The following is a 228,914-nucleotide window of genomic DNA, read 5'->3' as shown; positions in this document are numbered from 1 at the left end:
AGGTTGTGGTAGAGGACAGCCTTGCTCGCTTGGCCCAGATCGTTTCGTTGTCCAAGATGGGATCAAGCCAGGCAACGCGCGATATCGAATTTCAGAATGAGATCACTACCTACTGGTCTTTTCAGCACGGACAGTCGTATCAGAACCTTTTACTTTTGGATCGACCTCAGGCTGCCTCGCAGTTGTTTGCTCTCAGCGATCCGCGCCGGGCTGTGCCATCCGGTCAGGAAACGGTTTGGCTAGCATCGAACATAGCTGCACTCAAAGGGCATTACCGACGGGTTGTGGGGCGCTCCGCTGTCATTCGCGCGGCCGAAACTCCCGGTTTTTACGTCAAGCTTCAGACTTATCCGGATATCCGCACCCCGGATCCAGAAAATTTATTGCCGTGGCTAACGCCCCACCTTCAACCAGACGATGCCGAGCAATTGCTGGCATGGTTTGAGCAGCATGGAACGTTGGCGAGTCGATGGATTGTTCTGGAGCTTCCAGGAGGGACAGATGCTCCAACATATTGCCTCAATGTGCGCTCGCTCGGTGTACAGCAGGAGCGGGGGGCAAAGTTTGGCTTGCGTACAGCGCGGCGCCGCCCAGCTATCGCAAATGCACATCCTCCGGCACTCGTCCGAGCAACTGCCCTGGACGTGCTTGATCGAGCGTCCATTCTGTCCCGCGATATAAGCGGTACTGCACAGCACCTTGAAAATGCTCGAGTCGTTTGTGTTGGCGTTGGCTCGTTAGGCAGTGCGGTGGCAATACAATTGGCACGATCCGGTGTCGGCCACCTTACCCTCATCGATCCTGACACTTTGGTGTCAGCCAATCTGGGGAGGCACGTTCTGGGAGCGGATAGCCTAGGTAGACTGAAAGCCTCAGCGTTGAGGGACAAGATTCTGTTAGATCTTCCGACGACAGAATGCACAGCTTATTCGACTTTTGCCGAAGTAGTGATGAGCAGCAAACCAGAAGTGTTCGATACCGCAGATCTGGTGGTGATCACGACAGCAGACTGGCAGTCGGAGGTCACTGTATGGCGAGCCAAATCCAGCGGCGTTACTTGGGGGCTTTTACAAGCCTGGAGCGAACCGTACACCCAGGTAGGCCATGCGTTATTCGCACCAGCCGGCACTTTTGATGGTCGTCATTTATTCACGGATATCGGCGATTTTCTGCATAGATTTACAGAGTGGCCGGGAGGAGGTGTGGTTCCACTGCCCGCCTGTGGGGAAAGCTTTATTCCCGGCGGCTCACTGGGCATGACCAATATCGCCTCTATGGTGTCGCACGTGGCTTTACGCGCTTTGACCGGCAACATCGCCACTGCATCTTGGGTCAGCAGTATCTACAGGCCTGAAGATGTTCTGAGCCTAGGAGGCCAATACCATGGTCCCAAACTGCCAGAGGGAGCGCAGCAAATCCTACTCGAGCGCGGATGGCCGGAAGATAAGGACGAAACGGTATGACGGATATAGCTTGGCGCTGGAGATGGGCGGAGGTGGATTCCGAGCTATTGGTGTCGCAAGCTGTCGTGGACATCTTGGATAGTCATCGGCAGGGCCTTTTTGGCGTGGAGCGAGGGGGACAGTTATTCGTCAACCCGGTTAATCCGGAAGGGTTGCTGCTGGCCTTGGCCACGTTGCCTCATCGCGCCGATCGGTCAGGCTGGTCTTGGCTAGAGTTGGATGCGGAGCGGTGCCGTCAGGAGATCCAAGCTGCCAACGAACAAGGGTTACGTCTGGTGGGCTATTGGCATACGCATCCCCAATCTGTTCCGGTGATTTCTCCGGCAGACATAGGAAGTTTCTCCAGATTTGCTGCGCGTTACACGCAGGATCTGCCGCACCCAATAGCCGTTATCGTTGGCAAGTCCGAAAAACCAGAAGGCATCAAGGCTTGGTCGTTCAGGGGCGGCAGATATGTTGAGGCAACCTGGCTTAGATAAGCTTCAAGTCGGTGCCATGGGAGGCACGTCAGCGGTTACCCTTACCCGCCAGCATTAGCGCGAAGAGCTCTGCCTGAAAGCGAGCATCATCCAATGCGTTATGGTTCGGTTCGCTGAGTGGCTTCAGCGCAGCGGTCATCTTGGATGATTTTGTTTCCTGCCAGCTGCAACCTACAGCTCCCATGAAGTAGGCCTTCATGTCGATAGCGGTAAAACCAAAGGGGTTGGTTTCCAAGTATTTGTGGAAGTAGTAGTTGACGAATGACCAGTCAAACGGTGCATTGAGTCCTACGAAAATGACCTTCTGCCCCGTTTGGCAGGATGATTTCAGCCATTCACCAAATGTCAGCATCGCCTGTTGCGGAGTGAGTCCTTCGCGCTCCAGCTTCTCCAGACTCAGCCCCGATACTGCCAGTGCTTCTGGGTCGTGTTTTGGACTGTCAGGTCGTAGTTCAAGATAGATGGACGTGGCAGGTTGATCTACAAGGCAAGCTCCAATGGAAAGCAGACTGTATTCGCCTGGTATAGGTCCAGAAGTCTCGACGTCGACGGAAACATAAAGCTCATCAGGGTTCATGTCATATCCTTTTCGTGTAGTTGCCAGATCACGCTCAAGCTCGTAACCATGTGACGGTGGAAAGGCGGCAAAGCCATTGCCCCATTTTTTGCTGTTGCACTCGCTATCCGGCGTTCGAGCAGCGGCAGTGCATGTCTACCGGAGGAGTGCACGTTCCTTTGGTCAGCTCTGCGCCCGAGCATAATGATGTGTGTCATTCTCTAATCGCGGATGAGGGCCGGACAATCATGAGCGAGCGTTGGATAGTCAAGTGCCAGAATACTGAGGACGGTACTGGCGACATCATCATTGACCTACCTCCAGAGTTGCTTGACCAAATGGGGTTAGGTGTTGGGGACGACCTGGAGCTAACGGTAGCGAATGGCACATTAGTGCTGACGCCCATGGACAACGCAGCATCAGTGCGGCCCATGTTTGCTGGCGTCCTGCGTCAGGATGCCTATCATGCTTACCGCACGCGTCTGGAGGCGCTTCTTCATATCTCCGTCAATGCTTCGGATCTGGACATTCACGACATGATTGTAGCTGGCTTCTCGGCCAGCCTGATCAAGGTGCTTTGTGATGATGGAACCCTAAGCGACGAAGAACGCGACAGAATAATTCACCCAAAAGCGCTCAAAACAAAATTGGCAGCCAATCAGCTTTTAACGTTGCATGAGAGTGACCACCTGTTCCGGTTTGGACACATTACCGCCATGGCCGAGGTGATCTTCGGTGACAAAGGGAAGGCCAAACAATGGCTTTCGAAACCCAAAGCCCGTTTTTTGGGAGAAAGCCCATCGGCGATGGTCACTACATCTCACGGCACACATCTAGTCGAAGAAATGCTGATTCAGGTGTCTGAAGGCATGTCATTTTAATCCAGCCGCAGCCGAGTAGAATCAACCCAAGCGAGTACGCGATCGCAGCTGGCATTGTTAAGGCGGCGCGCTCCGTTAACTCGGGTGCCCACGGAATTGCTGAATATTTTTCTAACCTATCTTCAGATGGAGCGCTGATTCACTCGTTTCGACAGCTCTTCAGCCGACTCTTTGCGTTCGGAGTAACGGTCTACCAAGTAGTCCTGACGGTCAAGGAAAGACATGAATTATAAAGTGAGGGTTGCTACACCCGCTGATGCCTCTGACATCCAGGCTATCTATGCGCCGATGGTTTTGGACACGGTCATCTCGTTTGAGCTGACGCCACCGACTGTCGATGAGATGGCAGCACGAATAGCCGCAACACTGCCAACGTATCCCTATCTGGTAGCAGAGATGGACGGCAAGGTCGTTGGATACGCTTATGCCAGCCAGCATCGAGCCAGGGAAGCCTATCGTTGGTCGGTGGATGTCACCGTGTATGTCGACCCGTCAGTGCACCGAAAAGGGGTTGGTCGTGCCCTTTATCAGCAGCTTCTACCAGTCCTAGAGAAACAGGGGTTTCATGCAGCCTATGCCGGCATCGCCTTACCCAACGCGGGAAGCATAGGCATCCATGAAGCGCTCGGGCTCACCCAAATCGGCACCTACCCCGAGGTAGGGTTCAAGCACGGCCAATGGCATAGCGTGGGGTATTGGCGCAAAACACTTTGTGCGGTGGAGCCGCCAATAGAAATCATCCCGTTCAGTGAGATAAAGGGAGAGTAGAGGAACGAGATGTGGGATCATCTAGCTGCTATTCGTCGCCATCGGTACCAGGCGATTCGCCGGGAGCTATGCTGAAGGATGCTTCTCATTCGAATCGGTTTTTTGATTGGCCGGAGGAACGAATGAATTTGGCAGGGTTTACCTCACTGCTTTCTGCAGGGGAGAAAACAAGCGGGTGCCAACTCGCCAACCCGGACGCTGTGGCCCTGGCCAATCTGCACTTCCCTTCCCGTGCCTACTGTCTTGTTGCTGATTGGGCAATATTGGACATCGAAGTTACAACACGTCAGAGAAAAGCCATCACCGATAGAGGGTTAATCCCTGCTCTGGTTTACGCTTTGACCGTTATCCAAGATAGCAAAGGCCGCTTCCCAACTGGCGATTGGATTCGAACAACTTTGGCGGTTTCTTTCACTCATGGGTGTCTGTTTGAGACGAAGAATACGATTTATGTATTGATGGGGTTCGGTCGAAGGCTTCGTACAGATCTCGATATAGCACTTAGCCTATGTTGAGCCGTTGCAACAATGAGTGCTCATAAGTCAGCTGGTTTCACTGCACATGTTCTCGTTCGATAGGACGTGCTGGAGCGCATTGCAATTTAAACTTGAGTTCAAATTGATCAAAAAACAGGCAAAAATCCGCGTCTCAAGCCTATCTAAAATTAACTAATAATTTTGCCAGTATCTTCATATTTAACAGATAGTTATGACGATTCTGATGGGCGCCTCTATCTAGATAGCAGCTGCGCTTGGCAATAACGTTTCTCCTGTAGCCATTTTTTTTGAGGTTCCAGGCAATGAATTCCGTCCTGTTTGTGATTGATAGAGCGCTTTCGGCTGATCCGTTGAAGCTAGCGTTGTGCTGTATCTTACTTCTGAGTGCTGGTTTGCTGATGCATGCGTGGAGGTCGAAATGGGTCGTCCTGTGTCTGAATGGGCCAAAATGCCTGTCGATTGGATACGTGCAGGCGAGCTAGTCAACTTTGCGGATGAGTCCTATTCGGTAAAGTCGATGTGGTTGAAGGAGGATAAGTCCGCAAGAAACGCATGCATTTCCTCGCTCAAGCTTTACCTAGCGCTGTGCTGTCCCATACACCTGAACCAGGTGTGGGGGGCCTTTTTTAAGGTTTGTCGGTAATCAAGCCCCCACACTGGCATGCCAGTACAGGGGCTTGGGTGAGGAGCGCGTCGTCCGTGGCGTCAGAGGGTTTCATTGTCGGGCGTCTATAGGGCTGATAAGGCCAATCTAGGGCGGATGTTGGCAAAAAAGGTCAAAAAAGGTGGTGATTGTCTTTGTTCGGCGCAGGTGCTTACAGCGCTTGCAGCCAAACCGTCACGCACAGGCCACGCTGCGCTTGGGTATCACTGAACGACAACTGCACCCGTGCGCCGCTGCGCTCGGCAATCGCCTTGACGATCGACAGACCCAGCCCGGAGCCGGCCTCGTCGGTGCCCAGGCTGCGGTAGAATGGGTCGAACACCCGCGCCTGTTCCTCTGTGGCAATGCCGGGGCCGGAGTCCTTGATGTGCAGCAGTACTCCGCCTGGGGTCTGGGTCACCGAGAGGTCTATGCGCCCGCCCTCCGGGGTATAGCGAATGGCGTTGTCCACCAGGTTTTTCACCAGGGTGAACAGGTCCATCGCGTTGAAGGTCACGTGCACGTCCTGAGCGCCGTCCACGCCTATATCGAGCTGCTTGCGTTCGGCCAGCGGCAGCAGGTCTTCAAGGACCTGGCGATACACGGCATGCACCGACAGGCGGGTGTGTTCTCGTTCCGAGGTTGACTGTGCTGCCGCCAGACTCAGCAGTTGGTCAATCAGCTGGCGCCCACGCGCGATGCCCCGCAACAGCGGCACAAAACGTTCGCGGCTCATGGGCGACATATCGGTGGCGGCCAGGCGGTCTGCCTGCAACGCCAAGGCCGTCATGGGTGAGCGCAACTCGTGGGCGGCATCGGCGACAAACCGCCGCTGGATGTCCATGGACTGCGCGACGCGCGCCAGCAGGCGATTGATCGCCACCACAAACGGGCGCACTTCGGTGGGCAGGTGCTGTTCCTCGATGGGGTGCAATTCTTGATCGGCGCGTTGGTCGATCTCGGCCGCCAGCACCCCAATCGGGCGAAACAGCTTGCGCACCAAGTCGCCGACTACCAGCAACAGCACCGGGAACAGAATCAGGAACGGCAACAAACTGCGCCAGGCGGCTTCACGGGCGTCCTTGTCGCGGGCGTCGGACTCCTGGGCCACGGCGATGCGCTCGCCACCGGCGGTGGTGTGCACCAGCACGCGAAAGGCTTCACCGGCCACCTGAACCGTGGACAAGCCATCCGCCAAGCTGATGGGAAAGGGCAGGGGCAGGGCTTCATCGTTGGTTCCCGTGGCGTGTGGGCTGTCGCTCAGGCGCTGGATGATCACCCGGGTTTCTTCGTCGTCGCCGGCCAGCGTCGGGCCTTGTGGGTATTGCAGGGTCATCTGCTGGCGGTCGAACAGCATCGCCACCTGGCGCAAGGTGGCGTCCTGTTGTTCGTGAGTTTCTTCAAACGCCGAGACAAACGCAAACACGCTGGCCGCCAACGCTACCAGCAGGATCGCCAGGCACACGGTCACCGACAGCCGCAGTTGCACCGACTCACTCAAACGCTTTTTGAAACCATCCATCCCATGCCCCTGACATTCTTGATCACGTGGGTGCCCAACTTGCGCCGCAAAGCGTGAATCAGGAACTCGATGGCGTTGCTCTCCACTTCATTGCCCCAGCCATACAGGCGGTCTTCCAACTCACTGCGCGAAAGGATCGCCCCCGGGCGGATCAGCAACGCTTGCAGCAGGGCAAATTCGCGGCTGGACAACGCCACCTCGCGCTGTTCGTCGGTGTTCGCGTGCTTGCTCAGCAGGTCCAAGGTCACCACGCCATTGCCCAGCACCGACTGAGCGGTGCCACCCTTGCGGCGTAGCACGGCGCGAATGCGTGCCAGCAGTTCGGCGATGTCGAAGGGTTTGAGCAGGTAATCGTCGGCGCCCCCGTCCAGGCCGCGCAGGCGGTCGTCGAGGTTGTCGCGGGCGGTGATGATCAGCAGGGGCACGGGGTTGTTGCGCGCGCGGATGCAGTCCAGCACGTCGAGGCCGTCCTTGCCGGGCAGGCCCAGGTCAAGCAGCACCAGATCGTAGAGGTGGGTGTCGAGGGCGGCCAGGCCCGTGAGGCCGTTTTTAACCCAGTCGGCGGCATAGCTCGCATCGCTGAGCGCGCGCTGGATGGCGTCGCCAATCATGGGGTCGTCTTCGACCAGTAGAATCCGCATCTTGCTCTCCAGCACCAACGCAAACGCGGCGAGGAAGTCGCCGCGTGTGTAGTGAAGCATGTTGTCAGCCTTTCATCGAATCGAAGCCCTTGAGCAGGTCGTCCATTGCGGCCTGGCAGTCGGTCTGGTTCGGGCTGGTGTCACGCAATGCCGAGAGCGCGCGGTCGATGGCTTTATCCAGCACGTGCCAGTCACTGGCTGCACGCGGTTTGATCCCGGCTTCGGCGCTGTCCCAGCGGCTCTCCAGGTCCTTTATGCGGGCTTTGGCGCCGGCCAGGTCGTGCTTGGAGACCAGCGCCGACACGTCCGCGGCAATATTGCGGAACTCTGACAGGTCCCCTAGTTTCGAGGCCTGGCGCTGGCTGCTGCTTGAGCCGGCACTGGCTGCGTCCTTAGGTTTATCGGCAGGTTTCGAACAGCCAGTGACGATGCTCAGCAGGCCGATGGCGGAAATAATCGCGACGTGGCGGATCACGTTTCTGAGGTTAAGCATAGTGATGTCCTTGGGTTCAATGAGTAAGGGGTTTGCGGTTACCGATGCTGAATTGCGCCACGGCCACCAGCAGAACGATGACGAACAGGAACAGTGCGCTGGTCCAGCTGGCGCCCATGCCCAGGCCGCCATAAATCTTGGCCTGGGTGAGCAGGTCGCCCAGCGAAGCACCGAAGGGGCGGGTGAGGATGTAGGCGACCCAGAAGGTCAGCACGCTGTTGACGCCCATACGCCAGGCCAGCAGGGCAACGCCGATCAGCCCGGCAAACATCACCGCGCCGAGGGTGAAACCCAGGCCCAGTGCCTCGGTTGCCAGGTCGCCGGCGGCAGTGCCCAGGGCGAAGGTGCAGAGCACCGTGGTCCAGTAGAACCATTCGCGCCGTGGGGTGACGATGTCGCGGATCGACAGGCTGCGCTCGGTGCGGTACCAGAGCATAAAGTTGAGCGCGAGCAGCACCGAGAAAATCGCCGTGCTGGCATACAGGCTGACGTCGAGTTTATCGGTGAGGATATCGGTGATCTGTGTTCCGACGATGCTCACCAGCACCACGGTCAGCCAGTAGATCCACGGGGTGTAGGACTTGGTGCGCAGCTGGCCGAACAGCGCGAGCCCCAGCAGCGCGGCCATACCGAGGCTGGTTGGGCCGGCGCCGAAGCCGGCATCCACGGCGAGGTAATCCGCGCCGGTTTCGCCCACGGTGGTGGACAGTATCTTGATCACCCAGAATGACAGCGTCACCTCGGGTACTTTGTTCAGCCAACGGGCTGCTGTGGCATTCATCGGGATTACCTCTCCTTGACCGCGCGGTGGTTGGCGCAAGGGAGAAGGTACGGCACGAGACTTAGCTGAGACTGAGGGCCGGGTTTTTTATCCAAACAGCACGTGGGCGATGCCCGTGGTCGACAGGTGCACCACGCTGCCGGCCGGTGGCGCCAGCAGGCCGGCGCTGCGCACCAGGATCGTATGGCTCGGGTCAGCGTGCAACGCCACGGTCAGCGTGCAAGTGTTGCCGCCGAACTCGCACTCGGTCACCACGCCAGGGCAACCGGTGGCACTGAGGTTCACCTGCTCGGGGCGCAGCATGATCCGCGCCGTGTCGTGGCTCAGCGGGCTGTTGGTCTGGATCCGACCCAGGTCGCAGTCGGCCCAGCCGGCGTGGATACGCGCGGGCAGCACCACCGCATCCCCGAGAAACAGCGCGGTCTGCTCATCGGCCGGGTATTGGTACATCTCCATCGGGTGGCCCGACTGCACGAGGCGGCCTTGGCGCATCACCGCCAATTGGTCGGCAAACGACAGTGCTTCACTTTGATCATGGGTGACCAGGATCGTGGTGATGCCCGCGTCGCTCAGCAGGCGCGCGACCATTTTGCGCATGGCCGAGCGCAGGCCGGTGTCCAGCGCGGAAAACGGTTCATCCAGCAACATCAACCGGGGTTGCTGGGCCAAGGCCCGGGCGAGTGCCACGCGTTGCTGCTGGCCGCCAGACAGTTCATGGGGCCAGCGCCGGGCCATGTTGGCGTCGAGGGCCACGCTGTCCATCAGTTCGGCGATGCGTGTGTGCCGGGCTTCACCTTGGGTGGCAAGGCCAAAGCCGATATTGTCGGCCACCGTCATGTGCGGGAACAGCGCGCCATCCTGCGGCACATAGCCGATCTGGCGCTGGTGGGCCGGCACCGCGTGGGTGGCGTCGACCAATACCTGACCGTTGAGCGTGAGGCTGCCGGTGTCGGGGAATTCAAAGCCGGCGATCATGCGCAGCAGGGTGGTCTTGCCCGAGCCCGAAGGCCCGACGATCACTGTGCGGCTGCCGGTGGGCACCGCCAGGGAGACGTCCGCCAGGGCACGCTGGGTGCCGAAGGTCTTGCAGAGGGCGTGGAGTTCGAGGGCGTTCATCGGCCTGCCGTGCGTTTGGATTGATGGTAGAGAAGGCCGGTTAACGGCAGTGACAACAGGATCATGATCAGCGCGTAAGGCGCGGCAGCGGCGTAGTCGATTTCGCTGGTCAGCGCCCAGAAACCGGTGGCCAGGGTGCGCGTGCCGTTAGGCGCCAGCAGCAAGGTGGCGGTCAACTCGTTGGTGATCGCCAGGAACACCAGCGCCGCACCCGCAGTCGCAGCAGGCGCGGCCAGCCGCAAAGTGATCAGCCACAGGGCGCGGCCCGGCGAACGGCCGAGGCTGCGCGCCATGTTTTCCAGTTCTACCGGCGCCTGGGCGATACCCGCGCGCAGGCTCACCAGCGCCCGTGGCAGGAACATCAGCAAATAGGCGAGCAGCACGGTGATGGTGGTCTGGTAGATCGGCCGGGCGAAATGAATGGTCACTGTGACCAAGGCCAGCGCCACCACAATGCCGGGCAACGAGCTGGTGATGTAGTTGCAGCTTTCCAGGATGCGCTGTAAACGCCCTGGCGCCCGAATCGACAGCCACGCAATCGGCACCGCCGCACAGGTGGTCAGCACGGCACCGGCCACGCCCAGTAGCACGGTCTGCTCCAGCGCGGGCAGCAGTTCGTTGAACTGCCATACCTCACGGCCACCGGCGATCAGCCACTTGCCCAGGGTGATCAACGGCACACCCAGGGCCAGCGCGCAGGTCAGCCCTTGCAGGCCAAGGGCGAGCAGCGTGGTGCGCGTGCGCAGGCTCACAATACGTTGCTCGCGGGCGCTGCCGGAGCCGACCCGCGCATAACGCGCATGCCCGCGTGCGGCAGATTCCGCCGTGAGCATCGCCAAACAACACAGCGCCAGCACCGCCGCAAGCATATTGGCGGCAGGGCCGTTAAAGGTGGATTTGAACTGATCGAAAATCGCGGTGGTGAACGTATCGAAACGAATCATCGCGTACAAGCCGTATTCGGCGAGTAAATGCAGGCCCACCAGCAGTGCGCCGCCGCAGATCGCCAGGCGCAACTGCGGCAGCACCACGCGAAAAAATACCGCCCAGGGCTTGAGGCCCAGGGACTCGGCCACGTCTTCAATGGCAGGGTCGAGCCGGCGCAAGGTCGCCGCCACCGGCAAGTACAAAAACGGGAAATAGGCAATCACCGAGACCAGCACGCCGGCCGGCAAACCATGCATCGACGGCACCAGGCTGACCCAGGCGTAACTGTGCACAAACGCCGGCACCGCCAGCGGCGCAACCGCCAGCAGCGACCACACACGGCGCCCTGGCAGGTTGGTGCGCGCGGTCAGCCACGCCAGCGCAATACCCAGCACCACGCACAAGGGCAGGGTGAACACCACCAGCAACACGGTGTTGACCAGCAGTTCACCCACACGCGGACGCCACACCAACGCTTCAATCTGCGCCCAGCCGATTTGCCAGGACACGCCGATCACAAACGCAATGGGCAGCAGCGCCAGCAGCGACACCACTACTGACAAACTGGTGACCCACGTGCCCCCACGGCTTTTAAACAAACCGTGGGCGCGTTTACGCGGTTGCGCCTGCGTTAAGGCGGGAGCTAAAGGTTCAGGCAGCAATCAGAGCAGTCCGGCTTGGGTCATCAGTTCGACGGCCTTTTTGCTGTTGAGCTTGGAGGCGTCCACTTTCGGCGCGTCCAGCTGGGCCAGCGGTGTCAGCTTGGGGTTGGACTGTGCGCCCTGGCCCACGGCATATTCGAACGAGTTGCCGTCCTTGAGGATCGCCTGTCCGTCTTTGCCGGTGATCCACTTCAAGAAGGCCTGGGCCTCTTCTTTATGCTTGCTGGAGGCCAATACACCGGCGCCGGAGATGCTCACAAAGGCGCCTGGATCCTGATGTTTGAAGTAGTGCAATTGAGTGTTCTTGCTGTTTTCGCCGGTCTTGGATTGGTCGACAAAGCTGTAGTAGTGATAAATCACGCCGCTGTCGACCTGGCCGGCGTTGACGGCTTTAAGCACCGCGCTGTTGCCACGGTAGATGCTCGCGTTGGCCTTCATCGCCTTGAGCCAGTCGAGGGTGGCGGCTTCGCCTTTGAGTTCCAGCACGGCGGCGACGATAGCCTGGAAGTCGGCACCGGCCGGTGAGGCAGCCCAGCGGCCTTTCCATCTTGGCGAGGCCAGATCCAGCAGGGACTTTGGCAGCTCGGCTTCTTTGAGTTTGCTCGGATTGTACACGAACACCGTCGAACGTGCGGCGATGCCCACCCACTTGCCGTGGGCGGGGCGGTAGGCGGCGTCCACTTGTTCCAACGTGCTCGGCGCTACTGGCGCGAACAGCCCGGCGTTGTCCACCAGCACCATGGCCGGGGAGTTTTCGGTGAGGAACACGTCGGCCGGTGAGGCCGCACCTTCTTGCACAAGCTGGTTGCCCATCTCGGTGTCGTCGCCATTGCGGATGGTTACCGGAATCCCGGTTTCCTCGGTGAAGCCCTCAACCCAGGCCTTGGTCAGGCTTTCGTGCTGGGCGTTGTACACCACGATGCCGGCGGTTTCGGCGGCATACACTTGCCCGGCGCCAACCAATGCAGTGGCGAGCAGGGCTTTAGTGACGAAAGACGGTAGACGGGAAGCCATACGTTGAATGCTCCGGTTTTTATGTAGGTACGGGAAGCCCGTGAGGGGTCGATTGAGACTAGACCAATAGGAATCATTTGCATGTTGAGGCGCGGCGAATTTAGAGCCGTGAATGAGAAAAAAACGTCAAATAAACGGTTAACAAATGTGACTGGGCTTATCAGGCGACGCGGTTAGAACTATTTGAGGGGGTATTCTGTCGGCGCTTATTCTCTTGGCTGTAGGCAACTTCCCAAATGTAATTCAAACCCTCCGAGCTGGTGTCTGAGGCGTATTCGCTTGCATATATTCCGAAGCCATCTTCATTGCATTCAGGGACTCAAGGCATGGCGCATGGCTATATCAACGACCGCACCACCGACTACCACAGCTTGAAATCCCGCTTGATGGGCATGGGCATCAGCCTGCAACGTTCTGATCATTTTGATGTGTTGAACCGCCACCTGCGCCATAGTCTGGTGAGCCCGAGGCAGTTGGTGATTGTGCCCGATGCCTACAGCCTGAGCTATTCGCTGGAATAGCCCTGGTTGATGCGCTATGCCGAAGCGATTCGCCGGAACTGCATAAACGCCGCTGGCACCCAGGTGTCAACGACTATGATCTACTGCAAAGCCTGCTGGGGTACAACTCGTTAGGCATCGGCAGCGCGACGCCCACTTCTCTTCCTTACCTCCAAGAGCATCGGTGAGAGCTGTCAGGGTTGGGTGTCTTGGCTACCTACGTGACGCTTGTTCTTACGGAGATATCTCTTGGCTACCGTTAATCGTATTAACTTCAGTCCGCATGACCATTCTATTAAAACCGCCTGATTACCTACTCGTCGAATAGCCCCCGCGTAGTAATCGAAGGGCTACCACAAATTTTCTGGGTAGATGGCTTTCCCAGAAGAGAGGTCAACCTCTGGCTATGGAGAGTGCCACCAATGGTGAAGCACAGCCTCTTTTAATATGCGCTGAGCTTATGTAAAGGCGAAGTTAGATAGCGGAATTTTTCTGAGGCTGAGCGAATACGGCTCTGTCGCCGCGTTTTAAAGTTTTAAACCCTGCGTAATCTGGTTGTACATCCTGACTCTTCTGTGGTTGCTAGTGTAGCCGCCTAGTGAGGAAATCGTTCCACTTTGAATGTGGTCTAGATAGCGAAATATTTTCCGAGGCGATATGAATCTAATTCTATAACCCAACTCTGTCATCCTATCCTGAAGCTCATAGCCTGGATTGCGTTCGTCCATTTGAAAATGCAAGCCGTGCTTTTTGATCAATCTTACATTCCATAGGGTGCAAAAGCTTTTTAGATGCTTTTCTCTATATGGTTTCGGTTCCCTTGATTTTATTCCAAGCACTTTGAGACCACGCCTGGTGTAATGTTTGAAAAACCGTGATGATATTCTCCAGGCCGAGCGAAAAAAGCCTCTATCCAGTTGCTCTAAGCATCCAGCGGCTGCTACGTCTTGTTGTTCGGCGCATTGCGCGAGCATCATGTTAAAAACTTCAAGGTCATAAATGAAAGTGTCGGTATGCAAAAGAAATACATATTCCGTTTCCACGAAACCTAAAGCGAGGTCAAGAGCTCGGCCATGAGCAATATTTCCAGCCTCAGGATGCTCTGGTTTTCGCTCAATCAAGTTGATCCAACTTAAAGTTCGAAGATACTCTGCGCTTGAATCTCTAGAGTCGTTGTCCACCACATAAACAGAAATGCTTTTTTCTTGTATGACATCTTGCAGGAGTTGGAGGCATTTCTTGGTCAGATCAAGCGACTTGTAGTTAACCAAAGCAATGCTGTAGTTTGCCTTTTTTGGGTGCTGATCTTTCATAGCTAACTAACTCTCGAGTTTGATTGCCTTTGTTATAGCGGGCAACAACCAGCGAAGCCGCCCGGCTACTCCCCCCCTTCGAAAAACCATGCTCGTCCAATCCTGAAGTTTTTACATTGGATGCGCGCAATTAAACTGCCATAAAAAAAAGACTTCTTATTGCAGAACTCAATGTCTAGCTGTTTTGCTTCAGGGTATTTATTCTTTATTTATTTTGTGCCTAGAGGCTTATAATTCAGTTCCCTTGAAGATGAATTTTTTGACAGGTTTGTCGCTAGGGAGCGACGATGCTATGAGATGTGGTTGTTCCCCCAATGATCGTCGATCCTAATAGGTAGGCGAAAAATCCAGGACGTAATTCTGTAACGAAGGCGGGTCAGAGACCGCTAACGTGCATAGCGGGCGATCCAAATACAGGGACATCAGTTGAGCCAACAGGCAGGCAAGCAATCGAACGGATTGCCCGCCGATTTACGAAAGCTTTAGATATGGATCCGAGGTCTCAAACGTTTTGTGCTTTACCTATCAAGTCAACCCGGCATCCAGGCCGGGCATCGTGCACCTGTAGGGACATGTCATGTAAACGTGCCACAGCTGAAACCATACTTAAGCCCAGGCCATTGCCTGGCGTATGACGGCTGGACTCTGAGCGGTAGAGTCTACGGAAAACCGCTTCCCGTTCCTCCTCCGGTATTCCGGGCCCATGGTCACGGATACTGATTCCACAGTTGTTAGAATCTGCCGAGACTGTTACTTCGACGTCACTTCCGTCCGGTGAAAACTTGATGGCGTTATCGATGAGGTTGCAAACCGCATCAAACAGTAACTGCGAATCCCCCATTACTGTGTCGACTCCCTCGCATGGCTTGAACTCTAGATTCATACCACGTTCATCAGCGAGAGGCTCAAAGAGCTCAACTGCATCAGCGCAGATTTGATTGAAACCAACAAGGGTAAAATTACTGCGTCTAGCACTGCCTTCTATTTCTGAAATGCGCAGCAGTGCCCGGAAGGTTTGCATTAGACCCTTAGCATCCTCAATGGCTGTGTCGATGGCGCTGGCGTACTCTTTTTGCGTCAAGCTACGCCGCTGTGCACGTTCTAATCCAGCGATCAATCGAGTCAGCGGTGTTCGCAAGTCATGAGCAATATCATCACATACACCTTTGACTTCACTCATCAGCCGTTCAAGTGCATCCAGCATGCCGTTTACCACGCCGGCAATACGATCAATATCGTCGTTATTTCCCCGTGTAGGTAAACGCCCACTGAGATCACCCTCCACAATTATTTTTATGGAGCGGCTAAGTACGTCTAAACGGCGACGAGCAGATACGCCTAATGCAATCGCTCCTAGTAGCCCAACTACTATAAGTAGTGAGCCACCTGAAACCAGAGCATTGACTAAAAGTTCGTCAAATTCACGAATATCGTGAATATCCTGGCCGATCAGAAGAGTGCTTCCATCATCCAGTTTGTGAACAAGGTAGCGGATAGGCCGATCATGCCCGTTAGCTTTATCCCAGAAAAATTCCGCAGGCTTATCGTATGCACTGAACGTAGGCAGGGTTGATAGCGCCCCCGCAATCGTTGTACCAGCAGAATCGAATAGCGTATATGGGAGCCGCCCTTCGGGGTCTTGTTCCGTATGTTTAAGTATTTCTGTACGTCGTAGCGCAGGCTCTTGGGCGTTTTGGCGGTCTACCTCTCGATGCAGTGCAGTATCCACCTCTGAGATCAGATATCCGGTAGTCTGCCAATAAATATAACCAAATAACGCGAAAAACGAGCACCCAAATAATGCCAGGAACATAAGGGCTGTTCGAAAGCTGATGGTACGTGGAATCTCACTCAGGCGAACGTAGGACATAACCAGCCCCCCGAATGGTTTGGAGCATTGGAGAATCGCCCTCGCCATCAATCTTATGACGCAGACGACCAATATGAACATCTATCACATTGGTGCGGTCGTCATAACTATAATTCCAGACAGCTTCGAAGAGCATGGTTCGCGTGACGACTTGCCCAGCATGTTGAGCGAGATACTCTAGTAACGCGTATTCCCGAGGTAATAAGTCAATCTGTCTTTCGCCTCGGCGCACTGAGCGTCGTAGGAGGTCAATTTCCAGATTCCCAATGCGTAATCGACTGTCTCGATTTGCTGCGGAAGGAGGTGCCCTTCGGCGATTCAGAGCATCTAGCCTAGCAGTCAGCTCGATGAACTCGAACGGCTTTGTCAAATAGTCATCGCCTCCTGCACGAAGGCCTCGAACCCGCTCATCTAAAGCGCTTAGCGCACTGAGAATCAGAACCGGTGTGGTGATGCCGGAAGCGCGCAATGCGGTAAGCATACCTAGGCCGTCAAGCGCGCCAGGTAGCATGCGATCAAGAACAATGATGTCGAAGGTATCGCTAATGGCCGCTAACAAACCTTCACGACCATTGTTTACCAGGGTCACGTCAAAGCCGTGGTCTTGAAGGGCTGCCTCGATTTCCCGCGAGGTGACGGGATCATCCTCGATAACCAGTACATGGGTCATAGGCGTCGCGCTGAGCTCCTGGTTTGAAATTAATAGGCCGATGTAAATCAAACGACCCCTTTGATGGCATAGTGTGCCGAGTCAGTCTATACACTGAGCTTCCGACAAAATGAAAAAAAGTTTATTTAAGTCTTTGCGAGGTTTGAGTGCGTATTTTAGTCATTGAGGATGATGCTCGTACCGCTTCATACCTAGTGCGAGGACTCGGCGAGAGCGGACACGTCGTCGATGCCAGTGCAGAAGGTCGTGACGGGCTCGCGATGGCCCTTGAGGGTATCTATGACGCTTTGATCGTTGATCGATGCCTACCTGGTATGGACGGTTTGTCGCTGGTTCGAGAGTTACGCAGGGAGGGGATGCAGACACCAGTATTGATGCTCAGCGCCTTAGCCTCGACCCAGCAGCGAGTTGAGGGGCTTCAGGCGGGTTGCGACGACTACTTGGCGAAGCCCTATGCCTTTGTTGAAGTATTGGCGCGACTGGAAGGGTTATTGCGACCTAGAGATCAGCACCCTGGTAAGGCGAGTACCTTGTGTATTGGCGAACTGTGCCTTGACTCTGCAGCTCGGCAGGTAACATGGATGGGGCGAACGATATCCCTTGCTCACCGCGAAACCTTGATTCTAGAAAAACTCATGAAACATTGTGGTGAGGTTGTTACTCGCTTGATGCTACTTGAGAGTGCATGGGACTACGAATTCGATCCAAACGACAACGTTATCGATAAACATATTTATCGCCTACGTCGAAAGTTAGATGATGGATTTGGAATTTCGCTAATTGCTACCATTCCTGGCGCAGGCTATTGCCTCAACGTATCGACAAACTTATCTGAAGCTCCTGCTCGATAGTAACCTGAATCGAAGCAGCTGGGTGGTGAAATGCTTGCGTATCATTAGAGCAGCTTTTGTGCTGCCGACCAATTACTCGGATTGTCGGTGTACCCCGCAACCCGAGCAGGTCGTTTTGACTGTTTAAAGGATTAGTCCTACTGCCACACGGCGAGTAAGCGACTCTGGTTATGCGTCCTTTCGGCAGTTTTCCCGACTGCACTTCATGGCACTTAAAGCGCATGATCGAGTAGTCGGCTGCTAATGAATTTGATGAGTAGAACGCCCTATCAATTCGAACGTGCGACATCGTTGGACGCCGCTTTTTGATTGCTGGCAACGGCGGTTGCGTGTTCAGATTTTTGGTAGGTTGTCATTGCAGACGCTCTTGCGGCCTCCATCTGCGCCATTACTTTATCGCCACCGCCTTCTGCCATCGCAGCTACAGAGGCACTCATCAAGGTTACGATCAAAAGAGCTTTCAGGGTTTTCATGGCAAATCTCCAGTGTTTAGGTTCAGCCATCAGAATGTTTGCTGGCTTGGGCTAATACTAAAGCGGGCTGTATTTCACGTTCTTCCCCGAAAAATGAATTTTCTGACAGGTAAATATCTGAGGTGCGCTATGTGTGACTTTCGTATCCTGGAGGCCATTTCTTCAGACCACTATCTGCATTCTCGGCGAGTACGATAGGAATGTAGAAGTGGCCCTGCCTTTCCCGACCTCTCTTCGCCAATAACAAGTACAGGATGAAAATATGAGCAGCGATATGGAGGCGTGAGTGCCCGGTACGAAGCGCGCGAGAAATATGCTCTTGGCTTCGTATCGCTCGAAAAAGGCCTTGCTGCTCTGAATCAGTTCAGGGTGGCGGCTCGAAGGCGAGAAACCGAGAGTTTTTGGGCGGGTGTCGATGCCCTAGCCAAAACGAAAGACCATCCCCACGTCAGCACCCAACGTCGCGGCGAATACCAACGCGCAGAGCAACAAAGGCACTGAGCGCGATTATTATGGCAGTGCCTGAAACAAAGACTCCGATGATCGGAACTGACTCGGAAAGAGCCAAGAAAAATACCGCGAGATACGCAGCATGGGGATGCACCGTGAGGAACTCAATGAGCGTTGAGACAGGGACGCCATGATTCGGGGGCTGCCTATAGAGTACCGGTGATGAGACAATCGTGCCCGATAGGTCACACGACCATTCTGAAGCGGTCAACGGTAGCGGGAAATTCCTCGATGCGTTTTTCAAAGCTCCTAATTGGCTTAAGAGCAAATGCCGTATCGAGCATTTTCGATTTTTAGACCAGGCACATCTCAAGGTTGGGGCGACCACACAACGTAGTCAACAGTGACGATGAACGTCGTACGCGGAAAACTTGGCTCACACAAAACGCTGCCAAGCACCAACTCGACCTTGTAGCACTCCCCCACAAGCCGTTCAGCCATACATTTCTTCAGCGCTGCGTGCCTTGACGGCGAAGGACACCAACACTACCAACACACTGGCCAACACTAACGATGAACCAACGGTGCCAAAATCCAGACCGCCTTTTTCGTGAGACTTGGTCAAAAAATCGCCGAGTGTCGCGCCGAACGGTCGGGTCAGGACAAACGCCAACCAGAAGAGCAGCACTGTGGAAATCCTCGTGTAGAACTTGGCCAGCATCACAGCGGTAATCGCCGCCCCGATCAGCAATGCACCGCCAGCGAAGCCCAGTCCGGAGTCATCTGCCAGGTAGTCGCCTAACGCTGTGCCCAGCGTGTTGGAAATCAGAATTGCCGCCCAATAGAACACCTCGCCCTTAGTTGTGTGGATGTTGTTTACCGACAGCGTTTTCTCGCTCAAGCGCCAGGCCGCAAAAATAGCGATCAACAGGCTGATCAGAATTAGAGAGCCAGACGCATAACCTAGGCCCAAGGTACGATCCATAAAGTCCGACATGGTGGTGCCTGCGGTACTGGTGGAGAGAATAACGACCCAGTACAACACGGGATTATAACTTTTCGAAAATAGCTGCAAACCAAGTGTAATCAGGAAGGCGCTTATCAGGATCATTGAGCTGATCGCATACCCCACATTCAGCGTCATCGACAGTAAATCACCCGCAGTCTCACCGAGGGTGGTGGCGCAGATTTTCATCGCCCAGAACGCCAAGGTTATTTCTGGCAGCTTATTCAAACTGATAGGGGTGCTCATAGGGGGGTCCTGAAAACGGATTAAAGCTATAAATTACAGCGTCTAAAAACTCGCCGTTCGCACCGGACTCACATGCATCTATTAGAGACGAAAGGTATAGGTTGTGAGGGCAACGCTCAAGCTATAGCTCGATGTATGGATGAGTGCAGCTTAGGGGGTAAAAGATCAAAATTCTGTCAAATAATAATCAGGATTAAATTTATTAATCGTGTTGTCTCTGGCGTAAAATCCAGCCCTGAGGGTTTATTTTATTAACCATCCAGCAAGAAATTTTCAGCTTGTGTGTATTAGGGTTTAATCCGGCCTAGCGAGCAAATTTATTGTGTTTTTGACTTTCAATTAAATTGTCGCTGGCTATATTTTTCACGTGGGTTTTGGATGTGGGGTTCGAAATTTATATTAGCTATGAGTTCCCTATAAATTATATGTGTGAAGTATCTTCATGCAAAAATAATTTTGCATACCCAAAACTCGGATTGTCGATGCACATCGCAATCCGAGTTGAAATCTTTGATCCTTTGATCCTTTTAACCTGATAACCCCTACTGCCTGCTGCGAGCAAGCGGCTTCTTTAGTGGTTGTTTTTAGCAGGTTCTTTGGCTGTGGCCCATGGCAGTTAAAGCGCACGAGCAAGTCACAGGCTGCTAAATGATTTGATGAGAATTGCGTAATATCAATTTGTGCATTCGACATCGTTGGATGGCGCTTTCTGATTGCTGGCAACGGCGGTTGCGTGTTCAGACTGTTGGTACGTTGCCATCGCAGACTCTCTTGCGGCCTCCATCTTTGCAGTTACTGTATCACCGCCGCCTTCTGCCATCGCAGCTACAGATGCACTCATCAAGGTTACGATCAAAAGAGCTTTCAGGGTTTTCATGACAAATCTCCAGTGTTTAGGTTAGCCATCACAATGTTTGCTGGCTTGGGCTAATACTGAAGCTGGGTGCATTTCACGCTCATCCCCGCAAAATGAATTTTTTGACAGGCAGATATCCTAGGTGTGTTTTGTCTAACTCGTTGTGGCCGCGATACGTTTGACCGTATCCCCCCATGGGGGATAGGATGCCAAGGTAATTCATTGAGGCCTGAGGCTCAAGTCATGAGCGAGCACGAACACAGCCATCCCCATACCCACCAAAGTCATGAGGCGATCATCAAGCGTCTCAAACGAGCGGACGGCCATTTACGCGGCATCATCACTATGATCGAAGAGGGTCGTGAGTGCGTGGACATTGCTCAGCAGTTGCATGCGGTTGAGAAAGCCGTATGTCAGGCAAAACGAACGCTCATCCAAGATCACATTGATCACTGTCTCGAGGACACCGTTTCGGCCCTGAACAATGGCGAGCGTGCCCCGCTGGAAGCGTTCAAACAAATCACCAAGTACCTCTAGGTCTGATATGCCCAACTTCGCTGAACTCTTGCAACAGGGTGGTTCGCACGCCTGGCTGTACTTCCCGAGCGCAATTCTGCTCGGTGCTTTGCATGGGCTTGAACCGGGCCATTCAAAAACCATGATGGCGGCTTTCATCGTGGCCATCCGTGGCTCGGTAAAACAGGCCGTATTGCTGGGGCTGGCTGCAACGCTATCGCACACCGCCGTAGTGTGGCTGGTCGCCATCGGCGGCATGTATCTGGGCAAAGGCCTGGACGCTCAAACCACTGAGCCATACTTCCAGCTAGCATCCTCTGCCCTGATCATCGTAATTGCGCTGTGGATGCTTTGGCGTACATGGCGCGGTGAGCAGATGTTCAAGTTCGAGCAAGGTGATGATCACCACCATGGCGAGCATGACCACGGCCATCATGATGAAACCCACCGAATCGATACTGGCCATGGTCGTGTTGAGCTGTCGATCTTCGAAGACGGTGTGCCACCGCACTGGCGCCTGAAGACATTGACCGGGCACACTTGGGCAGCCTCAGATGTTCGTCTGATGACTACCCGTCCGGACGGCAGCACCCAGTCGTTCACCTTCGTCGAGCGCGAGGGCTTCCTGGAATCGGAAGCCGATATCCCCGAGCCTCATGAATTCAGTGCTCGCTTGAGTCTTGGGCACGCAGGGCACTCCCATGATTATGACTTGGACTACCAGGAGCATAATCACGGCCATGCACATTCCGAACTGGAAGGCTTGGAGTTATCGATTGACGGCTATCAGGATGCGCACGAACGTGCTCATGCCAACGATATCCGTAAACGCTTCACTAACCGCGAAGTCACCACCGGCCAAATCGTCATGTTCGGTCTGACTGGTGGTTTGATTCCTTGTCCGGCTGCTATCACCGTTCTGTTGCTATGTCTTCAGGTCAAAGAAGTCGCCTTGGGTGGCGTGCTAGTCCTGTGTTTTAGCATTGGTCTGGCACTCACACTGGTAACCGTCGGTGCTGCAGCCGCGATTGGCGCCAAGCAGGCGTCCAACCGTTGGCCATGGTTGGGCACCGTTGCGCGTCGTGCGCCCTACCTCTCCAGTGTCCTGATCATCGGTGTTGGTCTCTACGTGGGCTTCCATGGCTGGATCGGCTTGAACGCTTGAGGCGACTCTTTCGTGTTTGAACTCACCAGCCACGTTGGTCTGTTCCTGGCGGCATTCGGTGCCGCCACGGTATTGCCAATGCAGTCTGAAGCCGTGCTGGTCGGCATGTTGCTCTCCGACCAGGACGTCGTTTCTACGCTCTTGGCGGTCGCCACCTTTGGCAACGTTCTTGGCTCCGCACTGAACTTGTTTTTGGGCCGTTCTGTTGAGCGATTCCGCCACAAGCGCTGGTTCCCCGTGAGCGAGGGCAAGTTAGAAAAAGCCCAGCAGTCCTATCTGCGCTACGGGCGCTGGTCACTGTTGCTGAGTAGGGTGGCCATTATTCATCAGCAAAAGCAAATCAGGGGCTATTGCTCCACCTCAAAAGCCCGTTTTAGCAAGATTTCAACTTCCTCCGAAGAGGCCGCCCCAATCTCTATAATCGCCGACCTTTAATTTTATGGACATCCGGTTACATGAGGCGAGGTGTAGGGGGAGGATGGCAACGAGGCTGGGACGTTAGTGCAGATGGCCAAGATTTCGTCGTGTGCAGGGGCGAGTAGAAGGCTCTGAATGCTTAAGTCTGGTCGCCCCAAAGCAAGACGCATATTTCTGTTTTTTCACGTTGCTTTCACCGTTCTAATACACAATCACCTCTACATTTCCGCGCCATCTATGGTGCCGCTACAAGGCGAGCTCTTGACTAGTACCACTGTTCCTACCTTTGCAGGAGTGATGATATGGCTAACATCCGGATGGGTGATGCTACAGCAGGCAAAGTGAACAATCGTACCGTGCGCTTGAGCAGGAAAAATATCGCATTTGGCTTAGCTGCCATTGCCGCATTGACTGCTGCCACATGGTATTTCCTGGCGCCCCGCGTGCTGGATCTGGGTGATGGAAATAACTTTGTACAGTCCGGCCTTAACGGACAGTGGATGGAGGGTAATGTCATAGTGATGGTTAGGCATGCCGAGCGCTGTGATCGTTCAAGCAATCCCTGCTTCGGGCCCCCCAACGGCATCACGGTCAACGGCCAGCAGCAGCAGGCCCCTACAAAACCGGACACCAACTCCCTGTTAAATTGATGCTGCCGCCAAGCGCCTGAACTCCCTCGGCGAGCGATAGTTCAAAGCGCTGTGCGGATGCTGCTCGTTGTAATGTTCGAAGGCAATTGCCAGGTTACGCAACGCCGTTTCCCGATCCGGCTTGGGCATGTGCGCCACGTAATCACGCTTGATCGTCTTCACGAAGCTCTCCGCCATCCCGTTGCTCTGCGGGCTGCGAACTGGCGTGGTCACCGGCTGCAAGCCGATCTGTCGAGCAAACAGGCGTGTCTGTTCGGCGGTGTACGCCGAGCCGTTGTCGCTTAGCCATTGCACCGGCGTGGTGGGCAATTGATCACCGAAGCGCTTCTCCACGCTTTCCAGCATCAAGTCGCGGATATCATCGCCGCTGTACCCGGTCGGGCTTGCCACCCAGCCGATGGCTTCGCGATCACAGCAATCGAGGGCGAAGGTCACGCTCAGTTTGGCGCCATCCTCGCAGCGGAACTCAAAGCCGTCCGAGCACCAACGCGTATCGCTGGTTTTCACGGCAATACGGCCTTCGTGCCGACGCGGCACGCCGGGCTGTTTGAGTCGACGCTCCAGCAGCAAGTTGTGATCACGCATGACCCGGTAAACCCGCTTCACATTGATCGCCGGCAGCGAATGGGTTTCACGTTCCCGACGCAGTAATCCCCAGACACGACGGTAGCCATAGCTGGGCAACTCGCTGACCTGCTGTTGGATTTCAACCACCAACTCAGCGTCGTCCACAGGTCTGCTTCGCCGTGTCTTGGGCGATACCGATTGTTTGATTCGAACCGTTAATTGCGAGCGCGCCACACCGAGACATTCGCTGACCAGCTTCACTGGTCGTCCCCCGGCAACAAGGGTGAGTGCGCAATCCATTTTCGCGACCGGGCGATCTCCACGGCCTCTTTGAGGATTTCGGCTTCCATCGTTTTCTTGCCCAGCATCCGTTGCAGTTCACGGATCTGCTTGAGCGCATCGCTCAGCTCGGAGGCCGGCACCACGGCTTCGCCAGCACTGACCGCCGACAGGCTGCCGTCCTGATACAGCTTGCGCCACAGGAATAACTGGTTGGCATTGATGCCGTTGCGCCGAGCGACGACCGACACACTTTGCCCTGGCTCAAGGCTCTCGCGAACCATGGCCAGTTTTTGCTCCGGGCTCCAGCGGCGTCGCCGCTCCTGGCCCAAAAGCTCCCCACTCTTATCGTTGCTGTTAGTCATAAACATAACCGTTTGCCTATCCCTTATCGTAAGGGGGAAACGGTGTCCTGTCTTTCATGGGGCTCGTTCACTGGACTTGCCGCTGGCTGTCGCTAAGGGTTTGCAGAAGTTGGGTCTTGATAACGCTACCCTCATCTCCAGCCCGAAGACGCGTACCCAGCAGACAGCCGATCTCATCGCGGGCAATACCGCGACTTCACAGAAGTGGGTTGGCAAGTGCGACGCAGGCTTCAGGAATGCCGCGATGGCTTACAAGAAACCTAGGGAAAACCTAGTGCTGATTACTCACAGCGGTTGCATCGATCACTTCGAACGTACGATGCGGGTGCCTGCAGGTCAGCGATCCAGCGATTACGCCGAGGCATTTTTCATAGCTGCCGATGGTGCTAATGCGCCGAGGATCCTGGGCTCTCTGGGTTTTGCACAGTGGAAGACAGTGATGGGCGAATCGTCGAAATGATGTGGCACGCCACGCAGAGAACCATCGCGGGCTCGTCTGAAATCTACTAATGCCCGCTTTAGCCATAAGATAGACGAAAGGAAGCATCCACTAGGGTTCGTGTCACTCGCGCCGCTACCACTATTGGGAGAGCTAAATGAGGTGGGGGTCTTCCCAAGAAGCTCATTTTTCCTGTCTTCAGTCAATTTGCCTAATCTCGTCCTCATTCTTGGGACAATGGCCACCCATCGCTCTTTCATGGCAGCAGGTCCTGCGGGCGACGCACTGCCTGATTGTCATTTCAGCGCCCATTCCCTAGTTATTCAACGGGAGGTTTCTGTGAGCTGTCACTGTGAGTTTCAGCCGCACCGAGCTCTAAACCTGGTAACAGGTGAGTCGCCCCAATAAGCGAAACCGGGGCAGGGACTTGCTCTGTCGTAAGTCCTATTAGGCAAATCACCCGGCTGCTCTGCTGGTCAACTGGCGCAGGATTGATGTGCACGACGTAAGCGCCAACGTGCAGCGCAACGATCTACTCGGCAAAGGAAATATGGCAATTTCATAACAGTCCCTCAGTCTCAACTAAGTTTCGCTATGTATCTTTTCCTCTGCGCAAGTTCAGTGCAGCTCACCTCAGGAGAAGCTACCTACACATGGATCACGGAAAAGCCGGATGGCTCAACAAAGTACCCGATGTGAGCGCCCCTTCGCCGTCTATCGCCAGATCGACGATCCAGCCGGCTTCCTGCAAGCTGCGTTGTACGGTCTTGCCCAGCCGGGAGTTGTCCTCGACCGTCCGCGCTTTCATGCGTACTTCCCTAGACGTGCCCCATCCGAATTGCGCCAGTTCCAATGTATCACTCCGTTTGTTCGCCGGCACAGCATTTTAAGGAGACCCATCGCATGTCTTCGACCACCTCGATAACACCCCCCGCAGCAGTCACTAGGCCAGCCGGGATGGTGACGCTGCCCGCGCTGGCCTATCCGGCGCTGTTCATCGCCTTCGCCCTATTCTTCGTTCTGCCTCTGGGCTTCCACGGCCTCTGGGTGCCGGATGAAACGCGCTATGCACAGGCGGCCCAGGAGATGCTGAACACGGACAACTGGGTGGTGCCGCACTTCATGGGGCTGCGTTATTTCGAGAAACCCATAGGAGGCTATTGGCTGATCGCGATCGCCCAGGCGCTATTCGGCGACAACCTCTTCGGTGCGCGCATAGCCTCGGCGCTGACCACCGGTGCTACCGTGCTGCTGGTGTTCCTGCTGACTCGCCGGCTGTGGAGCGACCCACTCAAGACCTGGACCGCTTGTCTGCTGTACATGACCTTCGGCCTCGCCGCCGGGCAGGCCGGGTACTCCAACATCGACCCGCAATTGGCGCTTTGGACCACCCTAAGCCTGGCCTCGGCCTGGCTCGGCATGGAAGGCCGCAGCGCTCGGGAGCGCTGGCTAGGTTGGGCTCTGCTCGGCGCGGCCTGTGCCATCGGATTCATGACCAAGGGCTTCCTCGCCTGGTTACTGCCGGTGATCGTGGTGGCGCCTTACGCCGTGCTTCACGGGCGCTGGCGGGAGCTGCTCAAGGGCGGGCCGCTGGCGGTGCTGATCGCGGTGCTGATCAGTCTGCCCTGGGTGCTGGCGGTCAATCAGCGGGAGCCGGACTTCTGGAACTTCTTCTTCTGGAACGAGCACATCCGCCGCTTCACCAGCAACCATGCGCAGCACGCGGCGCCGTTCTGGTTCTTCATCCCCATCCTGCTTGCTGGCAGCTTGCCCTGGACGCTGTTGGTGATACCCGCCCTCAAGCGTACCTGGGCGGAGCGGCGCGAGCGCCATAGCGGGTTTCTCGCGCTTTGGTTCGCTATGCCATTCCTGTTCTTCAGCCTGAGCAAGGGCAAGCTGCCGACCTACATCCTGCCATGCTTCGCGCCACTCGCGCTGCTCATGGCCAACACCCTGGTAGACAAGCTGCGCCAGAAGGACCTGCGTCTGCTGCGCGGTAACGGGCTGCTCAACCTGGCTCTAGGAGGTTTGTCGCTGCTGGGGCTGATCGGTCTCGAACTGACTCACCCTGTGTTTTCCGGCCACCCCGCGCGCTTGGCCAGCGCGGCGCTGGTCTGCTTGGTCTGGGCGCTGTGCGGTGCGATCCAGTGGAAGCGCGCCAGCCAGCACTGGTACGCACCGGCCCTGGCGATCTGGGTACTGATCGCAGTGCTGCCGGCATCCATGCCGCAGACCATCGTCGATAACAAGATGCCTGACCAGTTCATCGCCGAGCACCTGGGCCCGCTGCAGGGCGCGCGCAGCCTGCTGAGCAACGACCTGGGTGCAGCTTCGGCCCTGGCGTGGCGTCTGAACCGCAGTGACGTGACGCTGCTCAATGTCGATGGAGAGTTGCGCTACGGCCTTGGGTACGCGGATGCCCAAGATCGACGCGTTCTGTCGAAAGACGTTAGTGACTGGCTAAGTAAGCAGATGAAGCTGGGACCCGTAGGGATTGTGCTGAAAGCCCCCGACATGCATGGCGACCAGCTTCCGTCTTGGCTTCCCGATGGAGCGAAGGTGTTTCGAGAGAACAACCTCCTAATTGTGATCACTCGCTAGCGTTATCAGGCGACTTTTCACGCATCGAGAGATTCGTCCGGTAAAGGCCTGGAATTTCCAATGCCCGCCAAGTGCATACAGCGCTCTCCGGTGCGTTATGGATCACGGTGTGTGGAAACAGCGACGTCAACGCTGCACTCGTGAGGAGGGGGGCAGCACTCCAGTGGCATCTTTTTCGTGTAGTTGCATTTCTCCCAATTTTCACAGCAGCCGTATCCAAGCTTTCGATGGCCGCACCGGTAAGTTTGTGCCCTTGCCAAAAACTCTGTAAGCGTCCGGCCAAGTCATCTTCCGAACCTCCACGGCGCTCTCGCATCCAAGCTAATCAAGTGATAAACACCATATATATCCAATGCCACGGCAAGCAATAGGCGATCAGATGGCGCGATTTTCGATTTATAGCGGATTGATTTTGGTTGGCTACTCGTCGCTGGAGAGTGGAGATCCTCCCATGGGCGTTGCTTTCGGCCAGTTCGAGCCAACCACTGGGTATCCTGCTATTCAAAACGAGTGCCGCACAAATCACTTCGACCAGTCTGGTTTGGCCCTTTCAGTTAAAACCGAAGCAGGCTTGGTTATTCCATCTATGGGAGTCGCCATTCTGGATTACGCTGAAGAGCTTCTGCCCGATTGCATCGAGATAAGTATCCTCGGCATTCCCACTGCTTTTTATGAAGAGTTTTTTCCTGCCCATGTGATCAAGTACACGCACCAATTCGCTAGGTGAGCCGCTCTATGGCGAGCAAGATGGGCCGTCTTTAGCAGGGAGGTGTGATCCTTGAGTTATCGGAGACCGCAAAAGCTACTGACTGGAGCAATTGGCAGAGCCTCAAGAGCAGGGTCAGGAACTCAGCATTGGTTGCCTCAGACCAGGCTCGCCCGTATCTGAGAGTAAGGTGTATGGTGGTCACTGGGTCTCCATTCTGAGCAGACTCGAGCGAGTAGCGTTCACCATCCGAAAATGCACCTTGGGCACATCCAGGGAACACCAACTCCAGAAATGTGATTACGGCCTCAGGGCATCCAATATCTAGCACGTCCTCGACGTTGGACAGATCGTTTTCACTGAGGTCAGTAGGCTTCAAAATAATAATGTCAAAGCTCATTGCTGCGGGCTCCCATCTTGTAATCCATTTGGCATCGGCATTCGCTTTTATATGTCCGGCTATCACGCCTCGCGTAATTAAATCGGCGACCATTTATGTGGCAGCAATTGATCGATTTCACTCGCCCGCTGCGTCGGCAGGCGCGTGAGAACGTCTTTCAGATATGCATACGGATCATGACCATTGACCCGCGCAGACTGGATCAAGCTCATGATCGCCGCCGCCCGTTTGCCGCTGCGCAGTGATCCAGCAAACAACCAGTTCGACCGCCCAAGCGCCCATGGCCGGATCAAGTTTTCGATCTGGTTGTTGTCGATGGGCACAGCACCGTCCTCCAGATAGCGGGTCAGCGCTACCCAGCGTTTGAGGCTGTAATCCAGGGCCTTGGCCGTAGCCGAGCCCTCGGGCACAAGTTCGCGTTGGGCCAGCATCCACTCATGCAGTTTTTCAGCAATGGGCATCGCTGTTTCCTGGCGCAGTCGCCAGCGATCTTCATCGCTCATTTCCTTGGCGTGTCGTTCGACTTCGTACAGCCCGCCGATTGAGTGCAACGCCTGCTCTGCCAATTGGCTGTTATTCGCTACGTGCAGGTCGAAGAACTTGCGCCGCGCATGGGCCATGCAGCCGATTTCGGTGATGCCCAACTCGAAGCTGGCCTTATAGCCGGCGAAGTCATCGCAGACCAGCTTGCCGTTCCACGTGCCCAGGAAGTTACGCGCATGTTCGCCAGCACGGCTGGGGCTGAAATCGTAGACCACTGCCTTGAGTGCCGAGAATGGCGTGCTGCTGTAGGCCCAGACGTAAGCGCGGTGGGTTTTCTTCTCACCTGGCGCCAGCATTTGTACCGGCGTTTCATCGGCGTGGACTACTCGCTGTGCCAGCACTGTTTCGCGCAGCGCATCGACCAGCGGCTGAAGCTGTACGCCGGTTTGACCCACCCACTGCGCCAGTGTCGAGCGCGGGATAGCCAGGCCGGCACGGCCGAAGATCTTTTCCTGTCGATACAGCGGCAGGTGGTCGGCGAACTTCGCCACCATCACATGCGCCAGCAGCCCGGCAGTGGGGATGCCCTTGTCGATCACCTGCGGCGGCACCGGGGCCTGGATCAGTGTTTCGCACTGCCGACAGGCCCATTTCCCACGAACGTGCTGCTCAACCGTGAACACGCCCGGCGTGTAATCCAGTTTCTCGCTGACGTCTTCACCGATGCGCTGAAGCTGGCAGCCGCACGCGCACTGAGTGTTGTCCGGCTCGTGATGGATCACAGTGCGTGGGAACTGCGGTGGCAACGGCGCACGCTTGGGTTGCTGGCGTGGCTCTGCCTGCGCGGATGCGGGATGAAGTGCTTTTAACTCGGCCTCAATGGCTTCGAGGTCGGTATTGAGCAGGTCATCGAGAAAGCTGCCTTGCGCCGGGCTGATCTGCTCACTGCGCTTAGCGAACTTGTGCCGCTTGAGAATGGCGATTTCGTGAGTGAGCTGCTCTATGATCGTCTCATCACGATGGATCTTTCTGCCCATGGTGTCGACCTTGGACATCAACTGCGCAGCCAGCGCGCGCAGTTGTTCAGGGGGCATTTGGTCGAGATCGGGCAAGGAAGTCATGCCGTGGATTTTACCAAACAGTCCTCCGGTCACAGCTAAAAGCCAGGTATTAGCGCAATGTAATTGCGCCGCCTGCACCTACTCGCTGCCAAGGCAATCCAAGTACCAGCGCCTGAAGTTGTTCGGGGTCGAGTTCGACCTCCGCGCCACGATGTATGCCCGGCCAATGAAACTTGCCCTGATTCAAGCGTCGCGCAGCTAGCCAAATACCAACGCCGTCATGCACCAGCACCTTCATGCGGTTTGCCCGGCGGTTGGCAAAGAGGTAAGCGCAGTGCGGCTTAGCCGCACCGAACACGGCAACCACCCGGGCCAGTGCAGTGTCAGTGCCGGCCCGCATGTCCATGGGCTGGGTGGCGAGCCAGATGGAGTCGATACGAATCATTGGGCCAGGCCACGAATAAAACACGCGCAGCCGTCCGGATCTGAGGCTGGCCATTTTACGGTGACGGATTTATCGCCCAGAGCCAGTGAGATGATCACCCTCTCTTCTGTTGCGCGCTTGGGTGCAGCTTGTACGGGGATGAAGGCCGGCAGAGTTGCGGGTGATTGATCCCGGTAAATCGGTAGCCACTTGCGGATCACGTTGGCGTTGATGCCGTGATGGATGGCTACGCTGGAAATCGTCGCTCCAGGTTGCAGGCATTCCTGGACGACCTGGGCTTTGAATAGTTTGGGGTAAGAGCTGCGTTGGCGCATGGAAATCCTGGCGATAAGGGTGATCGCGTCCGCTTAAAAATACGCGGACACCATCGCCCTAAATACTGGAGTTCGGTAGGTGTGTTCGCCATCCGCTTACAAAACTCTACCCTCCGCGCGGGTTCGTACTAAGTCGTGCTTTGACCCACATAGATGACTCCTGAAATACAGCACCCGCGTGGCACCATCAAAGTGAACTGGCCGATCGGAAGCGCTGTCGCCTGTGCCACTTTTCTGCGAGATCTGTTGGTATGATTGGAGTTGAAGCCATTCGGCTTTCCATCGAGCCTATGGACATGCGCGCCGGTACCGAGATCGCGCTGGCCAGATTGATCGCAGTGTTCGGTGTCGTGAAGCCGCACTGTGCATACCTCTTCGTTAATCGCCGTGCCAACGAATGAAGTTCTTGGTGCATGACGGTGTGGCAACGAAGCCCACGTGGATAATGACCCGGTGCCAACCTCTGCATGAGCTACGTCTGCAGGGCCTCCCGACTCATCTATTTTTGTGAACATAGACCGACGTCAGACGGTCGCGGTAGGGGGGGCAGGTAACCACCGTCCCTGCCGCGGCCCTTGAAAATACACCTAAAAGGGACTAGATATAAAAACGCTACCCTTTGAGACTCCGAACATGAAATCCACATTAGCCGCAGAGCTTCGCCAAATCGCCAAGAACGCTCCACGACTTTATTTCGCTCCGCTGATCGGAGCCATAAAAGAGATCCGATCTGAGATGCATAAAACCTACAACACAGAGTCAAAGAAAAATTAAGTGTTTCTTCGACTAACTCTTAGGTAGGTGGTAGATTTTTTACTTCTCCGCTACAGGCTATGCGCATGCTGAGGCGGGCCTCTCTACTTCAGCCATTAGTAGGTAAACTGCTTACGGCAGAGGAGAACAGGGTGATCAGTGGTGAACGTCTTAGCGAGCAGCAGGCTACCACCGGGTTGAAGGTGGCTTTGCGCATCATCGGCGCCTGGGAAGCCACGCCCAGTCAGGCGTGCCGGATTCTCAGAATTTCACCCGCGACCTACCGTCGCGCATGGCGTGGCATTGCTGCAGGTCAGCGGCTCGATCAAGATCAGCAGCAACGCATCGGGATGGTGCTGGGTATCCACGCTTCGCTGCGGATGGTCTTCTCCAACCAGGCAAACGTGAAAGGTTTCCCTCGCTTCAAGAACGACAATCCGTTTTTTGCCGGCCGATCGCCACTGGAAGTCATGGCTCAAGGTGACATGATTGCGCTCTTCGAGACCTACAAGCGGATCGAGCACCTGGTGCTAGCCAGCTGAGAAGGCGACCCTTATCACAGAGACATTGAGGACATCATCATCATGCTTGACGGACGTCCAGCGCTACTGGCGGAAGTCAGTGAAGCCAGCGAAGAACTCAGGCATTACATCGCTGCTGGCATGCGGAGCAGCATACTCGTGCGTTAGTTTATCTCTACTGCGTGTTCGCTGGCCGCTTACGAGTGAAAGACCGTAGCAATGGTTCCTGACGATCAGCACGAGTGAAATTCACGACATTTGTCTTCATTGCAGCAGATAGATCGAACGGGCAGTGCAAGTCCTTGAGCTTATGTTTTTTGAGACTGCTCAGCGCCAGTAGCATTAGCTCCTCCACCTCACCGGCGCTCGCTGTGTAAGCTGCGGCACGGTATGCACGAGTAATATCGAGCTGGTTCACGCACTGCCGCCCCGAGTTGCGACATTCCAGATAGGCCAGCTTCAACAGCAGTACCACCAGTCGCTTGATACCAAAAGTACAGCGGTACAGCTCAACGGCCGATTAACCAATATCAGCCTTTACGTAGGCATAGCTCGCTCTGAGACATTCAGCGATATCGTTCAGCCAATTCGCGCTACCAGGCTCGTCCGGCAACATGATTCGGGGATCAGCGAGCAGACGTTGCTTGTCCTCGCTGTTTCGGCCAAGTAGCTTACGAGCCAAGCTGTAGTTGCATACAAAAACCATCGGCACGCCAATGGCTGCCATGGTCAATAAAATGTCAGTAATCTTTGCAGCACCTGAGCCAGAGTTGGTGTGTTGCATCTCTTCTAATATCGCCAGGGAAAACTCGTTGAACGACCTGAGCCTGATTCCAGCAGGGTCACGTGAGGTGCCGCCCGAGATCAAGCGGCACATGCGACGGTTTTAATTCACACGCGATAGTTGTAATTCTCAAAAACCACCCTTCATGACTGCACTCTAGTTGTTCGTGTCAAACTATGTTGTGAGCAGCCGAGCCCTGTATTTGAAGCGCAGCCCATCTGTGTCAATCTATGTTGCTGTTGTCTTTACCCCGAATCATCCTACAGACCCCGATTTGCGCGAGGGGTTGTGTCAAATTATGTTGTTGGTACCCACCGTCTGGTTTCAGACAATCACTGCCAAAAGCCCCTGATCTCAGGGGCTTTTCTTTTTTATGTGTCTCCACCACATACCCTATTTTGGATTGTGATCTGGCTAAATATTCGTCTGTAGAGGTGCCTCAGCAGCATTTGCGGGGCAGAGCCTCGTCAGCACTGAAGTCTTTGAGACCGCACCGTTGTTCGGTGGCGTTAGCGAAGCGACGTAGCATTTGGATTGCACCCTCACGGGCTTCTTTCGATAAGTCAGATGCGAGATTGCGAGCCTCTGCGACTAAATCCGATCGAATACTTTCATAAAGCGTCACGCCTTCGGGCGTCACGGTGATCGCCAGCGCGCGGCCGTCAGTGGCATCTGGAACACGGCAAACCAGCCCCTGTTTTGCAAGCGAATCGACTAACCGGCTCGCGTTGCTCTTGTCGAGAAAAAGCTCACTGGCCAACGATTGAACGCGAACCGGCCCAGCCTTTATCACATGCTCAAGCGCATAGCATTGAGTGACGGACAGGCCTTCGCAGCAGCTGCGATCTCTGTCACGAAACTGGTAGACCCTAACCAAGTGACTCAGGGCTTCGTAAAGCTGTTCGGCATCCTGGTCGATCTGATCAATGTTTGGCATAGCACTCGGCTCGCAATTCCGGGAAAACGCTAATACCACCTTAGCAGGCGCAGCGACACATTTTTCTGGGCATAAGCGCCTGCGAAATTGTTCAATTATATTAGTTGCGGGCCGCAACGTATTTTGCGATTGTGAAGTGCGGGCACAACTTGCAGGCCTTTCAGAGGCGGTTCCGGTAACGCGGGGAGGTACATGGATGTTGGTCGAAGCGCTTAGGACGAAAACACGCTCCCGGTTACGGAACCTAGGGAGCCGTGTCTCCATTCCTCTCCCTGTCGCGATGTTGCTGGGTGCGATTCTGATCCCTCTTCTTGCCGGCACCAACAGCAGTGACGTGTTCCAATCGCTGAGCAAAGGATTCGCAAACAACCTTGGCTATTTCGCCATCGTCATCCTGAGCGCGTTTTTCATTGCCGGCTGGATCTCGACGCAAGGAAGTGCGTCCTTCGGAAAATTCGGCATCTCTCTGTCACCCTTGCTGGGTGCTGGCATGGTTTGTCCCGATACAGCCTATGCGTCTCTTGCTCCCATTGCCGGGCAACACCGCAAGTACATTGCAATCGGATGCTACTCGGGATTCAAGCTGTTAATGCCCGCGGGCCCGCTGATCATTGGGATTGGGTTAGGGGCCAACACGCATGACCCAAAGTTTCTGTATCTAGGGTTGCTGCTGACAGTCGTCACCTGGGTTGTCGGGACGGTCTGGACGTACTGGACGACCCGCACAGATTGTTCATCACCCAACGATTCGACTGATCCCACCGTGCCTCACGACTCGGTTATCAAGGTGATCCTGCCTCTGGCTGTATTTTTCCTGCTCCTGATCACCGGCTACGCCATTCCAAAGAACCAGCACTCCATCATCGAGTTCTTCACTACTCCCGCCGGTGCGCTGATCGCCACATCGTTGTTGATTGCGCTTAGCTGCAAACCTGGTGAGGTTCAAGATCTGCTGTCCAAAGCGATGCGTAGAACCAGCCCGTTATTGTTCACCATCGGTTGTGCGTCTGCTTTGGGCCAAGCCCTCGGTTTGGTGCTTCCCAAGGAACTGATTCAGCACGCATTCAGCGCGTCGGGCAGCACCACGCATATTTTGGTTGGGGTGTTCCTGCTGGCTGCGGTATTCAAAACACTGAATGGCTCTTCCCTTGCGACCTTTGCCGCCATCCCTCCTGTTCTCTCTCCAATCCTTGCGTCTGGCGCGGTGGACTTGATGAGCGTCACATTCGCCGTCTGTCTGGGATCGTTCGTCGCCATTCTCCCTAACGACAGCTATTACTGGCTGGTCAAATCGGACGCCTTTCCCGAATACAGCACCGGCAGGTATATGCGTTTGATGACCGCCGGTTCAGTTCTACAAGCATTGATCGGTCTGGCGGTTCTTCTGCTGATATCGCCTTAACTTCGAACGCCTACAAAACCAACGGCGATCTCGAGCCACCGAATCGTCGTGCCTGAACTCAAAGAGAAAGAGAATGGAGTACTTGGTCGCCATGAATTACAACGTGAGGGTCGCTACACCCGCTGATGCCTCTGCCATTCAGGCTATCTATGCGCCGATGGTTTTGAACACAGCCATCTCGTTTGAGCTGACGCCACCAACTGTCGATGAAATGGCAGAGCGGATCGCCGCAACACTGCCGATGTATCCCTATCTGGTAGCCGAGATGAATGGCGATGTCGTTGGATACGCTTATGCAAGCCAGCATCGCGCTAGAGAAGCCTATCGCTGGTCGGTAGATGTCACCGTCTATGTCGACCCTGCCGTACACCGAAAAGGGGTTGGTCGTGCGCTTTATCAGCGGCTTCTACCGCTCCTCGAGAAACAGGGGTTTCATACGGCCTACGCCGGCATCGCCTTACCCAACGCGGGGAGCATTGGTATCCATGAAGCGCTCGGTTTTACCCATATCGGCACGTACCCTGAGGTTGGGTACAAGCACGGTCAATGGCATAGCGTTGGTTATTGGCGCAAACCACTTTGTGCAGTGACACCGCCAATAGAAATTATCCCGTTCAGTGATGTAAAGGGAGAGTAGAGCAGCAAGAGGGCTGCCAGATGCTACTGCGCCAGCTTCGACATTGGTGTCTGCAGCCTCCAGGAGCTGATCGAGAATGCTGAAGCCTTCATGGTTGTGGATCAGGTGATTCACCAGGTCATCCGCATCTGACAAGCTGAAGACGGGCGTATTGGTTCCCAGCAAACAACCAAGTAGATTGCGAGCGTTTTAATTCTCTAGATCCACCGCCGGGTCTCCAGGCTCGACCCGGAACGGAAGCCCCCTACAAAAGGACGCGACATTCATGGACACTCCCTTCTGCCCAATCCACGCACGTTTGAACAATCGTCGCTTTACGGTCGCGAACAATGCCCACGGGCTATCCGGTGCCGGCACGGTGTTTCATTACCTTGTCGAAGGGGAGGCCATCTCCGGCTCTTACCAAGGCGGTCGAATCCGCGTGGGCACGCAGGTCGGGCGTGTGACAGGCGCCGATACCATCGAGTTGCTGTATCAATGCCTGACGCTTGAGGGCGAGCTGCTGGCCGGCTGGTCGCGTGGCACGGTGGGTGTGGATCAGGCCGGGCGTACCACCTTGAGCTTCGTTTGGGGATGGTTGTCGGGCGCGACGGGCGGTGGGGAGTCGAGTTACGTGGAGATCAGCGCCTAGCGGTCAGGCGCGTTCGCCCGCTCACGGCACAAACTCCACCCGCAGCGCCCGGCTCGCACTGCGGCCCTGATCGTCACTGACCCGCAAGCGGTACTCCCCCGACTTGCCCGGTCGCCAATTCAGCGTGGATTGCGGCGGGCCTTGGCCGATCAGGGTCTGGTCGGCAAACCAGTACAACGTCGTCGCGTCGCTGGCCGCGTTGGCATTCAGCGCAATGCTTTCCTGCGGTTGGGACAGGCGCAATTGATAGCTCACCTGGGTCAGCGGCGAACGGATCTGCGGGGCTTCGCTCTGGTCGCCGATGCGGTTGGGCTGGCAGTTTTTCATCACCGTAGGCGGCGTGCGTCGCGCCAGGCCGGCGGCGCGGTACAGGCGTTGTACGTCGCTGGGCCAGAACTCGAAGACTTCTTCGCGGGTGTACTGCGGGTCGAACGGCGGGCAGGCGGCTTTGCCGGTGCGGGTGTCGATCAGCACCGGGCGGTGCAGGTTGGACACGCGGATCGGCGAGACGCCGGGGATGTACCAGGTTTTGCGGGTCTGTGGGCACCAGCGGTTGGGCAATTCGCCGGAGGCCGCGCAGACGTCGATACGGATCAGCCCGGGCGGCGGCTTGTCGGGTTTGATCTGCACGTTGGGCAAGGCCAGGGGCAGGGCGTCGGCGATGCGGAAGAACAGCGGCGCGGCGGTTTTGGCGCCGATGAACGCCGGGTTCGGTCGCCCATCGAAGTTACCGACCCACACCACCAGCACGTAGGGGCCGACCAGCCCGGCACTCCATGCATCGTGGAAGCCCCAGGAGGTGCCGGTTTTCCAGGCGGTGCGCCAGTGCCGGCCGGGCAGGCCATCCGGGCGCGGGTTGCGGCGCAGCATGTCGCGCACCATGAAGGCGGCTTGAGGCGTCAGCAGCGCTGGGCCGCTGGCCTGGGGCTGTTCCTGTAAATAGCGCAACGGCCGCAGGTGCCCGTCGCCGGCCAGCATCAGGTACAGCCGCGCCAGCTCTTCGGGCGTCATCTCGCCGCCGCCGAGGGCCAGGGCCAGGCCGTAATGGCTTTCACCGCGCAGGCCCTTGATGCCGGCGCGTTGCAACAAGCCGTATAACGAAGGCGATTTCACCTGGCTGGCGAGCCACACGGCGGGGATATTGCGGCTACGGATCAACGCATCGCGCGCCGTCAGTGGCCCGACAAAACTGCCGTCGAAATTCTCCGGTTGGAAGTAGCCGAAGTTACTGGGTAAATCCTTGAGGATGCTCATGGGGTGGATCACCCCCTGGTCCAGCGCTAATCCATAGAGGAACGGTTTGAGCGTCGACCCCGGCGAACGCCGCGCCAGCACGCCATTGACCTGGCCATGGATGCCTGTGGATAAGTAATCCGCCGAGCCCACCAGTGCCTTGACGCTCTGGTCGCGGCTGTCGATCAGGATCGCCGTGGCGTTTTCCACCCCCGTGCCGCGCCGCTCGGCGATAAAGCCGCTGATCAAGCGTTCGAGCAATTGTTGCAAGGGCAGGTTGAGGGTGCTGTTCAGCTCGTTGCCGGGCTGGGACGCGAGCAACTGTTCGCTCAAGTGCGGCGCCAGAAACGCGATCTGCTGGCGGTTGCGCGCTTCCAGGGGCACGTCCAGCAGGCTGTCGTTGCGCGGGTCCTGTGGATAAGTTGCGCGCCAGTCGTTCATCAAGCGCTGCCGTGCGTTTTGCAACGAGGGCCCGAAGCGCGCGCGTCGCCCCGGCTGCTGGGGGATCACCGCCAGTGCCAGCGCTTCGGACAATGACAACTGCGCCGCCGCCTTGCCGAAGTAAATGCGACTCGCCGCCTCGGCGCCTTCGATATTGCCGCCCATGGGTGCCAGGTTCAGGTAGGCCTCAAGGATGTCGTGCTTGCTGTAACGCGCTTCCAGCCACAAGGCCAAGGCCATCTGTTGCAGCTTGCCCGGCACCTGGCGGGTGTTCAGATCCCACAAGCGCCGCGCCAGTTGCATGCTCAACGTCGAGCCGCCCTGGCGCTGGCCGCCGCTGTAAGTGGCCATGGCCGCACGCAGCAACGCCGGGGGATTGATCCCCGGGTGCCAGTAGAAATTACGGTCTTCCTTGAGCAGCAAGGCCTCGATCAATGACGGAGAAAACCTCTCCAGCGGTAGCCATAAGCGGTATTGCCCGTCATCCGCCAAGGTCATGCGCAACAGCGAGCCGTCATCGGCCAGCACCACCCTTGAGGATGTCACCGCCTGTTCCAGCGGGGCATGCGGCCACAGCCGCAGCCCCGCCAGCAGTACCGCCGCTGCCAGCAGCGGCGTCAGGCGTTTAAGGCTTGGTAATTTCAAGCTGGCCTACTTTGCCGCGCCCTTGCAGGGTGGTTTCGTACATGCCTTCGGCGTAGGCCGGTGGCGTATTGAAGGTACCGGCGTTGGTGGCGCGCACGCGGTACACGAAAGTGCCTACGTCACGCAGTGCGGTGCCGTACAACACCACCCGATCATCGCGCACGTCCACGTAGTCTGGCTGCCAGTTGCTCAGCTCGGTTTCGCCGATCGGCGCTTGCCAGGCGTCAGGCGTTTCGCTGTCTTCTACGTATTCCGCTTCCTCGCCTTCACTGTCATCGGTGCTGGCGGCTTCCGGCTCCGGCGGCAAGTTATACACAGGCTCGACGCCACCGGGCAGCAGGTCGACCACCGCCACTTGCTGCACTTGATCGCGGTCGGTCGCCCTCAGGCGCAGGCGCACCAGGAACTCATCGCCCACCGCGACCTTGCTCACCGGCTCACCGTTGAGGTCGAGGTACTCGTGGATAATCTCCAGGCCGTTGGTGATCGGCTTGAGCTTGGCGCCTTTATCAAAACCGGCTTCGCTGAGCATGTAGAACGCTGCCGGGCCGTCGGATTTTTCCATCAGCAATTTTTGCGTGGCGCTCGGCACTGCGGCGCGCGGCGGTTGGCCGGCCATCTCCAGCAATTGTTGCTGTTTGTCGCCCAACCACGCGCTGGCCTTGAGGGTCATGTCGCTTTGTGCGCGCTGGCCGTAGTTATCCAGGGCGCGCAGTAACAGCGCCGCCGACAGCGAGTTGTAACGTTGCTCGTTAAGGCGCTTGCCGAGTTTATCCAGCAGCGCCGCCGGCACCTCGTCCAGTAGCTCGGGGAAATGCCGTGCCAGCAAGTGCAGGTGTTCGGCGTCATGCACCAACGGGTCGTAATACAGACCGTCGCTGTTCCACTTATCCACAAGCGAACGCCATGGAATCTTACGGAACAGCGTATCCGCCTGGCGATCCTGCTTGAGCAGCTTGTAGCTGGCGGCCAGGTAGGCGGCGCCCAGGTCGTTCTGCCAGGTGTCCTTGAAGTAGCGCTCGTAGCGCTCACGGATATCGCTCAAGGCGCCGCTCACCAGAATCCCCTGACGGCTCAGCAGGTAACTGGCGTAGGCACGGTTGCGCAATTCCGACAGGCCTTCGCTGGGGCCGTTGGCCAGGTCTGTCAGATAGGTATTGGCCCGTACCAGCAGGTCTTCCGGCACCGGCAGCCCGCGTTCCTTGGCTTCGATCAGGAAGTCGGTGGCGTACAGGCTGGCATATGGCGCTACGTCCGGGTTGGCCGCCCACAAACCGAAACCGCCGGCCTGGTTCTGGCGCTGGCGCAACATCCGCACCGCGCTGGCGAAGGCCTGTTCGGCCTCGGGCGCATTACCACCCCAGATCAACGCTGGCATGGCTTTGGACACCAACTGTTCGGTGCAGGCGTAGCCGTAGTCATCCAGGTAATGCTTGAGACCGTTTGCCCACACCAGTGGCGACGCCGCCACACCCAGTTGCACGTCGCGCAGTTGGCTGAACAGTTCGCGGGTGGGCTTGAGCTCTTTGCTGGCGCTGTCGAAACGGCCCAGGCTCAGGGCCACGCGGTGTTCGCTCAGAGGGCGGATCGAGGTGGTTTCCGCCACCTGAATGCGCTTGCCATTCGGCAACACGGCGATAAAGCGCAGATCTGCCGAGCCGAGGGTGTCGCCGACTTTGATCTTGAACTCGGCGGTGCCTTCCTTGCGCGGTTGCAGCGACAAGGTGCTGCCTTTGTCGCCCTGCACGTTGAGGCCGTTGCTGGTCTGCACTTCAAACTTCACATCCGCCGCCGCGTCGAGGTTGCTGAACACCCCGGCGCTCACGTTGAACACATCCCCCGGCGCGACGAAAGCCGGTACGTTTGGCGTGATCACGAGCGGCCCGCGCACCTCGGTAGTGGCCTCGCTGACGCCCACGCTGTCGGCATCCACCGCCACCGCGAACAGGTGCAGCTTGCCGTTGAAACTGTCCGGCACCTGGTAATGCAGCACGCTTTCACCGGCTGGCAAGTCCACCAGCCCGGACCACCAGGCCACAGGCGGCTGGTGTTTACGCTTGAACGGGTTGAGGTGATTAGCCAACGCGCCTTCGGTATCGCCACCGGGCGCGGCCCCACTGAGCAGGCGGCTGAATTCCGGCAGGATCAGGTCAAGAATCTGACTGGTGCCGACTTCCAGCGCACGTTTCTGGAAGAAGAAGCCCAGCGGGTCTGGCGTCTGGTTGCGCGCCACCTGCAGGATGCCTTCGTCCACCGCATACACCACCGCACGGCCCGGGCGGTCGGCGTTGACCTTGATATCCAGAGTCTGCCCCGGTTCGATCTGCGCCGGGCCGTCAACCTTCAATGGCATGCGCCGCGCATCCAGGTTGATGCTGAACGGCACCACGCCGTAGGACAGCGGGCTCATGTAGACCTCGGACGAACCGATGTCGCGCACAAACTGCACGTTGACGTAGGCATTGCCCTCAAGCCCTGCGGGCACGCGGATATGCTGCACACTGTTGGTGCTGTCGGCCTTGAACCACTGCTGGGTGTAGACCTTGTCACGCTCGATGGTGATCAGGCCCGCCCCGGTGTACGGCGCGCGGACACTGATGGCAATCTCATCCCCCGTTGCGTAACTGCGTTTATCCAGGCGCAGTTGCAGCTCGGCGTTGCGCTCCAGGGAGCGCGAGGTGTTGCCGCGCCCGGCCACGCTGTAGTCGATCTGGTTCAGCAGCTTGCCGTTGGCGTCCTTGAGTTGCAGGGTGAAATCGCCAGGGGTGGCGGTGTTCAGGGTTTGCTTGGCGCCGTCCTTGGTCATCACCAGCGGCGAGGCGGGCTGGCTGATGTTCTTGATCCGCGATTCGTATTTGTAGGTGCCGTTGGACTGCTTCACCAGCACCGAGACGTAGCGGTGCTCGACCACTTCGCTGGTCAGCCCGTCCACCGCCAGCGGCGTGAGATCCGGCGCGACGGCCAACCATTGCACCTGGCGCGGGGCGTCCTTGGCGACATACGACAGCGAGTCCTGACTTTTCACACCCACCAGGTAGGGCGCAGACGACACCAGCAACGCACTTTGCGCCGCCACATTGCGCCCGCCTTCGGCCTCGAACACCTGAGTCATTACCTGCAGGCGGTAAGTGCTGTTGGCGAAGCGTTGCAGGTTGAGGTCGAGCACGGCCTGGCCGTTGTCATCGACGGTGGTCTCGGCCAGGTCTTCGGTGCTGGCCTCTTCCAGCGCATCGTTGAGGCGGAAGCGGTAATCGGGGTAACGCTCGAACGCCGCGAGCGTCGGGCTCAGGGACATCTTCGCGGTCACGCGACGGCCGGCCGCCGGGGCGCCGAACAGGTGCATTGCGCTGACTTTGGCCACCACCTGCTCCGGTGGAATCCAGCCCGGCACTGGCGTGTCGTGCAGGCTCAGGCTGACTTTCATACGGTCCGGCTCGAAGTCGCGGACCTTGAAGCTGACACTGCCCAGGTCGGTGCGGGTCTGTTTCGCGCCGATCAGTTGCAAGGTCGCGGTGTAATCCCCGGCCGGGGCCACTTCGCTGCTGGGGAAATCAAAGGTTTCAAAACCGCTGGCGGACAGCTTCAGCGGCTGGCGAATCACTTCCAGGCCGCGAGGGTCGGTGATTTGCAGCTCCACCGGCAAGCCTTGCAGGGCGCCTTTCCAGTTGCCGCTGCGCACGATCATGCCCAGGTGCGCGGTTTCGCCGGGCCGGTACAGGCCACGGTCGGTGAACAGGTAGGCGCTGAGGCGATCGATCGCACCGTCTTCTTGCAAACCGCCTACGTCGAAGCGCGACAGATCCAGCTGTTGGGACTGACGGGCAATCGGCAGGAAGGATTGGTCATTACCGCGACTGACCACATACATCAGTGGCGTTTTCTCACGGCGCAGTTCATCGAGTTTGGCGAAATGCGCGTGGCCTTCGGCGTCGGTGTGGCCGCTGGCGACCGGCAGACCGTTACGGCCGATGATGTCGACTTGCGCGTCGGCCACCGGCGAACCGTTGCCGATGGACTGCACATACACGTCATGGCTGCCGTCGCTGGAGCGCTTGGCGATGATCCCGAGGTCTGTCACCACGATAAAGCGCAGGTCGCTGGTGCTGCTGCGGGAGTAGTCGAATGTGCGTTCGGCCGGGTCATCCTGTGGGCTGAGCTTGAGTACGAAAATACCGCGTCGGCCGCCGTTGGCGGTCAGGTAATGGCTGAGGTCGACGTTGTCGTAGACGGTTTTCGCCGGGTCGTTGGACGACAGCGGAATATCCAGCGACTGACGCTCGACCATGCGATCGAAGTACTCATTACCGAAGTTCGGCCGTGCAAAGCTGCCGCTGCTCTGGTCCACCAAATGCTGCAACTGGTTGGGCAGCAGGCGAGCGATTTCCACATGGGCGCCGGGCACGCCACGGGCCATGAAACCCAGGCGTTTTTCGCCGGTGAGGCTGAGCAAGGCGCCGTCGGAGAGGAACTGCAACGTGCGCGGGTAGGCCGGCATGCTGATCAGCGACGCTGTGGGGTTTTTCGCCAGGTAGCCGCCGATGGCTTCCAGGTTGGCGGGCACGCGCACATACAGCGCACGACCGGCCGGGGCCTTGAACTTGAATGCGTGCAGGGTGTTGAGCGGTTCGACGCTGGGCACGTGGGTCAGGTTGACCTTGGTGCTGCGGGCCAGCAGGGCATCGTCGATGTCGTTGCTGTTATAGGGGCGCGTGTCGTCCTCGGCTTTTTCCGGTAGCAACCAGGCCTGGACCTTACCGGCGATGGTGTCATCGGCTACGGCGCTGGAACTGCTGAACATCAACACCGGCTCGGGTTCGCCGCGTTCGTTGTCGACAAAGCTCACTTCGGCAGCGGTAAACGTCAGGCGATAGCGACCGGGCACGGTGACTTCGGCCACCAATGGCGCGTTGCTGGCGTTGCCGCCGTCCCGGGCCTTGATGCCTTCGTCGAGCTTGGCGCTGACGGGCGTGCTTTCCAGCGGGGTGGCCAGGGCGGCGGAGCGTACATAGGCGTTGAGCTTGGTCTCGTCGAAGCTGATTTCCGGGCGATTGGGTAACTGGGCGTCGCGGTAGGCGAGGCCTTTGCCGAGAATGATCGAAACCCGCTTGCGTAGGCTTTCCTCGTCGACCGGGTGGGAAAAACGGAAAGTCGCCACCAGTTGTTTCAGCGTCGGGTTGGACGGGTCCTGATACAACTCGTTCTGCGAAAGGCTGGCGCGGAACGGTTGAGTGGAGAACTGGCCGCTGTACTGGCTGAGCAACACGCCGTCGGCGAGCAGGTTTTTCTTCGCCAGATCGAAGGTGTAATGGGTGTCGATGGGCCAGTCTTTTTCCGGCGTGAACAGCAATGTGCGGTCATCAGACCAGCGCCAGGCCCCGGCTACAGCGGGTTTAAGGGTAATGCCGGCGGTGACCGGCTTGCCGATCGCCGCCAGGGGCGCGACGGACTCGGCAAAACGCACCTGCAAGTTATCCACAACCGCGGGTTGCTGGGTGTAGTCGGTCAGGTTGGGTTTGTGCAGCGAATAACCCACGGTGTGCGGCTGCGGCAGGTTGGAGTACCACTGCCAGCCGTAGAACCCGGCGGCGGCCAGCAGCACCAGGCCCAACACTCCGCCCCCGGCCCGGCGCGGGTAAGCGCGGGCCTTGCTGCCCAGGTTCAGCACGCCCCGGCCGATGGCGCGTAGCCAGAACGGCGGCTGCCATTGGCCGAACAGGGCACCCACCACAGTTATTAACGCACCGAACAAACGGCGAAAGATCGTTTTTAACGTGTCGAACATGGTGAGCATCCCTGGCTAAGTGCGGCGTATCTTACACGCGTCTTTGCGACAAAAGATGAGGGCGATACGTCACATCAATGCCGAGCGTGCGGGAGCATGCCCGCCCTCATATGTTGATCTTCGTCGGGCTTGAGGGCGGTGTCGGTCAGGTCCACCAGTAGCGCACAAGGTGGAAGAAAATCGGCGCCGCAAAGCACACCGAATCCAGCCGATCGAGCATTCCGCCGTGCCCCTCGATCATATGCCCCCAGTCCTTCACGCCACGGTCGCGTTTGATCGCCGACATCACAATGCCGCCGGCAAACCCCAGCAAGTTGATCAGCAGCGCAATCAGAAACGACTGCCACGGGTTGAACGGCGTGGTCCACCACAGCGCCGCGCCGATCAGCGAGGAGAGCAGGATGCCGCCGACAAAGCCTTCGACGGTTTTCGACGGCGACAAGTTGGGCGCAATCTTGTGTTTGCCGAACAGCTTGCCGCACACGTACTGCAACACGTCCGACAGTTGCACCACGATCACCAGGTAGGCGATCAGCAGCAGGTTGCGGCCTTCATAGCCGGGGATGTCGAGGGTGAGCAGGGCGGGCACGAAGGACACGCAGAACACTGCGATCATCAAGCCCCATTGCACCTTCGAGGCGCGCTCCAGGAAGTGTGTGCTGTCGCCGCCGAGGGAGGCGAGGATCGGCAGCAGCAGGAACACGTACACCGGGATGAAGATCGAGAACAGCCCGTACCAGTCGGCGTAGATCAGCAGGTATTGCAGCGGCAGCGCCAGGTAGAACGCGGCCACCAGCGCCGGGTAGTCGCTGCGCCGGGTCGGGGTGAGGGTGAGAAATTCACGCAGGGCATAGAACGACACGGCATAGAACAGCACGATCACCGCGCCGGTGCCGAGCCAGAAGGCGATGCCGATCATCACCACCATCACCCACCAGGCGTTGATGCGGGCGTTGAGGTTGTCGATCACCGCATTCGGCGTGCCACGGCTGCGCAGCTTGAGGATCAGGCCGATCAGCGAGGCGAGTACCAGGATCGCGCCGATTCCGCCGAACAGCATCAGGGTTTGGCTATCCATCTCAGGAATGCTCCGGGGCGAGGGCGAGCAGGGCGTCGCGGGTGCGGGCTAGGAAGGCGGCTTTGTCTTCGCCTTCTTCCAATTGCAGTGGCGCGCCGAAGCTGGTGGTACACAGCAGAGGCAGCGGCAGGACGCGCCCCTTGGGCATGACGCGGTTGAGGTTGGCAATCCACACGGGGATCAATTCGGCCTGTGGGTAACTTTTTGCCAGGTGATACAGGCCGCTTTTAAACGGCAGCAAGCCGTCTTCCAGATTGCGCGTGCCTTCGGGAAAGATGATCAGCGAGTCGCCGCCTTCCAGTGCGGCGAGCATGGGCTGCAAGGGGTTATCCACAGGGTCTTTGCGCTCGCGGTCGATCAACACGCCGTTGAACACGCGGTGGATGATGTAGCGGCGCAGCGCACTGTTGTTCCAGTAGTCGCTGCCGGCCACCGGGCGCGTGAATTTGCGCAGGTTCTGCGGCAGCGATGCCCACAGCAGCACGAAGTCGCCGTGGCTGCTGTGGTTGGCGAAGTAGATGCGTTGCACCGGCACCGGCGCGCAGCCCAGCCACAGGCTGCGGGCGCCGGTGACGGTGCGGGCCATCGAGGTAATCAGGGTGGCGACCACGGGTTCGAACATGGGAATTCCTTATCCGGCGAAAGGTAGCCAAGGGCTGGCGAGAATCACGCCCAGGGTCAACAGCACTTGCGCGCCCAGCAGCCAGGCTTGCTTGCGCAGCAGTTTGAGGGCGCCGCGACGGCGTTCGGTCCAGGGTCGGCCGGCGCGTTTGGGCGACTGCAGGCCGAGGGTTTGCAGGGCCTGGTCGAGGTCCGGGGTGCGTTCGGTGTTACGGGCGAGCAGGGCGAACAGGTCGGCATCGAAGGCCACGCGCAGCGCCCAGTACTTTTGCAGCAGGCCGAGGATAATCATCCACAGGCTGAGCAGCAGGCAGATCGGCGCGATGCTGGCCATCAGCAGTTGCGCCAGGCCGAACAACACGCCCAGCAGCGTCAGGCCTGTGGATAACTGATCCAGTGAGCGGCCGCGGCGCAGCAGGCTGGCGACGACCTGGAGTTCCATATCAGCAGGCATGGGGCAAGGCCTCCAAAGCATGGCGATGAGCGGGATGCAGGACCACCTGGGTCCGCGCTGTACGAATAATAGCCAGTGCCTGATCCACCGTGGCGGCGCGCCCGCTGTGCAGCAGCCAGGCCGCCACAGCGGTGGCGCTGCGCGAATAGCCAAGGGCGCAGCACACCAGCACCGGGCCGCTGGCGCGCAGGCGTTCGATGGCTTGCGCGGCTTGCAGGCATTCGGCGGGGGTCGGCGCGATCAGGTCGAGGACGGGGACGCTTTGATAGGCACGGCCCTGTGGATTAATCGGCAATTCCGCGCACAGATCGACGATGGCCTTGAATGAACCTTGCTCGCGCACGGTAGGAAGCCGACCGAGCGAGACGTTATCCACAATCAGGTCGGGCTGTGGATGCGTGCGCGTCCACAGCCGTGAATTGAGCCACGCCGCTGCCAGATACGGCGCATACAGCCAGCGCGCCGCGGGGGTCAGTCGACCGTCGGCACGCTTCTGGAAACCTGGCGCGCCGAGGACGACGTAATTCGCCATGATCAGCCCCAGGGACAGCGCCGGCCACAGCAGCCATAGCCACCACCCGCCGTAAGTCAGCGCGAGGAGGAACAGCCCCAGCGCGCCCAGGCCGTAGCGCAACCCCAGGCGCCAGCGCGTGGAATCACGGGTCAGCCGCGCATTCAGCAGCGGGCTCGGATGTTCCAGCGGCCACAGCCACACGCACAGCCAACCCGCCAGGGCACCTGTGGGTAAGTCGATAAAGTGGTGTTGATAAGTGGTCAGCACTGAAACCCCGATCAACCCGAACCAGCCATGCACCAGCCAGCGCCAGGCGCCCTGGGTGTGGCGTTGGTACATGATCCACAGGATCACCAGCAGCGCGATATGCAGCGACGGCGCCTGGTTGAACGGTTTATCGAAACCGGCCAGCACGGCAAACAGCCAGCCGAACACGCCATCCAGCTCCGGCCGTTCGAAGGTGAAGCGCAGCGGCCAGATCAGGAAGCAACTCACGGCGATGAGCTGCGCACTCAGCAGGCGCAGCGCATGTTGCTTCAGTTCATGGCGGCTGTTGGGCAGCAGCAGGGAGAAACCGTAGAGCAGGTCGATGGTCCAGTAGGGCACGATGGTCCAGGCCCAGAACGGCATGTGGGTTTCCCAATCGAACACCAGTGTGCCGACGTCGCTGCGCTGGCTGGTGACCCATGTGGCAAAGCCGTAGGTGCTGAAAAACAGCGGGGCCAACAGCAACAGCCACAGGAACGCGGGCTTTAACAGGCCGGGTTCGCGCATGTTCAGATCTTCTGTGCCAGGGATACGGTAAAGATGCCCCACTCATCCACCCGCTGGGTGATCTTGCGGAAACCGGCGGCTTGCACCAGTTGATCCATTTCCGCCTGACTACGCCGGCGCATCACCCAGGCCTGGCCCTGGCGATGGCTGGTCAATGCGCGGGCGATCAGTTCCAGCTGCGGGTGCCACGGCTGGCCGGTGTAGATCAGGTAACCGCCGGGCTCCACGGCTTCGGCCAGGCCCGCCAGCGAACCGCCGACCATGGCGTTGTCGGCAAACAGTTCATATAACCCGGAGACCACCGCCAGCGTCGGCTTGGGCGCCAGCGCTGCCAGGTCCGCACGGTCGAACGCATCGGCTTTGATGAACTGCGCAATCTCGCCCAGGCCTTTCTCGCGGATCAACGCGCCACCGTCGCGCACGTTGATGTCGCTGTAGTCGCGCAGCAGGATCGATTCCGGCAGCGGCGAAACGCCCTGCAAGGCTTCGAGAATGTAGCGACCGTGGCCGGCGGCGATATCGACGATACGCACTTCGCGATCATCGGTGCGCAGCGTGGCCATGGCCAGGCGCAGCAGCTCTTCGACGTTCAGCTTGCGCTGGCGAATGCCGCGCCAGCCGATGGAGTTGAGGTAATTGGTGTCGATCATCCGCCCCAGCGCGCCTTTGCCGGTGGGCGTGTTGCGGTACACGTAGTCCAAGGTGCTACCGGAGTCGAAACCGGTGTCGAAGCCCAGCTTGACGCCGTCCGACAGGTTCTTGCCCAGGCCCATGCTGGCGCGGGTCAGGCGCCAGTACAGGTCGCGCAGGGAATTGCGCGGCAGCGGCGCGGCGAGGGCTTCGGATTCGGCACAGGTGGCGCCCAGTTTGTCGGCATCGAGCAGCGAGGCGCGGTCCAGCAGGTGCGTGAAATTCTGCAGGATAAAACGCCGGGCGCTGCTCACGGCCACCGCACGGTCGCGCTCGCCGAGGGTGTCGTGGAAGAAGCCGGGGAGGATATGCAGCTCTTTTTTCAGGCTGCCGAGGCGGTCGAAGAACTGTTGTTGGGGTTTACGGTGGACCACGAAGTCGGAGCCGGAGATCAGCAGTTGGGTCGGCACCTGGATCGCCTGGGCATCGGCGACAACCCGGTCGGCCGCTTCGTACAGCCCGAGCAGCACATTCACCGAAATCGCCTTGGTGATCAGCGGGTCGCTGTCGTAGGACGCGACGCGCTCCGGGTCGTGGCTGAGGAACTTGGCCTTGACGTAACTGTTGACGAAAAAGTTGCCGCGAAACCTGCGCATCAGCGCCAGGCCCGGCCGGGCGAAGGGCACGTACAGTTTGACTTTGAACGCCGGGGAGGCGAGCACCAGGGCGCGGATTTTCGGTGCGTAGTCGTGAACCCAGGTGGCTGCGATCACCGCGCCGACGCTTTGGGCGATGACTGCGAGATTTTCCGCCTCGACGCCGTAAGTGGCGCCGATATGTTCGCAGAACGTCTGCACGTCGCGGGCGCTGGTGGCGAAGCTGGGGCTGTCGCCGCGCTCGCCGGGGGATTGGCCGTGGCCACGGGCGTCCCAGGCGAAGAAGTCGAAATGGGGCAGGTTCAGTTCATCTACCAGATGGGCAATGCGCCCCGAATGCTCATGGCCGCGATGGAACAGCAGGATCGCCTTGCGCGGCTCGCCGCCTGCCGGGGCGGTGGCGGGCCAGTGCCGGTAGAAAAGCTCGACGCCATCATGGGTACTGAAGGTGTGTTCTCGCTGTTCGCGCATCGCAAAATCCTTATGCAGAAGGGGAAATGTGTTGTTCTTCTTTGAGGCCCTGGCGCACTCGGTTGACCACGGTGTAGGCGAGCAGGGCGGCGACCAGCCACATCACCGTGTCGACCCAGCCGGCACCGAGCCAGCCCAGCGCCACGCCGCTGGCCAGCACGCCGAGGACGAAGGCCCGATCACTCTTGCCCATCGGCCCGTCGTAGCGCCGCGACGCGCCGACCATCGGCCCGAGCACCCCGGCGTATTCGCTGAACACTGCCAGCAAGGTCACCAGCAGCACCGGCGCCAGGCTGACGCCGGGGATCAACGCAAAGGGCAGGATCAGCGCGCTGTCGGCGATCACGTCGCACAGTTCATTGAGGTAGGCGCCCAGGCGCGACTGCTGGCCGAATTCGCGGGCGAGCATGCCGTCGATTGCATTGAGGGCCATGCGCAGGATCATCCACAGCGGGATCAGCGCGAACAGCCAGAGGTGTTGGGCGAAGCCGGCGATCAGCAGGCCGACCAGCAGGGAGATGACCCCGGCCAGCACGGTGATCTGGTTGGCGGTGGTGCCGTTGTCGTAGAGGCGCTGCACGAGGGGGCGCAGCAGGTTTTGAAAACGCGGTTTGAGCTGATAGATCGAAATCATGGGAGTGACGTTTCCTTGTCCGTAAGCCCGCGAAAAACTGGCCTGAAGTGTGCCGATTAATCGTGGCCTGCACCAGTGATGGCACGTGTTTATGGGGGGTTAGTCACGTTCCGGAGCGCGATGCAGAACAAATGTGGGAGGGGGCTTGCCCGCGATGGCGGCGGCCCCACCAACCCATGTATCACCCGACCCTCCGCCATCGCGAGCAAGCCCGCTCCCACAGTGGGTCTGTGTTGCAGGTGAATACGGTGTTTAACGAACAAAAATTTCACGCCATGTGTTATATCGTAACGAATTATGTGTGAACGGGCATGAGTGGATGCAAGTGGATCTAGAAGCTGACGGCGCTTCGGTTGAAGGACTGCCGCGTTTTCAGCAAGGGCTGTTCCATGCCCGTCGATTGAGGCAAGCCGGTATCAGCCTGACTGCGGTGGCTATCAGCGGCTGGGTGCTGGCGTTGTTCGTCGCGCTGTTTGCCCCGTTGTCGATCTGGCCGGTGGCGTTGATCAATTGTGCGTCTGCGTTGCTGGTGCTGGTGGCGGGGTTGCAGTCGGCGTGGTGGGTGGCCGATTGGCGTGCCCAGGCGCTGGAAGCGTCGGCACCTGAGTTACTCGAAGCAGAGGGTGAACCCACTGGCTGGCAGGCGCGCCTGGTAGGGCGTTTCGGCAGAGGGTTGCTGGCCCAGATCGGCGCACCGGTGTTGTGGCTCGGCGGTTGGTCGTTGTTCGCGCTGGTCAGCATTGTCGAGTTCTGGAACCTGGGCTTGCCCGCGGCAGCGGTCGGCCAAGGCGCAAGTATCGGCGCTGCGCTGGCCTTGGCATTGGCCTTTGGCCTGCTGGTGTTCGAGCGGCGCCTGGCCCAGGAAACCGCCGCGCAATGGCCGGAAGCCGCGCAGTTGGCGCAACTGAGCCGGGTGGCGATTGCGTGCCTGGTGATCAGCGCGATTTGCCTGCTGTTTGCCAGTGCCGGGTCGGTGTGGCCGCTGCGCCTGGCGACGCTGGTCGGGCTGTTGCCGGCGCTGGTCGCGCTGGAGTTTCTGTTACGGGCCGCGCTGTCACTGTTCAGCCCGCGCCAACCGCGCCTCGAACCACGCCTGATGGCGCAGAGTTTTGTCGCCGGGCTGCTGCGCTGGCCGCCGCAACCGCTGCAGGCCTTGCAGCACGAATTGCACAACCGCTTCGGCATCGATCTGCGCCAGATCTGGGCGTTTACCTACATGCGTCGGGCATTCCTGCCGGTGCTGCTGGTAGTACTGGCCGTCGGCTGGGCGCTGACGGGGGTGCATGAAGTGCCCCTGCAAGGCCGTGGGATTTATGAGCGCTTTGGTAAACCGGTGCAAGTCTTCGGCCCTGGCCTGCATGCCGGGTTGCCGTGGCCGCTGGGCCGCGTGCTGAACGTGGAAAACGGCGTGGTGCATGAGCTGGCGACCAGCGTCAGCGAAACCGCCAGCCCGGAACTCGCGGCGGCCGAAGGCCCGGCGCCGCTGATCGCCAACCGGTTGTGGGACGCCAGCCATGTGAACGACAAGTCCCAGGTGATCGCCAGCAGCCGTGGCGACAAGCAGAGCTTCCAGATCGTCAATATGGATGTGCGCTTCGTCTACCGTATCGGTCTGACCGACCAGGCTGCACTGGCCGCCACCTATAACAGCGCGGATGTGCCGACCCTGATCCGCAGCACCGCCAGCCGCATCCTCGTGCATGACTTTGCCTCGCGTACCCTCGACGAATTGCTCGGCGAACAACGCACCGGCCTGGCCGACGAGATCGGCCGCGCCGTGCAAGCGGACCTGCATACACTCGACAGCGGCGTGGAGATTCTCGCCACGGTGGTCGAAGCCATCCACCCGCCGTCCGGTGCCGCCAACGCCTACCACGGCGTGCAAGCGGCGCAGATCGGCGCCCAGGCGCTGATCTCCCGCGAACGCGGCGCCGCCAGCGAACAAACCAACCAGGCCCTGCTGCAAGCCAGCACCGTCCGCGACCAGGCCCAGGCCACCGCGCACGAGGTCAATGCCGGGGCCCGGGCGGCGGACCTGCGTTTTGCCGCCGAACAAAAAGCCTACGCCAGCGCGGGCAAGGCCTTCGTGCTGGAGCAGTACCTCGGCCAGCTGACCCAGGGCCTGGCCCACGCCAAGCTGTTGATTCTGGATCATCGCCTGGGCGCCGACAGTGCGCCGACGATCGATCTGCGTTCTTTTACCTTGCCGGCCGATCCTTCGGTGCCGCGTAAAGCCGTTCAATAAGGAGTCTGTCTGTTGAGCGCTCATTCTCACGATCATGGTCACCACCACCACGGCCACCATCATCACCACCATGGTGACGAACAGCCCGCCGGCCCATTCCCTTGGCGGCGCATGGCCTGGGCTGTGTTGCTGGTGTTGTTTGCGGTAGCGGCCGCCAGCCTGGTGCAAGTGCGCTCCGGCGAAGCCACGGTGATTACCCGTTTCGGCAACCCGTCGCGGGTGCTGCTGGAACCGGGCCTGGGCTGGCGCTGGCCGGCGCCGTTCGAAGCGGCGATCCCGGTGGACCTGCGCCTGCGCACCACCTCCAGCGGTTTGCAGGATGTCGGTACCCGCGATGGCCTGCGCATCATCGTGCAGGCTTATGTGGCGTGGCAGGTGCAGGGCGATGCCGACAATGTGCAGCGCTTCATGCGTGCGGTGCAGAACCAGCCGGATGAAGCGGCGCGGCAGATTCGGACGTTTGTCGGTTCGGCGCTGGAAACCACGGCGGCCAGCTTCGACCTGTCCAGCCTGATCAATACCGACGCCAGCCAGGTACGCATCAGCGATTTCGAAGCGCAGTTGCGCCAGCAGATCGATCAACAATTGCTCACCACCTATGGCGTGCGCGTGGCGCAGGTGGGCATCGAGCGGCTGACCTTGCCGTCGGTGACGCTCACCGCCACCGTCGACCGCATGCGCGCCGAGCGCGAAACCATCGCCACCGAACGCACCGCTGTGGGCAAGCGTGAGGCGGCGCAGATCCGTTCCGCCGCCGAGCGCGATGCGCGCATCGTGCAGGCCGATGCCACGGTGAAAGCCGCCGACATCGAAGCGCAATCGCGGGTCGAAGCGGCGCAGATCTATGGTCGCGCCTACGCCGGCAATCCCCAGCTGTACAACCTGCTGCGTTCCCTCGATACCCTGGGCACCGTGGTCACCCCGGGCACCAAGATCATCCTGCGCACCGACGCCGCGCCGTTCCGCGCGCTGGTGGACGGGCCGAAGGACGTCCAGCCATGATCGAGCGTGACAGCCCGGACAGCCCGTGGATTCAGGCCGGGCGCCTGACGTTCATGGCGCTGTACGCGGTGACGGTGTTGGCCGCCCTGGCCTGGGCGTTTTCCAATGTGCGGCAGATCGACCCGCAGAATCGCGCCGTGGTGCTGCACTTCGGCGCACTCGATCGGGTTCAGAATGCTGGGCTGTTGCTGGCGTGGCCGCAGCCGTTCGAGCAAGTCGTGCTGTTGCCGGCGGCAGACCGGGTGATCGAGCGGCGGGTCGGCAACCTGCTGCGTTCCGATGCCGCGGTGCAGGCCGATCGCGTGGCCAGCTTCGCCACGCCGTTGAGCGATGCTCTGGCCGGGTCCGGCTACCTGCTGACCGGCGATGCCGGCGTGGTGCAGCTGGATGTGCGGGTGTTCTACAAAGTCACCGAACCTTATGCGTTTGTGCTGCAGGGCGAGCACGTGCTGCCGGCGCTGGATCGCCTGGTGACGCGCAGCGCCGTGGCCCTGACGGCGGCGCGGGATCTGGACACCATCCTGGTGGCGCGCCCCGAATTGATCGGCAGCGACAACGGCGCCGCCGAGCGCCGTGAACGGCTGCGCGGCGACCTGGTGCAAGGCATCAACAAGCGCCTGGCGGAGTTGACCGCCAGCGGCTTGGGGGTGGGCATCGAAGTCACCCGCGTCGATGTGCAATCGAGCCTGCCGAGCCCGGCGGTGAACGCCTTCAATGCGGTGCTCACCGCCAGCCAGCAAGCCGACAAAGCGGTGGCGAATGCGCGCACCGACGCGGAAAAGCTCACCCAGACCGCCAACCAGCAGGCTGACCGCCTGGTGCAAGTCGCCCACGCCCAGGCCAGCGAACGCCTGGCCAACGCGCAGGCGCAAACCGCCACCGTCGCCAGCCTGGCCCAGGTCAAAGACCCCGGCTTGCTGTTGCGCCTATACCGCGAGCGCTTGCCGAAGATTCTCGGCCAGGCCGGTTCCGTGACCACGGTCGATCCCAAAGACGACTCCCGCTTGATCATTCAGGGAGCCGAACAATGAGCGCACCCATGCTGACATCCGCCGAGCAGCGCAGCGCCGCCCGGCAATTGACCCTGGCCATGCTCGCTCTGGGCTTGCTGGTGCTGGGCCTGGTGTGGCGCTGGCTGGCGCCGGACCAGAGCGGCGTCAGCCAGTTGCTGCTCGGCGTGGCCTCGCTGCTGGTGGCCGTGCCGGTGATGCGCTCGGCCTGGTACAGCCTGCGTTTTCCCAGCCTGCATGGCATCACCGACCAGCTCATCGCCCTGGCGATGCTCGGCGCGTGGGCCACGGGTGATCTGCTGACCGCCGCGTTGCTGCCGATCATCATGATCTTCGGCCATGTGCTCGAAGAGCGCAGCGTGATCGGCTCCCAGGAAGCGATCCACGCCCTCGGCAAACTGACCCGCAGCCACGCACGCCTGGTGCAGGCGGACGGCAGCATCAGCGAAGTCGACAACGGCACGCTGAACAGCGGCGACATCGTCGAAGTGCGCGCCGGCGACCGCGTGCCTGCCGATGGTGTGGTGCTGTCCGGCCAGGCCAGCCTCGACACGGCGCCGATCACCGGCGAGTCGGTGCCGCTGGAAGCCAGTGTCGGCGTGCAAGTGTTCGGCGGTGCGATCAACCTCGACGGGTTGTTGCGCCTGGAAGTGACGCGTACCGGCAACGAGTCGACCCTGGGCAAGGTCATCGCCCTGATGCAGAACGCCGAGCGCTCCAAGCCGCCGATCACGCGGCTGCTGGAGCGTTACGCTGGCAGCTATATGGTGTTGGTGCTGTTGCTGGCGGCGGTGACCTGGTTTGTCACCAATGACGCCCAGGCGATGCTCGCGGTGCTGGTCGCAGCGTGCCCATGCGCCCTGGTGCTGTCGGCCCCGGCCACGGCGATTGCCGGGATTGCCGTGGCGGCGCGGCATGGGATTCTGATCCGCAGCTCGGCGTTCCTCGAAGAGTTGGCGGACCTGACCTCGCTGGTGGTCGACAAGACCGGCACCCTGACCTTCGGCACTCTGCGCCTGCAGTCCATCCAAACCACCGCGCCGGACCGCCAAGGGTTGTTGAACCTGGCGGCCAGCCTCGGTTCGGCCAGCAGCCACCCGGTCAGCCGCGCGTTGGCCGGGTTGGCGAGCCAGGAACAGCTGTTGGTGCTCACCGACATCCGCGAACGCCAAGGCCTCGGCGTGGTGGCCCAGACTGCGCAGGGCGAAGCGGCCTTGGGGCGGCCGGAGTTGTTCGAGCAGTTGGGCATCGTCACTACCCGCGTCCCCGACCATGATGGCCCGATTGCCGGGCTGGCGTTGAACGGTGCGTTCCTCGCCTGGCTGTTGCTGGCCGACAGCGTCAAACCGGAAGCCCGCCAGGCCCTGCAAGAGCTGCGCGACCTGGGCCTGGGGCGGCAACTGCTGCTGACTGGCGACCGCCAAAGCGTGGCCGACAGCCTGGCCCTCGACGTGGGCATCAGCGATGTCGAAGCCCAGGCATTGCCGGAAGACAAGCTCAACCGCGTGTTGGGCGAAATCAGCAGCGGTTTCCGGCCGATGGTGGTGGGCGACGGCATCAACGACTCCCTGGCGCTCAAAGCCGGCGTGGTCGGCGTGGCCATGGGCGCGGGCGGTGCGGACATTGCGCTGGCCTCGGCGGATGTGGTGTTGATTGGCAGCGACTTGCGCCGCCTGGGCACCTGTGTGCGCTTGAGCCGACGGTGCCGGCAGACGTTGCAGGTCAACGTGATCATCGGCCTGGGCTGGACGCTGGCGATCGTGGTGTTCGCTGCGTTTGGCTGGTTGGGCGCCGCCGGCGCAATGATCGCGGCGGTGTTGCACAACCTCAGCACCTTGCTGGTGCTGGGCAATGCCGGGCGGTTGCTGCGGTTTCAGGAGCCGCTGTCGAAGCTGGAGGAATAAATTCCAGGTTTTTTTCGATGGCGCTGTAACGGCAAGGGGGCACCTCACTCTAGTGCTATGTCGCGACTGAGCATTCCGCTCAGCCGACCTAACCACGATTTATGAGGATGACCCCATGACCATCAAAAACGTCGTTTCCGGTGCTGCCCTGGCTTTCGCTGCCGCCGCCTTGTTTGCCGGTGTCACCACCCAGGTCCAGGCCGCCGACGCTCCGGTTCATTGCTACGGCGTAACCTCCTGCAAAGGCATGAATGACTGCAAGACCGCTGAAAACGCCTGCAAGGGCCAGGCGGTCTGCAAGGGTCATGGCTTCAAGGCCATGACCAAGGCCGCGTGCGACGCGGCCGGTGGCAAAGTCGGCGCGTAATCGGCCCCGCGTACCCCGCAGCGGTCGCCGTCACCGCTGCGGACACTTTTGCCCAGGAGTGCCTGATGTCTACATCCCTTCCGAGCCTGGGTTACGGCCTGGGTCTACGCAGTGAGTACTACCAGCAGATCCTTGAACAATCGCCGGCCGTGGATTGGTTCGAAGTGATCTCCGAGAATTACCTGGTGCAGGGCGGTAAAGCCTTGTACTACCTGGACGCGATCGCCGAGCGCTACCCGTTGGTGATGCACGGCGTGTCCCTGTCCATCGGCGGGCCCCATCCGCTCGATACCGATTACCTCAAGCAGCTCCAGCAACTCGCCGCGCGCATCCAGCCGGCGTGGATCTCCGATCACCTGTGCTGGAGCCGCGGCAGCGCGCACCAATTGCATGACTTGCTGCCCCTGCCGTACACCGAAGAAAGTTTGTATCACGTGGCCAGTCGCGTGCTTCAGGTACAGGATGTGTTGCAGCGCCCGCTGGTGCTGGAAAACGTCTCCAGCTATGTGCGCGCCAAGGCGGATGAATTCACCGAGTGGGAATTCCTCAACGCGCTGACCCACTTGACCGGGTGCCAGTTGCTGCTGGACGTCAACAATGTGTACGTCAGCTCGCGCAATCATGGCTTCGATGCCTGGACGTTCATTCACAACCTGCCGCCGCAGAGCATCCGCCAGCTGCATCTGGCGGGGCATATGGACTACGGCGATTACGTGGTCGATACCCATGACCACCCGGTGTGTGATCCGGTGTGGGCGCTGTATCAACAGACCCTGGAGCACCTGGGCCCGGTCTCGACGTTGCTCGAGCGTGACGACCATTTCCCGCCGTTCGAAGACTTGCTCAGCGAGTTGGACAAGGCCCGGTCGCTGGGGGCTAGCGCCTTGCTCAGGAGAACGCTATGCGCCTGACGGATTGGCAACGGGCTTTCGAAGAGCATTTATTAGCCGAAACGCCCGTGGCCGGTACTGGCTTTGCCGCCACCTTGCTGGGTGGTCCTACGCTGGATGTGGAAACCGGCCTGGCGATTTATCACAACGCCTACCTGTCGCGCTTGCAGGACGTATTACGGCAGGACTTCGGCGCCCTCTGGTATTGGCTGGGCGATGACGAATTCGCCTCGCTGACCGAGGCCTACGTGCGTCGCTATCCGTCCGCCCATTACAGCCTGCGCTGGCTGGGCGAGCGGTTTGCGGGGTTTATCCAGGAGCACCTGGTGGCTGAACAAAGCGCGCCGTTGGCCGAGCTGGCACGGCTGGAGTGGGCGTTTACCCTGGCGTTCGATGCGCCGCCGGGCACGCCGCTGACCCTGGACGACATGGCGCGACTGCCGCCGCCCGACTGGCCGGGCTTGCAGGTCAACCTGGCGCCGACCGTTCAGCAGATATTCTGCCGCTTCAATACCGTCGAAACCTGGCGTGCCGCCAAGGCTAAATCGGCCTTGCACGCCGGCCAGCCTCTGGACGCGCCGCAGGTCTGCCTGGTGTGGCGCGATCAGCAGATATGCCGCTACCGCAGCCTGGAACCCGCGCAAACCTGCGCCCTGGCGGGCATGGTGAGCACCGGCTGGTGTTTTTCAGAACTGTGCGAACGGTTGGCGGTCAGTCATGGAGAGGGTGCGCCCCTGCAAGCAGTCTCATGGCTGAAACAGTGGGTTCAGGACGGTTTGCTCGAACGCCGGATTCCATAAGCGCAGGTTATCAGATCGATAGCTTCCTACCCGGTCGTCGGATGGTCTACCCTCTTTCCAGACGTCTGAAACAAGGGGGGACTACTCATGCTCGCGCAACTTCCACCGGCCTTACAGAATCTTCAGCTACCGCTGCGTCTTCGACTCTGGGACGGCCATGAATTCAACTTGGGCCCTGAGCCCAGTGTGACCATCGTGGTGAAGGACCCCACGATTGTGTCCAAGCTTTCCCATCCCACGCTCGATTCATTGGGCGAAGCCTTCGTCGAGGGCAAACTGGAGCTGGAAGGCTCCATCTCCGAGGTGATCCGGGTGTGTGACGAGTTGAGTCACGCCCTGGTCGATGACGATGGGGGCAATCGTCCGGTGCGCTCGTTCCACGACAAGGCCACTGACGCAGCGGCGATTTCCTACCATTACGACCTGTCCAACGAGTTCTACCAGCTGTGGCTCGACCAGGACATGGCGTATTCCTGCGGTTATTTCGAAACCGGCAGCGAATCCATCGATCAGGCCCAACAAGACAAATTCCGCCACCTGTGCCGCAAGTTGCGCTTGCAGCCGGGGGAGTATTTGCTCGATGTCGGCTGCGGTTGGGGCGGGCTGGCGCGGTATGCGGCGCGGGAGTTCGGGGTAAAGGTGTTCGGCATCACCCTGAGCAAGGAGCAACTGGCCCTGGCCAAGGCACGCGTGAAAGCCGAGGGCCTGGACGATCAGGTGGACCTGCAACTGCTCGATTACCGTGACCTGCCCCAGGACGGTCGTTTCGACAAAGTGGTGAGCGTGGGCATGTTCGAACACGTCGGCCACGCCAACCTGGCGCAATACTGCAAAACCCTGTTTGGCGCGGTGCGCGAAGGCGGGCTGGTGATGAACCATGGCATCACCGCCAAGCACACCGACGGACGCCCCGTGGGCCGCGGCGCCGGGGATTTCATCGAGCGCTACGTTTTCCCCAACGGCGAACTGCCGCACCTGGCGATGATGACCGCCGAACTCAGCGAAGCCGGGCTCGAAGTGGTGGACGTGGAAAGCCTGCGCCTGCACTACGCACGCACCCTGGACCACTGGAGCGAACGCCTGGAAGACAACCTGGAAGCGGCGGCGAAGATGGTGCCGGCGCAGGCGTTGCGCATCTGGCGGTTGTACCTGGCCGGTTGCGCCTACGCGTTTGCGCGGGGCTGGATTAACCTGCACCAGATCCTGGCGGTAAAACCCCACGCCGATGGCAGCCATGAACTGCCGTGGACACGGGAAGATATCTACCGCTGAAGCATTTTCCCACAGCCCTGCAGATCCAAATGTGGGAGGGGGCAAGCCCCCTCCCACATTTTTACCGCAGCGTCTGTTGGTGAAGCGGTGAAACACGCCGTGGGATCCGCATACTGGCGGTAAAACCCTTCGCCGATGGCAGCCATGAACTGCCGTGGACGCGGGAAGATATCTACCGCTGAAGCATTTTTCCACAGCCCCGCAGATCCAAATGTGGGAGGGGGCTTGCCCCCGATTGCGGTGTGTCAGCTGGCGGATTGGGCACTGATTCACCGCTATCGGGGGCAAGCCCCCTCCCACATTTTTACCGCAGCGTCTGTTGGTGCAGCGGTGAAACACGCCGTGGGATCCGCATACTGGCGGTAAAACCCCACGCCGATGGCGGCCATGAACTGCCGTGGACGCGGGAAGATATCTACCGCTGAAGCATTTTCCCACAGCCCCGCAGATCCAAATGTGGGAGGGGGCTTGCCCCCGATAGCGGTGTGTCAGCTGGCGGATTGGGCACTGATTCACCGCTATCGGGGGCAAGCCCCCTCCCACTTTTTACCGCAGCGTCTGTTAGAGAATCGGTGAGATAAGCCGCGCGACCCGCATGCCCAGTTGTTGCAGGCGGCGGGTTTCGCGGCTTTCTTCCTGGCTGACTTCATGGGCCTGGGCGAAGTCATCGAGCAGCATGTGTTCCACTTGCTGGGCGAAGGCTTCATCGACGGTCAGCAACATCACCTCGAAATTCAGGCGGAACGAACGGTTGTCCATGTTCGCACTGCCGATGGCGCTGATTTCGCTGTCGACCAACACCACTTTCTGGTGCAGAAACCCCGGCGTATAGCGGAACACCCGCACCCCGGCGCGCACCGCTTCGATCGCGTAAAGGCTGGAGGCGGCATACACGATGCGGTGGTCGGGCCGCGACGGCAGCAGCAGGCGCACGTCGACCCCGCGCAGCACCGCCAGGCGCAGGGCGGCAAACACCGCTTCATCCGGGATGAAATACGGGCTGGTGATCCACACCCGCTCGGTCGCGGCGTGGATCGCTTCGACAAAAAACAGCGAGCAGGTTTCATAAGGGTCGGCCGGGCCGCTGGCGAGCAATTGGCAGAGCACGCCGTTTTCGGGGTAGGTGTCCGGCAGGATCAGCGGCGGCAGTTCCCGCGCCGCCCAGAACCAGTCTTCGGCAAACGATTCCTGCAGGCACGCCACCACCGGGCCGGTGACCTGCACATGGGTATCGCGCCACGGTGCCAGCGGCGGCTTTTTGCCCAAGTATTCATCGCCGACGTTATGCCCGCCGACAAACCCGGTGATGCCATCCACCACCACGATCTTGCGGTGGTTGCGGAAGTTGACCTGGAAGCGATTGAGCCAGCCGCTGCGGGTGGCGAACGCCTTGACCTGCACCCCGGCGTCGCGCAGCGTTTGTGCATAGTGAGAGGGCAGGGCGTGGCTGCCGATGCGGTCGTAGAGCACGTAGACGGCGACGCCTTGGGCGGCTTTTTCCTTCAGCAAGGCATGCAACTGCCGACCGAGCTCGTCGTCATGAATGATGAAGAACTGGAACAGCACGGCGGTTTTGGCGCGGCGAATTGCCTCGAAGATCGCACTGAAGGTGGCGTCACCATTGATCAGCAAACGCACTTCATTATTCGCCAGGCACGGCATGCGGCCCAGCTTCGGCATCGCCCGCAAGGAGGCGTAGGCGCTGGAGTTGCGCGCGGCCAGGGCTTCCTCGACCCACGGGCGCCAGTTCAGCTCGTTGATCGCAGTGTGCATTTCCTGGTTGGCCTGGCGCCGCGCCTGGATGTACGCATCGAAGGTGCTGCGGCCGAAGATCAGGTACGGGATCAGTGTGAGGTAGGGTATGAACATCAGCGACAACGCCCAGGCAATCGAGCCTTGGGCGGTCCTGACGGTCAGCACTGCATGGATCGCGGCGAGCGTCCCGAGAAAATGCAGCGTGGCGATGAAGTAGGCGAGCAGGTGCGGGCCAAAAAAATCCATGGACGATGGTACTCCAGGCAATCCAGTGCCTAACAGACCATGTTCGGTCAGGAATGTCGCTATTTTATTTGCCGTGCAACACTGGCGCTTTTGTGGCGTCTAATGCCCACAATTATCCAGGAGTTACTCGATGAATGCTCGTCTGCTAGGTTTGGCCATGGTTATTGGTTTGTCGCTGCCCGTGGCGGCCCAGGCGCAGATGCTGGCGCCTGGTTTGTGGGAATTGACCACGAGCAACATGAAAGTGGATAACCAGGACCTGCCGGATTTGTCATTGATCCTCGGTCAGCTCAAGCAACAAATGACCCCCGAACAGCGCGCCATGTTGGAAAAACAAGGCATCACCATGGCCGGTAAAGGCGTGCAGGTGTGCCTCACCCCCGCCCAGGTCGCCTCCGACGCGATCCCGCTGACCGATCCGCAGTCGGGCTGCAAACAGCAAGTGACCGACAAGAGCGGCAACCAGTGGAAATTCCGTTTCAGCTGCCCGAAAGCCCAGGGCACCGGCGTGGCCACCTTCCAGAGCCAGAAGGAATTCACCACCACGGTCAACGGCACCTTCAATGCCACCGGCATTCAGCAGAAGGGCAGCCTGGACAGTCACGCCCAGTGGCTGGGGGAAAACTGCGGCAGCGTCAAACCACGCGCTTAACGCTGAAAGTGCAGGGGCAGGCCCTGGCAGCTGTCGACCACCTGGCCGTTGTGCCAGGCCAACTGGCCCGACACCAGAGTGGTGCTGACGCTGTGGCGAAAGCGGCGCTCGGCGAACGGTGTCCAGCCGCAGCGCGCCAGGATCGGCTGGCTGCGGACCGGCTTGCCTTCGGGTTCGGGTTTGATCAGCACCAGGTCGGCCCAATAGCCTTCACGCAGGTAGCCACGGTCCGGGATCGCGAACAGGTCGGCGACACGATGACTGGTTTTCGCCACCAGGGTGGTCAGCGGCAGCAGCCCATCGGCCACCAACTCCAGTAACGCCGGCAACGCATGTTGCACCAGGGGCAAACCCGACGGCGCCTCACCATACGCCAACTGCTTTTGCGCCCAGGTATGCGGTGCATGGTCGGTGCCGATCACATCCAGCCGCTCGCCGAGCAGGGCCAGGCGCAAGGCGTCGCGGTCGGCGCGGGTCTTGATCGCCGGGTTGCATTTGATCTGGTGGCCCAGGCGGTGATAGTCGCGGTCGTCGAACAACAGGTGATGGACGCAGACCTCGGCGGTGATGCGTTTCTGCGCCAGCGGCTGGTCTTCGAACAACGCCAACTCACGGGCGCTGCTCAGGTGCAACACATGCAGGCGCGTGCCGTGGCGCTTGGCCAGTTCCACCGCCAGTGAAGACGAGCGATAACAGGCTTCGGCATCGCGGATCAGCGGGTGGGCGGCGGCAGGGAGGTTGTCGCCGAAACGCTCGCGCAAGCGCTGTTCGTTGGCCTGGATACTCGGCGTGTGTTCGCAGTGGGCCAGCAGGATCGTCGGCACATCGGCGAACAGGCGCTCCAGAATCCGTGGATCGTCCACCAGCATGTTGCCGGTGGACGCGCCCATGAACACTTTGACCCCGGCCACTTGCCGCGGGTCGAGCGCGGCGACGGTGTCGAGGTTGTCGTTGCTGACGCCGAAGTGAAAACCGTAGTTGGCCACCGAGTGCTGGACGGCGCGGCGTTTTTTGTCGGCCAGCGCTTCCAGGGTGAGGGTGGCCGGCCGGGTGTTGGGCATGTCCATGAAACTGGTGATGCCGCCGGCCACCGCTGCACGGGATTCGCTGTAGAAACCGCCTTTGTCCGGCGCGCCGGGTTCGCGAAAGTGAACCTGGTCATCGATCATCCCCGGCAGCAGCCATTGACCGTGGGCGTCGATTTCCACAGGCGCCGTGTGCCCCGTGATGCTGCTGGCGATCTTCTCGATACGGCCATGGGCGACCAGCACGTCGGCGTCGAATACCTGGCCTTCATTCACCAGTCGGGCGTTGCGGATCAACAGGCGGCTCATGCTTCAGAACTCGTTTTGCAGGGCTTTGTAACCCTGCACCAGATCGACGTTGGTACGCGCTACGTCCTCGGAAAACTCCGACGCGCTGACGCTCACCGGCGGGAATTGCGACAGGTCGGTGTTGGGCCCGATGCGGGTGGTCGAAGGCACGTAGAACGCGGCGGGCAAGTCGCGGCCGTCGACCACCGAGTTGTGGCGCACCACGCAGCCGTCGCCGACGGCGCAGTTGAACAACACGCTGTTGAAGCCGATGAACACGCGGTCGCCGACGCTGCAGGGGCCGTGGACGATGGAGCGGTGGGCGATGGAAGTGAACTCGCCGATGGTCACCGCCGCGCCGGATTTGGAGTGGATCACCACGCCGTCCTGGATATTGGAGTTGGCGCCGATGGTGATCGGGTCCATGTCGCCGCTGGCGTCGACTTCGTCCGCGCGGATCACGGCGTAGGGGCCGACGAATACGTTCTCACCGATGATGACCTTGCCGCAGATGATCGCGGTTTTATCGACGTAGGCCGATTCGGCAATCACCGGCAGATCACCGGATGGGTTCTTGCGGATCATGGTTTGCCCAACGCGGCGCACAGGGTGTTGAGGTTGTATTCGAACAGCCCGATAAAGGTGCTGGCCGGGCCTTCTGCGGCGAGGGCGTCGGAATACAGCGTGCCGCCGATCTGCGCGCCGCTTTCGCTGGCGATCTGTTTGAGCAGGCGCGAGTCCTTGATGTTTTCAATGAACACGGCTTTGACCTTGTCCTTGCGGATCTGAGTGATCAGCGCGGCGACTTCGGCGGCGGAAGGCTCACGCTCGGTGGACAAACCCTGAGGCGCGAGGAACTGGATGCCATAGGCCTGGCCCAGGTAGCCGAACGCGTCATGGGAGGTGACGATGCGGCGGTTGCCCGCTGGCAGTGCGCCGAACTTGGCCTTGGCCTCGGCGAGCAAACGGTAGATGTCTTTCAGGTACGCCTGGCTGTTGCGCAGGTAGTCGGCCTGGTTGGCTGGGTCGGCGGCCACCAGCGCCTTGGTGATGTTGTTCACATAGATTTCGGCGTTGGCCAGGTTATGCCAGGCGTGCGGGTCCGGGATGGTTTCGCCGTCTTCTTCCATGGTGTGGGAAATCACGCCTTTACTGGCGGTAACCACGGTGGCGCGGGTTTCGGTGCTGGTCACCAGGCGGTCCAGCCACGGCTCGAAGCCAAGGCCATTTTTGATGATCAGCTTGGCCTTGAGCAGCGCCTTGGCGTCGTCCGGGGTCGGCTCGTAGGTATGAGCGTCGGCGTCGGGGCCGACCATGTTGCTGATCTGGATGTGTTCGCCACCGATCTGGTGGGTAATGTCGTCGAGAATACTGAAGCTGGTCACCACCTGGAGTTTGTCGGCGGCCTGGGCCATGGACAACGGCAGTAGCAGACTGAACAACACGAGTAGAGCACGCATCGGGAGACACCTCATTGGGATGACAGCAAGGGCGGGCGGCGCAGCAAGCCATGCACCGGACCGAAGATCACGGACAGCAGGTACCCACCGCCAGCCACCAGCACAATCGCCGGGCCGCTGGGCAGTGAGTAGTAGAACGACAGCAACAAGCCAAGCCACACCGACAGGCATCCCAGCACTGCCGATACCGCAATCAGCACCGGCAAGCGCCGGCTCCAGAAGCGGGACGCGATGGCCGGCAACATCATCAAACCCACCACCATCAGCGCGCCGATGGCCTGGAAACCGATCACCAGGTTCAGCACCACCAGGGTCAAAAACAGCCCGTGGGCCAACGGGCCGAGGCGGCTGACGGTTTGCAGGAACAGCGGGTCGAGGGTGTCCAGCAGCAGCGGTTTGTAGATCAGCACCATGGCGACCAGGCTGAAACCGGAGACCCAGAGCATGCCGGTCAAGGTGGTTTCGTCGACGGCCAGGGCCGAGCCGAACAGCAGGTGCAGCAGGTCCAGGCGCTTGCCGGCAAGGCCGAGGATCAGCACACCGGCGGCGAGGGAGATGGGGTAGATGGCGGCCAGGCTGGCGTCTTCGCGCAGGCCGGTGCGACGGGTGATCCACGCGGCCAACCCCGCCATGCTCAGGCCGGCGCCGAGGCCGCCGATGGTCAGCGCGGGCAGGCTCAGGCCGGCGAACCAGAAACCCAGGGCGGCACCGGGCAGGATGCCGTGGGCGACGGCGTCACCGATCAGGCTCATGCGCCGCAGGATCAGGAACACCCCCAGCGGCGCGGTGCTGCAAGCGAGCACCAGGCCGCCGATCAAGGCGCGGCGCATGAACACGAAGTCGAGAAACGGCATCCACAGGTGGGCGGTGAAGTGCATCAGGCCACCTGCATGTGCAGTTGCGGGCGGATCAGTTCTTTGCTCGGCCCGAACCGGCAGCCCGTGCTTTTGATCTGCACCACTTGCTGGGTGTGTTGACGCACGGAGGCCAAGTCATGACAGACCACGACCACCGTGCGGCCCTCGTCATGCCAGGCGTGGATATGTTTCCAGCACAGGGCCTGGCCGTCTTCGTCGAGGGCGGCGTGGGGTTCGTCGAGCAGCAACACCGGCGCTTCGGCCAGGCTCATGCGGGCGAGCAGGGCGCGTTGCAGTTCGCCGCCGGACAAGGCCATCAACGGGCGCTGTTCCAGGCCGCTGAGGCACCAGTCTTCCAACACGGCGTGCAGGCGTTCGCTGCGTTGTTGCGGGGTGAGTCGGGTGCCCCAGAAACCGGCGGCGACCAGCTCTTGCAAGCTGATGGGGAACTGCCGATCGAGGTGTTGTTGCTGGGGCAGGAAGGACACGCCGCCGCGACGCGGCACATCCACGCGGATTTTGCCCGCCAGCGGTTTTTGCAGGCCGGCGATGACTTTGAGCAGGCTGCTTTTACCGCAGCCGTTGGGGCCGATCACACCAGTAAGGCTGCCGGTTTCCAGGGTGAAGTCCACGGCGGGTGTCAGGGGTTGGCCGGGGGCACCCCAGCGCAAAGCGGTGCAGGTGATCATGCTGAGTGTCTCGTCCAACGGCTTTCAGCCACGGCATCGTGCGCGTGCAGGCTTTCGGCGTGGATCACTTTGAGGTGGAAGGCTTGGACGGCATCCGAGCGTTTCAAGGCGAGGTTCAAGCGGCGGGCGGCGTCTTCGCAGAACATCAGGTTCTGCCCGTTGGCCAGGGCGAAGGCTTGTTCGTCCGCACGTTTCACCGCGGTTTGCACGGCGGTGCCGAGGGCGGCTTCGGCGGTATTGATCAACTCGGTCAGCGCCAGCTGCTCGCCGCGCAACTGGACGCGCAGTTGCGCGCTGCTGCGCTGGCTGTGGGGCGTGGCGACGATGCCGTTGGCGCTGCCGAGCCAGGTCAGCACATCGGCGTGCTGCAACGGCGTGTTGCCGAAATCTTCGAGAAATTGCTGCTGAATCAACTGCCTGGCGAGGGCCGCCGAGCACGGGCAGGTTGAGGAATAAGTCACCTCAATGTTTAGTTCCACGTGGAACATCTGGTTTTCCACGCGCGCTTCGATACTCACCGGGTAGCCCTTCCAGCCAGCCAGTGGGCTGACCAATGCCGGGCGCTTGAGCAGCAGATCGGTGTGGATACGCAGGTAGGCGTTATTAGATAAACCTTCATGACTGTCGAGAAAACGCTGCAGTACCTTACGCAGAAGTGCCGGAGTCAGTGGCTGCTGGTCGAGCATCTCCAGCGCCAGGTACAGGCGCGACATATGAATGCCACGGGCGGCACCGTCGTCCAGGCTGACGCCGGCATCGGCCGTGGCGGCGAGGCGTTGGTCGTCGATCAAAATAGGCAAGGCGATGCCGCACATGCCCACCCAATCGAGCGGCAAGGCTTGGCGTGAAGCCTGCGCGGCGATATCCGGCAGAGTCAGCGCATTCATGAGCAGGTCCATCGTTGGCGATAAAAAAGACATGTTATATTATAACGATTGAGTCGACGATGAATTTTCTGCTCCGGCCTTTTTTCAGTCATGTCGAGTAAGGACGCTCCTTTATTTGCGGTATTTGTCATGCACAGACGTCAGCTCCTCAACCTGCTCCTGGTCAGCCCGCTGTTCACCTTGCCCTTCACCGCGTCGGCCACGCAGATTCGCAACGCCCGCCTGTGGCGCTCGGACGACAAGCTGCGGCTGGTGTTCGACCTCAGTGGCCCGGTGAACTACAAGACTTTTTCCCTGACCGCGCCGGAGCGCCTGATCATCGACCTGAGCGGCGCCGGGCTCAGTGGCGACTTCTCTCAGTTGGTCTTGAAAAACAGCGGGATCACCTCGATTCGCTCCGGGCACTTCGGCAAGGCGGATACGCGCATCGTGCTGGACCTCGCCACGCCGATGCAGCTCACCAGCTTTTTGTTGCCGCCCCAGGATGGGCAAGGGCACCGCCTGGTGCTTGATCTCACCAGCGCTACCCAGGTGCCTCACCCGATAGCGGCCGCACCCCGGCCACTGGTCGACAGGGCGCACCCCAAGCGCGACATCATCGTGGTGGTCGACCCCGGCCACGGCGGCAAGGACCCCGGCGCTATTGGTTCCAAGGGCCAGCGCGAAAAAGACGTGGTGCTGTCCATTGCCCAATTGCTGGCCAAACGCTTGAAGCGCGAGAAAGGGTTCGATGTGAAGCTGGTGCGCAACGATGACTTCTTCGTGCCGCTGCGCAAGCGCGTGGAGATCGCCCACAAACACAACGCCGACATGTTTATCTCGGTGCATGCGGATGCGGCACCACGGATCACCGCGTCGGGGGCTTCGGTGTATGCCTTGTCCGAAGGCGGTGCCACCTCGGCCACGGCGCGGTTCATGGCGCAACGGGAAAACGGCGCCGACCTGCTGGGCGCCACCAGTCTGCTGAACCTCAAGGACAAGGACCCGATGCTGGCCGGGGTAATTCTCGACATGTCGATGAACGCCACCATCGCTTCCAGCCTGCAACTGGGCAGCTCGATCCTGGGCAGCCTGGAAGGCATCACCTCGTTGCATCAGAAGCGTGTGGAACAGGCCGGGTTCGCGGTGCTCAAGTCACCGGATGTACCGTCGATCCTGGTGGAGACCGGGTTTATCTCCAATGCGCGGGACAGTGCGCGGCTGGTCACGGCGCGGCATCAACAGGCGGTGGCGGAGGGTTTGTTCCTCGGCCTGCAGCGCTATTTCCAGAAGAACCCGCCGGTGAACAGCTACATGGCTTGGGTCCAGGAACAGAAACACAACCAGGCCTAACAGCCGGTCACACGGCTGCAGGTGAACGTGGCGCTGGCGCCACCGGAGCTGGAAAACCGGTTGATTGTGGTCCAGCCCACACGCCGCGTGTAGCCGACCCACGCTTCACCGTCCGAGGCCAAGCCGGTGAAGAACGTCAGTTGCCCGTAGCGGCTGTTGGTTTGCGCCCAATAGCGCCTGCCGATCGCCTCGAAACCGCGCAGATACGTGGTGCTGCCAACCGTCGCCACGCTGTAGGCATTGCCCAGCGGATCGACGCAGGCCAGCAGGTTGGCGCTGCGCGTGCAATTGGCCGACAGGCGCGGCACTTGGGCGCAGGCCTGGGTCGTGATGAGCAACAGCAGGCTACAGAGTAGATATTTCATAGGGTTTCTCGACGTAGACAAGCGCCAGCATTGCTCCGTTGGTCATGATGAGCAAGCGGGGGATTGGCTTATTTGTATTGTTATAATATAACATTAAGTACAGCCCGGCTTGAACGGGCGGCCTGATGAGAATGACCTGATGCCCAATCGTCTCCCCGTTACCGTGTTGTCCGGCTTTCTCGGCGCCGGTAAAAGTACGCTGCTCAACTATGTCCTGCGCAACCGCGACAACCTGCGGGTGGCGGTGATCGTCAACGACATGAGCGAAATCAACATCGACGGCGGTGAGGTGCAGCGCGACGTCACCCTCAACCGCGCCGAAGAAAAACTGGTAGAGATGAGCAACGGCTGCATCTGCTGCACCTTGCGTGAAGACCTGCTCGAAGAGGTCGGAAAACTCGCCAGGGACGGCCGCTTCGATTACCTGTTGATCGAATCCACCGGCATCTCCGAGCCGTTGCCCGTGGCCGAAACCTTCACCTTTCGCGATGAAAACGAGCAGAGCCTGGCCGATATTGCGCGCCTGGACACCATGGTCACCGTGGTCGACGGCATGAACTTCCTGCTCGACTACCAGGCCGCCGAAAGCCTCGCATCGCGGGGCGAAACCCTTGGCGAAGAAGACGAACGCTCGATCACCGACCTGTTGATCGAGCAGATCGAATTTGCCGACGTCATCCTGATCAGCAAAATCGACCTGATCGGCCGCCACGAGCGTGAGGAACTGATGGCCATCCTCGAACGCCTGAATGCCCAGGCCGAGATCATTCCGATGGTCATGGGCGAAGTGCCGCTGAACAAAATCCTCAACACCGGCCGCTTCGACTTCGAACGTGCCGCCCAGGCCCCCGGCTGGCTGCAGGAACTGCGCGGCGAGCATGTGCCGGAAACCGAAGAGTACGGCATCGCCTCCACGGCTTACCGCGCGCGCCGTCCGTTCCATCCGCAGCGCTTTTTCGAGTTTATCGATCGCCCTTGGGTGAACGGCAAACTCCTGCGCTCCAAGGGCTTTTTCTGGCTGGCCAGCAAGCCGCAGGACGCCGGCAGTTGGTCCCAGGCCGGCGGCCTGATGCGCCATGGCTTTGCCGGACGTTGGTGGCGTTTTGTGCCGAAAAGCCAGTGGCCGCAGGACGAAGAAAGCGTCGCCGCGATCATGGGCCACTGGCAAGCAAGCACCGGCGATTGCCGTCAGGAACTGGTGTTCATCGGGCAGAACATCGACTTCGCGCAGATGCGTGCCGAACTGGACGCCTGCCTGCTGACCGATGAAGAAATGGCCCTGGGCGTCGACGCATGGCGCTTGCTGGCCGATCCTTTTGGCCCTTGGTATGAAGAGGCGGCCGCCTGATGCTGGCACCGCTCATCCCCCTGCGCCCGGTGATCCGCCAGACCTGCGGCGACACCCCGCTGGCGCTGTCCGAGATTCTCGAAGACGGCGTCAACCTGGCGCTGTGGCAGCGCCAATTGCCGTTGCACATCGCCGAGTTCGGCGCCTTGCTGGTGGCGCTCGACGAGCCGTTGGCCGAGTCGCTGGTCATCGAGTTGGCCAGCGACGACGCGGTGCCGAACGTGCAGGGATTAGCCGCCTGCTGCCGCGATCTTGAGGGTTACGAAGGGTTTATCGCCGATGTGTCGTGGCTGATCGGCGCGTTTGCCTGCCTGCTTGGCGCCCGTCGGATCGGCGTGCGTTTGCGCCTGTTGGACAAAGCCATGTGCCCGCGCTTTCACGTCGACCATGTGCCCGCGCTTTCACGTCGACCATGTGCCCGTGCGCCTGATCACCACGTATGCCGGCATCGGCAGCCAATGGTTGCGCGAAGGTGTGATGGACCGCCGCCAGTTGGGCCAGGCGAATGCCGAGCCCAGCGAGCGTATCGAGCAGATTCACTGCGGCGAAGTGGCGTTGCTCAAAGGGACGAAGTGGCATGGCAACGAAGCTCACGGCCTGATTCACCGCTCGCCGCAGCTTAAAGCCGATGAGCGACGGTTAATTCTGACGCTGGATTGGCTGGCATAACCGCGTAGGATCAAACGCTCTACACGGCTTGAATGATGCCCTCTATGCTGCAGAACATTCCTACTCATGTGATTGCCGGGCCCCTGGGCGCCGGCAAGACCAGCCTGATCAAACACCTGCTCGCCCAACGCCCGGCCAACGAGCGCTGGGCGGTGTTGATCAACGAATTCGGGCAGATCGGTCTGGATGCGGCCTTGCTGACCCAGGCCGACGACGGCATTGCCCTGGGCGAAGTGGCGGGTGGCTGCTTGTGCTGTGTGAATGGTGCGCCGTTCCAGGTCGGACTGGGTCGCTTGCTGCGTAAGGCCAAGCCGGACCGCCTGTTTATCGAGCCTTCGGGGCTCGGGCACCCGGTGCAGGTGCTCAAGCAATTGCGCGAGGCGCCATGGCAGGATGTGCTCGCGGTTCAGCCCTGCGTGCTGGTGCTGGATGCGCAAGCCCTGGCGGCGGGCAAACCATTGCCGGAGGCGCAGCGCGAAGCACTCGCCAGCGCCGGCCTGTTGGTCCTGAACAAGGATGAGACGTTGGACGCCGCACAGCGCGAGGCGATCGAACGACAGTTAGTCGAGGTTCCGTTTTACTGGACGCGTCAGGCGCAATTGCCACTGCAGCTTTTGCCAGGCCTGAACGCACAGGCTGCAGCGGCTGTGGATAACTTCGTGGCGCCCAAGGGCGTGGCGCAAATGCCGGCGGTGTGGAGCGATCCTGCGTTGCCGATCTGCTTGAGCCAGGCCCAGGAGGGCGGCTGGAGCATCGGTTGGCGCTGGCATCCGAGCCAGTCATTCGATCACCAGCGCCTGGCGCAATGGCTGACACACCTGGATTGGCGCCGCGCCAAACTGGTTATCCACAGCACCGACGGCTGGATCTCCGGCAACGCTGTGGATAACAGCCCACTCGTCTGGCAACCCAGCGAATGGCGGCGTGATTCGCGTATCGAACTGATTTTCAGCGCGCCACAGGACGTGGCCGCGCTACAGCAGGCGCTGGCGGCCTGCCGTCATTGACGGTGCTTGGCGTGGTCCTGGCGCCACTGGCTGAGTTCGATCACGTCGGCGCTGGGTAGCGGCGTCTTGATTTCGAACGGGTAGGGCGCCAGTTCGATCTGCGCGCTGTGGGCGCCGAACTGGGTGATGGTCCCGGGGTGGCGGGTTTCGCCGGTCACGGTGAATTCGAAATTGTAGATGCGCGCCAGGCGTCGCCGTCCTTTGGCATCCTTCACAAAACCGATGCGTTTCAGGGCCACGGCACCGTCGAGCAACTCGATATCGAGCTTGGCGCAATGCTGCTTGACCCGCTCCAACGCGCGCTCGCGCAGGCCGTGGTTGTGCCATACCCAGGCGGCGCCGGTCGCCAGCAGCATCAACACGAAGATGTTTCCCAGGGTCAGCATGCGAAAAAAACTCCAACGAAGTGAGAGCAGCTTAACTGTGTCGTTAGCCTGTCGTACAGGCTGTGTTTGGTCGCATACTGCGCGACCAGAATTTCAATGGTTTTACGGAAATCCCCTGCATGAAACGCACACCTCATCTGCTTGCGATCCAGTCTCATGTGGTCTTTGGCCACGCCGGAAACAGCGCCGCCGTGTTCCCCATGCAGCGGGTCGGGGTGAACGTGTGGCCGCTCAACACGGTGCAATTCTCCAACCACACCCAGTATGGCCAGTGGACGGGCGAAGTGTTAGCGCCGCAGCAGATTCCAGCGCTGGTGGAGGGCATTGCGGCCATCGGTGAATTGGGCAACTGCGACGCCATACTCTCCGGCTACCTCGGCAGCGCGGCCCAGGGCCGGGCGATCCTCACCGGCGTGGCGCGGATCAAGGCGATCAACCCCAAGGCCCTGTACCTGTGCGACCCGGTGATGGGCCACCCGGAAAAGGGCTGCATTGTGCCGCAGGAAGTCAGTGATTTTCTGTTGGACGAAGCCGCTGCCATGGCCGACTTCCTGTGCCCCAACCAGCTGGAACTGGACAGCTTTTCCGGGCGCAAGCCGCAATCGCTGTTCGACTGCCTGGGCATGGCCAAAGCCCTGCTGGCACGCGGGCCCAAGGCCGTGCTGGTCAAGCACCTGGATTACCCGGGCAAATTGCCGGAAGGCTTTGAGATGCTGCTGGTGACAGCCGAAGGCAGCTGGCACCTGCGTCGGCCGCTGCTGGCGTTTCCCCGCCAGCCGGTGGGCGTGGGCGACCTGACCTCAGGGTTGTTCCTGGCGCGGGTATTGTTGGGCGACAGCCTGGTGGCCGCTTTCGAGTTCACCGCGGCGGCGGTGCATGAAGTGCTGCTGGAAACCCAGGCCTGCGCCAGTTATGAGCTGGAGCTGGTACGTGCCCAGGATCGCATCGCCCATCCCCGCGTGCGTTTCGAGGCCACGCCGATCGGCCTGTAACTACACAAAACCCAACGTGGGAGGGAGCAAGCCCCCTCCCACATTTTGCTTGGGTATACAGCCTGGTGCTTACAGCGCGTCGGCTTTGATTTCCTGGTAGCGCTTTTCTAACTCCTGGCGGATCTGCCGGCGTTGCTGCGCCTGCGCAAACCGGCGGCGGTCTTCGCTGTTGTGCGGTTGCAGTTGCGGCACGGCGGCGGGTTTGCGCTGGTCGTCCACGGCGACCATGGTGAAGAAGCAACTGTTGGTATGGCGCACAGAGCGCTCGCGGATGTTTTCGGTCACCACCTTGATGCCCACCTCCATCGAGGTGTGGCCGGTGTAGTTGACCGATGCGAGGAAGGTCACCAATTCGCCGACGTGGATCGGTTCGCGAAAAATCACTTGGTCCACCGACAAGGTCACGACATAACGCCCGGCATAACGGCTCGCGCAGGCGTAGGCCACTTCGTCGAGGTACTTGAGCAGGGTGCCGCCATGGACATTGCCTGAGAAGTTGGCCATATCAGGGGTCATCAGTACCGTCATCGACAGCTGGGCGTTTCCGGGTTCCATAGCACACTCACGGGTTAGGCATTGGTGGGGAGGCACCTCTGTGGATGCTCGAGTCATTGCAGCGCCATCTCTTACGGGACGCCGGTAGGCGGCTTGCCGTCACGCCTGCAGCGATCTGTTTCCATATATTGCACCGGCTTTTCGGCGGAAGTCGCGGTGTTAACCTTCAAAAGCCTTTCTAAGGGCATTTCTTACGATCAAGGCAGACTTTTCCTTCCGCTCTTTACGAAGTTTCAAAGGCGCGGTGGACGTGGGAAAAGCGCCAGTACCCTCAAGGAGCCCCTCGCCATGCACGCCATCAGCTTTATCCAGGATCTGGCCGTGATCATGTTGGTGGCTGGGGTCGTGACTATCCTGTTTCATCGCCTCAAGCAGCCGGTGGTGCTCGGTTACATCGTCGCCGGGTTCATCATTGGCCCCCACACGCCGCCGTTCGGCCTGATCCACGATGAAGACACCATCAAGACCCTCGCCGAACTGGGGGTGATCTTCCTGATGTTCTGCCTGGGCCTGGAGTTCAGCCTGCGCAAGCTGTTCAAGGTGGGAGCCACGGCGTTTATCGCGGCCTTCCTGGAAATCGTGCTGATGATCTGGATCGGCTACGAGATCGGCCGCTGGTTCGGCTGGAACACCATGGACTCGCTGTTCCTCGGCGCGATCCTGGCGATTTCCTCGACCACCATCATCGTCAAGGCGCTCAACGACCTGAAGATGAAAGACCAGCGCTTCGCCCAACTGATTTTCGGCGTGCTGATCGTCGAGGACATCCTCGGCATCGGCATCATCGCCTTGCTGTCGAGCATCGCCGTCAGTGGCACGGTCAGCTCCGGTGAGGTGTTTTCCACGGTCGGTAAGCTCTCGCTGTTCATGATCGTCGCGCTGGTCATCGGGATTTTGCTGGTGCCGCGCTTGCTGGCCTACGTGGCCAGGTTCGACAGCAATGAAATGCTGCTGATCACCGTGCTGGGCCTGTGTTTCGGTTTTTGCCTGCTGGTGGTCAAGCTGGAATACAGCATGGTGCTGGGGGCGTTCCTGATCGGCGCGATCATGGCCGAATCCCGCCAGTTGATTAAGATCGAGCGCCTGATCGAGCCGGTTCGCGACATGTTCAGCGCAATCTTCTTTGTCGCCATTGGCTTGATGATCGACCCGCAGATCCTGCTGCAATATGCCTGGCCGATTGCCGTGATCAGCGTGGCCGTGGTGCTGGGCAAGATGTTGTCCTGCGGCATGGGCGCATTTATCGCCGGCAATGACGGCCGCACGTCGTTGCGCGTTGGGATGGGGCTGTCACAAATTGGTGAGTTTTCCTTCATCATCGCGGCGCTCGGCATGACCTTGCAGGTGACCAGTGACTTCCTCTACCCGGTGGCGGTCGCGGTGTCGGCGATCACCACATTGCTCACCCCATACCTGATTCGCGGCGCCGACCCATTGTCGCTGAAGATTGCCGCCGTGATGCCCAAGCGCATGAGCCGGGTATTTGGCCTCTATGGCGAATGGCTGCGCAGCATTCAGCCCCACGGCGAGGGGGCGCTGCTGGCGTCGATGATCCGCAAAATCGTGCTGCAAGTGGGGGTGAACCTGGCGCTGGTGGTGGCGATCTTCTTTACCGGCAGTTATTTCGCGCTGCGTATCGGCGGGTATCTGGAGGGCTGGATCAGTGATCCAAGCTGGCAGAAGGCGTTGATCTGGGGCGCGGCGTTGCTGTTGTCGCTGCCGTTCCTGATTGCGGCGTACCGCAAGCTCAAGGCGCTGTCGATGCTGCTGGCGGAGATGAGCGTCAAGCCGGAAATGGCCGGGCGGCATACCCAGCGCGTGCGTCGGGTGATCGCCGAGGTGATCCCGATTTTGTCGCTGCTGGTGATCTTCCTGCTATTGGCGGCGTTGTCGGCGAGTATTCTGCCGACCAACAAGTTGCTGGTGCTGATCGTCGTGGTCGCGGCGGCGGTGGCGGCCGTGCTCTGGCGGTGGTTCATCCGCGTGCATACGCGGATGCAGGTCGCTTTGCTGGAGACTCTGGATAACCACAAGGATACGCCGGAACACTGAGGAGGCTGGGCCGCCCCGCGCGCGAGCCGCAGGTGTCAGCTTTCCAGCCAGACGTCCCGTGCCCAGTGCCACACCGACTCCCAGGTTTCTTCGGTGACGAGTTCTTCTTCGGCGCACCACAGCACCACGGTGCCGTCTTCTTCGACGCAGTAGTAGTCGTCGCCGTCCTGGCAGATCGGGATCATGCTGCGGTCAACACCGGCATCCCAGGCGTTGGCCGCCACATCCGGCAGGTAGGTGTGGGACTGCGGGTCGGTGACGGTCACCGGTTCCAGGCTGCCGTACACCACGTCGCTGACAGTTAGCAGGAATTCGCGGAAGACAAACGGGATGTCGATGAACAGCTGTTCCTCGATTTCCACCAGTTGGTCTTCATCAGGCAGTTCCAGAGGAACCGGAACCGGTTCGTTGGCTTCACGCAATTGTTCGATGACTTCTTCCACGGCCGGGATCCTCTTGCTAGATGGCGCGGTTTACAGGGGCGTTTTATACAGTAGCTCGCTATAAGTGCAACCGTGAAATAGAAAACCCCGGAACATGTCCGGGGTTTTGCTTACGGCTTGTTCAAGCGTGTGGCTATCAGCCGTTCTGGCGGATACCGGCGACCAGCCAAGGCTGGTTGTCGCCTTGGGCGCGTTCCATGTTCCAGCTTTCGCTGAACACTTCGCCCTGGTCGAAACGCGAGGTCTTCGACACACCGCTGAACGTCAGGGTGGCGATGGTCTTGTCGGCGCGATCGTCCACACCTTCGAGCTGCACGCGCAGGTCGTCGATGTAGGTCGACTGGAAGCCGTCGCCCAGGTCGGCGCGTTCGCGCTTGAGGAACTCGAGCAGTTGCGGGGTCACGAACTCGGAGATTTTATCCATTTCGTTGGCGTCCCAGTGCTGCTGCAGGGACTGGAAGTGGCTGCGGGCCGCTTCGACGAAACGTTCTTCGTTGAACCAGGCCGGCGCATTGATCACCGGGCGGGCAGCAGCAGGTGCGGCCGAACCACCGAAGATCGAACCCATGGCTGGCTTCTGCTCGAACACTTCACGCTGCATCGGCGCGCCGGCTGGAGCCATGTGCTCCTGCTGCTTGCGACGACGGGCGGCGATGAAGCGGAAGATCAGGAAGGCGATGACCGCCATGATCAGGATGTCGAAGATCTGCATGCCCTGGAAGCCGCCGCCCATGAACATGGATGCGAGCAGGCCACCGGCGGCGATACCGGCCAGAGGGCCCAACCAGCGCGAAGCACCGCCGGCCTTGGCGGCTGCGCCAGCGGCACCGGCCGCGCCGGCAGTGGCGGCAGCACCGCCGACGCCGGCGGACGGAGCCATTTGGCTGGTCTGGTGAGTTGGTGCCGAGCCTATGCTTTTGCCGCCACCGAAGCGTTTGGCGTTGGCATCGAGGCTCATCGTCAGGCCAATGCACAGCGCCATGGCGATGCTAAGAAAACGTTTCATAAAGGGAATTCCCATTTGTGGATTGCACGCGCGCCATGTTGCACAGGTGTCGTGACAGTGGCTAGCGACATAATGTTTCGGGCTTTTGCGTAAGACAGAATCCGAAGGGTCTGTAGGACTAGTTACAGATATTGGCCCGCGCGCATCAAAAACAAGGGTGGACGCGAAACCTTCATGCTGAACCGTCCTTCTGTCTGTAGGAGCGAGCTTGCTCGCGAAGATCGCCAACGATAACGCGGGCATCCTGGATGAGACGCGTTGTCTGAGGGTTTTTCGCGAGCAAGCTCGCTCCTACAGGGGGAAGGGGTCAGCGTGTCAGACCGCTTCGAGCTTCGCGTAACCCATCATCAGCCACTTGCTGCCCTCGGCGAAGTTCACCTGCACCCGTGCCTGGGCGCCGGCGCCTTCGAAGTTGAGGATCACCCCTTCGCCGAAGATCGCATGCTTGACCTGCTGGCCAAGGCTGAACGGGGTTTCCGGGATCTCGGAACCGGCAAACAGGCTGCTGGAGTTCTGCTGCTGTCCGCCGCCGAACGGGCGACTGACGCTGTTGGACAGGCGCACTTCCTGGATCAGCCCCTTCGGCACTTCCCGCACGAAGCGCGACACCTTGTTGTAGGTCTCGCTGCCATACAAGCGACGGGTCTCGGCGTAGGTCATCACCAGGTTCTGCATCGCCCGGGTAATGCCCACATAGGCCAGGCGGCGTTCTTCCTCAAGGCGGCCGGGCTCTTCCAGGCTCATCTTGTGGGGGAACAGGCCTTCTTCCATGCCCACCAGGAATACATACGGGAACTCCAGGCCCTTGGCGCTGTGCAAGGTCATCAGCTGGATGCTGTCTTCATGCTCATCGGCCTGGGTATCACCGGCTTCCAGCGACGCATGGCCGAGGAACGCGGCGAGCGGGGTCAGTTCTTCATCGGCCTCGGTGTTTTCAAACGCGCGGGCGGCGCTGACCAGTTCCTCAAGGTTTTCCACCCGGGCCTGGCCTTTCTCGCCTTTTTCCGCTTCGTGATAGGCAATCAGCCCGGACTGCTCGATCACGGTCTGGGTCATCAAATGCAGGGGCATGTCCGCGCACTTGGCCGTCAGGTTCTCGATCAGCTCGACAAACACACCCAACGCCCCGGCAGCACGGCCGGTCAGGCCTTTATTGGCGATCAGCAAGCGCATGGCTTCCCACATCGACACATCGGCGTGGCGCGCATGGTCGCGAATTGCTTCAACGGTTTTTTCGCCGATGCCGCGGGCCGGGATATTGATCACCCGCTCCAGCGCCGCATCGTTGCCGCGACCTTCCAGCAAACGCAGGTAGGCCATGGCGTTCTTGATTTCGGCGCGCTCGAAGAAGCGCTGGCCGCCGTAAATACGGTACGGGATTCGCTCGCGCAGCAAGGCTTCTTCCAGCACCCGCGATTGGGCGTTGGAACGGTACAGAATCGCGATGTCGCTGCGCGCCAGGCCGGTTTTCAATGCGCTTTCGATGGTTTCCACCACGTAGCGCGCTTCGTCGTGCTCGTTGAACGCCGCGTACAGGTTGATCGCTTCGCCTTCGCCGCCGTCGGTCCACAGCTCTTTGCCCAGGCGCCCGGTGTTATTGGCGATCAAGGCGTTGGCGGCCTTGAGGATCCCGGCGGTGGAGCGGTAGTTCTGCTCCAGGCGGATGGTGACCGCGTCCGGGAAGTCTTCGGAATACTGGTAGATGTTCTCGATTTTCGCGCCGCGCCAGCCGTAGATCGACTGGTCGTCGTCGCCCACCACCATCAGGCTGTCGCCGCCCTTGGCCAGCAGGCGCAACCAGGCGTACTGCACGGCGTTGGTGTCCTGGAACTCATCGACCAGGATGTGCCGGAAGCGTTTCTGGTAATGGGCCAGCAGGCCGGGGTTATCGCGCCACAGGTCGAGGGCGCGCAGCAGCAGCTCGGAGAAGTCGATCACGCCGGCGCGCACACAGGCCGCTTCGTAGGCTTCATAAATGCTGCGCATGGTGGCCAGGAACAAATCGCCGCTGGCCTGGATATGTTGCGGGCGTAGGCCTTCGTCTTTCTGGCCATTGATGAACCATTGGGCCTGGCGCGCCGGCCAACGCTGTTCGTCGAGGCCCAGCTCGCGGATCACGCGCTTGACCAGGCGTTGCTGGTCATCGCTGTCGAGGATCTGGAAGGTCTGGGCCAGGCCCGCTTCCTGCCAATGCGCCCGCAGCAGGCGGTGCGCCAGGCCGTGGAAGGTGCCCACCCACATGCCGGCCGGGCTGATGCCCATCAACTGCTCGATGCGGTGGCGCATCTCGGCAGCGGCCTTGTTGGTGAAGGTCACCGACAGGATCGAATGCGGGGACGCGTTCTCGACCTGGATCAACCAGGCGATACGGTGTACCAGCACTCGGGTTTTACCGGAGCCAGCACCGGCCAGGACCAACTGACGGCCAACGGGGGCCGCTACGGCCTGGCGTTGGGCATCGTTGAGGGAATTCAGCAAAAGGGAGAGATCATCGCGCATCGGCGCATTCTATGGCCCGCGGGGGAGTGGGGCAAATCCCATTGGCGGATGGCCGACGGAAAACCTGCGGCGCGTGCCGGGGCGGGCACGCGTTCCGGCGGGGCTGATGACTGGTTGGTCATGGGCCACAGGCCGCGCCGCGTCTCGCTCAAGCCGTCTGGCCCCGAGGTTTGCGCGGTACGCCTCGCTGGTTTTTATGACGCGCAGCAGTTTGGCCCGAGCGCTTGCTTGTGTATGCTCCGTCGACGTTTCGGGCTCACCATTATAAGAACACTGCCTATGACCCTCAGCACCGACCTGTTTAGCCCCATGGCGGCGCCCGCGCAGGTTATCCGAAAACACTACGCTACCGAGATGGCGGTCGAACGCACGCGCCTGCTCTACCAGGGTTCGCTGCTGCCGACCTTATTGATGCTGGTCAACGGCCTGGTCTGTGCCTGGTTGATCTGGAACCCCAAACATTACCTGCTCGACAGCATCTGGCTGGTCTGGCTGCTGGCGCTGGTCGCGCTGCGCGTGATCCAGGTGGCCGCCTTCGACTCGGCGATGCCCAGCCGCCAGGCGCAACCGATCTGGCGGCGCATGTTCATGCTTGGCTCGGCGGTCAGCGGCCTGACCCTGGCCATCGCCGCCATCGCCCTGGTGCCGGCAGACAGCTTTACGCAGCAAGCCTGGGTGTTCGGCCTGATCGGCGCGGCGACGTTGTCCGCCAGCGTTGCCTATGCGGTGAGCCTGCCGGCGTTCCTGTCATTCGCGCTGCCGTGCCTGGTGCCGGCCATTGTCTATCTCTTCTGGAACGGCGCCGCGCAGCAACAGGGTTGGGGTGTGCTCGGCCTGATCCTGCTGGCGTCCTTGAGTGTGGTGGCGTGGCAGGTCAACCGCCTGATCCAGCACGGGCTGTTGCGGCGCTTTCAGAACCAGGCGCTGATCGAGCATCTGCAACAGGCACAGCAGCGCAGTGAACAGTTGAATCAGGAGCTGGTGCGCGAAGTCGAGCAACGCCGCCAGGTCGAGCAGGAACTGCGCGAAGCGCAAATCGGCCTGCAGGACCGCGTGGCGCAACGCAGCCAGGAACTGGACGCCGCCAGCCTGGCCCTGAATAAAAGCGAAGCGCGCCTGGCGATGGCTCTGCAAGCCAGCGAACTGGGCCTGTGGGACTGGAACCTGCAAACCGACGAAGTCCACCACACCCAGCTCAAGGAACTGTTCGGCCTGGAGCCCGAGTTCGTCACGGCGATGCTCAGCCATCTCAAGCCGCGCCTGCACCCCGACGACTTGCCGCTGCTCAAGCGTGCCCTGGTGGAGCATCTCAAGGGCCGCAGCGAGGACTACCTGGTGGAATACCGGGTGCGCCATGGCGATGGCCACTGGGTGTGGATCGAAGACCGCGGCCGCGCCGTGGAGCGTGCGCCCAGCGGTCGCGTGACGCGCATGCTCGGCACGCGCCGCGACATCAGCGCAAGCAAGGCGCTGGAGGAACAGCAACGCCTGGCCTCGACCGTATTCGAAGCGGCCAGCGAAGGTATTGTGATCCTGGACCCGGACTACGCGCTGCTCGCCGTCAACCAGGCCTTCAGTCGCGTCACCGGCTTTGATATCGACGACATGCTCGGGCGCAATGTGGTGGAGTTGCCGTGCAGCCGCGACGCCCGGCGGCACTTTCCGCTGATCCGCCAGGCGCTGCTCAGTCACGGTACCTGGCAGGGCGAGCTGGTGGAAACGCGCAAGAACGGCGAGCTGTACCCGCAGTGGCTGCAACTGAACGTGGTGCGCGATATTCGAGGAAACGTCAGTCATATCGTAGGCTTCTTCGCCGATCTCTCGGCGCGGCGTGAATCCGAGGAGCGCATGCGCTACCTCACGCACTATGACGAATTGACCGGCCTGGCCAACCGCTCGCTGTTTCGCGAGCGGCTGCGCGAAGCGCATCAGCGGGTGCGCCAGGGCGGGCGCAGCCTGGCGTTGCTGCATATCAACCTGGACCGTTTCAAGTTGCTCAACGACAGCCTGGGCCATGACGTCGCCGACCAATTGCTGCAAAAAATGGCGCGACGTTTGATCAATGCCCTGCCCGAGGCCGACACCATCGCGCGTTTGTCCGGGGATGAGTTCGCCGTGCTTTTCGATGCCTACGGCAACCTCTCAAGCCTGGCGCGGGTGGCCACGCGCCTGCTGGCCAAGTTGCGCGTGCCGGTGACGGTGGAAGGGCATGAATTGGTGGTCAGCGCCTCGATGGGCGTCAGCCTGCTTCCGGATAATGCGCGGGAAATTTCGGCGTTGGTCAGCCAGGCGAACATGGCCATGCAACACGCCAAACACCTGGGCGGGAATAATTTCCAGTTCTACACCGACAGCCTGCAAGCCAGCACCCTGGAGCGTTTGCAGCTGGAAAACCAGCTGCGCAAGGCCATCGACGAGCGCCAGCTGTCGGTGTTCTACCAACCGAAATTGTGCCTGGCCAGCGGCAAACTGAACGCCGCCGAGGCGTTGATTCGTTGGGAGCATCCGCAGTGGGGCACGGTGCCGCCAAGCGACTTCATCGGCCTGGCCGAAGAAACCGGCCTGATCGTGCCGTTGGGCGAATTCGTCCTGCGCCAGGCCTGCTGGCAGGCTTGTGAGTGGCAGCGTCAGGGGCTGGCGCCGATACGTGTGTCGGTGAACCTGTCGGTGCATCAACTGCGTCAAGGCAAGCTGGTCAGCCTGGTGCGCCAGGTGCTGGAAGAAACCGGCCTGGACCCGCAATACCTGGAGCTGGAGCTGACCGAAAGCCAGCTGCTCGACAGTGTCGAGCACATCATCGCCACCTTCCAGCAACTGCGCGATCTGGGGGTGAAGTTGGCCATCGACGATTTTGGCACCGGCTATTCGTCCCTCAGTTACCTCAAGCGCATTCCCGTGGACTACGTGAAGATCGACCAGACCTTCATCCGCGGCCTCGGCCAGGGGCGGGAAGACGCGGCCATTACCCGTGCGATCATCGCCATGGCCCACGGTTTGGCGCTCAAGGTGGTGGCCGAAGGCGTGGAAGATCAGCAGCAGCTGGATTTCCTGCGTCGGGAGCGTTGCGATGAGGTGCAGGGCTACTTGATCAGCCGGCCGATGAAGGCCGAAGGGCTGGCAGATTTGTTACGGAAGAATGCGGATTTTTCCTAGAGACGTGCCTTCAGCCTTTGTGGCTACAACTTGGCTGCCCTTAGATTCAAAGGGCAGCAGGGCGATTTAGTGATGCATCGGACGGGCAAAACGGCAATTCTTGTAGTATAACTACAAGCTTGCTACATCCCTGGCGTCTGCCAATAACAAGAGTCCTGTCCTTTGAACCTGTTGCAACATATCGCCCAGTCGCGCCACCTGTTACGCAAATCGGAACTCAAGGTTGCCGACCACGTGCTGCTTGACCCTGCGGCCGTAATGCACAGTTCCATGGCCGACCTGGCCCACAGCGTGGGCATCAGTGAGCCGACCATCGTGCGCTTCTGCCGTGCCATCGGTTGTTCCGGCTTCCAGGACCTGAAACTCAAGCTGGCCCAAAGCCTGGCCGCCGGCGCGAGCTTCGGGCAGTTTGCGATTCACGAAGACGATTCCGTCGCCGACTACAGCCTCAAGATCTTCGACACCACGCTGCACACCCTGATGGAAGTGCGCGAGAAGCTCGACCCGGTGGCGCTGCAAAAGGCCGTGACGGCGATGTCCCAGGCCCAGCGTGTCGAGTTCTACGGGTTTGGCGCGTCGGGTGCGGTGGCGGCCGATGCCCAGCACAAATTCTTCCGACTGCTGCTTACGGCGGCGGCCTACAGCGACCCGCACATGCAGGCGATGTCGGCCGTGACGTTGAAGCCGACCGACGTGGCCATCTGTATTTCCCAGTCCGGCCGCTCCAAGGACTTGCTGATCACCGCCAACCTGGTACGTGAAAGCGGCGCCACGCTGATCACCCTGTGCCCGAGCCAGACGCCGTTGGCGGAACTGTCCACGGTCAACCTGGCGATCGATGTCCACGAAGACACCGAAATCTACACCCCGTTGACCTCGCGCATCGCCCACCTGGTGGTGATCGACGTGCTGGCGATGGGCGTGGCCATGGCGCGCGGGCCGAGCCTGGTCAACCACCTCAAGAGCGTCAAGCGCAGCCTGCGCAGCCTTCGTCTGTCGCCCAAGTCCGTCAAAGCCCTCGACGACTGAGCGCGATACAGCGATCCAAATGTGGGAGGGGGCTTGCTCCCGATAGCGGTGGTTCAGTCGCAGATGCATCGACTGACACTCTGCCATCGGGAGCAAGCCCCTCCCACATGTGCATGTCTCATCTGTCCAGAAGATTCATCGTCCTGTCATCCCCGCGCCGCCAAACCGTCATCCCTCGCGCCCATCCTGAACTCCCCGCACTCGCATTGGGAGACTCCAAATGGCCCGGCCCTACGAAGATAGCAACAGCTCCGTCAAGACCCGTCGTCAGCAGGAAGACCAGCGCCGCATGGCGTTCCGTCGCGCAATCGAAGACCGCTGTGATCAACGCCAATTGCTGCAAAGCATCACGGACTACCCGGAACTGCACTGGCAGGCACCCGCGGCTGCCCAGCGAAGCGCTCAGCCAGCGCGCTGATCTGCACCCGCTCGCTGCGGATAAAGCCCAGGAACGCATGGGCCACCGGTGACAGGCGCTTGGCCTTGGCCTGCACCAGGCACCAACTGCGGTACAGCGGCAGTTCTTCCACCGGCAGCTCCTTGAGCCCGCCGGTGGCCAGTTCCAGGTTCAGGGCGTGGCGTGTCAACAAGGCCACGCCCAACCCGGCCAACACGCATTCACGCTGCGCCTCGGCCGAGGCGACTTCCACCGTCTGGCTGAAGTGAACGCGTTTTTCCTTGAAGTACTCCTCGCAAGCCAGCCGCGTGCCGGAACCCGGTTCGCGCAGTAACAGCGTGTAAGGCTCCAGGTCGCGCAGGCGCAGCGCTCCTTGCTGGCTCAAGGGGTGGTCGGGCAGCGCCACGGCGACAATCGGGTTGTTGAGGAATGGCAGGAATTCGAGGCCCATGTCCTGGGGCACCATGGACATGATCACCAAGTCATCACGGTTGTCCGACAGCCGGCGGATCACCTGGGCGCGGTTGACCACCGTCAGATGCAATTGCACCTCCGGATGCTGGCGCTTGAACGCGGCAAACAGGTGCGGCACGAAGTACTTGGCGCTGGACTCCACCGCCAGTTTCAGTTGGCCTTGCAGCGAGCCCTGCATGTCCGACAGCTGCATATCGAGGTTTTCCAGGCGCCCGAAAATATCGCGACTGGCCCGTTGCAGCGCTTCGGCCGCCTCGGTCATGTAAAGTTTCTTACCTACGTAGTCGAACAGCGGCTGGCCGATCAGCTCTTCCAGCTGACGAATTTGCAGGCTGACGGCCGGCTGGGTGAGGGACATTTCCTCGGCCGCCCGGCTGTAGGAGCGCAAATCACACACCTCATTGAAGATCTGCAGTTGACGTAATGTCAGCCTCATCAATGACTTACGCATTTTTTAAAGCCTCTTGGCGGCGTCCGGTCCGACAACTATAAGTCTTTACTTATGCATGACCCAATAATTATTGATTTTTGTTAATCCCTCAGCAGGCTTAGTGTGTGCCTCGCGACTGGCTTGAAACATTTAGTCACGCGCCGACCCGAGTCTAGCGGGTCGAAGAACGCAGCAATCGGCTCAAGGGAATTTCCAAGTGATAAAAAAGATCCTGATCGCCAACCGTGGTGAAATTGCCGTGCGAATCGTGCGTGCCTGCGCCGAGATGGGCATTCGCTCGGTCGCGGTCTATTCCGACGCCGACCGCCACGCGTTGCACGTCAAACGTGCCGACGAGGCCCACAGCATCGGCGCCGAACCCCTGGCCGGTTACCTGAACCCGCGCAAGCTGGTGAACCTGGCCGTGGAAACCGGTTGCGATGCGTTGCATCCCGGTTACGGTTTTCTCTCGGAAAACGCGGAACTGGCGGACATTTGCGCCGAACGTGGGATTAAATTCATCGGCCCATCCGCGGAAGTGATCCGCCGCATGGGCGACAAGACCGAAGCGCGCCGCAGCATGATCAAGGCCGGCGTACCGGTCACCCCCGGCACCGAAGGCAACGTCGCCGACATCGCCGAAGCCCTCACCGAAGGCGACCGCATCGGTTACCCGGTGATGCTCAAGGCCACCTCCGGTGGCGGCGGTCGCGGCATTCGTCGTTGCAACAGCCGTGAAGAACTCGAACAAGCCTTCCCCCGCGTGATCTCCGAAGCCACCAAGGCCTTCGGTTCGGCGGAAGTGTTCCTGGAAAAATGCATCGTCAACCCCAAGCACATCGAAGCGCAGATCCTCGGTGACAGCTTTGGCAACGTGGTGCATCTGTTCGAGCGCGATTGCTCGATCCAGCGCCGTAACCAGAAGCTCATCGAAATCGCCCCGAGCCCGCAACTGACCCCTGAACAGCGCGCCTACATCGGCGACCTGTCGGTGCGCGCAGCCAAGGCCGTGGGTTACGAAAACGCCGGCACCGTGGAGTTCCTGCTCGCCGAGGGCGAGGTGTACTTCATGGAGATGAACACCCGGGTGCAGGTGGAACACACGATCACCGAAGAAATCACCGGGATCGACATCGTTCGCGAGCAGATCCGCATCGCCTCGGGCCTGCCGCTCTCGGTGAAGCAGGAAGACATCCAGCACCGTGGTTTTGCGTTGCAGTTCCGGATCAACGCCGAAGACCCGAAGAACAACTTCCTGCCCAGCTTCGGCAAGATCACCCGCTATTACGCGCCCGGCGGCCCCGGCGTGCGTACCGACACGGCGATCTACACCGGCTACACCATCCCGCCGTTCTACGATTCCATGTGCCTGAAACTGGTGGTGTGGGCGTTGACCTGGGAAGAAGCCATGGACCGCGGCCTGCGTGCCCTGGATGACATGCGCCTGCAAGGCGTGAAGACCACCGCCGCCTACTACCAGGAAATCCTGCGCAACCCGGAATTCCGCAGCGGCCAGTTCAACACCAGTTTTGTGGAAAGCCACCCTGAGCTGACCAACTACTCGATCAAGCGCAAACCCGAAGAGCTGGCCCTGGCCATCGCCGCCGCCATCGCCGCCCACGCAGGCCTGTGAGGAATATAACAATGAGCAAGAAGATCTTTGTCACCGACACCATCCTGCGCGACGCTCACCAATCGTTGCTGGCCACCCGCATGCGTACCGACGACATGCTGCCGATCTGCGACAAGCTCGACAAAGTCGGCTACTGGTCCCTGGAAGTCTGGGGCGGCGCGACCTTCGACGCCTGCGTGCGCTTTTTGAAAGAAGACCCGTGGGAGCGTCTGCGCAAATTGCGCGCTGCGTTGCCTAACACCCGCCTGCAAATGCTGCTGCGCGGCCAGAACCTGTTGGGCTATCGCCACTACAGCGACGACGTGGTCAAAGCCTTCGTCGCCAAGGCCGCCGTCAACGGTATCGACGTGTTCCGCATCTTCGACGCGATGAACGACGTGCGTAACCTGCGCGTGGCCATCGAAGCGGTCAAGGCCGCCGGCAAACACGCCCAGGGCACCATCGCCTACACCACCAGCCCGGTACACACCATCGACGCGTTTGTGGCCCAGGCCAAGCAAATGGAGTCCATGGGCTGCGACTCGGTGGCGATCAAGGACATGGCCGGCCTGCTCACGCCATACGCCACCGGCGAGCTGGTCAAGGCACTGAAAGCCGAGCAGAGCCTGCCGGTGTTCATCCACTCGCATGACACGGCGGGTTTGGCTGCGATGTGCCAACTCAAGGCCATCGAAAACGGTGCCGAGCACATCGATACCGCGATCTCCAGCTTCGCCTGGGGCACCAGCCACCCGGGCACCGAGTCGATGGTCGCCGCCCTTAAAGGCAGCGAATTCGACACCGGCCTCGACCTGGAACTGCTGCAGGAAATCGGCCTGTACTTCTACGCGGTGCGTAAGAAGTATCACCAGTTCGAAAGCGAATTCACCGCGGTCGACACGCGCGTGCAAGTCAACCAAGTGCCGGGCGGGATGATTTCCAACCTGGCCAACCAGCTCAAAGAGCAGGGCGCACTCAACCGCATGGGCGAAGTGCTGGCTGAAATTCCGCGGGTGCGTGAAGACTTGGGCTTCCCGCCGCTGGTCACCCCGACCTCGCAGATCGTCGGCACCCAGGCGTTCTTCAACGTGCTGGCCGGCGAGCGCTACAAGACCATCACCAACGAAGTGAAGCTCTACCTGCAAGGCGGCTACGGCAAAGCGCCGGGCACGGTGAACGGGCAACTGCGTCGCCAGGCCATCGGCAGCGAAGACGTGATCGACGTGCGCCCGGCCGACCTGCTCAAGCCGGAAATGAACAAGCTGCGCGGCGAAATCGGTGCGTTGGCCAAATCTGAAGAAGACGTGCTGACCTACGCCATGTTCCCGGACATTGGCCGCAAGTTCCTCGAAGAACGCGACGCCGGCACCCTGACTCCGGAAGTGTTGCTGCCGATCCCGGAAGCCGGCGGCGTGGCCCGTGCGGGTGGCGAAGGCGTACCGACCGAGTTCGTCATCGACGTCCACGGCGAAAGCTACCGCGTCGACATCACCGGTGTTGGCGTGAAAGCTGAAGGCAAGCGTCACTTCTACCTGTCCATCGACGGCATGCCCGAAGAAGTGGTGTTCGAACCGCTCAACGAGTTCGTCGGCGGTGGCGGCAGCAAGCGCAAGCAAGCCACCGAGCCAGGCCATGTGAGCACCACGATGCCGGGCAATATCGTCGACGTGCTGGTCAAGCCAGGCGACGTCGTCAAGGCCGGCCAGGCGGTGCTGATCACCGAAGCGATGAAGATGGAAACCGAAGTGCAGGCCGCGATTGCCGGCAAGGTGACCGCCGTTCATGTAGCCAAGGGCGACCGGGTGAACCCTGGCGAAATCCTGATTGAAATCGAAGGCTGATCCAGCCTTCGACACTACCGTTTAATCCTCGGGGGAGCAGGTGCTCCCCTTTTTTTTCGCCCGTAATTTGGCCGGCGCGCGCAGCGTGGGCTCAGAACCGCATTTGCCATTGGCCCATCAGGCCCTGGTTGCGGCTATGGTTGCCTGTTTCGCTGGCGTAGGTCAGGCCCACGGTGTGTTGCGGCGAGAGCGCGAGGTCCAGGCCGGCTCGGACGTTCAGGCTGTCGCGGTCCAGCGACGTGCCCTGGACAGTGAAGCTGTCAATCAGCCCCGGCGCAGCGCGAAAGGATTGGCTGACCCGGCTGTCGACGTCGCCGTACAGGTGTTTCCAACTGGCGCTGAGGTGGGGGGCCAGGCTCATCTGGTTATCGAACCGATACAGCGACGCCAGGCGAAGACCGAAGGTGCTGCTCAGGTTCTGTTGGTTTTGCGAGCCGACGTTCAGCGCGGTCAGGCCACCCCGCTCCTTGAAGCCGTCGCGGTGATAGCGCTGGTAACCGAGGCCGGCGAAGGGTTCCACGCTCAAATCCGCAGTGCCCAATTGGTAGCCCATTTCGGAGAAGACGGTTTGGCTGTTGGCGTTGTAATTGGCCCTGAGCTGCTCGGTGTAATCGAGCAACTTGACGCTGCGCTTGTTCTGCCCGTCATGGCTGCTGTAGATCGCTCCCAGGCGCAGGGCCAACGGGCCGTCCTGCCGCACGGCATAGCTGCCCAGGTGCCAGCTGTCGAGGTCGGCGGAAAAACGCGCGGCGTCGAGGTGGCTGCTGGATTTGGCGCCCATCACGCCGACACGCCAGGCGTGGTCCAGCGCCCAATCGGCCCCCAGCAACAGGCCTTGGGTACCATGTTTCAGACCGGCGCTGCCGCCTTTTTTGTCGAGCGTGCCGTCGTTGCCCAGGCTTTGCACCCAGAAGTGGCCAGCGTCGTCGGCGGGCAGGGTGCGCAGGATCGACAACAGTTGGCTGCTCAGTTGCTGCGTGGTGTTCTGGGTCGCGGCGGCGAGGTTGGCGTTCTGGCTGGCGGCCAATTGCTCAAGGGCCGCGCCGATGCCGCCGGGCTGCTTGTCCAGCGCGTCGGCGAATTTTTCCAGGGCTTTGATCTGTTCGGAGGTCAGTTCGCCGGACTCCAGCAACTGAACCAGCGCAGGTTCCAGGGCCTTGGCGAGCTGCAGGCCATTGTGCGTGGTGGCGCGCTGAGTGAGGTAACCGTCGATGGGTTCGGCTTTTTCAGACGCTGCGTCGGCCCACTCATTATCAAGCGCCTCATAGGGTTGGAAATGGTACGGCCGGTATTCGATATCGCCCCGCGCCTGGGCATGTTGAAGGCTGGCGGCGCTGATCGCAAGCGCCATGACAAGTGCAAATCGTGGGGGTGTAAAGGGCATGTGATCCCAACCTCTGATGAATGAGGCCGGAAATTTAGCGAGATGGCGGGGCGATAACTGTCAGGCTATCGACCCCTGGTTTGCGGGAGTTGTCTGTAGTGCGGTGCGATTAAAAACGCATCGGGCTTTGTCCGCGACAGGATAAATGGCCATCTCATTTGCATTAAAATGCATTTTTAGATTAATTCTGGCGATACAAATGCATTTTAATGCGTAAATCTGGTCATCTGCTGAGCAGGAAATGCACTATATTGCAGTACGCGTCCCGAACATTGCTTGCCAGGTGCACTTAAATGCAGATGGAAACGACCTACTCTTTGATACTGCAGATTTTCACCGCTGGTCATTGGCGTGACGCTATGCGGTTGGAGTTCTCGGAGCCTGAAAAGGGTTTTGATGGACCTTGCAGGTTTCATTATCGACAGGATTATCTAGTCGATAACCTGGACGCTGTCCGATTGCCTTTTTCCAAATCTGTCAGTGCGCGGTTTCCACTGGAGTGGGATGTTGCGGTTCTCAAGAAAGCGCCTGCTTTTTTGCACGATATTGCACCGGCAGGGGCCGCCAAACGTTCTTTGATGAAACGTATCGGCCATGAGAAGCCGGAGGGCGTCAGTGCCGATTTGTTTCTACTGGGTCGCAGTACGCCGGCCCCCATTGGCCATATGCGGGTCAAGGAATCCGTGCAGGTACTGGACGGTACCGCACCGATTGGTTTCCCTCGTCGGGAAGTGATCAACCGCGATAACAGCTTTCTGGAATATGCCTATGAACAAGGCGCGGCAATCGGCGGGGCAACGGGCGCGGGCGGTGAGGCTCCGAAACTGTTGATGACGCAGAATGCTGATGGTTTGCTGTACCCGGACGCTACCCTGAACGATGCCGAGGTTACCCAACATTGGTTTATCAAGTTCGCACGTAACCAGGCGACCCAGAATGATCAAGACATCCTGAGAAGTGAGTATCACTACTACAGAGCTCTTCAGGCCCTGGGAATAGAGGCGGTGGGTGCCGAAGGGCTAGCATTGGAAGAGGCCACCAAGCCGAGCCTTTGGATGCACCGCTTTGATCGCAAGGTCAGTAACGCCGGTGTCGAACGATTGGCCGTTGAGTCGATTTATTCCTTGGCGGGAGTGACGACGCCTGGCAGTTACATGGATCATCTTGAGGTGATCAGACTGCTGGTGAATCAATGGCGCGCGGTTGGGCAAGAAGAGCAGGTTGCCGATCTGGTTGCGGAGTACCTACGCCGAGACCTGTTGAACAAGGTGTTGGGTAACTCGGATAACCACGGGCGAAATATGTCGATCATCCGAGGTACCGACTCTCTGCGTCTGGCGCCGATTTATGACTTGGCCCCCATGGTGATGGATGCCGAGGGCGTTACCCGAACGACCAAGTGGCCCAAAGCGCTGGAAGTGGCAGGTGATATCAATTGGCGAGGGGTCTGCGATGCACTGGCCGAGATTATTGACCCTGAGCAAAGTTTTGAGCGGCTGCGACAAGACGCCGAACACTTGCGAGCTCTGCCGGACATCTTGGCTGCAGGCGGTTTGCCAGCGGTCACCTTGAACCACCCCAGCGTCCCGTTGGGGAAACTGGACATGCGTCTGAAGCAATGGGGGCTGAAATGACCATTACCCTGGATGCCCGCGCCCTGTTAATCGAACGTGTCGAACAGGGGCTGGCTGACGGTTCCCTTGCAATTGGCGAAGCCGTGCGCCGCCTGCGCACCGAAGTCACTGGCCTGCACCAAAGCCAGTTCGCCAAGATGTGCAAGATTTCCGTGCGTACCCTGGTGCATATCGAACACGGCGAGGGCAATCAAACCCTGAAATCGCTGAACGCCGTGTTCCGCCCCTTTGGCTTACAGATGGGCGTGGTCAAGGTGCGTCGCGAGTGGGATGACTGAGTCCTCACCCCCGTCGCACATACCCCTTGCCGTAATGCCGCTCCATGCGCGCCTGGATCAGTTCCAGGCCGAGGGACATCACCCAGTAGATGATCGCCGCCGTGGTGAGCATTTCGATGTAGCGATAGCTGGAGCGGCCGTAGGATTGCGCGAGGAACATCACTTCCCACACGCCCATCACCGAGATCAGGGAGGAGTCCTTGAGCATCGAGATGAACTGGTTGGTGGCGGGCGGGACGATGGTACGCATGGCCTGGGGCAGGGTGACGTGCCAGAAGATCGAACTGTCGCGCATGCCCAGGGCCAGGGCGGCTTCCCGTTGGCCGTGGGGCACGCCGAGGATGCCGGCGCGGAAGATTTCGCTCAGGTAGGCGCCGTAGTTCAGCGACAGCGCGATGATCCCGGCGACGATGGCCCCCGGCACCAGGCCCAGTTGCGGCAGGCCCAGGTAGATCAGCAGGATCTGGATCAGCAGCGGTGTGCCACGGAAGAATGAGGCATAGAAACTCGCGACGCCAAAGGCCACCGCGCTTTTCGACAGGCGCCCCAGGGCGGTGATAAAGCCCAGTATTGATGACGCCACGATCGAGCACAGGCACAGGAACACCGTCAGCGCCGCGCCTTGCAGAAACCCGTTGGGCGCCAGATGCACGCCGACCAGATTGGGCAGCTTGTCGAGGATGATCGAGAACTTCAGGTCAAAGCTCAGGAAGAAGCTGGCGAACAGGCAGAACAGCGCGGCCCAGGTCAGGTACAGGCGCGTGCGAAAACCGAAGAATCGTTGTAGCCGCGACGCGCTGATCGGTGGTTTGGGTGGGGTGGGGAACGCGGTCATTGGCTGATGTCGGCGCCGATCCATTTTTGCGACAGCTTGCTCAAGGTGCCGTCCTGTTTCAACTGCGCGAAGACTTCACGCACTTTGCTGTCCCACTGCGGGTCGCCTTTTTCGATGGCCACCGAGTTGGGCTCGGCGTACAGCGCTTCGCCGGCCAGCTTGAAGCGTTTGTCCTGGCTCAGGCGCGGTTGGGCGGTGACCAGGTTGGTGAGGATCGCATCCAGGCGCACGCCGGCGCCCAGGCCCAGGTCCTGGAAGGCCACGTTGTCGGTGTCGTAGGGGGCAATCTGCACGTTCTCGAACGGGTACTGCAGCTGGGTGTCTTCGGCGCCTTCGATCACCAGGTTTTTGTTCAGGTAGCTCTCGTAGCTGGAGGCGCTGGTGAGGCCGACTTTCTTGCCGCTCAGGTCCTTGGCGCCGTGGATGCGCTCATCCTTGGCATTGACCACGATCACCGCGGGCGAAGCGTAGTACTCCACGGGGAAGTCGAACACTTCGGCGCGGGCCTTGCTTGGGGTCATCGAGCAGATGCAGATGTCGTAGCGCCCGCTCCAGCGGCCGGCGGCGATCACGTCCCAGGACGGGGTTTCCAGGCGCAGTTTGACCCCGAGTTTTTGCGCGACGGCCTTGGCCACGTCGACGTCGAAACCGTCGAGCTGGTTCTGCTCGTTGAGGAACGAGAAAGGCGGATAGCTTTCCATCAGCACGCCGACCAATTCGTGGTTTTGCTCAACCCGGTCCAGGGTTGCACCGCCGAAGGCTTGGGTGGAGGCAGCCAGCATGGTCAGGCCCAGGGCCAGTAGCGGTTTGAGTTTCAAGAGAGGCACCCGAATAAAAAAGAAGTTGTTATGAAGCGAATTTACCGTATTAAATAGTTATAAGAGCGACTCTCATAGTGAGTTATTTTCATAAGCTTATGAGTAAAAAGCATATGGCCGCAGTACGCACAGTAATTCTCGATGGTGGCATGGGCCGCGAACTGCAACGTCGCGGCGCGCCGTTCCGACAGCCGGAGTGGTCGGCGCTGGCGTTGAGCGAAGCGCCACAGGCGGTGGAAGCGGTACACGCGGCTTACATCCAGGCCGGTGCCGACGTGATCACCAGCAACAGCTATGCCGTCGTACCGTTTCATATCGGCGAAGCGCGGTTTGCCGCCGAGGGCCAGGCCCTGGCGGCGTTGGCCGGTGAATTGGCGCGGCGCGCGGTGGTGGCGTCCGGCCAAGCAGTGCGCGTGGCCGGTTCCCTGCCGCCGCTGTTCGGCTCGTATCGGCCTGACCTGTTCGAGGCCGACCGGGTCAGCGAACTGCTGACGCCCCTGGTGACCGGCCTGGCGCCTTATGTCGACCTGTGGCTGGCGGAAACCCAGAGTTCGATCGTCGAGGCGCGGGCCATTCATGCCGGTCTGCCGGCGGACGGCAAACCGTTCTGGCTGTCGTTTACCTTGAAGGACGAAGACACCGACGAGGTGCCGCGCCTGCGTTCCGGCGAGCCGGTGGCCGAGGCGGCCGAAGCGGCTGCGCAACTGGGCGTGCAGGTGTTGTTGTTCAACTGCAGCCAGCCGGAGGTGATCGGCGCGGCGATTGATGCGGCCCGCCAGACCTTCGAGCGTCTGGGGGTGGCGATCCAGATCGGCGCCTATGCCAACGCCTTCCCGCCACAGCCCAAGGAGGCCACGGCCAACGACGGCCTCGACCCGTTGCGCGACGACCTCGACCCGCCGGGCTACCTGCAATGGGCTGCCGATTGGCAGAAGCGCGGCGCCAGCCATTTGGGCGGTTGCTGCGGGATCGGACCGGAGCATATTGCGGTGTTGGCCGAGCAGCTTGCCGACTGACACCCAGTGCGGATTGCACTGACGATCGAGTGTGGGAGGGAGCTTGCTCCCGTGGCGGCCTGTGGGCCGACCCTTCGCTCGGGTTGGAATGAGTACATATCCATTATTCAGATGACGGCCGCTATGGGTTCCGCCCTTACGGCGGCTCACTTTTGAAAAGCGCAAAAGTAAGCAAAACGCTCTTGCCCCCACCACTCGGTGCCTCGCTTAGGCTCGGCATGCCCGAACGCAGGCTTGAATCCGTGGGCCGCCGTCATGGGCCATCCCTGGCCCAGGACGGCTAACCCGGCGTCCTGCCGGGTTGCCCACGGATTCAAGCCTGCGTTCGGCCAGCGTGGTTAACGGGGCGCCTAAGATCAAAATCAAAAACAGAGCAAAAGCAGAGCAACAGCAAAGCAACAGCTCGCGATACGACCGGGGTTTTCAGCGTCATCGGATGTGTAGATACCCACGCCGCGATAGCGGTAGACCAGTCGAAAATCAATCTCGACTGACCCACCGCCTCGCGGGCAAGCCCGCTCTCATATTCTGGTGCTGCGCTGTCTGTGGGATTTAGGCGCGGCACTCCGCCAGGCTTTTCAATTGGCCTGAACCTGCCTGATTGGCTTCCGACAGCCAGTGCTCAAACCCTGCCCCGATCGGCGGCCATTCCGAGTCCAGAATCGAATACCACGCCGTGTCCCGGTTCTGCCCCTTGACCACCATGTGCTGGCGGAACACCCCTTCAAAACTGAACCCCAGGCGCTCGGCGGCGTATTTGGAGCGGGCATTGCCGTTATTGCATTTCCACTCCAGGCGGCGGTAGCCCAGTTCGAAAGCATGCTTGGCCAACAGATACACGGCCTCGGTGCTTTTCGGCGAGCGCTGCATCGGCGCGCCGAAGGTGACGTGGCCGATTTCGATGCGCCCGTGGGCCGGGACGATGGACATCAGGCTGAGGATGCCCTGCACATCGCCGCTGGCGCGGTCGATCACGCTGAAGAAATACGGCTCGTTGTGCTGGGCATGGTTGTTCAGCCAGGCATCGAACGCGGTGCGGTCGCTGAACGGGCCATACGGCAAATAGTCCCACAGCTTGGGGTCGGCGCCGGGGCCTTCGAGGGCTTGCCACAGACCGTCGGCGTGGCGCGCCGGGTCGAGTTTTTCCAGGCGGATGAAACGCCCTTCGAGCAGTTGGACCGTGGGCGCCGGGGCACCTTGCCAGTCGGCGAGAGAGGTGGACATGCTGCGCTCCTTAAAGACCTTTGCGAAATTGGATGAAGCCAGGGCGTTCGGCGATGCGTTCGTACAGTTGGATCGCGGTGGCATTGGTCTCGTGGGTCAGCCAATGGACCTTGCAGCAGCCGTCGGCTTTGGCCGTGGCATAGACGTGTTCGATCAATTTGCGGCCCACGCCGCCGCCACGCTGGGCCGGCGCCACCAGCAGGTCTTGCAGGTAGCAGGAGTTTTCAATGCTCCAGTTGGAGCGATGGTAGATGAAGTTGACCATGCCTACCGCTTTGCCGTCCTGCCAGGCGAGCGCGGAGTGGGTCGGCTCATGGGCGTCGATCAGGCGTTGCCAGGTGCTCTGGGTGACGGCGTCTGGCAGTTCGGTGTTGTAGAACTGCAAGTACGCGTGCCACAGCGCGAGCCAGGCGGCGTGGTCGGCGGCGGTGACGGGGCGGATGTCGATCGGGCTCATTCTGGGGCTCCTTGGGGAATGAAACGGGCGAGGGTCTGGTCGCGCACGTCGAGGCTGGTGGCCAGCCCCTCGCGCACGCCCTGGATGTCGGCGGCACTGCGGTTCTGGCTGAGTTTGCGTTTGCCGATCAGACGTTCGATGGGCAAGGCGAAACCGACGATGGCCTTGAGCATGCCTTCAATGTAGTCGGCCGGGGCGTCGCTGACCTTCCAGGGCTGGGCGCGGCGGCCTTCGTGGCGGTCGGTGAGGGCGCTGACCACGCCGCGCAGGCGCTCGGCGTCGGTAAACACGTCGGCCGTGCCGTAGGCATGCACGGCCAGGTAGTTCCAGGTGGGCACCACTTTGCCGTGCTCGGCCTTGCTCGGGTAAAACGCCGGGCTGACATAGGCGTCGGCCCCGGCAAAGATCACCAGCGCTTCGCCGCCGTTCTGCAGGTCGTGCCACTGCGGGTTGGCCTTGGCCATGTGGCCGTAGAGCGTACCGTTCGGGCCTTCGTTGGGGTTGAGCAGCAGTGGCAGGTGGCTGGCTAGCAGGCCGTGTTCACCCACGGTCACCACCTGCGCCAGACGCGTGTGCTGGATCAGTTGCTGCAGTTCGGGCAAATCGTCGAGGGCAAAGGCGCGTGGTGTGTACATAAAAGTATTCCTTGGCGAATGCCTGCATCCTAGGCAGGCTAATGGTTCGTTGTAAGAGCCATCTATGACCCATTTCATGGGTCCAATTCCGGAGCCTGCCCAATGTCGTCCCTTGCGCCGCCGTTGTCGTTCAACCCTGCGGGAATCGAGCTGGATCGTCGTCAGGGGCTGACCCGCCAGCTGTACGAAGCCTTGCGCCAACGCGTGCTGGACGGGCGACTGGCCGGCGGCACGCGTTTGCCCGCCACGCGCGACCTGGCGGCGGCGTTGTCGATTTCGCGCAACAGCGTGGTGCGTGCCTACGATCAGCTGTATGCCGAGGGCTTTACGCAAAGCCGGGTCGGCGACGGGACGTATGTCGCCCAACTGCCCAGTTCAAAAAAACTATCCACAAAACTGTCCACAGGGTTTTCAACAGGCTTATCCCCAGCCTTATCCACAATCGAGCTGAAAAACGCCGATATTTCGAGCGAAAAAGTTATCCACAGCGCGGCGCTGGAGCGCCTCGAAAACAACCATTTGCCCTTGCCGCCCACGGGGCCTCCACGGGCATTTCGGGTGGGGGTTCCGGCCTTCGACCTGTTCCCTTTTGACGTCTGGGCCAAGCTGAATGCGGCTTTTTGGCGCAAGCCGGACCTCAAGCTACTGTGCTATGGCAACCCGGCCGGGGACGAGCGCTTGCGCAGCCTGATCGCCGCCTACCTGCGCAGCTCGCGGGGCATGCAGTGTACGGCTGAGCAAATTGTGATCACCAGTGGCGCGCAGCAGGCAATCAGCCTTTGTGCACAGTTGCTGGTGAGCCCAGGTGATGGCGTGGCGATTGAAAATCCCGGCTACCGCGCCGCCGGTCATGCCTTCGCCCTGGCCGGTGCGCAGTTGCAAGGTGTGGCGGTGGACAGCGAGGGGATCGACTGCAGCGTGTTGAACGGCCTCGACAACTGCCGCCTGGCCTATGTCACGCCGTCCCATCAGTACCCATTGGGCGTGGTCATGAGCCTGGCCCGGCGCCTGGAGTTGCTGGCCTGGGCCGAACGCAGCGGTGGCTGGGTCGTCGAGGATGACTACGACGGCGAGTACCGTTACAGCGGCGCGCCGCTGGCCCCGCTGGCGGCCCTGGATCGCAGCGGGCGGGTGTTGTATGTGGGGACGTTCGGCAAAGTCGCGTTCCCGGCGCTGCGCCTGGGTTACCTGGTGTTGCCGCCGACGCTGGTCGACGCATTCGCCCAGCGCCGCGCCGTGGACGTGCGGCACTCGGAGGTCAGCACCCAGGCGGTGATGGCGGAGTTCATGGCGGCGGGGCACTTTCAGCGGCATATCCGGCGCATGCGCCGCGCTGCGCTCAGTCGGCGCAACGTCCTGTTGAACGGCTGGCCGGACGAGCTGCCGGGGGTCGGCAGCCTGCCGAACAGTGCCGCGGGCCTGCACCTCACCGTGCGGGTGGACAGCCTTGCCCGCGAACAACAACTGGTGGCGCAGGCCCGCGCGGTGGGCGTGGAGGTTAATGGCCTGAGCAGCTATTGGCTGGCGCAGGCCGGGCCACCGGACGATCAACGCGCCGGCCTGGTGCTGGGCTTCGCCGCAGTGCCCGAGGCGGCGATCCGCCAGGCGCTCGCGCGGTTGCGCCAGGCCTGGACCGGTCAGGCTGAGGGCTGAGGCTTGGCTTTCAGGAACAGCGAGCGGGCCAGATGCAGACCGATTTCACTGCGGTACACGGCGATGTCGCTCAAGGGTTCGAACCGGCCGCCCATCAGGCGCTGTTGGCGGTTTTTCAGGTGGGCGGCGGTGTAGGCTTCTTCCGGCCCGGTGAGGGTGGGGTAGTGAAAGTGTGCGTACCACAACGGACGGTTCGTGTTGACGTCCACCACCGCATACTCCTGCAGGAAACCCTTGTCGCGCCCCCTGAGTCGGGTGCGGGCGCCGACAGGCGGGTCTACCGTGACGGCGCCCTCGCGCAACAGCAATTCGACGTGCGCCGCCTCCGGTGGTCGGCGCTTGAGCACCTCGAGCTTGATCCGTTTGCCTTCCCGGTAAAGCTGGGTGATCGCCTCATCAAGGCGGCGGTTAGTCAACGCAGCTGACGGCGAGGCGCTTTCGGTCTGGTTGCTGGAGGTCAACGCCTCTTCGATATCCTGGTTGGCCCGTTGCAGTTTTTTGGCGTGCTGGTGGAAGCGCTCTTCGATTTCCACCGGCAGTTGCCGGGTTTCCTTCGCCCAGGCTTCCTTGTTGGCGATAAAGGCTTCGACCCCATCGACCAGCGCCTGACCGTCGCTGATGCTGTTTGCCAGGTTACGCGCCTGGCTGCGGGAAGCGGGCTTGGGCGTCAGCTCGCGTTCGACCCAAACCCCCGGCTCCTTCTCATGGAAGGTTGCAATCACTTTGCCGGTCAGGGGTTCCTTTACGTCGACCAGCGTCTTGCCGTCTTCGTCGGGGCTCTCACGCTCTTCGCCGACCACCATCCCCTTGAAGCGCGTCTTGATGTATTTTTTCTTCGCCCTGGGGACGGTGCGCGACGGGCCCGCGGTGGGCTCCATGGCTCTGCGTTCGCGAAGCAGGGTTGTCAGTTGTTTCTCTGCGAGCCGAGCGAACTCGTCCACTTGCTTGCGCAGGTTTTCCAGGTCGGGCTTGTTGAGGTCATTGGGAAACTCGGCCGGCAGATCCACCAGGTTCTGGTCAACCCTGGAAAACTGATCCATCAGGCTGTCCAGGGTTTCGATCAACTGCTCCGGCGGCACCATGTTGCGCGGTTGTGCGGCCTCTCTGAAACTTTGGACCGCCAGCTCCGCCACATCGACGATACGGCGCAAGGCTTCCCTGGCGTCGGCGCGTGTGGCCGATGCGCCTTCGGCCACGCACAGGAAGTGGCCCAGGGTAATCTTGAACGCCTTGAGATCATCAAGGGCATAAGCGGGCAGGTGCGGCTCATGCTGCTGGATCAGCCTGACCCCGCGCGCACCCAGGGCACGAGCCTCCTTGAAGCGTGCCTGAAGGTAGCCCAGGCGCTCCGCCATGGCGTGTGTCGCGGTATACATGTTGCGGTAGTGAACGGTGGGCAAGGCTTCTTCTTCAACGCCCTCGATGTCGAGGTGGCCCTGTATGGCTTCCAGTCGTTCGCGAAACGGGATCTGTTGTTCGCTGATGGCGGAGCGCGCCAGAAACAGCTGATGTTCCAGGTAGCCGACCATGGCGTCCTGATAGTTGGGCACCGTGTCGAGAATATTCAGGGATTTGAGCTGGGAAATCGGTACGTCGAATTCTTTGAGACGCGTATCCACCTGTTCGAGAAAGGTGGTTCTGGCCGCGGCTTTGGCGTCACCCGCCGTGCGGTCGATGGCGCCTTGCAAGGCTTCAAGACCGTGCTGGCGCTGGGCTTGCTCGCTGTCGAAGGTTGCCAGTTGCCGGCGTAAATCGGTGATTTTCGGCGGCCTGAGGGCTTCGCCTTTTTTGCGCCGGCTGCGCAGGCCGCCTGCGCGTAGGCGCAAGCGCGTGTCGACGAACCATTGCCCCAGGCGATTGGCGATCAGCGGCGGGCCGCGCCGGCCTGGTTGGCGCGGATCGATGATCAACACGGTGTCGTTTTCGTCGACCGTCACTTCAAACCATCGTGTACCCACCGGGGCGTACCAGTGTGAGGCTTTGGCATAGAGATGCTGATGAGGGCCTTCCACGGTCTGTTGCGTACCCAATTGATCGGGCTTGGCCTGCGCAAAGCTGTCGAGAAACGTGCCCAGGTTCTGCGCGCTGCGGTTCAGGGCACCACTGATGTGCAGGGTGTGTTCGTGGTCGACGGGCAGCTCTGCCGTCGCGATATCCGGCTTTTGGACGACCTCTACCTTGACCTCCGGCGGCGGCAATTCGGGCGGCTTGGCGGGCTTCCCGATGGACGACTCGGGCCGATGCGCCGTGGCGACATGCGTCGTTAACACCATGCCGAGCGTCAGCAAGATATCCACCAGCGCCGAGAGCCCGGCGGAACGGTCACCGACCTCATTGGTGTCGACCATCTGTTGCAGGTCATCCATCAATTGCCAGATCCAGGTCGCGGCGCCCGCGGCGCGGCCCATGAACGGCAGCACGGTATTGAACATCAGCCACCCGGCGTGCTTGAAACTCTCCCAGCGCGCCTCGGCATTGGACACCGATTGGCGGTCGGCCAGGGTGACCAGCGCGTCGGCGTTGGCTCGGAACAGTGTGGCGAAGTCGTCGTTTGGCAGCACTTCCCGCCCCAGTTCGACGGGCCCGGTCATCACCAGTGCATTCAGCGGGTCGCTCAGCACACTGGTAAATACCCACGGCGAGGGCAGGCTGCCGGGAAACACAAATTGCGCGTAAGCCGTTCGCACCTTATCGGGCAGCCAAGCCAGGACCGATTGGCGCAATGGCGTGTCTTGTTTGATCGCGTACAGCAGATTGGTCGGTGACGGGAACTGCATCAACGGTTGGTTGGACAGCGGGCGATAGAGCAGGCAAGGACCTTTTTTCGGGTCTTGAGGGCCAATGACGAACATGTTGCCGACGACGTCGACGGCCGAGCCCAGACGGCGTTTGGGGAGCAGGGACAAGCGGCGGATGACCACCGCCGCGCCGTCGACCACACGGGCTGCGCTGTCTGGATGCATCGCCGCGCAGACATAGCGATAGCCCTGTTCGCTCAGGTCGTGGACACCTCGTACTTTGTACTGCAACGCCAGTAGCGGCAGTTGCAGGCGTAATTGAGCGGTGTAGAGACGTTGCCTTCGCAGGGACTCGGCAGCGTCGTCAAGCAGCGTGCGTTTGACCAGGGCCGGGTAGTGCATGCCGACGTTCGCCTGGGTAATCAAGTGCTCCAGGTAGGCCGCCGTCATCCAGGCGGGCACCGCGCTGCCGTTTTCATAACCGACGGTTTTGTTGCCCAAGGGCAGGGCTATCAGGTTTTCCAGGGCCAACTCGGCGAGGGTAAAGGTTTGGGTCTGGGTGTTTCCCGGCACGATCAGGGTGCCCCAGGCTTGCACGCTGGTGACGCTGATCCGCACGCTGTCCAGCGTCGTGCGGGCCACGCCGGGGTGGTCCTTGACCATCAGGGTGTGGATCGCATCCAGGGCAAAATCGCCGATGTGCTTGATCCCATCATCAAAGGCTTTACCCGCGTGCCGCAGGTGCAGGGCCGCGAGGTCCATCATGTAGCGCCCGTAGGTTGCCTGATCCGACGAGGACGCGGTGAGTATCCAGTCGGGCAAGGCACGATGTACCCAGCCGATTCTGTCTTGATCCAGCGGGGCGCGGGGGGCGATTTCGCTGCCTGGCTTGTCGTGCGCCATGGTCGGGATCAGCTCACCGCTGTTGAACGCGATTGCGCCGATTGCCTGAATCTGCAGGGAAATAAACGCACAGGCCTGCTGCTCGAAAAAGTCCCCTGAGGGTTGGAAGAGTCGCCAGTGGAGCTTGGTCGCCTGTGGAGTGGCCACTTGAATGCTCAGGGCGTCGCCAAGCGCTTGCAGGCTCTTGAAGGCGGCGTAACCGTCGGCGATCGAATAGCTGAGGATGATGTCGCGCTCGCCGAGGCGCCCGACCAGTACCGCCAATGCCGACAGGTTGAGGTGTTTGACCTGTGTGGCGTATTCCAAGTCGACGTCGATCAGATAAGCCTTGGTCGCGTATTTGTCCTGGGGCAAGCGCTGGGCGTAATCCGGCGTGTGAAAAACCGCCCTGGCAACGTTGCATTCATCCTCGTCCCAACCCTCCACGCTGTCGACATTCCAGATCGCGCGCAAGGCGTTGGCAAAGGTGCGCCAGCGTGGGCCGTTCGGGTGGTTGCTGGCATTCCAGAACGCGAGTTGCTGCTCTTGGTACGCGACGCACAGCAACGGTGCCAGCTCATTGATCAGGCGGCCGACGGAGTCCACCTTGACCGGCAGATGCACGTTCGGCCCGGTGGCGGATTGATAGATCAGGTAGTGCTCGCTGTCGAGCCAGGTGACAGGTGCGCCGGATGTTGCACTGCGGCACAACGCGCCGGTCAGTGTTTGAAATCGCGGGGCTCCGGGCAGGATCGCCTCGGCGGTGATCTGCCAGTGCGGCGTCACCAGAAGGGTCAGATCGGGGTCGATGTCGAGATCCGGGTACAGCTCGCGCAAGCTCGAGCGCAGGGTGGCGGCCGCGACTTCGCGCAAGGAGGGGCCGGTGGTCAGTTGAGTCAACAGGTCGTTGGCACTGGGAGGCGATGAGGGCAAGGGCGGGCTCCTGACGGGCGAGGTGAGGCGGGTTGCCGACGGCAACCCAGGACCTCGACCACGTTAGGGCGCGTGCCCGTCCGGAGGTGGTAGTTAGATAGCGGGCGGCCCCTATGTCCCCGACTTGATCTTGGTCCACGCCCGCGTCCGGGCGCGCTCGGCGTCGCGGCCCAGGGGTTTGAGGGTATACAGCGTGGCCATCGCCGCCTCGGTGGGGTACAGGTTGGGGTTGTGGCGGATCGCTGGGTCAACCAGTTCCGTCGCGTCTTTGTTCGGGTTGGGGTAACCGACGAAGTCGCTGATCGGCGCGATCACCTGCGGTTGCAGCAGGTAGTTGATGAAGGTGTAGGCGTCCTGCGGGTTTTTCGCGCCTTTGGGCAGGGCGAGCATGTCGAACCAGATCGGCGCGCCTTCCTTGGGCAGGCGCATGTCCACGATCACGCCGTTCTTGGCTTCCTTGGCGCGGTTGGCGGCCTGGGAGAAGCTGCCGGAATAACCGACGGCCACGCAGATGTCACCGTTGGCGATATCGGCCATGTACTTGGAGGAGTGGAAGTAGGTGATGTACGGGCGGACTTTCATCAGCAGCGCTTCGGCTTTTTCATAGTCCTTGGGGTTGCTGCTGTTGGGGTCCAGGCCCAGGTGCTGCAGGGCCAGCGGCAGGATCTCGGACGGCGAATCGAGCAGCGCGACGCCACACTGCTTGAGCTTGCTGATGTTTTCTTCCTTGAAGATCAGGTCCCAACTGTCCACCGGCGCATCGGCACCCAGCGCGGCCTTGACCTTGTCGGGGTTGAAGCCGATCAGGATGGTGCCGTACATGTAGGGCACGGCGAACTTATTGCCGGGGTCGTTGGCCTCGAGCAGCTTCATCAGCTTGGGATCGAGGTGGTTCCAGTTCGGCAGTCGGCTGCGGTCCAGGGGCTGGAATACTCCGGCTTCGATCTGCTTGGCGAGGAACACGTTGGACGGCACCACCACGTCATACCCGGAGTTGCCGGTGAGCAGCTTGGCTTCCAGGGCTTCGTTGGTGTCGAAGATGTCGTACACCAGTTTGACGTCGGGGTTCTGCGCCTTGAAGTCTTCCAGCGCCTTGGGCGTGATGTAGTCGAACCAGTTGTAGACCCGCAGGGTTTTCTCTTCGGCATGGGCCGCGCCACCGAGAACGGCGGCGCAGAGGACGAGCGACTTGAGCATGTTCATTGGAGGGACCCCTCAAAACCTTCTAGAACGTTGACGGCGTTGATGCCGATTTCTGCCACGGCGTAGCCGCCTTCCATCACAAACAGCGTGGGTTTGCCCAGGCGCGCGATGCGTGCGCCCATGGCCAGGTAATCCGGGCTGTCGAGCTTGAACTGCGAGATCGGGTCGTCCTTGAACGTGTCCACACCCAGCGACACGACGATGATGTCGGCGTCATAGCGCTCGATTTCCCTGCACGCCTCGTCAAGCGCCGCGCTCCAGCGCGCCCACCCGGAACCGGCCGGCAACGGGTAGTTGAAGTTGAAGCCTTCCCCGGCGCCTTCTCCCTGCTCATCGGCGTAGCCCAGGAAAAACGGGAACTCCGCCTCCGGATGCCCATGGATCGAGGTAAAGAGCACGTCGTTGCGTGCGTAGAAGATCGATTGAGTGCCGTTGCCGTGGTGGTAGTCCACGTCGAGGATCGCCACCTTGCGATGGCCCTGGTCGAGAAACGCCTGGGCGGCGATGGCGGCGTTGTTGAGGTAGCAATAACCGCCCATCAAGTCGCTGGCGGCGTGGTGCCCCGGCGGGCGACACAGCGCGAACGCACAGTGGGCGCCGCGCTGGATCGCTTGCTGTGCGGTCAACGCGACCTGGGCGGCGCTGTAGGCCGCTTGCCAGGTGCCGGCGGTAATCGGTGCGCCGCCGTCGAAGCTGTAGTAACCGAGCTGGCCGTGCAGGCTGGTGGGCAGCACGCGGCGCAAGGTGCGGGCGGGCCAGGTGTAGGGCAACAGGTCGCCGTCCTCGCCGAATGCGGTCCAGCGTTGCCAGGCACCTTTGAAGAAGTCCAGGTAGTCGCGGCTATGGACACGTTGCAGCGGCGCGAGGCCAAAGTCCTGCGGGGCAAGGACCGGGCCCAGCCCACGGGCTTTGACCCGTTGCAGTACGTGGTCGGCGCGCGAGGGCATTTCGAAGCAGGGCATCAGTTGCCCGTCCATCAGTTCACAGCGGCCGTGGTGCAGGTGGTGATCGTCCGAGTAGATCGTCAGCATTTTGTTGTTCTCCGCAGGCGGTATCGGTGCCTGCAGTCTTGCGGGCGGGGCGCTTTATGAGAACGGCAGGAGCGGCCAAAAGGGGATAAATCGGGCCAAATTGTGTGTCCGCAATTCGCCCATCAATGGGGCGTCATGCACGAAATTGGCTCGGCGCCACGCCGCTCCAGCGCACAAAGGCATGCCGGAAGCTGGCGGTTTCGCTGAAACCCAGTTGCTCGGCGATGCGGTAGATCGGCAGTTCATCCGCCGCCAGCCATTGCTTGGCGCGCTCGAAGCGCAGTTCGTCGAGCAGTTCCTGATAACTGCACCCCAGGTCGTGCAAGTGGCGGCGCAGGGTGCGCGGCGAGCAGTTCATCTGTGCGGCCAGGCCTTCGATCCCCGGCGCGGCGCCGAGTTGGCTGGTGAGCAACTGGCGGATTCTGCCCAGCCACGCCTGGCGGCCGGTGAACTCCAGGTTCTGTTTGCGGCATCGCTCGGCCATGGCCTGGTGCGTGACGGCGTCGGCCAGGGGCAGGGGCTGGTCCAGCCAGCGCTTGTCGAAGGCGAAGGCGTTGGTGCCGGCGTCGAACTGCAGCGGGCAGGCGAAACACTCGCTGTAGCGCGCGCGATAATCCGGCGCGCTGTATTCAAAGCGTGCGCCAAGCAGCGCCAGCGGCTGGCCGAGCAGGTCGTCGCAGATCACCTTCAGCGAGGCCAGGCACAGTTCGACGTTGAACATCTGCATGGCCAGGGTTTCGCGATAGTCCGCGGCGGTAAACCAGATGCGCTCGCCGTCCGCCTCCAGGCTCAGCTTGAAAAGTGTTCCCAGCAGCGCCGGATAACGCAGCGCCAGGCGCAAAGCGTCACCGAAGGTGGCACTCGTCAGCAGCGCGTAACCGAGCATGCCGTAGGCCGACACATGCATCTGGCGGCCCAGCACCAGGCCGACATCCCGGCGCAGGGCCACGGCATTGGCGCATACGCGCATTTCCTGATTGGTGGTAATGCGCGTGTCGGCGCGGCTCAAGTCCGCCGCGCAGATGCCGCTGCCCGCGAGCAAGGCCTCGCTGGGCAGCCCTTGGGCCTTGAAGGTGTCGAGCACCAGCGACACCGCGTTGAGGGTGGTGAGATGAGCGTGCAGCATCGACGGCTCCAACGTGTCAGGTACGGTGAAAGAGCAAGTTGTGTGCCGTCGGCCGTGTGTCAGGCGAGGTTGAAAAACAGCGTACTGGCCTGACTCTCGTTGATCTCGCTGCGGTGGAATGCCACGCGTTGTGCGCTGCTCAGGCCTTTGGTGGTGTCGGCTGCCGCGCCCAGGCTGTGTTCCTGCGGTGTCTTGAGGCGCGCGCTGATAAACGCCCTGGGTGTGGTCCAGTCGGTCGAGTAGTGGAAGTGTGCATACCACAGCACCTTATGGGTGCTGCGGTCGGTGATGGTGTATTCGTCCAGGTAATCCGGCCGGGCGGACTTGATGCGTCGGCGGCTGATGGTTTTTTTGATGCTTATCGCGTTGCGGGCCTTCAACCATTGCACGCCGGAGGGTGTCGGCGGGTGCTGTTGGGTCATCCTCAACACATTGTCTACGGATTGTTGATAGAGGGCTGTGGTGGCGTCGCTGAGGGTCTTTTTGACGGTGCTGGCCAGGGCCACGTCGCCTTGCGCGAGGTTCTTCTGGCTCAGGGCTTGCTCGATACTGCGCGTGGCTTGCTCCAGGCGCTGGGCGTGTTGATGGTACAAGTATTCGATGCCGATGGGCGTGCGTTGGGCTTGGCTGGCCAGGCCGGTGATCCGTTGTTTGAAGTCCGGTAGGCCGTCGAGCAGGTTCTGGCCGGCGTCCACGCTGGTTTGCAGGTCGATGGGCGTGTTCACCGTTTGTTCGCTCCTGGCCCGTTGCACCCAAAAGCCGTCCGGTTTCTCGTGAAACGTGGCCACCACGGTGTTGGACAGGGGCGAGCGAACATCCACCAGCCCGGTGTCCAGGCCTGTGGCGGACAATTGCGGCTCACCGACGACCATGCCGTGGTAACGGGTGCGGATGAATTTTTTCTGCGGGTGTGGCGGGACGGGCGGCGGGCTGGGGGTGGCTCTCAGTGAGGTGCGTCGGTCGGCCATTTGCGCAAGATGGGTGCTGGCGCGTTTGGTGTACTCGCCGAGTTGCTCGCGCAGGCGGGTCAACGGTTCCGTCAGGGAGACGCTGGGGAATTCCGTGGGAAAGTCCTGCAGGCGCTCGCCCAGCACCGTGAACTGTTCGATCAGGCTGCTCAGGGTTTCGATCTGTTCGTCGATGCGCTTGTCACTGCGCTCGCGCAGGGTGTCGCGCAGGGCCTGGATGGCGATGTCGCAGGCGTCGACAATATGGTCGATGGCCGCCCATGCCAGTGGTGCGCTGAGGGTGGTGGTTTCGCGCAGGCACAGGTTGCGGGCCAAGGTGACTTGCAACGCCTTGAGGTCGCCGCTGCTGTAGGCAGGCAGCAGGCTTTTGGTGTTCTTGATCAGGCGCAGGCCTTCGCCGGGCAGGTCACGCAGTTCGTTGAACCGCGTTTCGAAGTAGTCCAGGCGCTCGATCATGCCGTGCAGTATTGCGTTCATTTGCAGTGCGTCGGGGATGTTGCGCGCGCGTGCGTCGGCGGCCTGCTTCGCGATGTGGTCGAGGATTGTACGGAGTTTGGGTGTAAAGGCTTTGAGCACTTCGTTGAGCCCGGCCCAGCTCAGGCTCAACTGAGCCTTGAGATACCCCACGGCGCTGTGCAGGTAGTCCGGCGTTGGGGCAAGTACATTCAACTCTTTCAGGTTTTTCAGGGCGGTCTCGTAGTCTGTGCGTTGGGCCTCCAGTTGATCGAGGTAAGCCCTTTGCGCGGCCTGGGCCGAGGTGGGCGGTGCGTCGACCAGTGCCTGATAAGTCTTTTCCAGGGTGTCCTGGGCGGTCTTTTTCTGTTGCTCGAAGGCGGTGATCTGCCTGCGCAGTTGGCTGGCCTGACGTTCGGCTTGCGCCCGGGCTTTGCGCTCCCGGCTTCTTGAACCGCCGCCACGCAGGCGCAGCCGGGTGTCGATGAACCACTCGCCCTTGAGATTGCCGATCAGAAAGGGACCGTTGCGCGCGGGTTGTTGGGGATCGGTGATCTGCACTTCGTCATTCTCATCCACCGTCACTTCGAACCAGCGTTCGCCGACCTGTGCGTACCATTTATCGAGCAGCGGATAGAGGTGGCGATGAGGGCCGATGCGCGATGAGGCCTTGTTGCGCACCTTCGGCTTTTCGACCTTGAAACTGTCCAGCAGGCTGCCCAGGTCGCTGGGGCTGCGGTTGATCGCGGCCAGGGTGTGCAGTGCATGCGGGTGATTGCCTGGCAGCTCAACTGCCGAAAGGTTGGCCAATTGTTTGACTGTCACGGGCTTGGCGATCACCTCGGGCCTGGCGGCAGGTTTCGGTGCCGGCTCGTCCTTGCTCAAGGCGGGGGCTGGCGGCGCGTCGCGGCTGGCGATGTGCAGGGTCAACACCATGCCCAGGTTGAGCAACAGCCCGGCCAGGGCGGACCATTGGGCCGGTTTGTCCTTTTGCTGTTGCGCGTCGACGACCGCTTGCACCTGATCCAGTATCTGCCAGATCCAGGCGGCGGTGTTCACGGTGCGGCCCAGGAACGGCAGGGCTGCGTTGAATATCAGCCAGCCCGCCTGCTTGAGCGAGGCCCAGCGACTTTCGGCATTCGACGCCGACTGACGGTCGGCCAGCGTGATCAGCGCGTTGGCGTTGGCCTTGAACAGCTCGCCGGGCAGATCACCGCTGAGCACTTGCGTGCCCAGGTCCATGGGCCCGCTCATCATCACGAGTTTGACCGGGTCCGCCAGCAACGTCACGACTGCCCAGGGCGAGGGCAGTTCGCCAGGGAATGCGTAGCGTGCGTAGTCGTCGCGCACGTTGTCCGGCAGCCAGGCCAGGACCGAGTCGCGCAGGTGGCGTGATTGGCGGATCGCATACAGCAGGTCGGCCGGTGACGGATATTGCAGCAGTTGTAATTCCGCCATCGGGCGATACAACAGGCAGGGCCCGGCGTTCGTGTCCTGGGGGCCAATCACAAACATGTTGCTCACCACGTCTTGCGTGTCGGCGCTGCGGTTTTTCGGCAGGAAGGCCAGGGGACGAAGAACGATGGCTTGCCCGTCGACCTGACGGTCCGCTGCCTCTGGCGCCAGCACGGCAGCGACGTAGCGATACCCCAGTTCGTCGATCCCGGCGTGTCGGCTCATCTTGTATTGCAAGGCTTGCAGCGGCAGTTGGATGCGCAAATGGCTGCTGTACAGGGCGCGTCGGCGGCTGGATTCGAGCGGGTTGTCGAGCAACTTGCTTTTGGCCAGGGCCGGGTAGTGTTGGCCGACGTCCACCTTGCGGATCAGCGTTTCGATGTATGCCATGGTCAGCCACGCCGGCACGGTGCTGCTGTTGCGCAAGCGCACGCTTTTGTCGCCGAGGGGCAGGCCGATCAGGTTTTGCAGGGCCAGGTCGGCCAGGCTGAAGGTGGTGGTGTCGACCTTGCCCGGCAGGGTGAAACTGCCCCACACAATCGGGCTGCGTACCTGAATCTCGATGTTCTCCAGGCGCAGGTTCGCCGCGTCGGTGTGGTCCTTGAGCATTTCGGCGCGCAGTCTGTCGAGCGCGTAGGTCTGGATGTGCGGGATGTCATCGTCGTAGGACTTGCCCGCGTTGAGGCTGTGCAGCGCGGCGAGGTCTTTCAGGTAGCGTGCGTAGAGACTCAGGTCGCTGGTGGAGGCGGACGTCAGCCAGGACGGGAGTGCGTCGAGGTAGGGTTTGAGGTCGGGTTGCTTTTCGCCGACCAGCTCTTGGGTGGCCGGTGGCAGGTTGAGTGAGGATTCGCTGGGGGCGGTGCGCCGCAGTTGCTGAGTGTCGAGCTGCCCGATGAACGCAAGCTGTTGGGCAATCAGCGTGCAAGCCTGGTGATCGAAAAAATGCCCGGTGGGTTCGAACAGTCGCCATTGGATGTCAGTGGGTGCATGGCGACCTACGTAGCCGGGCAAGCTCTGGCCCAGTTGCTCCAGCGTGGCGAATTTCTCGTAGCCGTTGAACAGGGAGTACGTGAGGATAAGCGTCTCGCCGTCGTGGTTGCCGATCAGCACGGCAATCGACAGCAGGCCCAGGTGGGTGACGGTTGCGCCATCGACCTGATCGACGTCCACCAGGTAGGCGCGGCAGGCGAATGCATCGTCGCTCTGGCGGCGTGTCAGTTCCGGCGCGGCGTACAGCGTGCGGGCCATGGCGCAGTCCTGCTCGTCCCAGCCGTCGACGCGGGTCACGTTCCACACCGAGCGCAGCGTGCTGGACAAGGCTTGCCAATGGGGGCCGGAGGTGCCGTTGCTGGAGTTCCAGAACGCCACTTGTTGTTCCTGGTAGGCGGTGAGCATCACCGGTGCCAGCAGGTTGATCAGGGTGGCGATCTGCGTGATGCGTACCGGCAGGTGCGCGGTGGGTTGCTGGTTTTTCGGCTGGATAAGGTAGTGCGCGCCTTCGATGTAGAGCGCGGGTTCACCTGAGATGGCCTGATTGGTGAGGATGTCGGTGAGGGTTTGGTGCGCGGTGGGGCCGGCGACGATTTCATCGTCGACAATGCCCCATGTCGGCGTGCCGACCATGGCGATGTCCGGGTCGATGCCCAGGTCCGGGTAGAGTTCTTGCAACGAGCGGCGTAACAGCGTGCTGGCGGCTTCCCGGAAGGCGGGGCCGACGCAGAGTTGGGTGACCAGCGTATCGGAGGGGTTGTAACGAAGGGTGGAGGTTTGTTGGCTCATGGGTTCCTGCCTTGCCATTTCATGGACGCTGCCGGAAGAACAGCTTCGGCATGCTAGAAAGCGGCAAGGCAGGGAGGAGGCTAACTATATAGTTGGCCGAGGGTTTTTACGCGGGTTCGGCTGTACGATTCAGGCCAGTTCACCGCACAGATCGAGTTCCACCAGGTGCCGGATGGTCTGGGTGTCGAGCCCGGCGCCGAGCAGCGCGTTGAGTTTGCCGAACGCCGCTTCACGGGTCATGCCGCCACCGGACAGCACGCCCACTGCACGCAAACGGCTGCCGGCTTCGTACACGTCCAGTTCCACGCCGCCCTCATGGCATTGGGTGATCGCGACCACGACCACGCCTTGCGCCTGCGCGCGCTGGAGGCTGGCGAGGAACTCGGGGTCGTCGCTGGGCCCGGTGCCGCTGCCGAAGCATTCCAGGATCAGCGCCTGCAGGCCGCTGCCGATCAAACCGTCCAGTTGGGGCGCGCCGATACCCGGCACCAACGGCAGCACGCCGACATTGGCCAGGGCCTTGGGCTGACGGTAGTCCAGCGCTGCAGGAATCGACGCGGCGCGGGCCACGCCGCCCTGGCGTTGCAACGCGGCGAACGGGTGACGCCCGAAGCTGCGGACTTTCGCGCAGCGTGTCGGCGCCATCAGCGTGCCGTGGAAGTACAACTGCACACCCGGCGCCAGGCCTTGGCCCAGGGCCAGCAGCGCACCGCTGACGTTTTCCCAGGCATCGCTGTCGGGTACGCCGGCCGGGAGCATGGAACCGGTGAACAGCACCGGCGCCGGCAGGCCCAGCAGTTGGAAGCTCATGGCGGCCGCGCTGTAGGCCAAGGTGTCGGTGCCGTGCAGGATCAGCACCGCGTCGCAACCGTCGTCCACGGCTTCGACCACGGCAGTGCGCAGGCGCTGCCAGTAGGCCGGGGTCATGTTGGCGCTGTCGATCAGCGGCGACATTTCCCGGAAGCGCCATGTAGGCACCGGCTGGTTGGCGAGCTGTTCGCGCATGCGGGCTTCGAAACCGGATGCGGGGGTCAGGCCGTTGGCACTGGCTTGCATGCCGATGGTGCCGCCGGTGTAGAGCACCATGACGTTGTTAGCTGCTTGCATCGAAAATCTCCTGAACGAAAAACGCCGCCAAGCCCAGAGCATGCCCAAGGCCAGGCGGCGTGTCATCTGCGCTTAGCGTTGCGACAGTGCGATCGATTCAGCAGGCGCTTTAGCGGCAGGCTCCGGTTTCACCGGGTTGGCCGGCCAGGCCTTGTGGTCCAGGTCCAGGTCGGGGAACTGGCTGGAGTCGAACACCGGGGTCTTGATCCCCGCCGCGCGCTGGTTGTCGTAGTCATTCAGGATACGCATGGCGATCTTGAACAGGAACGCCAGGGCGAACAGGTTGACGAACGCGAGCATCGTCATGGTGATGTCGGCGAAGGCGAACACGGTGCTCAGGTTCTCGATCGAACCCCAGAAAATCAGCACCAGCACCAACGCGCGGTAGCCCATCAGCACCTTGCGGTTGTTGCCGACCAGGAAGCGCAGGTTGCTCTCGCCGAGGTAGTAGTTGTACATGATCGAGGTGAACACGAACAACGCCAGGGCCACCGAGATGAACATCCGGCCCCAGTCGCCGACCACGGCTGCCAGGGAGTTCTGGGTCAGGGCAATGCCGTCGCCTTCAAAGCCCGGGGTGTAGAAACCGGAGAGCAGGATCAGCAAGGCGGTGCAGGTGCAGATCACGAAAGTATCGAGGAACACGCTGAACGCTTGCACCACGCCTTGGGCGATCGGATGTTCCACCGACGCGACCGCCGCCACGTTAGGCGCACTGCCCAAACCGGCTTCGTTGGCGAATACGCCGCGCTTCACACCCATGATGATCGCACTGCCCACCAGGCCGCCGAAGGCCTGGTCGAGGCCGAACGCGCTCTTGACGATGGTCGCGAGCATGGCCGGCACGTGGTCGAATTGCAGCACGATCACGTAGAGGGTCACGGCGATGTAGACCAGGGTCTTGACCGGCACCAGCAGGTCGGCGATCGAGGCGATCCGCTTGATCCCGCCGATGAACACCAGGCCCAGCAATGCCGCCAGGGCCAGGCCGGTGTAGGTGGTGTCGAGGCCGAAGGCGTTGTTCAGCGAATGCGTCACGGCATGCGCTTGCAGGCCGTTGAACGCAAAGCCGAAGGTCACCAGCAGCAGGAACGCCATCACCATGCCCAGCCAGCGTTTGTGCAGGCCGTGCTGGATGTAATAAGCCGGGCCGCCGCGGAAGGTGCCTTCGGCGTCGGTGCGCTTGTACAACTGGCCGAGGGAGCACTCGATAAAGCTCGAGGACATGCCCACCAACGCGGTGACCCACATCCAGAACACGGCACCGGGGCCGCCCAGGGTCACGGCAATGCCGACACCGGCGATGTTACCGGCACCGACGCGGCCGGCCAGGCTGAGCATCAGCGCCTGGAACGAACTGAGCTGGTCGGAGCTGTTTTTCAGGCTGTCGCGAAACACCGAAAACATGTGGAAAAAGTGACGCAACTGAACGAAACGCGAGCGGATCGTGAAATAACCGCCGAGCCCGACAATGAGCACGATCAGTACTTTCCCTGAGAGGAAGTCGTTGATGACTTCGAGCATGGAGTGTTCCTCGCTGATTTTTCTAATGGCAAACGCAGGACGGTTCGACGCTGTCACTTGGCACCAGGCAGTGCGCGACGGTTCGACCCGATCCTTTTGCGGGTGTTGTTATTCATGCGTTTTCGCGTGTGTCCGGGCCTCGTTACCGATGGCCGCTGGCGCGAAGAGGGGCGGCACTATACCTAGGCGAACGTGATCCGTCTGCCTGGGCTGATTAAAGGTTTCAGCCAGGGCGTGGCGGGCAGGGGCGATATTGGAATTTTTATGGGCGTCATTTCACAACCTTGAGGCAAAAAAAAGGGCCTGAAGAACGAGCCTTCAGGCCCTCAAAAGGTGAGAGGTGTCTAGTCCCTCAACCTGGTGAGCGGTGCAACAAACGCTTAGGCCTTCAGCGGGACCAAACGTGGAGCAATCATGTTTTCGGGGCGCAGGATGTCGTCGAGCATGGCGTCGTCGAGCAAGCCTTCTTCGCGCACCAGTTCCAGCACGCCGCGGCCGCTTTCGAGGGCGATACGCGCGATGCGGGTGGCGTTTTCATAGCCGATGTACGGGTTCAGCGCGGTGACCAGGCCGATGGAGTGCTCCACCAACTCGCGGCAGCGGGCTTCGTTGGCGGTGATGCCGACGATGCAGTGCTCGCGCAGCATGTCCATGGCCCGTTGCAGCAGGCGGATCGAGTCGAAGATCTTGAAGGCGATCAACGGTTCCATCACGTTCAACTGCAGTTGGCCGCCTTCGGCTGCCATGGTCAGGGCCAGGTCGTTGCCGATCACTTGGAAGGCCACTTGGTTGACGGCTTCCGGGATCACCGGGTTGACCTTGCCAGGCATGATCGAGCTGCCAGGCTGGCGGGCCGGCAGGTTGATCTCGTTGATGCCGGTACGTGGGCCGCTGGACAGCAGGCGCAGGTCGTTGCAGATCTTCGACAGCTTCACCGCGGTACGCTTGAGCATGCCGGAGAACAATACGAAGGCGCCCATGTCGGAGGTGGCTTCGATCAAGTCCGCCGCCGGCACCAGTGGCTGGCCGCTGATGGTGGCCAGGCGTTGTACGGCCAGGGCCTGGTAGCGCGGGTCGGCGTTGATGCCGGTGCCGATGGCGGTGCCGCCCAGGTTCACTTCGGTCAACAGCTCCGGCGCCAGGGTTTTCAGGCGGGCCAGGTCTTCGTTGAGGGTGGTGGCAAAGGCGCGGAATTCCTGGCCGAGGGTCATCGGCACGGCGTCTTGCAACTGGGTGCGGCCCATTTTCAGTACATGGTTGAACTCGACACCCTTGGCGGCGAACGCCTGGATCAGGCTGTCGAGGCTGGCCAGCAGCGCGTCATGGCCCAACAGCAGACCCAGGCGGATCGCGGTCGGGTAGGCGTCGTTGGTCGACTGCGCCATGTTCACGTCGTTGTTCGGGTGCAGGTACTGGTACTCGCCCTTGTTGTGGCCCATGGCCTCCAACGCGATGTTGGCGATGACTTCGTTGGCATTCATGTTGGTTGAAGTGCCAGCGCCGCCTTGAATCATGTCCACCACGAATTCTTCGTGGAAGTCGCCGCGGATCAGGCGGGCACAGGCTTCGCTGATCGCAGCGTGCTTGGCTTCGCTGAGCTGGCCCAACTCGCGGTTGGCGTCAGCGGCGGCTTGCTTGACCATTGCCAGGCCGACCACCAATTTCGGGTAATGCGAAATCGGAACGCCCGAGAGGCGGAAGTTATTCACCGCTCGCAGGGTCTGGATGCCGTAATACGCTTGAGCAGGTACTTCGAGTACGCCAAGCAGGTCTTTTTCTGTGCGGAATGATGCAGCGGAGGACATGACGGAAATCATCTCGATATGGACCCGGAACTGGCCGGAACGCTGTGAATGCTAGGCTTGTGGAAGTTTTTGGGCCAATGCTGTTAAACACTGGCCTATGCACAAACGGCATAATAGGCGTGTGACCCGGCTATCATGGCGGGCGTGTGTGCCAAAATGGTGCATACCCGTGGGAGGAACTGATGAACCTTGAGAGCAAATGGCTGGAAGACTTCAGCGCCCTGGCGGCGACGCGCAGCTTTTCCCAGGCTGCTGAGCGGCGCTTTGTCACCCAGCCGGCGTTCAGTCGACGTATCCGCAGCCTCGAAGCCGCGCTGGGCCTGACCCTGGTCAACCGCTCGCGCACGCCGGTGGAATTGACGGCGGCGGGGCAGTTGTTTCTGGTGACCGCGCGCACGGTGGTCGAGCAGCTCGGTGAAGTACTGCGCCATTTGCACCATCTGGAAGGCGGGCAGGGCGAAGTCATGCAAGTGGCGGCGGCCCACTCCCTGGCGCTGGGCTTCTTCCCGCGCTGGATCGCGCAGTTGCGCAACGAAGGCCTGAACATTGCCACCCGGCTGGTCGCCACCAACGTCGGTGATGCCGTGCATGCCCTGCGCGAAGGCGGCTGCGATTTGATGCTGGCGTTCTACGACCCCGACGCGGCAATGCAGATGGACCCGGAGATCTTCCCGTCACTGCACCTGGGCAATACCGAAATGCTCCCGGTGTGCGCCGCCGATGCCGAGGGCAAGCCACTGTTCGACCTGGAAGGTGAAGGCAGTGTGCCGCTGCTGGCCTACAGCGCCGGGGCATTTCTGGGGCGTTCGGTGAACCTGCTGTTGCGCCAACGTGCCCTGCGCTTCACCACGGTTTACGAAACCGCGATGGCCGACAGCCTCAAAAGCATGGCCCTGGAAGGCCTGGGCATCGCCTGGGTGCCGCAACTGAGCGTGCGTGCCGAGTTGGCCCGGGGTGAGCTGGTGGTCTGCGGCGGTCCGCAGTGGCATGTGCCGTTGGAGATTCGTTTGTACCGCTGTGCCTTGGTGCGTAAGGCAAACGTGCGGTTGTTGTGGCGCAAGCTGGAAGGTGGAGCCGCGCAGAATACGTGAGTCCAGCACCGCTTAACTGTGGGAGGGGTTTTGTGGGGTTTTCGCTGACTCTTAAGTCAATAAAACCGCCGGTTTGCGCCGCTAGACAGATGGTCATTCCAGGGGCTGTTTATCTGCGTTATTACGGTATACTGCGCGGCCTTCGGCCGGTCCAACCGGCCAAATTTCGTACACCAAGCCACGCCGGATTTCCCGCGTGGCTTGTTGTTTTTTGACGCGCCTGCGGGCGCCCAGAGAGAAGAGGCACGACGATGAGTGCATTGGTTGGCGTGATCATGGGCTCCAAGTCCGATTGGTCCACCCTTAGCCACACCGCCGATATGCTGGAAAAACTCGGCATTCCGTATGAAGTGAAAGTGGTCTCTGCCCACCGCACCCCGGATTTGCTGTTCCAGTATGCCGATGAAGCAGAATCCCGTGGCATCGAGGTGATCATCGCCGGTGCCGGCGGTGCAGCGCACCTGCCAGGCATGTGTGCGGCCAAGACCCACCTGCCGGTACTCGGCGTGCCGGTGCAGTCGTCGATGCTCTCGGGCGTGGATTCGCTGTTGTCCATCGTGCAGATGCCGGCCGGTATCCCGGTGGCGACCCTGGCGATCGGCAAGGCCGGCGCAATCAACGCCGCCTTGCTGTCCGCCAGCATCCTGGGCGCCAAGCACCCGCAGTTCCACGCGATGCTGAAAAAATTCCGTGCTGAGCAGACAGACAGCGTGCTGGACAATCCAGACCCACGTATCGCCTGAGGTTGTTGACGATGAAAATCGGTGTAATCGGTGGCGGCCAACTGGGTCGCATGCTGGCCCTGGCGGGAACGCCGCTGGGGATGAACTTCGCTTTCCTGGACCCGGCGCCGGATGCCTGTGCGGCCGCGTTGGGTGAACACCTGCGCGCTGACTACAGCGACCCGGACCACCTGCGCCAACTGGCCGAAGAAGTCGACCTGGTGACCTTCGAGTTCGAAAGCGTCCCGGCCGAAACCGTGGCCTTCCTCTCGCAGTTCGTGCCGGTCTACCCGAGCGCCGAAGCCTTGCGCATCGCCCGTGACCGCTGGTTCGAGAAGAGCATGTTCAAGGACCTGGGCATTCCGACCCCGGCCTTCGCCGATATCCAGTCCCAGGCGGACCTGGACGCCGCCGTCGCCAGCATCGGCCTGCCGGCCGTGCTGAAAACCCGTACCCTGGGTTACGACGGCAAGGGCCAGAAAGTCCTGCGCACCGCCGCCGATGTGGTCGGCACCTTCGCCGAACTGGGCAGCGTGGCCTGCCTGTTGGAAGGCTTCGTGCCGTTCACCGGCGAAGTTTCGCTGATCGCCGTGCGTGCCCGCGATGGCGAGACCCGCTTCTACCCGTTGGTCCACAACACCCACGACAACGGCATTCTCAAACTGTCCGTGGCCAGCACCGACCATCCGTTGCAGGCCCTGGCCGAAGACTATTCCAGCCGTGTGCTCAAGCAGCTGGAATATGTCGGCGTGATGGCGTTCGAGTTCTTTGAAGTCGACGGTGGCCTGAAGGCCAACGAAATCGCCCCGCGTGTGCACAACTCCGGGCACTGGACCACCGAAGGCGCCGAGTGCAGCCAGTTCGAGAACCACCTGCGCGCGGTGGCAGGCTTGCCGCTGGGCTCCACAGCCAAGGTGGGCGAGAGCGCCATGCTCAACTTCATCGGCGTGGTCCCGCCGGTTGAAAAAGTCATCGCCATCGACGACTGCCACCTGCATCACTACGGCAAGGCTTTCAAGACCGGGCGCAAGGTCGGCCACGCCAACCTGCGTTGCCAGGACCGCGCGACGCTGCAAGCGCAGATCCTCAAGGTCGAAGCGTTGATCGCCGAGCAATAATCCCGGGTGCGGCGGGAACCATTGGTGGCCGCCGTCTCTCTGATTGCAGGATGATAAAGCCTGGCTAGGCTTTTTCATGACTCACATTCAATCAGAGGGAAATGCCATGGGTATCATCGGAACCATCTTTATCGGCCTGATCGTCGGCCTGCTGGCGCGTTTCCTCAAGCCCGGCGAAGACAGCATGGGCTGGATCATGACCATCCTGCTGGGTATCGCCGGCTCCCTTGCCGCCACCTACGGCGGTCAGGCACTGGGTATCTACCAGGCAGGCCAGGGCGCGGGTTTCATCGGCGCATTGGTAGGTGCCATTGTGCTGCTGGTGATCTACGGCCTGATCAAAAAGAACTAATCGAGCGACAAAGTCCTCTGCGCTGCGCAGGCGCAGAGGGCTAGAATGCCGGCACTGTTTACCTTGTCGAGCTCCTCCATGCGCCGTCTCCTCTTGATGTTTCTCCTGCTGGGCCCAGGCCTGGCTCATGCTGGCGAACTGCCGGAAACCGACTGGCTCGACCTGATGCCGCTGTCGGACCAGAAAGCCCTCGAACAAATGCCGGAAATCGACCACAACTCTCCCGAAGCCCAGGGCACCTTTACCGACAAAGGTGGCTTGAAGCAGAGCAAAGGGTTGCCGGCGGTGATGTATTCCACCAAGACCGTGGCCGCCATGAACGGCAAGAACATCCGCATCGGCGGTTACCCGGTGCCCTTGGAAACCGACGCCAAGGGCCGCAGCACCCTGTTTTTCCTGGTGCCGTACCCAGGCGCGTGCATCCACGTGCCGCCACCGCCGCCGAACCAATTGGTGCTGGTGCGTTACCCCAAGGGGTTGAAGCTGGATGATATCTACACGCCGCTGTGGGTCACGGGCACGTTGAAGGTGGAGACGGTCAATAACGACCTGGCCGATGCGGCGTATGCGCTGGATGCGGGCAAGGTGCGGGCGGTGAAGGAGTCGGATCTCTAAACCACAACACCGACCAATGTGGGAGGGAGCTTGCTCCCACATTTTGATTGGGTTTACAAAGCGCTACTGGTGATGCTCACGCCCAAGGTGTGGCTTTCGCCCGGCGCCAGCGTCACCACGTCATCCAGCACATTCGCCGTCTCGATGCACAGCATGCCCTGCCAGCCGTTGTCGGCCATGTCGTCGAAGGCTTTGGCACGTTCGGTCCAGGGGTTCCAGATCACGGTCGAGTGGGAGCCTTCGCTGCTGAGCCGGACGCGCCGCTGCCAGTCGTTATCGACGATGTGCAACTGCGCGGGGGTGTCGAGGTAGATGCGGTCGGTCTCGGCGCCGAAGTGCAGCGGCCCAGCCTGTTGCCGGGTGGCCCAGCCGTCGGCGGTATCGATATACGCAAGCCCGTCCAGGCCCTCGACCTGCACGTTGCGCACATCGCTCACGGCGAAGTAGGTGTGCAACGCCTGGCTGAGGGTCACGGTGTCGGTGCCACGGTTATGACTGGTCAGGCCGATGTGCAGGTGATCGTCCAGGCGCAGGCTCAGCTTCAGGTCGACCTGATGCGGCCAGCCGGGGAAGCCGCCCGCGGGCACGGGGAGCACCAGGTCGACGCGCAGGGTGTCACCTTCGAGTTCGGTGGCGGCCAATTCCCAGAGTGCAGTACGCACGAAACCGTGGGCGCCCGCGGGCTGGTCGCTCTGGCGCATGGCCTGCACGCTGTGCGGGTTTCGATCGAACACGCCGAACCACGGCCAGCACACCGGTACGCCGGTGCGGATGCCTTTGCCAGCCTTGAAGACGGCTGCCTTGTTCGGCCAGATCAGCGGCTGTTCGCCTGCGCGTTGGTAACTGAAGAGGTGCGCGCCCTGTTGGGCCACCATCAGCTCGGCGCCGTTGTGGCGGATGCGCCAGCAGTCCAGCTCGTCGATTTTCACGGATTCAACGTGGGGCGTCGGCATAAAAAAGCACTCTTAATAGCAGGCAATGGGGCAATTGACCGTCAAAACCCGGCGAGGTTTAACGCGCTCGCGACGGTACCGAACGGGTGCGGCCGCTGCCATCGATGGCGACGAACACGAACACCGCCTCGGTGACCTTGCGCCATTCGCTGGACAGCGGGTCGTCGCTCCACACTTCGACCATCATCTGGATCGAGCTGCGGCCGATTTCCAGGGCCTGGGTATAGAAGGACAATTGCGCGCCCACGGCCACCGGCACCAGGAACGCCATGCGATCAATGGCCACGGTGGCGACACGCCCGCCTGCGACCTTGCTGGCCATGGCCGTACCGGCCAGGTCCATCTGCGAGACCAGCCAGCCGCCGAAGATATCGCCGAAACCGTTGGTTTCGCGCGGAAGCGCGGTGATTTGCAGGGCGAGATCGCCTTGTGGGATGGGATCTTCTTGTTCGAGTTCGATCATGCCGAGGGTGCCTCTGAGCCGTGACGCTTCATGGGTGTTTCAAATGGATAGCCGTCTTGTAGAAAAACATTTCAGCACCAACGCACGACGCGAGCTGTGTTTCTCGTAAGGCGTACTAAAGGGAAACTCTGCCAAACCGGCTGGATGGCACCCAACGGCGTTTTGGCACAGCAGCCCCTCAAGACTGCGGGTCTGGCGCTTGCAAGGGCCGAGTATATCGAGACGCTGGCGTCGCGACGACCTCTCGGCGCTCATTTGGTCGGTAAATAGACGCTGTAACGGAGCTTTTTCCGGCAACTGTTCTCCTGCCCTGGTTGACCGACTCCCTGCGCCGTGAATAGTTCACCGCGCTGCGCTATCAACCGTTCGACGCTGTGCTTTTTCCGGCGATTTGCTATCTTGCCAGACCGCCGCAAGTCCAGGGCGTGCCGTCTTTATTACGCTGATTACTATAAGAGAAGCCTTGCCATGTCCTCCGTGCCCGCAAGCAGTGCGCAACCGTCGCGCCCGCTGACCCGCAACGACTACAAAACCCTGTCGCTGTCTGCCTTGGGCGGGGCGCTGGAGTTCTACGACTTCATCATCTTCGTGTTTTTCGCCACCGTGGTCGGAAAACTGTTCTTCCCCGCCGACATGCCCGAGTGGCTGCGCATGATGCAGACCTTCGGCATCTTCGCCGCCGGTTACCTGGCGCGGCCCCTGGGCGGCATCATCATGGCGCACTTCGGTGACCTGCTGGGGCGCAAGAAAATGTTCACCCTGAGCATCTTCATGATGGCCGTGCCGACCCTGATCATGGGCCTGCTGCCGACCTACGCGCAGATCGGCCTGTGGGCGCCGATCCTGTTGCTGTTGATGCGCGTGATCCAGGGCGCGGCGATCGGCGGCGAAGTCCCGGGCGCCTGGGTGTTCGTCTCCGAACACGTTCCGCCACGCCACATCGGCTACGCCTGCGGCACCCTGACCAGCGGCCTCACCGCCGGCATCCTGTTGGGTTCGCTGGTGGCCACCGCCATCAACACGCTCTACAGCCCGGAGCAGGTCTCCGATTACGCCTGGCGTATCCCGTTCCTGCTCGGCGGTGTGTTCGGCCTGCTGTCGGTGTACTTGCGCCGCTGGCTGCATGAAACGCCGATCTTCGCCGAGATGCAGCAACGCAAGGCTCTGGCCGCCGAACTGCCGCTGCGCGCGGTGCTGCGCGACCACCGTGGCGCCATCGTGCTGTCGATGCTGCTGACCTGGCTGCTGTCGGCCGGCGTGGTAGTCGTCATCCTGATGACCCCGACCGTGCTGCAGACCCTCTACCACTTCAGCCCGACCGTTGCGCTGCAAGCCAACAGCCTGGCCATCGTGACCCTGAGCCTGGGCTGCATTGCCTCCGGCGCCCTGGCCGACCGCTTCGGTGCCGGCCGCATACTGGTGGTCGGTTGCGCACTGTTGCTGGCGACCTCCTGGACGCTGTATCACAGCCTGCTGGACCACCCTGACTGGCTGTTCCCGCTGTACGCCCTGACCGGCCTGTTTGTCGGCACCATCGGCGTGGTGCCCTACGTGATGGTGAAAGCCTTCCCACCGGTGGTGCGCTTCAGCGGGTTGTCGTTCTCCTACAACGTGGCCTACGCCGTGTTCGGCGGGCTGACGCCGTTGGCGGTGTCGCTGCTGATGAAAGAAAGCCCGATGGGCCCGGCCTACTACGTTGCCGTCCTGTGCGTGATGGGGATTGGGGTGGGTGGGTATCTGTGGAAGCGCGGCAGGTAATCAGCTATCTGAAGATCGTTCCTACGCAGTTGCGTAGGAGCGATCATAAATTACAGAGTGTTTCCGAATCATCGTTTCAACCGCCCCGACGTCCTCGCCACCCCCGTTTTTTCGGCACTTGCCGCTTCTGGCCGCTTTTTCCCCCAATACTGGCCTTTCATCTAATTGTCATATTCCAGACATAGAGTGTTCACACGGCCTATCAATACTTGGCCCCGATCCAACTATCCCTATCTGCTAGGAGTAAGGCATGAAACTGAAGCGTTTGATGGCGGCAATGACTTTTGTCGCTGCTGGCGTTGCGACTGCCCACGCGGTGGCCGCTGGTGTTGACCCGGCTATTCCGGCTTACGTGAAGACCACTGGTGTGTCGGGCAACTTGTCCAGCGTCGGTTCCGATACCCTGGCTAACCTGATGACCCTGTGGGCCGAGGGTTACAAAAAGGAATACCCGAACGTCAACATCCAGATTCAAGCTGCTGGTTCTGCCACTGCGCCACCTGCGCTGACTGAAGGCACCTCCAACCTGGGCCCGATGAGCCGCAAGATGAAGGACACCGAACTGGCGGCCTTCGAGCAGAAGTACGGCTACAAGCCAACCGCTATCCCGGTTGCCGTGGATGCCCTGGCTGTGTTCGTGCACAAGGACAACCCGATCAAGCACCTGACCATGGAACAAGTCGACGCGATCTTCTCCTCGACTCGCCTGTGCGGTGCCAAAGCCGACGTCAAAACCTGGGGCGACCTGGGTGTGACCGGCGACCTGGCCAACAAGCCAGTGCAACTGTTCGGTCGTAACTCGGTATCCGGCACCTACGGCTACTTCAAAGAAGAAGCCCTGTGCAAAGGCGACTACAAGCCTAACGTGAACGAACAACCAGGCTCGGCTTCGGTCGTGCAGTCGATCAGCTCCTCGCTGAACGGCATCGGTTACTCGGGCATCGGCTACAAGACCGCCAGCGTGAAGACCGTGGCCCTGGCCAAGAAAGGCAGCACTGACTTCATCGAAGACAGCGAAGAAAACGCCCTGAACGGCAAATACCCGCTGTCGCGTTTCCTCTACGTTTACGTCAACAAAGCCCCGAACAAGCCGCTGGCGCCGCTGGAAGCCGAGTTCGTGAAGCTGGTTCTGTCCAAGCAGGGCCAGGAAGTTGTGGTCAAGGACGGCTACATCCCACTGCCAGCCAAAGTTGCCGCCAAGGCACTGGCTGACCTGGGTCTGAAAGAAGGCAACTAAGTTGCTGGGCCGGGTAAAACCGGCCGTTCTGTAGGAGCGGGCTTGCTCGCGAAAGATGATAGAGCACTGCGTTTATTCAGAAGCAGCGCGTTATCGTTAACGCTCTTCGCGAGCAAGCTCGCTCCTACAGAAACTCCTAATTTTTAGTCCGCTGCCGGCTCTGCCATGCGGCGGATTTCTTGCGTCACTGCATTGTCATCTTTCTGTCATACAGGACCGCTAGGGTGTGCGCATGAATGATCTGGCCAATTCCACTATGACGACGACTTCTCCCCCCAAGCGTATTGACTTCAATACGCCTGAGTTGCAACGCAAGCGCCGCATTCGCGCGCTCAAGGATCGCCTGACCCGTTGGTACGTGCTGATCGGCGGCCTCGCCGTCCTCGGCGCTATCACTCTGATCTTCTTCTTCCTGGCCTACGTGGTCGCGCCCTTGTTCCAGGGCGCCTCGTTGACCAAGGAAGCCGCGCTGACACCGGCGTGGATACAAGACGCGGGCAAGCCGTTGATGATCTCGTTGGAAGAACAGAACCAAGTCGCCATGCGGGTTTCCGACAAAGGCCAGGCGCTGTTCTTCGACGTGAGCACCGGCGCCGAACTCAAGCGCATCGACCTGCCGCTGGCGGCCGGCGTCAGCGTCGTGTCGATTGGTAAAGACCAGCCGGGCAGCCCGCTGGTGATCCTCGGTTTGTCCAATGGCCAGTCCCTGGTGTTCCGCCACACCTACAAGGTGTCCTACCCGGACGGCAAGAAGACCATCAGCCCGGCCATCGAATACCCTTACGGCGAAACGCCGATCGTGCTGGATGACGCCGGTCGCCCGCTGGAACATGTCGCGCTGAACGTCACCGACACCTCGTTGGTGGTGGCCGGTTCGGCCGGTTCGCACTTGAACGTGCTGTCCCTGAGCCGTGAAGAAAACATGATGACCGGCGAAGTCACCAGCGAGCAGAAGCGTATCGAGCTGCCGCAGATGACCGAGCCGGTGAAGGCGATCTTCATCGACCCACGCCAGCAATGGCTGTACGTGATCAACGGCCGTGCCCTGGCCGATGTGTTCAGCCTGCGCGACAAGAGCCTCAACGGTCGCTATAAACTGCTGGAAGACGGCGACGCCGAAATCACCGCCAGCACCCAACTGGTGGGTGGTATCTCGCTGATCGTCGGTAACTCCAAGGGCGGCCTGGCCCAGTGGTTCATGGCCCGTGACCCGGATGGCGAACAGCGCCTGAAGCAGATCCGCACCTTCGAGATGGGCACTGCGCCCATCGTTGAAATCACCGCCGAAGAGCGTCGCAAAGGCTTCACCGCCCTCGACGCTTCTGGCAAGTTCGGCGTGTTCCACAGCACCGCCCACCGCACCCTGCTGGTGGACCCGGTGGTCGATGGCCAGGGCGTGTTCGGCCTGTCGCCACGGGCCAACCGTGTGATCGTCGAAGCCGGCGGCAAGCTGCAACCGTTGCTGCTGGACAACCCGCACCCGGAAGTGTCGTGGAGCGCGCTGTGGAGCAAGGTCTGGTACGAAAACTACGACGAGCCTAAATACGTCTGGCAATCGACCGCCGCCAACACCGATTTCGAACCCAAGATGAGCCTCGCGCCGCTGACCTTCGGTACGCTGAAGGCCGCGTTCTACGCCATGTTGCTGGCCGCGCCGCTGGCTGTTGCCGCAGCGATCTACACTGCGTACTTCATGGCGCCGGGCCTGCGCCGCAAGGTCAAGCCGGTGATCGAGCTGATGGAAGCGATGCCGACGGTGATCCTCGGCTTCTTCGCCGGCCTGTTCCTCGCGCCGTATGTCGAAGGGCATCTACCGGGGATTTTCAGCCTGCTGATGCTGGTGCCGATTGGCATCCTGGTGGCCGGTTTTATCTTCAGCCGCCTGCCTGAGTCCATTCGCCTGCGGGTTCCCGATGGCTGGGAAAGCGCGATCCTGATCCCGGTGATCCTGTTTGTGGGCTGGCTCTCGCTGTACATGAGCCCGTACCTGGAAACCTGGTTCTTCGGCGGCGACATGCGGATGTGGATCTCCCATGACCTGGGCATCACCTATGACCAGCGCAACGCCCTGGTCGTCGGCCTGGCGATGGGGTTCGCGGTGATCCCGAACATCTACTCCATCGCCGAAGACGCCGTGTTCAGCGTGCCGCGCGGCCTGACCCTGGGCTCTTTGGCCCTGGGCGCCACGCCGTGGCAGACCATGACCCGCGTGGTCATCCTGACCGCCAGCCCGGGGATTTTCTCGGCGCTGATGATCGGCATGGGCCGCGCCGTGGGCGAGACCATGATCGTGCTGATGGCCACCGGTAACACCCCGGTGATGGAGATGAACCTGTTCGAAGGCCTGCGCACCCTGGCGGCCAACGTCGCGGTGGAAATGCCCGAGTCGGAAGTGGGCGGCAGTCACTACCGCGTGCTGTTCCTCTCGGCACTGGTGCTGCTGTTGTTCACCTTCATCATGAACACCCTCGCCGAGCTGATTCGTCAGCGTCTGCGCAAGAAATACTCGTCGCTTTAAGAAAGGTAGAAGTCTGTGAAACAGAACTCCCTGAATGGATGGTTCAAGAGCGGCGCCCCCGGCGTCTGGATCAGCGGTGGCGCGGTGTCCATCGCGGTCATCATGACCCTTGGTTTGCTGGCTGTGATTGCGGTGCGTGGTTTGGGCCACTTCTGGCCGGCTGACCTGATCCAGGCCAACTACGATGTCCCGGGCCAAGAAAACCATATCGTCATCGGCGAAGTGGTACAGAAAGAAGAAGTGCCGCGCGAGCGCCTGAAAAGCGCTGGCCTGCCCGTGCCCGACGTGGGCCCGGAATTCATGACTCGCGAGTTGATCAAAGTCGGTAACCGCGATCTGAACGGCAACGACTTCACATGGATCGTCGGCGAATGGCTGAAGAACCAGACCAAACCGCTGGAATTGATGACCATCGAGCGCCGTGAGTGGGGCAACTTCTACGGCACCCTGGTCAACGTCAAGCAGGATGGCAAGGTCATCGCCGAAGGCCAGGCTGCGTGGCCGGAGCTGCAGGCTCGGGTCGACCGCGTGAACAAGCTGGCGGTCCAGCTCAAGACCCTTGAGAAGTCCGATATCGGCGCGATCAACGCCGGTCTTGAACGTATCCGTCTGCACGGTCGCAAGCTGGAACTGGAAGGCAAGCTCGACGCCGCCGCCCAGGCCGACATGGACTCGGGCCGCGCCGAACTGAATGCCCGTTACCAGGACATCGAAGCGCGCCTGGCCGACCTGCACGCCCAATTCAACCGCGACGCCTTGACTGCCCGCGATGCGAACGGCAAGGAAGTCGAAATCGGCATCGGCAAAGTGGTCCACGCCTATCAGCCGAACGCCATGGGCACGATGACCAAGGTCGGCTTCTACTTCAGCAAGGTCTGGGAGTTCCTCAGCGACGACCCACGGGAAGCCAACACCGAAGGCGGGATCTTCCCGGCCATCTTCGGCACCGTGATGATGACCCTGATCATGGCGATGATCGTGACCCCGTTCGGCGTGCTGGCGGCGGTGTACCTGCGTGAATACGCCAAGCAGAACACCCTGACGCGGATCATCCGCATTGCCGTGAACAACCTGGCGGGCGTACCGGCCATCGTTTACGGCGTGTTCGGCCTGGGCTTCTTCGTGTATGTATTGGGTGGCTCGGTTGACCGCCTGTTTTTCGCCGAAGCCCTGCCGGCCCCGACCTTCGGCACGCCGGGCCTGTTGTGGGCGTCGCTGACCCTGGCGCTGCTGGCGGTGCCGGTGGTGATCGTGGCTACCGAAGAAGGCCTGGCGCGGATTCCTCGCACCGTGCGCGAAGGCTCGCTGGCACTCGGCGCGACCAAGGCGGAAACGCTGTGGAAGATCGTGCTGCCGATGGCCAGCCCGGCGATGATGACCGGCATGATCCTCGCCGTGGCGCGTGCCGCCGGTGAAGTAGCGCCGCTGATGCTGGTGGGTGTGGTCAAGCTGGCCCCGTCGCTGCCGCTGGACGGCAACTACCCTTACTTGCACCTTGACCAGAAGATCATGCACCTGGGCTTCCATATTTATGACGTCGGCTTCCAGAGCCCCAACGTCGAGGCCGCAAGGCCGCTGGTATATGCCACCGCGCTGTTGCTGGTGCTGGTGATCGCCACGCTCAACTTGTCGGCGGTGTGGATCCGTAACCACCTGCGCGAAAAATATAAAGCGTTGGATAGCTAATTGAAGTGACGCGGACTCAATGTGGGAGGGGGCTTGCCCCCGATAGCGGCGTATCAGAAACACATATGCTGGCTGACACACTGCTATCGGGGGCAAGCCCCCTCCCACACTAGACCACGATATACGCAGAATTTGAGTAAACCGCCCCCGGCGGTTCAACAACACGAATTGGTAGCACAGGGAGCATCCCATGCAACAAGAAACCCATTCCCATGGCATCAACATGTCTGCCCTGGGTCGTGACAAGCAGAGCCTGAGCCTGGCCCAGGAAACCGTGGCCATCGAAGTGCCGGGCCTGAGCCTGTACTACGGCGAAAAACAGGCGCTGTTCGACGTCAGCATGAACATCCCCAAGCAGCGCGTGACCGCCTTCATCGGCCCGTCGGGCTGCGGCAAGTCCACGCTGCTGCGCACCTTCAACCGCATGAACGACCTGGTCGACGGTTGCCGCGTGGACGGTGCGATCAACCTCTACGGCAGCAACATCTACCGCAAGGGTGAAGACGTGGCCGAGCTGCGTCGCCGGGTGGGCATGGTGTTCCAGAAGCCCAACCCGTTCCCCAAGACCATCTACGAAAACGTGGTCTACGGCTTGCGCATCCAGGGCATCAACAAGAAGCGCATCCTCGACGAAGCGGTCGAATGGGCGCTTAAAGGCGCCGCGCTGTGGGACGAGGTCAAGGACCGCCTGCACGACTCCGCACTCGGCCTGTCCGGCGGCCAGCAACAACGCCTGGTGATCGCGCGTACCATCGCCGTGGAACCGGAAGTGCTGCTGCTCGACGAACCTTGCTCGGCACTCGACCCGATCTCGACGTTGAAAGTCGAAGAACTGATCTACGAGCTCAAGTCCAAGTTCACCATCGTTATCGTGACTCACAACATGCAACAGGCGGCGCGGGTTTCCGACTACACCGCGTTCATGTACATGGGCAAGCTGGTGGAGTTCGGCGATACCGATACCCTGTTCACCAATCCGGCGAAGAAACAGACCGAAGACTACATCACCGGTCGCTACGGCTAGGAAGCTGTGGTTCAGATTGCATTGACGCTGCGGTTCTCCGCACCTTTCCGGACGCTCCAAGGACGCCAACATGATTAGCAAAGAAGGCCTTACCCACCACATCTCCGCGCAGTTCAACGCCGAGCTTGAGGAAGTGCGCAGCCACCTCCTGGCGATGGGCGGGCTGGTGGAGAAGCAAGTCAACGATGCGGTCACCGCGCTGATCGAGGCCGACTCGGGCCTGGCCCAGCAAGTGCGCGAGATCGATGACCAGATCAACCAGATGGAACGCAATATCGACGAAGAATGCCTGCGCATTCTCGCCCGTCGCCAGCCGGCGGCTTCCGACCTGCGCTTGATCATCAGTATTTCCAAGTCGGTGATCGACCTTGAGCGTATCGGCGATGAATCCACCAAGATCGCCCGCCGCGCCATCCAACTGTGCGAAGAAGGCGAAGCGCCGCGCGGTTATGTGGAAGTGCGGCATATCGGTGACCAGGTGCGCAACATGGTGCGCGATGCCCTGGACGCGTTTGCCCGTTTCGACGCCGAACTGGCGTTGTCGGTGGCCCAGTACGACAAGATCATCGACCGTGAGTACAAGACCGCCCTGCGCGAGCTGGCCACCTACATGATGGAAGACCCGCGCTCTATCACACGGGTCTTGAGCATTATCTGGGTGCTGCGTTCGCTGGAGCGGATCGGCGACCACGCGCGCAATATCTCGGAGTTGGTGATCTATCTGGTGCGTGGCACCGACGTGCGGCACATGGGCCTCAAGCGCATGAAAGCCGAAGTTGAAGGATCTACCGATCAAATCCCTAATGTTCCGGGCGAATCTGACGATAAGTAAGGTTGCCCGAGATATTAACGCCCGGCCTTTGGTCGGGCGTTTTCGTTTGTGGGCGCTGATTTTTTTGTGCGTGGGGTGAAAGAAAGTCCCAACACAACTACAGAGTTTTGGCAAAATGCCATCAGTCAGGCGTTCTGCGTGCCGCGTTTTTATAGGATAAAGGGTCGATGAGTAAAGTCAGTGTATTGGTGGTGGATGACGCCTCGTTTATTCGCGACCTGGTGAAGAAGTGCCTGCGCAATTACTTCCCCGGGATCAAGATTGAAGATGCGGTGAACGGCAAAAAGGCCCAGGCCATCCTGATGCGCGAAACCTTCGATCTGGTGTTGTGCGACTGGGAAATGCCCGAGATGTCCGGCCTGGAGCTGTTGACCTGGTGCCGTGAGCAACCGCAGCTCAAAGCCATGCCGTTCGTGATGGTGACCAGCCGCGGCGACAAAGAGAACGTGGTGCAGGCGATCCAGGCCGGGGTTTCCGGCTACGTCAGCAAACCGTTCACCAACGAACAGCTGTTGACCAAGGTCAAGCACGCTCTGCACAAGGTCGGGCGCCTCGACGCCCTGGTCGCCAGCGCACCGACCAAGATGAACTCAGCGTTCGGCAACGACTCCCTGAGCGCCCTGACCGGTGGCAAGCCCGAAGCGGTCAAGGTCGCTCCTGTCGCGGCGGCTGCACCGAGCAAAGGCCTGCTCAACAGCCCGCCCGTGAAGACGGCTGCCGCCGCTGCGCCCGCCAGTGGTCGCGGGCAGGGTCAGTTGCGGCTGTCCAGCGGCACCCAGCAATGCGTGATCAAGGGCCTGAGCATCAAGGAAGCGCTGCTGGTGGTCCGTCGCAGTGAGGTCCTGCCCCAGGTACTGGAAAGCGCGGTGCTCGACCTTGAGCAAGGCGACAACGCCGAAGTCGCGCGCCTCAACGGCTACCTGCACGCCGTCGTCGCCTTCGAGCCCAAGCCCGACAGCGACTGGCTGCAACTGACTTTCCGCTTTATCGACCAGGATGCGCAGAAACTGGACTACATCTCGCGGCTGATCGCGCGGGGTACGGCGCAGAAGCATTTTGTGCCGGGTGCCTGATTCACAGAACGCCACCTGTCCTCTGTGGAAGGGGGCGTGCTCCCGATGGTCTTTCATTCAACATCTTCGTTGGCTGAACTACCGCAATCGCGAGCAAGCCCGCTCCTACATGTGAAGTTCGTTGTTTTCAGTATCGGGTAAATCTCACACGGTCTTGTCATCAAGCCTTGCTAGCCTGCCATTCAGTCCCCCCGGCAGGTTCGCGTCATGCTCATTCGCCTACTGCTGCTCTGCGTATTGGCCACGGTTGCCACGTCGACCCCGGCCATGACCCTCTACAAATCCACCGACGCCAATGGCGAGGTGTTTTTCAGCGACCGGCAAACCCCCGGCGCCCAGGCGTTTGTGATCCGGGAGCGGGGGGCCGTGCGCGTGCAACGGCCGGTGCTCGACCGGCCAAGGCCCGGTTATCCCCAGCAGGCCTACCGCTACCCCTTGCCCTGGCGCGGCGGGCCGTTTCGCCTGAGCCAAGGCCCCAACGGCAGCTTCAGCCATACCGACGCCAAAAGCCGCTACGCCATGGACATTGCCATGCCCGAAGGCACGCCGATCATTGCGGCGCGCAGCGGCAGGGTGGTGAAGATCGAGAATGACCAGGCCGGGCGCGGCAACGATGCGTCAGGGAATTTCGTGCGGGTGCTGCACGATGACGGCACCCAGGGCGTGTACCTGCACCTCAAGCAAGGGTCGGTCAGCGTCAGGCCGGGGCAGCGGGTGGCGGTGGGCAGTGCGCTGGGGTTGTCGGGCAACACCGGCAACAGCAGCGGGCCGCACCTGCACTTTGTGGTGCAGCAGCGGACCGAGGCGGGGCTGGTATCGATCCCGTATGAGTTCAACCAGCCCGTGGGGGTATTGCCCAATTTTGCCTTGGGCAATTGACGGTCAGTCCAGCAGCAGGACCTTGGCCAGCACGATTTTCGGCCCTTTCATCTTCTTGATGATGATCCGCAGGCCTTCAACCTCGAGGACTTCTTCCTCTTCCGGCACCCGCTTGAGGGTGTCGTAGACCAGCCCGGCCAGGGTTTCCGCTTCGATGTGGTCGAGGTCGACGCCAAGCAGGCGTTCCACCTTGAACAGTGGCGTATCGCCGCGTACCAGCAGTTTGCCCGGCTGGTAGGCGAGGATGCCGCGCTCGGCCTTACGGTGTTCGTCCTGGATATCGCCCACCAGCACTTCGAGCACGTCTTCCATGGTCAGGTAGCCGATGACCTTGCCGTCGGCTTCTTCCACCAGGGCGAAGTGCGCGCCGCCTTTGCGGAACTGCTCCAGCAACTGCGACAGCGGCATGTGCCGCGACACGCGCTCCAGCGGGCGGGTCAGTTCGGCCAGGTTGAACGACTCGGGGAGATGGTCCAGGTTCGCCAGTTCCAGCAGCAGGTCCTTGATGTGCAGCAGGCCGACAAACTCGTTGCGCTGCGCGTCATACACCGGGTAACGGCTGAATTTGTGGCGACGGAACAGCGCAAGGATTTCCTTGAGCGGGGCGTTGAAGTCCAGGGTCACCAGGTCTTCCCGCGAGTTGGCCCAGTCGACCACTTCCAGTTCGCCCATTTCCACGGCCGAGGCCAAGACGCGCATGCCTTGGTCGCTGGGGTCCTGGCCACGGCTGGAGTGCAGGATCAGCTTGAGTTCTTCGCGGCTGTACTGGTGCTCATGGTGCGGGCCGGGTTCGCCTTGCCCGGCGATCCGCAGGATGGCATTGGCGCTGGCGTTGAGCAGGTAGATTGCCGGGTACATGGCCCAGTAGAACAGGTACAGCGGCACGGCCGTCCACAGCGACAGCAGTTCCGGCTTGCGAATGGCCCAGGACTTGGGCGCCAGTTCACCGACCACGATGTGCAGGTAGGAAATCAGGAAGAAGGCGGAAAAGAACGACACGCCTTTGATCACTTCCGGCGACTCGACGCCAGCGGCGCCCAGCAGCGGCTCGAGGATATGCGCAAACGCCGGCTCGCCGACCCAGCCCAGGCCCAGGGAGGCGAGGGTGATACCCAGCTGGCAGGCCGACAGGTAGGCGTCGAGCTGGCGGTGGACGGTGCGCAGGATCTGCCCGCGCCAACCGTTGGTGTGGGCGATGGCCTCGACCCGCGTGGAGCGCAGTTTGACCATGGCAAACTCCGCCGCAACGAAGAACGCGTTGAGCAGTACCAGGATCAGTGCAAAAAGAATCATGCCGAAATCGGCGAAGAGTGTGGCGAGGGTGATACCTGGGGAAGGGTCCATGATGGGGTTTTGCGGGTTCCGTATGTTCAATAGGGGTGACAGGAGCGCCTGAAAGGCGGACACAAGTCGGCCAATGTAGCGGCTGGCGCGGCGCTTGCCTAGTGGTTGCTGCCTGGTGGAGCCAGGAATACCTGCTTTGGAACAATGCAATTCCAAATGTGGGAGGGGGCTTGCTCCCACATTTAGCGTTGTATTGTGTCCGGGCTATTCATCATTCACGACCATCCGCGAACGGGTTACCTGGGGCGGCGGAAAATGGCAGGTAAAGGTGCTGCCGTGGCCGAGCACACTGCTGATTTCCAGGCGTGCGCGGTGGCGCAGCAGCACGTGCTTGACGATCGCCAGGCCCAGCCCGGTGCCGCCGGTGTTGGAGTTGCGGCTGGAGTCGACGCGGTAGAAGCGCTCGGTCAGGCGCGGCAGGTGCTTGGCGTCGATGCCGATGCCGGAGTCTTGCACGCTCAGGTGCGCGCCCTGGGCGTCGGCCCACCAGCGGATGCGGATATTGCCCTTGTCCGGTGTGTACTTCACGGCGTTGAACACCAGGTTGGAAAACGCGCTGCGCAATTCGCCTTCGCTGCCTTTGAGCAGTACCGACGGGTCGGCTTCCAGGGTGATCTGTTGCCCGCGTTGGCCGGAGAGGGCCTGGGCGTCGTTCTTGATGGTCTGCAACAGGCTTTGCACCGCCACCGGGTGGTTATCCGACGGGTAATCGGTCGCCTCCAGCTTGGCCAGCAACAGCAGGTCATTGAGCAGGGTTTGCATGCGCGAGCCTTGCTGCTGCATCTGCTGCAGGGCGCGGCTCCAGCGCGGGTTGATCTCGTCGACGTTGTCCAGCAGCGTCTCCAGGTAGCCGCAGATCACCGTCAACGGGGTGCGCAGCTCGTGGGAGACGTTGGCAACGAAGTCCTTGCGCATCTGTTCCAACTGGTGGATGCGGGTTACGTCGCGCACCAGCATCAAGTGTTCGTTGTTGCCGTAGCGCGTCAGGTACAGCTGGATGCGTACGCGGTCGTTGGTGGGCGAGGGAATTTCCAGGGCTTCTTCGTAGTTTTCCTGCTCGAAGTATTCCTTGAAGCGCGGGTGGCGGACCAGGTTGGTCACCGGTTGGCCGCTGTCCTGGGGCGTCTTGAGGCCCAGCAGGGTCTCGGCGGCGCGGTTCCACCATTCGAGGTTGCCGTCGCTGTCGAGCATGATCACTGCGTCTTTCAGCGCGGCGGTGGACTCCTGCACCCGGTCGATCACCGCTTGCAGGCGCCCGCGTACCCGTTGGTCGCGGCGTTGCAGGTGATAGATGCTGTCGAACACCTCGCCCCACAGGCCGTAGCCGTCGGGTGGTGCTTCATCGGGTTTGTGTTGGCGCAGCCATTCATGCAGGCGCAGCAATTGCTTGAGGGTCCAGCCCAGATACAGACCAATGCCGACGGCCAGGCTCCAGCCGTATTGGCCGCTGATCAGGCCTACCAGCAAGCAGCCGGTGATCAACAGCAGCAGGTGGCGGATCAGCGTGCCATGCCAGTTTTGGTTCACTTGAACATGCGTCCTTGTCAGCTGTTAAGTCAGGCTCTTGCGTTCAGAAACCGGCTGGCTCAGCCCTTGGTGGAAAACCGATAGCCGGTGCCGCGCACGGTTTGTACCAGATTCTCGTAGGCATCGCCCAGGGCTTTGCGCAGGCGACGGATATGCACGTCCACGGTGCGCTCTTCCACGTACACATTGCCGCCCCACACTTGGTCCAGCAACTGGCCGCGGGTGTAGGCGCGTTCCTGGTGGGTCATGAAGAACTGCAGCAGACGGTATTCGGTCGGGCCCATCTCGGCGGGCTTGCCGTCGATGGTCACGCGGTGGCTGATCGGGTCCAGCAACAGGCCGCCGACTTCGATCGGTGCTTCGCCATCGGTCGGGCCGGCGCGGCGCAGTACGGCTTTCAGGCGTGCGACCAGTTCCCGTGGGGAAAACGGCTTGGTGATGTAGTCATCGGCGCCGACTTCCAGGCCCTGGATCTTGTTGTCTTCTTCGCCCTTGGCCGTGAGCATGATGATCGGGATGTCGCCGGTCAGCTCGTCACGCTTGAGACGCCGCGCCAGTTCGATGCCGGAGGTGCCGGGCAGCATCCAGTCGAGCAGAATCAGGTCCGGTTTGCGGTCGACGATAATGGCATGGGCCTGCTGCGAGTTCTCCGCTTCCAGGCAGTCATAGCCGGCCATTTCCAACGCGACGGCGATCATCTCGCGAATGGGCGCTTCGTCGTCGACGATCAGAATGCTCCTGCCAACCATGCCTAAAATCCTCTTGTCATTTAACTGTCTTGCGCCGCATTAGATAACGGAATTATTGCAGTCGTGTGACAGTAATTTAGCTGCTCGCGCAATTCCCGCCTGCGTGGACTACGCTTTGGGTCCGAATCCTGACAACCACAAAAGGAAGGTTCCGATGACTTACAGTACTTTTTCCTGGAAGGCCCTGCTGGTCACGGCGGCGTTGACGCTGCCGACCCTGGCATTCGCGGCGGACCCCGCGACGACCAAAGACGGGATACTGGTCGATCACAACGGCATGACGCTCTATACCTTCGCCAAGGACGCCAATGGCAAATCCATGTGCAACGATAAGTGCGCCGCCAACTGGCCGCCATTGACGGCGGCGTCCACCGACAAGCCCATGGGCAAATGGACCGTGATCACCCGTGACGACCAGAAGAGTCAGTGGGCCTACAGCGGCAAGCCGCTCTACACCTTCGTCATGGACAAGAAGGCCGGCGACATGACCGGTGAAGGCAAGATGGACGGGGCCTGGAAAGTCGCCAAGCCTTAGTTGGGCCCTCGCGATGAGGGGCCTGGCCCCTCATCGAAACCCGTAATCCGCGACAATCCCGACAAAGATCGCCAACCCGGCCCAGTGGTTGTGCAAAAACGCCTTGAAGCACTTCATCCGGTCCCTGTCCCGGGTGTACCAGAATTCCCAGGCAAAACAGCCCGCCGCCGCCAGCAACCCCAGGTGGAACCAGCCGCCCAGCTCGAACCGCGCGCCGGCCAGCAACAGGCACGCCAGCGCCAGGCCTTGCAGGGTCAGAATGATCGCCCGGTCGGCGTCGCCAAACAGGATGGCGGTGGATTTCACGCCGATCTTCAAATCGTCGTCGCGGTCGGTCATGGCGTAATAGGTGTCGTAGCCCACCGTCCACAGCACATTGGCGATGTACAGCAGCCACGCGGCGGCAGGCAGGTTGCCGGTTTCGGCGGTGAACGCCATCGGCATGCCCCAGGAAAACGCCGCGCCCAGCACCACTTGCGGGTAATAGGTGTAGCGCTTCATGAACGGATAGCTCGCCGCCAGCGCCAGGCCGCCGAGGGACAGCAGGATGGTCGTCGCGTTGGTCAGCAGCACCAGCAGGAAGCTGATGCCCATCAGCAGCGCGAAAAACACCAGCGCCTCTTTCGAGCTGATCTTGCCGCTGACCAGTGGGCGTTGCTCGGTGCGCTTCACGTGGCCGTCGACCTTGCGGTCGGCCCAGTCGTTGATCACGCAGCCGCCGGCGCGAGTGAGCACCACGCCGAGCACGAAAATCAGGATATTGATCAAGGACGGCGAGCCCTTGCCGGCGATCCACAGCGCCCACAGCGTCGGCCACAGCAGCAGGTAGATGCCGATGGGTTTGTCCATGCGCGTCAACTGAATGAAATCCCAGGCCCTGGGGTTCAGACGGTTCAAGGATTTGAGCAGGCGTTGATACATCAGCGGTTCTCCGGGTGGTCATGCACCGCGTGCCACAGGCTCGGCAGGAAGATTTCGGCGACCAGCACGCTCAGCGCCCCGCGATCGAACCGCGAGCGGCGCGCCCACAGCCCGTCGAGCTGATCCGCGGGGGGCAGCCATGGGCGCGGGTAATGGCAGACCTCGATCGCCCGGCGCGTGAAGGCGCGGTCGCAGAACAGCAGCTCGCCCAGGGAGCGGCTCCCCAGCTCGTCCATATGCAACCCGTCGCCTTGCAACGCACTGCGCGACGCCACGCTGCGGGCAAACACCCACGGCTGGCCATGCCCGCGCAAATACACCTCGCGCACCCAACCGATGCTGGCCTGGGGCAGGTCAAGCGCCGCGCACTCATCGTTGCGCAACGGCTGCCAGCCTTCGCACAGCGGCGTCACGCTGAAACTGTCGCTGGACAGCCCCGTCAGGCGCCGCGTCAGCGAGCCCTCGTCGAACAGCCAGTCAAGGGTCAACGGCGCGGGCAGGGGGCTCAGAAGGCTCTGGGTCAGCCATTGGCAAGCATCGGGAAGGGCGATTGAGTGCGGCACGGTGCGTCAATATTGGCAGCAAAAGAGGCGGCGAGCTTACCATGGCGTCCGGCTCTTTTGCCGGGCTGAACCGGTGCCTTGTGTCGATCGTACTTGCATCTGCAGGCCCCGATCAGTACAAAACGCGCTGAGCCGCACGGCAACGCGGGATCTATCGACCGTCGGCCAACCTGCCTGGACCCTGAGGAAGCAAGTAAATGAAGAAGTGGCAATGCATAGTCTGCGGCCTGATCTATGACGAGAAAGACGGCTGGCCGGACGACGGAATCGCTCCGGGTACCCTGTGGGAGGACGTTCCGGAAGACTGGCTGTGCCCGGACTGCGGCGTGGGCAAAGTGGATTTCGAAATGATTGAAATCGCGTAATCGCGAATTTAAGAAACGTACTACAAGGAGAAAGGAATGAACGCACCTGTCGTGATCATCGGCACAGGGCTCGCCGGTTACAACGTGGCCCGCGAGTTTCGCAAGCTCGACAGCGATACCCCGTTGTTGCTGATCACCGCGGATGATGGGCGCTCCTACTCCAAGCCCATGCTCTCCACCGGCTTTGCCAAGAACAAGGAAGCCGATGGCCTGAGCATGGCTGAACCCGGTGCCATGGCCGAGCAACTCAAGGCCGAGGTACGCACTCATACCCGTATCACCGGTATTGACCCGGGCCACAAGCGCTTGTGGATCGGCGAAGAAGCGGTGACTTACCGCGACCTGGTCCTGGCCTGGGGCGCGGAAACCGTGCGCGTGCCGGTCGAAGGCGACGCCGCGGAGCTGATTTTCCCGATCAACGATCTTGAAGACTACGCCCGCTTTCGCGCGGCAGCCGTCGGTAAACGCCGCGTGCTGCTGCTTGGCGCCGGCCTGATCGGCTGCGAATTCGCCAACGACCTGATCCTCGGCGGCTACGAAATCGACCTGGTGGCACCGTGCGAGCAAGTCATGCCGACCCTGCTGCACCCAGCGGCGGCCGCAGCGGTACAAGCCGGGCTGGAAGGCCTTGGGGCGCGCTTCCACCTGGGCCCGGTGCTCAACCGCCTGCAACGCAGCGCCGAAGGTCTGGAAGCGCACCTGTCGGACGGTGAAGTGATCCAGTGCGACCTGGTGGTCTCGGCCATCGGCCTGCGCCCGCGTGTCGACCTGGCCGCGGCTGCCGGCTTGCAGGTCAACCGTGGGATCGTGGTCGACCGCCACCTCAAGACCTCCCACGCCAACATCTATGCCCTGGGCGACTGCGCCGAAGTCGATGGCCTGAACCTGCTGTACGTCATGCCGCTGATGAGCTGCGCCCGCACCTTGGCCCAGACGCTGGCGGGCAATGCCACGGCCGTCAGCTACGGGCCGATGCCGGTCACCGTGAAAACCCCGGTCTGCCCGCTGGTGGTTTCGCCACCGCCACGGGGCACCGAAGGCGTGTGGAGTGTCGAAGGGCAGGGCGCCGACATCAAGGCCCTGTGCCGCGATGCCAGCGGCCGCCTGCTGGGCTACGCGCTGACCGGCAGCGCCGTGATGGAAAAACTGGCGTTGAACAAAGAACTTCCGCCGCTGCTGGCGTAAATACTGGTCGTTCTGTCGGAATAACCCTATTTTTCACCCTAGAAAGGTCGCCACGAGACTGGCGCGGCGTCCGAGGGCATGCCATCCTCACTCCCGTCTGCCGCAGAGTAGAGCCTGCGGCGCCTTGGGCGCTGCTCCATTAGAGAGCAGCACGGACATAACAACAAAAAACCGTCAAAGAGGCTTCACTTATGCGTAAACCAGAACTCGCAGCCGCCATCGCTGAAAAAGCGGACCTCACCAAAGAACAGGCGAATCGCGTCCTCAACGCCGTTCTCGAAGAAATCACCGGCGCCCTGCACCGCAAGGACAGCGTCACCCTGGTTGGCTTCGGCACCTTCCTGCAACGCCACCGCGGCGCCCGCACCGGCAAAAACCCGCAAACCGGTGAGCCTGTGAAAATCAAGGCCAGCAATACCGTTGCGTTCAAGCCGGGCAAGTCGCTCAAAGACAGCGTCAACCCGTAATAGCGGTATCGTCTCGAAGGGGGCGGGGAGGTAGAAAAAGTGGGCACGCCGACTGGGTCGGGTGCCCATTTTTTGTGCGTGTGGAAAAGCAATCGAGGCGCAAGGAGGGGGCTCACGGCTTATACAGTTATTAATATTAGCGGGGCAGAGTTTTTTATTGTTTGTAAAGGACGATTACTTACGCACTGGAACTTAATGGGTATGAGGCGCCACCTATTAGTCGAGATTGCAGGGACGCGCTCAAGACTATTTTAAAGAGGTGTCTCAATGAAACTCACTGATCTAACTTATATTCCTCCAATTACTCCATCACCTCAGCCAACTGTGCCAGGAAACTCAGTTCCGTTGACGTCGGGTAATGGGCAGCAAACGGCTGACTCCTCGAAGATTGTATATGGTTCGAATGCGGGTAACGGAGGGGGTATTGAATATCCCACGGCGAGTAATGAGAAAATAGGTGCTTCTGAGTTAAGTGGCGCTACTAAGGCTGGCGGAGGACGCAGGGGGGGAGGGTCAAGTGGACATGGAGGTTCCGGAAGTGGATCGAATCCAGGTTCGAATCCAGGATCGAATCCAGGATCGAATCCAGGATCGAATCCAGGATCGAATCCAGGTTCGAATCCAGGATCGAATCCAGGATCGAATCCAGGATCGAATCCAGGTTCGAATCCAGGATCGAATCCAGGTTCGAATCCAGGTTCGAATCCTCTGCCAAATGGGCAAGGAGGTCCGAATCCTCAGGCAAATGGATCAGGGGGCTCCAATCCTCGGTCAAATAAACAAGGAGGCTCCCATCCTCTGCCAAACCCCAAAGCCGCGTCACCTGGTATTAAGGATTCTTTAAAGACCACGCAAAATATTAACGATCTACACGATAAAAATGGGTTCTCGCCGCTCTCTTCTGAACTGGCGTCCAGCGCGCGCAACTCACTTATCAGTGGGGGGGTAAATTCACTGGTGAATATCCCCTTGAATGTGGGGGAACATTTGGCTTCCAAAGCCATCATCGATAGAATCGAAGCGCAAGCTGCAATGCCAGGCGCGGCAAAAAAGAACGCGGACGGCACGACCACGACCGTAGACCCGGCAGCAACAGAAAAGCAAAAAATAGACGCGCGCCTCGAAGACAGTGAAATAAAAACAGAGTTGATGGTCAACCAGATCCTTTCCATTAACGAAGGATCTGAGGCTAATGCGGTTAGTAAAAAATCGGATGCACCAAAAGACACAGCCGGGCGCTTGACCAATCAAGAAAAAACCATGGATGGCATAGAAGCCCAGTTGCAAGACCTGGGTACACGATACGACCTTGTTTATAAACCGTATGAAGCGCCGAAGTCGTCGGATGCACCGACTGACAAGTCTCGTATGGATGCGATTGAGCTGCGCCACAGGCACATGAACAGAATGATTAAAAGATTGATAACGCTTGTAGAATCGGATGTAACGTAGTTTTGATAGAATCTTGATTCAAGAGTGGAGAGTGGCGGATTTGTTTAGGCAAGTCCGCCCTTTAACTTTGAAGTGTTTTTCATACTGTGCAACTGAACCGCCATGTGGGTACGTAGCCTCATGGGCAGATTTTCTGACAAGCTGCATTGTTGTATTGCCGGATTTTGCGTCGAAGTCATCAACCTGGTGCCAGGTATAGTGTTTCTTGGCGCTTCTAGGAATACCTGCTTTTTTGTAGGCTTGAGTAAAGTCGCGCGATCTAGAGCCTTGCATCTTGATCGTCACGATATTTCTGTGTGAGCCTTTTATCGGATACAGGTCACTGCTGCCAGTAAAGTCCACCCCTGCATACGCCCAGCCCCATGGATCGGCCCATCCAATTGGGTTTGGCGCGTATTGGTAAAGATTGAGGCCACCTTCCAACCCAATCGGATCCGGCGTAGTAAACCACCCCACATCCGGATCATAAAACCTAAACGTATTGAAATGCAGCCCCGTCTCCCGGTCCAGATACTGCCCCTGAAACCGCAAATTCTGCTCTTCAATGTAATAAGGCTCGCGCACCTCTATCTAGCGTGTTACCCAATATCTGATATGTTACCTGCCAGGCCCTGTGTCTGGGGTCAACTTCCCAGCACCGCGCTTCACTTCAAATATATGTGGTTTGCCGTGGCTGTCTTTGGCAACAAACGGAAAATTTCCGCTGCTGCGCCTCCAATTCAAAAGTCTCATCGTAGATCTGGCGACGTGCGATTTTAATTGAGCCAATAGGATGGGTTCCTGCCATATATCAATATAGAACCTTGCTGTTAGTCCTGGGTTTATTAAACGGGGTATTTATTTGATCTGTGATTTTAAATAAGTTTGCCTCATGTGATATAGTTGAAGTTCGTCGATGTTTATTCCGGATTCTTAAGTTTGTCCGGAGGCAATTTTCGCACTTCCTTACGTATAGCGTTATAAATGCTATCGATTGGCTCCGACATCTGGATTTTTAATGCATCAAAGACCTCTTTTACACCTTTTTCGTGGTACTCAAGGTATTTTTCATAGCCTGTAGGGTCTTTGTTGATAGGTTGGCTGGGCATTCTCAAGGAGTAGCTCACTGCTTTATTTCTCTTAGATACCTCAGGGCCTGTAACATTTAGGTCCAGTAGCCCAGACACGCTTGAGTCCCTCAGGCTCAGCCAATAATTGTCACCATATTTTTTATCGAACACTTCGGTGTTTATTATCTGGCGTTCGAGTTGTTCTCGAATAATTCGGCTAACATGGTGCGATACATAAAAAACAGCAGCGGGATCTGGGAAAAGTCCGCTTATGGCGATAGGGTATGGGTTGCGCATTATTTATCCTCTCTTATTTGCCACATAGCGATTTAGGGCCTTTATAGCTCTTTTTGTTTCCTTCAGGAATCAGTCCGCCAGTTTTTTGTAATGTGCATCCAATTTGGCAGTTTCGATGGTCTTGGCCGCCTGGGTCGTGCTTATGCCGCTTTCTAGAACGGTACCCTTAATCGTTTTACCAGGATTCAGCCGTTCTAATTTTTCTACTTGTTGGTGAAGTCTGGTCGGGTTGCCGCTGGATTCTGTTACACGGTTCATATCGGCCTTGCCGTACTTGTACAGCTCACCGTCTATTCGAATTTCGTACACACCGAAATTACCTGCAGCGCCGTTGGTGTTGAGATTAAGAAGTCCCCATGGGTCAATCCAAGAGATGGGATTTTGTGCGTATTTGTAGAGGTTGATTCCCCCCGTCAACCCAATCGGATCCGGCGTAGTAAACCGCCCCACATCCGGATCATAAAACCTAAACGTATTGAAATGCAGCCCCGTCTCCCGGTCCATATGCTCCTGCAACAACCGCAGGCCATCCCACATGAACCGGGTCTCGCCCAGCGGATAGCCGTCGCGGCCATGCTCGGTTTTTTCAATGCGCCGGCCCAGCGGGTCATAGGTCATCCTGAGCACGCTGCCGTTTTCATTGCGTACTTCAATCAGCCGGCTTTCGGCGTCGTAGGCAAAGCGCTGCACGCCGCGTTTGGCGCTGCGTTTTTCGATCATGCGGCCAAAGGCGTCGTAGCGGTAACGCTTGTCCTGGTAGGTCAGCAGTTTGTTATGCACCACCAGCCCGGCGCCGGGTTGCGGGCCGTCGAGCAGGTTGGCGGCGGCATGCTCGAACTGCTTTTGTGCCGGTGTAGGCAACGGTGGCGTGAGCGCAGGTACACGCGCGGTTAGTCGTAACAATATTGCTCTGTCAGGTCGCAGAGTGTATGAGGAGCAGCCAGTAATCGGGATGCAAGAGGAATATACCCCGGAATCATTTTTTGCTGTTCATCACCGGATCCGCGAGGTTTGTGTCGCCGTCATTCATGCGCTGCAAAAGTTTGACTGCTCGAGAGAAACCTTGAGCAGCAGAGCGCTCCAACCACTGCCGGGCTTGTTCAAAATTCTGTTCGACTATCCATCCATCAACGTACATTTTACCCAGATCAAACTCTCCATGGGCATCACCGGACTCAGCTCTGGGGAAGTGGAATTTCACCTCTTTAGAGATCGTATCAATTTCCCAATAGTCGCGCTTGTTTGCTTGGAAAAGGCGAATGGTTTGATCGTCCACCCATTCAACAGCGCCTAGCAGTGATTCGAAAAGTCCCAGCGATATGCCAATTCGTGTGGCAGTAAAAAACTCGGTTGGTGTGTTTTTGGGGCCTTGCACCAAGACGCCGATATTAATGTATCGATCCGTGCGCCAGGCGGCTGACGCCGTGAGCGTTTTAGCTGGGTTTTTCAGTGAGCGGCCTGAAGTACCGGAAAACTGATAGCCACGTTTGACAATCGCTGCATGAAGTTTATGTATTGGGTCGGTATCCCAACCTTTGAGAGTTGCTAATGATAGGAGCGCCTCATTGATATCGTCGATAAAGCACTGGCGAATAACGGCGTCTGTAGCTTCCGTCGGCAGGTCCTGTAAGTGCTTGAAAGGATGAGAGTAGGTGCAAACATTTGTAAGTGTCAGCTCTGCTTCCTCTGGCGCTTGCTGAAGAACCACTTTGGCAACTCCACCAGTAGAAAGCTTGCAAGTGGTCGTTAGAAGATAAATATAGAGTACGGCGGCCTCTCGAACGCTGTGAGCCTGCAGGCGGTCTGTAGTTGGAATAATTTCGAGTGTTGATAAATATTTGCTCATTAGAGTTTCTATCTCGTCGCATTTGGCAGTGAGTTGCCCACAGGATTAATCCCGACTTTTGGAAATGAAGGTGTTTGACCTGCTCGCTGAGCGGCTACTGAGTAGCCATTGACTCTACCTTGTTCAACTTTAAGAGCCTTGGTGCGTGTTACATTTTTTCTGATTATGGCGGACTCGTATTTATCAGAACTCCCCCTGTTAAGTCTGCGTACCTGCGACTGCGCTCGGTAAGATTTCCCATTTTTGGAAATTTTCCCACCGCTGATACCATATTTGTACACCTGCCCAGTCGTTTTGTTACGAATGACGTATACATGATTTACCTTGTTATTTTGTCTGGAATTTCCGTTTGCAGCGCCGCAAGTTTTCCATCCCCATGGATCGATCCATGCAATCGGATTTGATGCGTATTGGTAGAGATTAAGCTCTCCGTCCAACCCAATCGGATCCGGCGTAGTAAACCGCCCCACATCCGGATCATAAAACCTAAACGTATTGAAATGCAGCCCCGTCTCCCGGTCCAGATACTGCCCCTGAAACCGCAAATTCTGCTCTTCAATGTAATAAGGCTCGCGCACCTCCTCCAGTGTGTTGCCCCACACCCGATACGTCGCGCGCCACACCGTTTCTCCATCTGCTTCGGTCAGTTGCTCCGGCAATCCGTTCAGATCGTTGTGGTAGTAGCGGATTTTCTGCAGCGGGCCGATGCCGTCGACTCGGGCCAAGGGTTCGTAGCCTTCGTCTTCATAGACATACAGGCTCGTCTGACTGTGTTTATGCTCCTGCAACAACCGCAGGCCATCCCACATGAACCGGGTTTCGCCCAGCGGATAGCCGTCGCGGCCATGCTCGGTTTTTTCAATACGCCGGCCCAGCGGGTCATAGGTCATCCTGAGCACGCTGCCGTTTTCATTGCGTACTTCAATCAGCCGGCTTTCGGCGTCGTAGGCAAAGCGCTGCACGCCGCGTTTGGCGCTGCGTTTTTCGATCAGTCGGCCAAAGCCGTCGTAGCGGTAACGCTTGTCCTGATAGGTCAGCAATCGGTTATGGCGCACCAAGCCGCCAGAGGTTTGCGGGCCGTCGAGCAGGTTGGCGGCCGCGTCGTAGGCGAAGGTTTCGCGCTGGCCGCGCAGGTTGTCCTGGCTGGCGATGATGCGGCCGGTGGCGTCGTAGTGCAGCAGTTGGCGATGTTGCGCTGCGGGTTGCTGGTCGAGTTTGCCGATCAGGTTGTCGGCGGGGTCGTACTCGAAGTGTTTTTGTGTGGCCGCCGGCATCAACGAGGGCTGGCTGGCGTGGCGGCGCTGGCGTGCGCGCAGGCGGCCGCTGCGGTCGTATTCGCTGCGGGTGCTGAGTTGGCCTTGGGTGCGCAGCACTTCGCGGTGCAGGCGGTCGCGTTCGAAGTCGCTGATGACCTGGCCGTCGAGGTTGAGCTGGTGCAGGTGGCCGCTGCCGTAGTAGAGGCGATTGAGCCAGCGGCCGTCGGGCAGTTGGGTTTGGATCAGGTTACCGAGTTCGTCGTAGTGGTGGTGCAGATTGCCCGCTGAACTCTGTTCGGCAAGCAACTGGCCAAGGGCGTCGTAAGCGAAACCAAGAGCCTGGGTATTGCCCTGCAAGTCGGTGAAGGTGACGGCGGTTAGCTGGTCCACTGCATCGTAGCTGTAGTCGGTGCGGCCATCGTCGGTGGTCTTGGCAATCAACCGGCCAACCGCATCGCGCTCCAGCCGATGAATGATGGGGGTCGGTGGCTCCTCGGGAACTATCGCCAAGCCATTGCCATAAGGCGCCGCAACGGCGGTCACTGCCGTGATGTTATCCAGCCGGTCGTAGGTGTAGCGCTTGGCGCTGCCGTCGAGGTCTTGTTGTTGGGTCAGCCGATCCCCTGCATCCCACGCGAACCGATAGCTTTCGCCGTTCTCGTTGACCAGCGCTTGCAGCCGCCCATAGCTGTCATAGCCGAATTGCACCTGCCGGCCATGGGCGTCGGTGCGCTGGCGTACCTGGCCGCGACGGTTGTGCTGGTAGAGCGTGGTGTGCCCGGCCGGGTCGGTGTAGCCCACCAACTGACCGCTGACATCGCGCTGATAGCGCTCAATGCGTCCGTCCGGCAGTTGGCTGCTGAGCAAACGCCCGTTGGCGTCATAGCTGAATTGAGTGCGTTCGCCGAGGGCGTCGGTGATGACCTGCAAATAGCCTCGCTCGTCATAGCTGAAGCGCGTGGGGTAACCCGAGCAGTCAATGTGCTCGACCAGTTGCCCGAACGAATTCCACCGCAGCTTCTTGCGTTTACCCGTGGCGTCGACGATTTCCACGACCTGTCCATGGGCGTCGTAGCGATAGCGAGTGATATGACCCAGCGGATCGGTTTCGGCGATGCAGTTGCCGCGCGGGTCGTAGCGATACTGCCAGCTGTGGCCGGCGGCGTCGGTTTCCACCAGCGGTAAGGCCCAATGTTCCAGCCACAGCGTCGAATCGCTGCGGCCCAGCGGGTCGGAATCGTCGATCAGGTTGCCGGCCTCGTCGTAACTGTATGCGTAGCGCCCACCCTGTGGATCGGTGGCACTGAGCAATTGGCGTTCGTCGTTCCACTCGAACAACCAGGTCTGGCCGAGGTTGTCGCTGTATTGAATGATCTGATGCTGGGTATTCCAGTGGCGGCTGCTGACGCGTTGCAAGCCGTCGGTAATGCGGGTGAGGCCGGCTTTCAAGTCATAGTCGAACTGGTAGGCGTCACCCTCGTCGGTCCAGTGCCGGACCACGCGCCATTCCAGGTCTTCGACCAGCGCCCATTCATAGAAGCAACGCAACCCGGTGGGCAACTGATGCTCCACCATCCGGCGCCCGGCGTCGTAGGCGAAGCGCCGCTGCACCTGGCCGGTGGTATCGCGTACCTCAGCCAGATTTCCCGCCGTGTCGTAGGTATAGCTGACGAGCACTTCGCGGCGTTGATCGGGATAGATGCGTTCGATATGGGTGACGCGTTCACGCTCGCGCACCAGTTCGACTTGCACCAGATCGAAAGTATCGCGCAGGCGCACCAGGCGCCCGGCGGCGTCATAGTCGACGTGGATACGGTTGTCGTTGCGGTCACCGAGCTGAGTCAGGCGAAGCAAGCCAGCATTGGTCGGGGTCGGTTCGAACAGCCGGTACAGGCCGTCATCACTTTCGATCAGCAACTGCCCGTTGAGGTGGCGCCGCACGGAGAGTCCTTCACCGGCGCTGAACACCGCGCCGCCCAGGGCAATCGAGCCCATGTCGATCGGTCGGCCCTGCTCATCGGTGTAGACCAGCGTATCGCCGCCGTCGGGATGAGGGCGGATCTCGACGCACACCTCATAGGCGACACTCCAGCCCGCGCCGAACAGACTGCCGGGGCGTTCGTCGCGGCTGTTGTAGATGCGTTGCCAGTCGATTGGCAGGATGCCGGGCAGCACGAAATCCAGCTCCTCGACATCGCCCAGCACTTTCGCGCCGGTCGCCGCATGCACCGGGTTGGACGAGCCCATGGCCGCGTTGGCCATCGCGCCCATTGCACTGCTGACCGCCATCGAAGTCGCGCCGCCGATCAGCATGCACGGCAGCTTGCTGAAGAACTTGCCCTTGCCGCCCTTGAGCATCAACAACGCCGTGACTGCGAGCCCGACGCCGGGTGTCTTGCCGCTGCGGATTTCCCGCACCACCACTGAGCCGCCGCCAATCGTCACGTTGGGTGAAATCAGCCCGGAAGACACCACGCTGGCGTCGCACGTACTGCGGTCGCCGCTGCGCACCGCTGGTTGGCCATTGATCGTGACCTTGGACGAACCTTCGGCGAGAAACTGCGGCGGCATCGGTGGATGCTTCATGCACGCGACCAGGTCCAGCGGCTTTGGCACGGCGCCTGGCGCCGGAGTGGCAACCGTGGGGCGCCACATCTGCGAGAAGAAACTCTCGGCCATGTCCAGATAACTGGCCTCGGGTTCCGGCTCGGGTGCTTCCAGTTCGGTGCCTGCCGGCGCCACATGAGAGCTGATCGCCCCGGCGGCCCGGGCGGCAGGGATGTTGTTGGTCAGGGTATCGGTTGAGCCGGTGAGAATATTCGCCTGTACCGTGGGCGGGAAAAGGGCATTGCTGAAGCTATCGCATAAGTTTGTCAGGCCTTTGTCTGCACCGGTCTTGCTCATGGCAAGGCCAACAATCGTGCCCACTACCGCGCCCAACAGGAAGCACCCCAACCCGCCGGTCACGACGGTAATCCCTGTGGCAGCGACAACGGCAGCAGTCGCCACGGCAGTGATCGCGATATTGGCAGCCACCTCCAGCACACCGCCGAGGATGTCGGCCATCATCGAGGTGTGGGCCAGCGCATCGCCCATGCGAGCGGCCCAGAGTGCGTCAGACATACGCGGTGCCCAGGGCCGTGGCGATTTTCTTGAGACCTTCCATAGTCAATCAGTTGCTCCCTCGTCTGGTTACGGCATGCTCATCAAGGCTGTTCGCAGGCGTTTGATCAGCCGCGGATCTTCAAGGCAGTCGACAGGCCGCACATTGTCGAGAGCGGGAACTTTGCGTTCGATCCACCACAGCCCTTCCTTGAGCCCTCGCTTGCCTCGCAGCACAACGGCCACGTCGAGGTCGCCGGCCAATGCTTGCGCCAGGGTGCGCGCGTCTTCGTCCAGATAGTCTTCTTTGTACAGCGCTACCATGCTTTGCCAGTCGGCATCGCCGGGGTATTCATCTTCAAGTGGCATGATCAGAATCCTGCAAATGATATTAAGTTGCTGCCGGTCGGGTTTCGCGCGGATGGGGCAAGAATCCCATCATAGCCATTGGCTTTTGCCCAGCTGCCGATCTGGTGAGTTTCGGTGTATTTGTTACCCGTAATGCTTTTGAGTGATACGCCTAACTGTTTGCGCACGTCGGCGCGCGTTAAGTCCAGCACGTTGTTTAGCTGCACCTTTTTGCTGACCAGTACCCGTGTGGACAGGTCGACATCCCAGTGGGTGACTTCGCCCAATGCGGTCTTTCGCGAGTTGGCGCCATACACGCCACCCAGTCCCCTGGCCGTGTACCGGTGTCGGGACTCCACATTCCACTTGTGTGCCTGCCAGGTCGTACCGATGCGTCCGGGCTCCTCGAATCGATACACCGTGCGATTGACCTTACGCCCCTTGGGTGGGCTTGAGCACTTCATCAGGCCCAGCGGGTCGATCCAGCTCAGGGGGTTGGGTGCGTACTGGTAGAGGTTAAGGCCGCCGGCCAGGCCGATAGGGTCGGGCGTCGTGAAGCGTCCGATCTGCGGATCGTAAAAGCGCAGCGTGTTGTAGTGCAGCCCGGTTTCTCGATCCAGGTACTGGCCCTGAAAGCGCAGGTTCTGTTCTTCGATGTAATAGGGCTCGCGGGTTTCCTCGACGGTATTGCCCCAGACTTCATAACGCGCCTTCCATACCGTATGGCCGTCGCTTTCCGTGAGCTGCTCGGGCAGGCCATTGGGGTCGTTGTGATAGTAGCGAACCTTTTGCAGAGCCCCGAGGCCATCGACGCGTGCGACGGGTTCGTAGCCCTCGTCGGCATAGATATAGAGGCTGGTCCGCTGGTTGCAGCGCTCCTGCAACAACTGCATCGCGTCCCAGGTGAATAGCGTCTGGCTCTGCTGGACACCGTTACGGTCAAACAATGTTTTGGCGATCCGTCGGCCCAGCGGGTCGTAGGTCATTTTGACCGTGGAGCCGTCGTTGTTGTTCACCTGCCCCAGCCGCTGCTCGGCGTCATAGCTGAAGCGTTGGGTGCCGCGCTGGGTGCTGTATTTTTCGACCATGCGGCCGAAACCGTCGTAGCGGTAACGCTTGTCCTGATAGGTCAATAACCGGTTGTGGGCCACATGCCCGAGGCCATCTTGCAAATTGGCGGCCGGGTCGTAGGCGAAGGCTTCACGTTGACCCAGAAGGTTGTCCTGGCTGGCGAGAATGCGACCGGTGGCATCGTAGTGCAGCAGTTGGCGGTGTGTCGTGCCCGGGTGGCTGACAAAGCGCTCGACCAACTGGTCGCTGTCGTCATAGCCAAAGCGTGTTTGCGTTGCTGGCACCAGCAGCGACTGGTCCTGTTGCCGACGCTGACGGGCGCGGAGTCGTCCGCTGCGGTCGTACTCGCTGCGGGTGCTGATACGGCCCTGGGTGCGCAGGACTTCCCGGTGAAACCGATCACGCTCGAAATCACTGATGACCCTGCCATCAAGATTGATCTGGTGCAGATGCCCGCTGCCGTAGCGCAGGCGGTTGAGCCAACGGCCGTCAGGAAGCTGGGTCTGAACCAGATTGCCCAGCTCGTCGTAACGGTGTTCCAAACTGCCGGCGGCACTGTGTTCGAGAACCAGTTGGCCGAGGACGTCATAACCGAATCCCAGACTCTGTTGGCCGTCACGCCCGGTGAACGTGATGGATGTGACTTGATCCAGCTCGTCATAGCAATATTCGGTGCGCCCATCCAGGGTGTTCTTGGCGACCAGCCGACCTGCGGCATCCCGTTCCAGGTCGTGAATGATGGCTGTCTCGGTGCCGTGTACTGCGATCGTCTCTACCTGCGTGACGTTGTCCAGTGGGTCGTAGGCGTAGCGCTTGAGACTGCCGTCCAGGCGGTGTTCCTGGGTCAACCGGTCGCCGGCGTCCCAGTCGAACCGGTAGCGTTCACCGTTCTCGTTGGTCAGGCTTTGCAGGCGGCCGTAAGCATCATGGTTCAACGTCACGCGGCGGCCATGGGCGTCAATGCGCTGATGTAACTGGCCACTCAGGGCATGCTGGAAGTAGGTAGTGTTGCCAGCGGGGTCGCGATAGCCGATGACCTGACCACAGGCGTCGTGCTCATAGTGTTCGCTGCGGCCGTCGGGCAATTGCTTGCGGGTGAGTCGGCCTTGATCGTCATAGCTGAACACCGTGCGCTCGCCCAGTGCATCGGTGCTGGTCAGCAGCAGGCCGCGCTCGCAGTAGCTCAAGCGAGTGGTCATTCCCGAACAGTCGGTGTGCTCGCTTAACTGGCCGAGCGGCGTCCAGCGCAGGGTTTTGCTCTTGCCACTGGCATCGGTGATTTGCACGACTTGCCCGTGGGCATCATGACGATAGGCCGTGACGTTCCCAGCAGCGTCGGTTTCGCTGACGCAATTGCCGCGCGAGTCGTAACGGTATTGCCAGGTATTGCCTGCGGCGTCGGTTTCTGCCAGCGGTAGTGCCCAATGTTCCAGCCACAAGGTCGATTCGCTGCGTCCCAAGGGGTCGAGCGTCTCGCTCAGGTTACCGGCTTCGTCGTAGCTGAATTGGTAGTGCCCGCCGTTGGGATCGGTGGCGCCCAGCAGTTGGCTTTCATCATTCCATTGGAAGGCCCAGGTACGTCCGAGCACATCGATAGACTCGATGATCTGATGCTGTTGATCCCATCGGCGGATGCTGATTCGCTCCAGCCCGTCGGTGATGCGGGTGATGCCAGCGTCCAGTTCGTAGTGGTAATCGTAGGTGTCCCCGGCGTCTGTCCAGTGCCGGACCACACGCCACTCACGGTCTTCCACCAGGGCCCACTGGTAGAAACAGCGCAAGCCTGTGGGCAATTGATGCTCGACCATACGCTGCCCGGCATCGTAGACAAATCGACGTTTAACCTGGCCGTCGGATTGACGTACACAAGCCAGATCGCCACGGCTGTCGTAGCTGTAATGCATCAGCACTTCGCGGCGCTGGTCGGGGTAAAGCCGCTCGATCTGGCTGACGCGGCGCTGCCAGGTTGCGTCGTATGCCAGTTCAACCTTGACCAGGTCAAAGGTGTCCCGAAGCCGCAGCAGGCGACCGTCGTTGTCATAATCCAGGTAGATACGGTTGTCGTTGCGATCACCTAATTGACTAAGGCGCAGCAAGGTAGCGTTCTGTGGCGCCGGGTCGAACAACCGATACAGACCGTCGGCACTTTCGATCAGCAACTGACCGCCCAGGTGGCGCCTGACGCTGAGCCCCTCGCCAGCACTGAACACGGCGCCGCCCAAGGGGATCGATCCCATGTCGATGCGTCGGCCTTGCTCGTCGACGTACACCAGGTGTTCGCCGCCTTCCGGGTGGCGCAGCAAGTGGACGCTGACCTCATAGGACAGGCTCCAGCCGGCACCGAACAAGCCATCCTGGCGCTCGTCCCGGCTGTTGTAGAAACGTTGCCAGTCGATGGGCATGATGCCAGGCAGGGCAAAATCCAATTCCTCGGAACCGCCGAGTACCTTGGCTCCGGTACTGGCGTGAACAGGGTTAGGCGAGCCCATGGTCGCATTGGCCAGGGCGCCCATGGCCTGGCTGACCACAAACGAATTGACGCCTGCGAGCAGCATACAAGGCAGGTTGCTGAGGAACTTGCCTTTGCCCCCTTTGAGCATCATCAAGGCGGTAACGGCGAGGCCTACACCCGGTGTTTTGCCGCTGCGTATCTCGCGCACCACCACTGAGCCACCGCCGATGGTCACGTTCGGCGAGATCAGCCCCGACGACACCACCGTCGCGTCGCAAGTGCTACGGTCGCCGCTGCGCACGGCGGGCTGACCGTTGATCGTGACTTTTTCCGAGCCCTCGGCGAGAAACTGCGGCGGCATCGGAGGATGCTTCATGCACGTCACCAGGTCCAACGGTTTGGGGACTGCGCCGGGGGCCGGGGTGGCGACGGTAGGGCGCCACATTTGTGAAAAGAACCCCTTGGCCATATCCAGGTAGCTGGGCTCTTCGCTGTGTTCCGGCTTCGACGGTGGTTCTTCGGCTTCGGTGCCGGAGGGGGCGACATGGGATGGCACCGTGCCGGCTGCCCGTGCAGCGGGGGTTGAGTTGATCAGGGTGTCAGTGGAGCCGCTGACAATCGTCGCCATGACGGCGGGAGGGAACAGCGCGTTGCCGATGCCTTCGCACATCGTGCTCAAGCCTTTGTCGGCACCGGTTTTGCTCATGGCGATGCCGACAACCACGCCGACGACGGCACCCAACACGCACGCGCCCAGCCCCCCCGTCGCAACGGTGATACCGGTCGCCGCCACCACCGCAGCCGTGGCCAACGCCGTTATCGCCACGTTAGCCGCGACCTCGAGCACACCGCCAAGGATGTCGGCCATCACTGAGGTATGGGACAAGCCATCCCCCAACCGTGCGGCCCAGAGCAGTGCGTCAGACATTGAGGCGCGTCGTCACTGTGGCATGTCGAAGGACAGCGAGTTTTTGATCAAAGCCCAATGCGCCGCCTCGGCATCCCCCAGCGTGTCTGCCTTGACGTAACTCAAGGCGAGCATCTTGCGCGTCCCTGGCAACACCAACGCCAGTTGATACTGGAACACCTTGTCATTGCCCTTGTTGAACTGGCTGCGCAGCTCGATACCTTCCACCTCTTGGGCGGCGCCCAAGCGCACGGTGACGCTCGGTTGGCAGCGCAAGTCCTGCACCTGTTTTTCCAGGCGCTTGAGTTGGTCGTCGAAATTGCTGTGCAGGGTTTCGCCTTCGGCGAGCAGGCTGCGGCTGACGATCAGGGAAGTGCCCAGTTCGGGGAACTTGAGGATATTGATCGACGCGTCCTGCAGCTCGCCGGCCGGCAGTTGGAACTGGAATTCGTTGATTCGGTACGTCATGGAAGACAGGTCTCGTCAGGAGCTTTTAGGCGCGGGGAACGCGGCTTTGATGTTGGCGTCGATGCTGGCTTTTATGCCTTGGCCATCGGGCGTCGCGCCGGGGCCGCCGCCATTGTTCAGGTGCAGCACGCCGCCGGTGTTGAACTCGGCATCGCCGCTGGCGTAGAAGCTGATTTGCACGCCGGTGAGGTTGATCTGCCCGCTGGCGTTCAACTCCAGGATGCTTTCGCCGCAGACCAGGCGTAGGTTTTCGCCCACTTCGATGACGTAGCTCTGGCTGATGCTGTCGGTCTTCCTCTGGCCCACCGAGAGGATGTCTTCCTGCTTGACGATGCGCAGGCGGTTGTTGCCAATCGTCACCGTCTCGTTGTGCCCAATACTCTTGTTGCGGTCATGCCCCACCGAATGGCTCTCATCCACCTCGACGACGATGTCCTGATTGCGCTCGGCATGGATATACAACTGCTCCACCCCCTTCTTGTCCTCCATGCGGATTTCATTGAAGTTGGCCGGCGTGCCGCCCTTGCTCGAACGACTTTTCATGCCGCTCTGGGTCGCGTTCTCCGGCAAATCGTAGGGCACCGTCTGCTCCGCGTTGTACACCCGCCCAGTAATAATCGGCCGGTCCGGGTCGCCTTCCAGAAAGCTCACAATCACCTCCTGGCCGATCCGTGGGATCTGCATCGAGCCCCAGTTCTTGCCGGCCCAGGATTGCGATACGCGTATCCAGCACGAGCTGTTTTCGTTGGACTGGTCGTGGCGGTCCCAGTAGAAATGCACCTTCACGCGGCCGTACTGGTCGGTCCAGATTTCCTCGCCTTTGGGGCCGACCACCAGCGCGGTCTGCGGGCCTTTGACGATGGGGCGATAGGTGTTGGCCAGCGGGCGGAAGCTTTGTTGGGCATCGATGCAGGTCAGGCTGCTGTCGAACTGCGCCGAGTTGGAGCCGCCGCCGCTTTCCAGGCTTTCCTGAACGATGTAATAGCGGCAGCCGACGATCAGGTATTCGCGGTTCTGGTCCTGGCGGCTGAAGCCGGTGAGGCTGAACAGATGGCCGGAACCGAGGCCGCGGGCGTTGCCGTTGAATTCGATTTGTTCATGCAGGGTTTGCAGGGCTTCGATGCGGGTGCGCGCGTAGTGTTCGCCGTCCGCGCTTTGCACGTAGGTGCCGGGGTAGTCGTACAGCGGGTAGTCGCCGGCGGCGTGCGGGCGCGGCATCGCCGAGCGCACGTCGATGCTCGCGCTGGGGCGCTGGAAGTCGTAGTCGTTGAGCTCCAGCGAGCCCGGCTGCACTTGCTGGGCCAGGTGCCAGTTGTACAGGTGGTCGCGTTCGCGTTGCTGCTCGTCCTTGGGGTAGTACGGAATCGACGCATAGCCCGGCACCGTGGTGTGGGCGCCATAAGCGTCAGCCAGCACCAGCACGTGGCGGTCCTGTTCATGGCGGAAGAAGTAGTAGATGCCTTCCTGTTCCATCAAGCGGCTGACGAAATCGAAGCTGGTCTCGCGGTACTGCACGCAGTATTCCCACTCGCGATACGGTCGGCTCAGGGCGTCTTCAAAGTCGGAAAAGCCGAGGTCGCGGAACACCTGCTTGATGATCTGCGGGATGCTCAGGTTCTGAAAAATCCGGCAGTCCGACGTGCGGCTCAGCAGCCACAGCCACGGGCGCAGTGTCACCTGGTAGCTGGCGAACTGGCCCTGGTCGATGCTCTGGCTGCACTGCGCGACGATGCCGTGAAAGTGCCGCTCGCCGCCGTCCGCCAATTGCACGCCGACGCTCATCGGCTTGCCCAGCAACTGGTTGAGGTCGATGTTGGCGTCCAGGGAGGTCAGTTGCAACTCATAGGCGAACAGCCGCCCCAACTCTTCGCCGCCGCCCATTTGATTGAGCAACAGCACGTCCGGCCCGAGGGGGCTGGTGATCTTGGCCAGGCGTGAGGTTTGGTTGAATAGCATCGGGCGTCTCGAAAATGACTAAATAACTGAAGAAACCGAGTTCAAATGTGGGAGGGGGCTTGCCCCCGATAGCAGTGTGTCAGTTGATGTATCAGGTGACTGATTCACCGCCATCGGGGGCAAGCCCCCTCCCACATTTTTGATTATGTTTCTTCAGGTCAATCGTTGAACTGATAGTGCAATTCATTATCCCGGCTACTGATCCGCACACCCGCCAGCGCCTTGCCTTCGAGCATGCGCGTGAGGAATTCACGGCTCATGTCCGGCAGCAGGCTGTTGGTGAGGATCGTGTCGATCATGCGCCCGCCGCTTTCGGTCTCGGTGCAGCGCGAGACGATCAAATCGACCACCGCGTCGTCGTAATCGAAGGCGACTTTGTGGGTGTTCTGCACACGCTTCTTGATGCGCTCGAGTTGCAGGCGGGTGATCGCCTTGAGCATCTCGTCGCTCAGCGGGTAATACGGGATGGTCACCAGTCGGCCGAGCAGTGCGGGCGGGAAAATTTCCAGCAGCGGCTGGCGCAGGGCTTTGGCAATGTCTTCCGGCGCGGGGATGTTCGCCGGGTCTTTGCAGACCTGGGAAATCAACTCGGTGCCGGCGTTGGTGGTCAGCAGGATCAGCGTGTTCTTGAAGTCGATGACCCGGCCTTCGCCGTCTTCCATCACGCCCTTGTCGAACACCTGGAAGAAGATCTCGTGTACGTCCGGGTGGGCTTTTTCCACCTCGTCCAGCAGCACCACGCTGTAGGGTTTGCGCCGTACCGCTTCGGTCAGCACGCCGCCTTCGCCGTAGCCGATGTAGCCCGGTGGCGCGCCCTTGAGGGTCGACACGGTGTGGGCTTCCTGGAACTCGCTCATGTTGATGGTGATGACGTTCTGCTCGCCGCCGTACATGGCTTCGGCCAGGGCCAGGGCGGTTTCGGTCTTGCCCACGCCGGAGGTGCCGGCCAGCATGAACACGCCGATCGGCTTGCTCGGGTTGTCGAGGCCGGCGCGGGAGGTCTGGATGCGCTTGGCGATCATCTGCAAGGCGTGGTCCTGGCCGATGATGCGTTTCTTCAGGTGCTGGTCGAGGTTGAGCACGGTTTCCAGTTCGTTGCGCGCCATGCGGCCGACCGGGATGCCGGTCCAGTCGGCGACCACCGAGGCCACCGCCTGGTAATCCACGGTCGGCAGGATCAGCGGGGTTTCGCCTTGCAGCGCGGTGAGGCGCTGCTGCAGGTCGACCAATTGCGCACGCAACTCATCGTTGCCGCTGTCGACCACGCCGACTTTTTCACGCAACGTCGCGCGGGTGGCGAGCAACTCATCGACCAGGGTTTTCTCTTCGGCCCAGCGGCTTTCCAGGCTGGCCAGGCGCTCGCGCTCGGCACTCAGCAGGGCTTCGCTGTTGCTCTGGCGTGCCCCGATGGCGATGCCGATCGCATGCTCGCGGGCGATGATCTGCAGCTCGGTTTCCAGGGCTTCGATGCGGCGACGGCTGTCGTCGACTTCGGCCGGCACCGCATGCAGGCTGATGGCGACGCGGGCGCAGGCGGTGTCCAGCAGGCTGACGGATTTATCCGGCAACTGGCGCGCCGGGATGTAGCGGTGGGACAGCTTCACCGAGGCTTCCAGTGCTTCGTCGAGGATCTGCACCTGATGGTGTTTCTCCATGGTCGAGGCCACGCCGCGCATCATCAGCAGCGCCTTGTCTTCCGACGGTTCGGCCACCTGCACTACCTGGAAACGGCGGGTCAGGGCCGGGTCTTTTTCGATGTGTTTCTTGTACTCGGCCCAGGTGGTCGCGGCCACGGTACGCAAGGTGCCGCGGGCCAGGGCCGGTTTGAGCAGGTTGGCTGCGTCACCGGTGCCGGCGGCACCACCGGCACCCACCAGGGTGTGGGCTTCGTCGATGAACAGGATGATCGGCTTCGGCGAGGCCTGGACGTCTTCGATGACCTGGCGCAGGCGCTGTTCGAATTCGCCTTTCATGCTGGCGCCGGCTTGCAGCAGGCCGACGTCGAGGCTGCGCAGTTCCACGTCTTTCAGCGCGGGCGGCACGTCGCCGGCGACGATGCGCAGGGCGAAACCTTCGACCACGGCCGTCTTGCCCACGCCGGCTTCACCGGTGAGGATCGGGTTGTTCTGGCGTCGACGCATGAGGATATCCACCAACTGGCGGATCTCTTCGTCGCGGCCGACGATCGGGTCGAGCTTGCCGCTGCGTGCCTGTTCGGTCAGGTCGACCGTGAAACGCTTGAGTGCTTCCTGCTTGCCCATCGCACTCGGCGCCATCGCACCGCTGGCTTCGCCCGGAACGGCGCCGGCGTTGAAACCGTCGCTGGCCGTCAACGCATTCTCCGGCGAGTCGCCGACGTACTCGTCAAAGCGTTCGCTCAGGGCTTCGGCCTTGACCTTGTCGAACTCCGCCGACAAACCCAACAGCGCATGGCGCAGGCTCGGCGTCTTCAGAATGCCCAGCAGCAGATAACCGGTACGCACCTGGCTTTCGCCGAACATCAGGCTGCCGTAGACCCAGCCGCGCTCTACGGCTTCTTCCACATGGGAGGACAGGTCGGTGATCGAAGTCGAGCCCCGCGGCAGGCGGTCGAGGGCTTCGGTCAGGTCGCGGGCCAGGCGCGCCGGTTCCACGTTGAACTGACGGATGATGCGGTGCAGGTCCGAGTCCTGCAGTTGCAGCAACTGGTGAAACCAGTGGGCCAGTTCCACATACGGATTGCCCCGCAGCTTGCAGAACACCGTGGCGGCTTCGATGGCTTTGTAGGCCACGCTGTTGAGTTTGCCGAACAGTGCGGCGCGACTGATTTCACCCATGCTCTGGATTCCTTGAGGTGGTGGCGTGATCGGCGTAATGCCGGGCCAGGATTAGGTCGTTGGCATCAACCGCAGGGCGGCCGAGCCAGGTGTTGAAGCCCAGGCGGAACCGGCCGTTGAGTTGCAGCGCCGGGACTTCGGGTTGTTGCAGAACCAGGTTCAAGTCCCAGTCCAATTCATGGCCCAGGTACTCGGCCACCCAGGCCACCAGCTCGTTGAACGGCTGGCTGCCGGGCAGCATGCCCATGTAGTCGTCCAGCGCGAGCGGGCCCAGGCGGATGCGGAATTTGTGCTGGCGGTCCCACACATGGCTGCCCAGGCAGAAGTCCACGCCGAGCCGGTTGGCGCTGACCCCGACGCGACTGCGCTCGGGCAGTTCGAGCCATTGGCCGATGTATTCTTCGATCTCTACCGGCAGGCCGAAGTACTCGCCAAGGATCGCCTTCAAGCCATCCGGGTAGCGGGTCTGCGCCGACAGGTGGCCGCTGTAATGCAGCTTTGCCGTGTCGGGGATCAGCCCCTGGTTGAGCAGGCTCGGCATGCCCCGACCGCTCAAGGCGGCGAGGCGCGCCGACCAGTAATCATCGTCCGGGCGGTCGTGGCTGACGGTCGGCCGCGCCTCGGCCCAGGCCCGGTAGAACAGGCTCAACAGGCGATGGTGGAAGATATCCAGGAACTGTTTGCTGGTGCTGTCGGCATTGTTGCGCTGGCGTTCGCGCACGTACTCGGTGATGTGCAGCGGCAGCGGGCCGTTGGGGCCGCCGAGGCCGAAAAAGTACTGCTGCAGCCGCGCCGGCTGGCCGTCGCCAGCGGGGTCGACCGAGGCCAGGGTGGCCGGGGCGAAGGTGCAGTCGGCCTGTTGCCCGAGGCGCAGCGGGTCGTCCGCCAGGCGCAGGGACTGGCCCAGGCGCGGCAGGTCCGGCGATTCGCATTCGATACGCCGCAGCGCCTGGAAGAAATCGTATTCCCAGGGCTCCTGGTGCATCGCATCCAGGGTACTCACAGGGTCGGACGACGTCCGGGCTTGGCTTTCCATCGCATGATCTCGCCGCGTTCGGTGGTACGGATCACCGTCTCGGTAAAACTGTTGATCGACACGTAGCGTGCCAGGAAGCGTTCCAGTACCGCACCGAGCAGGAACACGCCGGTGCCGCGAAACGCGTTTTCATCGAATTCCAAGGTGATTTCCAGGCCGCGCCCAAACACGATCGGGCCGGGCATCGGCAGGCGCCGGGTCACCGCTTTGCTGCTGACTTCGCGCAGGCCTTCGATCTGCAATTGCAGGGCGGCGTCGTTGCTGTCGCCATACAGGCGCAGCAGCTCGCGCAAGGCGCCCGCGCCCTGGCCCTGTTCGCTCAGGGACAAATAGTTGAGCGACAGCTGGCTGATCAGGCGCCAGGCCTTGGCGTCATGGGCATGGCTGGCACGCGGGCGGCTGGGCCCGGCGACGCAGCGCACGGCCAGCACCGGGGCGCTGTCGGCGAGGGTGAAGTCGGTCTTGCCATTGCCCACGCTCATGAACAGCGGCAAATCGCGGTTGGTACACAGCGCGCTCACGCCGAGTTGGCGCAGGTCGTGGCGATAGGGCGCTTGCTGGCTGTCCACCAGGCTGACGAAGGTTTCGCTGCCCACGTAGGTGGAGCGCGGGCCGTTGCGCCGCTGGTCGCTGGACAGCACCCGCGGCTCACGGCGCACGGTGTAGTACGCCTGGTCGCGGCCATAACGCGAGGGATCGCGCACCGCATAGAACGGCAGGAACGGCTGCTCCGGCCCGGTGCCGTGGCCGGTGATGCCGTCGAGGGAGTGAATCTCGAAATCCATCGGCCGCGTGCGGTCGGCGATCACATGGTGTTCGTTGACCCGCTCGGACAAGTGGATACGGTCCACGCGTTTCGGGAACAGGTTGATCGCCGGGGTGCAGAACGGCAGGAACTGCGCGGCACCGACGCTGCCTTCCAGGCTCGGTTCGTGGCGGTCGAACAGCACGATCAGTTCCAGTTCCTGGCCGTCGCAACGCTTGACCGCACGGCTCAGCTCGGCGAACTCGACGAACAGGAAGCGGTGGGGCAGGGCGAAGTATTCCTGCAGCAACCGATAGCCCTGGAACGCCCGCGCCACCACGGGCATGGCCGCGTCGGCGTCGTCGAAACCGCGCGAGCGCAGCGCGTCCTGCGGCAGGCGCTCGACCCAATCGCCCCCCGGCTTGCGCGCAAACACCGCGCAGGCATTGCCCAGTAATTGTTCGTAGAGGCGGAACGGTTGCTCATCCGCACCGCTGAGGTACAGCGGCAGGTTGTCCAGCGCGAGGCTGTTGAACGGCAACTCGGCGCCGGTGCGCAGGGTCAGGCGCAAACCGGCCTTGGCTTTCGGTTCGCTGGCCGCCAGGCGCCCGAGCACGGCGGCGGGGTTGCCGAAGTACTCGGCGTGGCTGACCTGCAACGGCCACAGCGTCACCGGGTGAGCGGTGCGGTACTCGCAGCAGGTCTGGGTTTCGCGGCCCAACGCGGCGCGCAAGACGCTGTCGCGCGGCAACGGGAAACCGCTGGCCAGGGAGCCTTCATCCGGGTCGGTCTGCAGTTGCACCACGGTCATCGACGGGGTCGGCGCCAGGTAGTGCGGGTAGGCGATCTCCAGCAGGTTGTGGGTGAAGGTCGGGTACTCGGCGTCGAGCTTGAGCTGCACGCGGGCCGTGAGGTAGGCAAAGCCTTCGAGCAGACGTTCGACGTAGGGGTCGGCGCAGTCCATGCCGGACAGGCTCAGCCGACTGGCGATCTTCGGGTATTCCTTGGCGAACTCGGCGGCGCTTTCGCGCACGTGGTGCAGTTCCTGGTTGTACAGCTCCAGCAGGCGCGGGTTCATGGGCGTCTCCGCTGGTCGGCGTTGACCACGCGCACGTGGCCCGACTCCAGGTCCAGGTCGGTTTGCAGCAGCAGGCGCAACGGCACCGGCTGCGCCCACAGGTCGCCTTCGATCTCGAAGCTCAGGGCGTTGTGGTTCATCTCGCCATGGCCGACACGGGCTTTGACGCGCAGGGTGTGGCGCAGAATACGTGGCTCAAAGGTGGCGATCGCCTGGTAGATCAGGGCTTCCAGGGCCTTGATGTCGACGCTGGAAACACTGTTGCCCGCCAGCGCCGGCAGGCCGTAATTGACCACCGAGGTGCCGGCCGGGGTGTGCAGGGTGGCATCGGCGTCGAGCAACGACGTGGTGTTGAGCAGCCACGCCAGGTCACGCAGTACCGAGGCCTTCAATTGGGTGAGGGACAGCACGCGCTTGTCGGCGCTTTCCTTCGGGTTGGTTGGGTCGTCGTCGGTCAACCGGTCCAACAGGGACGGTTGCAGACGGTCGCGGGAAGCGATTTCAGTTACCACCAAAGCAGCTCCACGGACGGGTTGCGAGAGGGACAAAGTGCCTGGGGCCGTGGCGCTGGGCCACGGCCGCCAGGGCTATCAGCGCTTGGTGTTGGAACGGATGTTCCAGCCAAACTTGATCGCGCCGCCGTCTTTGGTGCCGTCGGCTTTCTGCGGTTGGTAGTCGACCATCACCTGGGCGAAGTTCAGGGTGACGTTTTCGGTCAGGCGATCATCGGAGCCCGAACCGCCAGTGCTCAGGGACGTGACCAGCACTTCTTCCAGGTTGATCACCATGTACTCGACCTGGCTTTCACCACCGGCCTTGCGCACGGTCAGCTTGACCTTGTCGATGTGCTTGCCGCTGGCGCAGTGCATCATCAGGTTCGGCGAGGCCTTGTCGACGTACTTGGTCAGCGACAGGTCCTGGATGTTCACCTTGCCCGCGCCGCCGCCACCGCCTACGTGCATGTTGCCGGACTGGGACATGCCCCAGCTCCAGTTCAGTACGTCGATTTCGTCCTTGTGGGCTTTGTCCATGGACTCGCCCTTGATGTCGCCGATCTTGATGAAAATATCAACAGCCATGTTTTCTCCCTGTGTGGACTCAGCCACTGTATTTGTTAACGCCGCCGACCCCTGTAGGAGCGAGCTTGCTCGCGAAGGTCGTCAACGGTGACGCGGGCATCCTGGATGAACGCAGCGCCTTCAAGTTTTTCGCGAGCAAGCTCGCTCCTACAGGGAGCGAGCCAGTCCCGATTTTTTACGCGCTTTTCGCCGACGGCAGTTTCGATACCAGGCGCAGCGACACGGTCAGCCCTTCGAGCTGGTAGTGCGGGCGCAGGTAGAACTTGGAGTTGTAGTAACCCGGGTTGCCCTCGACGTCTTCCACGATCACTTCGGCTGCCGCCAGTGGGTGCTGGGCCTTGGTGGTTTCGGTGGAGTGCGCCGGGTCGCCGTCGACGTAGTTGAGGATCCAGTCCTGCAACCAGCGCTGCATTTCGTCCTTCTCTTTGAAGGAACCGATCTTGTCGCGCACGATGCACTTCAAGTAGTGCGCGAAACGGCAGGTGGCGAACAGGTACGGCAGGCGCGCGGCCAGGTTGGCGTTGGCGGTGGCGTCCGGATCGTCGTACTCGGCCGGCTTCTGCAGCGACTGCGCGCCGATGAACGCGGCGAAGTCGGTGTTCTTCTTGTGCAGCAGCGGCATGAAACCGTTCTTCGCCAGCTCCGCTTCACGACGGTCGCTGATGGCGATTTCGGTCGGGCATTTCATGTCCACGCCACCGTCATCGGTAGGGAACGTGTGGGCCGGCAGGTTTTCCACTTCACCGCCGGACTCCACGCCACGGATGCGCGAGCACCAGCCGTAGTGTTTGAACGAACGGTTGATGTTCACCGCCATCGCGTAAGCGGCGTTGGCCCAGGTGTACTTGGAGCTGTCGGCGCCGTCGGTGTTTTCTTCGAAGGCGAAGGCTTCCACCGGGTCGGTCTTGGCGCCATACGGCAGGCGCGCGAGGAAGCGCGGCATGGTCAGGCCGATGTAGCGCGAGTCTTCCGATTCACGCAGCGAGCGCCAGCCGGCGTATTCCGGAGTGGTGAAGATCTTGGTCAGGTCGCGCGGGTTCGACAGTTCCTGCCACGAGCCCATGCCCATCACGGTCGGCGAAGCGGCCGCGATGAACGGGGCGTGCATGGCGGCGCAGACTTTGGACAATTCGCCTAACAGCTCGACATCCGGTGGCGACTGGTCGAAGTAGTAGTCGCCGACCAGGCAACCGTAAGGTTCGCCGCCGAACTGGCCGTATTCTTCTTCGTACATCTTCTTGAAGATCGGGCTCTGGTCCCAGGCGGTGCCCTTGAATTTCTTCAGGGTCTTGTGCAGGTCCGGCTTGGAGATGTTGAGCACGCGGATCTTCAGCTGCTCATCGCTCTCGGTGTTGTTGACCAGGTAGTGCAGGCCACGCCAGGCGCTTTCCAGCTGCTGGAAATCCGGGTGGTGGATGATCTGGTTGACCTGGGCGGTGAGCTTGGCGTCGATGGCGGCGATGATCGATTCGATCGACTTGATCGCGTCGTTGGACACCAGGTCAGTCTGTGCCAGCGCCTGCTCGGCGAGTGTCCGCACGGCGGTTTCCACGGCTTCGCGGGCACGCTCTGTCTTCGGTTTGAACTCTTGCAGCAACAGCGAGGCGAACTCGCTGGTTTCTTCGGTGGCGCCCAGGTTCTGAGCGCTTTCGCGCACGGTATTCTCGGTCATGATTACTGCTCCCCTGCCGGCTTCGGCGCGCTCGCAAGGGCCTGCAGCAATGCCGGGTCCTTGATCGCTTTCATGATGATTTCTTCAGCGCCGGTCTTGCCGTCCATGTAGGTCAGCAGGTTGGCCAACTGGGTACGGGCTTCGAGCAGCTTGTTCAGCGCATCGACCTTGCGGGCCACGGCGGCCGGGCTGAAGTCGTCCATGCTTTCGAAAGTGATGTCCAGGCTCAGGTTGCCTTCGCCGGTCAGCTCGTTGGGTACGTGGAACGCTACGCGCGGTTGCATGGCCTTGAGGCGCGAGTCGAAGTTGTCGACGTCCACTTCAAGGAACTTGCGGTCGGCCACGGGCGCGAGGGGCTCGGCGGGTTTGCCGGCGAGATCGGCCATCACACCCATCACGAAGGGCAGCTGGACCTTTTTCTCGGCGCCGTAGAGCTCGACGTCGTACTCGATCTGCACTCGAGGCGCGCGGTTGCGCGCGATGAATTTCTGAGAACTTTGCTTCGCCACGTTGCTGCTCCTGGTCGCTTGAGCGACGGTGTTGTTACTGCGCAGTCGGGCGGCTTACTCGCCGTCCGGGCCACGCAGGTTTTCAAATTGGGACATGCCGTCGGGAATCAGATTGCGCACGATGGCCGCGAAGTCGGCGTGCACCAGATGCTTTGCGCGGTTCAACAACACCGGCAGCGGGCTCGAAGGCTCGTGACGGGTGTAGTACGCAAGGATCTTGTCGAGGCTGCGCAGCACGTCATCGCGGTTGGCGATGTCGCCGCTGGGGCGCGGTGCGGTGGGGGCGGCGGCGAAGTCGGCCGAGGGGGCATTGTCGTCACTGACGGCCTCGGGTTCGCGGCTGCTGGTCTCACCGTTCGGTACAAATTGGCTGAGGATCTGCAGCGCCTGCTTGAGCGGTTGCTTCAACAGGCTGAGGTCGACGCCCTGGGCCGAGCCGACCTGGTCGCTGACCTGTTGTTCGATGGCTTCGCAGGCGGCACGCGCGGTGCTCAAGGCGTCGCGGGTGGCTTGCAGTTGCTCGGGGTCGCTGTCGAGGAACGCGGCGTTGAGCTGCTGGGCGCCGAGTTGTTCATCGGGAAAACTCATCAGGCCGCTGGCGTTCAGCGCGGCGCGCAGGCTCACGGCGCCGAAGGTGCGCGAGCGCGTGAGGATGCTTTCGCGCAGCAGGCGGATCGTCGCGTCGCCGGTCAAGCCGGACAGCGCGTTGATACGCACGGTGGGGTCGTTATCGTCGTCGGCATCCAGGCGCGGGTGCAGGTCGGCCCAGTATTCGCGCAGCAGCGCGTTGATCAGCGTGAGCGCGTCGGCCAACCCGACCACACCCTGGAGGGCGAGGGCGCTTTGCAGCAGGAAATGGGTGATGCGCAGGTCTTTGCTGCGTTGCAACAGGTCGAGGCTTTGCTGCTGGATGCTGCGCCAGTCCGGCGGTTCGGCAGGCAGGATGGCGTCGCCCATGCTGCGCTCGGGCTGCCCCTTGGCATCACGCTCCAGTTGTAGAAATTGCGCGTCATATTCCATGTCTTCGCCACATGGCGAAGTCGCGGAAACGGCGGCGAGCAGCAACGGCACATCCACTGAAATCGATCTCCCTATCGGCCCGTTAGATGACGGGCAATTCATGCATTAGTTGCGTGATGAACTTTGCATGTTTTCTTGGTCATATACGTGTGGCGCCACTAATGTGCCATCACTGGTATTCAAGAAGTTGTGCATTTTTGGTGTAGTAGTTATGGCTTGTCAAGGTAAGCTATTCGCCCTCTGTGACAGATGTGCGGTACTTAACAACCTGCGCGACTGGTGAGTCGAGTGGTGTTCCACGATAGGGTTTTTGTCATTGAGGCCAGTTAAGATCTGCGATCATGCTGGCAAAAAGCAGATTATGACCGTGGTTTGCGTCGCCTGGCGCGATCTCTCGGGAAAGGCGCTCGCCGGGAATCGATTGCGCGCGAAGTATCAGCAAGGAGGCAAGATGTCGCTGTGTTTGACTATCACTAGTTATCACAAGATTACCCCTGGGCAGTGTGCCGAAAAGTCCTTGAACCAGGGCTCGATGGCTATCGGCCGCAGCTCGGATAATGACTGGGTATTGCCTGATCCTGAGCGTCTGGTGTCCTCGAAACATTGCGTAATTCAATACAAAGATGGTCGTTATTATTTAACCGATAACAGTACAAACGGTGTGGAGTTGGTTAACGCCGGCATCCGTCTGCGCCGGGGTAATAGCGAGCCGTTGCAGGATGGCGAGCTGATCCGCATCGGTGATTACGAAATCCAGGCGCGCATCGATTTCAACGTACAGGCCGTGGATAGCCAGGCGTTTGCCGGGGATTCCCCGAACAGTTTTGAAGCGCTGATGGGCGCCGTCGCCAGCAAGCCGGTAGCCACGCCAGTGATCGCGCCGCAGTTCCAGGGCGCGTCGTCGATGGACACCTTGCCGGACCTCTTCGATTTTCTCAGCCCGACCGCCGTGCCGCCGCCGACCGTGGCCGATCATGTGCCGTCCGAGCAACACGACTTCCGCCCGCCGACCCCGGTGGCCGTGCCGGTGCCGGTGGTCGAGCCGCCTGCCGCGTCGGGCTCGGTCATCCCTGAGGATTGGGACCTGTTTGGCGACACACCGGCGCCGGTGGTCAGCGCACCGCCACCGCCACCGCCTGCGCCGGTGATCGCGCCGCCACCTGTGGTCGAGCCTGTGCTCCCGGTGGCCGCCGCCCAGCAACCCGATCTTTTGCACGCCTTCCTGCGCGGCGCCGGCCTGGACCCATTGCGCCTGGACAGGGCCCAGGCCGAAGCCCAGATGGAAAGCATCGGCCGCAGCTACCGGCTGATGGTCGAAGGCCTGATCGACGTGTTGCGTGCCCGCGCCAGCCTCAAGGGCGAATTCCGCATGCAGCAGACGATGATCCAGCCCGCGGAAAACAATCCGTTGAAATTCGCCCCGAATGCCGACGAAGCGCTACAGCTGCTGCTGCGTCATGGCAACCAAGCGTTTATGGCACCGGACATTGCAGTGCGCGACAGTTTCGACGACCTGCGCGCTCACCAATTGGCGGTGATGGCCGGTGTGGAAGCGGCGATCAAACACCTGCTCAGCCGCTTCGAACCGGCGCAGCTGGAAGAACGCATGGGCAAGCCCGGCGGGCTGTCGAGCCTGTTCAGCGGCTCGCGCCAGGCCCAGTACTGGCAGCAGTTCACCGAGCTCTACAGCAATATTTCCCGCGAGGCCCAGGAAGATTTCCAGGACCTGTTCGGCCGCGAATTCAGCCGAGCCTACGAAGAGCACAGCGCACGCCAGCGTCGCTGAGCCGCAACGCATGGATAAAACGGAAAGCTAAGTACGTCATTGAGGACGAAGGATGATTCCCAGGTTTTTACTCGCAGTGGCCAGCCTGCTGATGCTGGCGGCGTGTACCAAGGATGTCGCCGAACCCCAGGCCAGCGCCGCCGAGGTTGAAGCGAACAGCGCTGCCGTCGAGCTGCACTTTCACGCGATTGCCGGGCTCAACCCCGGCGCCAACGGCCAGGCCGCCCCGGTGCGGGTGCGGATTTTCGAACTGAAAAACGCCGCCACCTTCGGCCGTTCGGATTACTTCGCCCTGGCTGACCGTGCGCAATCCACCCTCGGCCTCGACCTGCTGGACCAGGACGAAGTGATGGTGCAGCCCGGCCAGCAGCTGAGCATCCAGCGCGACCTCGACCCGTCCACCCGCCAGATCGGCCTGTTGGTGGGCTACCGCGAGCTGGACCGCGCGCAATGGCGCACGGTGCTCAACGTGCCGCCGCGCCAATACACCGAATACCAGATCAGCCTCGATGTGCGCGCCGTGCGTGCGGACGTCGTGGTTTCCCCATCCAGCCCAGCCCAATAACAAGCAATCGGAGCCCTCATGTCCTGGAACAATCGCGTGGTCTGGTCGGAAGGCATGTTCATCGGAACGCAGCACTTCCAGCAGCATGACCGTTACCTGGAAAACCTGATCGACGCCCGCAGTCGCCCGTTGTCGGCCGGGGCCTGGGGGTTTTCCGAGCTGCTGATCGATCAGGGCCTGCTGGCCCAGGGCAAGCTGGCGATTGTGTCGGCACGCGGCCTGTTGCCCGACGGCACGCCGTTCAATATCCCCCAGGATGACTTGGCGCCCAGCCCGCTGAATATCGACGATAGCTTGCGTGACGGCCTCGTCTACCTGGCCTTGCCGCTCAAGCGCGCAGGGGCCCGCGACACCGTCGACGACGGCGAAGCGCTTGGCGCCGCCCGCTACGTGAGCCAGGTGCGCGAAGTGCGTGACGACAACGCACCGTTCGAGAACCGCGCCCCGGTGGCCGTCGGCTCCCGTGCGCTGCGCCTGTTGACCGCGCAGGACGGCATCAGCGATTACGCCGCGATCGGCCTGGTGCGTATCAAGGAAAAACGCGCCGACCGTGCGCTGGTCCTCGACGACAGCTACATCCCGCCAGTCCTCGATGTGGCCGCGAGCAAACCGCTGACCGCGTTTCGCAGCGAACTGCTCGGCCTGCTGCACCAGCGCGGCGAAGCCCTGGCCGGGCGTGTGGTCGCCTCGGGCGCGGGCGGCGCGTCGGAGATTGCCGACTTCATGCTGTTGCAACTGGTCAACCGTGCCCAGCCGCTGATCCAGCACCTCAGCCAACTGAGCCCGCTGCACCCGGAGCGGTTGTTCAGCGAACTGGTCAGCCTGGCCGGTGAGTTCGCTACCTTCTCCACCACCGGCCGGCGCCCCCAGGAATACCCGCAGTACCAGCACGACGACCTGGCCTTGAGTTTTGCCCCGGTGATGCAGGCCCTGCGTGAAGCGCTGTCGATGTTGATCGACAGCAAGGCCACGCCGATCCCGATCGTCGAGAAAGCCTACGGCATCCACGTGGCCATGCTCGCCGACAAAACCCTGATCGACAGCGCCAGTTTCATCCTCGTGGTACGCGCCGATGTGCCCGGCGAGACCCTGCGCGCGCGCTTCGGCCAGCAGAGCAAAGTCGGCTCGGTGGAGCACATTCGCGACCTGGTCAACCTGCAACTGCCCGGCATTGGCCTGCTGCCGTTGCCGGTGGCGCCGCGCCAACTGCCGTACCACGCAGGCTCGACCTATTACGAGCTGGACCGGGGCAGCGAGCACTGGCAGCAGTTGAGCAATTCCGGCGGCTTCGCCTTCCATATCGCCGGGCAGTTCCCGGGCTTGAACCTGGCCTTCTGGGCGATCCGAGGATAATCCGCGATGCACCCCAATGATGATGACCGCACCCAGTTCATGCCGCGCCCGGGTGGCCGTGCGCCCGAACCCGCGCGTGCCGAACCGGCGCCGCTGTCGATGCCGGCCGCGCCGATCCTGACCGGCAAAAGCCACGGCCTGAACCCGCTGGAAAGCGCCGCCGGCCCGCTGCTGGCCTTGCTGACACGCCTGCGCAACACCATCGCCCACCCGGCGCCGGCCAGTTTGCGTGCGCAGTTGCTGGCCTATCTGCGCCAGTTCGAAGAGCGCGCCGAAGCTGCTGGCGTGGCGCGCAACGAAGTGCTGCTGGCGCGTTACGCCCTGTGTACCGCACTGGATGAGGCGGTGTTGAGCACGCCGTGGGGCAGCACCAGCGATTGGGGCAAGCAGAGCCTGCTGATCACCGTTCACAACGAAGCCTGGGGCGGCGAAAAGGTCTTCCAGCTACTCGACCATTGCCTGCAAAGCCCACGCGAGCGCTTGTACCTGCTGGAACTGTTGTACCTGTGCATGTGCCTGGGTTTCGAAGGCCGCTACCGCGTGATGAACGATGGTCGCAGCCAGTTGGAAGCCCTGCGTGAACGTACCGCCGCGGCGATTCGCAGCGCCCGGGGCGACCACGAACGCGAGCTGTCGCCGCACTGGCGCGGCGTCACCGTGGCGCGCGATCGCCTGGCGCAGTTCATGCCGCCATGGATCGCCGTGGCCATCGGCCTGGCGCTGCTGCTGGCGTTGCTGTTCGGCCTGCGCCTGAAGCTGGCCGCAGACGCCGAGCCGGTGTTCAAGAATATCCATGCCTTGGGCGAGATCCCGGTGCAGGCCATCGACCGCCCCGTGGCGCAGCCGAAAGTGATCGAGCGCCCGCGCCTGGCCGGTTTTCTGGTGGAAGACATCAAGGCCGGTCGCGTCGCGGTGGAAGACAAGGTCGACCGTTCCGTCGTGACGATCCGCGGTGATGAGCTCTTTGCGTCGGCCAGCTCCAGCATCGTCGACGACTACCAGCCGCTGATGCTGCGCATCGCCGACGCGATCCGCAAAGTCAAGGGCCAGGTGCGCGTCACCGGGCACAGCGACAACCGCCCGATTGCCACGCTGCGCTTCCCGTCCAACTGGGCCTTGTCCGAAGCGCGGGCCAAGTCGGTGCTGGAGATCCTCGCGGCCAAGACCGGCCAGGGCGATCGCTTCAGTGCCGAGGGCAGAAGCGACACCGAGCCGGTGGCGACCAACGCCACCGCCGAAGGCCGAGCCCGCAATCGTCGGGTTGAAATCACCGTACTCGCGGAGGGCGTCGAGTGAAGGCGTTTTTCAGTTTCATGATTCGCTGGGTGATCCCGTTGCTGGGCCTGATCGCCCTGAGCTTGATCATCTGGTTTGTCGGGCCCCTGCTCGACGTGCTGGTGCCCGAAGGGCGGCGCTGGGCGCTGATCGTCCTGCTGTTTGCGGCCTGGCTCGCCTACCGTGTGTTCCGCATCCTCCAGGCCCGTCGCCAGGCCGCCGAAGTGATGCGCAGCCTGGCCGCGCAAACCCCGGCCGACCCCAACAGCGTCGCCACCGCCGAAGAACTCACCAGCCTGCGCCAGCGCATGGACGAAGCCCTGGCCCTGCTGAAAAAAGCCAAGCTCGGCGGGGATGAGCGGCGCAACCTCTACGAGCTGCCGTGGTACGTGATCATCGGCCCGCCGGGTTCGGGCAAGACCACCGCGCTGGTCAATTCCGGGCTGCATTTCCCGCTGGCTGCCCAATTGGGCGCCGGGGCGGTGCGCGGCGTCGGCGGCACGCGCAACTGCGACTGGTGGTTTACCGACCAGGCCGTATTGCTCGATACCGCCGGCCGCTACACCACCCAGGACAGCAACTCCCCGGTGGACAAAGCCGCCTGGCTGGGCTTCCTCGACCTGTTGAAAAAGCAGCGCTCGCGCCGCCCGATCGATGGCGCCTTTATCGCCATCAGCCTGTCGGACCTGCTGCTGGGCAGCGAAGCCGAACGCGCTGCCCACGCGGCGGCGATTCGCCTGCGTATCCAGGAGCTGTACACCCAGCTGGGCGTGCGTTTCCCGATCTACCTGATGCTGACCAAGCTCGACCTGGTGCCGGGTTTCATGGAGTTCTTCGACAACCTGAGTAAGGAAGAACGCGCCCAGGTGTGGGGCATGACCTTTGCCCTGGACGACGGCAAGCACAGCGACAGCCCCCTGGCGCACCTGCAAAGCGAATTCGCCGGCCTCGAACAGCGCCTCAACGAACGCCTGGTCGAACGCCTGCAACAGGAACGCGACCCGGCGCGGCGCGACCTGATCTACGGCTTCCCGCAGCAGTTCGGCGCATTGAAAGATTGCCTGCAAAGCTTCCTCGAAGGCGTGTTCAAACCCAACGCCTTTGAAGAGCGCGTCTTGCTGCGCGGCGTGTACTTCACCAGCGGCACCCAGGAAGGCAGCCCGATCGATCGCTTGATCGGCACCATGGCCCAGAGCATGAACCTGGACCGCCAGCACTTGGCACGCCAGAGCGGCAGCGGGCGCAGTTACTTCATCGAGAAACTGTTCAGCGCGGTCGCCTTTGCCGAGCGCGGGCTGGTGGGCGTCAACCCGCAGGTCGAGCGGCGGCGCAAATGGATCGCACGCGGCGTGCTCGCGGCCACCGTGGCGCTGGTGATCGTGGTCAGCAGCCTGTGGTGGGTCAGTTATCGCGCCAACCAGGCGTATATCGCCCAGGTCGACCAGAAGGTCGCGCCCCTGGGCCAGGCCGTACAGAACCTCAGCCCGGCACAGCGCGAAGTGCTCGCCGTGTTGCCGTTGCTCAACGCGGTGAAACACCTCGCCGGGGATTCGCCAAGTTGGTCCGAGGGCCTGGGCCTGTATCAGGGCGATATGCTCGAAGCCGAATCCGCCAGCGTCTACCGCAAGCTGTTAATCGCCGTCTTCGCGCCGCGCCTGGTGACGCGCATCGAGGAGCAACTGCACGGCGGCGGTAACTCCGACTTCCTCTACGAAGGCCTCAAGGCTTACCTGATGCTCGCCGACACCGAGCATTACGACGCGGACTTCATCAAGGCCTGGATCGCCCTCGACTGGGACCGCAACCTGCCACGCGACCTACCCGCCGATCAGCGCCAGGCGCTGGCCGAACACTTGCAGGCGTTGTTCGAACGTCACCCGCCGAGCGCACGCCTCGATGCGCGCTTGATCGACGACCTGCGTCGGCAGTTGCAACAACTGCCGGTGGCCCAGCGCGTGTATGACCGGGTCAAACGCCAGAAACTGCCCGACGGCATTCCGGACTTCCGCCTCAACGAAGCCGCCGGCCGCGACGCCGCATTGGTGTTCAGCCGCAAAAGCGGCAAGCCGTTGGGCGAGCCGCTGAGTGGTTTCTTCACCGCCAAGGGCTATCGCCAGGCGTTCCTGCTGAGCAGCCTGAACCAGACCGGCACCCTGGCCGAAGAGCAATGGGTGCTCGGCCATGAGCAGGCCGACCAGCAGAACGTGGTCAGCCTGGCCGCCGACGTGCGCCGCCTGTACTTCCAGGACTACCAGCGTCAGTGGGATGCGTTGCTCGCCGACATCGACTTTGTGCCGATCACCAGCGTGGCCCAGGCGGCGGACGTGTTGCGGGTGATTTCCGGGCCGACCTCGCCGCTGAAAAAACTGCTGGTGGCGGTGGCCAGGGAAACCGACTTGCAGGCAGAGGAACGCCAGTTGGCGGCCAAGGGCGTGCCGGTCGAAGGCGGCGTGGACAAGCTCAAGGAACGCCTGGGCAACCTGCTCGGCCAGGCGCAACCGAACGCGGATGCGCCGGCTGCTGCGGACGACCCGGTGACCGCGCACTTCGCCGAGCTCAACAGCATCGTCAGCAAGAACGAAGGCGAGCCGGCGGCCATCGACGGCCTGCTGGCGGATATGAACGCGCTGTACGTGCAAGTCAGCGCCATGGTCGGCGCCAGCGGCGATGCCTTGCTCGGTGAGGCCAAGAACCAGGCGGCAGCGGCGGCCACGCGGGTCAGCCTGAACGCCGAGCGCCAGCCGCCGCTGGTGCAGGGCATGGTCAAGTCGGTGGTCAACTCGACCACCAACAGCATGATGGGCGGCGTGCGCAACCAGCTGAACGCGGCCTGGGTCAGCGAAGTGGTGAACGTGTATCGCCAGTCCCTGGCCGGGCGTTATCCGATGTCGCCGGGCAGCGCCCGTGACGCCACCCTGGATGATTTCGGCCAGTTCTTCGGCGTGGGCGGGGTGATGGATAACTACTTCCGCAAATACCTGCAACCCTACGTCGATACCTCCGCACAGACCTGGCGTTGGCAGCCGGGCGCGGCGCAGAAACTCGGGATTGCGCCGGGTGTGCTGCAAACCTTCCAGCGCGCGGCGACGATCCGCGATGCGTTCTTTCGCTCAGGCGGTACTCAGCCGATCGTGCGTTTCGAGCTCAAGCCGGTGGCGATGGACGCCAGCATCACCCAGTTCCTGCTCGACCTCGACGGCCAGCAATTGAGCTACGACCACGGCCCGAGCCGCCCGGTGGCGATGCAATGGCCGAACCCCGGCAGCATTGGCGTGGTGCGTATTTCGATCATGCCGCCGTCGGCCAGCGGTCGCTCCGGCGTGACCCTGGACGGCCCGTGGGCCTGGTTCCGCCTGCTGGAACAATCGGACCTCACGCCCGGCAATGCGCCGGACCGCTTCAACCTGCGCCTGCGGGTCGACGGTGCGAGCATCGCCTACGAATTGCGTGCCAACAGCGCCTTCAACCCGTTCAAGAGCCGCGTGCTCAGTGGCTTCAGCCTGCCGGAGCGGTTATGACGACGTTGGGCTTCTACGGCAAGTTGGCCAGTCGCGGCGATTTTGTCAGCCGCGCCTTGCCGCAGAGCTTTATCGGCCCGTGGGACAGCTGGCTGGCGGCGGGCCTGCTCGCCAGTCAACACAGCCTCGGCGCCGGTTGGCTCAACGTGTATCTGGTCAGCCCGCTGTGGCGCTTTGTGCTGGCGCCCGGCGTGTGCGGGCCGAACGCGGCGGCGGGCGTGGTGATGCCGAGCATCGACCGGGTCGGGCGGTATTTTCCGCTGGCCGTGGTCGCCTTGCTCGATCACGACACCAATCCGGCGTCCCTGGTGGGCGGCCCGGACCGCTGGTTTGAAGAGGCCGAAGAGCTGTTGCTCGGCACCCTGGATGCCGGTGCCACCTTCGAGAATTTCAACGCCGGCCTCGACTGCCTGGGCTTGCCGGCGACGGAACCGCGCGCGGTGGACAGCCGTTTCGCCGGGCTGCAGCGGGTCGCCGCCACGGAGCCCCATGCGCGCATGACCGCACTCGCCGAACAGGCCTGCGAAGGCGCCAGCCTGTGGTGGGGGCGGGGTTCGCAGACGATTTCCCCTGGTTTATTGCGGTGTCAGGGCCTGCCCGCCACCAGCGATTTTGCGCAGTTTTTGCTCGGACAAGAAGGTGTGATGTAGATGGGGTCGACGTACAAATCCGCGAGCAAAAGCCATGTGGGCATGGTTCGCCAGGTCAATGAAGACGCGTGCCTGGACCTGCCCGAGAATCGCCTGTGGGTGGTGGCCGACGGCATGGGCGGGCACGCCGCGGGGGATTACGTCAGCAGCCTGATCGTCGACAGCCTGCGCAGTGTGCCGCTGGGACGTTCCCTCGAGGAATACTCGGCGGCCTTGCGCAACGACCTGATCCGCATCAACGCGGCCGTGCGTGAAGAAACCGCCAACCGTGGCGTGACCATGATGGGCAGCACCGTGGTGGTGTTCGCCGCACGCGGCTTGCGCGGCGTGTGCCTGTGGGCCGGCGACAGTCGCCTGTATCGCCTGCGCGACGGCGTGCTCGACGGCATTTCGCGCGACCACAGCTACGTGCAAGACCTGCAAGACAGCGGCCTGCTCAGCGAGGCCGATGCCCGTGTGCATCCGCGCGCCAACATCGTCACCCGCGCCATCGGTGTGGAAGCCCAACTGGAACTGGCGGTGGTCGACCTGCTGATCGCCCCCGGCGACAGTTACCTGCTGTGCAGCGATGGCCTGAACAAGACCGTCGAGGACCACGAGATTCGCGAGGTGCTCAGCCATGACGCCCCGGATGAAATCGTGCGCAGCCTGGTCCACCTGGGGTTGAACCGCGGCGCACCGGACAACATCACCGCCATCGTCGTGAAGGTATCGGCATGAACATCGTGATCCCGGGCTACGACATCGAAGGCGAGATCGGCGAAGGCGCCATGGCCAGCGTGTACCTGGCGACCCAGCGCTCGCTGGAACGCAAGGTCGCGCTCAAGGTGATGGCGGCGGCGCTGGCGGCGGACCCGAGTTTCTGCGAGCGCTTCCTGCGCGAAGGCAAGACCCTGGCGCGGCTGTCGCACCCGCACACGGTGACCATCCATGACATCGGCAATGTCGGCGAGCTGTATTACATGGCCATGGAGTACCTGCCCAACGGCACGCTCAAGGAGCGCATCGCCGCCGGCCTCACTCCGGAGCAGGGCCTCACGCTGATCCGCCAGATCGCTTCGGCGCTGGGTTATGCCCATGCGCAGGGGTTGGTCCACCGCGACGTCAAGCCGGCGAACATTCTGTTCCGCGCCGACGGCACCGCCGTGCTGTCGGACTTCGGCATCGCCAAATCCCTGGACGACCGCACCCAGTTCACCCAGGCCGGTTTCGCCGTGGGCACGCCGAGCTACATGAGCCCGGAACAGGCGCGTGGCCAGGAAATCGATGGCCGCGCAGACCTGTATGCGCTGGGCGTGGTGCTCTATGAAATCCTCGTCGGTAAGCTGCCTTATAACGGCACCGACGCGCTCTCCACGGCCTTGGCCCACCTGACCGAGCCGCTGCCGGAACTGCCGCTGCATCACGGGCGTTATCAGGACGTGCTGCGCAAACTGTTGGCCAAGGACCCGAATGAGCGCTTCCCGGATGCGGCGGCGTTGCTGCTGGCGCTGGATCAACTGCCGACCGAGTCGCCGGACGCCACGCAGGTGCGGCCGTTGCCGATTCCGCTGAGTTTCGATCTGGCCGGCATCACTCCGCAATCCATCGAGATCCCGACCGACAAGCCGCAACCGGCGCGCCAGCCGGTGGTGCCGCCAACCCCACGGCACACGGTGTCCGAGCAGCGCCGTGGGCCGGTGTTGGCGTTGGCCGCCGTGGCGGTGGCGGTTGCCTTGGCCATAGGTGGCGCGGGTTACTGGTGGTTGAGCGGCAGTGATCAGCCTGCCAAGCCACCGGCTGCGACAGTGCCCAAGGTGACACCATCAGTGACGCCACCGGTGGCGGTCGCCGAAGTGGACGGCGGTCAACGGCCCTTGCTGATGGCGGGCAAGAAAACCCTGTTCCAGCGCGTGCTCAGCAAACCCGGCGCGAAACTCGCCAGCGCTGCCGGCAGCGCGCCAGGCAAAGCTCTGCCGGCGTTTTCCGTGCTCTATGTGTATCAGCGCAAGGACGTCGACGGCAGCCCATGGCTGCGCGTCGGCGCCGCCACCGATGGGCGCAGCGACGGTTGGTTGCCGGCCGCCCAGGTCAGCGACTGGAAGCAAAGCCTGGTGCTCAAGTTCACCGAACGCTCCGGCCGGGCGCCGGTGATGTTCCTGCGCCAATCCGGCGAAGTGGAAAAGCTGCTGGCCGACCCCGCCGCTGCCAAAGGCGTGCTGGCCAAGGCGCAGAACAACCGCGACGACAACGGTCAGGTGCTGGCCCTGGAGCCGGCCGCCAGCGCGGTGCCGCAGAACCAGTTCTACCTGCTGCCGATCTTCGATTCCAAAGAGAGCTTCGACGACAACGGCCAGCCGGTGCAGTTGCTCAACGTCGCGTCCATCGACCCTGGCAGCAGCGCGGTCACCAAGCCCGCGACCCCGCTGATCAACGCCAATGCCGATGCCTTCCGCACGGCGGTAGTGCTGGTGGTCGACACCACCGTGTCGATGCAGCCGTATATCGACCAGATCCGCGATGTGGTCCACGAGCTGCAAACCCGTATCGCCGAACGCGGCGAGTTGGACAGCGTCAGCTTCGGCCTGGTGGGTTTTCGCAACAGCATCAAGAAAACCCCGGGCCTGGAATACGTGGCCAAGACCCTGATCACCCTCGACCAGGGCCGCGACCCGCAGCGCTTCCTCGACCTGGCGCGCGGGGTCAAGGCGTCGACCGTGTCCAGTCACTCTTTCAACGAGGACGCGTTTGCCGGGGTGATGCAGGCCGTGGAGGGCATGGACTGGTCCGGCTACGGCGGCCGTATCATCCTGCTGGTCACCGACGCTGGCGCGCTGCGCAAGAACGACCCGTTCGCCGCCACCCAGATGAACGAAGCCGAAGTGCGCCAGGCGGCGCTGGGCAAGCAGATCAAGATCTACGCCCTGCACCTGCGCACCGACGCCGGCAAGAAAACCCACGCCGGCGCCGAAAGCCAGTACCGCGTCCTCACTGCCGACGCCAACCCGCAGATCGGCGACCTGTATACGAAGGTGCCGGGTGGCGATGTACGCAAGCTGGGCGAGCGCGTCGATGAGATCGGCACGGTGTTCGCCAACCTGGTGCATCAGGTACGCAATGACACGCCGCAGCCGCAGCCGCTGCCCTTGCTGAGCGCCGCGCCAAGCCTGGCGGATAAATCCGCCGCCATCGGCTACGCCATGCACATGGACTTCCTCGGGCGCAAAGCCGCGAGCCAGGCGCCGCAACTGGTCAGCGCCTGGACCGCCGACCGCGACCTGACCAACCCGGCGCTGCCGGCGTTCCAGGTGTGCGTGATGTTGACCAAATTGCAGCTCAACGACCTGCAGCAGTCGCTGAAACTGATCGTCGACGCCGCCCGCAAAACCCAGACCTCGCCCAAAGACTTCTTCCAGGAAATCGCCAGCGCCTCGGCCTATATGAGCCGCGACCCGCAGGCCCTGCGCAAGGGTGGCAACCTAGCCGATGGCGGCATTCTCGGCGAATACCTGGAAGGCCTGCCGTACCGCAGCAAGTCGCTGAACATGACCCAGGATCTATGGCTGTCGTTGAGCGTGGCCGAGCAGGAAGACTTTATCGACGAGCTGGATTCGAAGATCCGCCTCTATGAAACCTTCCACAATGACCTGGCCAACTGGGTCCGTTTCGGCGCTGCCGAGCCGGGCGATGCGTTGTACCGCGTCCCTTTGTCGACGCTGCCGTAATGCTGAACCTGAACGCGGTACACAAGAGCCGGGGCGTCGGTGCCCAGCGCTATAGCCTGGTGATTCCGGCGTTGCACCTGCGCGCGGGGGAGCAAGTGGCGATTGTCGGGCCGAGCGGGTGCGGCAAAAGCACCTTGCTCGACCTGCTGGCCCTGGTGCTCGCGCCGGATCAGGTGGACCGCTTCGAATTCAATCAGACCGATATCGGCGGGTTGTGGCGCGCTGATCGGCAGACCGCCCTGGCCGAGCTGCGCAGCCGGCACCTCGGTTATGTCCTGCAAACCGGCGGCTTGCTGGGCTTTCTCGATGTGCGCAGCAATATCGCCTTATCCCGGCAACTGCTGGGGTTGAAGGACGATGGCAGCGTGGCGCGCCTGGCCGAGCAATTGGAAATCAGCGATCAACTGGCCAAGAAGCCGGCGGCGCTGTCGGTCGGCCAACGCCAGCGCGTGAGCTGCGCCCGCGCCCTGGCCCATGCGCCGCAATTGGTCTTGGCCGATGAGCCGACCGCGTCCCTCGACCCGCTTAACGCCGAACGGGTGATGCAGGCGCTGTTGGCCCGCGCTCGCGAACACCGCGCCGCTTGCGTGATCGCCACCCATGACGAACCCCTGGCTCGCGCCAGCGGCTTGCAGGTGCGCCGTATCGCTTGCCGTCGCGACACTGATGGCGGCATCACCGCCACCCTCGGGGAGGTGTGCTGATGCGCCTCGGTCTGGTGGCTTCCCTGGCTTGGCAGGATTACCGCAACGATGCGTGGCTGTCGGCCTGCGCGGTGCTGGCGCTGGTCGCCGTCGTCGCGCCGTTGCTGGTGTTGTTCGGCCTGAAGTTCGGGCTGGTCAGCAGTCTGACCGAACGCCTGGAGAACGACCCGGCCACCCGTGAAATTATTCCGTTGGGCGGTGGTCGATTCAGCCGCGCCTTTGTCGAGCAGTTGGGCCAGCGCGGCGATGTGGCGTTCGCCATCCCGCGCACGCGGCAGATCGCGGCGACCGCGCAGGTGGGCACATTGACCCTGGAAATGCTGCCGACCGCGCCGGGCGATCCACTGCTCAACGGTTTGCCAGTGCCCCAGGGCCTGGCGCAGATCGTGCTGAGCCACACCGCCGCCGAGAAGCTCGCGGCGCGGCCCGGGGATTGGCTGGAAACCGGCTTTGCGCGCCAGGTCGCGGGGCGCGTCGAAACCCGGCGCACGCGTTTGCAGGTGCTCGCGGTACTGCCGCTGGAAGCCTTCGCCCGCGACGGCCTGTTTGCTGAATTGAGCCTGCTGGAAGCGGTGGAAGACTACCGCGACGGCCGTGCCGTGCCAGCGCTGGGCTGGGACGGCGACGCGGTCGGCGCGGGTGAGCAGCGGGTGTATCCGGCGTTTCGCCTGTATGCGCGCAACCTCACCGATGTGGAGCCGCTGCGGGTGTTTTTCGCCGGGCAGAATCTGTTGGTGGCGACCCAGGCATTGAGCATCGCCCAGGTGCAGTCGTTGAGCCGCAACCTGTCGATCGTGTTCTGGATCATCGCCGGGTTGGCCTTGGCGGGGGCGTTCGCGGCGATCTTCGCCGGGGCGCTGGCCGCCGTGGCGCGCAAGCGCAGGGAGTTGTCGGTGTTGCGCCTGTTGGGCTTTTCCACCGCCGCGCTGTTGCTGTTTGTGGTGCTGCAGGCGCTCTACAGCGCCGGCTTGGCCGCCGTGTTCAGTGCGGGTCTGTATGGCCTGGCCGAGGCGGGCTTGAATCAATTATTCGTGCAGGTGCCGGGCGAACACGCCAGCCACCTGCTGGCGCGTCATTACGGCCTGGCCCTGGTGGCTGTGCTCGGCGTCAGCGCCGTGGCGGCAGCGTGTGGCGGTTGGCGCGTGGCGCGTATCCAGGCTTCTGAAGGAATCCGAGATGTATAAGTTACTGGGCGCCGCCTTGGCGCTGAGCCTGGCCTCACTGGCGTGGGCCGATGAGGCAAGCGATAAGCTCGACAACCCCAAGCCGTTGCCAGACGACGTCAGCCTGCCGCTGCCGTGCGAAGGCAACATGGTGTTCCGCTACGTCTATGTACTGGCCCAAGGCACGTTGGACGACCGCGAGATCAGCCTCGGCTACCCCTTTGCCGAAGGCGAGGCGGGCTATCAGCAGTCGTTCATTTCCGGCTATCGCCGCGACTTCATCAACGGCCAGTTCAGCCTCAAGGACCTGCCGAAAGACTGGAACAACGTCATCACGCCCTTGATGCCGAAGACCGACGCCAAGACCCCGCTCAAGCCGATGCTCTACTTCATCGGCAAGTACGAAGTGACCGCGCGCCAATACGCCCTGGTGATGTCCCAGGCGCAATCGCTGGCCAGTGGCGAACCGGCGCCCGCGTGCGATGCGCCCAGCGGCATGGCCGGGCGTTTGCCCAAGGTCAAGCTGTCGCGCTTTGAAGCCGAACGCTTCTCGGCGGTGTACAGCGCCTGGCTGATGAAATACCACCGCGAGTTGCTGCCGGTGAGCGGGCGTGGTGCTTCGGCGGACGACGGCGGCCTGGGTTTTGTGCGCCTGCCCACCGAAGTGGAATGGGAGTTCGCCGCACGCGGGGCCCAGGCCGTGAGCCGCCAGGACATGGAAGGGCGCCTGTTCCCGCGGCGCATCGAAGGCAGCGAAAGCGACGGCCCGCTGGCCGATTGGGCGGTGTTCAACCAAGTCGCCGGCGGCACCGGCCAGGCCGCGCGGCTGATGCCCATCGGCACCAAATTGCCCAACCCGATCGGCCTGTTCGATGTGATCGGCAACGCGGCGGAAATGGTCCAGGAATCCTTCCAGCTGGTACACGCCGGGCGTCGCCAGGGCGCCTATGGCGGCTTTGTGGTCAAGGGCGGCAATTACCTGGAGGGCGAAGGCACGCTGTTCACCGGCATGCGCCGCGAGTACCCGTTGTTCGCCACCGACGGCACCGAGCAAAGCAACGAGACCACCGGTTTTCGCGTGGCGATCGGCGCGCTGTCGGCACCGCGTTCGCGCTACAAGGAGCTGTTCGCGCAGTGGCAGAAAGAAGGCCGCCTGGCCTCGCTGACCGATGCCATCGATGACGCCCAGGACCCGACCAAGCGCCTGGACAGCATCATCGCCGCCAGCGTCGACCCACGCCTGCAAGCCGAGCTGGGGCTGGTCAACGAAGAGCTCAAGCGCAACGTCTCGCTGATCGCCCAGCAACGCGAAGAAGCGGCGGGCAACCTGATTCAGTCGGCGGCGTTGGTGGCCGAGACCATCAATAACTACAACATCCGCCTGACCAATCTGCAGAAGAGCCGCCAGCAGGCCGTGGACGCCAAGGACGAGGCCAGCGCGCAGCTGTTTGCCGCAGCCATTGCCAACGGGCGCAGCGCCCTCGACGGCGCAGTGGCGATCTATATCGACAACCTGGCCACCGGCACGCGTTACACCGATGCGGTGATCCAGGCGCAGTTTCAACGGATCAAGGAAGAGTTGGATCGCAAGCCAGTGCTCGGCAAAAGCCTGGTGACGCGCGCGACACTGTTCGTTCGCCATGTCGGCAACTACCGCAAGCAACAGCGGGCCGACCCGGCAACGATCTTGAAGGAATTGCTCGCAGCCAGTGGTCAGCGGTCTTGATCGTTGGCTATAGAGCGAGCTTGGAAGGGACTCAGGCGGCGGTGGGCCGTGCTGGGCAAGTCAAACTTAAAAGAGAACACACCTATGCTTTTTTCCCGTAAGGCGGTTTCCAAGCGTCACTTGCTGCTGATCGCAGCCGGTTTCAGCACCGTGTTGACTGGTTGTGCCACGTCGCCGACGTCCAAAGTCGCGTCGAGCACCAAGGTCGAGTATTACCCGAACTGCTACGAGCCGGTGCAGCACCTGCGCGCGACCGATTCGGACATGACCAAGTCGGTCGTCACCGGCGCGGCCATCGGCGCTGCCGGCGGTGCATTGCTCGGCGCCTTGACCGGCGACTCCGAGAAGCGCGGCCGTAACGCCGCAATCGGTGCCGCGGGCGGCGCCCTGGCTGGCGGCGCGGCGGGTTACTACACCGAGCGTCAGAAGCAGATCGCCGATGACAACCAGCGTATTGGCTCCTACGCAGCCGACGTCAATAAAAGCGCCTCCGACATCGACCGCAGCACCGCCTACGCCAAGGCCTCCCAGCAGTGCTACCAGAGCGCGTTCACCAAGCTGGTGGCCGACCGTAAGGCCAAGACCGTCAACGACACCGAAGGCCGCAAGCGCCTGGCGGAAATCGTCTCCGGCCTGAAGGAATCTAATGACCTGATCGTCGCGGTCAACGGCAAGGCCAGCGAAGACCTGAACAACTACACCCAGGCTTACGAGAAAGACCTGCAACAGGTGGGCGTGCAGCGCAACGACGTGGTCACCGTGGCGACAGCGGATGCCACTCCGGCGGTCGTACCGGCCAAGAAAGGTAAGTTGACCAGCAAAGTCGTGACCAAGCGTCCGCCGCTGCCTGTGGTGCCGAAAGAAGCGGTCGCCACCGAAAGAACCTTCCAGACTGCCCAGACCAAGCAAGATGAAAGCAAGAAGGTCGCCAGCGCCGGTAAAGCACAGATCGAAGGCACTTGCCGCGATCCGAACCTGGCCGACTGGGCGCCGGTACCGTGCCCTAACGTATAAGCAAGTTGTTGCTATAAGCGGTAAACGCCAACCGATCTCCGGCTAAAGCGCGAGATCGGTGGCGTTCTTTCGGCAATTCGTTACACTGCTGCGGCCACTCAATAATTACACCGAGGCCGTGTGCATGAAATTTCGTCTTCTCCTCTGGGTACTGGGCCTGATGATGGGCAAAGCCAGCCGCACCAACCCTGCGTTCCAGCAGCAGTTGGGTGACAAAGACCTGGCGTTCCAGTTGCAGACCCTCGACGGCAAGGTTGCCCGTCACTTCATCGTCAAAGACCAGCGCATCACCAGCCGCTCGGGTGTCCACCCTGCGCCGGCCTTCGCCATTGCCTTTAAAGACGCCGCCTATGGCTTCGCCACGATGCAGGCGAAGAACAAGCAACTGGCGTTCATGACGGGGATTCAGGACAAGTCGATCCAGATCAAGGGCAACCCGGCGCTGGTGATCTGGTTCCAGGGCTTGACCAAGTATTTGAAGCCGAAGAAAAAGCAGTAGACCGAGGTGGATTCATCGGGGGCAAGCCCCCTCCCACACTTGACCGTGTTCGCAGATCAAAATGTGGGAGGGGGCTTGCCCCCGATAGCGATCTAACAAGCTACCGATTCAGCCCTGGCTGAACTGCGAGGCCAATTCGCGCAACAGCACCTCGGCATCCAGCACCTTGGCCACGACTTCTTCAGCCTTGTCACGGCTCAAGCCCAAACGTTCAAGCAGCTCGTCGGGAATGGTTTCGTGCGGCCCGGAGCCGATGCCCCGGCTGCGCAGCAGGCGCACGGCCAGGCACACCAGGTTGGGGTACTCGGCGTATTGGCCGTCGTAGGTTGGGTGACAAAGACCTGGCGTTCATGACGGGGATTCAGGACAAGTCGATCCAGATCAAGGGCAACCCGGCGCTGGTGATCTGGTTCCAGGGCTTGACCAAGTATTTGAAGCCGAAGAAAAAGAAGTAGACCGAGGTGGATTCATCGGGGGCAAGCCCCCTCCTACACTTGACCGTGTTCGCAGATCAAAATGTGGGAGGGGGCTTGCCCCCGATAGCGATCTAACAAGCTACCGATTCAGCCCTGGCTGAACTGCGAGGCCAATTCGCGCAACAGCACCTCGGCATCCAGCACCTTGGCCACGACTTCTTCAGCCTTGTCACGGCTCAAGCCCAGGCGCTCAAGCAGCTCGTCGGGGATGGTTTCGTGCGGCCCGGAGCCGATGCCCCGGCTGCGCAGCAGGCGCACGGCCAGGCACACCAGGTTGGGGTACTCGGCGTATTGGCCGTCGTAGGACGGGTCGTGCTGGAAGCGCAGGGCGGTGGACAGTTCGTCCGGCATGTCCCAGTAGCGCATCAGCCAGGCGCCGATCTGTTCGCGGCTGATACCCAGCAAATGCTGCTCCACATAGCTGTGGCACAGGTGCGGGTTGACCTCCAGGTGTCGGCAGATCAGCGAGAAGTGCGGCGGAAACACGTGGGCCAGCAGCAGGTAACCGAAGTTGTGCAGCAGACCGGCCAGGTAGGTCAGGCCGGCTTCCGGGCGTTGCGCGCGCGGCATGGCGCGGGTCAGGCCTTCGATGACGGCGGCGGTGTAGATCGACTGGTGCCAGTACGGCGTGGCCTGGTGCGGGTGGTCCTTGGGCAGGCTCAGGGTTTTGCCCAGGGCCAGGCCCAGCGCCAGGTTGATCACCAGGTCGAAGCCCAGCACCCGCACGATGGCGTCTTCCACCGAGCGGATCTTGCCCGGCGAGGCGTAATAGGGCGAGGCGGCCCAACTGACCACCTGGGCGGCCAGCGCCGGGTCGGTTTCGACCACGCCGGTGATGTCGTCGATGGTGGCGTTGGGGTCGACGCGCAGTTTGATGATTTTCTGCGCAGTGTCGGCCAGCGGCGGAATCTCGATGGTCGCTTCCAGGCGTTGCTGGATGCGCCGGGCCGTGAACGCCTGCATGGCCTGGGTGATTTCCTCGCGGTCATCATGGGGCCGGTCGAGGTTGGGCCGGATGTTGCTCAGCGGCTCGCCGAATTGAGCGGCGCTGGCCTTGGTCAGCATGGTTTTGAAGTCGACGCTGGCGATCTCCAGCAGCAAACCGGCTTCGCCCGAGTGAACCAGCAGGCTCGACTCATCGAGCAGGCTGCCTTCATACAGGCAAGGTGAACTGGTCAGCGCCGGCAGGCCGGGCAGCAGGCTGAGGTCATGCTTGCCCAGCATGCGTTCGATACGTTCCGGCGACACCGATGTCAGGCGGCGGCCGGTGAGTTCGGTCAGGCGGTTGAGGTCGAGCAACTGGTTCTGCGGGAACAGCACCATGAGCGCGCCCACCGCATCTTCCAGCAGCACCGCCTGGATCTTTCGCGCAGGGTTCAGGCCCGGATGTTCGGCGACTTCCGTGTAGCTGATGGAGAGTTTCGCGAGCAGCGCCCGAATAACCGGCGGGGCGGTCAGTGGTGCGGCGGCGTGGGCAACTTCTGACATGGCCTGATCCAAATTCGTACAGTCTTTGGAGTATAACCAGCTTGATACAAATGTTGGTCGGATAAGTGAAACAGGCGTCACACTTGGCCGTATTGCTGCCCATGCCTGAGCCAGCGATCCAGCAGCGGGCTGACGTGATCCGGCCAACGCTCGAGCAGGGCCTGGGCCGCATCGCGCACTGCCGGCAGCAGGTCGGCGTCGCGCATCAGGTCGGCGACCTTGAATTGCAGCAGGCCGGTCTGGCGGGTGCCGAGCATCTCGCCGGGGCCGCGCAGTTCGAGGTCTTTTTCGGCGATGACAAAACCGTCGTTGGTTTCACGCATGATGCCCAGGCGTTGACGGCCGATCTGCGACAGCGGCGGATGATACAGCAGCACGCAGTGGCTGGCCGCGCTGCCCCGGCCGACGCGGCCACGTAGCTGGTGCAGTTGCGCCAGGCCCAGGCGCTCGGGGTTTTCGATGATCATCAGGCTGGCGTTGGGCACGTCCACCCCGACCTCGATCACCGTGGTGGCCACCAGCAGTTGCAGGTCGCCGGCCTTGAATTGCGCCATCACCGCGGCTTTTTCCGCCGGTTTCATACGCCCGTGGATCAGCCCGACCTTGAGTTCGCCCAAGGCGCTGGTGAGGTCTTCGTAAGTGGTTTCGGCGGCTTGGCAGGTCAGCTCTTCGGACTCTTCGATCAGCGTGCATACCCAATACGCCTGGCGGCCTTCGGCGCAGGCGCCGCGCACGCGCTCGATGACTTCCACGCGCCGGGAGTCGGTGACCAGCACGGTATTGACCGGGGTGCGGCCGGGCGGCAGTTCGTCGAGGATCGAGGTGTCGAGGTCGGCGTAGGCGCTCATGGCCAGGGTGCGCGGGATCGGCGTGGCGGTCATGATCAATTGGTGCGGGCTCATGCGCCCGCCCGCGCCTTTCTGGCGTAGGGCCAGGCGCTGTTGCACGCCGAAGCGATGCTGTTCGTCGATGATCACCAGCGCAAGGTTCTTGAACTGCACTTCGTCCTGGAACAGCGCATGGGTGCCCACCACCATCGGTGCGCCGCTGGCGATCTGCTCCAGCGCGGTTGTGCGGTTTTTGCCTTTGAGTTTGCCCGCCAGCCACGCCACTTCCAGGCCCAGCGGTTCGAGCCAGCGCTTGAAGGTGATGAAGTGCTGCTCGGCGAGAATCTCAGTGGGCGCCATCAACGCCACCTGGTAACCGGCTTCGAGTGCCTGCAGGGCGGCGAGGGCGGCGACCACGGTCTTGCCCGCGCCGACGTCGCCCTGGATCAGGCGCAGCATGGGTTCGGGCTGGCTGAGGTCGTAGGCGATTTCATTGCCCACGCGCTGTTGGGCACCGGTCGGCGCAAAGCCGAGGTTCGCCAGGTACTGCGCGGGCAGGCGCGTGGCCTTGGGCATCGCCGGGGCGCGCAGGGAGCGCATGCTCTCGCGCAGGCGTTGCTGGGACAGTTGGTGGGTCAGCAGTTCTTCGAACGCCAGGCGGTGCTGCGCCCAGTGATGACCGAGGGCCAGTTCGTCCACGTCCGCGTCGGCCGGTGGGTGATGCAGGTAGCGGATCGCATCGTCCAGCGGCGCCAGTTGATAGTCGCGGGCCAGCTCCACGGGCAGCCAATCGGGCAGGCTTTTCGGGCCGAGCATCGTCAGGGTCTGCTGGCACAGTTGGCGCAGGCGTTGTTGGGTGAGGCCTTCGGTCAGCGGGTAGATCGGCGTCAGGGTGGTGTCGACCGGCGGCGGCTCGTCGCCCGTAATGGCGCGGTATTCCGGATGGTAGATCTCCAGGCCCGAGGCGCCGGGGCGTGCTTCGCCGTAACAGCGCACGCGGGTGCCGCGCTTGAGGCCTTCCTTCTGCGCGTTGCTGAAATGGTAGAAGCGCAGGCTCAGGCCGCCGGTGCCATCCTGCAGGCGCACCACCAGGCTGCGGCGCTTGCCCATCACCACGTCGGCGCCGCTGACGGTGCCTTCGATCACCGCGTCCTGCCCAGGGCGCAAATGACCGATGGGCACCACGCGGGTGCGGTCCTGATAGCGCAGAGGCAGGTGGAACAGCACGTCCTGAAGGTTCTCCAGGCCGACCTTGGCCAACTTCTCAGCCATGGCTTCGCCGACACCCTTGAGTGCCGTCACCGACACCTGCGACAGCTCAGTCATACAGTGGCTCAGCTCGCAGCAGGCGGTTTGGCCACCGAACACAGGCGGATCGAGTCGGCCAGGATCTCAATGGCTTTGGGCCGCGGGAAGCTGGCGCGCCAGGCGATCGCCACGGTGCGGAACGGCACCGGCGGCGTGAGCGGGCGCACGGCGATCACGCCCGGGGCGTAGTGATGGCTGTCCACCGCCGACAGCGGCAGGATCGAAATGCCCAGGCCGGAGGCGACCATGTGGCGAATGGTTTCCAGGGAGCTGGATTCCACGGTGGTGTGTTTGGCGCCGTCGTGGCCCTTGGTCAGGGTCGGGCAGGCTTCCAGCACCTGGTCGCGGAAGCAGTGGCCTTCACCGAGCAGCAGCAGGCTCTTGTCGTTGAGCAGGCCGGCGTCGATGCTGTCTTTCTGCGTCCACGGGTGCGAGGCCGGCATCAGCACGTAGAACGGCTCGTCGTAGAGCGGCAGGGTCAGGACGTCAGCCTCGTTGAACGGCAGGGCGATGATGATCGCGTCCAACTCGCCGTTGCGCAGTTTGTCGCGCAGCACGTGGGTGAAGTTTTCTTCGATATACAGCGGCATCTGCGGCGCGACGCGGTGCAGTTGCGGAATCAGGTGCGGGAACAGGTACGGGCCGACGGTGTAGATGGCGCCGACTTTCAGCGGCGCGGTCAGCTGGTTTTTGCCGGCCTGGGCCAGTTCGCGAATGCTTTGGGCTTGCTCCAGGACCTTTTGGGCCTGGGCAACGATGCCTTCACCAACCGGGGTCAGGCGCACGGCGCTTTTACTGCGCTCGAAAATCAGCACACCGAGTTCGTCTTCAAGCTTTTTCACGCCCACCGACAGCGTCGGCTGGCTGACGTGGCAACGCTCGGCCGCGTGGCCGAAGTGTTGTTCTTGGGCGAGGGTCACGATGTAGCGTAATTCTGTAAGAGTCATAGCGGGCGTCCATGAGGTTGCGAGCCAAGCATACCGGCTGCAATCGATAGACACACGTTATCAGAACTTTGATAAGGATTGAGCGGGGAATGTGCGAGATTTTGCTGAAGCGATAAAACCCGATGTGGGAAGGGGCTTGCTCCCGATGGCGATGGGTCAGTCGAGAACGTGTCGACTGATGTACCGTCATCGGGAGCAAGCCCCCTCTCACATAGCCCTGCGCGTGCCTTTAGCGGCGACGCTTCTCGATGTTGTAAACGAACGGCGCGACGATCTCGATGCTGCCGCTTTTCACCATGTCGGCCGGTGGCTTGGGCAATGGCTGGGCGCGACGGATCATGTCCAGGGTGGCGCGGTCCAGGTCGGCGTTGCCGGAGCGGCCCACCAACTCGTAGGACAGCACATTGCCTTCGGCATCGACCACGAAGCGCAAGCGATTCATGCCTTCCTTGCCACTGTTCTGCGCGCTTTGCGGGTACTTTTTGTATTTCTGCAAGTGCGCCAGCAGGGCGCCTTCCCAGGAGGCTTTGGCGGCGACCTGTTGCGGCGACGGGCCCGGTGCGGGCTGGGCCGATTTTTCCGCCGGTGTATTGGTCGGCGGCGTGTCGCTTGGTGGCGTCTCGGAAGGTTTCTCCTTGGGCGGCTCGGGCTTTTTCTCCTCCGGCTTGGGCGGCTGGGGTTTCGGCTTGGGCTTGACCGGCTTGGGCACCTGGATCGTCGGCTTGGGCGCCTCGGCCAGTTTCGGCAGCGGCAGCTCTTCCACCGGGGCGGGCGGCTGCGGCGGCGTGACCACCTTGGGCGGTGCCGGCGGCGGCGGTGCGGGCATCGGCGCCAGGTCGATGACCATGGCCGCCGGTGGCAGCTGGACCGTGCGCGGCGCCGACCAGTGGAGCGCGATGGCAATCGCGATGGCATGCACGCCCAGCACGACGGCGAGGCTGGTGCCATAACGCGTCAGTTTGTGGCGCGTCGTGATCATTTTTTGGCTGCCGTCTCAAGTCCGACCAGGCCGACCTTGAGGTAGCCGGCTGCCCGCAGGGCATCCATCACGCTCATCAGGTCGCCGTAGTCCACGCCTTTGTCGGCCTGGAAGAAGATCGTCGTGTCTTTCTTGCCTTGGGTCTTGGCGTCGAGCGCCGGCCCCAGGGTTTCGGCTTTGACTTCTTCTTCGCCCAGGAACAGGCGCTGGTCCGCCTTGACGCTGAGGAAAATCGGTTTCTCCGGCCGCGGCGCGGGTTTGGCGCTGGAGGCGGGCAGGTCGACCTTGATATCCACGGTGGCCAAGGGGGCCGCCACCATGAAGATGATCAGCAGCACCAGCATCACGTCGATAAACGGCGTGACGTTGATTTCGTGGTTCTCGACGAGTTCGTCGTCGCCTTGATTCAAATGCAGGCCCATGGCCGATTACCCCACTTTCACCATGTGCGGTTGCGAGCTGCGCTCGGAAGGCAGGTGATCGAGGTCGCGGCTGACCAGCAGCAGGACTTCTGCCGACGCGTCCGATACCTGGGCCTTGTAGCCGGCAATCGAACGGGCGAAGACGTTGTAGATCACCACTGCGGGAATCGCGGCAACCAGGCCCAGGGCGGTTGCCAGCAAGGCTTCGGCGATGCCGGGAGCGACGACGGCAAGGTTGGTGGTCTGGGTTTTGGCGATGCCGATGAAGCTGTTCATGATGCCCCACACGGTGCCGAACAGACCGACGAACGGCGCGGTGGAACCGATGGTCGCCAGCACGCCGGTGCCGTTGCTCATGTTACGACCGCAGGCTGCCACCAGGCGCTCGAGACGGAACGCCACGCGCTCCTTGATGCCCTCTTTTTCGCGGGTGTTGGCCGACAGGCGCATTTCTTCCAGCGCGTCGTGTACCAGCGTATTGGCCAGGGTGCCCTTCTTGGTCGCCGTTTCGCTGGCTTCCTTGAGGGTGGTGGCCTTTTTCAGGTGGACGATCTCGCTGCGCAGGCGGCGCTTGGCGCCCAGCAGTTCGAAGCCTTTGGCGATCCAGATGGTCCAAGTGATGATCGAGGCGATGGCCAGGCCGATCATCACGGCTTTTACCACCACGTCAGCGTTTTGGTACATGCCCCATGGCGACAGGTCGTGGGCCATGCCAAGGGTGTTGTTTTCTTCCAGCACCACGCCGGGTTCGTCGGCGGTGGCCGGCGCTGCAGCCTGGGCTGGGTCTGTGGCGGCCGGCACCGCAGGGGCGGCGGTGGCATTCTGTTCAGCGGCAGCAGGAGCCGCCGGCGCGGTGGCATCAGCGAATGCGGCGGTCGGTGCCAGCAGTACGCTGAACAGCAGCGCAGCAATCGCACGCCAGGCGCGGGATGGACTGTGAAGTTTGGTTGGCGAAGCGGGGTGTGTATTACGTGTCATGCTGGCCGGACCTGAGAGAAAAAAATGAGTGATCGTCCTTCCAGACCCTGCGAGGTCGAGGACAAATGGGTCGTTATTATTGCAAGTAATTCTTGTTAACAGAAGTAATACAGTAACTTTATTTGTCCTTTTTCTGGCCGCTGGTCTCCTGCGACGGCTAATCTAGACCTTTCAGTACGGAGTTTTGTGATGTCTGCGCCTTCTGTTGTGATTGCCGGTTGTGGCGATGTGGGGAGTCGGCTGGCCAGCCAATTGCTCGCCTCGGAATGGGAGGTTCATGGCCTGCGGCGCGATATTTCGCGCCTGCCCGATGGCGTGATCGGCATTGCCGGTGACCTGTTCAATAAGGATTGCCCTGACACCTGGCCGATCGGCGGGGTGGATTACCTGGTGTATTGCGCGGCGGCGACGGATCACGACGAAGCCGGTTATCGCGCCGCTTATGTGCAAGGGTTGCAGCATGTGTTGGAGTGGTTGAAGGATTACGGCCAGGAGCCCAAGCATCTGCTGTTTGTGTCCAGCAGCAGCGTGTATGGGCAGCAGCAGGGCGAATGGGTCGACGAAACGTCCGAGACCCAGGCAAAGGGCTATTCCGGGCAGGTGATGCTGGAAGCCGAGCAAATCGCGCTGAACAGCGGCATTGCGGCGAGCATCGTGCGCTTGACCGGGATTTACGGGCCGGGCCGCGAGTGGCTGCTGACGCAGGTGCGCCAGGGTTATCGCGTGGCGATCGATCCGCCTTTATATGGCAACCGGATCCACGTCGATGATGCGGCTGGCCTGCTGGCGTTTTTGTTGCGGCATGTGGAGCAGGGCGGTTCGCTGGATCGCATCTATATCGGTGTCGATGACGCACCGGCGCCGTTGGCCGAGGTGGTGGCCTGGTTGCGTGAGTATCTGGGAGTGACGCAATGGTCCGATGACGCCAGTGTGCGCCGCGCCGGGAGCAAGCAATGCAGCAACGCCCGGGCCAAGGCGTTGGGCTGGGTGCCGACGTATCCGAGTTATCGCGAAGGCTACGCGGCCATCCTGAAGGGCTGAGCCGCGGTCAGAAAAGGTGGGAGGGGGTTTGCTTTGTCAGCCACGGTTGTAGTGGCTGATGCACCGCGATCGGGAGCAAGTCGAATCGTCGCAGCGCCCCTCCCACATTCAGGTCTGTGGGATGACGGTTATTGTTTTTCAAGCAGCCACTGGCGTGGCCCCGGTGTAAACGAGGGCACTTCGTCGGCCTGCGAGGTATTGATCGCCTGGAAGATTTCCAGCTGCTTGCCCTTGCGGGCAAAGATCCACGCATTGCCCACGCCGTTGCGCTGCAACCACATGCTGTCGTAGCCGCCGCTCATGGAGGCGCAATCACCCGCCAGGCATAACGAATATCGATCGGCGCCCGGCAGGCCGGCCACTTGGCCGTTGGCCTGGAACTGCACGGTGGCGCCTTCGCCATTGCCGTTGGCGATTTTCCAGTCGCCGCCCATATAAGCGGCGTACAGCGCGCGCTCGAAGTTGGCGCCCAATGGCGCGCCTTCCGGTGCAGGTTCCTTGGCGCGGGCAAACAGCTGTTCGGGCTCGTTGTCGTTGGCCACTTGCAGCAGTTGCCGACCTTTGCGCTTGAGATCGGTGGCGGCGCTGCCGTAGAAGTCGACGCTCCAGGCACCGGGCTTCTCACCGAGCAACTTGCCTTCCGCTACTTCAAAACCGTTGTAGTAGCGGGCCTGCAGGGCCTTGGTGTTGACGTCCCACTCGAGGTTCGGGCCAAAGCTCTGCAGTGCTTCACGCAAAGGGCCGCCCTTGGCTGCCGCGTCGATGGCAACCTGGTTGATCCAGGTGCCGCTCACATCCAGGTCGGCGGGGTTGCTGGCACAGCCGCCGAGCAACAGGGCGAGCAACGAAGAGGCTACAAGCGCTTTGCGCATCATGAAATCCTTTTAAAACGAAGTCGGCGCAGCCTGTGGAGGCTGCGCCGGGTGTTTTACTCGATGACCAGAATCGCGTCCATCTCAACCTGTGCGCCCTTTGGCAGGGCAGCAACGCCGATAGCGGCGCGGGCTGGGTAAGGCTGTTCGAAGTACTTGCCCATGATCTCGTTGACCTTGGCGAAGTGGCTCAGGTCGGTGAGGAAGATGTTCAGCTTGACGATGTCCTTGAACGAACCGCCAGCGGCTTCGGCGACCGACTTGAGGTTTTCGAAGACCTGTACGGTTTGTGCTTCGAAGCCTTCAACCAGTTCCATGGTCTTTGGGTCCAGTGGGATCTGGCCGGACATGTAGACGGTGTTGCCCGCCTTGATCGCCTGGGAGTAGGTGCCGATGGCGGCTGGGGCTTTGTCGCTGGTGATAACAGTCTTGGTCATGAATGACTCCTTGTAAGAGGTGGGCTATGCACGCATGCGGGTGATGCGGATCACACCGGTCAAGGCGCGCAGTTTCTTGATCACGCGGGCCAGGTGTACGCGGTCGTGTACGCTGACCACCAGTTGGACCACGCTGATGCGACCATCGCGCTCGTCCATGCTGATTTTCTCGATATTGCCGTCGGCCGCGTTGACGCTGCTGGCCAGCAGGGCGATCAGGCCGCGCTGGTGCTCCAGCTCGACCCGCAGCTCGACGTTGAATTCGCCGGTGACATCCTTGGCCCACGAGAGCTGGATGCATTTTTCCGGGTTGTGGCGGATTTCGCTGATATTGCGGCAGTTGTCCAGGTGGACCACCATGCCTTTGCCCGCCGACAGGTGCCCGACAATCGGGTCGCCCGGGATCGGCGTGCAGCACTTGGCGTAGCTGAGCACCAGGCCCTCGGTGCCGCGAATCGCCAGCGGACCTTCCGGGCTTGGCAATTGCTCGCCTTCGCCGAGCAGGCGACGGGCGACCACATAGGCCATGCGGTTGCCCAGGCCGATGTCTTCCAGCAGGTCTTCGATGGTTTCCTGGCGATACTCGCTGAGCATCGCTTGCACGCGCTCGCCGGGGATTTTCTCGAGGGCGCTGTCGAAGCCGTTGAGCACCTTGTTCAGCAAACGTTCGCCCAGGCTGATGGACTCGGAGCGGCGCTGCAGTTTCAGGGCGTGGCGAATATGGGTGCGCGCCTTGCCGGTGACCACGAAGTTGAGCCACGCCGGGTTCGGCCGGGCGCCCGGTGCGCTGACGATCTCCACGGTGGAGCCGCTTTGCAGCGGTTCCGACAGCGGGGCCAGGCGCCGGTTGATGCGGCAAGCGATGCAGCTGTTGCCGACATCGGTGTGTACGGCGTAGGCAAAGTCGACGGCCGTGGAGCCTTTGGGCAGCTCCATGATCCGGCCCTTGGGCGTGAACACGTAGACCTCGTCCGGGAACAGGTCGATCTTCACGCTCTCGATGAATTCCAGGGAGTTGCCTGCACGTTGCTGCATTTCCAGCACGCCTTTGACCCACTGGCGCGCGCGGGCGTGGGTGCCTTTGGGCTGCTCGTCGCCGCTGGATTTGTACAGCCAATGGGCGGCGATGCCGTTGTTGGCCATCTCTTCCATTTCCCGGGTGCGGATCTGGATCTCGATCGGCACCCCATGCATACCGAACAGCGTGGTATGCAGCGACTGATAGCCGTTGGCCTTGGGAATGGCGATGTAGTCCTTGAAGCGCCCCGGCAGGGGTTTGTACAAATTATGTACAGCGCCCAATACGCGGTAGCAGGTGTCGACCTTGTCGACGATGATCCGGAACGCATACACGTCCATGATCTCGTTGAAGGCCCGGCGCTTGCCGCGCATCTTCTTGTAGATGCCGTAGATGTGCTTCTGCCGCCCGCTGACCTCGCCCTCGATCTCGTCGATCGCCAGGCAATGGCTCAGCGACTCTTCGATCTTGTTGACGATTTCCTTGCGGTTGCCCCGGGCGCGCTTGACTGCCTGGTAAATGCGCGCCGAACGCATCGGGTGCATGGCCTTGAAGCCGAGGTCTTCGAATTCGATACGAATGGCGTGCATGCCCAGCCGGTTGGCGATGGGCGCGTAGATTTCCAGGGTTTCCTTGGCGATGCGCCGGCGTTTTTCGCCGGACAGCACTTCCAGTGTCCGCATGTTGTGCAGCCGGTCGGCCAGCTTGACCAGGATCACACGGATATCCCGGGCCATGGCCATCGCCATCTTCTGGAAGTTTTCCGCCTGGGCTTCGGCCTTGGTCTCGAAGTTCATCTGGGTCAGTTTGCTGACCCCATCGACCAGTTCGGCCACGGTTTCGCCAAATTGCGCGCTGAGCGCTTCCTTGGCGATGCCGGTGTCTTCGATCACGTCATGCAGCATCGCGGCCATCAGGCTCTGATGGTCCATGTGCATGTCGGCGAGAATATTGGCCACCGCAAGAGGATGGGTGACATACGCCTCGCCGCTGCGGCGGCGTTGGCCATCGTGGGCTTGTTCGGCGTAGAAATACGCTCGGCGGACCAGGTTGACCTGGTCTGGGCCGAGGTAGGTCGATAAGCGATCGGCGAGGGCGTCTATGCTCGGCAAAGGATGGACTCCTGCCGCGTGCGTTGACACCGCGCCGTGCTACGTCGACCAGGCATAGGCTTAGACGGCCTCGTTGGACTCGTCCTCGAACGCTGCAAACAGCGGTTCGTCTTCAACGATCTCGGCGTTGGCGATGAACTCGTAGCTCATCAGGCCTTCAGCGATTTCGCGCAGAGCGACAACGGTAGGCTTGTCGTTTTCCCACTGGACCAAGGGCTCTTTGCCGCCAGTGGCCAGTTGACGGGCACGCTTGGTAGAGAGCATGACCAGCTCAAAGCGGTTATCCACGTGTTCTAGGCAGTCTTCAACGGTTACGCGGGCCATGGTATTCCTCGGAGCGAATGCAAGATGCGCGCTGCCCGGTTGGGCGAGCGGACTAAACAGTTTAAAAAATCACCAGCGTTTAGGGAAGCGCTGATTTTTCCCAGGCTCTCGCAAAACCGCTGCAAGTGCCAATGTAAGGCCCTCGCAGCGGTTTTGGGAAGAGCTGATCAACCGAGCAGTTCGGCCAATAACTTGCCGAAACGCTGTTGTTGGCGTTTTTGCTGGAGCTGATTGGCGCGGAAAATCGCCTTCAAATCGTCCAGGGCGTGGGCAAAATCGTCATTGATGATCAGGTAATCGTAGTCGACGTAGTGGCTCATTTCGCTGACGGCTTCACGCATGCGGCCTTCGATGATCGCGTCGCTGTCCTGGCCGCGGTTGGTCAGGCGCTGGTGCAAGGCTTCCAGGGACGGCGGCAGGATGAAGATCGACCGCGCCTTGGGCATCAGCTGGCGCACTTGCTCGGCGCCCTGCCAGTCGATTTCCAGGATCAGGTCGTGGCCTTCGTCCAGGGTCTGTTGCAGGTGGCTTTGCGAGGTGCCGTAGAGGTTGCCGAACACTTCGGCGCGCTCAAGGAAGGCGCCGTGCTCGATCATCTTGACGAACTCGGTGCGCTCGACGAAGTGATAGTGAACGCCGTTCACCTCGCCCGGGCGCATGGCGCGGGTGGTGTGGGACACCGAGATGCGGATCTGTTCGTCAGCGTCGGTCAAGGCCTTGACCAGGCTGCTCTTGCCCGCGCCCGAGGGGGCGGAAATGATGTAAAGGGTGCCGGTGCTGTGGGTCATGGAAGTTGCCTTACTCAATATTCTGTACTTGTTCGCGCATTTGCTCGATCAACACTTTGAGGTTGACCGCCGCCGTGGTGCTGCGCGGATCGAACGCCTTGGAGCCCAGTGTATTGGCTTCGCGGTTGAGTTCCTGCATCAGGAAATCCAGGCGCCGACCGGCGGCGCCGCCGGACTTGAGCACGCGGCGTACTTCAAGGATGTGGGTGCTCAGGCGATCGAGTTCTTCGGCGACGTCGCTCTTCTGCGCCAACAGGACCATTTCCTGCTCCAGGCGTACCGGATCGAGGTCGGCCTTCATGTCGGCGAAGCGGTCGAGGACCTTCTGGCGCTGGGTCGCGAGCATCTGCGGCACCAGCTCGCGCAAGGTGACCACGTCGGCTTCGATCGCGCTCAGGCGCTCGCTGATCAGGCGGGCCAGCTCGGCGCCTTCGCGCTCGCGGCCGGCCTTGAGTTCCTTCAAACCCTGGGTGAACAAGGCGAGGGCTTCGGCGTTGAGGGCTTGCGGGTCGCTGGCGTCGGCCACCAGCACGCCGGGCCAGGCCAGCACCTCCAGCGGGTTCAGCGCGGCCGGCTGCTTGATCAGGCCGGCGATGGTTTCGGCGGCGGCGACCAGTTGCGCGGCGCGCTCGCGGTCGACCTGCAGCGGTTTGCCGGTGGTTTCCTCGGTAAAGCGCAGGGTGCATTCCAGCTTGCCGCGGGAAATGCCCTGGCGCAGCGCTTCACGTACCGCGCCTTCGAGGTCGCGGAACGATTCCGGCAGGCGCAGGTGCGGCTCCAGGTAGCGGCTGTTGACCGAGCGCAGTTCCCAGCTCAGGGTGCCTTGCGCGCCGGCTTTTTCGACGCGGGCGAAGGCGGTCATGCTGTGCACCATGGAGGTACCTCGCGTTGCAGTCCCGCGATGGCGGGCTGATGGGTAAATTGAAGCCGACAGGCTGCGAAGGCGCAGGAGTGTAGCGCAGTGGGGCGATTGGCCCCAAACCCTGGCACTGACAAAGCACCGCCAGTCGACGATTCGTAACCGAATTTTTTAGACGTGCCCCGAATCGGCTCGCGGCTCTATAATGCTCGGCAGTTTTTCGTCCTCCGTACAGGTATCCCCTATGAAACGTCCAAGTGGTCGCGCTGCCGATCAGCTCCGCTCGATCCGCATCACCCGCAACTACACCAAACACGCCGAGGGATCTGTACTGGTCGAGTTTGGCGATACCAAGGTGATCTGCACCGTCAGCGTCGAAAACGGCGTGCCGCGTTTCCTCAAGGGCCAGGGCCAGGGTTGGTTGACCGCCGAATACGGCATGCTGCCGCGCGCCACCGGCGAGCGTAACCAGCGTGAAGCCAGCCGTGGCAAGCAAGGCGGCCGTACCCTGGAAATCCAGCGCCTGATCGGCCGTTCGCTGCGTGCTGCCCTGGACATGTCCAAGCTGGGCGACGTGACCCTGTACGTCGACTGCGACGTGATCCAGGCCGACGGCGGCACGCGCACTGCCTCCATCACCGGTGCCATGGTTGCGCTGGTCGACGCGTTGAAAGTGATCAAGAAGCGTGGCGGCCTGAAAGCCGGCGACCCGCTCAAGCAGATGATCGCCGCTGTGTCGGTGGGCATGTACCAGGGCGAGCCAGTGCTGGACCTGGATTACCTGGAAGACTCGGCCGCCGAGACCGACCTGAACGTGGTGATGACCAGCACCGGTGGTTTCATCGAAGTGCAGGGCACCGCCGAAGGTGCGCCATTCCAGCCGTCTGAGCTGAATGCCATGCTGGCGCTGGCGCAGAAAGGCATGACCGAGATTTTCGAGCTGCAGAACGCCGCGCTGGCCGACTGAACCGGCTTCAAGGAGAAACGCCATGAGTGACAGTCAATTGCCGGTTCCGGCACCGTCCAAGGAAGTCCGCCAATGGGCGATGTTGTGTCACTTCGCGGCGTTTCTGGGCCTGGTGTTCCCTTTCGGCAGCCTGTTGGGGCCGCTGATCCTGTGGCAGATCAAGAAGGACATGGACCCGCTGATCGATGATCAGGGCAAGGAAGCCCTGAATTTCCAGATCACCGTGGCCATTGCCTGGCTGGTCTGCATGGTGCTGGGGTTCGTGGTGATCGGCTTCCTGTTGATGTTGATCCTGGTGGTCGCGGCGCTGGTGCTGACGATCATTGGCGGGATCAAGGCCAACAACGGCACGGCCTACCGCTACCCGTGGACCTGGCGGCTGATCAAGTAACCAGGCGCGCACAAAAAAACCGACAGCGATGTCGGTTTTTTTTGTGCCTGGGCAAAGACCTCAGATGGTCAGTGTCCAGTCGTAGTCCACGATCAGCGGCGCGTGCTGTGAGAAGCGCGGCTGGCGTGGCAGGCGTGCGCTGCGCACAAAGCGACGCAGGCCCGGGGTCAGCAGCTGGTAGTCGAAACGCCAGCCCAGGTTGAGCATCTCAGCCTGTTCGTTGTCTGGCCACCAGCTGTACTGGTCGCCTTCGCGGCTGACTTCGCGCAGGGCATCGACATAGCCCATGTTGCCGACAATCTCGTCCATCCAGGCCCGTTCCGGCGCCAGGAAACCCGGGGATTGCTGGCTGTCGCGCCAGTTCTTGATATCCAGCTTCTGTTGCGCCACGTACAGCGAGCCACAATAAATGTACTCGCGACGTTTGCGTCGCTGTTTATCCAGATAACGGGCGAAGTCGTCCATTAGCTTGAACTTCTGGTTCAAGTCTTCATCGCCGTTCTGCCCCGAAGGAAGCAGCAAGGTCGCGATGCTGACCTTGTCGAAATCGGCTTGCAGGTAGCGCCCGTAGCGGTCGGCTGTCTCGAAGCCGAGGCCGCTGATGACCGCCTTGGGTTGCAACCGCGAGTACAAAGCCACGCCACCTTGGGTGGGCACTTCGGCATCGCAGGCATAAAGGAAGTAGCCATCCAGTTGGAAGGCTGGATCGTCCAGTTCAAAGGCGGAGGCGCGGGTGTCCTGCAGGCAGATGACGTCGGCATTCTGGGCTTGCAGCCAACTGAGCAAACCACGCTCGACTGCAGCCTGAATACCATTAACGTTCACACTGATGATCCGCATAAATGGCCCCAAAAATCGCGTGCGTGTATGATACACGCCGTCTACCTAATTAGCTAAATCCGTGGTATCTGAGGCTTTTTTCATGCAGGCGTATCAACGCGATTTCATTCGTTTTGCCATCGATCGCGGGGTTTTGCGCTTCGGTGAGTTCACCCTCAAGTCCGGGCGCACCAGCCCGTATTTCTTCAATGCTGGCTTGTTCAACTCGGGTTCGGCCCTGGCTCAGCTGGGGCGTTTCTACGCGGCTGCCATCGTTGAAAGCGGTATTTCCTTCGACGTTCTGTTCGGTCCGGCCTACAAGGGCATCCCCCTGGCCGCCGCGACGGCCGTGGCGTTGGCCGAACACCATGGGCGCGATCTGCCGTGGTGCTTCAACCGCAAGGAAGCCAAGGCCCATGGCGAAGGCGGCAGCCTGGTGGGCGCGCCGCTCACCGGCAACGTGCTGATCATCGACGACGTGATCACCGCCGGCACCGCCATCCGTGAAGTGATGCAGATCATCGCCTCCCAGGAGGGTGCCAAGGCCGCAGGCGTTTTGATCGCCTTGAACCGTCAGGAGCGTGGCAATGGTGAGTTGTCGGCGATCCAGGAAGTGGAACGCGATTTCGGCATCCCGGTGGTGAGTATCGTGTCGTTGAACCAGGTGTTGCAGTTCCTGGAAGATGATCCGCAGCTCAAGCAGCACTTGCCGGCAGTACGGGCGTACCGCGAGCAATTCGGCGTCCAGTAAACGCCGCACAACAAAAAGCCCCACCCCCTGTAGGAGCGAGCTTGCTCGCGAAGAACGCCAACGATGACGCGTTTATTCTGGATGAACGCGGCGTCTTTACGTTTTTCGCGAGCAAGCTCGCTCCTACAGGGGGTGGGGCTTTTTGTGTTTAAGGACGCTTGCGGTTGCTGATCAGCGTACCCACACCGGTGTCGGTGAAGATTTCCAGCAGGATCGCATTCGGCACGCGGCCATCAAGGATCAGCGAGCTGCCGACGCCGCCCTGTACCGCTTCCAGCGCACAACGGATCTTCGGCAGCATGCCGCCGTAGATGGTGCCGTCGGCGATCAGCTCGTCCACTTGTTGGGTGGTCAGGCCGGTCAGCACCTTGCCTTGCTTGTCCATCAGGCCGGCGATGTTGGTCAGCAGCATCAGCTTTTCAGCCTTCAGCGCTTCGGCCACTTTGCCTGCAACCAGGTCGGCGTTGATGTTGTAGGACTCGCCGTTGGCGCCCACGCCGATCGGCGCGATGACCGGGATGAAATCACCTTTGACCAGCAGGTTCAGCAAGTCGGTGTTGATACCGATCACTTCGCCCACCTGGCCGATGTCGATGATTTCCGGTTGGGTCATTTCCGGCGTCTGACGGGTTACGGTCAGTTTTTTCGCGCGGATCAGCTCCGCATCCTTGCCGGTCAGGCCAATCGCGCTGCCGCCGTGGCGGTTGATCAGGTTGACGATGTCTTTGTTCACCTGGCCGCCGAGGACCATCTCCACCACGTCCATGGTCTGCGCGTCAGTGACTCGCATGCCATCGATGAAGTGGCTTTCGATCGACAGGCGCTTGAGCAGGTCGCCGATCTGCGGGCCGCCGCCGTGGACCACCACCGGGTTGATCCCCACGGCTTTCATCAACACGATATCGCGGGCAAAGCCGGTTTTCAGCTCGTCGCTTTCCATGGCATTGCCGCCGTATTTGATCACCAGCGTCTTGCCGACGTAGCGTCGAATGTAGGGCAACGCTTCGGACAGGACCTTGGCGGTGTTGGCAGCGGCTTCGCGTTCGAGGGTCATTCAGGGCTCCGGTGCAAAAAAATCAGAACGGTAATTGGAGATCAGGGGCAACACGTTTCAACTGGACGTGGAACACGTCCTTGATGCGCTGCAACTCAGCCTCGGTATCCGCCTCGAAACGCAGCACCAGCACCGGTGTGGTGTTGGACGCGCGAACCAGGCCCCAGCCTTTGGCGTAATCGACTCGCACACCATCAATGGAGGTCAGGTTGGCGCCTTCGCCCCATTGCGCATCGTGCAATGCGTCAATGATGCTGAATTTGCTCTCTTCGGTCACATGGATATTGATCTCTGGCGTAGAAATATCATTCGGGAAGGTCTGAAACAGCTCCTGTGCCGTGGATTTTTCCTTGCTGAGGATCTCCAGCAGACGAGCGGCGCTGTAAATGCCGTCGTCAAACCCGAACCAACGCTCCTTGAAGAACACGTGGCCGCTCATTTCGCCGGCCAGCAGCGCGCCGGTTTCCTTCATTTTCTTTTTGATCAACGAGTGACCGGTCTTCCACATCAGCGGGCGACCGCCATATTCCTTGATCAGCGGCGTCAGGCGACGGGTGCATTTTACGTCGAAGATGATTTCGGCATTCGGGTTGCGCGCCACCACATCACGGGCGAACAGCATCAGCAGGCGGTCGGCGAACACGTTTTCGCCGGTGTTGGTCACCACGCCCACGCGGTCACCGTCGCCGTCAAAGGCCAGGCCGACGTCGGCCCCGGTTTCCTTGACCTTGGCGATCAGGTCCACCAGGTTTTCAGGCTTGCCCGGGTCTGGATGGTGGTTGGGGAAGTTGCCGTCGACGTCGCAGAACAACGGCACCACTTCGCAGTTCAGGGCTTCGAGCAGTTGCGGGGCGATCACGCCGGCCGCGCCGTTGCCGCAGTCCACCACCACTTTCAGGCGGCGCGCGAGTTTGACGTCGCCGGTGATTTCGTCGGAGTAGCGCTGAAGAATGTCGACCTTGGTGATGCTGCCTTTGCCGCTGGTCAGGTCGTTGGTTTTCAGGCGTGTGTGCAGGGCCTGGATCTGTTCGTTGGCCAGGGTGTCGCCGGCGATGACGATCTTGAAGCCGTTGTAGTCCGACGGGTTGTGGCTGCCGGTGAGCATCACCCCGGATTTGCCGGCCAGCACGTTGGCGGCGTAGTACAGCGCCGGGGTCGGCACCAGGCCGACGTCGCTGACATGGCAACCGCTGTCGGCCAGGCCCTGGATCAATTGCTCCACCAGCTCGGGACCGGACAGGCGACCGTCACGGCCGACCGAAACGTTCGGTTCGTCCTGGGCCAGGCTTTGGGCGCCGATGGCGCGGCCAATCCAGTAGGCGGTTTCGGCGGTCAGGGTCTTGGGCACCACGCCACGGATGTCATAGGCGCGGAAGATGCTGTCGGGGAAGGTCGGGGCTACTCGGGCGGCGGTACTCATCGCGGGGGGAAACTCCATCTGAAAGAGACAAGGCTGGCCTTAATGTGGCTGACCGGCAGGCTTAAACTGAAGGGTATGACGGCGTTTTCGGTGCAGAGTTCGTGGTGCAAACAGGCCATCGGAGCATCCGCTCCGCGCTTATGTCTGCGTAATGCATTGATTTTACTTGGAAAATGTCGCTCGTCAGGTCCGCGCATTCTTCATCCTGAAAGGCCATGCGGTGGCATCTAACCGGGCCGGACGGTAGCGTCCGCCCCGGTTTGGTGTGGTCAGTGACTGCCGGAATGCCCAAAACCGCCTGCGCCGCGTTGGGTTGCGTCGAATTCCTGTACCAGTTCGAAGTGCGCCTGCACCACCGGCACCAGCACCAGCTGCGCGATGCGCTCGCCGACGACGATGTTGAAGGCGGTCTGGCCGCGGTTCCAGCACGACACCATCAGCTCGCCCTGGTAGTCCGAGTCGATCAGGCCGACCAGGTTGCCCAGCACGATGCCGTGCTTATGGCCGAGGCCCGAGCGCGGCAGAATCAGCGCCGCCAGGCCCGGGTCGCCGACATAGATCGACAGGCCGGTCGGAATCAGCAGGGTCTGGCCCGGTTCGAGGACGGTGTCTTCCTTGAGCATGGCGCGCAGGTCCAGGCCGGCGGAGCCCGGTGTGGCATAGGCCGGCAGGGGGAAGTCGGTGCCGATGCGGGGGTCGAGGATCTTGGCTTGCAAAGCGTGCATGTAAATTAAACCTGGTTCAGCCGTTGGGCGATAAAAGAGATCAGTTGGCGGGCAATCTTGCCCTTGCTGGTCTGGGCGAAAAGGGTGGCGTGCAGGTCGCGATCGATCACGCTGCAGGCGTTTTCCTCACTGTTGAAGCCGATGCTTGGGTTGGCGACATCATTGGCAACGATCAGGTCGAGGTTTTTGTCTTTCAATTTGCGTGCGGCGTAGTCCAGCAGGTGCTCGGTCTCGGCGGCGAAACCGACGCTGAACGGACGGTCCGGGCGGCTGGCGATGGTGGCCAGGATGTCCGGGTTACGCACCATTTGCAGGAGCAGGCCGTCGCCGCTGGTAGGGTCTTTCTTGAGCTTTTGCGGGGCGACGACTTCCGGGCGGTAATCCGCAACCGCTGCCGAGGCGATAAACAGGTCGCAGGGAATGGCCGCCTCACAGGCCGCCAACATGTCCCGGGCGCTGACCACGTCGATCCGGGTGACGCGATCGGGCGTCGGCAAATGCACCGGGCCGGTGATGAGGGTCACGCGCGCGCCTGCCTCGACCGCCGCTTCAGCCAGGGCAAAGCCCATTTTTCCTGAGCTATGGTTGGTGATGTAGCGCACCGGGTCGATGTTTTCCTGGGTCGGGCCGGCGGTGATCAACACGTGCTTGCCAGTCAGGGCCAGGTGCTGGAAGCACTCGGCGGCGCACAGTGCCAGGTCGGTGGCTTCGAGCATGCGGCCCATGCCGACGTCGCCGCAGGCCTGGCTGCCGGAGGCCGGGCCGAACACCTTGAGGCCACGGCTTTGCAGGAGCTGCGTGTTGGCTTGGGTGGCCGGGTCGCGCCACATGGCCTGGTTCATGGCCGGGGCGATGGCGACAGTGGCGTCGGTGGCCAGGACCAGCGTGGTCAGCAAGTCATCGGCGATGCCTTGCGCCAGGCGGGCGATCAGGTCGGCGGTGGCCGGGGCGATCAGCACCAGGTCGGCCCATTTGGCCAGTTCGATATGGCCCATGGCGGCTTCGGCGGCCGGGTCCAGCAGGTCCAGGTGAACCGGGTGGCCGGACAAGGCCTGCATGGTCAGCGGGGTGATGAACTCACTGCCGCCGCGGGTCATGACCACGCGCACTTCGGCGCCCTGGTCGAGAAGCCTGCGAACCAGCTCTGCGCTCTTGTAGGCGGCAATGCCGCCGCCGACGCCGAGAACGATGCGTTTCCGATACAGACGCTGCATTGGTTTGCCTTTCCAGTTCAGTGAAGCCAGTTCAGTGACGCCTGCGATGCCCCCTCCCCAGGTGAAATCGCATGCAAAAAAGAGGGCCTACGATAACACAGCGTCCGCCAGGCAACAGCGGCGCACATGCACAGGGAGGCGGGATGAGTATTCGTGATTGGCCGGTGGCCGAGCGGCCGCGGGAGAAGCTTTTGGAATGGGGGGCCGCAACGCTGTCCGACGCCGAACTGTTGGCTATCTTCCTGCGCACCGGCGTGGCCGGGCGGAGTGCGGTGGACCTGGCGCGGCATCTGTTGGCGCAGTTCGGTGGCTTGCGCCCGCTGCTGAAGGCCAGCCAGGTGCTGTTCAGCCAGCAGTTGGGGCTGGGGCCGGCGAAGTTTGCGCAGCTGCAGGCGGTACTGGAAATGTCCCGGCGCCACTTGGCCGAACAGCTGCGCAGCGACTCGGTGCTGGAAAGCCCGGTCGCTGTGCGGGACTACCTCAAGGCGCTGTTGCGCCATGAGCCTCACGAGATTTTCGGCTGCCTGTTTCTCGATTCAAAGCATCGGGTGCTGGGGTTCGAGGCGTTGTTCCAGGGCACCATCGACGCCACCGTGGTTTACCCGCGGCAAGTGGTCAAGCGCGCCCTGGCGTATAACGCGGCGGCGTTGATCCTGTGCCACAACCATCCCTCGGGGAGCGTGGAGCCGAGTGCGGCTGATCGGAAATTGACCAAAATCCTGCAAAAAGCCTTGGAGATGGTGGATGTGCGGGTGCTGGATCACATCATCGTGGGCGATGGTGATCCATTGTCGATGGCGGAATACGGGTGGATGTAGGAGGGGCAGCAGTTGCAAGGTTGCAGCTGCAAGCCTCAAGGGGGCTTGCAGCTTGCAGCTCAGGGCTTGGCGCTGACTTTCGAAAAGTCCTGCCGCCCAAACGGGCTCACCTGGTACCCCTCGACATTCTTGCGGGTCAGGGCGAACGCCATCGGGTGCGCCAGCGGCAGCCACAGGGCCTGCTGTTGGATCTGCGCCTGGGCCTGTTGATACAGCTTGCTGCGCACCCCTTGCTCGCTGGTGGTCTTGCCGGCGCTGATGAGCTTGTCCAGGGCCGGGTCGCAATAGCGGGCGAAGTTGGTGCCGGATTTCACTGCCGCGCAGGAGAACTGCGGAGTCAGGAAGTTATCCGGGTCGCCGTTGTCGCCGGCCCAACCCATGAACAGCAGGTCGTGTTCGCCGGCCTTGGCGCGGCGGATCAACTCGCCCCATTCGATCACGCGGATCTCGGCCTGGATGCCGACCTCGGCCAGGTCCGCCTGCAGCAGTTGCGCGCCGAGGTTGGGGTTGGGGTTCAGCAGGCTGCCGGTGGGGCGTGTCCAGATCGTGGTCTTGAAGCCGTCCTTGAGCCCGGCGCGCTCCAGCAGCAGCTTGGCCTTGGCGATGTCCTGTGGATAACCCGGCAACTCCTTGGCATAGCTCCAGGTGTTGGGCGGGTAGGGGCCGTTGGCGGCTTCGGCGGTGCCTTCGAACACGGCTTTGAGGTAGCTGTCCTTGTCGAAGGCCAGGTTGATCGCCTGGCGCACTTCGGGCTTGTCCAGCGGTGGGTGCTGGCTGTTGATTGCGACGAATGCAGTCATGAATGCTGCGGTTTTTTCTATTTTGAGTGCGGGATCTTTCTCGGCTTCGCCCACATCCAGGGGTTTGGGCGACAGTGCGATCTGGCATTCGTCGCGGTGCAGTTTCTGCAGGCGCACGTTCGCATCCGGGGTGATGGCGAAGATCAAGTTATCCACAGCCGGTTTGCCGGCGAAATAATCCGGGTTGGCTTTGTAGCGCACCACGGCGTCTTTCTGGAATCGCGTGAAAATGAACGGGCCGGTGCCGATGGGCTGGCTGTTGAGCTTCTCCGGGGTGCCGGCCTTGAGCAGCTTGTCGGCGTACTCGGCCGGGTAGATCGAGGCAAAACCCATGCTCAACGCGGCGAGGAAGGTCGAGTCGGGGTGGTCGAGGGTGAAGCGCACGGTCAGCGGGTCAAGGGCGTCGATCTTCTTGATCAGTGCGGGCAATTGCAGCGACTGGGCATGGGGGAAGCCGCTCTGGGCGATCTTGTGCCATGGGTTGGCCGGATCGAGCATGCGCTCGAAGCTGAAGCGGACATCCTCGGCGGTCAGGGTGCGGCTCGGGGTGAAATAGTCGGTGCGGTGGAATTTTACGTTGGGGTGCAACTGGAAGGTGTAGGTCAGGCCGTCCGGCGACACTTCCCAGCTGTCCGCCAGGCTTGGCACCAGCTTGCCGCTGGCTGCGTCATAGTTCACCAGGCTGTTCATCAGCACGTCGGCCGAGGCGTTGGTGGTGGTCAGCGAGTTGTACTGCACTACGTCGAACCCTTCGGGACTGGCTTCGGTACACACGCTCAGATTGGTGGCCGCCAAGGCCTGCGGCGCGATAAACAGAGGGGCTAGCAAAAGCGGTAGGGCAGCGAGGCGCATGTTCGGTTTCCTGTGCAGATCGAAGGCCCATCTGCGAGTGCAGTCTGGAAAAGTCCTACCGTAGTGGTCTGATTGATAAATGACTAGTCCATTTTTGCCTGTGCTTTTGGCTCAAATGCTGTTTTGATGGCGCCTCAGCGCGTTTCGCCTTGTACTTTTTGGTACTTGCGGGCGTTGTAAATCATTCTGTGCGACGAGCGGTCGGCTATTGCAGCGGCCCCTCCTGGCAACGGTTCGGCCATCTGTCGCCGAGATTTACGCCGGTAAAAACACACGGGCTGTTGTTGCACTTGGGTCTTTCTGGTATAAAGCAGCGCTCTTTTCTAGGGGCCCGGTTCCTTCGCTTGTAGGTGTAGCCGGTAAGACCCTAAAGAAACGCGGCGCCTGGCGCCAAATGACTGAGAGATTAAGCGGCCAACCCATGCCGGGTTGGGCATGTGGTTTTAGAGGGCTGAGGCATGTCGAGAGTCTGTCAAGTTACCGGTAAGGGTCCGGTGACTGGGAATAACATTTCCCACGCAAATAACAAAACCCGTCGTCGTTTCCTGCCGAACCTGCAGCATCACCGCTTCTGGGTTGAAGAAGAGAAACGTTTTGTGCGTCTGCGCGTATCTGCCAAAGGCATGCGCATTATCGACAAGCGTGGCATCACTGTCGTGCTGGCCGAAATCCGCGCCGCTGGCAAGATCTAAGGAGCTCTATCATGCGTGAATTGATTCGAATGATCTCTAGCGCCGGTACTGGTCACTTCTACACTACCGACAAGAACAAGCGTACTACCCCGGACAAGCTCGAAAAGAAAATGTTCGACCCGCGCGTTCGCAAGCACGTGATCTACAAAGAAGGCAAAATCAAGTAATTGATTTTCTTCCTTGTGAAAAAAAGCCCGTTTCTCACGATTCGGGCTTTTTTTTGCGCAGGATTTGCTGATCAGGCCTTCTGTTCGAACACCACATAGATCTTGCGGCAGGGTTCGAGCACTTCCCAGGTGCCGCTGAAGCCGGCCGGGATCACGAAGCGGTCGCCGGCGCGCAAGGTCTTGGCGTTGCCCTCGGCATCGCGCAGTACGGAAACCCCCTGCACAATCTCGCAGTACTCATGTTCGGTGTAGTTGACCTTCCACTGCCCGACGTCGCCTTCCCAGACGCCGGCGCTCATCTGGCCGCACGGGCTGTTGTAGTGGTTGTAGATCGTTTGCTCGGGATTGCCCTTGAGGATTTTTTCCGGGGCAGGGAGGTAGCGATCGGGGGCGGTGTTGGCTTGGCTGAAGTCGACGATGTCCTGGATGCTCATGTGCGTGTCCCGTCTGGCCTGCGGTTGGAGAGCCCAAAGTCTATGTTTATTAAAATGAACATCGCAAGGGCGTTTACCGGCGTTATGTCAAATATATTGATACATCCCCAGCCGCTGGTTTAGGGTGGCAGTTGCCTTGAGCCGAACAACTGGCTGGCGGGGCAAGCATTCTTTGAGGCTGCCGGGGCACATCGCCTGGCCCTTGTATTCAATAAGAGGAGGACACTCGCATGACCACCCTGACCCGTGCCGACTGGGAGCAACGCGCCAAGGATCTGAAGATCGAAGGCCGCGCCTATATCAATGGCGAGTACACCGCCGCCGTTTCCGGCGACACGTTCGAATGCATCAGCCCCGTCGATGGCCGCCTGCTGACCAGCGTTGCCAGCTGTGACGTCGCCGACGCCCAGCGCGCCGTGGAAAATGCCCGCGCCACGTTCAATTCCGGTGTCTGGTCGCGCCTGGCGCCGGCCAAGCGCAAGGCCACCATGATCCGTTTCGCCGCGTTGCTCAAGGCCAATGCCGAAGAGCTGGCGCTGCTGGAAACCCTGGACATGGGCAAGCCGATCAGCGACGCCCTGAATATCGACGTACCCGGCGCGGCGAATGCCCTGAGCTGGAGCGGCGAGGCCATCGACAAGATTTACGATGAAGTCGCTTCCACCCCTCACGATCAGCTGGGTCTGGTGACCCGTGAGCCGGTCGGTGTGGTTGCCGCCATCGTGCCGTGGAATTTCCCGCTGATGATGGCTTGCTGGAAACTCGGGCCGGCGCTGTCGACCGGTAACTCCGTGATCCTCAAACCGTCCGAAAAATCCCCGCTGACCGCCATCCGCATCGCGGCCCTGGCCGTTGAGGCCGGTATTCCAAAAGGCGTGTTCAACGTGCTGCCGGGCTACGGCCACACCGTGGGTAACGCGCTCGCGCTGCACATGGATGTCGACACCCTGGTGTTCACTGGCTCCACCAAAATCGCCAAACAGCTGTTGATCCGCTCCGGCGAATCGAACATGAAACGTGTATGGCTGGAAGCGGGCGGCAAGAGCCCGAACATCGTGTTCGCCGATGCCCCGGACCTGCAAGCCGCCGCCGAATCCGCCGCCGGCGCGATTGCCTTCAACCAGGGCGAGGTCTGCACCGCCGGTTCGCGCCTGCTGGTGGAGCGTTCCATCAAGGATAAATTCCTACCGCTGGTGATCGCCGCGCTGAAGGGCTGGAAGCCAGGCAACCCGCTGGACCCGGCCACGAACGTTGGCGCGCTGGTAGACACTCAACAGATGAACACCGTGCTGTCCTACATCGAAGCTGGTCATGCCGACGGTGCCAAGCTGGTGGCGGGCGGCAAGCGCACGCTGGAAGAGACCGGTGGCACTTACGTCGAGCCGACGATTTTCGACGGAGTGACCAACGCGATGAAGATCGCCCGCGAAGAAATCTTCGGCCCGGTCCTCTCGGTGCTCACTTTTGACAGCGCCGAAGAAGCCGTCGCCATCGCCAACGACACCCAATACGGCCTGGCCGCGGCGGTGTGGACGGCGGATATCTCCAAGGCGCACCTCACCGCCAAGGCACTGCGCGCCGGTAGCGTGTGGGTCAACCAGTACGACGGCGGTGACATGACCGCGCCGTTTGGTGGCTTCAAGCAGTCGGGCAACGGTCGCGACAAGTCGCTGCATGCGTTCGACAAGTACACCGAGCTGAAGGCGACCTGGATCAAGCTCTAAGCAACACCGCAGGTCCCCTGTAGGAGCGAGCTTGCTCGCGAAGAATTCAAAGACACCGCGTTCAACCAGACAGCACGCGTTATCGTTGGCGTTCTTCGCGAGCAAGCGCGCTCCTACCGTTCGTTTACAGCCCTGAAAAAACTATCCACAGGAGCGTGGAAATGCGTTGGGCGACTTATTTCGCCGTGCTGGCCTCGGTGCTCAGCGTTGGTCTGGCGTTGGGCGTCAGCATGCCGCTGGTGTCCCTGCGTCTGGAAGGCTGGGGCTACGGCAGCTTCGCCATTGGAGTGATGGCTGCGATGCCGGCCTTCGGCGTGCTGTTGGGGGCGAAGGTTTCCAGTCGGCTGGCGTCCTGGCTGGGCACTGCGCATCTGATGCGCCTGTGCCTGTGGGCGGGGGCGGTGTCCATCGGCCTGTTGGCGATCCTGCCGAGCTACCCGGTGTGGCTGGTGCTGCGGCTGATGATCGGGGTGATCCTGACCATCGTGTTCATTCTTGGCGAAAGCTGGATCAACCAGTTGGTGGTGGAGCAATGGCGCGGCCGGCTGGTGGCGCTGTATGGCTGCACCTATGCGCTGAGCCAGCTGTCGGGGCCGCTGCTGTTGGGCGTGCTGGGCACCGATCATGACTATGGGTTCTGGGTGGGCGTGGGCCTGTTGACGCTGGCGCCGTTGCTGTTGCTGGGGCGTTCCGGGGCGCCGACCGCCGAGTCCTTCAGCGTGACGTTTGCCGAGCTGTGGCGCTTCTGTCGGAGCCTGCCGGCGATTGCCTGGGCGGTGGCGTTATTCGCGGCGTTCGAGGCGATGATCCTGACGCTGCTGCCGGTGTATTGCCTGCAGCAAGGCTTCACGGCCGAGATCGCCCTGGCGATGGTCAGCACGGTGGTGGTGGGCGATGCGTTGCTGCAGCTGCCCATCGGCGCACTGGCCGACTACCTGCCGCGGCGCACGCTGTTCTTGAGCTGCGCGCTGCTGTTGCTGGGGGCGAGCCTGGCAGTCCCGTTGTTGATGCACACGCTGCTGATCTGGCCGGTGTGGGTGCTGTTCGGCGCGAGTGCGGGTGGTTTGTTCACCTTGTCGTTGATCCTGATCGGCGAGCGTTACCGCGACGATGCGCTGGTGCGCGCCAATGCCCACGTGGCGCAGCTCTGGGGCATCGGTTGCCTGATCGGGCCGCTGGTGGCCGGTGCGGGCAGCCAGTGGATCAGCGGGCATGCATTGCCGTGGCTGATGGCTGCCGGGGCGCTGGGGTTGGTGGTGCTGTTGTTGCGCCAGGGGGCGTTTGGCGCCGCGCAGCCCGCTTAGGCGCGAGGGGATGAAGGCGTTAGCGATGACGGGTACGGTCTGGTTAAGTGTGGTGTTCTTGCGTTCTTCGCGAGCAAGCTCGCTCCTACAGCATGCGTTCCAGGCCGACGGAGGTGGCGAACCAGGCATTGAAGTGGCGCCACCAGCTGCCCGGCTCGCGGGTCAGGGTGTGCGGTTGCCCGTTATCCTCGGTGGTCCACACCACCTGGCCATCCTGTAATTTCGCCTCGTAGCTCAATGCTGGCGCCATGCCTTGCAGCGCCAGATTGCGCAGGTGTTCGGCCAGCTCAGGGCTGTCCACCAGCACGCCGACTTCGGTATTCCACAGCACCGAACGCGGGTCGAAGTTGAACGAGCCGATAAACGATTTCTGCCGATCAAAAATCATCGCCTTGCTGTGCAGGCTGGAGTCCGAGCCGAGGAACAGGCCGCGACGAAACAGGTGGGGCCCGCTGCCTGTGCGGGGTGCGCCGGGTTGGCGGCGCAACTCATAGAGTTTCACGCCGTGCTCCAGCAGCGCCTTGCGATAGGGCGCGTAGCCGCCGTGTACGGCCGGTACGTCGGTGGCTTCGAGGGAGTTGGTCAGCAGGCTCACCGAGACGCCCGCGTCCGCGCGACCGGTCAGGTACACCAGGCCCGGCTGCCCCGGCACGAAATACGCCGAAATCATCATCAACTCATGGTTGACGCCTTCGAGTTCCGGTTCCAGTTGGGTGGTCAGCAGCAGGCGCGGGTCCGGATCATTCTTGGCGAGTACCTTGCTCGGGGCGTCCCACAACGCCTGGTTCCAGGCCCAGATCAGCTCGCGCCGCCAGATGTCCAGGCGCGGTTCGGTCTTGTAGGTGCGCAGGCGGTTGTACAAGGCGTGGTTCTGTTGGCGCGACTGGGCCAGGGATTCTTCCAGGCGTAGGCGTGCGCTGGCCAGGTCGCCTTTGGACGGCAGGTTGGAGATGAATTCATTGATGGGCTTGCTCAGGGCGCTGTTCCAGTACTGGTCGAAACTGTGGCCGAGTTGCTCGGCCACCGGGCCCACGCTGAGCATGTCGATGTCGGTGAAATTCAGGTTGGGTTCGGCGTCGAAATATTCGTCGCCCAGGTTGCGCCCGCCGACGATGGCCGCGCTGTTGTCCGCCAGCCACAGTTTGTTGTGCATGCGCCGATGTTGCAGCGACAGGTTGAGCAGGCGCCCCATGGCGCGCGTCACGCCGGTGCTGCGCCCCAGGTGCAGCGGGTTGAACAGGCGAATCTGGATGTTGGGGTGGGCGGCGAGGGTGGCGATGACCTGATCGAGGCCGTCGCTGGTGGTGTCGTCCAGCAGGATACGCACACGCACGCCACGGTCGGCGGCCTTGAGCAGTTCATCCACGAGCAGGCGGGTGCTGATGCCGTCGTGGACGATGTAGTACTGCAGGTCGAGGCTGGTCTGGGCGTTGCGGATCAGTTCGGCGCGGGCCATGAACGCCTCGCTGCTGTTGGGCAGCAGGCGAAAGCCGGAGCGGCCCTGATGCGGCGCGGCCTGGGCCTGGATCGAACGGCCGAACGACGACTGCGTCGCCGGCAGGGCATCGCTGGGGATGCGCGGCACATTCACCGTGGCGCAGCCGCCCAGGGCCAGGGCGCCCAACAGGAAAAACGCTAAAAGCCGTCGAGTCATCAAGGGCACCGTTTCCAGATCAGGGCGGTTGTCGACATAGGACGGCTATTTTCCCGGAAAGGTCAGTCGGCGGCCTCGGCCAGCATCTTGCTCGCGACGGCGCCGACTTTGCGCACCGCCTCTTCAATCTGCGGCGTAGGTTTGGCAGCGTAGTTCATGCGCAGGCAATTCCTGTACTTGCCGGACGCGGAAAAGATACTGCCCACGGCGATTTGTACGCCTTGTTCCACCAACACCCGGTTGAGCTTGAGGGTGTCGAAACCTTCCGGCAGCTCGATCCACAGCATGAAGCTGCCTTGAGGTCGGCTGGCGCGGGTGCCGGCGGGGAAATAACGGCTGACCCAGTCGAGCATCATGTCGCGATTACGTTGGTATTGAGTACGCATCCGCCGCAAATGCGGTTCGAAATGGCCGCCCTTGAGAAATTCGGCGATGGCGATCTGCGGCTGGGTCGCGGTGGAGCCGGTGCTGATGTATTTCATGTGCAACACCCGCTCCAGGTAGCGGCCCGGCGCGACCCAGCCAATCCGCAGGCCTGGCGCCAGGGTTTTCGAGAACGAGCTGCAGAGCAATACGCGGCCATCTTCGTCGAAGGATTTGATGGTGCGCGGGCGCGGGTAGCTGTAGGCCAGTTCGCCATACACATCGTCTTCGATGATCGCCACGTCAAAGCGCTGGGCCAGGGTCAACAGCGCCCGCTTGCGTGCCTCCGGCATGATGTAGCCCAAAGGATTGTTGCAGTTGGGGGTCAGTTGAATGACTTTGATCGGCCACTGTTCCAGCGCCAGTTCCAGGGCTTCGAGGCTGATGCCGGTGAGCGGGTCCGTGGGGATTTCCAGGGCTTTCATGCCCAGGCCCTTGAGGGTCTGCATGGCGCCGTGGAAGCTCGGCGAGTCCACCGCAACGATATCCCCCGGCTCGCAGATGGAGCGGATGCTGGCAGACAGCGCTTCATGGCAGCCGGTGGTGATCACGATGTCTTCGGCGGTCAACTGGCAGCCGGAATCCAATGACAGTCGGGCGATTTGTTCGCGCAACTCCATACAGCCGAGGATATTGTCGTAATACAGCCCCGGCAGGTCCTGGCGCCGGCTGACGCGGGCCAGGCTGCGCAGCAGCGGCTTGAGGGTGGGCGACAACACATCCGGCATGCCGCGGCCCAGCTGTACGACATCTTTACGCGGTACCGCGCGGATCAACTCGAGCACTTGGTCCCACTGGGAAATTTCCACCGGGCGCTGGGCCGGGCGGCCGACTTCGGGCAAGGCCGGCAGCTCACGGCCGACGGGCACGAAGTAACCGGACTTGGGCTTCGGCATCGCCAGGCCGTTGTCTTCCAGCATGCGATACGCTTGCTGCACGGTGCTCAAACTGACCCCGTGCTCGACACTCAAGGCCCTTACGGAAGGCAGCCGGTCACCGGGGCGGTAGAAGCCCTGTTCGATGCGGGTGCCCAACAATTCGGCGAGGTTGACGTAAAGGGTCACGGTGATCACTCCCAGGGGACCAGTACAGATTCTGGGAAAATACAGGATTCAGCCACTCGTGGGCAGTATCTGTATGGATTTAATAAAAATTGGTTGAATCTGTAATGGTTTTGTCCACTCGCTCATTCTAGTCACTCATGGCAACCAGCAAATGAGGACGACAAAATGAACGGCATGAGCGATGTGCGGCTGACGTTACACGGCCAGGAACTGGAAGCGGGGCAGGCGCGGGCGATGTCGGCCCCGACCCGCAACCGCTGGAGCCTGTTCTGGCACCGTCGCCACACGCGCAAGGTGCTGCTGGAGCTGACTGCCGAGCAACTGCGGGATATCGGGTTGACCGCCGAGCAGGCGCGCCAGGAAGGCTTGAAGCCGTTCTGGCGCAGTTGAGTCACACCAGTTCTTTCAACCGGTGCCAGAGCATCCCCAGCGCCAACAGCGGCGAGCGCAAGTGCTTGCCGCCGGGGAAGGTGATGTGCGGCACCTGGGCGAACAGATCGAAACGTCCCTGCTGCTGGCCGCTGATGGCTTCGCCCAGCAGCTTGCCCGCCAGGTGTGTCGCGTTGAGGCCATGACCGGCGTAGGCCTGGGCGTAATACACGTTGGGTTGATCTGCCAATCGGCCGATCTGCGGCAAGCGGTTGGCACCGATGCCGATCATGCCACCCCATTGATAGTCGATCTTCACGTCGGCCAGTTGGGGGAACACCTGCACCATCTTCGGCCGCATGTAGGCGCCGATGTCCTTGGGGTCGCGCCCGGAATAGTGGCAGGCGCCGCCGAACAGCAGACGACGGTCGGCAGACAGTCGGAAGTAGTCCACCGTCACCCGCTGATCACACACCGCCATGTTTTGCGGCAGCAATTGGGTCGCCTGGGCGGCGCTTAACGGCTCGGTGGCGACGATATAGCTGCCGGCCGGCAGCACTTTGCCGCTCAGCAGTGGGTTGAGCCCCTTCAGATAGGCGTTGCAGGCCAGCACCAGGGTCTTGGCGCGCACATTGCCGCGGGCGGTGTGTACGTTGACCTCGGGGCCGTAGTCGATGCGCGTCACTTCGGAGTGTTCGAACAGTTGCACGCCGAGTTTTTGGGCGGCAGCTGCCTCGCCGAGGGCCAGGTTCAGCGGGTGCAGATGGCCCGAGCCCATGTCGATCATGCCGCCCACGTAGCGCTCGGAACCGATCACGCTGCCCATTTCGCTGGCTTGCAGCAGGCGTACTTCGTGGCGATAGCCCAGGCTGCGCAATTCTTCGGCGTCTTCGGCGAGGCCGAGCAGGTCGCGGGGTTTGTTGGCCAGGTCGCAGTAGCCCCAGGTCAGGTCGCAGGCGATCTGGAAACGCTCGACGCGCTCGCGCACGATTTCTACCGCCTCCAGGCCCATCAGTTTCATCTGGCGCACGCCGTCGGTGCCGATCACGTTGGTGAATTGCTCCAGGCCATGGCCAACGCCGCGGATCAACTGGCCGCCATTGCGCCCGCTGGCGCCCCAGGCGATCTTGCGCGCTTCCAGCAGCACCACGCTGAACCCGCGTTCGGCCAGTTCCAGCGCGGTGTTGAGCCCGGAAAAACCGCCGCCGATCACGCACACGTCGGCCACCGTTTCGCCGGCCAACGCTGGATAGTCGGGTTGCGGCAGGCTGCTGGCGGCGTAGTAGGAAGCGGTGTGCCGGGCGCAGGCAGTCATGGGAACATCCCCGTTTGGAAAATTTGACGCAGGATACAGCGGTCGGACGAAGCTGTCTCACCGCGGGGTTTTGCGGCAGAATCCACGCCTATTCGCCGTTCGGTACGTGTTTCGATGAGTTGCAACAGTCAGAAAATCAGCGCATTGCGCCGACAGATCCCCTCGTTTGAGTGCGTCCCCGGTTGCCACGATTGCTGTGGGCCGGTGACGACTTCCCCCGAGGAAATGTCGCGCCTGCCGCGTAAGACCGCTGCCGAACAGGAAGCCGCCATGGACGAGTTGAACTGCGTACACCTGGGGCCCAATGGCTGCACGGTGTATGACGAGCGCCCGCTGATCTGTAGGCTTTTCGGCACCACAAAGACCTTGCCGTGCCCCAATGGACGGCGGCCGGTGGAGCTGATTCACCCGCGGGTGGAGAAGCAGATCCACGAATACATGGCGAGTACCCGGCAGGTGCTGGTCTAAATGTGGGAGTAAGCAAGCCCCCTCCCACATTGACCCGGTTGTGTCAGTCAGTCGGGGATGGGCAGATTGAGGCTCTCTTTCACCTCTTCCATCACGATATAGCTCTTGGACTCCCGCACATGGGGCAGTTTGAGCAGGATGTCGCCGAGCAGTTTGCGGTACGAGGCCATCTCGGAGATCCGCGCTTTCACCAGGTAGTCGAAGTCCCCCGAGACCAAGTGGCACTCCAGCACATGGGGCAATTTCAGCACGGCGCGGCGGAATTCTTCGAAGGTGTCGCCGGATTTGTAGTCGAGGCTGATCTCGACAAATACCAGCAAACTCGCCTTCAAATGCTGGGGGTTGAGGCGTGCGTTGTAGCCCATGATGATCCCTTCACGCTCAAGGCGGCGCACGCGCTCGGTGCAGGGGGTGGTCGATAGTCCGACCTTTTCCCCCAGCTCCGTGAACGAAATGCGCCCGTCGGCTTGTAGGATGCGCAAGATGTTCCGGTCGATCTTGTCCAGCTCCCGTTTGGTCTGGGTGTTGGTACGCATAGGGGATACGCCTCTGTGAAAAGGGTTGTTGCCAAGAATTGTCGCCAAATATAGGCATTTATATAGTGAAATGCACTGGTGATTGCTTTTTATACTGCTCACATCATTGCTCGAACAACACACGTCGGCGGTCAAGCCGCGATGAGGATATAAAAATGCGCGTTCTGGTCTTGGGTAGCGGCGTCATTGGTGTGACCAGTGCCTACTATTTGGCGCGAGCCGGTTTTGAGGTGGTCGTGGTCGACCGCCAGCCAGCCGCGGCCATGGAAACCAGTTTCGCCAACGCCGGCCAGGTCTCTCCAGGCTACGCCTCGCCATGGGCCGCGCCGGGTGTGCCGCTCAAGGCCATCAAGTGGCTGCTGCAACGCCACGCGCCGCTGGCGATCAAGGCCACCGCCGATATCAATCAATACCTGTGGATGGCGCAGATGCTGCGCAACTGCACCGCCAGCCGGTATGCGGTGAACAAGGAGCGCATGGTCCGCCTGTCCGAGTACAGCCGCGATTGCCTCGACGAACTGCGCGCTGAAACCGGCATTGCCTACGAAGGCCGCAGCCTCGGTACGACCCAACTGTTCCGCACCCAGGCGCAGCTCGATGGCGCAGCCAAAGATATCGCCGTGTTGAAAGAGTCCGGCGTGCCGTTCGAATTGCTTGACCGTGCCGGCATCGCCCGCGTCGAACCGGCCCTGGCCAGTGTCACCGACATCCTCGCCGGTGCCCTGCGCCTGCCGAACGACCAGACCGGCGACTGCCAGATGTTCACCACGCGCCTGGCCGACATGTGCAAGCAGTTGGGCGTGGAATTCCGTTTCGAACAGGACATCCAGCGCCTCGACCACGCCGGTGATCGCATCAACGGTGTGTGGATCGACGGCAAGCTGGAAACCGCCGACCGCTACGTCCTGGCCCTCGGCAGTTATTCGCCGCAGTTGCTCAAGCCGCTGGGGATCAAGGCGCCGGTGTACCCGCTCAAGGGCTATTCGCTGACCGTGCCGATCACCAACCCGGCGATGGCGCCGACGTCGACCATTCTCGACGAGACCTACAAGGTCGCGATCACCCGTTTCGACAACCGCATCCGTGTCGGCGGCATGGCTGAAATCGCCGGTTTTGACCTGTCGCTGAACCCACGTCGGCGTGAAACCCTGGAGATGATCGTCAACGACCTTTATCCTCAGGGCGGCAATCTGACCGAAGCGATCTTTTGGACCGGCCTGCGTCCGACCACACCGGACGGTACGCCGATTGTCGGTGCCACCCCGTTCAAGAATCTGTTCCTGAACACCGGCCACGGCACCCTCGGTTGGACCATGGCGTGCGGCTCCGGTCGTTTGCTGGCTGACCTGATGGCCAAGAAAACGCCGCAGATCAGTGCCGAAGGCCTCGATATTTCCCGTTATGGCAACCACCAGGAGTCTGCAAAACATGTCAATCCAGCGCCAGCTCACCAATGAGCGCATGAGCCAGATCGTTGCCCACGGCGGCACCGTGTACCTGGCAGGGCAAGTCGGCGACGACCTGAGTGCCGGGATTGAACAACAGACCCGTGAAACCCTGGCCAATATCGAGCGCTTGCTGGACTTGGCCGGCACTGACAAAAGCAAGCTGCTGTCGGTGACGATCTACCTCAAAGACATCGACGCCGACTTCGCCGGCATGAACGCGGTGTGGGACGCATGGCTGCCCAAAGGCGTCGCCCCGGCCCGCGCCACGGTTGAAGCGAAACTGTGCGAGCCGCAAATCCTGGTGGAGCTGTCCGTCGTGGCCGCCCTGCCTTAAGCAACGATCCCTCTCCCGGTACCGATGCGGTTGGTCGGTGCCGGTTTTTTTTCACTCTGCCGCCTAGAAGCCTGCCGCCATGCGTCCTGCCCGTGCCCTGATCGACCTCCAAGCCCTGCGCCACAATTACCAATTGGCCCGTGAAGTCACGGGGGCCAAGGCCCTCGCTGTGATCAAGGCCGATGCCTACGGCCATGGCGCGGTGCGCGTGGCCCAGGCGCTGGAAGCCGAGGCCGATGGTTTTGCCGTGGCCTGTATCGAGGAAGCACTGGAGCTGCGGGCTGCCGGTATCCGCGCGCCGGTATTGCTGCTGGAAGGGTTTTTCGAAGCCGACGAGCTGCCGCTGATCGTCGAGCATGATTTCTGGTGCGTGGTGCATTCGCTGTGGCAACTGGAGGCCATCGAGCAGGCGGCCTTGCGCAAGCCCCTCACCGTGTGGCTCAAACTGGACTCGGGCATGCACCGCGTCGGCCTGCATCCCAAGGACTACCACGAGGCGTACCAGCGCCTGCTCGCCAGCGGTAAGGTGGCGAAGATCGTATTGATGAGCCACTTCGCTCGCGCCGATGAGCTCGATTGCGTGCGCAGCAATGAACAAGTGGCGGTGTTCGAAGCGGCGCGCCAGGGGCTGTCAGCCGAGGTCAGCCTGCGCAATTCGCCGGCGGTGATGGGCTGGCCGAAGGTGCCCAGCGACTGGGTACGCCCCGGCATCATGTTGTACGGCACGACGCCGTTTGGTGAAGACCAGGCCACCGCCGCGCGCTTGCAGCCGGTAATGACCCTGGAATCGAAAGTCATCTGCGTGCGCGAACTGCCGGCCGGCGAGCCGGTGGGCTACGGTGCCAAATTCATCACGCCGAAACCGATGCGGGTCGGCGTGGTTGCCATGGGCTATGCCGACGGTTATCCACGTCACGCCCCCACCGGCACGCCGGTGCTGGTGGCGGGGCAGCGCAGCCAATTGCTCGGCCGCGTGTCCATGGACATGCTGTGCGTCGACCTCACCGACGTGCCCCAGGCCGGCCTCGGTTCCACCGTGGAGCTGTGGGGCAAGAACATCCTCGCCAGTGACGTCGCGGCCGCCGCCGAGACCATCCCCTACCAGATCTTCTGCAACCTGCGCCGCGTGCCAAGGCTCTATTCCGGGGCTTGATCGGCCTCTACGAACGGTGCGGGGGAGGATTTAGGCCCAAGTGTTGTAAATACTGAACGCTGTCGCCATGATAACGCTCAATTACAACAAAGCCTGAATCCTAGGAGGCTCCCGCATTGGACGTCGGCGAACGACTGCAATCCATCCGTAAACTGAAGGGTCTTTCCCAGCGCGAGCTCGCCAAGCGTGCGGGTGTCACCAACAGCACCATTTCGATGATCGAAAAAAACAGTGTCAGCCCTTCCATCAGTTCCTTGCGCAAGGTGCTGGGCGGCATTCCCATGTCGATGGTCGAGTTCTTTTCCGAGGAAATCCTCCAGGAAATACCGACCCAGGTCGTCTATAAAGCCAACGAGCTGATTGATATCTCCGACGGCGCCGTCACCATGAAACTGGTGGGTCGCGCACATCCGAGCCGGGCGATCACGTTTCTCAACGAAATTTACCCGCCTGGCGCCGATACTGGCGAAGAAATGCTCACCCACGAAGGCGAAGAAACCGGGATTCTGGTGGAAGGTCGCCTGGAATTGGTCGTCGGTCTTGAAACTTTTGTGCTCGAAGCTGGCGATAGCTACTACTTTGAAAGCACCAAGCCCCATCGTTTTCGTAATCCGTTCGATGTGCCGGCGCGACTAATCAGCGCAGCCACGCCCGCGAACTTTTGACAGAAGAGGCGTCCTGCCAGCATTGCAGAGACTCCCGCAGCGTATTCCGTGAGACTGAATCTCCCTTTGCTTAATAGGGTTGTTTCAGCCAGACGGGCTAACCGTTATACTTTCGCCGCCTGCGAAACCGTGGCCGCAGGCGTGAATAGCCACCATTGAGGGTGAACGCGTGAACCTAATTATGAAAATGCTGGCTGCACCAGCAACCGTACTGGCCCTATGGGCTGTCAGCGCTCAAGCTGCGACCAATGATGACATTGCCAAGCGCTTGGAGCCTGTTGGCCAAGTGTGTGTGCAGGGGCAGGAGTGCAAGGGGATGGAAGTCGCCGCAACAGCGGGCGGCGGCGGCGGTGCGAAAACACCGGATGAGATCATTGCCAAGCACTGCAATGCATGCCACGGAACCGGCCTGTTGGGTGCTCCGAAAATCGGCGACACCGCCGCCTGGAAAGACCGCGCCGACCACCAGGGCGGCCTCGACGGCATCCTGGCCAAGGCGATCACGGGTATCAATGCCATGCCGCCAAAAGGCACCTGTGCTGATTGCACGGATGCTGATCTGAAAGGCGCGATCAAGAAGATGTCCGGGTTGTAATCCAGCGATCTTCGTCAAAAATGCCGCTTACGAGCGGCTTTTTTGTGCCTGCGATCGGGGGTTGAGGCTGTTCTTTGCAACCAAGACGGGCCACTCTCTATCCAACCCCTAATCATCAAATGTTCAGGAGGGTCGGATGGTGCAGTTATGTTCAATCGAGCAAGCCGTTGACGACGTACTCGCGCGCTTGCCAGCGCATATCCACATGGGCCTGCCCCTGGGCCTGGGCAAGCCCAATCTGTTCGTCAACGCGCTGTACCGACGTATCGCCAAGCTGCCGGAGCGGGCGCTGACGATCTATACCGCCTTGAGCCTGGGTCGCCCGGCGTTGGGCGATGGCTTGCAGAAGCGCTTCCTGGAACCGTTTACCGAGCGGGTGTTTGGCGATTATCCCGAGCTGGATTATCTCGCCGATCTGCACAAGGACAGCCTGCCGGCGAATATCCACGTCCAGCAATTTTTCATGCAGCCCGGCAGCCTGCTTCATAGCCAATCCGCGCAACAGGACTACGTCAGCAGCAACTACAGCCATGCCGCGCGCGATATCTACGCCGCCGGCCTGAACCTGGTGGCGCAGTTGGTGGCCAGCAGCGCCGAGCACCCCGACCGGCTGAGCCTGAGCTGCAACCCCGATGTCACCCTCGACCTGCTGCCGATGATCGCCAAGCGTCGCGCCGCTGGGGAAACCGTGCTGATGGTCGGCCAGGTCCACACCGATTTGCCCTACATGCCTGGGGATTCGGAGTTGGGCATGGATGCGTTCGACTACCTGCTCGATGAAAAGGACAGCAGCACGCTGTTCTCCACACCGAATATGCCGGTGGGTTTCCAGGACCATTTTATCGGCCTGCATGCCAGCACCCTGGTGCGCGATGGCGGCACCTTGCAGATCGGTATCGGTTCGATGGGCGATGCGCTGACCGCCGCCTTGCTTGCGCGCCAGGCCGATAACGAAGCCTATCGGCTGCTGCTGACCGACCTCGATGTGTACCGCTGGGCGGCGCTGATCAGCCGTGAAGGGGGCGTCGAGCCGTTTGCCAAAGGCCTTTATGGTTGCAGCGAAATGTTCGTCAACGGCCTGCTGGTGCTGGCGGATGCGGGGATTGTGCGGCGCAAGGTCTACCCGGATGTGGCGACGCAGGAACAGGCAAATGCCGGCCTGCTCGATGATGCGGCCCAGCCCGACGGCATTTCGATCCATGGCGGTTTTTTCGTTGGCCCGCGTAGTTTTTACCAACGCTTGCAGGACATGACCCTCGCCAAGCGTCAGGCGTTCAACATGACGCGCATCAGCTACATCAACGAGCTGTACGGACAGGAAGAACTCAAGCGTTTGCAGCGTCTGGATGCGCGGTTCATCAACAGCGCGATCGTGGTGACCTTGCTCGGCGCCGGGGTTGCCGACCAACTGGAAGGTGGCCACGTGCTCAGTGGCGTGGGCGGGCAGTACAATTTTGTTGCCCAGGCCCACGCGCTGGAAGGCGCGCGCGCGATCCTGATGTTGCGCAGCTGGCGCGAAGCGGCGGGGGAGGTCAGTTCCAATATCGTGTGGGAATACGGCCATTGCACGATCCCACGGCACCTGCGGGACATTGTCATCACCGAATACGGAATTGCCGACTTGCGCGGTCAGACCGATGCCAAGGTAATTGAGGCGTTGCTCAACATCACCGACTCCAGGTTCCAGGGCGACTTGATCGAGCAGGCGCAAGAGGCCGGCAAGCTACCCCGGGATTTCCAGCTGGACCCGCGCTTTACCGACAACACTCCGCAGCGGCTCCAGAGCCTTCAGGCCCGGCATCGCCGGTTGTTTCCGGAGTATCCGCTGGGCACCGACTTCACGGATGTCGAACGGGACCTGTTGCGGGGGTTGAACTGGCTCAAGAGCAAATTCAAGCTGAGCGAGATTTTCGACCTGGGCAAGGCGGCGCTGGATGCACCGGAGCCGGAGGCGTTTCCCGAGCATCTGAAGCGGATGGGGTTGGACCAGCCGGAAGGGCTAAAAGAGGACGTGTATCAGCGGCTGTTGCTCGCCGGCCTCCAGGCCACCGCGCACTAAATGTAGGAGGGGGCTTGCCCCCGATAGCAGTGGATCAGCCAACACATTTGGTGACTGATACACCGCTATCGGGGGCAAGTCGAATCGTCGCACCGCCCCTCCCACAGTTTTAACCGGGTTCCGTCAGCGATTACTCGATGAAGGTGACGACACCACCGCTCAGCGACTTCACGCGCGCCAGCGATTCAACCCGATAACCCTGCGCATCCAGCTCGGCACGCCCGCCCTGGAACGACTTCTCGATCACGATCCCCAGGCCGGCAACGGTGGCGCCGGCCTGCTTGATGATCGAGATCAGCGCCTGGGACGCCTTCCCGTTGGCCAGGAAGTCATCGATGATCAGCACGCGGTCGTTGCTGGTCAGGTGGCGCGGCGAGATCGCTACGGTGCTTTCGACTTTCTTGGTGAAGGAATACACCGTTGCCGACAGCAGGTTTTCGGTCAGGGTCAGGGACTGTTGCTTACGGGCGAAGATCACCGGCACGCCGAGGTTCAGGCCGGTCATGATTGCCGGGGCGATCCCCGAGGCTTCGATGGTGACGATCTTGGTGATCCCCGAATCCTTGAACAGCGCGGCGAATTCGTCGCCGATCAGTTTCATCAGTGCCGGGTCGATCTGATGGTTCAGAAAGGCGTCGACTTTGAGTACCTGATCGGAAAGCACGACGCCTTCTTCGCGAATTTTCTTGTGCAGTGCTTCCACGGAACGCTTCCTCTAATGGCGCACGGTGCGCCGAAAGTAGATTAAAAAATAGTCGATTCTAGCGCTTTAACATCGCGCGAATATCCGCCAGGGCGGTGTTGCCGCGAACGGCCTTGACCTCGGTCGGGGTGTCATCGTTGCCTTCCCAGGCCAGGTCGTCCGGCGGCAGTTCGTCGAGGAACCGGCTGGGGGCGCAATCGATGATTTCGCCGTATTGCTTGCGCTTGGCGGCAAAGGTGAAGGCCAATGTCTGGCGCGCGCGGGTAATGCCCACGTAGGCCAGGCGCCGTTCTTCCTCGATGGTGTCGGCTTCGATGCTGGAGCGGTGCGGGAGGATTTCCTCTTCCATGCCCATGATGAACACGTAGGGAAATTCCAGGCCCTTGGACGCATGCAAGGTCATCATCTGTACACCTTCGGCGCCGTCTTCCTCTTCTTGCTGGCGCTCGAGCATGTCGCGCAGCACCAGCTTGCCGATGGCGTCTTCGACGGTCATTTCGCCGTCTTCGTCTTTTTCCAGGGTGTTCTTCAACGCTTCGATCAGGAACCAGACGTTGCCCATGCGGTAGTCCGCGGCCTTGTCGCTGGAGCTGTTGGTGCGCAGCCAGTTTTCATAGTCGATGTCCATGACCATGCTGCGCAGGGCGCTGATCGGGTCTTCGCCGGCGCATTGCTCGCGCACTTTGTCCATGAAGCGCTTGAAGCGCGACAGGCGATCGGTGAAGCGCGTGTCCAGGTGTTCGCCCAGGCCGATTTCGTCGGTGGCGGCGTACATCGAGATCTTGCGTTCGGTGGCGTAGTTGCCGAGTTTTTCCAGGGTGGTCGAACCGATTTCCCGACGCGGTACGTTGATCACGCGCAGGAAGGCGTTGTCGTCGTCCGGGTTGACGATCAGGCGGAAGTAGGCCATCAGGTCTTTGACTTCCTGGCGTCCGAAAAAGCTGTTGCCGCCGGACAGACGATACGGCACCTGATGGTGCTGCAGTTTCAGCTCGATCAGCTTGGCCTGGTAGTTGCCGCGATAGAGGATCGCGAAGTCGCTGTAGGGCCGGTCGGTGCGCAAGTGCAGGCTGAGGATTTCCACGGCCACGCGCTCGGCTTCGGCGTCTTCGTTGCGGCAGCGGATCACGCGGATCTCGTCGCCATGGCCCATCTCGCTCCACAGTTGTTTTTCAAACTCGTGGGGGTTGTTCGAGATCAGCACGTTGGCGCAGCGCAGGATGCGGCTGGTGGAGCGGTAGTTCTGTTCCAGCATCACCACTTTCAGGGACGGATAGTCGTCCTTGAGCAGCATCAGGTTTTCCGGGCGGGCGCCGCGCCAGGCGTAGATCGACTGGTCATCGTCGCCCACCACGGTGAACTGGTTGCGCTTGCCGATCAGCAACTTCACCAGCAGGTATTGGCTGGCGTTGGTGTCCTGGTATTCGTCCACCAGCAGGTAACGTACCTTGTTCTGCCACTTCTCGAGGATGTCGGCGTGTTCCTGGAACAGCTTCACCGGCAGCAGGATCAGGTCGTCGAAGTCCACCGCGTTGAACGCCTTGAGCGTGCGCTGGTAGTGGGTGTAGACGATGGCGGCGGTCTGTTCCTTGGGGTTGCGCGCGTTTTCCAGGGCTTCGGGCGGCAGGACCAGGTCGTTTTTCCAGGCGCCGATCATGTTCTTGATCTCGTCGACGCCGTCGTCGCCCGCGTATTCCTTCTGCATGATGTCGGTCATCAGGGCTTTGACGTCGGTCTCGTCGAAGATCGAGAAACCCGGCTTGTAGCCCAGCCGCACATGCTCCTTGCGGATGATGTTCAGCCCCAGGTTGTGGAACGTACACACCGTGAGGCCGCGGCCTTCGCCACCCTTGAGCAGGGTGCCGACCCGCTCTTTCATTTCCCGCGCCGCCTTGTTGGTAAAGGTCATGGCGACGATGTACTGGGCGCGGATGCCGCAGTTCTGGATCAGGTGCGCGATCTTGCGGGTGATCACGCTGGTCTTGCCGGAGCCAGCACCGGCGAGCACCAATAGAGGGCCGCCGACGTAGTTCACGGCTTCTTGCTGCCGGGGATTGAGTCGGGACATACAGAGTTCAGGGAGTCGTTGTTCAAAAGGGCGGGCATTTTAACAGGCTGGTGAGATTCTGCTGCCTTGGATCGACGGTGTGACGTACCACTCGATCTAAATTTGCCGCTTTTGCTACTTTGCCGCAGGATGTGGGGGTATTTGCGACTTTTGTGCGTACTGCTCGTATTTGATAACTTTTATCATTTGTGAATGCTCGACCTGACGTCATAATACTTGCCGCCAACGAAATCTTGCAGAGTCTAGGGAGCTAGCTTGTCCACGCCTGTCGAACCCTTGCGTTTGCTGCTACTGGCCGATACGCCTGAGTGGGCAGCATTGTTGCGCGAGTGCCTGGTGCCGATGGGCGACGGGGCTGTGCTGATCAGCGCGCCCAACTGGGACTCGGTGAGTCGTCTGTTCGATGACGACCACAGCGCCGTGCTGTTGACCACGCCCAACCTGCAACCCGGCCCGGGCCGTTGCAGCTTGCCGTGCGTGTTGTTGCTGGAACAGGAGCCGTTGGTGGCGCCCCTGGGAGTCAGTGACTGGCTGATCCGTCTTGCCATGGACGCCGACACCCTGCGCCGCTGCCTGCGCCATGTGCGCGAACGTGGCGTGCTGGAAAACACCTTGCAGCGCCTGGCCGAACAAGACCCGCTGACCGGTATCGCCAACCGCCAGGGCTTCCAGACCCTGTTGGCCGCACGCCTGGCAGACAACGAAGGGCGCGGCCTGGCCCTGGGCCACCTGGACCTCGACAACTTCCGCCACGCCAACGATGCCCTCGGCCACCAGGCCGGCGACCGGCTGATCCTGCAAGTGGTTTCGCGGCTCAAGAGCCAGCTCGAAGCCGGCGACCAACTGGCGCGCCTGGGCAGCGATGAGTTTGCCTTGCTGATCGACACCCGCCGCGCGCCCCAGCGTGCCGAATGGATGGCCGAGCGCATCACCGAAGCCATGGCCGAACCGTATTGGGTGGATGGCGAGAGCCTGCTGATCGGTTGCAGCCTGGGCGTCGCGCATGCCCGCGCGCGTGCCGGCGCCGACCCGTTGATGTGGCATGCCCATATCGCCATGCAGCAAGCCAAAAGCACCCAGGGCTGCACCTTTCATATCTTCAACGAACGTATCAACCGCAACGCCCGCAGCCTGGCCGACCTGGAAAGCGAATTGCGCCGCGCGCTGCGTCGCGACGAACTGGAACTGCACTACCAGCCGCGCCTCGACCTGGACGACGGCCATATCGTCGGCCTCGAAGCCCTGGTGCGCTGGCGCCATGGCGAGCGCGGCCTGTTGCCGCCCAGCGAATTCGTGCCGCTGGCCGAACAGAGTGGGTTGATCGTACCGCTGGGTTACTGGGTGATCTCCCGGGCCCTGCGCGACATGCAGGACCTGCGCGAACGCGGCCTGCCGCCG

At 61.3% G+C, this 228,914-nt stretch carries 194 protein-coding genes and 8 pseudogenes (2 of these 202 running past the window's edge); 92 read left to right on the top strand and 110 right to left on the bottom strand.

Translation table 11 applies throughout. The features are described 5' to 3' along the window. Nucleotides 1-1,463, top strand: partial view of a ThiF family adenylyltransferase gene (locus tag ACP7E3_RS03070; RefSeq protein WP_017848899.1) — the 3' portion only. It extends 322 nt beyond the left edge of the window; only the last 1,463 of its 1,785 coding nucleotides appear in the window; the start codon falls outside the window, past its left edge; it ends in the stop codon at nucleotides 1,461-1,463. Next, nucleotides 1,460-1,942, top strand: coding sequence for a Mov34/MPN/PAD-1 family protein (locus ACP7E3_RS03065; protein ID WP_017848898.1), 483 nt, complete (start codon nucleotides 1,460-1,462; stop codon nucleotides 1,940-1,942). The genes ACP7E3_RS03070 and ACP7E3_RS03065 overlap by 4 nt, the downstream gene beginning before the upstream one ends. Before the next feature lie 28 nt (nucleotides 1,943-1,970). On the opposite strand, the gene ACP7E3_RS03060 is transcribed toward ACP7E3_RS03065, so the two are convergent. Then, nucleotides 1,971-2,519 carry a 3'-5' exonuclease gene (locus ACP7E3_RS03060; RefSeq protein WP_010565120.1) on the bottom strand — a complete coding sequence of 183 codons (549 nt, stop codon included), beginning with the start codon at nucleotides 2,517-2,519 and terminating at the stop codon, nucleotides 1,971-1,973. A 227-nt stretch (nucleotides 2,520-2,746) separates the two neighbouring features. Here ACP7E3_RS03060 and ACP7E3_RS03055 point away from each other — a divergent pair, with 227 nt between their 5' ends. Beyond that, on the top strand, nucleotides 2,747-3,379 hold the full coding sequence (locus ACP7E3_RS03055; protein ID WP_017848897.1) for an antitoxin Xre/MbcA/ParS toxin-binding domain-containing protein: 633 nt from the start codon (nucleotides 2,747-2,749) through the stop codon (nucleotides 3,377-3,379). A 122-nt stretch (nucleotides 3,380-3,501) separates the two neighbouring features. On the opposite strand, the pseudogene ACP7E3_RS03050 reads toward ACP7E3_RS03055, so the two are convergent. Beyond that, a pseudogene (locus ACP7E3_RS03050) lies at nucleotides 3,502-3,591 on the bottom strand (arsenical resistance protein ArsH); the annotation flags it as partial. 10 nt (nucleotides 3,592-3,601) lie between these two features. Here ACP7E3_RS03050 and ACP7E3_RS03045 point away from each other — a divergent pair. Then, the gene (locus ACP7E3_RS03045; protein ID WP_017848896.1) at nucleotides 3,602-4,147 is read left to right on the top strand and encodes an arsinothricin resistance N-acetyltransferase ArsN1 family B; all 546 of its coding nucleotides are present in this window, start codon (nucleotides 3,602-3,604) and stop codon (nucleotides 4,145-4,147) included. 122 nt (nucleotides 4,148-4,269) lie between these two features. Continuing rightward, complete coding sequence (locus ACP7E3_RS03040; RefSeq protein ID WP_134939371.1) at nucleotides 4,270-4,662, top strand: DUF6957 family protein; 393 nt, start codon at nucleotides 4,270-4,272, stop codon at nucleotides 4,660-4,662. Nucleotides 4,663-5,459: 797 nt separating this feature from the next. On the opposite strand, the gene ACP7E3_RS03035 is transcribed toward ACP7E3_RS03040, so the two are convergent. The 7 genes from ACP7E3_RS03035 to ACP7E3_RS03005 all read right to left on the bottom strand — a co-directional run bounded on the left by ACP7E3_RS03035 (nucleotide 5,460) and on the right by ACP7E3_RS03005 (nucleotide 12,443). Further along, complete coding sequence (locus ACP7E3_RS03035) at nucleotides 5,460-6,809, bottom strand: ATP-binding protein (protein ID WP_017850100.1); 1,350 nt, start codon at nucleotides 6,807-6,809, stop codon at nucleotides 5,460-5,462. Beyond that, nucleotides 6,785-7,450 (bottom strand): response regulator, encoded by a 666-nt coding sequence (locus ACP7E3_RS03030; RefSeq protein ID WP_026140413.1) that lies wholly within the window; start codon nucleotides 7,448-7,450, stop codon nucleotides 6,785-6,787. Before ACP7E3_RS03030 ends, ACP7E3_RS03035 begins: the two co-directional genes overlap by 25 nt. A 64-nt stretch (nucleotides 7,451-7,514) precedes the next feature. Beyond that, on the bottom strand, nucleotides 7,515-7,943 hold the full coding sequence (locus tag ACP7E3_RS03025) for a hypothetical protein (protein ID WP_017850098.1): 429 nt from the start codon (nucleotides 7,941-7,943) through the stop codon (nucleotides 7,515-7,517). Nucleotides 7,944-7,959: 16 nt separating this feature from the next. Next, a complete protein-coding gene (locus tag ACP7E3_RS03020; protein ID WP_017850097.1) occupies nucleotides 7,960-8,724 on the bottom strand; it encodes a COG4705 family protein in 765 nt (254 codons plus the stop codon). A gap of 87 nt (nucleotides 8,725-8,811) precedes the next feature. Next, nucleotides 8,812-9,840, bottom strand: coding sequence for an ABC transporter ATP-binding protein (locus tag ACP7E3_RS03015; RefSeq protein WP_017850096.1), 1,029 nt, complete (start codon nucleotides 9,838-9,840; stop codon nucleotides 8,812-8,814). After that, nucleotides 9,837-11,426: an ABC transporter permease gene (locus ACP7E3_RS03010; RefSeq protein ID WP_026140412.1), complete on the bottom strand. Its 1,590-nt coding sequence runs from the start codon at nucleotides 11,424-11,426 to the stop codon at nucleotides 9,837-9,839. Before ACP7E3_RS03010 ends, ACP7E3_RS03015 begins: the two co-directional genes overlap by 4 nt. Before the next feature lie 3 nt (nucleotides 11,427-11,429). Beyond that, nucleotides 11,430-12,443 carry an iron ABC transporter substrate-binding protein gene (locus ACP7E3_RS03005; RefSeq protein ID WP_017850094.1) on the bottom strand — a complete coding sequence of 338 codons (1,014 nt, stop codon included), beginning with the start codon at nucleotides 12,441-12,443 and terminating at the stop codon, nucleotides 11,430-11,432. 326 nt (nucleotides 12,444-12,769) lie between these two features. Between ACP7E3_RS03005 and ACP7E3_RS03000 the strand changes: the two genes are divergently transcribed. Beyond that, on the top strand, nucleotides 12,770-12,964 hold the full coding sequence (locus tag ACP7E3_RS03000; protein ID WP_017850093.1) for a hypothetical protein: 195 nt from the start codon (nucleotides 12,770-12,772) through the stop codon (nucleotides 12,962-12,964). Nucleotides 12,965-13,470: 506 nt separating this feature from the next. Here ACP7E3_RS03000 and ACP7E3_RS02995 read toward each other — a convergent pair. The 3 genes from ACP7E3_RS02995 to ACP7E3_RS02985 form a co-directional block, all read right to left on the bottom strand. Beyond that, a complete protein-coding gene (locus ACP7E3_RS02995) occupies nucleotides 13,471-14,256 on the bottom strand; it encodes a glycosyltransferase (protein ID WP_017850092.1) in 786 nt (261 codons plus the stop codon). A gap of 502 nt (nucleotides 14,257-14,758) precedes the next feature. Further along, a complete protein-coding gene (locus tag ACP7E3_RS02990) occupies nucleotides 14,759-16,126 on the bottom strand; it encodes a sensor histidine kinase (RefSeq protein ID WP_426122238.1) in 1,368 nt (455 codons plus the stop codon). Beyond that, a complete protein-coding gene (locus tag ACP7E3_RS02985; RefSeq protein WP_017850090.1) occupies nucleotides 16,104-16,796 on the bottom strand; it encodes a response regulator transcription factor in 693 nt (230 codons plus the stop codon). The genes ACP7E3_RS02990 and ACP7E3_RS02985 overlap by 23 nt, the downstream gene beginning before the upstream one ends. 146 nt (nucleotides 16,797-16,942) lie before the next feature. Here ACP7E3_RS02985 and ACP7E3_RS02980 point away from each other — a divergent pair, with 146 nt between their 5' ends. Then, nucleotides 16,943-17,647, top strand: a complete 705-nt coding sequence (locus ACP7E3_RS02980) for a response regulator transcription factor (RefSeq protein ID WP_017850089.1) — start codon at nucleotides 16,943-16,945, stop codon at nucleotides 17,645-17,647. A 269-nt stretch (nucleotides 17,648-17,916) separates the two neighbouring features. Here ACP7E3_RS02980 and ACP7E3_RS02975 read toward each other — a convergent pair whose 3' ends face one another. The 3 genes from ACP7E3_RS02975 to ACP7E3_RS02965 all read right to left on the bottom strand — a co-directional run bounded on the left by ACP7E3_RS02975 (nucleotide 17,917) and on the right by ACP7E3_RS02965 (nucleotide 20,699). After that, a complete protein-coding gene (locus ACP7E3_RS02975; protein ID WP_017850088.1) occupies nucleotides 17,917-18,120 on the bottom strand; it encodes a co-regulatory protein PtrA N-terminal domain-containing protein in 204 nt (67 codons plus the stop codon). A gap of 943 nt (nucleotides 18,121-19,063) precedes the next feature. Beyond that, the gene (locus ACP7E3_RS02970) at nucleotides 19,064-19,804 is read right to left on the bottom strand and encodes a COG4705 family protein (RefSeq protein WP_026140410.1); all 741 of its coding nucleotides are present in this window, start codon (nucleotides 19,802-19,804) and stop codon (nucleotides 19,064-19,066) included. A gap of 691 nt (nucleotides 19,805-20,495) precedes the next feature. Beyond that, nucleotides 20,496-20,699 (bottom strand): co-regulatory protein PtrA N-terminal domain-containing protein, encoded by a 204-nt coding sequence (locus ACP7E3_RS02965; protein ID WP_017850086.1) that lies wholly within the window; start codon nucleotides 20,697-20,699, stop codon nucleotides 20,496-20,498. A 222-nt stretch (nucleotides 20,700-20,921) separates the two neighbouring features. Between ACP7E3_RS02965 and ACP7E3_RS02960 the strand changes: the two genes are divergently transcribed. The 4 genes from ACP7E3_RS02960 (at nucleotide 20,922) to ACP7E3_RS02945 (ending at nucleotide 23,426) form a co-directional block, all read left to right on the top strand. Next, nucleotides 20,922-21,215 carry a metal-sensing transcriptional repressor gene (locus ACP7E3_RS02960; RefSeq protein WP_017850085.1) on the top strand — a complete coding sequence of 98 codons (294 nt, stop codon included), beginning with the start codon at nucleotides 20,922-20,924 and terminating at the stop codon, nucleotides 21,213-21,215. A gap of 7 nt (nucleotides 21,216-21,222) precedes the next feature. Next, complete coding sequence (locus ACP7E3_RS02955; protein ID WP_426122234.1) at nucleotides 21,223-22,359, top strand: nickel/cobalt efflux protein RcnA; 1,137 nt, start codon at nucleotides 21,223-21,225, stop codon at nucleotides 22,357-22,359. A gap of 12 nt (nucleotides 22,360-22,371) precedes the next feature. Continuing rightward, nucleotides 22,372-22,794, top strand: coding sequence for a YqaA family protein (locus ACP7E3_RS02950; RefSeq protein ID WP_017850083.1), 423 nt, complete (start codon nucleotides 22,372-22,374; stop codon nucleotides 22,792-22,794). A gap of 284 nt (nucleotides 22,795-23,078) precedes the next feature. After that, complete coding sequence (locus tag ACP7E3_RS02945; RefSeq protein WP_426122231.1) at nucleotides 23,079-23,426, top strand: hypothetical protein; 348 nt, start codon at nucleotides 23,079-23,081, stop codon at nucleotides 23,424-23,426. Here ACP7E3_RS02945 and ACP7E3_RS02940 read toward each other — a convergent pair. Further along, nucleotides 23,418-24,637 (bottom strand): IS3 family transposase gene (locus tag ACP7E3_RS02940; RefSeq protein WP_371923911.1). Its coding sequence is split into 2 segments (ribosomal slippage): nucleotides 23,418-24,292 and nucleotides 24,292-24,637, totalling 1,221 coding nucleotides; the frame shifts between segments, so codons are not numbered across the junction. The genes ACP7E3_RS02945 and ACP7E3_RS02940 overlap by 9 nt on opposite strands. Nucleotides 24,638-24,881: 244 nt before the next feature. Here ACP7E3_RS02940 and ACP7E3_RS02935 point away from each other — a divergent pair. Next, the gene (locus tag ACP7E3_RS02935; RefSeq protein WP_152480508.1) at nucleotides 24,882-25,097 is read left to right on the top strand and encodes a hypothetical protein; all 216 of its coding nucleotides are present in this window, start codon (nucleotides 24,882-24,884) and stop codon (nucleotides 25,095-25,097) included. A 637-nt stretch (nucleotides 25,098-25,734) separates the two neighbouring features. Here the strand turns inward: ACP7E3_RS02935 and ACP7E3_RS02930 are convergent. After that, complete coding sequence (locus ACP7E3_RS02930; protein ID WP_426122228.1) at nucleotides 25,735-25,929, bottom strand: hypothetical protein; 195 nt, start codon at nucleotides 25,927-25,929, stop codon at nucleotides 25,735-25,737. A 104-nt stretch (nucleotides 25,930-26,033) separates the two neighbouring features. Between ACP7E3_RS02930 and arnT the strand changes: the two genes are divergently transcribed. Together arnT and ACP7E3_RS02920 are read left to right on the top strand one after the other, a co-directional pair. After that, nucleotides 26,034-27,677: a lipid IV(A) 4-amino-4-deoxy-L-arabinosyltransferase gene (gene arnT / locus ACP7E3_RS02925; protein ID WP_017850078.1), complete on the top strand. Its 1,644-nt coding sequence runs from the start codon at nucleotides 26,034-26,036 to the stop codon at nucleotides 27,675-27,677. Between the two features lie 451 nt (nucleotides 27,678-28,128). Beyond that, complete coding sequence (locus ACP7E3_RS02920) at nucleotides 28,129-28,404, top strand: hypothetical protein (RefSeq protein ID WP_003397615.1); 276 nt, start codon at nucleotides 28,129-28,131, stop codon at nucleotides 28,402-28,404. 456 nt (nucleotides 28,405-28,860) lie between these two features. On the opposite strand, the gene tnpC is transcribed toward ACP7E3_RS02920, so the two are convergent. The 3 genes from tnpC to tnpA are packed head-to-tail and all read right to left on the bottom strand — an operon-like array spanning nucleotide 28,861 to nucleotide 31,086. After that, nucleotides 28,861-30,387, bottom strand: a complete 1,527-nt coding sequence (tnpC, locus tag ACP7E3_RS02915) for an IS66 family transposase (RefSeq protein ID WP_017850076.1) — start codon at nucleotides 30,385-30,387, stop codon at nucleotides 28,861-28,863. Nucleotides 30,388-30,436: 49 nt separating this feature from the next. Further along, nucleotides 30,437-30,772, bottom strand: a complete 336-nt coding sequence (gene tnpB / locus ACP7E3_RS02910) for an IS66 family insertion sequence element accessory protein TnpB (protein WP_017850075.1) — start codon at nucleotides 30,770-30,772, stop codon at nucleotides 30,437-30,439. Beyond that, the gene (gene tnpA, locus ACP7E3_RS02905) at nucleotides 30,769-31,086 is read right to left on the bottom strand and encodes an IS66-like element accessory protein TnpA (protein ID WP_017850074.1); all 318 of its coding nucleotides are present in this window, start codon (nucleotides 31,084-31,086) and stop codon (nucleotides 30,769-30,771) included. Before tnpA ends, tnpB begins: the two co-directional genes overlap by 4 nt. 905 nt (nucleotides 31,087-31,991) lie before the next feature. On the opposite strand from tnpA, the gene ACP7E3_RS02900 reads away from it, so the two are divergent. Next, nucleotides 31,992-32,381, top strand: coding sequence for an antitoxin Xre-like helix-turn-helix domain-containing protein (locus ACP7E3_RS02900; protein WP_026140409.1), 390 nt, complete (start codon nucleotides 31,992-31,994; stop codon nucleotides 32,379-32,381). Between the two features lie 499 nt (nucleotides 32,382-32,880). Here the strand turns inward: ACP7E3_RS02900 and ACP7E3_RS02895 are convergent, their stop codons facing one another. Together ACP7E3_RS02895 and ACP7E3_RS02890 are read right to left on the bottom strand one after the other, a co-directional pair. Then, a complete protein-coding gene (locus ACP7E3_RS02895) occupies nucleotides 32,881-33,237 on the bottom strand; it encodes a hypothetical protein (RefSeq protein ID WP_017850071.1) in 357 nt (118 codons plus the stop codon). A 346-nt stretch (nucleotides 33,238-33,583) separates the two neighbouring features. Further along, on the bottom strand, nucleotides 33,584-34,081 hold the full coding sequence (locus ACP7E3_RS02890) for a MarR family winged helix-turn-helix transcriptional regulator (RefSeq protein ID WP_046381585.1): 498 nt from the start codon (nucleotides 34,079-34,081) through the stop codon (nucleotides 33,584-33,586). Between the two features lie 196 nt (nucleotides 34,082-34,277). On the opposite strand from ACP7E3_RS02890, the gene arsQ reads away from it, so the two are divergent. The 3 genes from arsQ to ACP7E3_RS02875 all read left to right on the top strand — a co-directional run bounded on the left by arsQ (nucleotide 34,278) and on the right by ACP7E3_RS02875 (nucleotide 36,751). After that, complete coding sequence (arsQ, locus tag ACP7E3_RS02885; protein ID WP_256822764.1) at nucleotides 34,278-35,483, top strand: arsinothricin export permease ArsQ; 1,206 nt, start codon at nucleotides 34,278-34,280, stop codon at nucleotides 35,481-35,483. Nucleotides 35,484-35,574: 91 nt separating this feature from the next. After that, nucleotides 35,575-36,120, top strand: coding sequence for an arsinothricin resistance N-acetyltransferase ArsN1 family B (locus ACP7E3_RS02880; protein WP_046385144.1), 546 nt, complete (start codon nucleotides 35,575-35,577; stop codon nucleotides 36,118-36,120). A gap of 265 nt (nucleotides 36,121-36,385) precedes the next feature. Beyond that, on the top strand, nucleotides 36,386-36,751 hold the full coding sequence (locus ACP7E3_RS02875) for a hypothetical protein (protein ID WP_046381587.1): 366 nt from the start codon (nucleotides 36,386-36,388) through the stop codon (nucleotides 36,749-36,751). Nucleotides 36,752-36,772: 21 nt separating this feature from the next. Here the strand turns inward: ACP7E3_RS02875 and pbpC are convergent, their stop codons facing one another. From pbpC to ACP7E3_RS02835, 8 genes are all read right to left on the bottom strand, one after another. Then, nucleotides 36,773-39,070 (bottom strand): penicillin-binding protein 1C, encoded by a 2,298-nt coding sequence (gene pbpC, locus ACP7E3_RS02870; protein WP_046381588.1) that lies wholly within the window; start codon nucleotides 39,068-39,070, stop codon nucleotides 36,773-36,775. Next, the gene (locus tag ACP7E3_RS02865; protein ID WP_426122223.1) at nucleotides 39,051-44,852 is read right to left on the bottom strand and encodes an MG2 domain-containing protein; all 5,802 of its coding nucleotides are present in this window, start codon (nucleotides 44,850-44,852) and stop codon (nucleotides 39,051-39,053) included. The genes pbpC and ACP7E3_RS02865 overlap by 20 nt, the downstream gene beginning before the upstream one ends. Before the next feature lie 145 nt (nucleotides 44,853-44,997). Further along, nucleotides 44,998-45,930, bottom strand: a complete 933-nt coding sequence (locus tag ACP7E3_RS02860; RefSeq protein WP_108525785.1) for a phosphatidate cytidylyltransferase — start codon at nucleotides 45,928-45,930, stop codon at nucleotides 44,998-45,000. Nucleotide 45,931: 1 nt separating this feature from the next. Then, nucleotides 45,932-46,552: a lysophospholipid acyltransferase family protein gene (locus ACP7E3_RS02855; protein WP_017850066.1), complete on the bottom strand. Its 621-nt coding sequence runs from the start codon at nucleotides 46,550-46,552 to the stop codon at nucleotides 45,932-45,934. A 9-nt stretch (nucleotides 46,553-46,561) separates the two neighbouring features. After that, nucleotides 46,562-47,005: a hypothetical protein gene (locus ACP7E3_RS02850; RefSeq protein ID WP_017850065.1), complete on the bottom strand. Its 444-nt coding sequence runs from the start codon at nucleotides 47,003-47,005 to the stop codon at nucleotides 46,562-46,564. Continuing rightward, nucleotides 46,995-48,293: a phosphatase PAP2/dual specificity phosphatase family protein gene (locus tag ACP7E3_RS02845; protein WP_426122220.1), complete on the bottom strand. Its 1,299-nt coding sequence runs from the start codon at nucleotides 48,291-48,293 to the stop codon at nucleotides 46,995-46,997. Before ACP7E3_RS02845 ends, ACP7E3_RS02850 begins: the two co-directional genes overlap by 11 nt. A 2-nt stretch (nucleotides 48,294-48,295) precedes the next feature. Further along, nucleotides 48,296-50,050: a bifunctional alpha/beta hydrolase/class I SAM-dependent methyltransferase gene (locus tag ACP7E3_RS02840; RefSeq protein ID WP_426122218.1), complete on the bottom strand. Its 1,755-nt coding sequence runs from the start codon at nucleotides 50,048-50,050 to the stop codon at nucleotides 48,296-48,298. A 10-nt stretch (nucleotides 50,051-50,060) separates the two neighbouring features. Further along, entirely contained in the window at nucleotides 50,061-50,684 is a 624-nt protein-coding gene (locus ACP7E3_RS02835) for a CDP-alcohol phosphatidyltransferase family protein (protein WP_046381592.1), read from the bottom strand. 319 nt (nucleotides 50,685-51,003) lie between these two features. On the opposite strand from ACP7E3_RS02835, the gene hflK (ACP7E3_RS02830) reads away from it, so the two are divergent. The 8 genes from hflK (ACP7E3_RS02830) to cfaB all read left to right on the top strand — a co-directional run bounded on the left by hflK (ACP7E3_RS02830) (nucleotide 51,004) and on the right by cfaB (nucleotide 60,174). After that, the gene (hflK, locus tag ACP7E3_RS02830) at nucleotides 51,004-52,929 is read left to right on the top strand and encodes a protease modulator HflK (protein ID WP_426122216.1); all 1,926 of its coding nucleotides are present in this window, start codon (nucleotides 51,004-51,006) and stop codon (nucleotides 52,927-52,929) included. A gap of 12 nt (nucleotides 52,930-52,941) precedes the next feature. Further along, nucleotides 52,942-53,931 carry a protease modulator HflC gene (hflC, locus tag ACP7E3_RS02825; protein ID WP_017850060.1) on the top strand — a complete coding sequence of 330 codons (990 nt, stop codon included), beginning with the start codon at nucleotides 52,942-52,944 and terminating at the stop codon, nucleotides 53,929-53,931. After that, nucleotides 53,928-54,962, top strand: a complete 1,035-nt coding sequence (hflK, locus tag ACP7E3_RS02820; protein WP_046381594.1) for a protease modulator HflK — start codon at nucleotides 53,928-53,930, stop codon at nucleotides 54,960-54,962. The genes hflC and hflK (ACP7E3_RS02820) overlap by 4 nt, the downstream gene beginning before the upstream one ends. Beyond that, nucleotides 54,959-56,845: a cation-translocating P-type ATPase gene (locus ACP7E3_RS02815; RefSeq protein ID WP_046381595.1), complete on the top strand. Its 1,887-nt coding sequence runs from the start codon at nucleotides 54,959-54,961 to the stop codon at nucleotides 56,843-56,845. Before hflK (ACP7E3_RS02820) ends, ACP7E3_RS02815 begins: the two co-directional genes overlap by 4 nt. 115 nt (nucleotides 56,846-56,960) lie before the next feature. Next, the gene (locus tag ACP7E3_RS02810; protein WP_046381596.1) at nucleotides 56,961-57,212 is read left to right on the top strand and encodes a membrane protein; all 252 of its coding nucleotides are present in this window, start codon (nucleotides 56,961-56,963) and stop codon (nucleotides 57,210-57,212) included. 65 nt (nucleotides 57,213-57,277) lie between these two features. Then, entirely contained in the window at nucleotides 57,278-58,123 is an 846-nt protein-coding gene (locus ACP7E3_RS02805) for a DUF692 domain-containing protein (protein WP_017850056.1), read from the top strand. Beyond that, the gene (locus ACP7E3_RS02800; protein ID WP_057005199.1) at nucleotides 58,114-58,902 is read left to right on the top strand and encodes a DNA-binding domain-containing protein; all 789 of its coding nucleotides are present in this window, start codon (nucleotides 58,114-58,116) and stop codon (nucleotides 58,900-58,902) included. The genes ACP7E3_RS02805 and ACP7E3_RS02800 overlap by 10 nt, the downstream gene beginning before the upstream one ends. An 87-nt stretch (nucleotides 58,903-58,989) precedes the next feature. Continuing rightward, complete coding sequence (gene cfaB / locus ACP7E3_RS02795; RefSeq protein WP_026140407.1) at nucleotides 58,990-60,174, top strand: C17 cyclopropane fatty acid synthase CfaB; 1,185 nt, start codon at nucleotides 58,990-58,992, stop codon at nucleotides 60,172-60,174. Between the two features lie 561 nt (nucleotides 60,175-60,735). Here the strand turns inward: cfaB and cls are convergent. Further along, nucleotides 60,736-62,175: a cardiolipin synthase gene (gene cls / locus ACP7E3_RS02790; RefSeq protein ID WP_017850053.1), complete on the bottom strand. Its 1,440-nt coding sequence runs from the start codon at nucleotides 62,173-62,175 to the stop codon at nucleotides 60,736-60,738. Nucleotides 62,176-62,305: 130 nt separating this feature from the next. Here cls and ACP7E3_RS02785 point away from each other — a divergent pair, with 130 nt between their 5' ends. Beyond that, entirely contained in the window at nucleotides 62,306-62,827 is a 522-nt protein-coding gene (locus ACP7E3_RS02785) for a DUF3617 domain-containing protein (RefSeq protein WP_017850052.1), read from the top strand. Here ACP7E3_RS02785 and ACP7E3_RS02780 read toward each other — a convergent pair. From ACP7E3_RS02780 to folE2, 6 genes are read right to left on the bottom strand one after another with little or no spacing between them, the layout of a single operon-like run. Then, nucleotides 62,824-64,161: a dihydroorotase gene (locus tag ACP7E3_RS02780; protein WP_261754597.1), complete on the bottom strand. Its 1,338-nt coding sequence runs from the start codon at nucleotides 64,159-64,161 to the stop codon at nucleotides 62,824-62,826. The genes ACP7E3_RS02785 and ACP7E3_RS02780 overlap by 4 nt on opposite strands. Nucleotides 64,162-64,164: 3 nt before the next feature. Next, complete coding sequence (locus tag ACP7E3_RS02775; RefSeq protein ID WP_017850050.1) at nucleotides 64,165-64,725, bottom strand: DapH/DapD/GlmU-related protein; 561 nt, start codon at nucleotides 64,723-64,725, stop codon at nucleotides 64,165-64,167. After that, nucleotides 64,722-65,600, bottom strand: coding sequence for a metal ABC transporter substrate-binding protein (locus ACP7E3_RS02770; RefSeq protein WP_017850049.1), 879 nt, complete (start codon nucleotides 65,598-65,600; stop codon nucleotides 64,722-64,724). Before ACP7E3_RS02770 ends, ACP7E3_RS02775 begins: the two co-directional genes overlap by 4 nt. Before the next feature lie 11 nt (nucleotides 65,601-65,611). Then, a complete protein-coding gene (locus ACP7E3_RS02765; RefSeq protein WP_017850048.1) occupies nucleotides 65,612-66,478 on the bottom strand; it encodes a metal ABC transporter permease in 867 nt (288 codons plus the stop codon). Continuing rightward, nucleotides 66,478-67,146 (bottom strand): metal ABC transporter ATP-binding protein, encoded by a 669-nt coding sequence (locus ACP7E3_RS02760; RefSeq protein ID WP_057005201.1) that lies wholly within the window; start codon nucleotides 67,144-67,146, stop codon nucleotides 66,478-66,480. The genes ACP7E3_RS02765 and ACP7E3_RS02760 overlap by 1 nt, the downstream gene beginning before the upstream one ends. Continuing rightward, nucleotides 67,143-68,033, bottom strand: a complete 891-nt coding sequence (gene folE2, locus ACP7E3_RS02755) for a GTP cyclohydrolase FolE2 (protein ID WP_017850046.1) — start codon at nucleotides 68,031-68,033, stop codon at nucleotides 67,143-67,145. Before folE2 ends, ACP7E3_RS02760 begins: the two co-directional genes overlap by 4 nt. 129 nt (nucleotides 68,034-68,162) lie before the next feature. Between folE2 and ACP7E3_RS02750 the strand changes: the two genes are divergently transcribed. Further along, on the top strand, nucleotides 68,163-69,365 hold the full coding sequence (locus ACP7E3_RS02750) for an N-acetylmuramoyl-L-alanine amidase (RefSeq protein ID WP_017850045.1): 1,203 nt from the start codon (nucleotides 68,163-68,165) through the stop codon (nucleotides 69,363-69,365). Here the strand turns inward: ACP7E3_RS02750 and ACP7E3_RS02745 are convergent. Beyond that, entirely contained in the window at nucleotides 69,362-69,730 is a 369-nt protein-coding gene (locus ACP7E3_RS02745; RefSeq protein WP_017850044.1) for a hypothetical protein, read from the bottom strand. The genes ACP7E3_RS02750 and ACP7E3_RS02745 overlap by 4 nt on opposite strands. A 139-nt stretch (nucleotides 69,731-69,869) precedes the next feature. Here ACP7E3_RS02745 and zigA point away from each other — a divergent pair, with 139 nt between their 5' ends. From zigA to ACP7E3_RS02730, 3 genes and pseudogenes are all read left to right on the top strand, one after another. Continuing rightward, a complete protein-coding gene (gene zigA / locus ACP7E3_RS02740) occupies nucleotides 69,870-71,078 on the top strand; it encodes a zinc metallochaperone GTPase ZigA (RefSeq protein ID WP_017850043.1) in 1,209 nt (402 codons plus the stop codon). Continuing rightward, nucleotides 71,078-71,747 (top strand): annotated as a pseudogene (locus ACP7E3_RS02735) (DUF1826 domain-containing protein). The gene zigA and the pseudogene ACP7E3_RS02735 overlap by 1 nt, the downstream one beginning before the upstream one ends. Nucleotides 71,748-71,791: 44 nt before the next feature. Beyond that, a complete protein-coding gene (locus ACP7E3_RS02730; protein WP_108525805.1) occupies nucleotides 71,792-72,754 on the top strand; it encodes a CobW-like GTP-binding protein in 963 nt (320 codons plus the stop codon). On the opposite strand, the gene ACP7E3_RS02725 is transcribed toward ACP7E3_RS02730, so the two are convergent. Further along, on the bottom strand, nucleotides 72,748-73,140 hold the full coding sequence (locus tag ACP7E3_RS02725; RefSeq protein WP_017850040.1) for a DUF3301 domain-containing protein: 393 nt from the start codon (nucleotides 73,138-73,140) through the stop codon (nucleotides 72,748-72,750). The two genes, ACP7E3_RS02730 and ACP7E3_RS02725, sit on opposite strands and share 7 nt — an antisense overlap. A 119-nt stretch (nucleotides 73,141-73,259) precedes the next feature. Between ACP7E3_RS02725 and pdxY the strand changes: the two genes are divergently transcribed. Then, nucleotides 73,260-74,132 carry a pyridoxal kinase PdxY gene (gene pdxY / locus ACP7E3_RS02720; RefSeq protein WP_017850039.1) on the top strand — a complete coding sequence of 291 codons (873 nt, stop codon included), beginning with the start codon at nucleotides 73,260-73,262 and terminating at the stop codon, nucleotides 74,130-74,132. 69 nt (nucleotides 74,133-74,201) lie between these two features. Here the strand turns inward: pdxY and ACP7E3_RS02715 are convergent, their stop codons facing one another. Beyond that, nucleotides 74,202-74,687 (bottom strand): acyl-CoA thioesterase, encoded by a 486-nt coding sequence (locus tag ACP7E3_RS02715; RefSeq protein WP_017850038.1) that lies wholly within the window; start codon nucleotides 74,685-74,687, stop codon nucleotides 74,202-74,204. A gap of 288 nt (nucleotides 74,688-74,975) precedes the next feature. Between ACP7E3_RS02715 and ACP7E3_RS02710 the strand changes: the two genes are divergently transcribed. Next, nucleotides 74,976-76,739, top strand: coding sequence for a cation:proton antiporter (locus ACP7E3_RS02710; protein WP_426122206.1), 1,764 nt, complete (start codon nucleotides 74,976-74,978; stop codon nucleotides 76,737-76,739). A 35-nt stretch (nucleotides 76,740-76,774) separates the two neighbouring features. Here ACP7E3_RS02710 and ACP7E3_RS02705 read toward each other — a convergent pair whose 3' ends face one another. The 3 genes from ACP7E3_RS02705 to uvrD all read right to left on the bottom strand — a co-directional run bounded on the left by ACP7E3_RS02705 (nucleotide 76,775) and on the right by uvrD (nucleotide 80,687). Continuing rightward, nucleotides 76,775-77,182 (bottom strand): SMI1/KNR4 family protein, encoded by a 408-nt coding sequence (locus ACP7E3_RS02705; RefSeq protein WP_046381602.1) that lies wholly within the window; start codon nucleotides 77,180-77,182, stop codon nucleotides 76,775-76,777. A gap of 136 nt (nucleotides 77,183-77,318) precedes the next feature. After that, a complete protein-coding gene (locus ACP7E3_RS02700) occupies nucleotides 77,319-78,188 on the bottom strand; it encodes a Tim44 domain-containing protein (protein WP_017850035.1) in 870 nt (289 codons plus the stop codon). A 315-nt stretch (nucleotides 78,189-78,503) separates the two neighbouring features. Continuing rightward, nucleotides 78,504-80,687 (bottom strand): DNA helicase II, encoded by a 2,184-nt coding sequence (uvrD, locus tag ACP7E3_RS02695; protein WP_057005204.1) that lies wholly within the window; start codon nucleotides 80,685-80,687, stop codon nucleotides 78,504-78,506. A gap of 279 nt (nucleotides 80,688-80,966) precedes the next feature. On the opposite strand from uvrD, the gene ACP7E3_RS02690 reads away from it, so the two are divergent. The 3 genes from ACP7E3_RS02690 (at nucleotide 80,967) to ACP7E3_RS02680 (ending at nucleotide 85,287) form a co-directional block, all read left to right on the top strand. Then, on the top strand, nucleotides 80,967-83,840 hold the full coding sequence (locus ACP7E3_RS02690; protein WP_017850033.1) for an EAL domain-containing protein: 2,874 nt from the start codon (nucleotides 80,967-80,969) through the stop codon (nucleotides 83,838-83,840). A 162-nt stretch (nucleotides 83,841-84,002) separates the two neighbouring features. Further along, nucleotides 84,003-84,869, top strand: a complete 867-nt coding sequence (hexR, locus tag ACP7E3_RS02685) for a transcriptional regulator HexR (RefSeq protein WP_017850032.1) — start codon at nucleotides 84,003-84,005, stop codon at nucleotides 84,867-84,869. Nucleotides 84,870-85,089: 220 nt separating this feature from the next. After that, nucleotides 85,090-85,287 (top strand): PA3496 family putative envelope integrity protein, encoded by a 198-nt coding sequence (locus ACP7E3_RS02680; RefSeq protein WP_079444958.1) that lies wholly within the window; start codon nucleotides 85,090-85,092, stop codon nucleotides 85,285-85,287. Here ACP7E3_RS02680 and ACP7E3_RS02675 read toward each other — a convergent pair. Beyond that, a complete protein-coding gene (locus tag ACP7E3_RS02675) occupies nucleotides 85,217-86,191 on the bottom strand; it encodes a LysR family transcriptional regulator (protein ID WP_017850031.1) in 975 nt (324 codons plus the stop codon). The two genes, ACP7E3_RS02680 and ACP7E3_RS02675, sit on opposite strands and share 71 nt — an antisense overlap. A gap of 196 nt (nucleotides 86,192-86,387) precedes the next feature. On the opposite strand from ACP7E3_RS02675, the gene ACP7E3_RS02670 reads away from it, so the two are divergent. After that, on the top strand, nucleotides 86,388-87,803 hold the full coding sequence (locus tag ACP7E3_RS02670) for an acetyl-CoA carboxylase biotin carboxylase subunit (protein ID WP_003213442.1): 1,416 nt from the start codon (nucleotides 86,388-86,390) through the stop codon (nucleotides 87,801-87,803). 11 nt (nucleotides 87,804-87,814) lie between these two features. After that, a complete protein-coding gene (gene oadA / locus ACP7E3_RS02665) occupies nucleotides 87,815-89,623 on the top strand; it encodes a sodium-extruding oxaloacetate decarboxylase subunit alpha (protein WP_046381604.1) in 1,809 nt (602 codons plus the stop codon). A gap of 91 nt (nucleotides 89,624-89,714) precedes the next feature. Here the strand turns inward: oadA and ACP7E3_RS02660 are convergent, their stop codons facing one another. Further along, nucleotides 89,715-91,007 (bottom strand): autotransporter outer membrane beta-barrel domain-containing protein, encoded by a 1,293-nt coding sequence (locus ACP7E3_RS02660; protein ID WP_026140406.1) that lies wholly within the window; start codon nucleotides 91,005-91,007, stop codon nucleotides 89,715-89,717. 293 nt (nucleotides 91,008-91,300) lie between these two features. On the opposite strand from ACP7E3_RS02660, the gene ACP7E3_RS02655 reads away from it, so the two are divergent. Both ACP7E3_RS02655 and ACP7E3_RS02650 read left to right on the top strand, forming a co-directional pair. After that, on the top strand, nucleotides 91,301-92,641 hold the full coding sequence (locus ACP7E3_RS02655) for a type II toxin-antitoxin system HipA family toxin (protein ID WP_128192118.1): 1,341 nt from the start codon (nucleotides 91,301-91,303) through the stop codon (nucleotides 92,639-92,641). After that, entirely contained in the window at nucleotides 92,638-92,919 is a 282-nt protein-coding gene (locus tag ACP7E3_RS02650) for a helix-turn-helix domain-containing protein (protein WP_017850027.1), read from the top strand. Before ACP7E3_RS02655 ends, ACP7E3_RS02650 begins: the two co-directional genes overlap by 4 nt. Before the next feature lie 4 nt (nucleotides 92,920-92,923). Here ACP7E3_RS02650 and ACP7E3_RS02645 read toward each other — a convergent pair whose 3' ends face one another. Further along, nucleotides 92,924-93,754, bottom strand: a complete 831-nt coding sequence (locus ACP7E3_RS02645) for an amino acid ABC transporter permease (RefSeq protein WP_426122199.1) — start codon at nucleotides 93,752-93,754, stop codon at nucleotides 92,924-92,926. Continuing rightward, a complete protein-coding gene (locus ACP7E3_RS02640; RefSeq protein WP_017850025.1) occupies nucleotides 93,751-94,572 on the bottom strand; it encodes an ABC transporter substrate-binding protein in 822 nt (273 codons plus the stop codon). Before ACP7E3_RS02640 ends, ACP7E3_RS02645 begins: the two co-directional genes overlap by 4 nt. 113 nt (nucleotides 94,573-94,685) lie before the next feature. On the opposite strand from ACP7E3_RS02640, the gene ACP7E3_RS02635 reads away from it, so the two are divergent. Then, entirely contained in the window at nucleotides 94,686-95,588 is a 903-nt protein-coding gene (locus ACP7E3_RS02635; RefSeq protein WP_026140405.1) for a homocysteine S-methyltransferase family protein, read from the top strand. 552 nt (nucleotides 95,589-96,140) lie between these two features. On the opposite strand, the gene ACP7E3_RS02630 is transcribed toward ACP7E3_RS02635, so the two are convergent. Genes ACP7E3_RS02630 through ACP7E3_RS02620 form a run of 3 tightly spaced genes read right to left on the bottom strand, consistent with a single transcriptional unit; the run spans nucleotide 96,141 to nucleotide 97,904 of the window. Further along, on the bottom strand, nucleotides 96,141-96,812 hold the full coding sequence (locus tag ACP7E3_RS02630) for a GNAT family N-acetyltransferase (protein WP_017850023.1): 672 nt from the start codon (nucleotides 96,810-96,812) through the stop codon (nucleotides 96,141-96,143). A gap of 10 nt (nucleotides 96,813-96,822) precedes the next feature. Then, on the bottom strand, nucleotides 96,823-97,269 hold the full coding sequence (locus ACP7E3_RS02625; protein ID WP_426122196.1) for a GNAT family N-acetyltransferase: 447 nt from the start codon (nucleotides 97,267-97,269) through the stop codon (nucleotides 96,823-96,825). Continuing rightward, nucleotides 97,266-97,904, bottom strand: a complete 639-nt coding sequence (locus ACP7E3_RS02620) for an FMN-binding negative transcriptional regulator (protein WP_108525811.1) — start codon at nucleotides 97,902-97,904, stop codon at nucleotides 97,266-97,268. The genes ACP7E3_RS02625 and ACP7E3_RS02620 overlap by 4 nt, the downstream gene beginning before the upstream one ends. A 102-nt stretch (nucleotides 97,905-98,006) precedes the next feature. On the opposite strand from ACP7E3_RS02620, the gene ACP7E3_RS02615 reads away from it, so the two are divergent. Then, the gene (locus ACP7E3_RS02615; RefSeq protein WP_108525813.1) at nucleotides 98,007-99,557 is read left to right on the top strand and encodes a PLP-dependent aminotransferase family protein; all 1,551 of its coding nucleotides are present in this window, start codon (nucleotides 98,007-98,009) and stop codon (nucleotides 99,555-99,557) included. Here ACP7E3_RS02615 and ACP7E3_RS02610 read toward each other — a convergent pair. From ACP7E3_RS02610 to aspA, 8 genes are all read right to left on the bottom strand, one after another. After that, nucleotides 99,542-104,110, bottom strand: coding sequence for a dermonecrotic toxin domain-containing protein (locus ACP7E3_RS02610; protein ID WP_426122194.1), 4,569 nt, complete (start codon nucleotides 104,108-104,110; stop codon nucleotides 99,542-99,544). The genes ACP7E3_RS02615 and ACP7E3_RS02610 overlap by 16 nt on opposite strands. Before the next feature lie 111 nt (nucleotides 104,111-104,221). Beyond that, nucleotides 104,222-105,313 (bottom strand): polyamine ABC transporter substrate-binding protein, encoded by a 1,092-nt coding sequence (locus tag ACP7E3_RS02605; RefSeq protein WP_017850018.1) that lies wholly within the window; start codon nucleotides 105,311-105,313, stop codon nucleotides 104,222-104,224. Beyond that, complete coding sequence (locus tag ACP7E3_RS02600; protein WP_046381610.1) at nucleotides 105,310-106,344, bottom strand: histone deacetylase family protein; 1,035 nt, start codon at nucleotides 106,342-106,344, stop codon at nucleotides 105,310-105,312. The genes ACP7E3_RS02605 and ACP7E3_RS02600 overlap by 4 nt, the downstream gene beginning before the upstream one ends. A gap of 133 nt (nucleotides 106,345-106,477) precedes the next feature. After that, nucleotides 106,478-107,470, bottom strand: a complete 993-nt coding sequence (locus ACP7E3_RS02595) for an AraC family transcriptional regulator (RefSeq protein WP_426122191.1) — start codon at nucleotides 107,468-107,470, stop codon at nucleotides 106,478-106,480. 59 nt (nucleotides 107,471-107,529) lie between these two features. Continuing rightward, nucleotides 107,530-112,125, bottom strand: coding sequence for a hypothetical protein (locus ACP7E3_RS02590; RefSeq protein ID WP_426122189.1), 4,596 nt, complete (start codon nucleotides 112,123-112,125; stop codon nucleotides 107,530-107,532). A gap of 129 nt (nucleotides 112,126-112,254) precedes the next feature. Beyond that, nucleotides 112,255-113,232, bottom strand: coding sequence for an asparaginase (locus tag ACP7E3_RS02585; RefSeq protein ID WP_046381613.1), 978 nt, complete (start codon nucleotides 113,230-113,232; stop codon nucleotides 112,255-112,257). 72 nt (nucleotides 113,233-113,304) lie between these two features. Continuing rightward, the gene (locus ACP7E3_RS02580; RefSeq protein ID WP_046381614.1) at nucleotides 113,305-114,756 is read right to left on the bottom strand and encodes an alanine/glycine:cation symporter family protein; all 1,452 of its coding nucleotides are present in this window, start codon (nucleotides 114,754-114,756) and stop codon (nucleotides 113,305-113,307) included. Between the two features lie 380 nt (nucleotides 114,757-115,136). Continuing rightward, on the bottom strand, nucleotides 115,137-116,561 hold the full coding sequence (gene aspA, locus ACP7E3_RS02575) for an aspartate ammonia-lyase (RefSeq protein ID WP_017850012.1): 1,425 nt from the start codon (nucleotides 116,559-116,561) through the stop codon (nucleotides 115,137-115,139). Between the two features lie 182 nt (nucleotides 116,562-116,743). Here aspA and ACP7E3_RS02570 point away from each other — a divergent pair, with 182 nt between their 5' ends. From ACP7E3_RS02570 to ACP7E3_RS02550, 5 genes are all read left to right on the top strand, one after another. After that, nucleotides 116,744-117,652 (top strand): LysR substrate-binding domain-containing protein, encoded by a 909-nt coding sequence (locus tag ACP7E3_RS02570; protein ID WP_017850011.1) that lies wholly within the window; start codon nucleotides 116,744-116,746, stop codon nucleotides 117,650-117,652. 251 nt (nucleotides 117,653-117,903) lie between these two features. Next, nucleotides 117,904-118,395: a 5-(carboxyamino)imidazole ribonucleotide mutase gene (purE, locus tag ACP7E3_RS02565; RefSeq protein WP_017850010.1), complete on the top strand. Its 492-nt coding sequence runs from the start codon at nucleotides 117,904-117,906 to the stop codon at nucleotides 118,393-118,395. 11 nt (nucleotides 118,396-118,406) lie between these two features. Then, a complete protein-coding gene (locus ACP7E3_RS02560; RefSeq protein WP_046381615.1) occupies nucleotides 118,407-119,492 on the top strand; it encodes a 5-(carboxyamino)imidazole ribonucleotide synthase in 1,086 nt (361 codons plus the stop codon). Nucleotides 119,493-119,598: 106 nt separating this feature from the next. After that, nucleotides 119,599-119,844 (top strand): GlsB/YeaQ/YmgE family stress response membrane protein, encoded by a 246-nt coding sequence (locus ACP7E3_RS02555; RefSeq protein ID WP_426122185.1) that lies wholly within the window; start codon nucleotides 119,599-119,601, stop codon nucleotides 119,842-119,844. A 78-nt stretch (nucleotides 119,845-119,922) separates the two neighbouring features. Then, the gene (locus ACP7E3_RS02550; protein ID WP_046381617.1) at nucleotides 119,923-120,459 is read left to right on the top strand and encodes a DUF3299 domain-containing protein; all 537 of its coding nucleotides are present in this window, start codon (nucleotides 119,923-119,925) and stop codon (nucleotides 120,457-120,459) included. Nucleotides 120,460-120,512: 53 nt separating this feature from the next. On the opposite strand, the gene ACP7E3_RS02545 is transcribed toward ACP7E3_RS02550, so the two are convergent. Further along, nucleotides 120,513-121,412: a D-hexose-6-phosphate mutarotase gene (locus ACP7E3_RS02545; RefSeq protein WP_079444952.1), complete on the bottom strand. Its 900-nt coding sequence runs from the start codon at nucleotides 121,410-121,412 to the stop codon at nucleotides 120,513-120,515. A gap of 58 nt (nucleotides 121,413-121,470) precedes the next feature. Then, nucleotides 121,471-121,875, bottom strand: a complete 405-nt coding sequence (locus ACP7E3_RS02540) for an acyl-CoA thioesterase (protein ID WP_010566936.1) — start codon at nucleotides 121,873-121,875, stop codon at nucleotides 121,471-121,473. 468 nt (nucleotides 121,876-122,343) lie between these two features. On the opposite strand from ACP7E3_RS02540, the gene ACP7E3_RS02535 reads away from it, so the two are divergent. The 8 genes from ACP7E3_RS02535 (at nucleotide 122,344) to ACP7E3_RS02500 (ending at nucleotide 132,882) form a co-directional block, all read left to right on the top strand. After that, nucleotides 122,344-123,633 (top strand): MFS transporter, encoded by a 1,290-nt coding sequence (locus ACP7E3_RS02535; RefSeq protein ID WP_426122182.1) that lies wholly within the window; start codon nucleotides 122,344-122,346, stop codon nucleotides 123,631-123,633. Nucleotides 123,634-123,883: 250 nt separating this feature from the next. Next, complete coding sequence (locus ACP7E3_RS02530) at nucleotides 123,884-124,870, top strand: phosphate ABC transporter substrate-binding protein PstS (RefSeq protein WP_108525827.1); 987 nt, start codon at nucleotides 123,884-123,886, stop codon at nucleotides 124,868-124,870. Between the two features lie 484 nt (nucleotides 124,871-125,354). Next, a complete protein-coding gene (locus tag ACP7E3_RS02525; RefSeq protein ID WP_169850591.1) occupies nucleotides 125,355-127,388 on the top strand; it encodes an ABC transporter permease subunit in 2,034 nt (677 codons plus the stop codon). 15 nt (nucleotides 127,389-127,403) lie between these two features. Next, nucleotides 127,404-129,074, top strand: a complete 1,671-nt coding sequence (gene pstA, locus ACP7E3_RS02520; protein ID WP_177029753.1) for a phosphate ABC transporter permease PstA — start codon at nucleotides 127,404-127,406, stop codon at nucleotides 129,072-129,074. Nucleotides 129,075-129,264: 190 nt separating this feature from the next. Continuing rightward, complete coding sequence (gene pstB, locus ACP7E3_RS02515; RefSeq protein WP_057005216.1) at nucleotides 129,265-130,098, top strand: phosphate ABC transporter ATP-binding protein PstB; 834 nt, start codon at nucleotides 129,265-129,267, stop codon at nucleotides 130,096-130,098. A 70-nt stretch (nucleotides 130,099-130,168) separates the two neighbouring features. Continuing rightward, a complete protein-coding gene (phoU, locus tag ACP7E3_RS02510) occupies nucleotides 130,169-130,930 on the top strand; it encodes a phosphate signaling complex protein PhoU (RefSeq protein ID WP_017850000.1) in 762 nt (253 codons plus the stop codon). Between the two features lie 167 nt (nucleotides 130,931-131,097). Continuing rightward, nucleotides 131,098-132,003: a response regulator gene (locus ACP7E3_RS02505; protein WP_426122179.1), complete on the top strand. Its 906-nt coding sequence runs from the start codon at nucleotides 131,098-131,100 to the stop codon at nucleotides 132,001-132,003. 207 nt (nucleotides 132,004-132,210) lie between these two features. Continuing rightward, a complete protein-coding gene (locus tag ACP7E3_RS02500; protein ID WP_017849998.1) occupies nucleotides 132,211-132,882 on the top strand; it encodes a M23 family metallopeptidase in 672 nt (223 codons plus the stop codon). A gap of 3 nt (nucleotides 132,883-132,885) precedes the next feature. Here the strand turns inward: ACP7E3_RS02500 and ACP7E3_RS02495 are convergent, their stop codons facing one another. From ACP7E3_RS02495 to phoB, 3 genes are all read right to left on the bottom strand, one after another. Further along, nucleotides 132,886-134,226 carry a hemolysin family protein gene (locus tag ACP7E3_RS02495; RefSeq protein ID WP_046381622.1) on the bottom strand — a complete coding sequence of 447 codons (1,341 nt, stop codon included), beginning with the start codon at nucleotides 134,224-134,226 and terminating at the stop codon, nucleotides 132,886-132,888. Between the two features lie 204 nt (nucleotides 134,227-134,430). Continuing rightward, complete coding sequence (gene phoR / locus ACP7E3_RS02490; protein ID WP_017849996.1) at nucleotides 134,431-135,753, bottom strand: phosphate regulon sensor histidine kinase PhoR; 1,323 nt, start codon at nucleotides 135,751-135,753, stop codon at nucleotides 134,431-134,433. A 59-nt stretch (nucleotides 135,754-135,812) separates the two neighbouring features. Then, complete coding sequence (gene phoB / locus ACP7E3_RS02485) at nucleotides 135,813-136,502, bottom strand: phosphate regulon transcriptional regulator PhoB (RefSeq protein ID WP_003176964.1); 690 nt, start codon at nucleotides 136,500-136,502, stop codon at nucleotides 135,813-135,815. Between the two features lie 154 nt (nucleotides 136,503-136,656). Between phoB and ACP7E3_RS02480 the strand changes: the two genes are divergently transcribed. Further along, nucleotides 136,657-137,037: a COG4315 family predicted lipoprotein gene (locus tag ACP7E3_RS02480; protein WP_046381623.1), complete on the top strand. Its 381-nt coding sequence runs from the start codon at nucleotides 136,657-136,659 to the stop codon at nucleotides 137,035-137,037. 30 nt (nucleotides 137,038-137,067) lie between these two features. Here ACP7E3_RS02480 and ubiA read toward each other — a convergent pair whose 3' ends face one another. Together ubiA and ACP7E3_RS02470 are read right to left on the bottom strand one after the other, a co-directional pair. After that, a complete protein-coding gene (gene ubiA / locus ACP7E3_RS02475) occupies nucleotides 137,068-137,958 on the bottom strand; it encodes a 4-hydroxybenzoate octaprenyltransferase (RefSeq protein ID WP_046485965.1) in 891 nt (296 codons plus the stop codon). Continuing rightward, nucleotides 137,958-138,521 carry a chorismate lyase gene (locus tag ACP7E3_RS02470; RefSeq protein ID WP_193040731.1) on the bottom strand — a complete coding sequence of 188 codons (564 nt, stop codon included), beginning with the start codon at nucleotides 138,519-138,521 and terminating at the stop codon, nucleotides 137,958-137,960. Before ACP7E3_RS02470 ends, ubiA begins: the two co-directional genes overlap by 1 nt. Before the next feature lie 197 nt (nucleotides 138,522-138,718). On the opposite strand from ACP7E3_RS02470, the gene ACP7E3_RS02465 reads away from it, so the two are divergent. From ACP7E3_RS02465 to ACP7E3_RS02455, 3 genes are all read left to right on the top strand, one after another. Next, on the top strand, nucleotides 138,719-138,886 hold the full coding sequence (locus ACP7E3_RS02465) for a rubredoxin (protein WP_046381624.1): 168 nt from the start codon (nucleotides 138,719-138,721) through the stop codon (nucleotides 138,884-138,886). Between the two features lie 36 nt (nucleotides 138,887-138,922). Then, nucleotides 138,923-140,071, top strand: coding sequence for an NAD(P)/FAD-dependent oxidoreductase (locus ACP7E3_RS02460; RefSeq protein ID WP_426122175.1), 1,149 nt, complete (start codon nucleotides 138,923-138,925; stop codon nucleotides 140,069-140,071). Nucleotides 140,072-140,262: 191 nt separating this feature from the next. Further along, entirely contained in the window at nucleotides 140,263-140,538 is a 276-nt protein-coding gene (locus ACP7E3_RS02455; RefSeq protein ID WP_003213368.1) for an HU family DNA-binding protein, read from the top strand. A 481-nt stretch (nucleotides 140,539-141,019) separates the two neighbouring features. On the opposite strand, the gene ACP7E3_RS02450 is transcribed toward ACP7E3_RS02455, so the two are convergent. Then, the gene (locus ACP7E3_RS02450; RefSeq protein ID WP_426122173.1) at nucleotides 141,020-141,253 is read right to left on the bottom strand and encodes a hypothetical protein; all 234 of its coding nucleotides are present in this window, start codon (nucleotides 141,251-141,253) and stop codon (nucleotides 141,020-141,022) included. A gap of 242 nt (nucleotides 141,254-141,495) precedes the next feature. Here ACP7E3_RS02450 and ACP7E3_RS02445 point away from each other — a divergent pair, with 242 nt between their 5' ends. Next, nucleotides 141,496-141,990: a type III secretion effector protein gene (locus ACP7E3_RS02445; RefSeq protein ID WP_256591006.1), complete on the top strand. Its 495-nt coding sequence runs from the start codon at nucleotides 141,496-141,498 to the stop codon at nucleotides 141,988-141,990. Nucleotides 141,991-142,008: 18 nt separating this feature from the next. Here the strand turns inward: ACP7E3_RS02445 and ACP7E3_RS02440 are convergent. The 18 genes and pseudogenes from ACP7E3_RS02440 to tssA form a co-directional block, all read right to left on the bottom strand. Beyond that, nucleotides 142,009-142,182, bottom strand: a pseudogene (locus ACP7E3_RS02440) (HNH endonuclease); the annotation flags it as partial. 150 nt (nucleotides 142,183-142,332) lie between these two features. Then, nucleotides 142,333-142,606: pseudogene (locus ACP7E3_RS02435) on the bottom strand (RHS repeat-associated core domain-containing protein); the annotation flags it as partial. Nucleotides 142,607-142,889: 283 nt separating this feature from the next. Next, on the bottom strand, nucleotides 142,890-143,336 hold the full coding sequence (locus tag ACP7E3_RS02430) for a hypothetical protein (RefSeq protein ID WP_057005220.1): 447 nt from the start codon (nucleotides 143,334-143,336) through the stop codon (nucleotides 142,890-142,892). A 351-nt stretch (nucleotides 143,337-143,687) separates the two neighbouring features. Beyond that, a pseudogene (locus ACP7E3_RS02425) lies at nucleotides 143,688-144,164 on the bottom strand (RHS repeat domain-containing protein); the annotation flags it as partial. 148 nt (nucleotides 144,165-144,312) lie between these two features. Continuing rightward, nucleotides 144,313-145,182 (bottom strand): tetratricopeptide repeat protein, encoded by an 870-nt coding sequence (locus ACP7E3_RS02420; protein WP_108525835.1) that lies wholly within the window; start codon nucleotides 145,180-145,182, stop codon nucleotides 144,313-144,315. Between the two features lie 8 nt (nucleotides 145,183-145,190). Continuing rightward, nucleotides 145,191-149,561 (bottom strand): RHS repeat-associated core domain-containing protein, encoded by a 4,371-nt coding sequence (locus ACP7E3_RS02415; RefSeq protein ID WP_426122170.1) that lies wholly within the window; start codon nucleotides 149,559-149,561, stop codon nucleotides 145,191-145,193. A gap of 69 nt (nucleotides 149,562-149,630) precedes the next feature. Continuing rightward, complete coding sequence (locus ACP7E3_RS02410) at nucleotides 149,631-149,909, bottom strand: hypothetical protein (protein ID WP_057005221.1); 279 nt, start codon at nucleotides 149,907-149,909, stop codon at nucleotides 149,631-149,633. A 2-nt stretch (nucleotides 149,910-149,911) separates the two neighbouring features. Then, nucleotides 149,912-154,339, bottom strand: coding sequence for an RHS repeat-associated core domain-containing protein (locus ACP7E3_RS02405; RefSeq protein WP_426122168.1), 4,428 nt, complete (start codon nucleotides 154,337-154,339; stop codon nucleotides 149,912-149,914). A gap of 12 nt (nucleotides 154,340-154,351) precedes the next feature. Continuing rightward, complete coding sequence (locus tag ACP7E3_RS02400; protein WP_057005223.1) at nucleotides 154,352-154,786, bottom strand: DcrB-related protein; 435 nt, start codon at nucleotides 154,784-154,786, stop codon at nucleotides 154,352-154,354. 15 nt (nucleotides 154,787-154,801) lie between these two features. After that, a complete protein-coding gene (locus tag ACP7E3_RS02395; protein ID WP_426122165.1) occupies nucleotides 154,802-156,742 on the bottom strand; it encodes a type VI secretion system Vgr family protein in 1,941 nt (646 codons plus the stop codon). A 158-nt stretch (nucleotides 156,743-156,900) separates the two neighbouring features. Next, complete coding sequence (gene tssH, locus ACP7E3_RS02390; protein WP_057004026.1) at nucleotides 156,901-159,558, bottom strand: type VI secretion system ATPase TssH; 2,658 nt, start codon at nucleotides 159,556-159,558, stop codon at nucleotides 156,901-156,903. After that, complete coding sequence (gene tssG / locus ACP7E3_RS02385) at nucleotides 159,551-160,594, bottom strand: type VI secretion system baseplate subunit TssG (protein WP_426122162.1); 1,044 nt, start codon at nucleotides 160,592-160,594, stop codon at nucleotides 159,551-159,553. The genes tssH and tssG overlap by 8 nt, the downstream gene beginning before the upstream one ends. Then, nucleotides 160,558-162,417, bottom strand: a complete 1,860-nt coding sequence (gene tssF / locus ACP7E3_RS02380) for a type VI secretion system baseplate subunit TssF (RefSeq protein ID WP_108526678.1) — start codon at nucleotides 162,415-162,417, stop codon at nucleotides 160,558-160,560. The genes tssG and tssF overlap by 37 nt, the downstream gene beginning before the upstream one ends. Next, nucleotides 162,414-162,929 (bottom strand): type VI secretion system baseplate subunit TssE, encoded by a 516-nt coding sequence (gene tssE, locus ACP7E3_RS02375; protein WP_005792513.1) that lies wholly within the window; start codon nucleotides 162,927-162,929, stop codon nucleotides 162,414-162,416. The genes tssF and tssE overlap by 4 nt, the downstream gene beginning before the upstream one ends. A gap of 78 nt (nucleotides 162,930-163,007) precedes the next feature. Then, nucleotides 163,008-163,496 carry an Hcp family type VI secretion system effector gene (locus tag ACP7E3_RS02370; RefSeq protein WP_003195562.1) on the bottom strand — a complete coding sequence of 163 codons (489 nt, stop codon included), beginning with the start codon at nucleotides 163,494-163,496 and terminating at the stop codon, nucleotides 163,008-163,010. A 175-nt stretch (nucleotides 163,497-163,671) separates the two neighbouring features. Beyond that, on the bottom strand, nucleotides 163,672-165,168 hold the full coding sequence (tssC, locus tag ACP7E3_RS02365; protein WP_017849979.1) for a type VI secretion system contractile sheath large subunit: 1,497 nt from the start codon (nucleotides 165,166-165,168) through the stop codon (nucleotides 163,672-163,674). A 2-nt stretch (nucleotides 165,169-165,170) separates the two neighbouring features. Then, nucleotides 165,171-165,677, bottom strand: coding sequence for a type VI secretion system contractile sheath small subunit (gene tssB, locus ACP7E3_RS02360; RefSeq protein ID WP_017849978.1), 507 nt, complete (start codon nucleotides 165,675-165,677; stop codon nucleotides 165,171-165,173). A gap of 54 nt (nucleotides 165,678-165,731) precedes the next feature. After that, entirely contained in the window at nucleotides 165,732-166,754 is a 1,023-nt protein-coding gene (tssA, locus tag ACP7E3_RS02355; RefSeq protein WP_046381631.1) for a type VI secretion system protein TssA, read from the bottom strand. A 394-nt stretch (nucleotides 166,755-167,148) separates the two neighbouring features. On the opposite strand from tssA, the gene tagH reads away from it, so the two are divergent. From tagH to ACP7E3_RS02290, 13 genes are all read left to right on the top strand, one after another. Continuing rightward, complete coding sequence (gene tagH, locus ACP7E3_RS02350) at nucleotides 167,149-168,483, top strand: type VI secretion system-associated FHA domain protein TagH (RefSeq protein WP_079444939.1); 1,335 nt, start codon at nucleotides 167,149-167,151, stop codon at nucleotides 168,481-168,483. Between the two features lie 52 nt (nucleotides 168,484-168,535). Then, nucleotides 168,536-169,048, top strand: a complete 513-nt coding sequence (tssJ, locus tag ACP7E3_RS02345; protein WP_046381633.1) for a type VI secretion system lipoprotein TssJ — start codon at nucleotides 168,536-168,538, stop codon at nucleotides 169,046-169,048. 18 nt (nucleotides 169,049-169,066) lie between these two features. Next, on the top strand, nucleotides 169,067-170,401 hold the full coding sequence (gene tssK, locus ACP7E3_RS02340) for a type VI secretion system baseplate subunit TssK (RefSeq protein ID WP_046381634.1): 1,335 nt from the start codon (nucleotides 169,067-169,069) through the stop codon (nucleotides 170,399-170,401). Between the two features lie 6 nt (nucleotides 170,402-170,407). Further along, nucleotides 170,408-171,697, top strand: a complete 1,290-nt coding sequence (locus ACP7E3_RS02335) for a DotU family type VI secretion system protein (RefSeq protein WP_017849973.1) — start codon at nucleotides 170,408-170,410, stop codon at nucleotides 171,695-171,697. Then, a complete protein-coding gene (tssM, locus tag ACP7E3_RS02330) occupies nucleotides 171,694-175,194 on the top strand; it encodes a type VI secretion system membrane subunit TssM (protein WP_046381635.1) in 3,501 nt (1,166 codons plus the stop codon). Before ACP7E3_RS02335 ends, tssM begins: the two co-directional genes overlap by 4 nt. Continuing rightward, the gene (tagF, locus tag ACP7E3_RS02325) at nucleotides 175,191-175,844 is read left to right on the top strand and encodes a type VI secretion system-associated protein TagF (RefSeq protein WP_017849971.1); all 654 of its coding nucleotides are present in this window, start codon (nucleotides 175,191-175,193) and stop codon (nucleotides 175,842-175,844) included. The genes tssM and tagF overlap by 4 nt, the downstream gene beginning before the upstream one ends. Continuing rightward, on the top strand, nucleotides 175,845-176,564 hold the full coding sequence (locus ACP7E3_RS02320) for a PP2C family protein-serine/threonine phosphatase (protein ID WP_046381636.1): 720 nt from the start codon (nucleotides 175,845-175,847) through the stop codon (nucleotides 176,562-176,564). Then, nucleotides 176,561-179,548 (top strand): protein kinase domain-containing protein, encoded by a 2,988-nt coding sequence (locus ACP7E3_RS02315; protein WP_426122155.1) that lies wholly within the window; start codon nucleotides 176,561-176,563, stop codon nucleotides 179,546-179,548. The genes ACP7E3_RS02320 and ACP7E3_RS02315 overlap by 4 nt, the downstream gene beginning before the upstream one ends. Then, on the top strand, nucleotides 179,548-180,252 hold the full coding sequence (locus ACP7E3_RS02310; protein ID WP_046381638.1) for an ABC transporter ATP-binding protein: 705 nt from the start codon (nucleotides 179,548-179,550) through the stop codon (nucleotides 180,250-180,252). Before ACP7E3_RS02315 ends, ACP7E3_RS02310 begins: the two co-directional genes overlap by 1 nt. Then, the gene (locus tag ACP7E3_RS02305; RefSeq protein ID WP_057004019.1) at nucleotides 180,252-181,436 is read left to right on the top strand and encodes an ABC transporter permease; all 1,185 of its coding nucleotides are present in this window, start codon (nucleotides 180,252-180,254) and stop codon (nucleotides 181,434-181,436) included. Before ACP7E3_RS02310 ends, ACP7E3_RS02305 begins: the two co-directional genes overlap by 1 nt. After that, nucleotides 181,429-183,141: a formylglycine-generating enzyme family protein gene (locus ACP7E3_RS02300; protein ID WP_426122152.1), complete on the top strand. Its 1,713-nt coding sequence runs from the start codon at nucleotides 181,429-181,431 to the stop codon at nucleotides 183,139-183,141. Before ACP7E3_RS02305 ends, ACP7E3_RS02300 begins: the two co-directional genes overlap by 8 nt. An 84-nt stretch (nucleotides 183,142-183,225) precedes the next feature. Continuing rightward, nucleotides 183,226-184,155 (top strand): type VI secretion system-associated lipoprotein TagQ, encoded by a 930-nt coding sequence (tagQ, locus tag ACP7E3_RS02295; protein ID WP_046381641.1) that lies wholly within the window; start codon nucleotides 183,226-183,228, stop codon nucleotides 184,153-184,155. A 124-nt stretch (nucleotides 184,156-184,279) separates the two neighbouring features. Continuing rightward, a complete protein-coding gene (locus tag ACP7E3_RS02290) occupies nucleotides 184,280-184,654 on the top strand; it encodes a hypothetical protein (protein ID WP_046385148.1) in 375 nt (124 codons plus the stop codon). Nucleotides 184,655-184,762: 108 nt separating this feature from the next. Here ACP7E3_RS02290 and ACP7E3_RS02285 read toward each other — a convergent pair. Continuing rightward, nucleotides 184,763-184,984, bottom strand: a pseudogene (locus ACP7E3_RS02285) (histidine kinase); the annotation flags it as partial. Between the two features lie 11 nt (nucleotides 184,985-184,995). Here ACP7E3_RS02285 and ACP7E3_RS02280 point away from each other — a divergent pair. Then, nucleotides 184,996-185,109, top strand: a pseudogene (locus ACP7E3_RS02280) (helicase); the annotation flags it as partial. 108 nt (nucleotides 185,110-185,217) lie between these two features. Here the strand turns inward: ACP7E3_RS02280 and ACP7E3_RS02275 are convergent. The 6 genes from ACP7E3_RS02275 to exbB form a co-directional block, all read right to left on the bottom strand. Continuing rightward, nucleotides 185,218-186,618 (bottom strand): aminoacyl-tRNA deacylase and HDOD domain-containing protein, encoded by a 1,401-nt coding sequence (locus ACP7E3_RS02275; RefSeq protein ID WP_057004017.1) that lies wholly within the window; start codon nucleotides 186,616-186,618, stop codon nucleotides 185,218-185,220. Nucleotides 186,619-186,695: 77 nt separating this feature from the next. Then, a complete protein-coding gene (recG, locus tag ACP7E3_RS02270; protein WP_017846067.1) occupies nucleotides 186,696-188,771 on the bottom strand; it encodes an ATP-dependent DNA helicase RecG in 2,076 nt (691 codons plus the stop codon). 8 nt (nucleotides 188,772-188,779) lie between these two features. Then, on the bottom strand, nucleotides 188,780-189,700 hold the full coding sequence (locus tag ACP7E3_RS02265) for a hydrogen peroxide-inducible genes activator (RefSeq protein WP_046381642.1): 921 nt from the start codon (nucleotides 189,698-189,700) through the stop codon (nucleotides 188,780-188,782). 229 nt (nucleotides 189,701-189,929) lie between these two features. After that, nucleotides 189,930-190,679: a TonB family protein gene (locus ACP7E3_RS02260; protein ID WP_017846065.1), complete on the bottom strand. Its 750-nt coding sequence runs from the start codon at nucleotides 190,677-190,679 to the stop codon at nucleotides 189,930-189,932. After that, nucleotides 190,676-191,101, bottom strand: coding sequence for a TonB system transport protein ExbD (gene exbD / locus ACP7E3_RS02255; protein WP_017846064.1), 426 nt, complete (start codon nucleotides 191,099-191,101; stop codon nucleotides 190,676-190,678). Before exbD ends, ACP7E3_RS02260 begins: the two co-directional genes overlap by 4 nt. Nucleotides 191,102-191,107: 6 nt before the next feature. Then, nucleotides 191,108-192,079, bottom strand: a complete 972-nt coding sequence (gene exbB / locus ACP7E3_RS02250; protein ID WP_046381643.1) for a tonB-system energizer ExbB — start codon at nucleotides 192,077-192,079, stop codon at nucleotides 191,108-191,110. A gap of 189 nt (nucleotides 192,080-192,268) precedes the next feature. Between exbB and ACP7E3_RS02245 the strand changes: the two genes are divergently transcribed. Continuing rightward, nucleotides 192,269-193,120, top strand: coding sequence for an SDR family oxidoreductase (locus tag ACP7E3_RS02245; protein ID WP_046381644.1), 852 nt, complete (start codon nucleotides 192,269-192,271; stop codon nucleotides 193,118-193,120). 128 nt (nucleotides 193,121-193,248) lie between these two features. Here ACP7E3_RS02245 and ACP7E3_RS02240 read toward each other — a convergent pair whose 3' ends face one another. From ACP7E3_RS02240 to ACP7E3_RS02215, 6 genes are all read right to left on the bottom strand, one after another. Further along, nucleotides 193,249-193,992 (bottom strand): hypothetical protein, encoded by a 744-nt coding sequence (locus tag ACP7E3_RS02240; RefSeq protein ID WP_017846061.1) that lies wholly within the window; start codon nucleotides 193,990-193,992, stop codon nucleotides 193,249-193,251. A 56-nt stretch (nucleotides 193,993-194,048) separates the two neighbouring features. Next, the gene (locus ACP7E3_RS02235) at nucleotides 194,049-194,429 is read right to left on the bottom strand and encodes a RidA family protein (protein ID WP_003176922.1); all 381 of its coding nucleotides are present in this window, start codon (nucleotides 194,427-194,429) and stop codon (nucleotides 194,049-194,051) included. 24 nt (nucleotides 194,430-194,453) lie between these two features. Then, a complete protein-coding gene (gene spoT / locus ACP7E3_RS02230) occupies nucleotides 194,454-196,559 on the bottom strand; it encodes a bifunctional GTP diphosphokinase/guanosine-3',5'-bis pyrophosphate 3'-pyrophosphohydrolase (RefSeq protein ID WP_017846060.1) in 2,106 nt (701 codons plus the stop codon). Between the two features lie 60 nt (nucleotides 196,560-196,619). Then, the gene (rpoZ, locus tag ACP7E3_RS02225; RefSeq protein ID WP_003176920.1) at nucleotides 196,620-196,883 is read right to left on the bottom strand and encodes a DNA-directed RNA polymerase subunit omega; all 264 of its coding nucleotides are present in this window, start codon (nucleotides 196,881-196,883) and stop codon (nucleotides 196,620-196,622) included. A 167-nt stretch (nucleotides 196,884-197,050) separates the two neighbouring features. Continuing rightward, nucleotides 197,051-197,671, bottom strand: a complete 621-nt coding sequence (gene gmk, locus ACP7E3_RS02220; protein WP_017846059.1) for a guanylate kinase — start codon at nucleotides 197,669-197,671, stop codon at nucleotides 197,051-197,053. Nucleotides 197,672-197,681: 10 nt separating this feature from the next. Continuing rightward, nucleotides 197,682-198,545 (bottom strand): YicC/YloC family endoribonuclease, encoded by an 864-nt coding sequence (locus tag ACP7E3_RS02215; protein WP_017846058.1) that lies wholly within the window; start codon nucleotides 198,543-198,545, stop codon nucleotides 197,682-197,684. A 229-nt stretch (nucleotides 198,546-198,774) separates the two neighbouring features. Between ACP7E3_RS02215 and rph the strand changes: the two genes are divergently transcribed. Both rph and ACP7E3_RS02205 read left to right on the top strand, forming a co-directional pair. Continuing rightward, nucleotides 198,775-199,497, top strand: a complete 723-nt coding sequence (gene rph / locus ACP7E3_RS02210; RefSeq protein ID WP_046381645.1) for a ribonuclease PH — start codon at nucleotides 198,775-198,777, stop codon at nucleotides 199,495-199,497. A gap of 22 nt (nucleotides 199,498-199,519) precedes the next feature. Beyond that, a complete protein-coding gene (locus ACP7E3_RS02205; RefSeq protein ID WP_017846057.1) occupies nucleotides 199,520-199,888 on the top strand; it encodes a DUF4870 domain-containing protein in 369 nt (122 codons plus the stop codon). 60 nt (nucleotides 199,889-199,948) lie between these two features. On the opposite strand, the gene ACP7E3_RS02200 is transcribed toward ACP7E3_RS02205, so the two are convergent. After that, complete coding sequence (locus ACP7E3_RS02200; RefSeq protein WP_003195493.1) at nucleotides 199,949-200,728, bottom strand: exodeoxyribonuclease III; 780 nt, start codon at nucleotides 200,726-200,728, stop codon at nucleotides 199,949-199,951. An 82-nt stretch (nucleotides 200,729-200,810) separates the two neighbouring features. Here ACP7E3_RS02200 and pyrE point away from each other — a divergent pair, with 82 nt between their 5' ends. Continuing rightward, nucleotides 200,811-201,458, top strand: coding sequence for an orotate phosphoribosyltransferase (gene pyrE / locus ACP7E3_RS02195; protein ID WP_017846056.1), 648 nt, complete (start codon nucleotides 200,811-200,813; stop codon nucleotides 201,456-201,458). A 148-nt stretch (nucleotides 201,459-201,606) separates the two neighbouring features. Here pyrE and argB read toward each other — a convergent pair whose 3' ends face one another. The 4 genes and pseudogenes from argB to coaBC form a co-directional block, all read right to left on the bottom strand. Continuing rightward, entirely contained in the window at nucleotides 201,607-202,512 is a 906-nt protein-coding gene (gene argB, locus ACP7E3_RS02190) for an acetylglutamate kinase (RefSeq protein WP_017846055.1), read from the bottom strand. Nucleotides 202,513-202,534: 22 nt separating this feature from the next. Then, nucleotides 202,535-203,959, bottom strand: a pseudogene (locus ACP7E3_RS02185) (phosphomannomutase/phosphoglucomutase); the annotation flags it as partial. Between the two features lie 242 nt (nucleotides 203,960-204,201). Next, nucleotides 204,202-204,657: a dUTP diphosphatase gene (gene dut, locus ACP7E3_RS02180; RefSeq protein ID WP_017846053.1), complete on the bottom strand. Its 456-nt coding sequence runs from the start codon at nucleotides 204,655-204,657 to the stop codon at nucleotides 204,202-204,204. 5 nt (nucleotides 204,658-204,662) lie between these two features. After that, entirely contained in the window at nucleotides 204,663-205,871 is a 1,209-nt protein-coding gene (gene coaBC, locus ACP7E3_RS02175; RefSeq protein ID WP_017846052.1) for a bifunctional phosphopantothenoylcysteine decarboxylase/phosphopantothenate--cysteine ligase CoaBC, read from the bottom strand. A 143-nt stretch (nucleotides 205,872-206,014) separates the two neighbouring features. On the opposite strand from coaBC, the gene radC reads away from it, so the two are divergent. Further along, nucleotides 206,015-206,689, top strand: a complete 675-nt coding sequence (gene radC / locus ACP7E3_RS02170) for a RadC family protein (RefSeq protein ID WP_426122143.1) — start codon at nucleotides 206,015-206,017, stop codon at nucleotides 206,687-206,689. Between the two features lie 59 nt (nucleotides 206,690-206,748). Here radC and ACP7E3_RS02165 read toward each other — a convergent pair whose 3' ends face one another. Then, nucleotides 206,749-208,341: an ABC transporter substrate-binding protein gene (locus tag ACP7E3_RS02165; RefSeq protein ID WP_426122142.1), complete on the bottom strand. Its 1,593-nt coding sequence runs from the start codon at nucleotides 208,339-208,341 to the stop codon at nucleotides 206,749-206,751. A 458-nt stretch (nucleotides 208,342-208,799) separates the two neighbouring features. On the opposite strand from ACP7E3_RS02165, the gene rpmB reads away from it, so the two are divergent. Together rpmB and rpmG are read left to right on the top strand one after the other, a co-directional pair. Beyond that, nucleotides 208,800-209,033 (top strand): 50S ribosomal protein L28, encoded by a 234-nt coding sequence (rpmB, locus tag ACP7E3_RS02160; RefSeq protein ID WP_003176907.1) that lies wholly within the window; start codon nucleotides 208,800-208,802, stop codon nucleotides 209,031-209,033. 11 nt (nucleotides 209,034-209,044) lie between these two features. Further along, nucleotides 209,045-209,200, top strand: coding sequence for a 50S ribosomal protein L33 (gene rpmG / locus ACP7E3_RS02155; protein ID WP_003176906.1), 156 nt, complete (start codon nucleotides 209,045-209,047; stop codon nucleotides 209,198-209,200). 71 nt (nucleotides 209,201-209,271) lie between these two features. Here rpmG and ACP7E3_RS02150 read toward each other — a convergent pair whose 3' ends face one another. Then, nucleotides 209,272-209,634, bottom strand: coding sequence for a cupin domain-containing protein (locus tag ACP7E3_RS02150; protein ID WP_046381648.1), 363 nt, complete (start codon nucleotides 209,632-209,634; stop codon nucleotides 209,272-209,274). 230 nt (nucleotides 209,635-209,864) lie between these two features. Between ACP7E3_RS02150 and ACP7E3_RS02145 the strand changes: the two genes are divergently transcribed. Together ACP7E3_RS02145 and ACP7E3_RS02140 are read left to right on the top strand one after the other, a co-directional pair. Then, nucleotides 209,865-211,358, top strand: coding sequence for an aldehyde dehydrogenase (locus tag ACP7E3_RS02145; protein ID WP_046381649.1), 1,494 nt, complete (start codon nucleotides 209,865-209,867; stop codon nucleotides 211,356-211,358). 161 nt (nucleotides 211,359-211,519) lie between these two features. Beyond that, entirely contained in the window at nucleotides 211,520-212,662 is a 1,143-nt protein-coding gene (locus ACP7E3_RS02140; RefSeq protein ID WP_057004015.1) for an MFS transporter, read from the top strand. 85 nt (nucleotides 212,663-212,747) lie between these two features. Here ACP7E3_RS02140 and ACP7E3_RS02135 read toward each other — a convergent pair whose 3' ends face one another. After that, nucleotides 212,748-214,316, bottom strand: a complete 1,569-nt coding sequence (locus tag ACP7E3_RS02135) for a phospholipase D family protein (RefSeq protein WP_032804275.1) — start codon at nucleotides 214,314-214,316, stop codon at nucleotides 212,748-212,750. A gap of 62 nt (nucleotides 214,317-214,378) precedes the next feature. Beyond that, nucleotides 214,379-215,803, bottom strand: coding sequence for a PLP-dependent aminotransferase family protein (locus ACP7E3_RS02130; protein WP_046385149.1), 1,425 nt, complete (start codon nucleotides 215,801-215,803; stop codon nucleotides 214,379-214,381). 165 nt (nucleotides 215,804-215,968) lie between these two features. Between ACP7E3_RS02130 and ACP7E3_RS02125 the strand changes: the two genes are divergently transcribed. Next, nucleotides 215,969-216,193, top strand: a complete 225-nt coding sequence (locus ACP7E3_RS02125; RefSeq protein ID WP_017846042.1) for a DUF1127 domain-containing protein — start codon at nucleotides 215,969-215,971, stop codon at nucleotides 216,191-216,193. 1 nt (nucleotide 216,194) lies between these two features. On the opposite strand, the gene ACP7E3_RS02120 is transcribed toward ACP7E3_RS02125, so the two are convergent. After that, nucleotides 216,195-217,487: an NAD(P)/FAD-dependent oxidoreductase gene (locus ACP7E3_RS02120; protein WP_426122141.1), complete on the bottom strand. Its 1,293-nt coding sequence runs from the start codon at nucleotides 217,485-217,487 to the stop codon at nucleotides 216,195-216,197. Nucleotides 217,488-217,601: 114 nt separating this feature from the next. Here ACP7E3_RS02120 and ACP7E3_RS02115 point away from each other — a divergent pair, with 114 nt between their 5' ends. Next, nucleotides 217,602-217,955 (top strand): YkgJ family cysteine cluster protein, encoded by a 354-nt coding sequence (locus ACP7E3_RS02115; RefSeq protein WP_017135860.1) that lies wholly within the window; start codon nucleotides 217,602-217,604, stop codon nucleotides 217,953-217,955. Between the two features lie 47 nt (nucleotides 217,956-218,002). Here the strand turns inward: ACP7E3_RS02115 and ACP7E3_RS02110 are convergent, their stop codons facing one another. Then, nucleotides 218,003-218,491 (bottom strand): Lrp/AsnC ligand binding domain-containing protein, encoded by a 489-nt coding sequence (locus ACP7E3_RS02110; RefSeq protein ID WP_017846039.1) that lies wholly within the window; start codon nucleotides 218,489-218,491, stop codon nucleotides 218,003-218,005. A gap of 155 nt (nucleotides 218,492-218,646) precedes the next feature. Here ACP7E3_RS02110 and dadA point away from each other — a divergent pair, with 155 nt between their 5' ends. From dadA to ACP7E3_RS02080, 6 genes are all read left to right on the top strand, one after another. Next, on the top strand, nucleotides 218,647-219,948 hold the full coding sequence (gene dadA, locus ACP7E3_RS02105; protein ID WP_017846038.1) for a D-amino acid dehydrogenase: 1,302 nt from the start codon (nucleotides 218,647-218,649) through the stop codon (nucleotides 219,946-219,948). Next, entirely contained in the window at nucleotides 219,920-220,273 is a 354-nt protein-coding gene (locus tag ACP7E3_RS02100) for a RidA family protein (RefSeq protein WP_017846037.1), read from the top strand. The genes dadA and ACP7E3_RS02100 overlap by 29 nt, the downstream gene beginning before the upstream one ends. 79 nt (nucleotides 220,274-220,352) lie before the next feature. Continuing rightward, a complete protein-coding gene (gene alr / locus ACP7E3_RS02095; protein WP_046381652.1) occupies nucleotides 220,353-221,426 on the top strand; it encodes an alanine racemase in 1,074 nt (357 codons plus the stop codon). A gap of 116 nt (nucleotides 221,427-221,542) precedes the next feature. Then, a complete protein-coding gene (locus tag ACP7E3_RS02090) occupies nucleotides 221,543-222,091 on the top strand; it encodes a cupin domain-containing protein (RefSeq protein WP_046381653.1) in 549 nt (182 codons plus the stop codon). A 181-nt stretch (nucleotides 222,092-222,272) separates the two neighbouring features. Further along, entirely contained in the window at nucleotides 222,273-222,686 is a 414-nt protein-coding gene (locus tag ACP7E3_RS02085) for a c-type cytochrome (protein ID WP_026139909.1), read from the top strand. Between the two features lie 136 nt (nucleotides 222,687-222,822). Beyond that, nucleotides 222,823-224,745 (top strand): acetyl-CoA hydrolase/transferase C-terminal domain-containing protein, encoded by a 1,923-nt coding sequence (locus tag ACP7E3_RS02080; RefSeq protein ID WP_017846033.1) that lies wholly within the window; start codon nucleotides 222,823-222,825, stop codon nucleotides 224,743-224,745. A gap of 130 nt (nucleotides 224,746-224,875) precedes the next feature. Here the strand turns inward: ACP7E3_RS02080 and ACP7E3_RS02075 are convergent, their stop codons facing one another. Together ACP7E3_RS02075 and rep are read right to left on the bottom strand one after the other, a co-directional pair. Then, entirely contained in the window at nucleotides 224,876-225,448 is a 573-nt protein-coding gene (locus ACP7E3_RS02075) for a xanthine phosphoribosyltransferase (RefSeq protein ID WP_426122140.1), read from the bottom strand. 58 nt (nucleotides 225,449-225,506) lie between these two features. Beyond that, complete coding sequence (gene rep, locus ACP7E3_RS02070) at nucleotides 225,507-227,516, bottom strand: DNA helicase Rep (RefSeq protein ID WP_046381655.1); 2,010 nt, start codon at nucleotides 227,514-227,516, stop codon at nucleotides 225,507-225,509. 255 nt (nucleotides 227,517-227,771) lie between these two features. Between rep and ACP7E3_RS02065 the strand changes: the two genes are divergently transcribed. Then, on the top strand, nucleotides 227,772-228,914 hold the 5' portion of the coding sequence (locus tag ACP7E3_RS02065) for a putative bifunctional diguanylate cyclase/phosphodiesterase (protein WP_017846030.1). It continues 522 nt past the right edge of the window; the window shows 1,143 of its 1,665 coding nt (coding positions 1-1,143); it begins with the start codon at nucleotides 227,772-227,774; its stop codon lies beyond the right edge, outside the window.

It is taken from the genome of Pseudomonas sp. PSPC2-3 (genome assembly GCF_049898265.1).
In the GTDB taxonomy this organism is placed as follows: domain Bacteria; phylum Pseudomonadota; class Gammaproteobacteria; order Pseudomonadales; family Pseudomonadaceae; genus Aquipseudomonas; species Aquipseudomonas veronii.
The sequence above is the reverse complement of the archived record's forward strand: the minus strand, read 5'-3'. Positions and strand labels throughout refer to the sequence as shown.

Coding starts and splice junctions, on each gene's coding strand:
- ACP7E3_RS02125 (WP_017846042.1), top strand. CDS start 215,969: ATGAACGGCATGAGCGATGTGCGGCTGACGTTACACGGCCAGGAACTG.
- ACP7E3_RS03005 (WP_017850094.1), bottom strand. CDS start 12,443: ATGGCTTCCCGTCTACCGTCTTTCGTCACTAAAGCCCTGCTCGCCACT.
- hflK (WP_426122216.1), top strand. CDS start 51,004: ATGCAAGTGGATCTAGAAGCTGACGGCGCTTCGGTTGAAGGACTGCCG.
- ACP7E3_RS02965 (WP_017850086.1), bottom strand. CDS start 20,699: ATGAAAACCCTGAAAGCTCTTTTGATCGTAACCTTGATGAGTGCATCT.
- tssF (WP_108526678.1), bottom strand. CDS start 162,417: ATGAACCCGCGCCTGCTGGAGCTGTACAACCAGGAACTGCACCACGTG.
- ACP7E3_RS02600 (WP_046381610.1), bottom strand. CDS start 106,344: ATGCTGACGATCTACTCGGACGATCACCACCTGCACCACGGCCGCTGT.
- ACP7E3_RS02650 (WP_017850027.1), top strand. CDS start 92,638: ATGACCATTACCCTGGATGCCCGCGCCCTGTTAATCGAACGTGTCGAA.
- ACP7E3_RS02495 (WP_046381622.1), bottom strand. CDS start 134,226: ATGGACCCTTCCCCAGGTATCACCCTCGCCACACTCTTCGCCGATTTC.
- ACP7E3_RS02630 (WP_017850023.1), bottom strand. CDS start 96,812: ATGTCCACCTCTCTCGCCGACTGGCAAGGTGCCCCGGCGCCCACGGTC.
- ACP7E3_RS02890 (WP_046381585.1), bottom strand. CDS start 34,081: ATGCCAAACATTGATCAGATCGACCAGGATGCCGAACAGCTTTACGAA.
- ACP7E3_RS02800 (WP_057005199.1), top strand. CDS start 58,114: ATGCGCCTGACGGATTGGCAACGGGCTTTCGAAGAGCATTTATTAGCC.
- dadA (WP_017846038.1), top strand. CDS start 218,647: ATGCGCGTTCTGGTCTTGGGTAGCGGCGTCATTGGTGTGACCAGTGCC.
- ACP7E3_RS02845 (WP_426122220.1), bottom strand. CDS start 48,293: ATGCGCGAACCCGGCCTGTTAAAGCCCGCGTTCCTGTGGCTGTTGCTG.
- argB (WP_017846055.1), bottom strand. CDS start 202,512: ATGACCCTCGAACGCGAAGCCGCTGCCAACACCGCCAAGGTCCTGTCC.
- ACP7E3_RS03020 (WP_017850097.1), bottom strand. CDS start 8,724: ATGAATGCCACAGCAGCCCGTTGGCTGAACAAAGTACCCGAGGTGACG.
- ACP7E3_RS02840 (WP_426122218.1), bottom strand. CDS start 50,050: ATGCGCGAACAGCGAGAACACACCTTCAGTACCCATGATGGCGTCGAG.
- ACP7E3_RS02540 (WP_010566936.1), bottom strand. CDS start 121,875: ATGATCGAACTCGAACAAGAAGATCCCATCCCACAAGGCGATCTCGCC.
- rep (WP_046381655.1), bottom strand. CDS start 227,516: ATGTCCCGACTCAATCCCCGGCAGCAAGAAGCCGTGAACTACGTCGGC.
- ACP7E3_RS02370 (WP_003195562.1), bottom strand. CDS start 163,496: ATGGCTGTTGATATTTTCATCAAGATCGGCGACATCAAGGGCGAGTCC.
- ACP7E3_RS02955 (WP_426122234.1), top strand. CDS start 21,223: ATGCCCAACTTCGCTGAACTCTTGCAACAGGGTGGTTCGCACGCCTGG.
- phoB (WP_003176964.1), bottom strand. CDS start 136,502: ATGGTTGGCAGGAGCATTCTGATCGTCGACGACGAAGCGCCCATTCGC.
- ACP7E3_RS02895 (WP_017850071.1), bottom strand. CDS start 33,237: ATGTGCCGCTTGATCTCGGGCGGCACCTCACGTGACCCTGCTGGAATC.
- ACP7E3_RS02335 (WP_017849973.1), top strand. CDS start 170,408: ATGCACCCCAATGATGATGACCGCACCCAGTTCATGCCGCGCCCGGGT.
- ACP7E3_RS02275 (WP_057004017.1), bottom strand. CDS start 186,618: ATGTCAGAAGTTGCCCACGCCGCCGCACCACTGACCGCCCCGCCGGTT.
- ACP7E3_RS02605 (WP_017850018.1), bottom strand. CDS start 105,313: ATGAACATGCTCAAGTCGCTCGTCCTCTGCGCCGCCGTTCTCGGTGGC.
- hflK (WP_046381594.1), top strand. CDS start 53,928: ATGATCGAGCGTGACAGCCCGGACAGCCCGTGGATTCAGGCCGGGCGC.
- ACP7E3_RS02245 (WP_046381644.1), top strand. CDS start 192,269: ATGTCTGCGCCTTCTGTTGTGATTGCCGGTTGTGGCGATGTGGGGAGT.
- ACP7E3_RS02305 (WP_057004019.1), top strand. CDS start 180,252: ATGCGCCTCGGTCTGGTGGCTTCCCTGGCTTGGCAGGATTACCGCAAC.
- ACP7E3_RS02115 (WP_017135860.1), top strand. CDS start 217,602: ATGAGTTGCAACAGTCAGAAAATCAGCGCATTGCGCCGACAGATCCCC.
- arsQ (WP_256822764.1), top strand. CDS start 34,278: ATGTTGGTCGAAGCGCTTAGGACGAAAACACGCTCCCGGTTACGGAAC.
- recG (WP_017846067.1), bottom strand. CDS start 188,771: ATGACTGAGCTGTCGCAGGTGTCGGTGACGGCACTCAAGGGTGTCGGC.
- ACP7E3_RS02315 (WP_426122155.1), top strand. CDS start 176,561: ATGAACATCGTGATCCCGGGCTACGACATCGAAGGCGAGATCGGCGAA.
- tagF (WP_017849971.1), top strand. CDS start 175,191: ATGACGACGTTGGGCTTCTACGGCAAGTTGGCCAGTCGCGGCGATTTT.
- tssG (WP_426122162.1), bottom strand. CDS start 160,594: ATGGAAAGCCAAGCCCGGACGTCGTCCGACCCTGTGAGTACCCTGGAT.
- ACP7E3_RS02750 (WP_017850045.1), top strand. CDS start 68,163: ATGCACAGACGTCAGCTCCTCAACCTGCTCCTGGTCAGCCCGCTGTTC.
- ACP7E3_RS02150 (WP_046381648.1), bottom strand. CDS start 209,634: ATGAGCATCCAGGACATCGTCGACTTCAGCCAAGCCAACACCGCCCCC.
- ubiA (WP_046485965.1), bottom strand. CDS start 137,958: ATGTATCAACGCCTGCTCAAATCCTTGAACCGTCTGAACCCCAGGGCC.
- ACP7E3_RS02460 (WP_426122175.1), top strand. CDS start 138,923: ATGAACGCACCTGTCGTGATCATCGGCACAGGGCTCGCCGGTTACAAC.
- ACP7E3_RS02580 (WP_046381614.1), bottom strand. CDS start 114,756: ATGCTCGAAGTCATCAACGACTTCCTCTCAGGGAAAGTACTGATCGTG.
- ACP7E3_RS02780 (WP_261754597.1), bottom strand. CDS start 64,161: ATGAGCCGCCTGTTGATCCGCAACGCCCGACTGGTGAATGAAGGCCAG.
- ACP7E3_RS02265 (WP_046381642.1), bottom strand. CDS start 189,700: ATGACTCTTACAGAATTACGCTACATCGTGACCCTCGCCCAAGAACAA.
- ACP7E3_RS02875 (WP_046381587.1), top strand. CDS start 36,386: ATGGACACTCCCTTCTGCCCAATCCACGCACGTTTGAACAATCGTCGC.
- purE (WP_017850010.1), top strand. CDS start 117,904: ATGAGTGCATTGGTTGGCGTGATCATGGGCTCCAAGTCCGATTGGTCC.
- ACP7E3_RS03040 (WP_134939371.1), top strand. CDS start 4,270: ATGAATTTGGCAGGGTTTACCTCACTGCTTTCTGCAGGGGAGAAAACA.
- ACP7E3_RS03055 (WP_017848897.1), top strand. CDS start 2,747: ATGAGCGAGCGTTGGATAGTCAAGTGCCAGAATACTGAGGACGGTACT.
- ACP7E3_RS02865 (WP_426122223.1), bottom strand. CDS start 44,852: ATGTTCGACACGTTAAAAACGATCTTTCGCCGTTTGTTCGGTGCGTTA.
- ACP7E3_RS02625 (WP_426122196.1), bottom strand. CDS start 97,269: ATGAGCCCGATCGACATCCGCCCCGTCACCGCCGCCGACCACGCCGCC.
- ACP7E3_RS02260 (WP_017846065.1), bottom strand. CDS start 190,679: ATGATCACGACGCGCCACAAACTGACGCGTTATGGCACCAGCCTCGCC.
- ACP7E3_RS02860 (WP_108525785.1), bottom strand. CDS start 45,930: ATGGATAGCCAAACCCTGATGCTGTTCGGCGGAATCGGCGCGATCCTG.
- ACP7E3_RS02420 (WP_108525835.1), bottom strand. CDS start 145,182: ATGAGCAAATATTTATCAACACTCGAAATTATTCCAACTACAGACCGC.
- uvrD (WP_057005204.1), bottom strand. CDS start 80,687: ATGCGCGATGATCTCTCCCTTTTGCTGAATTCCCTCAACGATGCCCAA.
- ACP7E3_RS02810 (WP_046381596.1), top strand. CDS start 56,961: ATGACCATCAAAAACGTCGTTTCCGGTGCTGCCCTGGCTTTCGCTGCC.
- ACP7E3_RS02590 (WP_426122189.1), bottom strand. CDS start 112,125: ATGAGCCAACAAACCTCCACCCTTCGTTACAACCCCTCCGATACGCTG.
- ACP7E3_RS02200 (WP_003195493.1), bottom strand. CDS start 200,728: ATGCGGATCATCAGTGTGAACGTTAATGGTATTCAGGCTGCAGTCGAG.
- rpmG (WP_003176906.1), top strand. CDS start 209,045: ATGCGTGAATTGATTCGAATGATCTCTAGCGCCGGTACTGGTCACTTC.
- ACP7E3_RS02815 (WP_046381595.1), top strand. CDS start 54,959: ATGAGCGCACCCATGCTGACATCCGCCGAGCAGCGCAGCGCCGCCCGG.
- ACP7E3_RS02535 (WP_426122182.1), top strand. CDS start 122,344: ATGTCCTCCGTGCCCGCAAGCAGTGCGCAACCGTCGCGCCCGCTGACC.
- ACP7E3_RS02415 (WP_426122170.1), bottom strand. CDS start 149,561: ATGTCTGACGCACTCTGGGCCGCTCGCATGGGCGATGCGCTGGCCCAC.
- ACP7E3_RS03030 (WP_026140413.1), bottom strand. CDS start 7,450: ATGCGGATTCTACTGGTCGAAGACGACCCCATGATTGGCGACGCCATC.
- ACP7E3_RS02690 (WP_017850033.1), top strand. CDS start 80,967: ATGACCCTCAGCACCGACCTGTTTAGCCCCATGGCGGCGCCCGCGCAG.
- ACP7E3_RS02725 (WP_017850040.1), bottom strand. CDS start 73,140: ATGCTGACCCTGGGAAACATCTTCGTGTTGATGCTGCTGGCGACCGGC.
- ACP7E3_RS02855 (WP_017850066.1), bottom strand. CDS start 46,552: ATGTTCGAACCCGTGGTCGCCACCCTGATTACCTCGATGGCCCGCACC.
- tssJ (WP_046381633.1), top strand. CDS start 168,536: ATGATTCCCAGGTTTTTACTCGCAGTGGCCAGCCTGCTGATGCTGGCG.
- ACP7E3_RS03015 (WP_017850096.1), bottom strand. CDS start 9,840: ATGAACGCCCTCGAACTCCACGCCCTCTGCAAGACCTTCGGCACCCAG.
- ACP7E3_RS02455 (WP_003213368.1), top strand. CDS start 140,263: ATGCGTAAACCAGAACTCGCAGCCGCCATCGCTGAAAAAGCGGACCTC.
- ACP7E3_RS02120 (WP_426122141.1), bottom strand. CDS start 217,487: ATGACTGCCTGCGCCCGGCACACCGCTTCCTACTACGCCGCCAGCAGC.
- ACP7E3_RS02550 (WP_046381617.1), top strand. CDS start 119,923: ATGCGCCGTCTCCTCTTGATGTTTCTCCTGCTGGGCCCAGGCCTGGCT.
- ACP7E3_RS03025 (WP_017850098.1), bottom strand. CDS start 7,943: ATGCTTAACCTCAGAAACGTGATCCGCCACGTCGCGATTATTTCCGCC.
- ACP7E3_RS02405 (WP_426122168.1), bottom strand. CDS start 154,339: ATGTCTGACGCACTGCTCTGGGCCGCACGGTTGGGGGATGGCTTGTCC.
- tnpB (WP_017850075.1), bottom strand. CDS start 30,772: ATGATTCGTATCGACTCCATCTGGCTCGCCACCCAGCCCATGGACATG.
- ACP7E3_RS02700 (WP_017850035.1), bottom strand. CDS start 78,188: ATGAAACGTTTTCTTAGCATCGCCATGGCGCTGTGCATTGGCCTGACG.
- phoU (WP_017850000.1), top strand. CDS start 130,169: ATGATTAGCAAAGAAGGCCTTACCCACCACATCTCCGCGCAGTTCAAC.
- ACP7E3_RS02975 (WP_017850088.1), bottom strand. CDS start 18,120: ATGAAAACCCTGAAAGCTCTTTTGATCGTAACCTTGATGAGTGCCTCT.
- ACP7E3_RS02805 (WP_017850056.1), top strand. CDS start 57,278: ATGTCTACATCCCTTCCGAGCCTGGGTTACGGCCTGGGTCTACGCAGT.
- coaBC (WP_017846052.1), bottom strand. CDS start 205,871: ATGCAGCGTCTGTATCGGAAACGCATCGTTCTCGGCGTCGGCGGCGGC.
- ACP7E3_RS02730 (WP_108525805.1), top strand. CDS start 71,792: ATGCTGCAGAACATTCCTACTCATGTGATTGCCGGGCCCCTGGGCGCC.
- ACP7E3_RS02240 (WP_017846061.1), bottom strand. CDS start 193,992: ATGCGCAAAGCGCTTGTAGCCTCTTCGTTGCTCGCCCTGTTGCTCGGC.
- zigA (WP_017850043.1), top strand. CDS start 69,870: ATGCCCAATCGTCTCCCCGTTACCGTGTTGTCCGGCTTTCTCGGCGCC.
- pstB (WP_057005216.1), top strand. CDS start 129,265: ATGCAACAAGAAACCCATTCCCATGGCATCAACATGTCTGCCCTGGGT.
- ACP7E3_RS02215 (WP_017846058.1), bottom strand. CDS start 198,545: ATGGTGCACAGCATGACCGCCTTCGCCCGCGTCGAAAAAGCCGGCGCG.
- ACP7E3_RS02785 (WP_017850052.1), top strand. CDS start 62,306: ATGAATGCTCGTCTGCTAGGTTTGGCCATGGTTATTGGTTTGTCGCTG.
- ACP7E3_RS02675 (WP_017850031.1), bottom strand. CDS start 86,191: ATGCGTAAGTCATTGATGAGGCTGACATTACGTCAACTGCAGATCTTC.
- pdxY (WP_017850039.1), top strand. CDS start 73,260: ATGAAACGCACACCTCATCTGCTTGCGATCCAGTCTCATGTGGTCTTT.
- ACP7E3_RS02710 (WP_426122206.1), top strand. CDS start 74,976: ATGCACGCCATCAGCTTTATCCAGGATCTGGCCGTGATCATGTTGGTG.
- ACP7E3_RS02505 (WP_426122179.1), top strand. CDS start 131,098: ATGAGTAAAGTCAGTGTATTGGTGGTGGATGACGCCTCGTTTATTCGC.
- cls (WP_017850053.1), bottom strand. CDS start 62,175: ATGGATTTTTTTGGCCCGCACCTGCTCGCCTACTTCATCGCCACGCTG.
- ACP7E3_RS02290 (WP_046385148.1), top strand. CDS start 184,280: ATGAAATTTCGTCTTCTCCTCTGGGTACTGGGCCTGATGATGGGCAAA.
- ACP7E3_RS02585 (WP_046381613.1), bottom strand. CDS start 113,232: ATGCAAGCAGCTAACAACGTCATGGTGCTCTACACCGGCGGCACCATC.
- exbD (WP_017846064.1), bottom strand. CDS start 191,101: ATGGGCCTGCATTTGAATCAAGGCGACGACGAACTCGTCGAGAACCAC.
- tnpC (WP_017850076.1), bottom strand. CDS start 30,387: ATGACTTCCTTGCCCGATCTCGACCAAATGCCCCCTGAACAACTGCGC.
- ACP7E3_RS02395 (WP_426122165.1), bottom strand. CDS start 156,742: ATGCTATTCAACCAAACCTCACGCCTGGCCAAGATCACCAGCCCCCTC.
- ACP7E3_RS02880 (WP_046385144.1), top strand. CDS start 35,575: ATGAATTACAACGTGAGGGTCGCTACACCCGCTGATGCCTCTGCCATT.
- ACP7E3_RS02760 (WP_057005201.1), bottom strand. CDS start 67,146: ATGATCACCTGCACCGCTTTGCGCTGGGGTGCCCCCGGCCAACCCCTG.
- folE2 (WP_017850046.1), bottom strand. CDS start 68,033: ATGAATGCGCTGACTCTGCCGGATATCGCCGCGCAGGCTTCACGCCAA.
- tagH (WP_079444939.1), top strand. CDS start 167,149: ATGTCGCTGTGTTTGACTATCACTAGTTATCACAAGATTACCCCTGGG.
- ACP7E3_RS02235 (WP_003176922.1), bottom strand. CDS start 194,429: ATGACCAAGACTGTTATCACCAGCGACAAAGCCCCAGCCGCCATCGGC.
- rph (WP_046381645.1), top strand. CDS start 198,775: ATGAAACGTCCAAGTGGTCGCGCTGCCGATCAGCTCCGCTCGATCCGC.
- ACP7E3_RS02320 (WP_046381636.1), top strand. CDS start 175,845: ATGGGGTCGACGTACAAATCCGCGAGCAAAAGCCATGTGGGCATGGTT.
- gmk (WP_017846059.1), bottom strand. CDS start 197,671: ATGACCCACAGCACCGGCACCCTTTACATCATTTCCGCCCCCTCGGGC.
- tssK (WP_046381634.1), top strand. CDS start 169,067: ATGTCCTGGAACAATCGCGTGGTCTGGTCGGAAGGCATGTTCATCGGA.
- ACP7E3_RS02765 (WP_017850048.1), bottom strand. CDS start 66,478: ATGCACTTCACCGCCCACCTGTGGATGCCGTTTCTCGACTTCGTGTTC.
- exbB (WP_046381643.1), bottom strand. CDS start 192,079: ATGACACGTAATACACACCCCGCTTCGCCAACCAAACTTCACAGTCCA.
- aspA (WP_017850012.1), bottom strand. CDS start 116,561: ATGTCCTCCGCTGCATCATTCCGCACAGAAAAAGACCTGCTTGGCGTA.
- ACP7E3_RS03035 (WP_017850100.1), bottom strand. CDS start 6,809: ATGGATGGTTTCAAAAAGCGTTTGAGTGAGTCGGTGCAACTGCGGCTG.
- ACP7E3_RS02085 (WP_026139909.1), top strand. CDS start 222,273: ATGAAAATGCTGGCTGCACCAGCAACCGTACTGGCCCTATGGGCTGTC.
- oadA (WP_046381604.1), top strand. CDS start 87,815: ATGAGCAAGAAGATCTTTGTCACCGACACCATCCTGCGCGACGCTCAC.
- ACP7E3_RS02660 (WP_026140406.1), bottom strand. CDS start 91,007: ATGCCCTTTACACCCCCACGATTTGCACTTGTCATGGCGCTTGCGATC.
- ACP7E3_RS03065 (WP_017848898.1), top strand. CDS start 1,460: ATGACGGATATAGCTTGGCGCTGGAGATGGGCGGAGGTGGATTCCGAG.
- ACP7E3_RS02500 (WP_017849998.1), top strand. CDS start 132,211: ATGCTCATTCGCCTACTGCTGCTCTGCGTATTGGCCACGGTTGCCACG.
- ACP7E3_RS02205 (WP_017846057.1), top strand. CDS start 199,520: ATGAGTGACAGTCAATTGCCGGTTCCGGCACCGTCCAAGGAAGTCCGC.
- ACP7E3_RS02410 (WP_057005221.1), bottom strand. CDS start 149,909: ATGCCACTTGAAGATGAATACCCCGGCGATGCCGACTGGCAAAGCATG.
- tssH (WP_057004026.1), bottom strand. CDS start 159,558: ATGGGTGAAATCAGTCGCGCCGCACTGTTCGGCAAACTCAACAGCGTG.
- ACP7E3_RS02465 (WP_046381624.1), top strand. CDS start 138,719: ATGAAGAAGTGGCAATGCATAGTCTGCGGCCTGATCTATGACGAGAAA.
- ACP7E3_RS03060 (WP_010565120.1), bottom strand. CDS start 2,519: ATGAACCCTGATGAGCTTTATGTTTCCGTCGACGTCGAGACTTCTGGA.
- tssC (WP_017849979.1), bottom strand. CDS start 165,168: ATGACCGAGAATACCGTGCGCGAAAGCGCTCAGAACCTGGGCGCCACC.
- ACP7E3_RS02310 (WP_046381638.1), top strand. CDS start 179,548: ATGCTGAACCTGAACGCGGTACACAAGAGCCGGGGCGTCGGTGCCCAG.
- rpmB (WP_003176907.1), top strand. CDS start 208,800: ATGTCGAGAGTCTGTCAAGTTACCGGTAAGGGTCCGGTGACTGGGAAT.
- ACP7E3_RS02985 (WP_017850090.1), bottom strand. CDS start 16,796: ATGACCCATGTACTGGTTATCGAGGATGATCCCGTCACCTCGCGGGAA.
- tnpA (WP_017850074.1), bottom strand. CDS start 31,086: ATGCGCCAACGCAGCTCTTACCCCAAACTATTCAAAGCCCAGGTCGTC.
- ACP7E3_RS02715 (WP_017850038.1), bottom strand. CDS start 74,687: ATGGAACCCGGAAACGCCCAGCTGTCGATGACGGTACTGATGACCCCT.
- radC (WP_426122143.1), top strand. CDS start 206,015: ATGAGTATTCGTGATTGGCCGGTGGCCGAGCGGCCGCGGGAGAAGCTT.
- ACP7E3_RS02945 (WP_426122231.1), top strand. CDS start 23,079: ATGGCTAACATCCGGATGGGTGATGCTACAGCAGGCAAAGTGAACAAT.
- ACP7E3_RS02080 (WP_017846033.1), top strand. CDS start 222,823: ATGGTGCAGTTATGTTCAATCGAGCAAGCCGTTGACGACGTACTCGCG.
- ACP7E3_RS02545 (WP_079444952.1), bottom strand. CDS start 121,412: ATGCCGACGCCCCACGTTGAATCCGTGAAAATCGACGAGCTGGACTGC.
- ACP7E3_RS02110 (WP_017846039.1), bottom strand. CDS start 218,491: ATGCGTACCAACACCCAGACCAAACGGGAGCTGGACAAGATCGACCGG.
- ACP7E3_RS02960 (WP_017850085.1), top strand. CDS start 20,922: ATGAGCGAGCACGAACACAGCCATCCCCATACCCACCAAAGTCATGAG.
- ACP7E3_RS02145 (WP_046381649.1), top strand. CDS start 209,865: ATGACCACCCTGACCCGTGCCGACTGGGAGCAACGCGCCAAGGATCTG.
- ACP7E3_RS02935 (WP_152480508.1), top strand. CDS start 24,882: ATGGCTTACAAGAAACCTAGGGAAAACCTAGTGCTGATTACTCACAGC.
- ACP7E3_RS02615 (WP_108525813.1), top strand. CDS start 98,007: ATGTCGTCCCTTGCGCCGCCGTTGTCGTTCAACCCTGCGGGAATCGAG.
- ACP7E3_RS02995 (WP_017850092.1), bottom strand. CDS start 14,256: ATGAAAGATCAGCACCCAAAAAAGGCAAACTACAGCATTGCTTTGGTT.
- ACP7E3_RS02680 (WP_079444958.1), top strand. CDS start 85,090: ATGGCCCGGCCCTACGAAGATAGCAACAGCTCCGTCAAGACCCGTCGT.
- pyrE (WP_017846056.1), top strand. CDS start 200,811: ATGCAGGCGTATCAACGCGATTTCATTCGTTTTGCCATCGATCGCGGG.
- ACP7E3_RS02560 (WP_046381615.1), top strand. CDS start 118,407: ATGAAAATCGGTGTAATCGGTGGCGGCCAACTGGGTCGCATGCTGGCC.
- ACP7E3_RS02595 (WP_426122191.1), bottom strand. CDS start 107,470: ATGCTGCACGCTCATCTCACCACCCTCAACGCGGTGTCGCTGGTGCTC.
- ACP7E3_RS03000 (WP_017850093.1), top strand. CDS start 12,770: ATGGCGCATGGCTATATCAACGACCGCACCACCGACTACCACAGCTTG.
- ACP7E3_RS03045 (WP_017848896.1), top strand. CDS start 3,602: ATGAATTATAAAGTGAGGGTTGCTACACCCGCTGATGCCTCTGACATC.
- ACP7E3_RS02400 (WP_057005223.1), bottom strand. CDS start 154,786: ATGACGTACCGAATCAACGAATTCCAGTTCCAACTGCCGGCCGGCGAG.
- rpoZ (WP_003176920.1), bottom strand. CDS start 196,883: ATGGCCCGCGTAACCGTTGAAGACTGCCTAGAACACGTGGATAACCGC.
- ACP7E3_RS02570 (WP_017850011.1), top strand. CDS start 116,744: ATGAACCTTGAGAGCAAATGGCTGGAAGACTTCAGCGCCCTGGCGGCG.
- ACP7E3_RS02835 (WP_046381592.1), bottom strand. CDS start 50,684: ATGATTTCGATCTATCAGCTCAAACCGCGTTTTCAAAACCTGCTGCGC.
- ACP7E3_RS02165 (WP_426122142.1), bottom strand. CDS start 208,341: ATGCGCCTCGCTGCCCTACCGCTTTTGCTAGCCCCTCTGTTTATCGCG.
- ACP7E3_RS02100 (WP_017846037.1), top strand. CDS start 219,920: ATGTCAATCCAGCGCCAGCTCACCAATGAGCGCATGAGCCAGATCGTT.
- cfaB (WP_026140407.1), top strand. CDS start 58,990: ATGCTCGCGCAACTTCCACCGGCCTTACAGAATCTTCAGCTACCGCTG.
- ACP7E3_RS02850 (WP_017850065.1), bottom strand. CDS start 47,005: ATGCCTGCTGATATGGAACTCCAGGTCGTCGCCAGCCTGCTGCGCCGC.
- alr (WP_046381652.1), top strand. CDS start 220,353: ATGCGTCCTGCCCGTGCCCTGATCGACCTCCAAGCCCTGCGCCACAAT.
- ACP7E3_RS02745 (WP_017850044.1), bottom strand. CDS start 69,730: ATGAAATATCTACTCTGTAGCCTGCTGTTGCTCATCACGACCCAGGCC.
- ACP7E3_RS02655 (WP_128192118.1), top strand. CDS start 91,301: ATGCAGATGGAAACGACCTACTCTTTGATACTGCAGATTTTCACCGCT.
- tagQ (WP_046381641.1), top strand. CDS start 183,226: ATGCTTTTTTCCCGTAAGGCGGTTTCCAAGCGTCACTTGCTGCTGATC.
- ACP7E3_RS02620 (WP_108525811.1), bottom strand. CDS start 97,904: ATGTACACACCACGCGCCTTTGCCCTCGACGATTTGCCCGAACTGCAG.
- arnT (WP_017850078.1), top strand. CDS start 26,034: ATGGTGACGCTGCCCGCGCTGGCCTATCCGGCGCTGTTCATCGCCTTC.
- dut (WP_017846053.1), bottom strand. CDS start 204,657: ATGCACGCTTTGCAAGCCAAGATCCTCGACCCCCGCATCGGCACCGAC.
- ACP7E3_RS02135 (WP_032804275.1), bottom strand. CDS start 214,316: ATGACTCGACGGCTTTTAGCGTTTTTCCTGTTGGGCGCCCTGGCCCTG.
- ACP7E3_RS02555 (WP_426122185.1), top strand. CDS start 119,599: ATGGGTATCATCGGAACCATCTTTATCGGCCTGATCGTCGGCCTGCTG.
- ACP7E3_RS02430 (WP_057005220.1), bottom strand. CDS start 143,336: ATGCGCAACCCATACCCTATCGCCATAAGCGGACTTTTCCCAGATCCC.
- ACP7E3_RS02775 (WP_017850050.1), bottom strand. CDS start 64,725: ATGATCCGCAAGAACCCATCCGGTGATCTGCCGGTGATTGCCGAATCG.
- ACP7E3_RS02530 (WP_108525827.1), top strand. CDS start 123,884: ATGAAACTGAAGCGTTTGATGGCGGCAATGACTTTTGTCGCTGCTGGC.
- ACP7E3_RS02140 (WP_057004015.1), top strand. CDS start 211,520: ATGCGTTGGGCGACTTATTTCGCCGTGCTGGCCTCGGTGCTCAGCGTT.
- ACP7E3_RS02770 (WP_017850049.1), bottom strand. CDS start 65,600: ATGCGTGCTCTACTCGTGTTGTTCAGTCTGCTACTGCCGTTGTCCATG.
- ACP7E3_RS02480 (WP_046381623.1), top strand. CDS start 136,657: ATGACTTACAGTACTTTTTCCTGGAAGGCCCTGCTGGTCACGGCGGCG.
- ACP7E3_RS02990 (WP_426122238.1), bottom strand. CDS start 16,126: ATGTCCTACGTTCGCCTGAGTGAGATTCCACGTACCATCAGCTTTCGA.
- ACP7E3_RS02645 (WP_426122199.1), bottom strand. CDS start 93,754: ATGACCGCGTTCCCCACCCCACCCAAACCACCGATCAGCGCGTCGCGG.
- ACP7E3_RS02300 (WP_426122152.1), top strand. CDS start 181,429: ATGTATAAGTTACTGGGCGCCGCCTTGGCGCTGAGCCTGGCCTCACTG.
- ACP7E3_RS02920 (WP_003397615.1), top strand. CDS start 28,129: ATGGGCGTTGCTTTCGGCCAGTTCGAGCCAACCACTGGGTATCCTGCT.
- ACP7E3_RS02635 (WP_026140405.1), top strand. CDS start 94,686: ATGGCCGCAGTACGCACAGTAATTCTCGATGGTGGCATGGGCCGCGAA.